General features: G+C 71.6%; 217 protein-coding genes, 3 pseudogenes and 1 riboswitch (2 of these 221 running past the window's edge). Of the genes and pseudogenes, 96 read left to right on the top strand and 124 right to left on the bottom strand.

What is annotated here, in order from left to right; genetic code table 11:
- A protein-coding gene (locus AB0J93_RS11835) for an endonuclease/exonuclease/phosphatase family protein (RefSeq protein WP_363920822.1) crosses the window boundary here: on the top strand, nt 1-24 show its final stretch. Its footprint begins 756 nt before the window's first position; the window shows 24 of its 780 coding nt (coding positions 757-780); its start codon lies beyond the left edge, outside the window; it ends in the stop codon at nt 22-24.
- On the opposite strand, the gene AB0J93_RS11830 is transcribed toward AB0J93_RS11835, so the two are convergent.
- Genes AB0J93_RS11830 through AB0J93_RS11820 form a run of 3 tightly spaced genes read right to left on the bottom strand, consistent with a single transcriptional unit; the run spans nt 21 to nt 2634 of the window.
- Nucleotides 21-842: an ABC transporter permease gene (locus AB0J93_RS11830; protein WP_363920820.1), complete on the bottom strand. Its 822-nt coding sequence runs from the start codon at nt 840-842 to the stop codon at nt 21-23. The two genes, AB0J93_RS11835 and AB0J93_RS11830, sit on opposite strands and share 4 nt — an antisense overlap.
- Nucleotides 839-1840, bottom strand: a complete 1002-nt coding sequence (locus tag AB0J93_RS11825) for an ABC transporter ATP-binding protein (RefSeq protein ID WP_357590207.1) — start codon at nt 1838-1840, stop codon at nt 839-841. Before AB0J93_RS11825 ends, AB0J93_RS11830 begins: the two co-directional genes overlap by 4 nt.
- Entirely contained in the window at nt 1837-2634 is a 798-nt protein-coding gene (locus AB0J93_RS11820) for an ABC transporter permease (RefSeq protein ID WP_363920919.1), read from the bottom strand. Before AB0J93_RS11820 ends, AB0J93_RS11825 begins: the two co-directional genes overlap by 4 nt.
- Before the next feature lie 100 nt (nt 2635-2734).
- Here AB0J93_RS11820 and AB0J93_RS11815 point away from each other — a divergent pair, with 100 nt between their 5' ends.
- Nucleotides 2735-3610 (top strand): winged helix-turn-helix transcriptional regulator, encoded by an 876-nt coding sequence (locus AB0J93_RS11815; RefSeq protein ID WP_363920818.1) that lies wholly within the window; start codon nt 2735-2737, stop codon nt 3608-3610.
- Here AB0J93_RS11815 and AB0J93_RS11810 read toward each other — a convergent pair.
- Together AB0J93_RS11810 and AB0J93_RS11805 are read right to left on the bottom strand one after the other, a co-directional pair.
- Nucleotides 3581-4462: a tetrahydrofolate dehydrogenase/cyclohydrolase catalytic domain-containing protein gene (locus tag AB0J93_RS11810; protein WP_363920816.1), complete on the bottom strand. Its 882-nt coding sequence runs from the start codon at nt 4460-4462 to the stop codon at nt 3581-3583. The genes AB0J93_RS11815 and AB0J93_RS11810 overlap by 30 nt on opposite strands.
- Nucleotides 4463-4476: 14 nt before the next feature.
- Nucleotides 4477-4560: riboswitch (ZMP/ZTP riboswitch) on the bottom strand.
- A gap of 131 nt (nt 4561-4691) precedes the next feature.
- Nucleotides 4692-5690 carry a tyrosine-type recombinase/integrase gene (locus AB0J93_RS11805; RefSeq protein ID WP_363920814.1) on the bottom strand — a complete coding sequence of 333 codons (999 nt, stop codon included), beginning with the start codon at nt 5688-5690 and terminating at the stop codon, nt 4692-4694.
- Nucleotides 5691-5802: 112 nt separating this feature from the next.
- Between AB0J93_RS11805 and AB0J93_RS11800 the strand changes: the two genes are divergently transcribed.
- Both AB0J93_RS11800 and AB0J93_RS11795 read left to right on the top strand, forming a co-directional pair.
- Nucleotides 5803-6363, top strand: coding sequence for a cysteine hydrolase family protein (locus AB0J93_RS11800; protein ID WP_363920812.1), 561 nt, complete (start codon nt 5803-5805; stop codon nt 6361-6363).
- 228 nt (nt 6364-6591) lie between these two features.
- Nucleotides 6592-7284: a hypothetical protein gene (locus tag AB0J93_RS11795; RefSeq protein ID WP_363920810.1), complete on the top strand. Its 693-nt coding sequence runs from the start codon at nt 6592-6594 to the stop codon at nt 7282-7284.
- A gap of 30 nt (nt 7285-7314) precedes the next feature.
- On the opposite strand, the gene AB0J93_RS11790 is transcribed toward AB0J93_RS11795, so the two are convergent.
- Together AB0J93_RS11790 and AB0J93_RS11785 are read right to left on the bottom strand one after the other, a co-directional pair.
- On the bottom strand, nt 7315-7482 hold the full coding sequence (locus AB0J93_RS11790) for a hypothetical protein (protein WP_363920808.1): 168 nt from the start codon (nt 7480-7482) through the stop codon (nt 7315-7317).
- A gap of 146 nt (nt 7483-7628) precedes the next feature.
- The gene (locus tag AB0J93_RS11785) at nt 7629-8357 is read right to left on the bottom strand and encodes an SDR family oxidoreductase (RefSeq protein WP_363920806.1); all 729 of its coding nucleotides are present in this window, start codon (nt 8355-8357) and stop codon (nt 7629-7631) included.
- Between the two features lie 141 nt (nt 8358-8498).
- Between AB0J93_RS11785 and AB0J93_RS11780 the strand changes: the two genes are divergently transcribed.
- Nucleotides 8499-8960 (top strand): peroxiredoxin, encoded by a 462-nt coding sequence (locus tag AB0J93_RS11780; protein WP_363920804.1) that lies wholly within the window; start codon nt 8499-8501, stop codon nt 8958-8960.
- A 72-nt stretch (nt 8961-9032) separates the two neighbouring features.
- Nucleotides 9033-9764, top strand: a complete 732-nt coding sequence (locus AB0J93_RS11775) for a hypothetical protein (RefSeq protein ID WP_363920802.1) — start codon at nt 9033-9035, stop codon at nt 9762-9764.
- A gap of 74 nt (nt 9765-9838) precedes the next feature.
- On the opposite strand, the gene AB0J93_RS11770 is transcribed toward AB0J93_RS11775, so the two are convergent.
- Genes AB0J93_RS11770 through AB0J93_RS11760 form a run of 3 tightly spaced genes read right to left on the bottom strand, consistent with a single transcriptional unit; the run spans nt 9839 to nt 11989 of the window.
- Complete coding sequence (locus tag AB0J93_RS11770) at nt 9839-11005, bottom strand: GNAT family N-acetyltransferase (RefSeq protein WP_363920800.1); 1167 nt, start codon at nt 11003-11005, stop codon at nt 9839-9841.
- 55 nt (nt 11006-11060) lie between these two features.
- The gene (locus AB0J93_RS11765) at nt 11061-11528 is read right to left on the bottom strand and encodes an OsmC family protein (protein ID WP_363920798.1); all 468 of its coding nucleotides are present in this window, start codon (nt 11526-11528) and stop codon (nt 11061-11063) included.
- Nucleotides 11529-11530: 2 nt separating this feature from the next.
- On the bottom strand, nt 11531-11989 hold the full coding sequence (locus AB0J93_RS11760; protein ID WP_363920796.1) for a MarR family winged helix-turn-helix transcriptional regulator: 459 nt from the start codon (nt 11987-11989) through the stop codon (nt 11531-11533).
- Nucleotides 11990-12065: 76 nt separating this feature from the next.
- Here AB0J93_RS11760 and AB0J93_RS11755 point away from each other — a divergent pair, with 76 nt between their 5' ends.
- The gene (locus AB0J93_RS11755) at nt 12066-12518 is read left to right on the top strand and encodes a hypothetical protein (RefSeq protein ID WP_363920794.1); all 453 of its coding nucleotides are present in this window, start codon (nt 12066-12068) and stop codon (nt 12516-12518) included.
- Nucleotides 12519-12566: 48 nt separating this feature from the next.
- On the opposite strand, the gene cydB is transcribed toward AB0J93_RS11755, so the two are convergent.
- Nucleotides 12567-13565 (bottom strand): cytochrome d ubiquinol oxidase subunit II, encoded by a 999-nt coding sequence (gene cydB, locus AB0J93_RS11750; protein ID WP_363920792.1) that lies wholly within the window; start codon nt 13563-13565, stop codon nt 12567-12569.
- A gap of 15 nt (nt 13566-13580) precedes the next feature.
- The gene (locus AB0J93_RS11745; protein ID WP_363920790.1) at nt 13581-14993 is read right to left on the bottom strand and encodes a cytochrome ubiquinol oxidase subunit I; all 1413 of its coding nucleotides are present in this window, start codon (nt 14991-14993) and stop codon (nt 13581-13583) included.
- 177 nt (nt 14994-15170) lie between these two features.
- Here AB0J93_RS11745 and AB0J93_RS11740 point away from each other — a divergent pair, with 177 nt between their 5' ends.
- Nucleotides 15171-15950, top strand: coding sequence for a lysophospholipid acyltransferase family protein (locus tag AB0J93_RS11740; protein WP_363920788.1), 780 nt, complete (start codon nt 15171-15173; stop codon nt 15948-15950).
- Nucleotides 15951-16039: 89 nt separating this feature from the next.
- On the opposite strand, the gene AB0J93_RS11735 is transcribed toward AB0J93_RS11740, so the two are convergent.
- The 3 genes from AB0J93_RS11735 to AB0J93_RS11725 are packed head-to-tail and all read right to left on the bottom strand — an operon-like array spanning nt 16040 to nt 18844.
- The gene (locus AB0J93_RS11735; protein ID WP_363920786.1) at nt 16040-16405 is read right to left on the bottom strand and encodes a hypothetical protein; all 366 of its coding nucleotides are present in this window, start codon (nt 16403-16405) and stop codon (nt 16040-16042) included.
- A complete protein-coding gene (locus AB0J93_RS11730) occupies nt 16402-18120 on the bottom strand; it encodes a hypothetical protein (RefSeq protein ID WP_363920784.1) in 1719 nt (572 codons plus the stop codon). Before AB0J93_RS11730 ends, AB0J93_RS11735 begins: the two co-directional genes overlap by 4 nt.
- Nucleotide 18121: 1 nt before the next feature.
- Nucleotides 18122-18844, bottom strand: a complete 723-nt coding sequence (locus AB0J93_RS11725; protein ID WP_363920782.1) for a hypothetical protein — start codon at nt 18842-18844, stop codon at nt 18122-18124.
- A gap of 106 nt (nt 18845-18950) precedes the next feature.
- Between AB0J93_RS11725 and AB0J93_RS11720 the strand changes: the two genes are divergently transcribed.
- The 7 genes from AB0J93_RS11720 to AB0J93_RS11690 all read left to right on the top strand — a co-directional run bounded on the left by AB0J93_RS11720 (nt 18951) and on the right by AB0J93_RS11690 (nt 29628).
- Nucleotides 18951-19721, top strand: a complete 771-nt coding sequence (locus AB0J93_RS11720) for a glycerophosphodiester phosphodiesterase (RefSeq protein WP_363920780.1) — start codon at nt 18951-18953, stop codon at nt 19719-19721.
- Between the two features lie 21 nt (nt 19722-19742).
- Nucleotides 19743-21137 carry an MFS transporter gene (locus tag AB0J93_RS11715; protein WP_363920778.1) on the top strand — a complete coding sequence of 465 codons (1395 nt, stop codon included), beginning with the start codon at nt 19743-19745 and terminating at the stop codon, nt 21135-21137.
- A gap of 126 nt (nt 21138-21263) precedes the next feature.
- Complete coding sequence (locus AB0J93_RS11710) at nt 21264-21950, top strand: thymidine kinase (RefSeq protein ID WP_363920917.1); 687 nt, start codon at nt 21264-21266, stop codon at nt 21948-21950.
- Between the two features lie 127 nt (nt 21951-22077).
- Nucleotides 22078-25281, top strand: coding sequence for an ABC transporter permease (locus AB0J93_RS11705; RefSeq protein ID WP_363920776.1), 3204 nt, complete (start codon nt 22078-22080; stop codon nt 25279-25281).
- Nucleotides 25278-27965 carry an ABC transporter permease gene (locus AB0J93_RS11700; protein ID WP_363920774.1) on the top strand — a complete coding sequence of 896 codons (2688 nt, stop codon included), beginning with the start codon at nt 25278-25280 and terminating at the stop codon, nt 27963-27965. Before AB0J93_RS11705 ends, AB0J93_RS11700 begins: the two co-directional genes overlap by 4 nt.
- Entirely contained in the window at nt 27962-28930 is a 969-nt protein-coding gene (locus tag AB0J93_RS11695) for an ABC transporter ATP-binding protein (RefSeq protein WP_363920772.1), read from the top strand. Before AB0J93_RS11700 ends, AB0J93_RS11695 begins: the two co-directional genes overlap by 4 nt.
- Nucleotides 28927-29628 carry an ABC transporter ATP-binding protein gene (locus tag AB0J93_RS11690; protein WP_363920770.1) on the top strand — a complete coding sequence of 234 codons (702 nt, stop codon included), beginning with the start codon at nt 28927-28929 and terminating at the stop codon, nt 29626-29628. Before AB0J93_RS11695 ends, AB0J93_RS11690 begins: the two co-directional genes overlap by 4 nt.
- A gap of 22 nt (nt 29629-29650) precedes the next feature.
- Here the strand turns inward: AB0J93_RS11690 and AB0J93_RS11685 are convergent, their stop codons facing one another.
- Nucleotides 29651-30109, bottom strand: a complete 459-nt coding sequence (locus tag AB0J93_RS11685) for a hypothetical protein (RefSeq protein ID WP_363920768.1) — start codon at nt 30107-30109, stop codon at nt 29651-29653.
- A 99-nt stretch (nt 30110-30208) separates the two neighbouring features.
- The gene (locus AB0J93_RS11680) at nt 30209-30634 is read right to left on the bottom strand and encodes an Hsp20/alpha crystallin family protein (protein WP_363920766.1); all 426 of its coding nucleotides are present in this window, start codon (nt 30632-30634) and stop codon (nt 30209-30211) included.
- 149 nt (nt 30635-30783) lie between these two features.
- On the opposite strand from AB0J93_RS11680, the gene AB0J93_RS11675 reads away from it, so the two are divergent.
- Together AB0J93_RS11675 and AB0J93_RS11670 are read left to right on the top strand one after the other, a co-directional pair.
- Complete coding sequence (locus AB0J93_RS11675; protein ID WP_363920764.1) at nt 30784-32316, top strand: glycosyltransferase family 39 protein; 1533 nt, start codon at nt 30784-30786, stop codon at nt 32314-32316.
- Between the two features lie 55 nt (nt 32317-32371).
- A complete protein-coding gene (locus AB0J93_RS11670) occupies nt 32372-33154 on the top strand; it encodes an FkbM family methyltransferase (protein ID WP_363920762.1) in 783 nt (260 codons plus the stop codon).
- A gap of 8 nt (nt 33155-33162) precedes the next feature.
- On the opposite strand, the gene AB0J93_RS11665 is transcribed toward AB0J93_RS11670, so the two are convergent.
- Nucleotides 33163-34161 (bottom strand): tyrosine-type recombinase/integrase, encoded by a 999-nt coding sequence (locus tag AB0J93_RS11665; RefSeq protein ID WP_363920760.1) that lies wholly within the window; start codon nt 34159-34161, stop codon nt 33163-33165.
- A gap of 114 nt (nt 34162-34275) precedes the next feature.
- On the opposite strand from AB0J93_RS11665, the gene AB0J93_RS11660 reads away from it, so the two are divergent.
- On the top strand, nt 34276-34743 hold the full coding sequence (locus tag AB0J93_RS11660) for an HNH endonuclease (protein WP_363920758.1): 468 nt from the start codon (nt 34276-34278) through the stop codon (nt 34741-34743).
- Between the two features lie 104 nt (nt 34744-34847).
- Here AB0J93_RS11660 and AB0J93_RS11655 read toward each other — a convergent pair whose 3' ends face one another.
- Both AB0J93_RS11655 and AB0J93_RS11650 read right to left on the bottom strand, forming a co-directional pair.
- The gene (locus AB0J93_RS11655) at nt 34848-35408 is read right to left on the bottom strand and encodes a DUF1062 domain-containing protein (RefSeq protein WP_363920756.1); all 561 of its coding nucleotides are present in this window, start codon (nt 35406-35408) and stop codon (nt 34848-34850) included.
- 246 nt (nt 35409-35654) lie between these two features.
- Entirely contained in the window at nt 35655-36392 is a 738-nt protein-coding gene (locus tag AB0J93_RS11650) for a VOC family protein (RefSeq protein WP_363920754.1), read from the bottom strand.
- A gap of 915 nt (nt 36393-37307) precedes the next feature.
- Here AB0J93_RS11650 and AB0J93_RS11645 point away from each other — a divergent pair.
- Both AB0J93_RS11645 and AB0J93_RS11640 read left to right on the top strand, forming a co-directional pair.
- Nucleotides 37308-37631 carry a MerR family transcriptional regulator gene (locus AB0J93_RS11645; protein WP_363920752.1) on the top strand — a complete coding sequence of 108 codons (324 nt, stop codon included), beginning with the start codon at nt 37308-37310 and terminating at the stop codon, nt 37629-37631.
- 311 nt (nt 37632-37942) lie between these two features.
- Nucleotides 37943-38146: a cold-shock protein gene (locus tag AB0J93_RS11640; protein WP_099845825.1), complete on the top strand. Its 204-nt coding sequence runs from the start codon at nt 37943-37945 to the stop codon at nt 38144-38146.
- 113 nt (nt 38147-38259) lie between these two features.
- Here AB0J93_RS11640 and AB0J93_RS11635 read toward each other — a convergent pair whose 3' ends face one another.
- Nucleotides 38260-38718, bottom strand: coding sequence for a DUF1992 domain-containing protein (locus AB0J93_RS11635; protein ID WP_363920915.1), 459 nt, complete (start codon nt 38716-38718; stop codon nt 38260-38262).
- A 128-nt stretch (nt 38719-38846) separates the two neighbouring features.
- On the opposite strand from AB0J93_RS11635, the gene AB0J93_RS11630 reads away from it, so the two are divergent.
- Nucleotides 38847-39497 (top strand): LysE family translocator, encoded by a 651-nt coding sequence (locus tag AB0J93_RS11630; RefSeq protein WP_363920749.1) that lies wholly within the window; start codon nt 38847-38849, stop codon nt 39495-39497.
- 45 nt (nt 39498-39542) lie between these two features.
- On the opposite strand, the gene AB0J93_RS11625 is transcribed toward AB0J93_RS11630, so the two are convergent.
- Nucleotides 39543-40724 carry a phosphotransferase gene (locus tag AB0J93_RS11625; protein ID WP_363920747.1) on the bottom strand — a complete coding sequence of 394 codons (1182 nt, stop codon included), beginning with the start codon at nt 40722-40724 and terminating at the stop codon, nt 39543-39545.
- A gap of 156 nt (nt 40725-40880) precedes the next feature.
- Entirely contained in the window at nt 40881-42911 is a 2031-nt protein-coding gene (locus AB0J93_RS11620) for a beta-galactosidase (protein ID WP_363920745.1), read from the bottom strand.
- A gap of 164 nt (nt 42912-43075) precedes the next feature.
- Here AB0J93_RS11620 and AB0J93_RS11615 point away from each other — a divergent pair, with 164 nt between their 5' ends.
- Nucleotides 43076-45424 carry a TIM-barrel domain-containing protein gene (locus AB0J93_RS11615; RefSeq protein ID WP_363920743.1) on the top strand — a complete coding sequence of 783 codons (2349 nt, stop codon included), beginning with the start codon at nt 43076-43078 and terminating at the stop codon, nt 45422-45424.
- Nucleotides 45425-45493: 69 nt separating this feature from the next.
- Here the strand turns inward: AB0J93_RS11615 and AB0J93_RS11610 are convergent, their stop codons facing one another.
- The 3 genes from AB0J93_RS11610 to AB0J93_RS11600 are packed head-to-tail and all read right to left on the bottom strand — an operon-like array spanning nt 45494 to nt 49189.
- Entirely contained in the window at nt 45494-46477 is a 984-nt protein-coding gene (locus tag AB0J93_RS11610) for a carbohydrate ABC transporter permease (protein ID WP_363920741.1), read from the bottom strand.
- Complete coding sequence (locus AB0J93_RS11605; RefSeq protein WP_363920739.1) at nt 46474-47481, bottom strand: ABC transporter permease subunit; 1008 nt, start codon at nt 47479-47481, stop codon at nt 46474-46476. Before AB0J93_RS11605 ends, AB0J93_RS11610 begins: the two co-directional genes overlap by 4 nt.
- A gap of 43 nt (nt 47482-47524) precedes the next feature.
- Nucleotides 47525-49189: an extracellular solute-binding protein gene (locus AB0J93_RS11600; protein WP_363920737.1), complete on the bottom strand. Its 1665-nt coding sequence runs from the start codon at nt 49187-49189 to the stop codon at nt 47525-47527.
- A 196-nt stretch (nt 49190-49385) separates the two neighbouring features.
- On the opposite strand from AB0J93_RS11600, the gene AB0J93_RS11595 reads away from it, so the two are divergent.
- The 7 genes from AB0J93_RS11595 to AB0J93_RS11565 all read left to right on the top strand — a co-directional run bounded on the left by AB0J93_RS11595 (nt 49386) and on the right by AB0J93_RS11565 (nt 59129).
- Nucleotides 49386-50603 (top strand): ROK family transcriptional regulator, encoded by a 1218-nt coding sequence (locus AB0J93_RS11595; protein WP_363920735.1) that lies wholly within the window; start codon nt 49386-49388, stop codon nt 50601-50603.
- Nucleotides 50604-50859: 256 nt separating this feature from the next.
- Nucleotides 50860-53307, top strand: coding sequence for a glycoside hydrolase family 3 C-terminal domain-containing protein (locus AB0J93_RS11590; RefSeq protein ID WP_363920733.1), 2448 nt, complete (start codon nt 50860-50862; stop codon nt 53305-53307).
- Entirely contained in the window at nt 53304-54377 is a 1074-nt protein-coding gene (locus tag AB0J93_RS11585) for a LacI family DNA-binding transcriptional regulator (RefSeq protein ID WP_363920731.1), read from the top strand. The genes AB0J93_RS11590 and AB0J93_RS11585 overlap by 4 nt, the downstream gene beginning before the upstream one ends.
- A complete protein-coding gene (locus tag AB0J93_RS11580) occupies nt 54374-56572 on the top strand; it encodes a glycoside hydrolase N-terminal domain-containing protein (protein ID WP_363920729.1) in 2199 nt (732 codons plus the stop codon). Before AB0J93_RS11585 ends, AB0J93_RS11580 begins: the two co-directional genes overlap by 4 nt.
- 62 nt (nt 56573-56634) lie before the next feature.
- Nucleotides 56635-57792: a hypothetical protein gene (locus tag AB0J93_RS11575; RefSeq protein ID WP_363920727.1), complete on the top strand. Its 1158-nt coding sequence runs from the start codon at nt 56635-56637 to the stop codon at nt 57790-57792.
- A 123-nt stretch (nt 57793-57915) separates the two neighbouring features.
- A complete protein-coding gene (locus tag AB0J93_RS11570) occupies nt 57916-58509 on the top strand; it encodes a pyridoxamine 5'-phosphate oxidase family protein (RefSeq protein ID WP_363920725.1) in 594 nt (197 codons plus the stop codon).
- A 278-nt stretch (nt 58510-58787) separates the two neighbouring features.
- Complete coding sequence (locus AB0J93_RS11565) at nt 58788-59129, top strand: RNA polymerase-binding protein RbpA (RefSeq protein ID WP_046564157.1); 342 nt, start codon at nt 58788-58790, stop codon at nt 59127-59129.
- A gap of 56 nt (nt 59130-59185) precedes the next feature.
- Here AB0J93_RS11565 and AB0J93_RS11560 read toward each other — a convergent pair whose 3' ends face one another.
- The 4 genes from AB0J93_RS11560 to AB0J93_RS11545 all read right to left on the bottom strand — a co-directional run bounded on the left by AB0J93_RS11560 (nt 59186) and on the right by AB0J93_RS11545 (nt 63969).
- Entirely contained in the window at nt 59186-59740 is a 555-nt protein-coding gene (locus tag AB0J93_RS11560) for an FxsA family protein (protein ID WP_363920723.1), read from the bottom strand.
- A gap of 90 nt (nt 59741-59830) precedes the next feature.
- Nucleotides 59831-60610 carry a polyprenol monophosphomannose synthase gene (locus tag AB0J93_RS11555; protein WP_363920913.1) on the bottom strand — a complete coding sequence of 260 codons (780 nt, stop codon included), beginning with the start codon at nt 60608-60610 and terminating at the stop codon, nt 59831-59833.
- A gap of 41 nt (nt 60611-60651) precedes the next feature.
- On the bottom strand, nt 60652-62268 hold the full coding sequence (gene lnt / locus AB0J93_RS11550; protein WP_363920911.1) for an apolipoprotein N-acyltransferase: 1617 nt from the start codon (nt 62266-62268) through the stop codon (nt 60652-60654).
- A gap of 120 nt (nt 62269-62388) precedes the next feature.
- Nucleotides 62389-63969, bottom strand: coding sequence for a bifunctional NAD(P)/FAD-dependent oxidoreductase/class I SAM-dependent methyltransferase (locus AB0J93_RS11545; RefSeq protein ID WP_363920721.1), 1581 nt, complete (start codon nt 63967-63969; stop codon nt 62389-62391).
- A gap of 71 nt (nt 63970-64040) precedes the next feature.
- Between AB0J93_RS11545 and AB0J93_RS11540 the strand changes: the two genes are divergently transcribed.
- Nucleotides 64041-64619: an XRE family transcriptional regulator gene (locus AB0J93_RS11540; protein WP_363920719.1), complete on the top strand. Its 579-nt coding sequence runs from the start codon at nt 64041-64043 to the stop codon at nt 64617-64619.
- Between the two features lie 468 nt (nt 64620-65087).
- Here the strand turns inward: AB0J93_RS11540 and AB0J93_RS11535 are convergent, their stop codons facing one another.
- The 6 genes and pseudogenes from AB0J93_RS11535 to AB0J93_RS11510 all read right to left on the bottom strand — a co-directional run bounded on the left by AB0J93_RS11535 (nt 65088) and on the right by AB0J93_RS11510 (nt 71858).
- Complete coding sequence (locus AB0J93_RS11535) at nt 65088-66419, bottom strand: glutamate mutase L (protein WP_363920717.1); 1332 nt, start codon at nt 66417-66419, stop codon at nt 65088-65090.
- Nucleotides 66416-66808, bottom strand: a complete 393-nt coding sequence (locus tag AB0J93_RS11530) for a hotdog domain-containing protein (RefSeq protein ID WP_093402361.1) — start codon at nt 66806-66808, stop codon at nt 66416-66418. Before AB0J93_RS11530 ends, AB0J93_RS11535 begins: the two co-directional genes overlap by 4 nt.
- Entirely contained in the window at nt 66805-67560 is a 756-nt protein-coding gene (locus tag AB0J93_RS11525) for an OAM dimerization domain-containing protein (protein WP_363920714.1), read from the bottom strand. The genes AB0J93_RS11530 and AB0J93_RS11525 overlap by 4 nt, the downstream gene beginning before the upstream one ends.
- A gap of 59 nt (nt 67561-67619) precedes the next feature.
- Nucleotides 67620-69179: pseudogene (locus tag AB0J93_RS11520) on the bottom strand (lysine 5,6-aminomutase subunit alpha); the annotation flags it as partial.
- Entirely contained in the window at nt 69176-70744 is a 1569-nt protein-coding gene (locus AB0J93_RS11515; protein WP_363920712.1) for an amidohydrolase, read from the bottom strand. The gene AB0J93_RS11515 and the pseudogene AB0J93_RS11520, both read right to left, overlap by 4 nt.
- A gap of 4 nt (nt 70745-70748) precedes the next feature.
- Nucleotides 70749-71858: a zinc-binding alcohol dehydrogenase gene (locus AB0J93_RS11510; protein WP_363920710.1), complete on the bottom strand. Its 1110-nt coding sequence runs from the start codon at nt 71856-71858 to the stop codon at nt 70749-70751.
- Nucleotides 71859-71951: 93 nt separating this feature from the next.
- On the opposite strand from AB0J93_RS11510, the gene AB0J93_RS11505 reads away from it, so the two are divergent.
- Nucleotides 71952-73358, top strand: coding sequence for a lysine 2,3-aminomutase (locus AB0J93_RS11505; RefSeq protein ID WP_363920708.1), 1407 nt, complete (start codon nt 71952-71954; stop codon nt 73356-73358).
- 103 nt (nt 73359-73461) lie between these two features.
- Here AB0J93_RS11505 and AB0J93_RS11500 read toward each other — a convergent pair whose 3' ends face one another.
- Nucleotides 73462-73656, bottom strand: a complete 195-nt coding sequence (locus AB0J93_RS11500) for a CsbD family protein (protein ID WP_363920706.1) — start codon at nt 73654-73656, stop codon at nt 73462-73464.
- Between the two features lie 289 nt (nt 73657-73945).
- Here AB0J93_RS11500 and AB0J93_RS11495 point away from each other — a divergent pair, with 289 nt between their 5' ends.
- Nucleotides 73946-74557: a histidine phosphatase family protein gene (locus AB0J93_RS11495; RefSeq protein ID WP_363920704.1), complete on the top strand. Its 612-nt coding sequence runs from the start codon at nt 73946-73948 to the stop codon at nt 74555-74557.
- A 109-nt stretch (nt 74558-74666) separates the two neighbouring features.
- Here AB0J93_RS11495 and AB0J93_RS11490 read toward each other — a convergent pair whose 3' ends face one another.
- The 5 genes from AB0J93_RS11490 to AB0J93_RS11470 form a co-directional block, all read right to left on the bottom strand.
- The gene (locus tag AB0J93_RS11490; RefSeq protein WP_363920702.1) at nt 74667-76334 is read right to left on the bottom strand and encodes a CDP-glycerol glycerophosphotransferase family protein; all 1668 of its coding nucleotides are present in this window, start codon (nt 76332-76334) and stop codon (nt 74667-74669) included.
- 38 nt (nt 76335-76372) lie between these two features.
- Nucleotides 76373-77827 carry a polysaccharide pyruvyl transferase family protein gene (locus AB0J93_RS11485; RefSeq protein ID WP_363920700.1) on the bottom strand — a complete coding sequence of 485 codons (1455 nt, stop codon included), beginning with the start codon at nt 77825-77827 and terminating at the stop codon, nt 76373-76375.
- A 209-nt stretch (nt 77828-78036) separates the two neighbouring features.
- Nucleotides 78037-78546, bottom strand: coding sequence for an Lrp/AsnC family transcriptional regulator (locus tag AB0J93_RS11480; protein WP_363920698.1), 510 nt, complete (start codon nt 78544-78546; stop codon nt 78037-78039).
- Between the two features lie 87 nt (nt 78547-78633).
- Complete coding sequence (locus AB0J93_RS11475; protein ID WP_363920696.1) at nt 78634-79776, bottom strand: acyl-CoA dehydrogenase family protein; 1143 nt, start codon at nt 79774-79776, stop codon at nt 78634-78636.
- Nucleotides 79773-80888, bottom strand: coding sequence for a Xaa-Pro peptidase family protein (locus tag AB0J93_RS11470; RefSeq protein WP_363920694.1), 1116 nt, complete (start codon nt 80886-80888; stop codon nt 79773-79775). Before AB0J93_RS11470 ends, AB0J93_RS11475 begins: the two co-directional genes overlap by 4 nt.
- Before the next feature lie 93 nt (nt 80889-80981).
- Here AB0J93_RS11470 and AB0J93_RS11465 point away from each other — a divergent pair, with 93 nt between their 5' ends.
- From AB0J93_RS11465 to AB0J93_RS11445, 5 genes are all read left to right on the top strand, one after another.
- A complete protein-coding gene (locus tag AB0J93_RS11465; protein WP_363920692.1) occupies nt 80982-81584 on the top strand; it encodes a helix-turn-helix domain-containing protein in 603 nt (200 codons plus the stop codon).
- Nucleotides 81584-81955 carry a hypothetical protein gene (locus AB0J93_RS11460; protein ID WP_363920690.1) on the top strand — a complete coding sequence of 124 codons (372 nt, stop codon included), beginning with the start codon at nt 81584-81586 and terminating at the stop codon, nt 81953-81955. Before AB0J93_RS11465 ends, AB0J93_RS11460 begins: the two co-directional genes overlap by 1 nt.
- Nucleotides 81952-82890, top strand: coding sequence for an ATP-binding cassette domain-containing protein (locus tag AB0J93_RS11455; RefSeq protein WP_363920688.1), 939 nt, complete (start codon nt 81952-81954; stop codon nt 82888-82890). The genes AB0J93_RS11460 and AB0J93_RS11455 overlap by 4 nt, the downstream gene beginning before the upstream one ends.
- Nucleotides 82887-83684, top strand: a complete 798-nt coding sequence (locus AB0J93_RS11450; protein WP_363920686.1) for an ABC transporter permease — start codon at nt 82887-82889, stop codon at nt 83682-83684. Before AB0J93_RS11455 ends, AB0J93_RS11450 begins: the two co-directional genes overlap by 4 nt.
- Before the next feature lie 100 nt (nt 83685-83784).
- A complete protein-coding gene (locus AB0J93_RS11445) occupies nt 83785-84081 on the top strand; it encodes a hypothetical protein (RefSeq protein ID WP_363920684.1) in 297 nt (98 codons plus the stop codon).
- 13 nt (nt 84082-84094) lie between these two features.
- On the opposite strand, the gene AB0J93_RS11440 is transcribed toward AB0J93_RS11445, so the two are convergent.
- Nucleotides 84095-84475: a VOC family protein gene (locus AB0J93_RS11440; protein ID WP_363920682.1), complete on the bottom strand. Its 381-nt coding sequence runs from the start codon at nt 84473-84475 to the stop codon at nt 84095-84097.
- A 106-nt stretch (nt 84476-84581) separates the two neighbouring features.
- Between AB0J93_RS11440 and AB0J93_RS11435 the strand changes: the two genes are divergently transcribed.
- Nucleotides 84582-85487: a 5'-3' exonuclease gene (locus tag AB0J93_RS11435; protein ID WP_363920909.1), complete on the top strand. Its 906-nt coding sequence runs from the start codon at nt 84582-84584 to the stop codon at nt 85485-85487.
- A gap of 95 nt (nt 85488-85582) precedes the next feature.
- On the opposite strand, the gene AB0J93_RS11430 is transcribed toward AB0J93_RS11435, so the two are convergent.
- The 4 genes from AB0J93_RS11430 to AB0J93_RS11415 all read right to left on the bottom strand — a co-directional run bounded on the left by AB0J93_RS11430 (nt 85583) and on the right by AB0J93_RS11415 (nt 89300).
- Entirely contained in the window at nt 85583-85948 is a 366-nt protein-coding gene (locus tag AB0J93_RS11430) for a hypothetical protein (RefSeq protein ID WP_363920680.1), read from the bottom strand.
- 118 nt (nt 85949-86066) lie between these two features.
- Nucleotides 86067-86864 carry a sugar phosphate isomerase/epimerase family protein gene (locus AB0J93_RS11425; protein WP_363920907.1) on the bottom strand — a complete coding sequence of 266 codons (798 nt, stop codon included), beginning with the start codon at nt 86862-86864 and terminating at the stop codon, nt 86067-86069.
- Between the two features lie 53 nt (nt 86865-86917).
- Nucleotides 86918-88072, bottom strand: a complete 1155-nt coding sequence (locus tag AB0J93_RS11420; protein ID WP_363920678.1) for a dihydrodipicolinate synthase family protein — start codon at nt 88070-88072, stop codon at nt 86918-86920.
- 76 nt (nt 88073-88148) lie between these two features.
- Entirely contained in the window at nt 88149-89300 is a 1152-nt protein-coding gene (locus AB0J93_RS11415; RefSeq protein WP_363920676.1) for a Gfo/Idh/MocA family oxidoreductase, read from the bottom strand.
- Between the two features lie 191 nt (nt 89301-89491).
- Here AB0J93_RS11415 and AB0J93_RS11410 point away from each other — a divergent pair, with 191 nt between their 5' ends.
- The 4 genes from AB0J93_RS11410 to AB0J93_RS11395 all read left to right on the top strand — a co-directional run bounded on the left by AB0J93_RS11410 (nt 89492) and on the right by AB0J93_RS11395 (nt 93989).
- A complete protein-coding gene (locus AB0J93_RS11410) occupies nt 89492-90334 on the top strand; it encodes a methyltransferase domain-containing protein (protein ID WP_363920674.1) in 843 nt (280 codons plus the stop codon).
- A 95-nt stretch (nt 90335-90429) separates the two neighbouring features.
- Nucleotides 90430-91446 carry a LacI family DNA-binding transcriptional regulator gene (locus AB0J93_RS11405; RefSeq protein WP_363920672.1) on the top strand — a complete coding sequence of 339 codons (1017 nt, stop codon included), beginning with the start codon at nt 90430-90432 and terminating at the stop codon, nt 91444-91446.
- Between the two features lie 125 nt (nt 91447-91571).
- Nucleotides 91572-93101, top strand: coding sequence for an alpha-N-arabinofuranosidase (locus tag AB0J93_RS11400; RefSeq protein ID WP_363920670.1), 1530 nt, complete (start codon nt 91572-91574; stop codon nt 93099-93101).
- A gap of 33 nt (nt 93102-93134) precedes the next feature.
- Nucleotides 93135-93989: a phosphotransferase gene (locus tag AB0J93_RS11395; protein WP_363920668.1), complete on the top strand. Its 855-nt coding sequence runs from the start codon at nt 93135-93137 to the stop codon at nt 93987-93989.
- Between the two features lie 82 nt (nt 93990-94071).
- Here the strand turns inward: AB0J93_RS11395 and AB0J93_RS11390 are convergent, their stop codons facing one another.
- Nucleotides 94072-94818 carry a phosphotransferase gene (locus AB0J93_RS11390; RefSeq protein WP_363920905.1) on the bottom strand — a complete coding sequence of 249 codons (747 nt, stop codon included), beginning with the start codon at nt 94816-94818 and terminating at the stop codon, nt 94072-94074.
- A gap of 296 nt (nt 94819-95114) precedes the next feature.
- Between AB0J93_RS11390 and AB0J93_RS11385 the strand changes: the two genes are divergently transcribed.
- From AB0J93_RS11385 to AB0J93_RS11375, 3 genes are all read left to right on the top strand, one after another.
- Entirely contained in the window at nt 95115-96134 is a 1020-nt protein-coding gene (locus tag AB0J93_RS11385) for a hypothetical protein (RefSeq protein WP_363920666.1), read from the top strand.
- 77 nt (nt 96135-96211) lie between these two features.
- Nucleotides 96212-97213: an aminoglycoside phosphotransferase family protein gene (locus tag AB0J93_RS11380; protein WP_363920664.1), complete on the top strand. Its 1002-nt coding sequence runs from the start codon at nt 96212-96214 to the stop codon at nt 97211-97213.
- Between the two features lie 118 nt (nt 97214-97331).
- The gene (locus AB0J93_RS11375; protein ID WP_363920662.1) at nt 97332-98183 is read left to right on the top strand and encodes an oxygenase MpaB family protein; all 852 of its coding nucleotides are present in this window, start codon (nt 97332-97334) and stop codon (nt 98181-98183) included.
- A 66-nt stretch (nt 98184-98249) separates the two neighbouring features.
- On the opposite strand, the gene AB0J93_RS11370 is transcribed toward AB0J93_RS11375, so the two are convergent.
- The 5 genes from AB0J93_RS11370 to AB0J93_RS11350 all read right to left on the bottom strand — a co-directional run bounded on the left by AB0J93_RS11370 (nt 98250) and on the right by AB0J93_RS11350 (nt 104665).
- On the bottom strand, nt 98250-100055 hold the full coding sequence (locus tag AB0J93_RS11370; protein ID WP_363920660.1) for an IucA/IucC family siderophore biosynthesis protein: 1806 nt from the start codon (nt 100053-100055) through the stop codon (nt 98250-98252).
- Nucleotides 100052-100630, bottom strand: coding sequence for a GNAT family N-acetyltransferase (locus AB0J93_RS11365; protein ID WP_363920658.1), 579 nt, complete (start codon nt 100628-100630; stop codon nt 100052-100054). The genes AB0J93_RS11370 and AB0J93_RS11365 overlap by 4 nt, the downstream gene beginning before the upstream one ends.
- Nucleotides 100627-101907 carry a SidA/IucD/PvdA family monooxygenase gene (locus tag AB0J93_RS11360; RefSeq protein WP_363920656.1) on the bottom strand — a complete coding sequence of 427 codons (1281 nt, stop codon included), beginning with the start codon at nt 101905-101907 and terminating at the stop codon, nt 100627-100629. Before AB0J93_RS11360 ends, AB0J93_RS11365 begins: the two co-directional genes overlap by 4 nt.
- 35 nt (nt 101908-101942) lie before the next feature.
- A complete protein-coding gene (locus tag AB0J93_RS11355) occupies nt 101943-103490 on the bottom strand; it encodes an aspartate aminotransferase family protein (protein WP_363920654.1) in 1548 nt (515 codons plus the stop codon).
- Between the two features lie 146 nt (nt 103491-103636).
- Complete coding sequence (locus AB0J93_RS11350; protein WP_363920652.1) at nt 103637-104665, bottom strand: ABC transporter substrate-binding protein; 1029 nt, start codon at nt 104663-104665, stop codon at nt 103637-103639.
- A gap of 69 nt (nt 104666-104734) precedes the next feature.
- On the opposite strand from AB0J93_RS11350, the gene AB0J93_RS11345 reads away from it, so the two are divergent.
- From AB0J93_RS11345 to AB0J93_RS11325, 5 genes are all read left to right on the top strand, one after another.
- Nucleotides 104735-105847, top strand: coding sequence for an iron chelate uptake ABC transporter family permease subunit (locus AB0J93_RS11345; RefSeq protein WP_363920650.1), 1113 nt, complete (start codon nt 104735-104737; stop codon nt 105845-105847).
- Nucleotides 105844-106866, top strand: coding sequence for an iron chelate uptake ABC transporter family permease subunit (locus AB0J93_RS11340; protein WP_363920648.1), 1023 nt, complete (start codon nt 105844-105846; stop codon nt 106864-106866). The genes AB0J93_RS11345 and AB0J93_RS11340 overlap by 4 nt, the downstream gene beginning before the upstream one ends.
- Nucleotides 106867-106985: 119 nt before the next feature.
- Nucleotides 106986-107795 (top strand): ABC transporter ATP-binding protein, encoded by an 810-nt coding sequence (locus tag AB0J93_RS11335; protein WP_363920646.1) that lies wholly within the window; start codon nt 106986-106988, stop codon nt 107793-107795.
- Entirely contained in the window at nt 107792-109834 is a 2043-nt protein-coding gene (locus AB0J93_RS11330) for a penicillin acylase family protein (RefSeq protein ID WP_363920644.1), read from the top strand. Before AB0J93_RS11335 ends, AB0J93_RS11330 begins: the two co-directional genes overlap by 4 nt.
- Nucleotides 109827-110375: a GNAT family N-acetyltransferase gene (locus AB0J93_RS11325; protein ID WP_363920642.1), complete on the top strand. Its 549-nt coding sequence runs from the start codon at nt 109827-109829 to the stop codon at nt 110373-110375. Before AB0J93_RS11330 ends, AB0J93_RS11325 begins: the two co-directional genes overlap by 8 nt.
- A 159-nt stretch (nt 110376-110534) precedes the next feature.
- Here the strand turns inward: AB0J93_RS11325 and AB0J93_RS11320 are convergent, their stop codons facing one another.
- From AB0J93_RS11320 to AB0J93_RS11290, 7 genes are all read right to left on the bottom strand, one after another.
- Nucleotides 110535-111242 (bottom strand): dihydrofolate reductase family protein, encoded by a 708-nt coding sequence (locus tag AB0J93_RS11320; protein WP_363920640.1) that lies wholly within the window; start codon nt 111240-111242, stop codon nt 110535-110537.
- Nucleotides 111239-111880: a GTP cyclohydrolase II gene (gene ribA, locus AB0J93_RS11315; RefSeq protein ID WP_363920638.1), complete on the bottom strand. Its 642-nt coding sequence runs from the start codon at nt 111878-111880 to the stop codon at nt 111239-111241. The genes AB0J93_RS11320 and ribA overlap by 4 nt, the downstream gene beginning before the upstream one ends.
- An 11-nt stretch (nt 111881-111891) precedes the next feature.
- Nucleotides 111892-112812 carry a lysylphosphatidylglycerol synthase domain-containing protein gene (locus AB0J93_RS11310; RefSeq protein ID WP_363920903.1) on the bottom strand — a complete coding sequence of 307 codons (921 nt, stop codon included), beginning with the start codon at nt 112810-112812 and terminating at the stop codon, nt 111892-111894.
- Nucleotides 112813-112916: 104 nt separating this feature from the next.
- Entirely contained in the window at nt 112917-113741 is an 825-nt protein-coding gene (locus tag AB0J93_RS11305; protein ID WP_363920636.1) for a class I SAM-dependent methyltransferase, read from the bottom strand.
- Nucleotides 113738-114790, bottom strand: coding sequence for a glycosyltransferase family 4 protein (locus AB0J93_RS11300; protein ID WP_363920634.1), 1053 nt, complete (start codon nt 114788-114790; stop codon nt 113738-113740). The genes AB0J93_RS11305 and AB0J93_RS11300 overlap by 4 nt, the downstream gene beginning before the upstream one ends.
- Nucleotides 114774-115205, bottom strand: a complete 432-nt coding sequence (locus AB0J93_RS11295) for a 6-carboxytetrahydropterin synthase (protein ID WP_363920632.1) — start codon at nt 115203-115205, stop codon at nt 114774-114776. Before AB0J93_RS11295 ends, AB0J93_RS11300 begins: the two co-directional genes overlap by 17 nt.
- A 3-nt stretch (nt 115206-115208) precedes the next feature.
- On the bottom strand, nt 115209-116189 hold the full coding sequence (locus AB0J93_RS11290; protein WP_363920630.1) for a zinc-binding alcohol dehydrogenase: 981 nt from the start codon (nt 116187-116189) through the stop codon (nt 115209-115211).
- A 96-nt stretch (nt 116190-116285) separates the two neighbouring features.
- On the opposite strand from AB0J93_RS11290, the pseudogene AB0J93_RS11285 reads away from it, so the two are divergent.
- A pseudogene (locus AB0J93_RS11285) lies at nt 116286-116975 on the top strand (CDP-alcohol phosphatidyltransferase family protein); the annotation flags it as partial.
- 155 nt (nt 116976-117130) lie between these two features.
- On the top strand, nt 117131-118951 hold the full coding sequence (locus AB0J93_RS11280; RefSeq protein ID WP_363920628.1) for a sulfatase-like hydrolase/transferase: 1821 nt from the start codon (nt 117131-117133) through the stop codon (nt 118949-118951).
- 107 nt (nt 118952-119058) lie between these two features.
- On the opposite strand, the gene AB0J93_RS11275 is transcribed toward AB0J93_RS11280, so the two are convergent.
- Both AB0J93_RS11275 and AB0J93_RS11270 read right to left on the bottom strand, forming a co-directional pair.
- On the bottom strand, nt 119059-120087 hold the full coding sequence (locus AB0J93_RS11275; protein ID WP_363920901.1) for an SAM-dependent methyltransferase: 1029 nt from the start codon (nt 120085-120087) through the stop codon (nt 119059-119061).
- Nucleotides 120088-120229: 142 nt separating this feature from the next.
- Nucleotides 120230-121411, bottom strand: a complete 1182-nt coding sequence (locus tag AB0J93_RS11270; RefSeq protein WP_363920626.1) for a snapalysin family zinc-dependent metalloprotease — start codon at nt 121409-121411, stop codon at nt 120230-120232.
- Between the two features lie 229 nt (nt 121412-121640).
- On the opposite strand from AB0J93_RS11270, the gene AB0J93_RS11265 reads away from it, so the two are divergent.
- The 5 genes from AB0J93_RS11265 (at nt 121641) to AB0J93_RS11245 (ending at nt 125750) form a co-directional block, all read left to right on the top strand.
- Nucleotides 121641-122363: a hypothetical protein gene (locus AB0J93_RS11265; protein WP_363920624.1), complete on the top strand. Its 723-nt coding sequence runs from the start codon at nt 121641-121643 to the stop codon at nt 122361-122363.
- Nucleotides 122312-122992 (top strand): response regulator transcription factor, encoded by a 681-nt coding sequence (locus AB0J93_RS11260; protein ID WP_363920622.1) that lies wholly within the window; start codon nt 122312-122314, stop codon nt 122990-122992. Before AB0J93_RS11265 ends, AB0J93_RS11260 begins: the two co-directional genes overlap by 52 nt.
- A 13-nt stretch (nt 122993-123005) precedes the next feature.
- Nucleotides 123006-124544 (top strand): HAMP domain-containing sensor histidine kinase, encoded by a 1539-nt coding sequence (locus tag AB0J93_RS11255; RefSeq protein WP_363920620.1) that lies wholly within the window; start codon nt 123006-123008, stop codon nt 124542-124544.
- The gene (locus AB0J93_RS11250; protein ID WP_363920618.1) at nt 124541-125419 is read left to right on the top strand and encodes a Gmad2 immunoglobulin-like domain-containing protein; all 879 of its coding nucleotides are present in this window, start codon (nt 124541-124543) and stop codon (nt 125417-125419) included. The genes AB0J93_RS11255 and AB0J93_RS11250 overlap by 4 nt, the downstream gene beginning before the upstream one ends.
- Nucleotides 125420-125582: 163 nt before the next feature.
- Nucleotides 125583-125750, top strand: coding sequence for a hypothetical protein (locus AB0J93_RS11245; RefSeq protein ID WP_363920616.1), 168 nt, complete (start codon nt 125583-125585; stop codon nt 125748-125750).
- A 12-nt stretch (nt 125751-125762) separates the two neighbouring features.
- Here the strand turns inward: AB0J93_RS11245 and AB0J93_RS11240 are convergent, their stop codons facing one another.
- Nucleotides 125763-126839 carry a sigma-70 family RNA polymerase sigma factor gene (locus tag AB0J93_RS11240; RefSeq protein WP_363920614.1) on the bottom strand — a complete coding sequence of 359 codons (1077 nt, stop codon included), beginning with the start codon at nt 126837-126839 and terminating at the stop codon, nt 125763-125765.
- 120 nt (nt 126840-126959) lie between these two features.
- Here AB0J93_RS11240 and AB0J93_RS11235 point away from each other — a divergent pair, with 120 nt between their 5' ends.
- On the top strand, nt 126960-127616 hold the full coding sequence (locus AB0J93_RS11235) for a maleylpyruvate isomerase family mycothiol-dependent enzyme (RefSeq protein WP_363920612.1): 657 nt from the start codon (nt 126960-126962) through the stop codon (nt 127614-127616).
- Between the two features lie 144 nt (nt 127617-127760).
- On the opposite strand, the gene AB0J93_RS11230 is transcribed toward AB0J93_RS11235, so the two are convergent.
- Nucleotides 127761-128918, bottom strand: a complete 1158-nt coding sequence (locus AB0J93_RS11230) for an FAD-dependent oxidoreductase (protein WP_363920610.1) — start codon at nt 128916-128918, stop codon at nt 127761-127763.
- A 79-nt stretch (nt 128919-128997) separates the two neighbouring features.
- Here AB0J93_RS11230 and AB0J93_RS11225 point away from each other — a divergent pair, with 79 nt between their 5' ends.
- The gene (locus AB0J93_RS11225) at nt 128998-129615 is read left to right on the top strand and encodes a TetR family transcriptional regulator (protein WP_363920608.1); all 618 of its coding nucleotides are present in this window, start codon (nt 128998-129000) and stop codon (nt 129613-129615) included.
- 9 nt (nt 129616-129624) lie between these two features.
- Nucleotides 129625-130473: an alpha/beta hydrolase-fold protein gene (locus tag AB0J93_RS11220; RefSeq protein ID WP_363920606.1), complete on the top strand. Its 849-nt coding sequence runs from the start codon at nt 129625-129627 to the stop codon at nt 130471-130473.
- Between the two features lie 85 nt (nt 130474-130558).
- Here AB0J93_RS11220 and AB0J93_RS11215 read toward each other — a convergent pair whose 3' ends face one another.
- The 13 genes from AB0J93_RS11215 to AB0J93_RS11155 all read right to left on the bottom strand — a co-directional run bounded on the left by AB0J93_RS11215 (nt 130559) and on the right by AB0J93_RS11155 (nt 146827).
- Complete coding sequence (locus AB0J93_RS11215; RefSeq protein ID WP_363920604.1) at nt 130559-131761, bottom strand: MFS transporter; 1203 nt, start codon at nt 131759-131761, stop codon at nt 130559-130561.
- Nucleotides 131762-132957: 1196 nt separating this feature from the next.
- On the bottom strand, nt 132958-134157 hold the full coding sequence (locus tag AB0J93_RS11210) for an RtcB family protein (RefSeq protein ID WP_363920602.1): 1200 nt from the start codon (nt 134155-134157) through the stop codon (nt 132958-132960).
- A gap of 443 nt (nt 134158-134600) precedes the next feature.
- On the bottom strand, nt 134601-134978 hold the full coding sequence (gene mnhG / locus AB0J93_RS11205; protein ID WP_363920600.1) for a monovalent cation/H(+) antiporter subunit G: 378 nt from the start codon (nt 134976-134978) through the stop codon (nt 134601-134603).
- On the bottom strand, nt 134975-135271 hold the full coding sequence (locus tag AB0J93_RS11200) for a monovalent cation/H+ antiporter complex subunit F (RefSeq protein ID WP_363920598.1): 297 nt from the start codon (nt 135269-135271) through the stop codon (nt 134975-134977). Before AB0J93_RS11200 ends, mnhG begins: the two co-directional genes overlap by 4 nt.
- Nucleotides 135268-135882 carry a Na+/H+ antiporter subunit E gene (locus AB0J93_RS11195; protein ID WP_363920596.1) on the bottom strand — a complete coding sequence of 205 codons (615 nt, stop codon included), beginning with the start codon at nt 135880-135882 and terminating at the stop codon, nt 135268-135270. Before AB0J93_RS11195 ends, AB0J93_RS11200 begins: the two co-directional genes overlap by 4 nt.
- Complete coding sequence (locus tag AB0J93_RS11190; protein ID WP_363920594.1) at nt 135879-137453, bottom strand: Na+/H+ antiporter subunit D; 1575 nt, start codon at nt 137451-137453, stop codon at nt 135879-135881. Before AB0J93_RS11190 ends, AB0J93_RS11195 begins: the two co-directional genes overlap by 4 nt.
- On the bottom strand, nt 137450-137923 hold the full coding sequence (locus tag AB0J93_RS11185) for a Na(+)/H(+) antiporter subunit C (RefSeq protein ID WP_363920591.1): 474 nt from the start codon (nt 137921-137923) through the stop codon (nt 137450-137452). Before AB0J93_RS11185 ends, AB0J93_RS11190 begins: the two co-directional genes overlap by 4 nt.
- Complete coding sequence (locus tag AB0J93_RS11180) at nt 137920-140748, bottom strand: Na+/H+ antiporter subunit A (RefSeq protein ID WP_363920589.1); 2829 nt, start codon at nt 140746-140748, stop codon at nt 137920-137922. Before AB0J93_RS11180 ends, AB0J93_RS11185 begins: the two co-directional genes overlap by 4 nt.
- Nucleotides 140749-140861: 113 nt before the next feature.
- Nucleotides 140862-141773 carry an ion transporter gene (locus AB0J93_RS11175; RefSeq protein ID WP_363920587.1) on the bottom strand — a complete coding sequence of 304 codons (912 nt, stop codon included), beginning with the start codon at nt 141771-141773 and terminating at the stop codon, nt 140862-140864.
- Between the two features lie 131 nt (nt 141774-141904).
- Complete coding sequence (locus AB0J93_RS11170) at nt 141905-142936, bottom strand: PHB depolymerase family esterase (RefSeq protein ID WP_363920585.1); 1032 nt, start codon at nt 142934-142936, stop codon at nt 141905-141907.
- Nucleotides 142937-143256: 320 nt separating this feature from the next.
- The gene (locus tag AB0J93_RS11165) at nt 143257-144048 is read right to left on the bottom strand and encodes a M15 family metallopeptidase (RefSeq protein ID WP_363920583.1); all 792 of its coding nucleotides are present in this window, start codon (nt 144046-144048) and stop codon (nt 143257-143259) included.
- Nucleotides 144049-144130: 82 nt separating this feature from the next.
- Nucleotides 144131-145348: a D-alanyl-D-alanine carboxypeptidase gene (locus tag AB0J93_RS11160; RefSeq protein ID WP_363920899.1), complete on the bottom strand. Its 1218-nt coding sequence runs from the start codon at nt 145346-145348 to the stop codon at nt 144131-144133.
- Between the two features lie 153 nt (nt 145349-145501).
- A complete protein-coding gene (locus AB0J93_RS11155) occupies nt 145502-146827 on the bottom strand; it encodes a D-alanyl-D-alanine carboxypeptidase (protein WP_363920581.1) in 1326 nt (441 codons plus the stop codon).
- A gap of 309 nt (nt 146828-147136) precedes the next feature.
- Between AB0J93_RS11155 and AB0J93_RS11150 the strand changes: the two genes are divergently transcribed.
- A complete protein-coding gene (locus tag AB0J93_RS11150) occupies nt 147137-148000 on the top strand; it encodes a hypothetical protein (protein ID WP_363920579.1) in 864 nt (287 codons plus the stop codon).
- 231 nt (nt 148001-148231) lie between these two features.
- On the opposite strand, the gene AB0J93_RS11145 is transcribed toward AB0J93_RS11150, so the two are convergent.
- Nucleotides 148232-148957: a MerR family DNA-binding transcriptional regulator gene (locus AB0J93_RS11145; protein WP_363920577.1), complete on the bottom strand. Its 726-nt coding sequence runs from the start codon at nt 148955-148957 to the stop codon at nt 148232-148234.
- A 178-nt stretch (nt 148958-149135) separates the two neighbouring features.
- Between AB0J93_RS11145 and AB0J93_RS11140 the strand changes: the two genes are divergently transcribed.
- Nucleotides 149136-151409 (top strand): excinuclease ABC subunit UvrA, encoded by a 2274-nt coding sequence (locus tag AB0J93_RS11140; protein ID WP_363920575.1) that lies wholly within the window; start codon nt 149136-149138, stop codon nt 151407-151409.
- Between the two features lie 110 nt (nt 151410-151519).
- Here the strand turns inward: AB0J93_RS11140 and AB0J93_RS11135 are convergent, their stop codons facing one another.
- Both AB0J93_RS11135 and AB0J93_RS11130 read right to left on the bottom strand, forming a co-directional pair.
- Nucleotides 151520-151960: a protein-tyrosine phosphatase family protein gene (locus AB0J93_RS11135; protein WP_363920573.1), complete on the bottom strand. Its 441-nt coding sequence runs from the start codon at nt 151958-151960 to the stop codon at nt 151520-151522.
- Between the two features lie 80 nt (nt 151961-152040).
- The gene (locus AB0J93_RS11130) at nt 152041-152841 is read right to left on the bottom strand and encodes a DedA family protein (RefSeq protein ID WP_363920897.1); all 801 of its coding nucleotides are present in this window, start codon (nt 152839-152841) and stop codon (nt 152041-152043) included.
- Nucleotides 152842-152924: 83 nt separating this feature from the next.
- On the opposite strand from AB0J93_RS11130, the gene AB0J93_RS11125 reads away from it, so the two are divergent.
- Nucleotides 152925-153620 (top strand): carbon-nitrogen hydrolase family protein, encoded by a 696-nt coding sequence (locus AB0J93_RS11125; RefSeq protein ID WP_363920571.1) that lies wholly within the window; start codon nt 152925-152927, stop codon nt 153618-153620.
- A 41-nt stretch (nt 153621-153661) separates the two neighbouring features.
- Here the strand turns inward: AB0J93_RS11125 and AB0J93_RS11120 are convergent, their stop codons facing one another.
- The 5 genes from AB0J93_RS11120 to AB0J93_RS11100 all read right to left on the bottom strand — a co-directional run bounded on the left by AB0J93_RS11120 (nt 153662) and on the right by AB0J93_RS11100 (nt 158100).
- Entirely contained in the window at nt 153662-155197 is a 1536-nt protein-coding gene (locus tag AB0J93_RS11120) for a serine/threonine-protein kinase (protein WP_363920569.1), read from the bottom strand.
- 163 nt (nt 155198-155360) lie between these two features.
- The gene (locus tag AB0J93_RS11115) at nt 155361-155567 is read right to left on the bottom strand and encodes a hypothetical protein (protein WP_363920567.1); all 207 of its coding nucleotides are present in this window, start codon (nt 155565-155567) and stop codon (nt 155361-155363) included.
- A 2-nt stretch (nt 155568-155569) separates the two neighbouring features.
- Nucleotides 155570-156625, bottom strand: a complete 1056-nt coding sequence (locus tag AB0J93_RS11110; RefSeq protein ID WP_363920565.1) for a substrate-binding domain-containing protein — start codon at nt 156623-156625, stop codon at nt 155570-155572.
- A gap of 215 nt (nt 156626-156840) precedes the next feature.
- Nucleotides 156841-157728 (bottom strand): helix-turn-helix transcriptional regulator, encoded by an 888-nt coding sequence (locus tag AB0J93_RS11105; protein WP_363920563.1) that lies wholly within the window; start codon nt 157726-157728, stop codon nt 156841-156843.
- Nucleotides 157729-157860: 132 nt separating this feature from the next.
- Entirely contained in the window at nt 157861-158100 is a 240-nt protein-coding gene (locus tag AB0J93_RS11100) for a DUF397 domain-containing protein (RefSeq protein ID WP_099845908.1), read from the bottom strand.
- 255 nt (nt 158101-158355) lie between these two features.
- Here AB0J93_RS11100 and AB0J93_RS11095 point away from each other — a divergent pair, with 255 nt between their 5' ends.
- Together AB0J93_RS11095 and AB0J93_RS11090 are read left to right on the top strand one after the other, a co-directional pair.
- Nucleotides 158356-159003, top strand: a complete 648-nt coding sequence (locus AB0J93_RS11095) for a GGDEF domain-containing protein (RefSeq protein ID WP_363920561.1) — start codon at nt 158356-158358, stop codon at nt 159001-159003.
- Nucleotides 159004-159093: 90 nt separating this feature from the next.
- Entirely contained in the window at nt 159094-159744 is a 651-nt protein-coding gene (locus tag AB0J93_RS11090; protein WP_363920559.1) for an NAD(P)H-dependent oxidoreductase, read from the top strand.
- Between the two features lie 101 nt (nt 159745-159845).
- On the opposite strand, the gene AB0J93_RS11085 is transcribed toward AB0J93_RS11090, so the two are convergent.
- Entirely contained in the window at nt 159846-160307 is a 462-nt protein-coding gene (locus tag AB0J93_RS11085) for a type II toxin-antitoxin system PemK/MazF family toxin (RefSeq protein WP_363920895.1), read from the bottom strand.
- Nucleotides 160308-160441: 134 nt separating this feature from the next.
- Nucleotides 160442-160798, bottom strand: coding sequence for a DUF2267 domain-containing protein (locus AB0J93_RS11080; protein ID WP_363920557.1), 357 nt, complete (start codon nt 160796-160798; stop codon nt 160442-160444).
- A 386-nt stretch (nt 160799-161184) separates the two neighbouring features.
- Here AB0J93_RS11080 and AB0J93_RS11075 point away from each other — a divergent pair, with 386 nt between their 5' ends.
- Nucleotides 161185-161643: a hypothetical protein gene (locus AB0J93_RS11075; protein ID WP_363920555.1), complete on the top strand. Its 459-nt coding sequence runs from the start codon at nt 161185-161187 to the stop codon at nt 161641-161643.
- A gap of 52 nt (nt 161644-161695) precedes the next feature.
- On the opposite strand, the gene AB0J93_RS11070 is transcribed toward AB0J93_RS11075, so the two are convergent.
- From AB0J93_RS11070 to AB0J93_RS11035, 8 genes are all read right to left on the bottom strand, one after another.
- Nucleotides 161696-162241, bottom strand: a complete 546-nt coding sequence (locus tag AB0J93_RS11070; RefSeq protein WP_363920893.1) for a hypothetical protein — start codon at nt 162239-162241, stop codon at nt 161696-161698.
- A 2-nt stretch (nt 162242-162243) separates the two neighbouring features.
- Nucleotides 162244-162993 (bottom strand): response regulator transcription factor, encoded by a 750-nt coding sequence (locus tag AB0J93_RS11065; protein WP_363920553.1) that lies wholly within the window; start codon nt 162991-162993, stop codon nt 162244-162246.
- 181 nt (nt 162994-163174) lie between these two features.
- A complete protein-coding gene (gene pstB / locus AB0J93_RS11060) occupies nt 163175-164035 on the bottom strand; it encodes a phosphate ABC transporter ATP-binding protein PstB (protein ID WP_363920551.1) in 861 nt (286 codons plus the stop codon).
- 1 nt (nt 164036) lies between these two features.
- Entirely contained in the window at nt 164037-164951 is a 915-nt protein-coding gene (gene pstA / locus AB0J93_RS11055; protein WP_363920548.1) for a phosphate ABC transporter permease PstA, read from the bottom strand.
- The gene (pstC, locus tag AB0J93_RS11050) at nt 164948-165940 is read right to left on the bottom strand and encodes a phosphate ABC transporter permease subunit PstC (protein WP_363920546.1); all 993 of its coding nucleotides are present in this window, start codon (nt 165938-165940) and stop codon (nt 164948-164950) included. The genes pstA and pstC overlap by 4 nt, the downstream gene beginning before the upstream one ends.
- A gap of 85 nt (nt 165941-166025) precedes the next feature.
- On the bottom strand, nt 166026-167102 hold the full coding sequence (gene pstS / locus AB0J93_RS11045; RefSeq protein ID WP_363920544.1) for a phosphate ABC transporter substrate-binding protein PstS: 1077 nt from the start codon (nt 167100-167102) through the stop codon (nt 166026-166028).
- A 215-nt stretch (nt 167103-167317) separates the two neighbouring features.
- Complete coding sequence (locus tag AB0J93_RS11040; RefSeq protein ID WP_363920891.1) at nt 167318-167962, bottom strand: PhoU domain-containing protein; 645 nt, start codon at nt 167960-167962, stop codon at nt 167318-167320.
- A 151-nt stretch (nt 167963-168113) separates the two neighbouring features.
- The gene (locus tag AB0J93_RS11035) at nt 168114-169346 is read right to left on the bottom strand and encodes a hypothetical protein (RefSeq protein ID WP_363920542.1); all 1233 of its coding nucleotides are present in this window, start codon (nt 169344-169346) and stop codon (nt 168114-168116) included.
- A gap of 232 nt (nt 169347-169578) precedes the next feature.
- Here AB0J93_RS11035 and AB0J93_RS11030 point away from each other — a divergent pair, with 232 nt between their 5' ends.
- The 7 genes from AB0J93_RS11030 to AB0J93_RS11000 all read left to right on the top strand — a co-directional run bounded on the left by AB0J93_RS11030 (nt 169579) and on the right by AB0J93_RS11000 (nt 175521).
- The gene (locus AB0J93_RS11030) at nt 169579-170181 is read left to right on the top strand and encodes a class I SAM-dependent methyltransferase (protein ID WP_363920540.1); all 603 of its coding nucleotides are present in this window, start codon (nt 169579-169581) and stop codon (nt 170179-170181) included.
- A gap of 84 nt (nt 170182-170265) precedes the next feature.
- On the top strand, nt 170266-172017 hold the full coding sequence (locus tag AB0J93_RS11025; protein WP_363920538.1) for an ABC transporter ATP-binding protein: 1752 nt from the start codon (nt 170266-170268) through the stop codon (nt 172015-172017).
- Nucleotides 172014-173774: an ABC transporter ATP-binding protein gene (locus AB0J93_RS11020; protein ID WP_363920536.1), complete on the top strand. Its 1761-nt coding sequence runs from the start codon at nt 172014-172016 to the stop codon at nt 173772-173774. The genes AB0J93_RS11025 and AB0J93_RS11020 overlap by 4 nt, the downstream gene beginning before the upstream one ends.
- A gap of 141 nt (nt 173775-173915) precedes the next feature.
- The gene (locus AB0J93_RS11015) at nt 173916-174179 is read left to right on the top strand and encodes a hypothetical protein (protein WP_363920534.1); all 264 of its coding nucleotides are present in this window, start codon (nt 173916-173918) and stop codon (nt 174177-174179) included.
- Between the two features lie 3 nt (nt 174180-174182).
- A complete protein-coding gene (locus tag AB0J93_RS11010) occupies nt 174183-174443 on the top strand; it encodes a hypothetical protein (RefSeq protein WP_363920532.1) in 261 nt (86 codons plus the stop codon).
- Nucleotides 174440-175096: a hypothetical protein gene (locus AB0J93_RS11005; RefSeq protein WP_363920530.1), complete on the top strand. Its 657-nt coding sequence runs from the start codon at nt 174440-174442 to the stop codon at nt 175094-175096. Before AB0J93_RS11010 ends, AB0J93_RS11005 begins: the two co-directional genes overlap by 4 nt.
- A complete protein-coding gene (locus tag AB0J93_RS11000) occupies nt 175093-175521 on the top strand; it encodes a hypothetical protein (protein WP_363920528.1) in 429 nt (142 codons plus the stop codon). The genes AB0J93_RS11005 and AB0J93_RS11000 overlap by 4 nt, the downstream gene beginning before the upstream one ends.
- Nucleotides 175522-175552: 31 nt before the next feature.
- On the opposite strand, the gene AB0J93_RS10995 is transcribed toward AB0J93_RS11000, so the two are convergent.
- Nucleotides 175553-176920, bottom strand: a complete 1368-nt coding sequence (locus tag AB0J93_RS10995) for a hypothetical protein (RefSeq protein ID WP_363920526.1) — start codon at nt 176918-176920, stop codon at nt 175553-175555.
- A 275-nt stretch (nt 176921-177195) separates the two neighbouring features.
- Here AB0J93_RS10995 and AB0J93_RS10990 point away from each other — a divergent pair, with 275 nt between their 5' ends.
- Genes AB0J93_RS10990 through AB0J93_RS10980 form a run of 3 tightly spaced genes read left to right on the top strand, consistent with a single transcriptional unit; the run spans nt 177196 to nt 179416 of the window.
- Nucleotides 177196-178380, top strand: coding sequence for a helix-turn-helix domain-containing protein (locus AB0J93_RS10990; RefSeq protein WP_363920524.1), 1185 nt, complete (start codon nt 177196-177198; stop codon nt 178378-178380).
- A gap of 44 nt (nt 178381-178424) precedes the next feature.
- A complete protein-coding gene (locus AB0J93_RS10985) occupies nt 178425-178853 on the top strand; it encodes a hypothetical protein (protein WP_363920522.1) in 429 nt (142 codons plus the stop codon).
- Between the two features lie 41 nt (nt 178854-178894).
- The gene (locus tag AB0J93_RS10980) at nt 178895-179416 is read left to right on the top strand and encodes an AAA family ATPase (RefSeq protein WP_363920520.1); all 522 of its coding nucleotides are present in this window, start codon (nt 178895-178897) and stop codon (nt 179414-179416) included.
- Nucleotides 179417-179548: 132 nt separating this feature from the next.
- Here the strand turns inward: AB0J93_RS10980 and AB0J93_RS10975 are convergent, their stop codons facing one another.
- On the bottom strand, nt 179549-180124 hold the full coding sequence (locus tag AB0J93_RS10975; protein WP_363920518.1) for a dihydrofolate reductase family protein: 576 nt from the start codon (nt 180122-180124) through the stop codon (nt 179549-179551).
- Between the two features lie 120 nt (nt 180125-180244).
- A complete protein-coding gene (gene eccB, locus AB0J93_RS10970) occupies nt 180245-181621 on the bottom strand; it encodes a type VII secretion protein EccB (protein WP_363920516.1) in 1377 nt (458 codons plus the stop codon).
- 111 nt (nt 181622-181732) lie between these two features.
- Between eccB and AB0J93_RS10965 the strand changes: the two genes are divergently transcribed.
- Nucleotides 181733-182452, top strand: coding sequence for a spermidine synthase (locus AB0J93_RS10965; protein WP_363920514.1), 720 nt, complete (start codon nt 181733-181735; stop codon nt 182450-182452).
- Nucleotides 182453-182627: 175 nt separating this feature from the next.
- Nucleotides 182628-182870, top strand: coding sequence for a hypothetical protein (locus tag AB0J93_RS10960; RefSeq protein ID WP_363920928.1), 243 nt, complete (start codon nt 182628-182630; stop codon nt 182868-182870).
- An 87-nt stretch (nt 182871-182957) separates the two neighbouring features.
- On the opposite strand, the gene AB0J93_RS10955 is transcribed toward AB0J93_RS10960, so the two are convergent.
- Together AB0J93_RS10955 and AB0J93_RS10950 are read right to left on the bottom strand one after the other, a co-directional pair.
- The gene (locus AB0J93_RS10955; RefSeq protein WP_363920512.1) at nt 182958-184115 is read right to left on the bottom strand and encodes an acyl-CoA desaturase; all 1158 of its coding nucleotides are present in this window, start codon (nt 184113-184115) and stop codon (nt 182958-182960) included.
- 16 nt (nt 184116-184131) lie between these two features.
- Nucleotides 184132-185220, bottom strand: coding sequence for a ferredoxin reductase (locus AB0J93_RS10950; RefSeq protein WP_363920510.1), 1089 nt, complete (start codon nt 185218-185220; stop codon nt 184132-184134).
- 84 nt (nt 185221-185304) lie between these two features.
- On the opposite strand from AB0J93_RS10950, the gene AB0J93_RS10945 reads away from it, so the two are divergent.
- Entirely contained in the window at nt 185305-186552 is a 1248-nt protein-coding gene (locus AB0J93_RS10945; protein WP_363920508.1) for a helix-turn-helix domain-containing protein, read from the top strand.
- Between the two features lie 52 nt (nt 186553-186604).
- On the opposite strand, the gene AB0J93_RS10940 is transcribed toward AB0J93_RS10945, so the two are convergent.
- From AB0J93_RS10940 to AB0J93_RS10900, 9 genes are all read right to left on the bottom strand, one after another.
- Entirely contained in the window at nt 186605-188179 is a 1575-nt protein-coding gene (locus AB0J93_RS10940; RefSeq protein WP_363920506.1) for a Na+/H+ antiporter, read from the bottom strand.
- 80 nt (nt 188180-188259) lie between these two features.
- On the bottom strand, nt 188260-189048 hold the full coding sequence (locus tag AB0J93_RS10935) for an IclR family transcriptional regulator (protein WP_363920504.1): 789 nt from the start codon (nt 189046-189048) through the stop codon (nt 188260-188262).
- Nucleotides 189045-189425, bottom strand: coding sequence for a 4-carboxymuconolactone decarboxylase (gene pcaC, locus AB0J93_RS10930; protein WP_363920502.1), 381 nt, complete (start codon nt 189423-189425; stop codon nt 189045-189047). Before pcaC ends, AB0J93_RS10935 begins: the two co-directional genes overlap by 4 nt.
- The gene (gene pcaD / locus AB0J93_RS10925) at nt 189425-190204 is read right to left on the bottom strand and encodes a 3-oxoadipate enol-lactonase (RefSeq protein WP_363920500.1); all 780 of its coding nucleotides are present in this window, start codon (nt 190202-190204) and stop codon (nt 189425-189427) included. Before pcaD ends, pcaC begins: the two co-directional genes overlap by 1 nt.
- Nucleotides 190201-191667, bottom strand: a complete 1467-nt coding sequence (pcaB, locus tag AB0J93_RS10920; RefSeq protein WP_363920498.1) for a 3-carboxy-cis,cis-muconate cycloisomerase — start codon at nt 191665-191667, stop codon at nt 190201-190203. Before pcaB ends, pcaD begins: the two co-directional genes overlap by 4 nt.
- The gene (pcaG, locus tag AB0J93_RS10915) at nt 191642-192211 is read right to left on the bottom strand and encodes a protocatechuate 3,4-dioxygenase subunit alpha (protein ID WP_363920496.1); all 570 of its coding nucleotides are present in this window, start codon (nt 192209-192211) and stop codon (nt 191642-191644) included. The genes pcaB and pcaG overlap by 26 nt, the downstream gene beginning before the upstream one ends.
- Nucleotides 192204-192920, bottom strand: coding sequence for a protocatechuate 3,4-dioxygenase subunit beta (gene pcaH / locus AB0J93_RS10910; RefSeq protein WP_363920889.1), 717 nt, complete (start codon nt 192918-192920; stop codon nt 192204-192206). The genes pcaG and pcaH overlap by 8 nt, the downstream gene beginning before the upstream one ends.
- Nucleotides 192921-193062: 142 nt before the next feature.
- Entirely contained in the window at nt 193063-193830 is a 768-nt protein-coding gene (locus AB0J93_RS10905) for a CoA-transferase subunit beta (RefSeq protein WP_363920494.1), read from the bottom strand.
- The gene (locus tag AB0J93_RS10900; RefSeq protein WP_363920491.1) at nt 193827-194645 is read right to left on the bottom strand and encodes a CoA-transferase; all 819 of its coding nucleotides are present in this window, start codon (nt 194643-194645) and stop codon (nt 193827-193829) included. Before AB0J93_RS10900 ends, AB0J93_RS10905 begins: the two co-directional genes overlap by 4 nt.
- Before the next feature lie 342 nt (nt 194646-194987).
- Between AB0J93_RS10900 and AB0J93_RS10895 the strand changes: the two genes are divergently transcribed.
- Both AB0J93_RS10895 and AB0J93_RS10890 read left to right on the top strand, forming a co-directional pair.
- Nucleotides 194988-196448, top strand: a complete 1461-nt coding sequence (locus AB0J93_RS10895; RefSeq protein WP_363920489.1) for a benzaldehyde dehydrogenase — start codon at nt 194988-194990, stop codon at nt 196446-196448.
- A 24-nt stretch (nt 196449-196472) separates the two neighbouring features.
- On the top strand, nt 196473-197642 hold the full coding sequence (locus AB0J93_RS10890; RefSeq protein ID WP_363920487.1) for a 4-hydroxybenzoate 3-monooxygenase: 1170 nt from the start codon (nt 196473-196475) through the stop codon (nt 197640-197642).
- A 19-nt stretch (nt 197643-197661) separates the two neighbouring features.
- On the opposite strand, the gene AB0J93_RS10885 is transcribed toward AB0J93_RS10890, so the two are convergent.
- Nucleotides 197662-198372, bottom strand: coding sequence for a methyltransferase domain-containing protein (locus AB0J93_RS10885; protein ID WP_363920485.1), 711 nt, complete (start codon nt 198370-198372; stop codon nt 197662-197664).
- A 218-nt stretch (nt 198373-198590) separates the two neighbouring features.
- Here AB0J93_RS10885 and AB0J93_RS10880 point away from each other — a divergent pair, with 218 nt between their 5' ends.
- Complete coding sequence (locus tag AB0J93_RS10880; RefSeq protein ID WP_363920483.1) at nt 198591-200054, top strand: PepSY-associated TM helix domain-containing protein; 1464 nt, start codon at nt 198591-198593, stop codon at nt 200052-200054.
- A gap of 326 nt (nt 200055-200380) precedes the next feature.
- The gene (locus AB0J93_RS10875; RefSeq protein ID WP_363920481.1) at nt 200381-202243 is read left to right on the top strand and encodes an adenylyl cyclase; all 1863 of its coding nucleotides are present in this window, start codon (nt 200381-200383) and stop codon (nt 202241-202243) included.
- 48 nt (nt 202244-202291) lie between these two features.
- Here AB0J93_RS10875 and AB0J93_RS10870 read toward each other — a convergent pair whose 3' ends face one another.
- The 5 genes from AB0J93_RS10870 to AB0J93_RS10850 all read right to left on the bottom strand — a co-directional run bounded on the left by AB0J93_RS10870 (nt 202292) and on the right by AB0J93_RS10850 (nt 206653).
- Nucleotides 202292-202810 (bottom strand): N-acetyltransferase family protein, encoded by a 519-nt coding sequence (locus tag AB0J93_RS10870; RefSeq protein ID WP_363920479.1) that lies wholly within the window; start codon nt 202808-202810, stop codon nt 202292-202294.
- Between the two features lie 111 nt (nt 202811-202921).
- Entirely contained in the window at nt 202922-203851 is a 930-nt protein-coding gene (locus tag AB0J93_RS10865; RefSeq protein WP_363920477.1) for an AMP-binding protein, read from the bottom strand.
- Nucleotides 203848-204312, bottom strand: coding sequence for a MaoC family dehydratase (locus AB0J93_RS10860; RefSeq protein WP_363920475.1), 465 nt, complete (start codon nt 204310-204312; stop codon nt 203848-203850). The genes AB0J93_RS10865 and AB0J93_RS10860 overlap by 4 nt, the downstream gene beginning before the upstream one ends.
- Nucleotides 204309-205481, bottom strand: coding sequence for an acyl-CoA dehydrogenase family protein (locus tag AB0J93_RS10855; protein WP_363920473.1), 1173 nt, complete (start codon nt 205479-205481; stop codon nt 204309-204311). Before AB0J93_RS10855 ends, AB0J93_RS10860 begins: the two co-directional genes overlap by 4 nt.
- A gap of 23 nt (nt 205482-205504) precedes the next feature.
- Nucleotides 205505-206653, bottom strand: a complete 1149-nt coding sequence (locus AB0J93_RS10850) for an acyl-CoA dehydrogenase family protein (protein WP_363920471.1) — start codon at nt 206651-206653, stop codon at nt 205505-205507.
- 89 nt (nt 206654-206742) lie between these two features.
- Here AB0J93_RS10850 and AB0J93_RS10845 point away from each other — a divergent pair, with 89 nt between their 5' ends.
- Genes AB0J93_RS10845 through AB0J93_RS10835 form a run of 3 tightly spaced genes read left to right on the top strand, consistent with a single transcriptional unit; the run spans nt 206743 to nt 209943 of the window.
- A complete protein-coding gene (locus AB0J93_RS10845) occupies nt 206743-207408 on the top strand; it encodes a TetR/AcrR family transcriptional regulator (protein WP_363920469.1) in 666 nt (221 codons plus the stop codon).
- 43 nt (nt 207409-207451) lie between these two features.
- Complete coding sequence (locus tag AB0J93_RS10840) at nt 207452-208870, top strand: aldehyde dehydrogenase family protein (RefSeq protein ID WP_363920467.1); 1419 nt, start codon at nt 207452-207454, stop codon at nt 208868-208870.
- A complete protein-coding gene (locus AB0J93_RS10835) occupies nt 208867-209943 on the top strand; it encodes a zinc-binding dehydrogenase (protein ID WP_363920465.1) in 1077 nt (358 codons plus the stop codon). Before AB0J93_RS10840 ends, AB0J93_RS10835 begins: the two co-directional genes overlap by 4 nt.
- A gap of 107 nt (nt 209944-210050) precedes the next feature.
- On the opposite strand, the gene AB0J93_RS10830 is transcribed toward AB0J93_RS10835, so the two are convergent.
- The 4 genes from AB0J93_RS10830 to AB0J93_RS10815 form a co-directional block, all read right to left on the bottom strand.
- Complete coding sequence (locus tag AB0J93_RS10830) at nt 210051-210539, bottom strand: NUDIX domain-containing protein (protein WP_363920463.1); 489 nt, start codon at nt 210537-210539, stop codon at nt 210051-210053.
- Nucleotides 210536-211696, bottom strand: coding sequence for a hypothetical protein (locus AB0J93_RS10825; RefSeq protein ID WP_363920461.1), 1161 nt, complete (start codon nt 211694-211696; stop codon nt 210536-210538). Before AB0J93_RS10825 ends, AB0J93_RS10830 begins: the two co-directional genes overlap by 4 nt.
- On the bottom strand, nt 211693-212397 hold the full coding sequence (locus AB0J93_RS10820; protein WP_363920459.1) for a hypothetical protein: 705 nt from the start codon (nt 212395-212397) through the stop codon (nt 211693-211695). The genes AB0J93_RS10825 and AB0J93_RS10820 overlap by 4 nt, the downstream gene beginning before the upstream one ends.
- 608 nt (nt 212398-213005) lie before the next feature.
- Entirely contained in the window at nt 213006-214208 is a 1203-nt protein-coding gene (locus tag AB0J93_RS10815) for a helix-turn-helix domain-containing protein (RefSeq protein WP_363920457.1), read from the bottom strand.
- A 307-nt stretch (nt 214209-214515) separates the two neighbouring features.
- Between AB0J93_RS10815 and AB0J93_RS10810 the strand changes: the two genes are divergently transcribed.
- Both AB0J93_RS10810 and AB0J93_RS10805 read left to right on the top strand, forming a co-directional pair.
- The gene (locus tag AB0J93_RS10810) at nt 214516-215259 is read left to right on the top strand and encodes an XRE family transcriptional regulator (RefSeq protein WP_363920455.1); all 744 of its coding nucleotides are present in this window, start codon (nt 214516-214518) and stop codon (nt 215257-215259) included.
- A gap of 207 nt (nt 215260-215466) precedes the next feature.
- Nucleotides 215467-216024: a histidine phosphatase family protein gene (locus tag AB0J93_RS10805; RefSeq protein ID WP_363920453.1), complete on the top strand. Its 558-nt coding sequence runs from the start codon at nt 215467-215469 to the stop codon at nt 216022-216024.
- 100 nt (nt 216025-216124) lie between these two features.
- Here the strand turns inward: AB0J93_RS10805 and AB0J93_RS10800 are convergent, their stop codons facing one another.
- The 4 genes and pseudogenes from AB0J93_RS10800 to AB0J93_RS10785 form a co-directional block, all read right to left on the bottom strand.
- Complete coding sequence (locus AB0J93_RS10800; protein ID WP_363920451.1) at nt 216125-216412, bottom strand: hypothetical protein; 288 nt, start codon at nt 216410-216412, stop codon at nt 216125-216127.
- A gap of 52 nt (nt 216413-216464) precedes the next feature.
- Nucleotides 216465-216716, bottom strand: a pseudogene (locus AB0J93_RS10795) (NUDIX hydrolase); the annotation flags it as partial.
- A gap of 203 nt (nt 216717-216919) precedes the next feature.
- The gene (locus AB0J93_RS10790) at nt 216920-217219 is read right to left on the bottom strand and encodes a hypothetical protein (RefSeq protein WP_363920449.1); all 300 of its coding nucleotides are present in this window, start codon (nt 217217-217219) and stop codon (nt 216920-216922) included.
- A gap of 62 nt (nt 217220-217281) precedes the next feature.
- Nucleotides 217282-218568: an MFS transporter gene (locus AB0J93_RS10785; RefSeq protein ID WP_363920447.1), complete on the bottom strand. Its 1287-nt coding sequence runs from the start codon at nt 218566-218568 to the stop codon at nt 217282-217284.
- 142 nt (nt 218569-218710) lie between these two features.
- Between AB0J93_RS10785 and AB0J93_RS10780 the strand changes: the two genes are divergently transcribed.
- From AB0J93_RS10780 to AB0J93_RS10755, 6 genes are all read left to right on the top strand, one after another.
- Nucleotides 218711-219754 carry an aromatic ring-hydroxylating dioxygenase subunit alpha gene (locus AB0J93_RS10780; RefSeq protein WP_363920445.1) on the top strand — a complete coding sequence of 348 codons (1044 nt, stop codon included), beginning with the start codon at nt 218711-218713 and terminating at the stop codon, nt 219752-219754.
- Complete coding sequence (locus AB0J93_RS10775; RefSeq protein WP_363920443.1) at nt 219751-220002, top strand: hypothetical protein; 252 nt, start codon at nt 219751-219753, stop codon at nt 220000-220002. Before AB0J93_RS10780 ends, AB0J93_RS10775 begins: the two co-directional genes overlap by 4 nt.
- Nucleotides 219999-220952, top strand: coding sequence for a PDR/VanB family oxidoreductase (locus tag AB0J93_RS10770; protein WP_363920440.1), 954 nt, complete (start codon nt 219999-220001; stop codon nt 220950-220952). Before AB0J93_RS10775 ends, AB0J93_RS10770 begins: the two co-directional genes overlap by 4 nt.
- A gap of 31 nt (nt 220953-220983) precedes the next feature.
- Nucleotides 220984-221757 (top strand): IclR family transcriptional regulator, encoded by a 774-nt coding sequence (locus AB0J93_RS10765; RefSeq protein ID WP_363920438.1) that lies wholly within the window; start codon nt 220984-220986, stop codon nt 221755-221757.
- 100 nt (nt 221758-221857) lie between these two features.
- Nucleotides 221858-222739, top strand: coding sequence for a PaaX family transcriptional regulator C-terminal domain-containing protein (locus AB0J93_RS10760; protein WP_363920436.1), 882 nt, complete (start codon nt 221858-221860; stop codon nt 222737-222739).
- A 191-nt stretch (nt 222740-222930) separates the two neighbouring features.
- Nucleotides 222931-225081 (top strand): DUF6351 family protein, encoded by a 2151-nt coding sequence (locus AB0J93_RS10755; protein WP_363920434.1) that lies wholly within the window; start codon nt 222931-222933, stop codon nt 225079-225081.
- A gap of 50 nt (nt 225082-225131) precedes the next feature.
- Here the strand turns inward: AB0J93_RS10755 and AB0J93_RS10750 are convergent, their stop codons facing one another.
- Nucleotides 225132-225599, bottom strand: a complete 468-nt coding sequence (locus AB0J93_RS10750; RefSeq protein WP_363920432.1) for a MarR family winged helix-turn-helix transcriptional regulator — start codon at nt 225597-225599, stop codon at nt 225132-225134.
- Between the two features lie 83 nt (nt 225600-225682).
- Between AB0J93_RS10750 and AB0J93_RS10745 the strand changes: the two genes are divergently transcribed.
- Together AB0J93_RS10745 and AB0J93_RS10740 are read left to right on the top strand one after the other, a co-directional pair.
- On the top strand, nt 225683-226609 hold the full coding sequence (locus AB0J93_RS10745) for an SDR family NAD(P)-dependent oxidoreductase (RefSeq protein WP_363920430.1): 927 nt from the start codon (nt 225683-225685) through the stop codon (nt 226607-226609).
- Nucleotides 226610-226633: 24 nt separating this feature from the next.
- Nucleotides 226634-226753, top strand: the 5' end (the start) of a protein-coding gene (locus tag AB0J93_RS10740) for an amidohydrolase family protein (RefSeq protein WP_363920428.1). It continues 762 nt past the right edge of the window; 120 of the gene's 882 nt are visible here — the first part of the coding sequence; it begins with the start codon at nt 226634-226636; its stop codon lies beyond the right edge, outside the window.

The following is a 226753-nucleotide window of genomic DNA, read 5'->3' as shown; positions in this document are numbered from 1 at the left end:
CCCCTGGTCGTCGACCTCGGCTAGAACACCTGGAGGCCGCCGGTGCGCTGGACCCGTGCCTCGCCCAGGCGCAGCAGCGCCGAGGCCCCGGCGAACAGGCCGACGGTCAGCAGCGCCAGCCACCCCAGCGGGGCGGCCAGGTCACCGAGGTCCGCGCGATCCAGCAGCGCCCCCCGTAGCACGACCAGGCTGCTGGTCAGCGGGAAGGCCAAACCGACTGCCTTGATCCACACCGGCAGGGCGAACAGTGGCAGCCGCACCCCGGCGACGAACCACAGCGGATCGTCCAGCAGCGTGTACAGGAACGCCGAATCCCGAGAGAAGATCAACAAGCTGTTGAGGAACGCGCCCCAGGCCACCGCCGGTACCAACAGCGCCACCGCCGCCACCGCGTACATGCCGGGGTGGGCGACGTCCAGCACGTCGGCGGCGGTCGCCGCGGCCACCGCGAAGCAGCCGAACAACCAGGCGTTCTGCGTCAGCGCCGCAGCGCCGTTACCGATCACCAGCGCCATCCGGCTGGCGGGGGAGAGGAACAACGCCTCCAGGGTGCCGCTGACCCGCTCGAACGAGAAGTGCCAGGCCGACTGGACCAGCGAGAAGAAGAACGTGTACGCCAGCGCGCCGGCCGCGAGAAACGCCAGCAACCGGCTCGGATCGGCAGCCACCGGCCACCGCTGCGGCGCCGACGCGGACTCCATCACCGGCAGCACCGTGTAATACGTCGCGGCCAGGGTCAGCAGCGGCCACAGCAGCATGGAGAACAGCACCAGCGGCTGCCCGAACAGCCGCCGGTGCTGCTTGAGCGCCTCGGCCGCGACGACCCGCAGGGCGTGGCTCACCGCGCCACCACCGCCGGGTCGGCCAGGGTGAGGATCGCGTCCTCCAGGGTCGGTGGGGTGACGGTCAGCCCGGCGATCGTCCCGCCCTGCTGGACCACCGCCGTCACCACCGCCCCCACCAGGTCCTCCGGGTGGCGCAGCGCGAACCGCGGTCGACCCTCGTCGTCCACGTCGACGGTCAGCTCCGCGTCGTGCCGCGCGGCCAGCGTACGCAGCGCAACCGTGACCGCCGGGTCAGCCACGGTGAGCACCAGCCGCACGGTGTGCCGGCGAACCGTCTGACCCGCCAACTGCGCCGGACTGCCCTGGGCCACCAGTGACCCCCGGGCGATCAGATACACGTGCCGGCACAGCTGTTCCACCTCGGCCAGGTAGTGAGAGGTCAGCAGCACCCCGACCCCGTCGGCGGCCAACTGTGCGATCAACGCCCGCAGCTGGTGGGCGATCGGCGCGTCCAGACCCAGCGTCGGTTCATCCAGCAGCAGGTACGCCGGATCGTTGATCAGACCCCGGGCGATGACCAGTCGCTGGCGCATACCCCGTGAGTACCGCTCCACCGGCACCTGCGCCGCATCGGTCAGCCCCACCAGGTCAAGCAGCTCACCGATGCGGACCCGCAACCGGGCGCGCGGCACGTCGTACAGCTGGCCGAAATACCACAGGTTCTCCCGGGCGGTCAGCCGGTCGTACACCATCCGCTCGCCACCGGAGATCACGTTGATCCGTCGACGTACCTCACGGGCGTGCTCGACCACGTCCAAGCCGTCCACCCTCACCGTGCCACCGGTGGGCCGCAGCAGGGTGGACAGGATCCGGATGGTGGTGGTCTTACCGGCACCGTTGAGCCCCAGCAGCCCGGTGACCTGACCGGGCGGGATTCGCAACGACAGCCCGTCGACGGCTGCCACCGGCGCGGCGACCGGCCGGCGGCGCCAGCCCTGCCAGCGCCGGACCGGGAAGGTCTTGCGCAGGTCGGTGGTGACGATGCCAGTGCTCATGCGCGCGCACTCCGATGCAGCGCCCGCCGCTCGGCGGGCTTGAGGATGGACAGTCCCAGTAGCAGGTACGCCCCGCCCAGCACGAGACAGACGGCAAAAGCGGGCCAGGGGTCGACGTCGGCGCCGGGCAGGGTGGCCGCCCGCAGCACCCGCAGCGCCCAGGTGACCGGCAGCGCCTCCCCGAGCCAGCGCGCCGCCTGCGGCAGATAGCTGGTGGGGAACGTGAAGCCGCACAGCAGTGCCATCGCGGTGAACAGGGTGTTCTGGCTGATGTGGGCTTCACCGGCAGCCAGCATGAGCGCGCTCAACGGCACCGACATGCCGACCACCGCCACGGTCGCCGCCACCGTCGCGGCCAGCAACGTCAGCGGATCGGGCACGCTCAGCCGCACCCCCAGCGCGCTGGCCACGGCGACCAGCACGGTTATCTCCACAGCTGTGGTGCTCAACGCCTGCGCGGTCACCCCCAACAGGTACGGCAGGCGCCGCGCCGGGGTGAGCAGTTGGCTCTCCAGGGTGCCCTCGCGGTACTCGGTGATCTGCGCCTTCGCCACCCAGAGCACCATCCGGGTGGCGAAGGTCAGCGCGGCGGCGCCGACGGTGACGTAGCCGAGGTAGTCGGCGCTGCCGGTGGCTGCGGTGAAGCTCGCCCCGACGCGACCGCCCCCGATGGCCCGGTACGCCAACATCGACACCCCGATGGTCAGCACACCGGTGGCCAGGGTGCCGACGAAGTAGGTCCACGGATAGGCGCGCAACGTGATCCGCCAGTTGCGCACGAAGGTGGCCCCCATGACCGACACCGCCACACCTCCCGGTGAGTTCCCAAAGGGAACCTACTATGGAGGTGTGGCCCCCGTACACCCCCGCCCACCACTGAGGCAGGATCCGACCATGACCAACCGCCGCCGCGCCGACGACACCTGCGGCATCGCCCAGGCAGCCGCCGTACTCGGCGACTGGTGGAACCTGCTCGTACTACGCGAGATCGCCCGTGGCCACCACCGCTTCGACACCCTCGTCACCGAACTCGGCGTCTCCCGCAAGGTGCTCACCCAACGCCTGCACGATCTGGTCGACCACGACGTCCTCACCCGCCGCCCCTACCAGCAGCACCCACCCCGCCACGAATACGTACTCACCGACCGTGGTCGCGCACTGCTACCCACCCTCGTCGCCATGCAGGACTGGGCCGACCGATGGGTGCTCGGCGACGGCAACCTCACCGCCACCACCGATCCCGACGGGGCCGAGGCCACCCGCGTCAAGACCCTCGTCGGCACCCAGGTACCAGCCGACATCACCCTCACCGCCACCGACCGCACTCGCACCCACCCGGTCGCGGCCACCCCCACCACAGTCCTTTTCACCTATCCCGGCACCGGCACTCCGACCCCATCACCACCAGACTGGACAGACATCCCCGGCGCCGCCGGCTGCACCCTGGAGAACCGCCTCTTCCGCCAACACTGGGACCACTTCACCGCCGCCGGCGCCACCGTCCACGGCATCAGCACCCAACGCCCCGACGAGCAGGCCGCCTTCGTCGCCGCCGAAGCCATCCCGTTTGGCCTGCTCTCCGACACCGACCTGCGGCTGACCGCCGCGCTACGCCTGCCCACCTTCCGCGCCGGCCAGCAGACCCGCCTCAAACGCCTCGTCCTCGTCGCCGACCACACCCGGACGATCACCGCCGCGATCTACCCGGTCACCGACATCCCCACCGCCGTCACCGACGCCCTACGACTGGTCCGCCAGAACGGCCGCTGACCGCGCCGCCCGCAACGCGTTGCGGAACAACATCGCCACCGTCACCGGACCCACCCCACCGACCCTCGGCGTGATCGCCCCCGCCACCGCCGCACACGACTCATCCACGTCCGGCAGCAGCCGACGCCCCGCGTACCGCACCCCACCACCGACCACCACCGCACCCGGACGCACATGCTCCGGCCGCACGATGCCCGGCACCCCGACCGCCGCCACCAGAATCTCCGCCCGACGCGCGTACCTCGGCCAGTCCACCACCCCCGTGTGCACCACAGTCACCGCCGCGTTCGCCGTCGACCGCTGCTGCGCCAGCAGCATCGCCAGCGGCCGCCCGAACGTCGCCCCACGACCCAGGATCACCACCTCACGGCCGGCCACCGGCACCCCGTGATAGGCCAACAACACCTCGACCGCCGCCGGCGTACACGGCAGCGGCCCCGGCAACCCCAACGCCAGCCGCCCCATGTTCACCGGATGCATGCCGTCCACGTCCGAATCCGGGTCGAGAACCTGTAACGCCCGGTCGTAGTCCAGACCGCCGGGGATCGGATACTGCAACAACACCCCGTGCACCGCCGGATCGGAGTTGAAGTCGGCCAGCACCGCGTGCACGTCGGCCTGCGACGCCGACGCCGCCAACCGCACGTGCGGCGAGGCGAAACCCAGCTCCGCCGCCTGCCGCTGCTTGATCCGGATGTAACCGGCGCTGGCCTCGTCGTCGCCCACCAGCACCGTCGCCAACGTCGGCGTCACCCCCACCGCCCGCAGCTCCGCCACACCCTCGGCCACCTGGGCCAGAACCGCCTCCGCCACCGGCGCACCCGGCAGCAACCGCGCGCTCGTCATCGACATGGCTCACCTCGCCCGTGGCAGGCCCAGGCGGACGACCTCCACGACGAGCTTCCCGATGGTCGATCCCATCCCCGATGCCGCCAGTCGCGTCCCCGTCACCCTGCCACACCACGACCGAGGGCACCATCGCCCCGGCGCGACCACCCGACACCGGGTCTCCCGCCCGCCGAGGCCACCGCCGTCCTGACCCGGCAATCGACCGTGGTATCCACCGCCCGCATCACGCCGGTCAGTCAGGAGCCGAGAACAGCCCCGCCAACGCCCGGTTCGTACGGTTGGCCCGTACCGCCTCCCGCTGCTGCCCCGACGTCACCTCGATGTACGTCTGCGACGACGCCAACGACGCGTGCCCCAACAGCCGCATGATCTCCGCAGCCCCGGCGCCGTCCTCGGCCAACCGGGTGGCGAACGTGTGCCGCAGCGCGTGCAACCGCGCCCCACGCGGCACCCGGTCACCGATCCCGGCCCGCCGGAAGCAGGACTCCACCAGGTACTGCAGACCGCCCCGGCGCAGCGGCGCACCCTGACGATCCACCAGCAGCGGCGACACCTGACGCACCGTACGCGCGCCGAAGCGGCGGGCACGGCTGTCCAGATAGCTCGCCAGCACCGCGTCCAGGTCCGGCTCGACCGGCAGCACCCGGGGACGCCCGCCCTTGCCGGCCACCTCCAGTCGCCGTTCACCGGGGCGGCCACCGAGCGAATCGACCCGTAACGCCAGCAGCTCCGACAGTCGCAGCCCCGCGCACAGGGCCAACGCCAGCACCGCCACGTCCCGCTCCGGCCACGGGTCCCGCTGCCGTCCCTCGGCCCGCGCGACCGAGGTGAGCAGATGTTCCGGTGTGTCCTCGCCGCGCAACGGCTTGGGCGTCGGCAGGGGAGTGCGGGGACGTCCCACGGCCGGCATCGGATTGCCGGGCACCACCTGCTCGGCGACCAGGAAGGAGAAGAAGCCGTTCCAGGTCGACCAGGCCCGACCGACGGAGCTGGCCGCCCGGCCGGCGGCGAACCGGGCGAACGCGGTCCGCATGAGCCTGGGGGAGAGCGCGTCGACCGGCAGCTCGGCCAGGGGGAGGGGAGGGGTGGACAGCTCCGCGGCGAGCGCGGCGACGGCGGTCAGATCCCGCCGGTAGGCCGCCTGGGTGTGCGGGGAGGGCTTGCGGGTGGCCCGGGCGGTCAGGAACTCCTCGATCAGCGTTGTTACCGATTCGTCCTGTTTGTCATGCATAAGGCATATTATGCATGATCTTCGTGTTCCGGGCCCGAGGGGAGGGGAGCGTTTCTGTCGGTGGTGGGGTCTACGGTGCGGTCATCGATCCCACCGGCACCGGAGGCGCACCATGACGACCCTGCCCGAGCGGCCCAACACGGCGCTGCTCGTCATCGATGTGCAGAACGGGGTGGTGACGGGCGCCCACAACCGCGACGGCGTCATCGCCAACATCAACACGGTGTTGGGTAAGGCTCGCGCCGAGGGCGTGCCGGTCGTCTGGGTGCAGCACTCCGACGACGGCCTCCCGCAGGGCAGCGAAGCCTGGCAGTACGTGCCCGAGTTGGTCCGCGAGGACGGCGAGGCGCTGGTGCACAAGCGCTACGGCGACTCGTTCGAGGACACCGACCTGGAGACGGTGCTCGCCGAGCGCGGCGTGGGCCGGCTGATCGTCACGGGCGCGCAGACCGACGCCTGCATCCGGTCGACCCTGCACGGCGCGTTCGTGCGGGGCTACGACGCGACGCTTGTCGGCGACGCGCACACCACGGAAGATCTGACCGCCTACGGCGCGCCGCCGCCGGAGCAGGTCATCGCCCACACCAACCTGTACTGGAGCTTCCACAGTGCGCCCGGTCGCCAGGCCGGGACGGTCGAGACCAGCGAGGTCAGCTTCGGTCCCACCGACTGACCGTCGAGCTTCGGTGGGGTGGGCCCCGACGCGGCGAGGGGCAGGGGCTCACCCACTTCAACTTTACATAATGTACATTATCGAATCGGTATGCGGACGAGCGGGCGGGCGGCGTCGTGCAGGTGTGCGGCCAAGGCTCCCGCACGGGGCGCTCACGTCGTTGACGATGCAGCGCAATGAGTACGGCAACTCATGCTTCGTCTGAAGGCGGGCGTCATCCTCGCAACCATGACTGCTCGTCACCTGGTCACGTCGGCGACAGCCGCAGCTCTGGTGCTCACGCTGGCGGCCTGCGGGTCAGACGCACCCACGCGCGAGGAAGCCAGCCGGGAAGCGCAATCGGCAGCGGTCCGGCAGGCAAGTGCGTCGAGCGCCGAGCAGATCAGCATCCTGCTCTCCGCCGTGGCCCGGGCGTCGCCGCTCCGGCCGGTCGCCGTGGCAACGCGGGACATCTGCCATGCCGGCGACACGAACGGCCTGTGGTCCCACGACGAGTACCGCCTCAGTTGCGGTCTCACCGAGATCAGGTATCTCGGGGCCGACGGCGACCTGCTGAAGGTGTTGCGGGAGGTCGACAGGCACGCCAGAGCTGGCGGGCTGGTGCCGTCCACCGAGTCGGCCATCGAGGAGGTCGAGAGCTACTACGCGGCGAACGGTAGGACCGAGGACGGGTTGCTGCTGCCCCTACCCGGGTTGGGCTACCTCGTCCCTGGGCAGGACTGGACTGTTCATGTCGGCTGGTCACGGCTCGGCGACCCGCTGAGCAGTAAACCCGTTCCGGATCTCACCTGGCCAACGGTCTTCGTCGAGGCTCGACCGGTCGACCTCGACGCGCTACGGGATGGTCCGTTGCGGCGCCACCAGCATGTTGTCACCATCTCCTCGGGGACCACCTACCACGAGGTGCCGTGGCCTGCCTGACGTTGGGCACGGGCACCGGCCGTCGATCATTCAGCGGTGCTGTTCGTGGCCGGCGCGCTCGTCCACCATGTGTCGGGCGTACCAGTCCGGCCAGTCGGGATCGGGGTGGCCGAGGTCCTTCTCGTGGCGGTCGTGGGCCGATGCCGTTCGGCGCAGCGCCGCGGCCAGGTCGTCCACCGAGTCGTAGGTGGTCTGCATGTCTGCTCCCCTCCTGCGTCGGGTAGCCGCCGGGAACCCGGAGCGCGGTGGCGGCTTTCGTGGGGCTACCCGGGTGGCCGGTGCGCATTCCCGCTTGGCCTGGTTCGTTGGCGTGCCGGCACCGTCCCGCGGTGGCCGGTTGGCGGTCAGAGGCCGCCGCCGACGCGGAGGATGGCGCCGGTGGTGTAGGAGGCGTCAGGGCTGAGCAGCCAGGCGACGGCGGCGGCGACCTCGTCGGGTTCGCCGGGGCGGCCGAGTGGGATGCGGCCGGCGGCGCGGTCGGGGCGGTCGGGTTGGCCGGAGAGGGCGTGGATGTCGGTGCGGATGATGCCGGGGGCGACGGCGTTGACGCGGATGCCGCGGGGGGCGAGTTCCTTGGCCAGGCCGATGGTGAGCGCGTCGGTGGCGGCTTTGACGGCGGCGTAGTGGACGTACTCCCCTGGGCTGCCGAGGGTGGCGGCGACGGAGGAGAGGTTGACGATGGCGGCGCCGTCGCTCATCCGGCGGGCGGCCTGTTGGGCGCAGAGGACGTAGCCGATGAGGTTGACGTCGACGACGCGGCGCAGGTCGTCCGGGTCGAGGTCGGTGAAGGGGCCGATCGGGCTGGTGATGCCGGCGTTGTTTACCAGGCCGGTGAGGGTGCCGAGTTCGGCGGCGGCGTCGAACAGGGCGGTGACCTGGTCGGGGTCGCGCGTGTCGGCGGGGACGGCGATGGCGCGTACGCCGGTGGCGCGCAGCTCGGCCACGACGGTGTCGGCGGCGGTGTGGTCGCGGCGGTAGCCGAGTGCGATGTGCTGGCCGGTGTGGGCGAGGCGGCGGGCGGTGGCGGCGCCGATGCCGCGGCTACCGCCGGTGATGATGGTGACGTTGGTCAATGGACCTCTCCCCTGCGCCGAGCCGGTGTCGGGGACGTTACCGCCGTGGTCGCGGTGGCGGGTAGCGCGGTGTGGTCGAGCGCACGGCCGGTGGTGGTCGATGGCTTACGCTCGCGGCGACGGTGTCGGTGGGGAGGGCTTGTGACGGGTGTGGGTGTCGGTGATCTGGTCGAGGATTTCGAGTTGCCGGACGAGACGGGTCGGCCGCGGCGGTTGACGGAGTTGCTGGCGTCGGGGCCGGTGGTGTTGTTCTTCTATCCGGCGGCGATGACGCGGGGGTGCACGGCGGAGAGTTGTCACTTCCGGGATCTGGCGGCGGAGTTCGCGGCGGTCGGGGCGCAGCGGGTGGGTATCAGCCGGGATTCGGTGCGGCGTCAGGCGGAGTTCTCGCGGTTGCACGGGTTCGACTATCCGTTGTTGTCGGATCCGGACGGTGTGGTGGCGGACCGGTTCGGGGTGCGGCGGCGGTTGCCGTTGGGGCCGTTGAGTACGCGGCGGATGACGTTCGTGATCGGTGTCGATCGGCGGGTGATCGAGGTGGTGCACAGTGAGTTGGGTATGAACGAGCACGCTGATCGGGCGTTGCGGGCGTTGGGGGGCTGATCTTCGGGTTGTCGCTGGCGGCTGGTATCAAGGCAGGCGGCTGAACACGTGTACGAGGAATGAGGTTGGGCGATGGGTGCCGCTGGTCAGGGTTTGTCCGAGGACGAGGTGCGCGGCATCCGGGAGGCGTTGGCCGCGGGGCGTAAGCCGAAGGTGGTGTTCACGGCGGCGGCCGGTCAGATCGCCGGTCAGTTGGGTCAGGTGGTGGAGTTGACCGATCCGGCGGCGTCCGACGAGTTCGTGGTGGTGCGGTTCGGGCGTGACGAGTTGCCCTTCTCCCCCACCGATGTGGCGGTGGCGCCTCGGGGTGCGGGGCGGCGGCCGGTGGAGTCGAAGCCGGAGCCGGAGCCGGCCGAGCCGGCGGTGGTGGAGCCGGAGTTCGTGTTGGACCGGGTGCCGCAGCAGCGCGGCGACGAGTTGCCGCGCCGGGAGGAGCAGCCGCGTGGAGAGGAGCCGAGGGTGGACGAGGCGGCGGGGTCGAAGGTGGAGGCGAAGCCGGCTCGGCGGGCGGTGAAGGCGGCGAAGCCGAAGGGGCCGGCGGGGTTGACTGTCACGTTGGCCTATGCCGAGGGTGAGTGGACGGTGGCGGCGCAGCAGGGTGGGAAGGTGTTGGCCAAGCCGTACGTGCTCAAGCCGGCGGAGGCGCTGCGGATGGTGGCGTTGGTGGATGTGCCGGGGGTGCATGAGGCGGTGGAGCAGATCCTGGCTGCGGAGCGGTCGGAGGCGGAGCGGCAGGCGGAGAAGTTGCGGGCGGAGTTGGCGGAGATCGAGGCCCGGTTGGCGGAGTTGCGCGAGGCGGGCTGAGGGGTTTCGTGGGTTCGATCCGACCGGTGGCCCGGTCCGGCACCGTGGTTGCCGGGCCGGGCCACCGGCGTTTGTCAGAAGTAGTCGATGAGGTGGGCGGTGGGTCCGGCGGCGAGCAGGTCCAGGGCGCTCGGGTCGGGTGTGCGGTGGTGCAGCAGTCCGGTTTCGGCGAGGGTGCGGGCGGTGGCGGTGCCGGTGTAGAGGCGGGCGAAGCCGCGTACGGTCAGGTGCAGGTCGGTGTCGCTGGTGGTGCGGTGCAGGTCGGCGTGGCCGTCGGCGACGGTGAGTTGCCAGGTGCCGGTGTTCCAGTCGGCGAGGTCGTCGGTGAGGGTGAAGGTGACCTGGCCGCGGGTGTGGGTGGGCCAGCCGCGGGCCTGTACGGCGCGGACGAGGTCGACGGGTCGGTGCATCCAGGCGTCGCGTTCGTGTTCGCGGGCCCGTTCCAGGGGCAGGTGGCTGCTGATGGTGTCGCCGGGTAGCGGGGCCAGTCGCAGGGTCGGGGTGACGCTGTACCAGCTGGCGAGGGTGCCGACGAGGGCGCGGGCGGCGTCGGCGGTGGTGGCGAGGATGTCTTCGACGGTGAGTACGGCGTCGGGGCCGTAGCCGCGGCCACGGTTCCAGCCGGCGTATCCGAGCAGTTGTCCGTCGTGTTCGACGAGGGTGAGCCCGTCGTGGGGCAGTTCGTCGGTGGCGGTGAACCGTGGGTGGGTGCGGGTGAGCAGGCCGTTGCGGTGGTGGGCGACGCGTCGGTAGAGCTCGGCGGTGGCGGGCAGGTCGGTGGTGGTGCCGGCGCGGACGGTCAGGCGCGGGTCGGGGCGGTGCCGGGGCAGGGTGGCGGTGGGCAGGTCGAGGGTGCGTAGTTGGCCGGTGATCTCCCAGCCGCAGGCGCGGTAGGGGGCGGCGGTGGTGGGGAACAGCGTGCTGACGGCGGCGCCGCGGTCGCGGGCGTCGCGGAGCAGGGTGGTCAGCAGGGCGCGGCCCACTCCGGTGCCGCGTGCCTCGGGGGCGACGGCGACGCCGGCGACGTCTGCGGCGGGTACGCGCTGTCCGGTCCACCACTGTTCGTCGTGCAGGTCGACGGCCTTGCCGATGAGTTTTCCGGTGGCGTCGAAGGCGCCGTAGAGGGTGCGGCCGGCGGTGGATGGCGGTGGGGGTGGTTGCGGGTCGGAGCCGAAGGCGAGCCGGCCGAGTTGCCAGGCGTCGTTCAGGTCGTCGGGGGTGAGTTCACGCACGTCGGGCACGGGCCGACGATAACGGCCGTGGTGGTGCTGTCGACCGAATTTGGGTGTCGGGTGTTCAGGTGGTGGTGACGGGGTCGTGGCGGACCGGGAAGTTGACCGAGTTGGCGATGAAGCAGGTGTGGTGGGCGTCGTCGTGCAGGGCGGTGGCGATGTCGGTGGTGGTGGGGTCGGCGACGGTGACGTGGGGTCGCAGGGTGACTTCGGTGAAGTGGCCGTTTCCGGTGTTGTCGGTGGTCATGGTGCCGGTGGCGTGGTCGACGTAGTGGGTGACGACGACGCCTTTGTCGGCGCACAGGTGCAGGTAGGCGAGCATGTGGCACTGGGACAGGGCGGCCAGGAGGAGTTGTTCGGGGTTCCAGCGGGTCCGGTCGCCGTGGAAGGTGGGGTCGGAGCTGCCGGGGATGGGTGGGCGGCCGTCGGTGGTGATGTCGTGTTCGCGTCGGTAGTCGCGGTAGCCGCTGGTGCCGGTGCCGAGGTTGCCGGTCCAGGTGACGGTGGTGGCGTAGTGGTGGGTGCGGGGCATGGTCAGCCTTTCGGTTCGTGGTGGTGGGTGAGCAGGAGGTCGAGGAGGCGGACGAGTTCGCGGCGGTCGGTGGGGTCAAGTGGTGCGAGCAGGGTGTCCTGGGCGGTGTCGAGGGCGTGTTGCAGGGTGGTGAGTTCGCGTCGGCCGGCGGGTGTGATGTGGACGATGTTGCGGCGTCGGTCGGTGGGGTCGGGTTGGCGGCGTACGAGGTGGCGGTCGGCGAGGTCGTTGAGGGTGGCGACGATGTCGCTGCGGTCGATGCCGCTGTGTCGGCCGAGGTCGGCCTGGCTGGCGGGGCCGGTTTCGGCGAGGGTCGTCAGCAGCCGGTAGTGGTAGCCGCGGGCGTGGTGGGCGCCGAGTGCGGTGGTGACGAGGCGTGCGGCGTGGGCGGCGGTCTGGGTGAGCAGCCAGCTGGGGGTGGTGCGCAGTCGGCTGGGGGTGGGGGCGCTGGGGTGCTCCATGTGGTGACTGTACGCGGTTTCGTTGGTGGCACCCACGACCCGTGCTATGTTGGCCATACCAACGTTGGCTCAACCAATGACAGGGGTTGACATGTCCACCACCCTCAACGGGCAGATCCTCGGCCGGACCCACCACGCCACCCGGGCGGTGCTGGAGCGGGAGTTGGGCCGGCTCGGGCTGACCTTCGCGCAGGCGTTGCTGCTCAACGCGCTGGCCGCCGCCGATACCCCGCTCCCCCGCGCCGAGGCGGCACGTCGGCTGGTCGACGCGGTGAAGGTGCCGACCGCGACGGCGCACGGCACGCTTACCGAGCTGATCGCGGCGACGCTTGTGGCGCCGCTGCCCACCGACGCCTCCCAGGTGGCGCTGACCCCGACCGGGCGGCAGGCGCAGCGTCTGGTCGCTGCGGCCTCCGCCGAGATCGGGGCCCGGTTGTGGTCCGATCTCGCCGCCGACGACCTGGTCGTCGCGGCTCGGGTGCTGGACGTGGTGCGGCGGCGCGCCGAGCAGGCCCTGGCGGCGGCGTGACCGGCGGGCGGGGTCCCGGGCTTTTCCGGGTTCCCGCCCGCCGGCCGGTCAGTGCTGTGGGATGTGGGCGACGCCGATGCGCTTGCGGAACACCCAGTACGTCCAGCCCTGGTAGGCCAGCACGATCGGGGTGAAGAAGACCGCCACCCAGGTCATGATCGTGAGGGTGTAGGGGGTGGAGGCGGCGTTGGTGGCGGTGAGCGTGCCGGCGGCGTCCAGGGTGGAGGGCAGCACGTTCGGGAACAGGGCGGCGAACAGGGTGGCCACGGCCAGACCGATCGCCGCGGCGGTGCCGGTGAACGCCCAACCCTCGCGGCGTACCGTGGCGGCGGCCAGACCGCCGAGCAGGGCGAGCGCGGCGGCGACGGCGAGCACGACGGCGGCGGTGCTGGAGCGGATCGTCAGGGTCCAGCTCAGGAAGGCCACCGCGAGGACCGCCGCGGCCAGGCCCAGGCGCACGGCGAGCGCGGCGGCCCGGTCGCGGATGTCGCCGACGGTCTTGAGGGCGACGAAGACGGCGCCGTGGGTGGCGAACAGCGCCGCGGTGGTCGCGCCACCGAGCAGGGCGTACGGGTTGAGCAGGTTGAGCAGTCCGCCGACGTACTCGTGGTCGGCGTCCAGTGGTACGCCGCGCAGGATGTTGGCGAACGCGACGCCCCACAGGATCGCCGGCACGAGTGAGCCGAAGAAGATGGCCTTGTCCCAGCGGCGTTTCCAGGACGCCTCGGGACGCTTGTGGCGGTACTCGAAGGCCACGCCGCGGGCGATCAGGGCCAGCAGGATCAGCAGCAGGGGCAGGTAGAAGCCGGAGAAGAGGGTGGCGTACCACTCGGGGAAGGCGGCGAACATGGCGCCTCCGGCGGTGATCAGCCAGACCTCGTTGCCGTCCCAGACCGGCCCGATCGTGTTGATCATGACGCGGCGTTCCCTGTCGTCGCGGCCGAGCACGGGCAGCAGCATGCCGACGCCGAAGTCGAAGCCTTCGAGGATGAAGTAGCCGGTGAACAGCACGGCGACGAGGAGAAACCAGATGGTGGTCAGTTCCACGGTGGGGCTCCGGGCTCAGTAGGCGAAGGCGAGCGGACGCTCGGCATCGTCGGTGTCGTCGGGTTCGGGGGCCGGGGTGACGTCGGGTACGCCGGCCTTGGCGTAGCGGATCAGCAGTTTCACCTCGATGACGGCGAGGGCGGCGTAGATGAGGGTGAAGGCGGTGAAGGAGGTGAGGACCTCGGTGAGGGAGACGCTGCGGGACACGCCGTCGCGGGTGAGCATCTCGCCGAAGACGATCCAGGGTTGGCGGCCCATCTCGGTGAAGATCCAGCCGAAGGAGTTGGCCAGCAGCGGCAGGATCGGCATGGCCAGGCCGGCGCGGAGCAGCCATTTGCTGGTGGGCGTACGGCCCTTGCGTTGGCTCCAGAGCACCAGCAGGGCGATGGCGGCGGCGGCCAGCCCGAAGCCGATCATCAGTCGGAAGCTCCAGTAGGTGACCGGGATGATCGGGGTGTAGCTGCCGGCGCCGTACTGGGCGCTGTAGAGGGCCTGGAGGTCGTTGATGCCCTGCACGGTGCCGTTGGGGTCGCCGGTGCCGAGGTAGGACAGCAGGTACGGGATCTTGAGGGCGAACAGTTCGCGGCTGCCGTCGAGGCTGCCGATGGTCAGTACGGAGAACGAGGCGGGGCTCTCGGTGGAGTAGAGCCCTTCGGCGGCGGCCATCTTCATCGGCTGTACCTGCGTCATGATCTTGCCTTGGATGTCGCCGGTGATGACGACGACGGTGGCGGCGACCAGGGTGACCCAGGAGCCGAAGCGGGCGGCGAAGCGGTAGGCCGGGGTGTCGGCGCTGTCGCGGTTGCGGATCAGGTGCCACAGGGCGACGGCCACCAGCAGCGACCCGGCGACCAGGAAGGCGCCGGCGATGGTGTGCGGGAAGGTGATCAGGGCGACCTTGTTGGTCAGCACGGCGACGAAGTCGGTCAGCTCGGCGCGGCCGGTCTCCGGGTTGTAGCGGTAGCCGACCGGATTCTGCATGAACGAGTTCGCGGCGAGGATGAAGTACGCCGACAGGTTGGTGCCGATGGCGGCGGCCCAGATGCTGGCCAGGTGCAGGCGGGCGGGCAGCCGGTCCCAGCCGAAGATCCACAGGCCGATGAAGGTGGATTCGAGGAAGAACGCGACCAGGGCCTCGATGGCCAGGGGTGCGCCGAAGATGTCACCGACGAAGCGGGAGTAGTCGCTCCAGTTCATGCCGAACTGGAACTCCTGCACGATGCCGGTGACCACGCCCATGGCGAAGTTGATCAGGAAGAGTTTGCCGTAGAACTTGGTGAGCTTGAGGTACTTCTCGTCCCCCGTGCGGTGCCAGAGTGTCTGCAGGATGGCGACCAGAACGGACAGGCCGATGGTCAGCGGCACGAAGAGAAAGTGGTAGACGGTGGTGACACCGAACTGCCAGCGGGCGACGTCCAACGCGTCCACCTGCGACCCCCAGGCTATTCATACTACAAGACGTAGTAAATACTACAGCGCGTCGTACGTGGGTGGGCAGAGGCGGGCGGCCCGAACCGGACCGGGACCAATGACCCTGCTCACCTCTGCCGTACGGCCCGCCCTGGCCGCCACGCTGCCCGCCCGCCGTGCGACCATGTCCTGCTGATGGAAGCAGCCCACTCCCCCTGGCAGCCGCCGCTGATCTGGCGCGTCGCGCTGCTGCTGGCCCGCGTCGTCGTCGGGATGCTGGCCCGGCTGGAGGTCACCGGCGACATCCCGGCCCGGTTGCGCGGCGGGCCGCTGATCCTGGCCGCCAACCACATCAGCCCGTTCGACCCGATCGTGCTCGCCGCGGCCTGCCGCGCCCGCCGGGTGGCGCCCCGGATCATGGCCACCGGTGGGCTGTTCCGGGCACCGCTGATCGGCGCCGCGATGCGCAGCGCCGGGCACATCCGCGTCGACCGGGGCACCAGCGGCGTACACCGGGCCCTGGACGACGCCGCCGCCGCGGTCGCCGCCGGCGCGCCGATCCTGGTCTACCCCGAAGGACGCATCGGTCTCGACCCGCACATGTGGCCCGAACGCGGCAAGACCGGTGCCGCCCGGCTGGCCCTGGCCTGCGGCGCGCCCGTCATTCCCGTCGCCCAGTGGGGATCCCACGAGGTGCTGCCCTACCAGGCCCCCAAAGGGATGCTGCGGGGCATCGCTCGATCTCTGGTGCATCGTCCCACCGTCCGGGTGCACTTCGGTGACCCGGTGAACCTGGCCGAGGTGCCCCGCGCCGTGCCCGGCGCGGCCCGGTTGGCCACCGACCGGATCATCGACGCGCTCACCGACACCCTCGGCCCGCTGCGGCCGGACGAACCCGCCCGCCCCCGCCACGTCGACCCCAGCCGGCCGGTCGACACCAGCCGCGCACACCGGCGCCGCCCCGCCGCCGGCTGAGACCGTCGGGAACCCCGGACCGATCCTCGACGTCGCCGGGTGACGACTGCGCCCGCCGCAGCCGACGCGAGGCCCCGACGTGGCGGCGCTCAGGTCGCCTGCTGCACCGCCCGCAACACCTCGGTCACGGCCGAGGCCACCGGCGCCACCGGGGCGGCCAGCGCCGCCAGGCGCTGCAACAGCGCCGTCACCCGGGCCGGTTCCGGATCCGGGCGCGCCAGGTGGACCCGCAGTTCGGCGGCCACCGCCCTAGCCGGCTCCGGCAACTCGTCACGGTGCCGGTCGAGCGTCTGCACCAGGTGGGCCACCAGCGCCGGCACGTCCACCCCCGGCGCCGTGGCCCACAATCCCCCACCGACCGCGTGCGCCCCCGGACCCACCGCCTGGTTGCCGACCTGGCTCACCCCACCCGACTGCTGAATCCCGAAGTTGACCGAGTTGTCGGACGTGGTCATGACGGCCTCCCGGTGCCGGCTCGACGGCTCGTGCCCTGCGGCGACGGCTGCTCCGTGGTGCTCTGCTGCTCCGCTCGCGCCCCGGCACCCACCGCCTGGTTACCGACGACGCTGAGGCCGCCGGTCTGGATCACACCCTGGTTGAGGATCATGGTCTGCCGGGTGCGGAACTCGGCGGTGTCCACACCCTTGTCCTCCAGGAAGTCGACGATGGCGGCCAGCACGTGACGCTCGACCACCTTGAGATGCTTCGCGGCGTCGAGCACCTGGAAGTAGTTGTGGTAGGTGGTGCCGGTGGCCAACTCCCGCACCCCGGCCCGGGCACCATAGTCGTAGCCGAGGTCCTCGCGGGCCATCCGGCGCGACCGGGCCTGCCGGATCTGGTGACGCACCACCCGGACGCCGTCGCGTACCAGGCGCACCGGCGCGCCGAAGGCGGTACGCACCAACTGCTCGGCGGCCGCGGTGAACAACTGGACGAACTGACGCACCGGAATCCACTCGGTCAACCGGTCCACGTCGTGGTACTCGATGCGGGGCGGCTCCAGCAACGTCCGGGCACACTCCAGGTAGAGCACCCGACCATCGGTGGAGAAGTGCAGGAACGTGCAGGCCACCACCTCGCCGCCCCAGGACGGCACCAGGGCGCCCAGGAAGTGCCGTGCGGCGCCCTGCGGCCGGCTCGCCACCGCCCGCAGCCGCTCGTCGGACCAGCGTTGCCGGGGCATCCGGGTGCGGTCGGGCAGCAGCTGCGGGTCGTCGGTCAGCAGACCGCCGTGCACGAAGACCCGATCCTCCAACACCAGCCCCGCGAGCCGTTCCGGATTCAGCTCCGGGTCGCCGGCCGGGTCGAGTCGGATCGCCGCCAGCCGCCGCCGCACGTGGTCGATCAGATCCACCACGGCGAACTGTACGGTGGCGTCCGCGTCGTCGTCGGTGACCGGGGGCGACGGTTCGGGCAGTTGCTGTTCGGCCCGGTGGATCGGCAGGGCGAACGACCAGCCGGCCACCGGTGCGCCGTGCCCGACGAACGGGGTGTAGCCGCTGTAGATCGTCACGTTGCCGTGCTGGGCCGTGTCGACCTGGGCCAGGCGTGTCGCGTAGCGCTGCGGCACCGGGCCGGTGTCGGCCGACGTGGGCTGGAAGTGACCGCGCCGCAGCCGCTCCACCAGCAGCTGCCGGGTGCCCAACAGGTGCAGCACGAGGATCAGGTACGCGAGCAGCCCGGCCACCAGCGCCAGCCACGGCAGGCCGATCATCCAGCTGAGCGTGCCGTCCTCGCCGTCGGTGTCGAGACCGGCGAACTGTGCCACCAGCCACAGCGACACCACGGCCGTCGCCGCCATTGCCGCCACCGAGGCCAGCGGGCCGTGCCGGTTGGCCCGAGCCACCGACATGCCGATCGCCAGCACCGCCGCAGCCAGCAGCGTCCACAGCGGTGCCAGCAGCAGGGCCATGCTGCCGGCGATCAGCAGGCCGGCGTCGCGGCGGATGCGTCGCTGGCGTGCCTCCAGGCAGTGCCGCAGCACGGTGGTCAGGTCGAAGCCGACCGAGGGTGCCACCGCCCGCAACTCGTCGTCGAAGACCTCGGACAGGGCCGAGTCGGCGAACGTGTCGTCGGTGTGGGCCGCCACGCACAGGTAGCGGGTCGCCTCACTCGTGGCGTCCGCCGGGCCCGCGGTCGAGACCTCGGGGGTGACCTGCCGGATCACCATGTCAGTTGCCTCCCAGGCCGGGGACGGTCGGTCGGGACCGGTGCCGTCGGGTCGGCACCGCCGCCAGCAACAGCCCGACGACGAAGCCGCACAGCAGCGCCCGTACCAGTTCGTTGAGCAGTTCCGCACGCATCGCCGACCCGGCGTAGACACCACTGTCGACGGCCAGGTGCAGCAGGGCGCCGCCAACCATGGCGAGGGCTGCCGCCACCACCGTCGCACCGAGCGTGCCGAAGAACCGGTACGCCCGAGGCGGGGCGGCCCCGGCGGCCAGCCTGCGCAGCAGCACCAGCACGATCAGGACGAACAGCGCCACCTGGGCGGTGCGCGCGAGCTGGTAGCTGGACAGCGTCTCCGGGCCGTCGGCGCTGCCCCAGCGCAGCCAGGACAGCCCGACCAGCATCGCGTCGACCACGGTCGTGAGGATCCCGGCCGGACCGTCGACCCGGGGCAGGTTGACGCTCAGCTCCCGCAGCACCTCGTATCCCCAGGGGCTGCCGGCGACAAGTGTCGTCACCAGCAGCGCCCCGAAACCGGTCGGGAGGTGACGGGTCGCCGGGCGGCGTGGCGGCGCAACGCGCCCGGGCAGCGGGTGCACCGGACGGATGGTCAACACCGCCGACGTCGAGGGCGGGTCGTCGCGTCGCGGTGCGGGATTCGTCCACGCCATCACCGGGGCATTCTCGCCATCGCCGAGCGGGCGGGGAAGACTACTGTCCGGCATCTGGCAGTCACCAGCGGGTACGAGGTGGTGCGTGGACGACCGGACGAACCCGGCTCGCCGCCGGCCCGCCACCGGGCGGTCACCGGGGCCAGGCATACTGCGCCGCGTGCCCACGACCGCTCACCCCTACCTCGACGCACCCGCCCCGCTGGCCTTCGCCCACCGCGGCGGCGCCGCCGACGGCGACGAGAACACCACCGCCGCCTTCGCCCGGGCGGTCGAGCTGGGCTACCGGTACGTGGAGACCGACGTGCACGGCACCGCCGACGGGGTGGCCGTGGTGTTCCACGACGACACCCTGGAACGGGTCACCGGGCAGCGTGGCCGGGTGGGCGCGATGCGCTGGGCCGACCTGGCCACGGTGCGCGTCGGCGGTTCCGCCGTGGTGCCGCGCCTCGACGAGGTGCTCGGCGCGTGGCCCCAGGTGCGGTTCAACATCGACGTCAAGTCCGACCAGGGGGCGGCCCCCACGGTGGCCACCGTCCAGCGGGCCGGCGCCGGCGGGCGGGTGCTGCTGGCCTCGTTCAGTGACGCCCGGCTGACCCGGCTGCGGGCGTTGACCGGCGGGCGGGTCGCCACCAGCCTCGGGGTACGAGGGGTGGCCCGGCTGCGGTGGGCCTCGTGGACCGGGCGGCCGCTGCGGCTACCGCCGTCGGTGGTGGCCGCGCAGGTGCCGGTGCGCTACGGGCGGGTGCCGGTGGTCGACAGTCGTTTCCTGCGCACGGCCCACCGGCTCGGCCTGCAGGTGCACGTCTGGACGATCGACGAACCTGCCGAGATGCACGAGTTACTTGATCTTGGGGTTGATGGCATCATGACCGACCACGTCGGCGTGCTGCGCGACGTCTACCGCAGCCGCGGCCACTGGGCCGCCTGAACACCTGGGCGGAGGACCCCCATGGCCGAGACGGTCACCCCGGCGGCGCAGGACATCCCACCACCGGGAAGCACCCGCCGCGAGCGCACCGGCTGGTACTTCTACGACTGGGCGAATTCGGCCTTCCAGACCACCGTCATCACGGTCTTCCTCGGGCCGTACCTGACCAGCGTCGCCAAGCTCGCCGCCGGCTGCGAACCCGGTGCCGACAACTGCACCGGCTACGTCTATCCGCTGGGCATCAAGGTGGCCACCGGGTCGTTCTACCCGTACACGATCTCGCTGTCGGTGCTGCTGACCGTCTTCGTGCTGCCGGTGATCGGGGCAGTGGCCGACCGGTCGCTGCACAAGAAGCGGCTGCTGGCCGCCAGCGCGTTCACCGGCGCGTTCGCCACCACCGCGATGGTCTTCGTCACCGGCGACCGGTACCTGCTCGGCGGCGTGCTGCTGTTGATCGCCAACATCGCCTTCGGGGCGTCGATCGTGGTGTACAACTCGTTCCTACCGCAGCTGGGCGGGCCGGACGAACGCGATGGCATCTCCAGCAGAGGTTGGGCGCTGGGTTACCTCGGTGGCGGTCTGCTGCTGGGGTTGAACCTGGTCGTGGTGCAGTCGTTCGACAACGGCACCGCCGAACGCACCCTGGATATGGCCCGCTGGTCGATCGTGTCGGCCGGGCTGTGGTGGGCGGCGTTCACTCTGGTGCCGCTGCGGTGGCTGCGGGAGCACCCGACCGCCGCCGCGCTGGCCGCCGGTGGCCGCGGCAACGTGCTCACCGACGGGTTCCGGCAGCTCGGGCGCACCCTGCGGGGGATGAAGGCGTACCCGTTGACGCTGTTCTTCCTGCTGGCGTTCCTGGTCTACAACGACGGCATTCAGACCGTCATCACGCTGGCCAGCGTGTACGGCACCGAGGAGCTGCGGCTGGGGCAGAGCACCCTGATCGTGACGATCCTGCTGGTCCAGTTCCTGGCCTTCGGCGGCGCGTTGGCCCTCGGCGCGCTGGCCGGTCGGATCGGGGCGTGGAAGACGGTGCTGCTGAGCCTGGTGCTGTGGACCGCCGTGATCGTCGCGGCGTTCCGGTTGCCCGCCGAGGCGCCGCTGCCCTTCATGGTGCTCGGCGCGGCCATCGGCCTGGTCCTCGGTGGCAGCCAGGCGCTGAGCCGGTCCCTGTTCAGCCAGCTGATCCCCGCCGGCAAGGAGGGCGAGTACTACGGCTTCTACGAGATCAGCGACAAGGGCACCAGCTGGCTCGGACCAGCGGCGTTCGGTCTGGTGTTCCAGCTCACCAACTCCTACCGGGTCGGCCTGGTCTCGCTGCTGATCTTCTTCGTGGTCGGGTTCCTGCTGCTGCTGGCGGTGCCGATCCGGCGGGCCATCGTCGCCGCCGGCAACACCCCGCCCCGGGTGCTCTGACCCGGGCGACGGTGCGATGATCGACACCCCGGCCGGGTCGACCGCGCGGCCCGGCGACGCACCGCACTAGGCTGCCGGTCCGTGACGACCGACGACGCCGTACCGACCTGCCTGGCCCGCCCGACACTGCCCGGTACGGGCGACAACCCGGCCGGGTGTGTCGCCGCCCGTGGCGTCGACGGGCGACCGGCGCACGCCGCCGCGCTGCGGTTCTACTGGGGACCGATGGACTGCGGCAAGTCCACGATGGCGCTGCAGATGAACTACAACCATGCCCGGCAGGGCCGCCGGGGACTTGTCACCACCCGCATCGACCGCTCACTCGGCCCGCAGGTGACCACCCGCATCGGGCTGGCCCATGAGGCCATCGAGGTGACCGACTCGCTGGACCTGCGCACCCTGGTACGCGACGCCTGGGCCGACGGGGTGCGGGTGGACTACCTGATCTGCGACGAGGCCAGCTTCTACGCGGTCGAACACGTGGAGCAGATGGCCGACCTGGTCGACAGCTACGACGTCGACGTGTACGCCTTCGGCCTGGCCACCGACTTCCGCTCCAGCCTGTTCCCGGCGGCGCAGCGGCTGTTCGAGCTGGCCGACTCGGTGGCCCGGATCCAGGTCGAGGTGCTCTGCTGGTGCGGCCGCGAGGGCCTGCTCAACGCCCGCGTCGCCGACGGGCGGGTGGCCCGCGAGGGCGCGCAGGTCGTCATCGGCGACACCGTCGACACCGCCGACGTGCGGTACCAGGTGCTCTGCCGGCGGCATCACCGCGCCGGTGACCTGGGCCCCCGCAGCGCCGCGCCCGGCACCTGAGCACACGCCCCTGGATAACGAAACGATCACCGCTGCGAACCTTTCCCGGGACCCGGCCCCTTCTGGTGCATGACGGGAGCATCCAGGGGGCCGCACCGGCCCGCGAACCGGCGGGGGTAAAGGACACATGAGGTTCGCGTTGCGGCGTGCCCGGGCCACGAAGGGCCTGCTGCTGGCCGCCGTCGGGGCGGCGCTGGTGGCCACCGTCGCGCTCACCGGCCTGGCCGCGTACAACCGGGACGTCGTCGACTCCGGCACCCGCAACGTGCTGGCGGCGGCCACCGCCGAGGAACGCTCGATCCTGGTACGCGCTTCCGCCGGACGCACCGATGCGGTGCTGCGGGACCGTGACGGCGCGTTGCGGGAGCGGGTCGCCGCCGACCTGGCCGGCCTGCCGGCCCGGGTGAGCACCGCCGGGTACGCGGCCGGTCGACAACTGCGCGGCGACACCGGTGACGCCGTCGCCGACCGTAGCGGGGCCACCTACGCGTCGGTGATGTTCCTCGACGATCTGCCCGCGCAGGCCCGGTTGACCTCGGGGGCGTGGCCGCAGACCGGGGCCGATCCGGTGCAGACCGCGATCGCCGAGGTGGCGGCGACGACGTTGCGGGTGGGCGTCGGCGACCGCATCCCGATCACCGACGGGCTCAGCGGGCAGGTCACCGAGGTCGTCGTGACGGGCGTGTTCACCCCCGTCGATCCGGATGCCGCGTACTGGCGGCTGGCGCCGGAGACGGCGACCGGTTCGCTGCCGCAGGCGGCCACCTACGGGCCGATGACGGTGTCCCGGGACGACTTCGTCACCCACTTCCTGGCCAACGCCTCCGCCGGCTGGCTGGTCGAGCCGGATCTGGCCGGGGTCGACCCGACCGCCCTGGACCGGCTGGCCGAGGCAGCCACCCGGATCACCACGAGCAGCTCGGCGCAGGCCGGCCTCGGCGATTCGGCGGTGGTCACCGGTGACCTGGTGGACCTGGTGCACCGGCTGCGACAGGCCACCCTCGTCGGCCGGTCCGCCCTGGTGACCCCGATGCTGCTGGTGGTGGTGCTCGGCGGGTACGCGCTGCTGCTCGTGGCGATCCTGCTCACCGAGCACCGGCGGGGTGAGACCGCGCTGCTGCGGGCCCGGGGCGCCGCCCGCTGGCAGCTGGCCGGGCTGACCGCCCGGGAGGCCGCGCTGGTCGTCCTGCCGGCCGTGGTCCTGGCCCCACCGCTCGTCGTGGAGCTGCTGGGGCTGGCCGACCGGCTGCCCGGACTCGCCGCCGTCTCGCTACGGTCCGACCTGTGGGCCGACCCGACGGTGTGGCTGGTGGCCGGGCTCGCGGCAGCCGGCTGCGCGGCGGCGATGATCGGCCCGAGTCTGCGCCGGGGCGACAGTTACGTCGCCGACCTGGCCAGCCGCTCCCGCCCGAGCCGGCGGGGCATGGTGCAGCGGGCCGGGTTGGACGTCGTGCTCGTCGGCCTGGCCCTGCTCAGCTGGTACCAGCTGAGCAGGTACTCGTCCCCGCTGTCCCGGGCGCGCGGCGGTGAGCTGGGCGTCGATCCGCTGCTGGCGGCCGCGCCGACGCTCGGTGTGCTGGCCGGGGCGGTGCTCGCGCTGCGGCTGCTGCCGCCGCTGGTGCGGCTGACGGAACGCTGGGTGGACCGCCGGCCGTGGACCGGCGTCATGCTCGGCACCTGGCAGGCGGGCCGGCGTCCGCACGCCGGTCCGGTGCTGCTGCTCGCCCTCGCCGTGGCGGTCGGCACCCTGGCCTGGTCGCTCGCCGGGACGTCGCAACGTTCCCTCGACGACCAGGCCGCCCACCGGGTCGGTGCCGACCTGCGGTTGACCGAGGCCACCGGTGCCGCCCCCGACGGCCGCGCCGACCAGCTCGCCACCCTGCCGGGGACCCGGGCGGTCCTGCCGGCCTGGCGGGAGCCGGTGCGGCTCGGTGCCGGCGCCGAACCGGCCACCATGGTGGCGGTCGACGCCGGTGCCGCGGACGAGGTGCTGCGGCTGCGGTCCGACCTGGCCGGCGGATCCACCGACCGGCTGCTCGGTGGCCTCGCGGACGCGCGGGTGCAGGCACCGGAGACGGTGTTGCCGGTGGGCACCCGGCGGCTGACCGGCCAGCTGCGCACCCGGGGCGACGTCGACGACGGCCTGCGCATCCGCCACGAGGTGGTGCTCAGCGACACCCGGGGCGAACACCGCCGGGTGGCCCTGGGTTCCACCGGCCGGGGTGGTGAGCCGCTGCGGTTCTCCGTCGAGCTGCCGGCCGGCGACGGGCCGTGGCGGCTTGCCGGCTTCACCGCCGAGACCCTCGGCGGCCCACGGCTGAGCCTCGACTGGCGGTTGTCGAACCTGCGGGCCAGCCCGGACTCCACCACCGGCACACCGGTGGACCTGGCCGCGGACGGACCGTGGCAGCTGGTCGACCGCGCCGGCACGGCCACCGCGTCGAGGGTTTCCGGCACCACCCTGGCCGGTCGCTACGAACGTGACATACCGGCGGGCTGGTTCGCCCGGAACACCCCGGTGCAGCTGGCCGTCACCCGTCCGACCGGTACGGTCCGGGTGCCGGTGGTCGCCACCGGTGCGGCACTGGACATGCTGCACGTCGGCGTCGGTGCGCAGACCCGGCTGTTCCTGGGTGGTGCCGAGGTCGACGTCGTCCTGGTGGACCGGGTCGCGGCGCTGCCCGGTGACGTCGAGGACGCCGCGTTGCTTGTCGATCTGCCGTCGCTGCGTACCCGACTGTTCCACGAGCGTGGCATCGTCCGCGCGCCCCAGGAGTGGTGGGTCGCCGCCCGGACCGGTGCGGCGGCACAGGTCGCCGGGGCCGCCGCCGCGCTCGATGACCTGACCGTCCTGGATCGCCAGGACGTCGCCGACGAGCTGGCTCGCGACCCGTTCGGGGTGGGTGCCCGTGGTGCGCTGTTCGTCGCCGCCCTCGCCGCGGTGCTGCTGGCCGCGGTGGGGGTGGCCGTGGACGTCAGCGCCACGGCACGGCGCCGGGCCAGGGAACTGGCGGTGCTGCACACCCTCGGCGCGGGTCACCGGCTGGTGGCCCGGTCGCTGCTGGCCGAGCAGTCGTTCCTCGCCGGCATGGGTGTGCTGGTGGGGTTGGCCGTGGGCATCGGTGTGGCGGCGACGATGGCCCCGCTGGTCATCCTGACCCCGTCGGCGGACCGCCCCGATCCCCCGCCGCTGCTGAACGTCGACTGGCCACCGGTGCTGGGTACCGCCGTCGGACTGCTGGCGTTGGCCCTGGCGTTCAGCGCCGCGGTGTCGGTACGCGTCCGACGCCGGCTCACCGCCGCGCACCTGCGCACCGGGGAGGACCAGTGAGAGTGAACCTGAGGCGGATCAGGGCGTACGGCGGGCAGGTGGGGCTGCTGGCGGTGCTGGGGTTGGTGGCGGCACTGCTGCTGACCGCTGCGCCCCGACTGACCGGGGAGTACGCCGATCGGGGGTTGCGCGCGGACGTGGCCCGGCTGCCGCACCTGGTTCGTGACGTGTCACTCGCCGGGCAGCGGCCCGCGCCCGTCGCCGATGGGCAGGCCGACCTGGACCGTTACGCCGCCGAGCTGCCGGCGCCGCTGCCGGACCTGGTGCACCGGCGGTGGTACGCGGCGTCGCTGGATGAGGAGCAACTGTTCGCCGTCGGCGACGAGCCGCCGATGGACGGCGGCGCCCGGAAGATGTTCGGGCTGCGCGCCCAGACCGACGTCGTGGAGGCGGCCGAGCTGACCGCGGGTCGCTGGCCCCGCACCCGCCCGGGCGGTCCGGCGGAGGTGGTGGTGTCGGGGTCGGTGGCCGAGACGCTGTCGTTGCGTGCCGGTCAGCGGCTGCGGTTCGCCGGGCGCGATGGTCAGGCCGACGCGCACATCGTCGGGGTGTTCGAGCCGCGCGACGCGGGTGACCCGGTCTGGGACGACCTGGGCTACGCCCTGGAGCCGGTGATCCCGGTGCTGGACGGTGAGCCGTACGTCGTGGCGGGGGTGACCGACTGGGTCGGGGTGGACGTCGTCTCCGCCGGCAGTGGTGTCCCCGCAATCAGCGGTTGGCGGTATCGCCTCGACGAGCGGCGGCTGCACGCGCAGACGCTGGAGTCGGTGACGGCGGCGGTGGCCGAGGCCCGCCGCATGTCGTGGAGTTCGCAGGCGACCGTGCAGACGTCGTTTGACGGCGCGCTGTCGCGGTTCGCCGGTCAGTTGCGCGCCGTGCAGGCCCTGCTCGCGGTGGTGCAGGCGGGACTGGTCGCCAGCCTGCTCGGGTTGATCGTGCTGGCGGCACGGTTGACGGTGCTGCGGCGACGTGACGAGTTCGCGTTGCTGCGGGCCCGGGGCGCCGCCCTGACCGCCATCGGGCTGCGTACCCTGGCCGAGTCCGCGCCGGTGCAGCCGCTGGCGGTGCTTGTCGGTTGGTTCGTCGGCAGCCGGGTGCCGGGTCGCGACGGGGCGTTTCCGTGGTTGGTGCTGGCGCTGGCGGTGCTCACCACCGCCGTGGTGCCGGTGTTGGCGATGCACTCGCAGCGGCGGGTCGCGGTGGTGACCGGACGCGCCGATGCCGCGTGGCGACGCCCGTCGGCCCGGCGGCTGACCGTCGAGGCGGCCGTGCTGCTGCTGGCCGTGCTCGGGGTGGTGTTGCTGCGCCGCCGTGGTCTCGATCCGGGTGCCGGTGTCGACGCGTACCTCACTTCGGTGCCGGTGCTGGTCGCGGTCGCCGCGGCGCTGGTGGCGGTGCGGCTGTTGCCGTGGCCGCTGCGGGCGGCCGGTCGGCTGGCCGCGCGGGCCCGGGGCGCGGTGCTGTTCCTCGGTGTCGCCCGCGCCGGACGGGGTGCGCCGGTGGCGTTGGGGCCGTTGGCGGTGCTTATCGTCGCGGTCAGCACCGGGGTCTTCGGCGGGGTGGTCACCACCACCGTCGCGGCGGCCCGGGACCGGGCGGCCACGTTGACGGTGCCGGCGGACGCCTGGCTGACCGGGTACACCTTCTCCCCCGACGCCGGGGACGCGTTGACCGGGGTGTCCGGGGTGACGGCGGTGGCCCGGGTGTGGGTGGACTCGAATCGCCGGCTGGTGCCGGACGCGGGGTTGCCGTCGCGGCAGATCGGCACGGCCCGGGTGCTGGTGGTGGACGGCCCGGCCTTCGCGGAGGTGGTGGCGCACAGCGGTGTCGAGGTGGACGTGCCGGCCGCCCTGCGGGCTGCCGCCCGGGGTGACGGGCCGGTGCCGGCGGTGGTGTCGTCGGAGGTGGCCACGGAAATCGGTGACCGGGCCGCCGTCGACGTGCAGGGCCGGTTGTACGAGTTCCGCGTCGCCGAGGTGACCGACGCCTTCCCGGGCGTGGGGTTGGGCACCGAGCGGTTCGTGGTGCTGCCGTGGCAGGCGCTGCCCGAGTACGAGTACACGCCGATCATCCCGAACCGGTATCTGGTCGCCGGTGACGACATCGATGAGGCGCAGTTGTTGGGGGTGGCCGACGACGCGCAGCGGCGGCGGCAGTCGGCGGTGCTCGGTGCGGCGGTGACGCGTACGCAGATGCCGGCGGCCCTGGACACCTGGCGGGCGTACCGCGCGGACCTGGACCGGACCGGAGCCAACGACGTACTGACCCTGGCGTTCACCGCCGGCGCGGTCGGGGGCACCGCGCTGGCGGTGCTCGCCGTCGGGTTCTCGGTGGTGGCCGACGCGGCGGGGCGGGGGCGGATGCTGTCCCGGTTGCGCACCCTGGGCCTGTCCGTCGGCCGTGGCCGGCGGCTGCTGGTGTACGAGCTGGTGCCGTTGGTCCTGGTCGCGGCGTTGACCGGGGCGGCGGTGGGGGTGGCCCTGCCCCGGATCCTGGGGCCGACCCTCGGGCTGTCCGCCTTCGTGCCCGGCGTGCCAGTCCGCGATCACCTGGATCCGCTGGTCCTGGCCTCGGTGTTGGGGCTGGTGGTGCTGGGGCTGGTGACCGGGCTGGCGGTGGAGAACCTGTGGAACCGACGGATGCGCCTCGGTGAGGTGCTGCGTCTAGGAGAGGAGAACCCGTGACGGTGGTGTCGGAGGTTCCGGACCTGGCGACGTTGCAACGGCGTGCGGCGGAGCGGGCCGCCGCACGGGCCGGTGGCACGGATCGCCTGCGCGGGCACATCGTCTGCGACGGGCTGGTGCGCATCTTCACCAGCGAGGGGGTGGAGGTCGTCGCGTTGCAGGGCCTCGACCTGGTCGTGGACCGTGGTGAGCTGCTGGCCATCGTGGGCGCGTCGGGTTCCGGCAAGTCGACGGTGTTGAACATCCTGTCCGGGCTGGACACGCCGACCGCGGGGATCGCCCGGGTGGCCGGTTACGACCTGCTGACCATGTCGGCCGCCAAGCGGTTGCGGTACCGGCGGCACACTGTCGGGTTCGTGTGGCAGCAGACCGCACGCAACCTGCTGCCGTACCTGACCGCGCGGGAGAACGTGGAGCTGCCGATGCGGCTGGCGCGCCGGGGTGGCCGGGCCGCTCGGCGGCGGGCGGCGGAACTGCTGGAGATGGTCGGCGTCGGCTACTGCGCGGACCGTCGACCGGGGCAGATGAGCGGCGGCGAGCAGCAGCGCTGCGCCGTCGCGGTGGCGGTGGCCAACGACCCGGAGGTGCTCTTCGCCGACGAGCCGACCGGTGAGCTGGACGAGGCGACGGCCGGTGAGGTTTTCGCCGCGCTGCGCACCATCAATGCCGAACTGGGGGTGACCGTGGTGGTGGTGACCCATGACCCGCAGGTCGCCTCGCAGGTGCGACGTACCGTGTCGATCCGCGACGGCCGTACCGCCTCGGAGGTGCACCGCACCGCGCGGATCGGGGCCGACGGCGTCGAGGAGTTGGTGACCGAGGAGTACGCGGTGTTGGACCGGGCCGGGCGGATGCAGCTTCCGGCGGGTTTCGTCGACGCATTGGCGCTGCGGGACCGGGTGCGGTTGACCCTGGAGCCGGACCACGTGCAGGTCCGTTCCGGCGACGAGAGGAGCGCGCGGTGAGCGAGCAGGATCTGATCCGGGTCGACGGGCTCAGCCGCGACTACGGCGGTGGTGACCGGGTGGTCCACGCGGTGCGGGACGTCTCGTTGCGCGCCGGCCGCGGTGAGCTGGTCGCGGTACGGGGTCGTTCCGGGGCGGGCAAGACCACCCTGCTGAACCTGATCGGTGGGCTGGACCGGCCCACCTCGGGGCGGGTGTGGGTGGCCGGCCAGGAGGTCACCGCGGCCAGCGAGAAGGAGCTGCTGCGGTTGCGTCGGGACACCATCGGTTTCGTGTTCCAGTCCTTCGGGCTGATTCCGATCCTGTCCGCGGCGGAGAACGTGGGGGTGCCGATGCGGCTGGCGAAGGTACCGGCCGCGCAACGTGAAGAGCGGGTGTCGGTGCTGCTGGAACTGGTCGGGTTGGGTGGTCACGCGGCGCAGCGGCCGTACGAGATGTCCGGTGGGCAGCAGCAGCGGGTGGCGATCGCCCGGGCGTTGGCCAACGATCCGGCGCTGCTGATCGCCGACGAGCCGACCGGCCAGTTGGACTCGGAGACCGGCCGGGCGGTGATGGACCTGCTGCGGGCGCTGGTGCATGCCCGGGGCATGACCGCGCTGGTCGCCACGCACGACCCGACGCTTGTGGAGTTGGCCGACCGGGTGCTGGTGCTGCGCGACGGTCGGCTGGTCGAGGCGGCCGAGCCGGCCCGGGTGTGACCGCGCTGGACGGGGTGCCCGGTCAGTACGGGTCGCCGCAGACCCGCCATCCGCCGTCTTCCCGCACCACCGACAGGTCCCGCTGTTCGGTGCTGCCGCTGTCGCGGGTCAGCAGTACGGTGACCTTGCCGTGTGGTCGGCCGCCGCGGGTGGCCACGGACACGTCCACGATCTCGTAGTCGCGCACCACCGGCGGGGTGCGTACCCAGCTGGTGAAGCCGATTTCGCTCCACCGGGTGCGCGCGTCGGCGCAGAGCCGCTCGTACGCGCTGCCGGTGTCGCCCGCGGTGACCTCGCGCAGGAACCCCTCGGCGGTCTCCCGGACCGGGGCGGCGGCCTGGGTGACCAGTTGCAGGTTCCAGGCACCCAGACCGGCGACCCCGACGCAGCACAGCGCCACCCCCGCTCCGGCGACGGCGAGGCCGGTCCGCATCGGATGGCGTCGCCGGGCCGGTCTGCTCCACGGCTGCGCAGCCCCCACACCACTCGACGGTAGAGAATCGGCCGCCGCGGCGGGCGGAAAGTGGGCGTGGCCGCACGGGACCGCGTCCCGTCCGGCCACGCCGGGATAGGTCGGTGCTCAGGCCTTGATCTCCTTGCGGCCGTTGCCGGTCGCGCTGATGGTGACCCGGCGGGGCTTGGCCCGCTCGGCCACCGGGATCCGCAGCGTCAACACGCCGTTGTCGTAGCCGGCTTCGAGCTTGTCGGTGTCGAGGGTGTCGCCGAGGAAGAGCTGGCGGTTGAAGACGCCCATCGGACGCTCGGCGGCGACCAGTTCGACGTTGTCACCGGCGGGGCGGCGACGTTCGGCGCGGACGGTCAGCACGTTGCGCTGCACGGTGCATTCGATGCTCTCCGGGTCGACTCCGGGCAGGTCGAAGGCGGCGTAGAAGTGGTCGCCGTCGCGGTAGGCGTCCATGTGCATGACGGCCGGGCGGCTGGTGCTGCCGAAGAACTGCTCGGCGAGCCGGTCGATCTCACGGAACGGGTCGGTGCGCATCAACATCGGGTACCTCCTCGGTTCTCCTGGCCGAAGGTCCTTAGTTGAGTCTGTACGACTCAACTTCCGCTTCCTTATTAGCGCGCCCGCACGCGTGTCGTCAAGTCGGCCGGTCGTGCCCTACCGACCTGGCGGGCACGGGCGACAATGTCACCGTGACAACGGCGACGCCGCGGGTCCGAACCGGTGCGACACAGCAGCCGCCGGCCCCCGATCCCGGTCCCCGGACCACCGGGCCGTGGCTGGTCGCCGCGACGGTAACCCTGGTCCTGCTGGCACTGGCCCCACGCTACGGCTACCACCGCGACGAGCTGTACTTCCTGCTCGCCGGCAGGCATCTCGACTGGGGGTACGTCGACCAGGGGCCGTTGGTGCCGGCGCTGGCCCGACTCGCCGACACGGTCGCCCCCGGCAGCCTGCTCGCCCTGCGGACGCCGTCGGCGCTGCTGGCCGGCGGCGCGGTGCTGCTGGTCGCCGCGACCGCCCGGCAGTTCGGTGCGGACCGGAGCGCACAGACGTTCGCCGCCCTGCTCGGTGCCACGTCGGGGATCGTGCTGGCCACCGGCCATCTGCTCAGCACCAGCACCGTCGACCTGGTGGTCTGGTTGGCCGCCGCGCTGTGCACGGTGCGACTGCTGAGCACCGGGGACGGCCGGTGGGCCCTCCCCGTCGCGTTGGTGCTGGGCGTCGGCATGTTCAACAAGCTGCTGCCCGCGTTGCTCGCCGTGGGGTTGGTGGCCGGGCTGGCGCTGGCCGGGCCTCGCCGGCTACTACGCGACCGTTGGGTGCTGGCCGCCACCGCGCTGTTCGGGCTGCTCGCCGCCGCGAGCCTGACCTGGCAGGCGGTCCACGGTTTTCCGCAGCTGGGAGTCGCCGCGACGATCTCCGGCGGGGACAGTTCCTACAGTGGCCGGGTCGACGCCCTGCTGCTGCACTTCGTGATCATCAGTCCGTTCGTGGTGCCGATCTGGGTGACCGGGCTGGTGGTGCTGTTGCGCCGGTCCGGCTGGCACACCTACCGGGCGCTCGGCTGGGCCTGGCTCGTGGTGACCGGCATCGTGCTGTTCGTCGGCGGCAAGGGCTACTACGACGCCCCGCTGCTGCTGGTACTCACCGCCGCCGGAGCGGTCGTCGCCGCCGGCTGGGCAGCGCGCAGTCGGGTACGCCGCGCCCTGCTGGCGGCGGCTGTCGTCCTCACCGCCGCCAGTAACGCGGTGCTGTTGCTGCCGGTCCTGCCGGCCGACCGGCTGCCCGGCTTCGTCGTGGCGGTCAACTACGACGCCGGGGAGACCATCGGCTGGCCGGCGTTCACCGACTCGCTGGCCGCCGTGTACCGCACCCTGCCGGCGCAGGAGCAGGCCCGGGCGGTCATCCTCACGGGCAACTACGGCGAGGCGGGCGCGGTGGCCCGCTTCGGTGCGCAGCGCGGGTTGCCCGCCGCGTACTCCGGGCACAACAGCATGGTCGACTTCGGTCGGCCGCCGGACGGCACCGACGTGGTGATCGCCGTCGGGTGGTCGCGGCCGGACCGGTTGCGGTCCTGGTTCACCGACGTCACCCTCGCCGGGCGGGTGGACCTGGGGGTGACGGTGGACAACGACGAGAACGGCGGACCGATCTGGTTGTGCCGTGGGCTACGGCGTCCATGGGCCGACATCTGGGACACCGAGGTACGTCACCGGGGGTGACCGGCCGCGGCGCGGACCGCCACGGCAAGCAGATCGGGCGGGTTAAGGTGCTGCGATGGGTACCCACTCCGCCGCGGTCGAGGCGCTCAAGACCGACCCGCGCACCGCCGCACTGCGCCGGTCGTTGGAGGTCTACTACGGCAACCCCGACCGGGACGCGGCGATGGACGCGTTCTACGCCCGCTTCGTCCGCCCCGGTGACCTGGTCTTCGACATCGGTTCGCACGTGGGAGACCACATCGGCAGCTTCCGCCGGCTGGGTGCCCGGGTCATCGCCGTCGAACCGCAACCCCTGTGCCTGCGGGCGTTGCGTGCCATCTACGCCGACGACGACCAGGTCACGCTGATCGAGGCGGCCTGCGGGGCCCAACCCGGCCGGATCGGCTTCCTGGTCAACTCGGCCAACCCCACCGTCTCCACCGCCTCCACCGACTTCGTCACGGCCGCCGCGGGCGCGGGCGGCTGGGAGGACCAGGTCTGGGACGGTCAGATCGAGGTACCGGTGACCACCGTCGACACGATGATCGCCGAGCACGGCACGCCGACCTTCGTCAAGATCGACGTGGAGGGCTTCGAGGACGCCGTGCTCGCCGGGCTGAGCCGTCCCCTGCCGGCCCTGTCGTTCGAGTTCACCACGATCGGACGGGCCGTCGCGCTGCGGTGCCTGGACCGGCTCGCCGTGCTCGGTTTCGACGGATTCGACGTGGCGCTCGGCGACGACAAGTCGCTGACCCTCGGGCGCTGGGTCGATGCCAAGGAGATGGCCGCGCACCTGCTCGCGCTGCCACACGAGGCCAACTCCGGCGACGTGTACTGCGTCCGCACGACGCGCGGTTGATCCGCCGGTCAGCCGCGGCGGCGGGCCCGGGCCGCCCAGATGGCGTACGCGGGATCCCGGTCCAGGTTGTGCCGGTCCCGGTCGTAACGGCGGGTGGTACGCGGATCGGCATGGCCCATCGCGTCCTGCACGTCCTCCAGCGGCACCCCCTCGGACCGTGCGGTGGTGGCGAAGGCGTGTCGCAGCGAGTGCGGTGACAGCCGCGCCCACGCGGCGATCCCGGCGCTGCGGGCGAGCCGCCGGACCAACCGGAACACCGAGTGCCGGTCGAGGCGGGCGCCGCTGGCGGTGACCAGCAACGGGCCGGTCAACTCCGCCACCTCCACCCGCCGCGCGGCGGCCCGCTCGGCCAGGTACGCGTCGACGGCGTACGCCGTGCCCGGAGTCAACGCCCGGCGGCGCGACCGGCCGCCCTTGCCAACGAAGCGCACGCTGCGGTGTCCCCGCTCGGCGCCCAGGTCATCCAGGTTGAGCGAGACCAACTCCCCCACCCGCAGTCCCAGATCGGCGAGCAGCGCGACGGCGGCCCGGTTGCGGGCAGCGGTCGGCCCGGTTTCGGCCTCGGCCGCCGCGAGCAGCGCGTCCACCTCGTCGGGGGCCAGTCCGACAGTGGCCGAATGGTCCCGGTCGACCCGTGGTCGGTCGGCTCCGGCCACCGGGTTGAGTTCCACCGCCCGCAGTTTGATCAGGAAGTCGTACCAGCTCGACAGCGCGGACAGCTTCCGAGCCACCGTCGCCGGGGTCAGCGGGCGGCCGGTCCGGGCGGAGACGCTGTTCTCCAGTGCCCGCCCGTACTCGTTGACGTGCAGGAAGTTCGCGCGCAGCGGGTCCAGTTGCCGGGCGGCGCACCAGGCCAGCCAACCGGCGACGTCCCGGCGGTACGCATCGCGGGTGTGCTCACTCAACCGCCGGTTACGCAACCATGCGTCGGTGACGGCCATCGGCCCGTCGGGCAGGGCCGGATAGGCCGACGGGCGGTACTGCACCGAAGTGTCGTGCGGACGCATGTGAAAAATGCTCTCAGCCCTGCTGTGGGTTGACGATCAGGCGCGCCGACACATCATGATCGGCTGCCCGGTACGCGGGGACACCGGGTCGTACCCGGCCCCTACGCTGACCCGGTGCTGTCTCAGGTCAACGGTCTGTCCCGACACTTCACCGAGGACACCCTCCGGGCGTACCTGATGGGTCGGTCGGTGCGGTCCGACACCGGATGCCTCATCGTGCGCGGCTACGGCAGCCGGCGCGGCGTGCACCAGAAGCTCGCGGGCCGGGCGTGGGCACACATCGCCGCGTACGTGGTCTTCGTCGGTGGCTACGACCCCACCCTCGAAGTCCACCACGACTGCGGAGTGCCGGACTGCATCGAGCCGACCCACCTGCGCCAGCTCAGCCACGCGGACAACTGCCGGGCACGGACCCAGCGGCCACGCTGCCGCAACGGGCACGAGCGGGAGACCGAGCCGGCGACGGGTCGCCTGCGCCGGGTCTGCCGCACGTGCAACCGGCTGGCGCAGCAACGCTGGCGGGAACGCCAGGCGGCAGAGGTGGCGCAGGCCCGTGCGGCGTACGGTCGGACGTCCTCCTGACCGCCCCCGCCCCGGCCGCTTGCGGTGGCGGGGGCGGGGGCGCGTGCGGCATCGGCGTGGTTCCGTGGCCGGGCGGGCCGCAGGGAACCACCCGGCCGCCCCGATCAGTCCCCGGCCATCACGGTGAAGGTGAACCCGGTACTCCTCGGACGGCGCAACGGAATGTCGCACTTGATCCGGCGCAGTACCTCGCCCCGGCTGAGGCCGAGCCCGTGCGCGATGAGTCGTTCCGGACGCACCGGTACCGGATCGGCGAAGACGACCGCCACCTGGACCGGCCACGTCCCGTCGAGCCACTCCGACGGGGTGTCCAACCGCCACGCCCCCGTCCAGTCGAGGGCGAAGCGGTTGCGGTGGGCCAGCAGCGGATCCAACAGTCGGGACGCCACCAGCGACGGATCGTTGAGACGGTAACCGCGTAACTCGGCCGGATCGAAGGATCTGACCGGGGTGCGTTCGTGCACGGTGAGCTTGCTCGTCCGGTCACAGGACACGCAGCGGACCAGCAGCCACACGTCCAGCAGCTTGCCGTTGGCGTTGACGCGGAACCTGCCCTCGCCGGTGGTGGCCGACTCCGACCCGCAGTCCACGCACCGCCGCAACAGCAGCGGCAGCCTGGTCCGACGGACGACCCAGGGCAGCACGATATGAGGTTGTGTAGACACGATTGCTCCAGAGACCTGACACGAGGCCGATTGAGCGCGGCCTCAAGCGCGGTACGACCGGGCGCACAAGGGCAGCCCGGCAGAGCCGACGGGAGCGTCGGCTACCGGTGAGCGGAAGATGTCAGGTCTACAGAGCAGGCGGGGTCACGCGGTTTTGTCCTCTGCCTCACGGCCACGGGTCGCAGGCAACCTACGGGAACCACAAAGCGGGACTCAACCGGTTTCGCCGGTCGGTGCGAGCCGGCGTCAGCCCGGGGCGAGGACGCAGAACTCGTTCCCCTCGGGGTCGGCGAGGCACCTCCACGACACGTCGCCCTGGCCGACGTCGACGACGGTCGCGCCGAGCGCCTCCAGCCGGGCCACCTCCGCCGCCTGATCATCACCGGCATACGGCTTGAGGTCGAGGTGGGCCCGGCTCCACCAGGTCCTCGCCCCGGGTGTGCGACGGAACAGCAGGTACGGCCCGACCCCCTTGGCCGAACGCAGCCGTGCATGGTCATCGCTCACCTCGTGCAGGGCCCAGTCCGTCGCCGCACTCCAGAAGCGGGCCATGGCACGCGGATCCGCGCAGTCGACCACCACCGCGGCTATCGGCCCGGTGTCCCGGTAGATCTCCCGAGGCTCCAACACACAGAACACGTTGCCCTCCGGGTCGGCCAGCACCGTCCACGGGACATCGCCCTGACCCACGTCCACGCGCGTCGCACCGAGATCCATCAGGCGGCCGACCAACTCCGCCTGATGGGCTGCGGAGGTGGTGGCGAGGTCGAGGTGCACGCGGTACCGCACCGTCTCCGGATCCGGCACGACGACGACGTCGACGCAGACGGCGGTTGGATCCGGCCAGGTGAATCCCAGAGGCTCGACGTTTGTGACCCCGGGCTCCTCGCTGGCGACACCCCAGCCGAGGGCGTCCGCCCAGAATTGGCCGAGGGCCACCTCGTCCCGAGCCTTGAAGTTCACCTGAACAAGCCGCAGCGCCATGCCGCCACCCTATGCCCGGCCGGATCGGCTGGTGAACGACCCGCGTACACCAGGGCAACCGCTTACGCACATTAACAGTCATTATGATGTGCATACGTTATGTCCGGTTATGGAAGTCTAGTTATTGAATTGCCGTAACCGATAATCCGATAATGCGCGAGACGGTGGGTGCCTGTCGTCGGCGGCCAGCCGCTCGGCCAACCCAACCGGATGCCCCGGCGCAGCGCTTCGGACTTCGTCGCGGCCGTCCACGAGATGGTCACCAGCGCGGTGCGCCACGGCGGCGCCACGGCCGGCTCGACCCGAGCCTGTCGGAGCGCACCCTGATCTGCCCGATCAGCGACCACGGCCGCGGCGCGAGCGGGTACCCGCCGGCCCCGCCGCCGAATGACCGGCTCGGCGCTGCTGCCCTACCTGGCCCGCTGGTTGACCGGAGCCCTATTCTCGCGGCTCGCTCGGCAACTGCGGTGGCACCACAGCACCGCACGCAACACGGCAAGTGCACGACAAGACCTTGACGTAACTCCAGGTCAGGGCAACCGCAGGGGGAGCCGACACAGGTTCGGGGCTCCGCCTGACCAGCAAGGATCCGCCGCACGTGTGCGGGGCCATGAAGTCGCGTGAGGCTCCGACATCGGCGAACAGCACCGCAGGCAGTGGAAGAAGAGGAAAGGGAGGGCTGGACGCCGTTGGATCGCCCGCCGTCAGGACGTAGTGCCAGTTCTGCGGTGGGCGCCGTTGCCCCATCGAACGTGAGGTGGTCTCCGGTCACGCTTATGCGATCCTCGCACCGCATGCCCGTAGCGGCACGGTGCGGACACGAGAACCCGACGATCCTGTCGGTAGATGGTGTATTCAACCCGCAACCCTGGGCCCCGGCGCGTTCTGCGCCGGGGCCCTCGTTCATGACGAGGAATGTATGGCCCAACCGGACGACATGCTCACGACGACGACTACCCCGCCTACACCATGGGCCGTGCCGCCGAGATCGTGGGCGCCTCGCAGGACTTCCTGCGCCGCCTCGACGAGGCCAAGCTGATCATCCCGTTCCGCTCCGCCGGCGGACACCGCCGCTACTCCCGCTACCAGCTGCGCCTGGCCGCGCGAGCCCGGGAGATGGTCGACCACGGCACCGCTCTCGAAGCCGCCTGCCGGATCATCATTCTCGAAGACCAGCTCGAAGAAGCCCTCCAGCACAACCGGGACCACAAGTGCCGCCCGCAGCCGGGCGCTGCCTGACTCCACGCCGCACGGTCCTTCCCCACTACGGGAGGGACCGTCTGTCGTGTCCCGAAGAACCTGCGGACGCCGGGGTACCGCGCCGCTGAGACCAGGGATACAGCCAGGACATCGGGGCTGCTACGGGGTCGCCTGTGCTAGTGTCTTTTCTGTTGCAGTTTTGATTTCCGTAGACGTTTCCGGCGCCTGATGGGTTATCTGAAACCTGTCCGGCGCTTTTTCGTTTGTCGTGTCGGTTCGGCGCGGGCGATCAACGCGGCGGCGTACGAGTCCGCACACCGCGGTCTCCACCAGCCTGCGAAGGAGCAGACATGGCTACAGGTACCGTGAAGTGGTTCAACGCCGACAAGGGCTTCGGCTTCATCGCCCAGGACGGCGGCGGCGCCGATGTCTTCGCCCACTTCTCCGCGATCTCGTCGAGCGGATTCCGCAGCCTCGACGAGAACCAGCGGGTGGAGTTCGACATCACCCAGGGCCAGAAGGGCCCGCAGGCGGAGAACATCCGGCCGCTCTGATCCCATTCTGCGAACGGCGGCCCGACTGGTTCAGCGGGCCGCCGTTCGGCATTTCCGTGCCACGTCACCGACAGGCCGGTCACTCCCGTCCGCTCATGGCTCACGCCGGCCCGTCACGCGGTGCCGCGGCGGCGGAACCAGGAGCGCCGGCGCGGCACCGACGGTGCCGCGGCGGGTGCGGGCGGGACCGCGTTCCGCCGCTCGTCCTGCCACCGCCGTACCACCGCGTCGGCGTCGGCCGGACGTACCGCGATCCGGGGGCCGGACGGGTTACGCAGCCAGGCCAGCACCTCCGCGTTCAGCTCGGCCACGACCGCCCGCACGGCCTGCTCGGTGAGCAGATCCCGGACCTCGTCGGGCAGTTGCTCGATGCGGCGACGCAGCAGCAGCGGAGCGGGCAGCAACAGGTTCGTCGGCAGCTGTTCGCGCTCCAGGAAACTCTTGATCCACCAGGACTCGTCGTAGGGCAGGCCCCGGCCGGCGATCGGCTTGCCCGCACCGGGCAGATTGTCGAACTCGCCGCGCTCCTGCGCCGCCCGGATCTGCGCCTCCACCGACGCTTCCCAACGCATCTCCACCCTCGCCACCTCCCCGGACAACCGTAACGTGACCACCGTCTCGCGATGGCGCAGCGTCACGGGCCCAACCGGCATTTCCCGGTGCCCTAGGCTCAGGCATAAGGTGGGACGGGGGTCACGGGATGGTCGGTACGGCGGGAATTGTCGGCATCGCACTGGTCGCCTTGGGGATGGTGCTGACCCCGGGGCCGAACATGGTCTACCTGGTGTCGCGGTCGGTGACCCAGGGCCGACGGGCCGGGTTGATCTCGCTGCTCGGGGTCGCCGCCGGGTTCGCGGTCTACCTGGGTGCGGCGGTCGCCGGCATCGCCACCGTGTTCGTGCTGGTGCCGGCGCTGTACACGGCGGTCAAGCTGGCCGGCGCGGCGTACCTGCTCTGGTTGGCGTGGCAGGCGTTGCGCCCCGGCGGGCAGTCGCCGTTCAACCCGGCGCCGCTGCCACCGGATCCGGCCCGCCGGCTGTTCACCATGGGGCTGGTCACGAACCTGCTCAACCCGAAGATCGCCATCCTGTACGTGTCGCTGTTGCCGCAGTTCATCGACCCGGCGCGGGGCAACGTCGCCGGGCAGAGCCTGCTGCTGGGGCTGACCCAGATCGCCGTGGCGCTGACCGTGAACACGCTGATCGTGCTCACCGCCGGTGGCATCGCTGGTTTCCTCAGCCGGCGACCGCTGTGGCTGCGCGTACAGCGGATGCTGATGGGCACGGTGCTGGCGGCGATGGCGGTGCGGATCGCCGCCGACCGTTCCCGCGCCGCCGTCGCCACCGGCTGAGCCGGACCCTTCCGCACCGCCACCGGCTGAGCCGTCCGGTCGAAGTCAGCGGCGTACCGCCCCGGTGGCCACGTCCAGCAGTCGTTCCAGGACCGCGCGGGTGGGCAGGTGCGACAGTAGATGCGCGACGCTGCGGTCGGCGTACCGCCGCTCCTCGTCGTCGCGTGCCTCCAGGGCGGCGCTCACCTGCCCGGAGACGTAGTTGGCGAGGCTGGTGACCGCGCCACGGAACGCGGCCAGGTCCAGCGGCGGCAGGGTGCCCGCCGTCGCGCGGTACCCGTCGAGCAACGCGCGTGCACCGGCCACGTTGACCGCCCCACCGGGGACCACGGCCCAGTCCAGCAGTGCGTTGGCCAGCTCCCAGCTCGGCGGTTGACCGCCGGCATGTTCCCAGCCGACGACGACGAGGCGACCGTTCGTGGCCAGCCGGGTGCTCGCCGGCCCCAGGGTGTTGTGGCAGAGCACAGGTTGCGGCGTCTCGGTGTCGCCACCGATGCCGTCGAGCTCCGTCAGGGTGGCCACCGCGGCACCGAGCGCCGCAGCCCAGCTGGTCTGGCGGGCCGCAGCGCCGGCGGCGAGTTCGGACCAGCTCGCGGTGACCAGCCGGGTGCCGTGCCACGGGCTGACCCGATCCACCGGCAGGCCGAGCCCGTGGATCGTGGCGAGTACCCCGCCGACCGCACCGGTGACCGACGAACGGGCCGGGGCCAGCAGTGGCGGTCCGGAGTGCAGCCCTTCGTAGACCCGCCAGCGGTGCCCACCGATGGTCTCCACGATCCGACCCGCGCGGCTGCGTACCGGCGCGGGCAGCAGGATGCCGGCGGCCGCGGCGGCCTGCTGCAACGCCACGTCGGTCTCGGCGTCGACGATGGGCCACCAGGTGTCCATCGTCCGCACCGCCCAGCGGCCCCGGTCCGTCACCAGCGACCAGCGACGCCCCATGTCGTCGGCGCGGGCGAGGGTGCGCATCTCGCCGACGACGTCACCGAGGCCGTAGCAGGCGGCGATCTCGCGCGCCAGGGACACCTGCGCGGTCTCGGCCCGGCCCCGCATCCGGGCGACCTCGGCCTTCAGGGCTGTCCAGGTGGGAAAGCCGTACTGCTCGGCCAGCCGCGCCTGAGCGGTGGTCAGCGTCGCTGCCGGGTCGATGTCGCGTAGGCCGGCGAGCAGGTTCTTGGCCTGCTGACGCAGGTGGTCGAGGCTGGGGTTGTCGGGCAGGTTCTTCACACGGCACCTCACTCCTCGCCCGGACTCGCACGGGCGGAAATGAGCTTCGGTGTCCGTCGCTCGACGGGTGGTGTGAGGGGTGGCTTCAAGCCTACCGGCGAGTCTCGGCGCGTTCCCGACGCGCTGGTGCGAGATTAGCCAGCTCCGGCCGACGGATCAACCCTTGTGTTCGCGGAGCACCGCGACACCGCCGGGTGCCAGGGTGATCGCCTGTTCGATCGGCGTCGCGGTGAGCAACTCCACCCCGCGTGCGGGTACGCGTTGCTCGTGGTCGGTGTGGTTGAGCAGGAAAAGCCAGCTCGCCTCGCCGTCGCGGCGGCGTACCGCCTCGACGCCCTCGGGTGCGTCGGGGCAGACGGTGGTGACGCCGGCCGCCCGGGCGGCAGTGTCGAGCAGCCGCCGGTAGGTGGTGTCGTCGGGGCGGGTGGACAGGTACCAGGCGGTGCCGGCGCCGACCCGGTGCCGGGTGACGGCGGGCATCGCGTCGAGTACGCCCCCGACGTAGGAGACGACGGTGTCGGCGCCGGTCAGGCGCAGCGTCTCGGCCCAGATCCGCCCGGTGCCGTCGCTGTCAAGAAGGACCTGGTCGTCCGCGGCCAGGGGGTGGAACTCCTCGGCGTACGCGCCCAGCAGCTCCCGGAGCGCGCCGGGGTAGCCGCCGAGGCGTACCCGGGCGTGTTCGTCGGCGACACCGCTGAGGTAGGTGACCAGCAGGTGGCCGCCGGTGTGCAGGTAGCCGCGCAGCCAGTCGGCGGTGGCCTCGGCGATCAGGTAGACGGCGGGCAGGACGAGCATCCGGTAGCCGTCGAGCGGGTCGCCCGGGGTGACGGTGTCGCAGGCGTACCCGCTGCGCCACAGAGCCCGGTGCACGGCGGCGAGTTCGTCGTGGTGGTCCGGCAGGGCCGACGGCAGGCCCGGGTGGCGCAGCGCCCAGCCGCTGGCCGCGTCGACGACGAGCGCCACCGCTGCCTCGACGCCGCCCCGGACCTCGCTGAGCTGCCGCAGCGCGGCACCGAGTGCGACGGTTTCCCGGAACACCCGGCTGTCCGGGCCGGCGTGCGGCACCAGGGCGGAGTGGAAACGTTCAGCGCCACCGACCGGTGCCCGCCACTGGAAGAACATCGCGCCGTGGGAGCCGCGGGCCACATGGGCGAGGCTGTGCCGCAGCATCCGCCCCGGTTCCTTGGTGTGCATCCGTCCGGCGGTGTGGATCTGGTTGGGCGCGCTCTCCATCAGCAGCCAGGTGGCGGCGGGCACGGTGGTGCCGGCCGACGGTGGGGTGGGGTGCCGGCGGGCGGCGGCGTGCCGGGCCCAGCCACGGGCCAGGTCGGCGGCGAGCGCGGTCTGTTCCTCGGCGCCGCCGTCGACGGCGGACGGGTAGTGGTCGACGGCGACCAGGTCGACCTCGGTGGCCCAGCGGGCGTGGTCGACCGGCACCCAGTCACCGAGCACGTAGTTGGTGGTGATGGTGAGCGCCGGGTTCGCGGCCCGCAGCAGGTCGCGTTGCTCGGTGTACGCGGCGAGCAGGGTGTCCGACCAGAAGCGACGGAAGTCGAGCAGTTGTCCGGGGTTGGGCAGGTACTGGGTGGCCCGGGGGGAGCTGATCTGCGCCCAGTCGGAGTAGTGCTGGCTCCAGAAGCTGGTGACCCAGGCGTCGTTGAGGGCGGCCAGGTCACCGTGGCGGGCGGCCAGCCAGCACCGGAAGGCGCGGGCGACATGCTCGCAGTGGCAGGTGGTGCCGTACTCGTTGTGCACGTGCCAGCCGGCCAGCGCCGGGTGGTCGGCGTACCGGTCGGCCAGGGCGGCGGTGATGCGCAGCGCGGCCTCGCGGTAGGCGGGGGTGGCGGCGCAGTAGGTGTCCCGGCTGCCGTGGTGCAGCCGGATCCCGTCGGCGGTGACGGGCAGCGCGCCGGGGTGGGCCAGGGAGAACCAGGGTGGTGGCGAGGCGGTGGGGGTGGCCAGGGCGACCCGTACGCCACCGGCGTGCAGCAGGTCGAGCACCTGATCGAGCCAGTCGAAGGTGTACCGGCCGGGTGCCGGTTCGAGCCGGGACCAGGCGAACACCCCCACGGTGACGAGGTTGACCCCGGCCTGGCGCATCAGCGCGACGTCCTCGGACCAGACCTGCGCCGGCCACTGCTCCGGGTTGTAGTCGCCGCCGTAGCAGAGCGGGCCGTCGGTCCACATCACCATCACCAGCCCGCGTTTAGTTGAGGATGCATCCAAACTATGGATCATCACTGCCCATGTCAACAGGTAGACGCCGGATCATATTTACCATCGTCGTTGACAGTTCGTTGGATAGTTAAAGAAACTGTCGGCACCGCCCCGACCGCTGCCGAGGAGAGCTGATGCCGTACCGACCGCCGTTGGTGCCCTACGAGACCTTCGTCGCCGACCCGCCCGACCTACCGGTGCGCACCCCCGGTGAGGGCGGCCCGGCCATGGTGAGCCGGGCCGAGCTCGCCGGCGCCGACGCACACGGAGCCACCGTCAAGGCGGTGCTGGCCGACGGGGTGACGGCGGTGGTACGCGTCGACGCGGCCGGCGACGGAATGATCCGGGTACGGCTCGCCGAGGATCCCCAGGCGCGCAGCCGCTCGGCCCGGCTGATGCCGCTTGTGCACCCCCGTGTACACCCGGCCACCGTCACCGTCGACGACCGGCAGGTACGGATCGACGCCGGCGCGCTGATCGCCGAGATCCGGCTCGACCCGTGGCAGATCCGGTTCCTGCGCCCCGACGGCTCGCTGCTGCTGGAGCAGGATCCGGGCACTGTCGACATCAGCGGCCGGCAACGCACCCTCCCGTTCGGACACTCCACCACCGACGGGGTCCGCGTCGCCTGGCACGAGAGCTTCGTCGCCCCCGGCGACGAGCGGTTCGTCGGCTTCGGCGAGAAGTTCACCCCACTGGACAAACGCGGCCAGCGGGCGCTGATGTGGAACTTCGACGCCTTCGGCAGCGAGTCCGACCGGGCGCACAAGAACGTGCCGTTCTACCTGTCCAACCGGGGCTACGGGGTGCTTGTCGACAGCGGGCTGCCGGTGCAGTTCGACGTCTGCCAGTCCACCCACAGCGCGGTGCAGATCCTGGTCCCCGACGACCTGCTCGACTACTACGTGCTGGCCGGACCGACCCCCGCCGAGGTGCTCGACCGGTTGCACCAGTTGACCGGGCAGCCGTACCTGCCGCCGCGCTGGGCCTTCGGCACCTGGGTCTCCTCGGGCTTCTACCCCGACAGCCAGGAACGGGTGCTGGAGCGGGCCCGCCGCCTGCGCGAGCGCGACATCCCCTGCGACGTGCTGCACCTGGACTGCTACTGGCAGGTCGCCGGCAACTGGTCGGACCTGCGGTGGGACACCGAGGTGTTTCCCGACCCGGCCGGGATGCTGCGGACCCTGTCCGAGCAGGGCTTCCGGGTCTGCCTCTGGATGAACCCCTACCTGATGACGGCCAGTCCGCTCTACGCCGAGGCCGACGCGGCCGGATACTTCCTGCGTCGACCTGACGGCAGCACGTACGTCGCCGACGTGTGGCACGGCAGCTACCCGGCCTCGGCCATCGTGGACCTGACCAACCCGGCGGCGGTCGACTGGTTCACCGGGCTGCTCCGGCCTTTGCTGCGACAGGGCGTGGCGGTGTTCAAGACCGACTTCGCCGAGGGGGTGCCCGCCGACGCGGTGGCCCACAACGGGATGAGCGGCGTCGACCTGCACAACGTGTACGCCCTGCTGTTCAACGACGTGGTCGCCGATGTCACCGAGGAGGTGGCCGGTCACCGGGCGGTGTGGGCACGCTCGTCGTACCTGGGCGGGCAGCGGCACAGCGCGCAGTGGAGCGGCGACGTCAACGCCACCTGGCCGGCACTGGCCAGCACGCTGCGCGGGGGCCTGTCGCACGGCCTGTCGGGGGTGCCGTTCTGGAGCCACGACACCGGCGGCTTCCACGGCACCCCCGAACCCGACCTGTACGTACGCTGGTCGCAGTTCGGCGCGCTGTCGCCGTTGGTGCGGCTGCACGGCACCACCAGCCGGCTGCCGTGGGAGTTCCCGGCCGAGGCGGAACGACTCGCGGTGGCCGCGTTGCGGCTGCGCTACCGGTTGATGCCGTACCTCTGGTCGGCGGCCGTCCAGGCGGCCCGCACCGGCGTACCGATGATGCGGGCCCTGCTTGTCGACACCCCGCAGGATCCGACGGCCTGGACGACGGACCTGCAGTACCGCCTCGGGACGGACCTGCTGGTCGCGCCGGTCACCGACGCGGCCGGGGTACGGGACGTCTACCTGCCCGTCGGCGAGGACTGGTTCGACGCCACCACCGGCGAACTGCATCCGGGTGGCCGGCATCTGCGGGTTCGGGTGCCGCTGTCCCGGATGCCGTTGTACGTACGCCGGGGCACGCTGTTGCCGCTGGTCGCGGCGGGGGCCACGGTCGGCGACGGGCCCTTCCGGGACGTCACCCTGGTCTGCTGGGGCGCCGTGGACGGACGCACCGTCGTGCACGACGTGGACGGAGACACAATCATTGAGGCGGTCCGCGACGGCGACGAGTTGCGGATCCGGACCCGGGGGCCGCTGCTGGTGGGGCAGCTGGCGCTCGCGGGGGTCGGCGACGCCGACCGACCGGCCCGGTCACTGCTCAACGGTGCGGCGGTGACCGTCGTGCCCTTCGCGGGGCTCTTCCCCGAGGAGGGCTGACCGTTCCGCGCGGCGCCTGACTGGACGGAGTCGGGCGCCGCGCGGAACGGGGCCGCGGTGCGCGCGGGGTCAGCCCTTCACCGCGCCGGTGATCACGCCCTTGGTGAAGTGACGCTGCACGAACGGGTAGATGATCACCGCCGGGATGACCGTCACCACCACGACCGCCATCTTGACCGCGAGCGTCGGCGGGTACGCCGTCACCCCGGGCAGGCTCACCGACGCGCCCGAGACGTTCGGCGACTGCCCGGCCAAGATGTAGCTCTGCAACACCCGCTGGATCGGGAACTTGTCGTTGGAGTCGATGTAGAGCACCGCGTTGAAGTACACGTTCCAGTAGCCGACCGCGTAGAAGAGCCCGACCACGGCGATCACCGCCCTGGACAGCGGCAGCACGATCCGGGTGAGGATGCGCAACTCCCCCGCGCCGTCGATTCGGGCGCTGTCGAGCAGTTCCGCCGGCACGTTCATGAAGAACGCCCGGATCACCACCAGGTTGAACACGCTTATCGCACTGGGCAGGATCAGCGACCAGAGACTGTCCTTGAGGCCCAGCCCGGTCACCACCAGGTAGCTCGGCACCAGCCCCGGGAAGATCAGGAACGTCAACAGGAAGTAGAACAGCAGCCCACGGTGGGCCACCGAGCCCGGCCGGGACAGCCCGTACGCGGCCAGCACGGTGAGCGCCAGGCTGACCGTGGTGCCGAACACGGTGACCAGGGTGCTGACCCACACCGCCCGGGTGACGTCGCCGCCGCTGAAGATGGTGATGTACGCCGACGGGTCGAACTCCCGAGGGATCATCACCATGCCGCCCGCGTCGTCGATGGTGCCGCGTGAGGCGAGGCTGGTGACAAGCACCGCCCAGAGCGGCACCAGCACCGCCGCTACCAGCAGCGTGAGCACGACCCCCTTGCCGATGGTCAGGGACGTCGACGGGCGGCCCGCCCACACCGGACGACCGGGGTGGCGTCGCCGCGGCGGTGGCGCGGGTGGGCCCGCCGTGGTCGGCGCCGCCGGCACCGGCCCGGCACCACTGAGCTGTGCGGTCATGATTTCGCGTACACCCCCTGCTCACCGAGCCGATGCGCGATCTTGTTCGCGGTGAGGATCAGCGCCAGCCCGACCACCGCCTTGAACAGGCCCGCCGCGGCACCGAGCCCCCACTGCTGGGTACTGATCGCCTGGTAGTAGACGAACGTGTCGAGCACCTCGGCGGCCTCCCGGCCGACCGCCTCCCGTTGCAGGATGAACTGCTCGAACCCGACCGAGAGCGCGTCGCCGAGCCGCATGATGAGCAGCAGCACGATCACCGGCCGCAGGCCGGGCAGGGTGATGTGCCACAACCGCCGCCACCGGCCGGCCCCGTCGGCCGCCGCCGCCTCGTACAGGTTCTGGTCGATGGCCGACAGCGCGGCCAGGAAGACGATCGCGCCCCACCCCAGGTCCTTCCAGACCGCCTCGGCGGTGACCAGCACGATGAACGTGTCCGGGTTGGTCATGATCCCCCAGGGCTCCAGACCGGCCTGGCGCATCTCCTGGGCCAGCAGTCCGGCCCCGCCGAACATCTGCACGAAGAACGTCACCACCAGCACCCAGCTGAAGAAGTGCGGCAGGTAGACGACGCTCTGCACGAAGCCGCGCAGCCGCCCGGAGACGACGCTGTTGAGGATGAGCGCCAGCAGGATCGGCAGCGGGAAGAAGAACACCAACTGGAAGGCGGTGATGCTCAGCGTGTTGCGGACCGCGTCCCAGAACAGCGGGTCGCGGAAGAGGGCCTCGAAGTTGCCGAAGCCGATCCACTCGCTGTTGAGGAACGCGTCGAGCGGGTCGTCGCCGACGAACGGGTTGTAGTCCTGGAAGGCGATGATGTTGCCCAGCGTGGGCAGATAGTGGAAGACCAGCAGCAGCACCGCCGCTGGTGCGGCCATCGCCAGCAGCGGCCAGTCGCGGCGCAGCCGGACCCGCAGGCTGCGCCGCCCACCCCGCCGGGGACGCCGCGGTGACGGCGTACGCCCGGCGGGTGGCCGCGTGTCGACGGTGCCGGGGGCGCTCACGGCCGCACCCCGGCACCGGTCGGCGGCACGCTCACCTGCCCGCTCATCGGCCGTTGTCGGCGAGCGCCTTCTCGTGGAACGCGCGGCCCTCCTCGCCACCGGTGTCGAGGAACTCCTTGCGTACCTGGGCCAGGTCGCTGACCGGGCGACGGCCGCGCAGGATGTCACGGAGCTTGTCGTCGGTCGGCTGGATGATCTTCGACCAGTTGGCCGGCAGCTCCAGCTTGATCCCGGCGAACAGGTCCTGCTCCATCTGGCCGATGTGGTTGCGGTAGTACCCGATGTAGTCCTGCACGTAGTTCGGGGTGTCGCCGCTGCGCACCTTGACCGGCACCCGACCGCCGATGTGGGTGTACTGCGCACCGAGTTCCTTACGGCCCAGCTCGGTGAGCGCTGGCGTACCGTCGGCGCCCCGGCTGAAGTGCTGTCCCTCCACGCCGTACTCACGCAGCTCGAACTCCCGGCTGCCGAACGGGGCGGCACACCAGTTGAGCACCCGCAACATCTCGTCGACCCGCTCGGCGGGCAGGTCCTTCTTGAGGAAGGTGTAGAAGATCGGCTTCTCGCTGCCCCAGATGACCGGCTGGGCGCCCTGCGCGCCGAAGACCGGCAGCGGCTGCATGTCGAAGGTGGGCAGCTCCTTGGCCCGTTCGCTCTGCATGCCCTGCCAGGCACCGAGGCCGTCGCGGTACATGAGGATCTTGCCGGAGTTGAACAGCTGCTTCTCGTCGGCGCCCTTGCTGGACACCGTGTCCGGGTGTACCAGGCCCTCGGAGAACAGCCGGGCGGTGAACGCCAGCGCCGCCTCGAACGCCGGGTCCTCGAACTTGTGCTGCAGACCGCCGTCGGGCTTCTTGCGCCAGGTCTGGTGGCAGCCGAAGTACTGCTGGATCATTTCGAAGACGCTGCCGAAGGCCCACACGCCCTTGGCCGGGTCGGTGGCCTTCTTGCCGAACTCGTACAGCTCGTCGGGGCTGGTGGGGGTGGCCAGCCCCGCGGCGCCGAGCAGATCCTTGCGGTAGAACATGGCCCACGCGAACGGACCGTCGGTGGGGAACGGCACGGCGTAGAGCCGCCCGCCCCAGACCGAGTACTCCCAGGCGCCGCTGGGCAGCGCCGCCAGGTACGGGTACTTCGCCGCGTTGTCGCCCTGGAGGTGGTCGGTCAGGTCGGTGAACAACGCCTTGACCGCGTCGGAGAACCGGGCGACCTTGTCCACCTCCCAGTTCGGCGCGGACAGCAGCTCCGGCACGTCGCGGGCGCCGAGCATGGCGTTGAGTTTGTCGGCGTAGGTCAGGCCGTCCTGCAGGCTCGGGTTGACCTCCACGCCGAGCTTGCCGTTGACCGCGCCCAGGTAGGCGTTGCGGCCCAGCGGCGGCGGGGTCGGGCCCCACCAGGGGCTCATCGTCTGGATCGGCGGGCCACCCCGGCCGGGCGGCTCGGTGACCGCGTCGACGAGGTCGCGCGGGTAGCTGAGGTAACCGTCCGGGATCGGGCCCTCACCGGGGATGTCCGGCTTGAGCAGCTCGGCCCGCTTGTAGGTGGGCAGCACCGCCTTGATGGCGTCGGCGTTCGTGGCGCTGCCCTGGCTGCCGGCTTCCTTGCTGCAACCGGCCAGGGCGCCGCCGCCCACGGTCGCGGCGGCGCCGAGGCCGATCAGCCGCAGCATGGTCCGGCGGTCGGTGGATGTGCGCGCAGAAGGCGTCACGGCGCACTCCCTTCGTCGTCGATAACGGTTTGCGGAGCGGAAGACTCCGGCTAGGATTAGTTGGGGTTCTAGCCGAACAAACTAATCGACGGCAATCCGTCCCACAAGACAAGCGCGGGCGGCCTGGTCGGTCCCGCCAGCGCGGTACGCGATGATGGACGCGCGCCGCGACACCGGCGCAGGGAGCGGGCAGAACGTGATCAGCATCCACAACGAACCGCAGCCGACCGACCTCGGTGACGTACGCGTCGCCAACCGGGCGGTGGTGCTGCGGCACGTACGTCTGCACGCCCCCTGCTCCCGCGCCGACATCGCCGCCCGCACCGGCCTGAACAAGGCCACCGTCTCCAGCCTGGTGACCGAGCTGATCGACATGCGACTGGTCCGCGAGACCGGGCTCACCGAGAACCGGGTCGGCCGACCCGCCACCATGCTGGTCCTCGACGGTGAGCCCTACGCCGCGCTGGGCCTGCAGATCGGCCCCGACGAACTGGTGGCCGTCGCCGTCGACCTCGGCGGCAACCGCCTGCTGACCTGGCGGCGGGCCTTCGCCGCGACCACCGTGCCCCCCACCGAGACGCTGCGTGCCCTGGCCGCGCTCGCCCGGCGGGCGGTCGGGCGGGTCACCGCCCAGGGCCGCACCGTGCTGGGCCTCACCGTCGGCGTACCGGGACTGGTCGACCCGTCCGGCGCGGTGCCGCTGGCCACCGCCCTGGGCTGGCGGGACGTGCCGGTCGCGGCAGAGCTGCGCGCCATCCTGCGGGATCCGGAGTTCACCGTCGGGGTCGACAGCGTCGCCAACCTCGCCGCCCTCGCCGAGCAGCGGCACGGCGCGTACGCCGGCAGCACCGACCTGGTCCACCTGACCGGCGGGCTCACCGTCGGCGCCGGCATCATCGCCGCCGGACGACTACTGCGCGGCGGGCGCGGCTTCGCCGGTGGCATCGGGCACCTGTCGCTGGACCCGGCCGGGCCGACGTGCACCTGCGGCGCCCGCGGCTGCCTGACCGCCCTGGTCGGCCTGCCCGCCGTGGTACGCCGGCTGCTGCCCGACGTCGAGGCCGACGGCCCGGTGATCGACTATCTGCCGGAACTGACCCGGATCGTGGCGCTGGCCCGGCAGGACGACCCGGGCGTGTGCAGCGGTCTGGCCGAGACCGGCCGGCACCTCGGCCGCGGCGTCGCCGTCTTGGTCGACCTGCTGAACCCGGAGACCGTCGTGCTCGGCGACCATTTCGCCACCCTGGCGCCCTGGCTGCTGCCGGCGGCCCGGTCGGAGCTGGCCGCCCGGGCCCACGCCCCGGGCGCCGGCGGGTGCCGGCTGGAAGCCTCCACCCTGGACACGGCCGCCGCGCTCGGCGGCGCCACCGCCGCCCTGGCCACAGTCGAGGCCGGACGGCTACCCGCCCGCTGATCCGACCGGCAACGTTCACGGTCGATGCCCGCTCGGCCGGTCGGAGTCTTGACCCGACCCGCCGCAGGTGCCAACCTCGAAGCGAGCCGCTCCGCTACGGGCACCCGGGGCGGCTTGCTTTCCACGGTTTGTCGAAGCGCTTCGCCAGCGTCCGGGCCGACGACCGTCACCCCACCATGACCTGCGAGGCCGCTCGGCCATCCGCCGTCGAAGCGCTTCGACCTCCGGCGCGCCGGGCACTGGAAGGCGATCCACCATGACCGACCGCACCACGCCCGCGATCCGGGACCGGATCGACGATCTGCTGGCCCGGCTCACCCTGCCGGAGAAGATCGGGCTGCTGCACCAGTGGCAGGCCCCCGTCCCCCGGCTCGGCCTGCCCGGCTTCCGCACCGGCACCGAGGCGCTGCACGGCGTCGCCTGGCTCGGCCCGGCGACCGTCTTCCCCCAGGCCGTCGGCCTGGCCAGCAGTTGGAACCCCGACCTGGTACGCGCCGTCGGCGACGCCGTCGGCGACGAGGTGCGGGCAAAGCACCACGCCGACCCGCAGCGCGTCGGCCTCAACGTGTGGGCACCGGTGGTCAACCCGCTGCGCGACCCACGCTGGGGACGCAACGAGGAAGGCTGGTCGGAGGACCCGTGGCTGACCGGCCGACTCGCCACCGCCTACGCCCAGGGTCTGCGCGGCGGACATCCGGAGCGGCTGCGGACCGCACCCACGGTCAAGCACTTCCTCGGCTACAACAACGAGACCGACCGGGCCACCACCTCCAGCGACCTGCCGCCTCGGGTGTTGCACGAGTACGAACTGCCGGCGTTCCGCGCCCCCCTCGCCGCCGACGCGGCGGTCGCCGCGATGGCCGCGTACAACCTGGTCGACGGGGTGCCGGCGCACCTGAGCCCGCTGATCGACGGTGAGCTGCGCCGGTGGGCGCCGGGCGAGGTCCTGGTCGTCGGCGACGCCGGGGCGGTGAGCAACATCGCCGGGGTGCAGGGCCACCTGCCCGACCACGTCCGCGGGTTCGCCGCGGCGCTGCGCGCCGGAATCGACAGCTTCACCGAGGACGACGCCGACAGCGCGCCCACCGGCCGACACCTCACCGAGGCACTGGACCGTGGACTGATCACCGAGTCCGACGTGGACCGGGCGGTCCGTCGGGTGCTCACCGTCCGGCTGCGGCTGGGTGACCTCGATCCGTCGCACACCGACCCTTACGCCGCGACCGGCCCGGAGGTGATCGACAGCCCGGCGCACCGCAACCTGGCCCGGGAGGCCGCCCGACAGTCCATCGTGCTGCTGCGCAACCGTGGGCTGCTGCCGCTCGCGCCCGGCCTGCGGGTCGCCGTGCTCGGTCCGCTCGCCGACACCGTGCACACCGACTGGTACAGCGGCACCCTGCCCTACGCGATCAGCACCCTCGAGGGGCTGGCCGAGCGGCTGCCGACGGTCACCACCCACCCCGGCACCGACCGGATCACGCTGCGGGTGGGTGACCGTTACGTGGGCTGCACCGACCAGGCCGAGGGCGGGCCACTGACCATCGGCGACGACCCGGCCTCGTTCGACGTGTTCGACTGGGGTCGGGACACCATCGCGTTGCGGGCCGTCGGCAACGGCCGCCACGTCGGCGTCGACGACGACGGCGCGCTTGTCAACGACCGGTCCGGCCCCGGCGGCTGGGTGGTCCGGGAAACCTTCCAGTTCGACCCGCTGCCCGACGGCACCGTGCTGCTGCGCCACCTGGCCACCGACCGCTACGTCACGGTCGACGACAACGGCCGGCTGCGGGTCGACGGCGATGACCGCCGGGCCGGCACCGGCTTCGGCATCGACCTGGTCACCGACGGCGCGGCCCGGGCCGCCGAACTGGCCGCCGCCGCCGACGTGGCGGTGGTGACGTTGGGCAACCACCCGATGGTCAACGGACGCGAGACCGAGGACCGCTTCGACCTGGCCCTGCCGGCCCGGCAGGAGGCGATGCTACGCGCCGTGCACGCCGCCAACCCACGCACCGTGCTGGTGGTGACAAGCAGCTACCCGTACGCGCTGGGCTGGGCACAGGAGCATCTGCCGGCGGTGCTCTGGTCGGCGCACGGCGGGCAGGAACACGGCCACGCCCTGACCGAGGTCCTCCTCGGCGACACCGACCCCGGTGGCCGGCTCACCCAGACCTGGTACGCCGACACCGCCGACCTGCCCGACCTGCTCGACTACGACGTGATCGGCGCGGACTCCACCTACCTGTACTACCGGGGCGAGCCGCTGTACCCGTTCGGGCACGGACTGTCCTACGCCGAGTTCGACTACCGCGACCTACGACTGAGCGCCACGTCGGTGAGCGTCGGCGAGGAGGTGGAGGTGAGCGTGGACGTCACAAACATCAGCGACCGTCCCGGTGTCGAGGTGGTGCAGCTCTACACCCGGCAACGGCGCTCCCGGGTGAAGCAGCCGCTGCGGCAACTGCGCGACTTCGCCCGGATCGTCCTCTCCCCCGGCGAACGGCGTACCGTCACGCTGCGGCTGCGCAGCGCCGAGCTGAGCTGGTGGGACGCCGACGCGGGCAGCTTCGTGGTGGAGGACGCCACCCACACCGTGCTGGTCGGGCGTTCCGCGACCGACGTGCGGCTGGTCGGCGCCGTGGCCGTACGCGGTGAGCCGCTCACCCGCCCGGCCCGGCCGCACGCCACGAGCGGGGTCCGGTGAGCGGGCGGGGCCGGGTGCCGTCCGGTCAGCCCACCATCGCCGACGTCGCCCGGCACGCCGGTGTCGCGGTGAGCACCGTGTCGTACGTGCTCAGTGGCAAGCGGGCCATCTCGGAGCTGACCCGCAACCGGGTGCTGGCCAGCGTCCGGCTGCTCGGCTACCACCCGAACGCGGGCGCGCGGGCCCTGGCCAGCCGACGCGCCAACGTGATCGCGCTGGTGCTGCCGCTGCGCTCGGGCATCCAGGTGCCGGTGGTGATGCAGTTCGCCACGGCGGTGGTGACCTCCGCCCGCCGCCACGACCACGACGTGCTGCTGCTGACCTCCGACGAGGGCCCGCAGGGGTTGCACCGCATCGCCGCCGGTGCCCTGGTCGACGGGGTGCTGGTGATGGACGTGGAGCTGCACGACGTGCGGGTGCCGCTGCTGCGCGGGCTGGGTCGGCCCAGTGTGCTGATCGGGCTGCCCGCCGACACCGACGGGCTGACCTGTGTGGACCTGGACTTCCACCGGGCCGGGCAGGTCTGCGTGGAGCATCTGGCGGGGCTCGGGCACCGCCGCATCGCGCTGCTCGGCGCACCGGCCGCCGTCTACGACCGGGGCACCGGGTTCGCCCACCGCACCCGCGCGGGCGTGGTCGAGGCGGCGACCCGGCACGGCGTCGAGGCGGTGACGCTGCCCTGCGAGGAGAACGCCGCCGAGGTGCGCGCCCGGGTGGTGGAGCTGTTCGCCCGGCAACCGGAGCTGTCCGGTCTGGTGGTGCAGAACGAGGCGGCGGTGGGCCCGGTGCAGGCGACGCTGGCCGCGCTGGGCCGGCGGGTGCCCGACGACGTCTCGGTGGTTGCCGTCTGCCCGGACCAGTTCGCCGAGCACGCCAGCCCGCGCCTGACCTCGGTGCCGGTGCCCGCCGAGGAGATCGGCCGGCAGGCCGTGTCGCTGCTCATGCGTAAGCTGCACGACGAGCCGACACCGCAGGTGACGCTGCTGGAGCCCCGGCTGACCGTCCGGGACAGCACGGCCGCGGCGACCGGCACCCCGGCGGCGTACGACGGCCGGGCGGCGGCCCGGTGACCGGTCCGGCGCACCGGATCTGGGACACCGCACCGGCGACCGACTGGCAGGACGCGTTCCTCGCCGGCAACGGCGAGTACGGGATCATGGTGCACGGGCGGCCGTGGGCCGAACGCATCGTGGTCAACCACCACCGGTTCGTGCTGCCCAACGGCACGCACGACGCCCGCGCCCCGCAGCTGGCCGCGCTGCTTCCCCGGATCCGGCGGTTGATCCTGGCCGACCGACGCGCGCAGGCCAGCCGGCTGCTGGCCGGTGACGGCGTGCTGCGCTGGACCCAGTCGTTCCATCCCGGCTTCGCCCTCACCGTCGACGCCGACGGCCCACCGGTGAGCGACTACCGCCGGTACACCGACTTCGACACCGGCGAGGTCGTCGTGCGGTGGGCCGGCGGGAGCCGCCGTTCGTTCGTCTCGCGTACCGACCGGCTGATCGTCACCCGGCTGGACATGGGAGCCTGCCGGGTCGGAGTGACCGGCGACCTGCCGGGCCGCCCCGCCGGGCTGCGCTACGCGGTGGCGGCGTACCGCCGCGACGGGCTGGTCTTCCTGCGGGTGCGGGCCCGCTACCCGACGGCCGGTGCCGCGTACGGCTTCGAGGGGTTGACCCTGTTGTGCGGCGCGGTGGAGGTCGACGGCGACGGGGTGCAGGTCGACGGGCCGGCCCTGCTGTTGACGGTGCTCGACCGCCCGCAGGCCCGGTGGCGTACCGGAGGGCTGGTGCGTCGACTGACCCGTTACCGGGACGCCCGCTACGGTGACCTGCTCGCCCGGCACACGGCCCGGCACACCCCGGCGTACCGGCGGGTCGAGCTGGACCTGGCGGTGCCGGCCGCGCAGCGGGCGGTGCCCGTCGGTGAGCTGTTGGCCCGGCAGGCCGCCGACCCGCACACGCTGGACGCGGCCCTGCTGGAGCGGCTGTTCCACGCCGGCCGTCACCTGTTGCTGAGCGCCAGCGGCGTGCTGCCGCCCCGGCTGACCGGGCTGTGGCTCGGGTCGTGGGACGCCGCCTGGGCCGGCGACTTCACCACCGACGCCAACCTGAACCTTCAACTGGCCTCGGCGAACGTGGCCGCCCTGCCGGAGGTCACCGCGGCACACGCCCGGCTGGTACGGGCACAGGTCGAGCACTGGCGACGCAACGCCCGGGTGATCTACGGGGCGCGCGGCCTGCTGGCGCCCAGCCGCACCGACGGCGAGCACGGCCACCTGTTCCACCTGCATCCGGACTGGCCGTTCGCGGCGTGGCTGCCGGGTGCGCATTGGCTGCTGTTCCCCCTCTACGAGCGGCATCTGGTGACCGGGGAGCCGCTGGGTGAGGTGGCGGGTTGGCTGGTGGAGGTGGCCGAGTTCTTCGCCGACGTGCTGACCACCACCGCAGGCGACGGGACGTGGGGGTTCGTGCCGTCGTACTCGGCGGAGACCGGGCCGCTGGACGCCTCGGGCACGGCGGTGCACGTGGCGGTCAACGCCACCATGGACATCGCCGCGGCGCGGCACGCGTTCACCGTGGCCGCCGTGCTGACCGGCCAGCAGCGGTGGACGCGGTTGGCGGCGCGGCTGCCGCCGTACCGGGTCAACGCCGACGGGGCGTTGGCCGAGTGGGCCTGGCCCGGCTATCAGGCCGACGAGAACCACCGCCACGTCAGTCACCTGTATCCGGTGTGGCCACTGGACGAGATCAACCCCGAGGACACTCCGGAGCTGGCCGGCGCCGCGCACCGGGCGCTGTGCCGCCGGGGTGACGAGAACCTGTCCGCGCACGGCAGCCTGCACCGGGCGCTGGCCGCCGCCCGGCTGCACGACGGGCCGCTGGTCGAGGCGAACCTACTCAAGATCGTCGGCAACGACATGTTCTTCCGGTCGCTGATGAGCGCGCACAACCCGGGTCGGGTCACCTACAACGCCGACGCCGTGCACACCCTGCCGGCGGTGCTGATCGAGGCGCTGGTGCAGGGGCGACCCGGTCGGCTGCGGCTGCTACCGGCGCCGCTACCGGGACTGCCGCGCGGGACCCTGCGTGGGGTGAGCTGCCCCGGTCGGGTCACCGTCGAGGAGTTGGCCTGGCGCCCGGGTGCGGTGCGGGCCCGGCTGGTCTCGGCGGTCGCCCAACGACTGCGGATCCGCAGCCCGTACGGCGAGTCGGTACGGCAGGTGACAGCCGGTGAGCCGATCGAGGTGTCGTTCACTCGCTGACCGGCCGGGCCGGTCCGCGACCTCGTCGGCGGTGCCGGACGGCGCACTAGACTCCGCGTTCGATGGACGTTGAGTCGACTGCCGCCGCCGATACCCGCCCCTGCGCCCACTGTGGGCGTGACGTGCCGCAGCGGGCCGGTGCGGGCCGCCCGTTCCGGTACTGCCGGGACAACGACGGCGCCTGCCAGCGGGCCTCCCGTAACAGCCGCATGCGGCACCGCAACGCCCCGGGCCTGCCCGGGCAGGTGGCCCGGACCTGGGAGGCGGTGGACCGGCTCGACCAGATCGTGGTCACCCTGACCGAGGCGCTGCACGCCGAGTTGTCCCCGGCCGGGGTGCAGCGGCAACTGTCCCAGCTGCGCGCGGAGACCGCCGGGGAGATCGCGGCGGCGCAGGCCGAACGCGACGAGGCGCTACGGGCCGCCGAGGACGCCGCGGCCCACGCCGAGCGGCAGCGTCGGCAGGCTCAGGCGGCGACCGTCGAGCGTGACGCCGCCCGCGACGAGGCCGCACGCGCGACCGAGCAGGCCGCCTCGGCCGCACACCGGGCGCAGGACGCGCAGATCGCCCGGGACGAGGCGCGGCGGGAGACCGCCGCCGCGCAGGCGTTGCGGGCGCAGGCCGAGGCGGACCGGGACGCCGCCCGCGCCCAGTCGACCTCGGTGCGGGCCGACCTGGCCACCGAACGCCGTCGCAGCGCCGACCTGGTCGCCGAACGCGACGCTGCCCGTACCGAGGCGGAGCGGGCCGCCAACGCCGCCGCCGTGGCGCTCGCCGAGGCCGACCGGCTGCGGGGCGAGGTGGACCGGACGCAGGCCGCAGCCGGGGAGGCCCGTGCCGAGGCGGAGCAGGCCAGGGCGGAGGCTGCGCGGGCCCGTGCCGAGGCGGAGCAGGCCCGTGCGGAGTCGGCCTCGGCCCGCGCCGAGGCCGAGCGGGCGGAGCAGGCGCGGGCGCAGGCCGACGCCGACCGTGAGCAGGCGCGGGCGCAGGCCCGTCAGGCCGGAGAGCAGCAGGCCGCGCTCACCGCCCGCGCCGACCGGTTGGGCGAGGAACTGGCCGGCCTGCGGGCAACGCTCGGCGGTGCGGAGGCTCGGGTGAGCGAGCTGACCGTACGCCTACGCGCCACCGAGGCCGACCGCGACGACGCCCGTGAGCGGGTGGCGCAGCTCGCCGCGAAGGTCGCCGACCTGGCCACCGCCCTCACCCGCCCCACCGCCTGACCGTCCCGCTCCCCCTGCCGGGCGTCGATCATGCAGTTGTGGCACCCCAGAAAGCGCGCCATCCGGACAAATCGACTGCCATAACTGCATGATCGGCAGGCGCGGGTGAGGGAGGATGGCGGCATGGGTAAGACGTATGAGCGCATCGAGGGGCGGCTGCGGGAGTTCATCGAGACACAACCGATGTTCTTCACCGCGACCGCGCCGCTGGCCGGCGACGGCACCGTCAACCTCTCCCCGAAGGGCCTGCGCGGCTGCCTCGCGGTGCTCGACGAGCAGACGGTGGCCTATCTGGACTTCGCCGGCAGCAACGCCGAGACCATCGCCCACCTGCGGGAGAACGGCCGGATCACCCTGATGTGGTGCGCCTTCACCGGCCCGCCGAACATCGTGCGGGTACACGGTCGGGGCGAGCCGGTGTTCCGGGACGATCCCCGCTTTCCCGACCTGCTGGCGCACTTCCCGGACATCGACACCACTCTGCACGGGCTACGGGCGATCATCGTGGTGCACGCCCGGCTGATCCGCGACACCTGCGGCTACGCGGTACCACTGATGACCTACGACACCGACCGGGACCTGCACGGCCGCCGTTTCGCCCGGGAGGACGACACGTCGCTGGACGCCTACTTCGCCGGCAAGGACGACATCGCCACCAGCATCGACGGCCTGCCGGGGCTGCCGTTGCCGCTGCCACCGACGCCGCGGACCGGCTGACCGGCCGCGCGGACCACCCACCACCGGATGCCCGACCGGCGCGTCAGCCCACCGCGGCGCCGCAGGAAGGCCCCGGCCGGTTACCATTCCCGCTGGCGGTGACGGTCCGCCGAGACGACCCGGCCGGGACGACCCCCGCCGGGCGTACGTCATGGCCGGCTACCCTGGACTGCGCACCCGGGTGTACGGGGTTGTCGAGGCGTGGCCGTGGGAATGGCCCGGCGGAGACGGACCGTTACACCGATAGGACCTGCACCACCGAAGAGGGGAAGTCGATCATGGGCGAGCGTATGCTGCGCGGAAGCCGACTGGGCGCGGTCAGCTACGAATCCGACCGCAACACGGAGCTCGCGCCGCGGCAGACCCGCGAGTACCTGTGCGCCAAGGGTCACCAGTTCGAGGTGCCGTTCGCCGTCGACGCCGAGGTGCCGACCACCTGGGAGTGCAAGTTCGACGGCAGCGTGGCCCGACTGGTCGACGGCAGCGAGCCGGAGCAGAAGAAGGCCAAGCCGCCGCGTACCCACTGGGACATGCTGCTGGAGCGGCGTTCGATCGCCGAACTGGAGGACATCCTGGCCGAGCGGCTGCAGGAGGTTCGCACCCGTCGCGGTCGCGCCTGACCCGATACGTCAAACGGTGCCCCCGGGAGGATCCCGGGGGCACCGTTTCGCGTCTGTCAGCGGGGTTCCACGATCTCACCCTCGATGGCTTCCCCCTCGACCACCGGAGGCACCGCGGAGGCGGACGTCTGCGGCGTCATCGTCGGGCTCTTCGGCGGCGGAGCCTGCCCCGGCTGCTGCGGCCCGCCCCGGTACACCCGCACCCGACGGGGACCGAACAGGTCACCGGCGGTCATCGACGACACCCGGCGTTCGGCGGCCCGCTGCACCCCACCGCGGGTCAACCGCCGCACCGGCGGCACCAGCAGCAACAACCCCACCAGGCCGCTGACCAGCCCCGGGGTCGCCAACAGCAGCGCACCGAGCAGCCCCACCAGCCCGTCGGTCACCTGCCGACCGGGCGGCCGACCCGACTGCGCCGCCTCCCGGAAACCCCGCCACGCCCGCACGCCCTCCCGGCGCAGCAACACCAGACCCAGCAGCGAGGCCGCGAACACCAGCAGCGTCGCCGCACCGAACCCGAGCGCCCGACCCACCACCACGAACACGGCGATTTCCACGGCCACGGACACCAGCAGAGCCAACGGTACGAACCTCAGTGCTCGGCGCATATCACCCCATCCGCCTCACGGCGCCTCATCGTGTCGGCCCCGCCCCGGCGGCGCAGCCGTCCCGTCCGTCCAGCATGACACGCCGCCCGCTCAGGGCCACCGCGCCTGTGCGGCGGTGGCCGCGTGCAGCCCACGCCGCACCGCCGTACGCCGGTCGCGTACCGCCCAGCCGGTGATGCGCCACAGCGCCTCGACGACGATCAACGGGCTCATCTTGCTGGCACCGCGTTCCCGCTCGGCGAAGGTGATCGGCACCTCCACGATCCGCGCACCCGCACGGTGGGCCAGCCGGGACAACTCCACCTGGAACGAGTACCCCTGCGAGCACACCGAATCCAGGTCCAGGGCGTCCAGCACCCCAGCCCGGTAGACCCGGTAGCCGCCGGTGGCGTCGGCGACCGGCATACCCAACGCCAGGCGCGCGTACAGGTTGCCGCACCGCGACAGCAGCAGCCGCCGCAGCGGCCAGTTCACCACCCGGGCACCCCGGGTCCACCGCGACCCGATCACCACGTCGGCGTCGCGGGCCGCGGCCAGCAACGCCGGCAGGTCCTCCGGGGCGTGTGAGCCGTCGGCGTCCATCTCCACCACCGCGTCGAAGCCACGCCGCCGCGCCCACGCGAACCCCGCCAGGTACGCCGCGCCGAGCCCCTGCTTGCCCTCCCGGTGCAACACGTGCACCCGCCGGTCCCTGCCGGCGATGCCCTCGGCGATCACACCCGTGCCGTCCGGGCTGTTGTCGTCGGCGACCAGAATCTCCACCTGCGGTGCGGCCCGGCGGACCCGCCGCACGATCCCGGTGACGTTGTCGGCCTCGTTGTAGGTGGGGATGACCACCAGCACCCGACCCACGCCGGGCACCCCGGTCATCACCGGACGGATGTCGGTTCCGCGTACCACCGCTGCCCCCTTCACCCCGGGTGGGCGGCCCCCGGTACGGATCGGCCGTCCCGCCGGCGCCGCAGCACCGCCGCGCCGACAAGCGCGGCCACCGCCAACCCGGCCAGCGCCACCTCCGGCAGCACCCCGACCCGGGTGGCCAGCGTGCGCCCCTCGGTCAGCCGCAGCTGCCGAACCACGACCGCGCGGGTGTTGAACCCGGTGGCGTCGCTTACCCGCCCGTCCGGGGAGACGAACCCGGACACCCCGACCGTGGAGGCCATCAACGCCCCACGCCCGTGCTCCACGGCCCGCAGCCGCACCATGGCCAACTGCTGACGCGCCTCGGCCTCGTCGAAGGTGGCGTTGTTTGTCTGCACCACCAGCAGCTGCGCCCCACCGATGACGGTGTCGCGGACCAGCCCGTCGTAGGCGACCTCGAAGCAGATCACGTCCCCGAGCACCACCGGCCCGCTGTCGACCACCCCCGCCTCGGTGCCGGCCACGAAGTCGGCCCGTACCCGGTCGACCTGGTCGCTGACCATCCGGGCGATCCGGCGCAGCGGCACGTACTCGGCGAACGGCACCGGATGCCGCTTGATGTACAGCTGCTCCAGGTCGGGTCCGCTGCCCGGCCGCCACAGCAGCCCGGCGTTGCGCACCTGCCCCCGCTCCGGCCCGAACAACACCGCACCGACCAGGATCGGCACCCCGACGGCGTCCGCGGCGGCGGAGATCCGCGCCCCGGCCGAAGCGTTGCGCAGCGGGTCGATGTCGCTGGAGTTCTCCGGCCACACCACCAGGTCCGGTCGCGGCCGGGTGCCGGCGGTGACCTCACCGGCCAGCGCGATTGTGGCCTCGACGTGGTTGTCGAGCACGGCCTGCCGTTGGGCATTGAAGTCCAACCCGAGTCGCGGCACGTTGCCCTGCACGATGGCCACCGTCACACTCGCCGCCGCACGGGTCGTGGCCACCGGCGCCAGCAGCCCACCGGCGAGCAGCAGCAGCACCGCCGCGGCGCACCCCGCCGCGGGCACCCACCACCGGACATCGGCGCCACGGCGGGCCCGTGCCGTCCACCACGCCCCGACGACAAGCAGCCCACCGGCCAGCGCCACCGCGAACGTCACAAGCGGCGCACCACCGAGCGCGGCCAGCCGCAGCAGCGGCGAGTCGTCCTGCCCGAACGCCAGCCGCCCCCACGGAAACCCGCCGAACGGCGTCCGGTCGCGCAGCGCCTCCTGCCCCACCCACAGCACGCCGGTCAGCGCCGGCCACGCCACCGGGAACCGGTCGGCCAGCGGCGACACCCACGCCGTGGCCATCCCCAGCACCGCCACATAGCCGGCCTGCAACAACGACAGCAGCACCCACGGCAGGTAGCCGGTGTGCAGGTTCGTCCAGGCCAGCAACGGCGCGAACAGGGTCAGACCGGTCAAAAAGCCCAGACCGGCGCCGGCCCGCAGCCGCCGCCGGTGGGTCGCGGCGGCCAGCAGGGCCACCCCGACCGGCGCCAGCGGCCACCACCCGTACGGCGGGAAGGCCAGCAGCAACGCCAGGCCGGCGGCCACCGCCATGGCGACGGCCACCGGCAGGCGCACCGGACCCGCCGTCACCGGGGCAGGTGGCGGCGGGTCGGACCCGGCGATGCGGTCCACGGTCGTCACGGGCGGGTCGGGCGCGATCACGCGCCGAAGGTTACCCGTCCGCCGTGACCGAGCGCCCGGCCGCCGGTCGCCGAGCGGTCCCAGGCGAGGTGCCCACGGCCGTCACCGGCGGCGGGCCAGCAGGACGGCGTCGTGCACGACGATGTCGCGTCCGTCCGGGTCGGTCACCGTCCGGGGTCGGGCCTGCGCGGTCAGCACCTCGAAACACGCCGGGTCCAGCTCCGCGGCGACCTGCTCGGCGGTGTACATCATCTCCGGGTAGTGCATCCGGCCGGCGGTGGTCCGCAGGTCCCGTGGGTGATGCCCGACGACCAGCAGCCGGCCGCCGGGCGCGACCGCGTCGGCCAGCCGGGCGAACACCTCCCGCCGAGGCTCCGGCGGCAGGTGCATGAACTGCGCCGACACCAGGTCGTACGCACCGGGTGCCGGTGACCACGTGAGCAGGTCGGCGTGGGTCCACTCGATCCGGGCGGCCAGCTCGGCGCCGGCGGCCCGGGCGTGGCCGGCGGCCCGCTCCAACGCGACGGTGGAGATGTCCACCGCGTGGACCTGCCAGCCGCGCTCGGCCAGCCACACCGCGTCGGCGCCCTCACCGCTGCCCACGTCCAGCGCCCGACCGGGCGCCAACTCACCGACCTCGGTGACCAGCTGCGGGTTGGGTCGGCCGCTCCACACCGCCGGCTTGGACCGGTAGCGCTCCTCCCACGCCGCCTCGGTGAACATGGTCTCCCGCTGCCGCCGGTGCTCGGCCACCGCGTCGCGGGTGTCCTCCTCCACCAGATCCATGTTGATCATCGCCCCGGCGGTGAGGCCAGCCCCGGCGGCCCGGATCACCTGACCGGTCACGTCGGTCACGTTGCCGGCCACCCACACCCCCGGCACGTCGGTGGCGCCGTTGGCGTCGGCCGGAATCCGCCTGCCGATGACGTGCCCGGAATGCTCCACGTCGACCGGGGTCAACCCGAGCGACTCCAGCAGCGCCGAGCGGGCCGTCATCCGGGAGGCCACCACCACGGCGTCGAGTTCCACCAGGTCCCCGGAGTCCAGCCGCACCCCGGCCAGCCGGTCCCCGGTGGTCTCCACCCCGACGACCCGCCCGGGCACCACGGCCACGCCGCGGGCCGCCAACTCTTCGGCCTCCTGCGGCTGCGGCGGCGCGCTGTCGTGCAGCAGCAGCCGCACATGCGGGCTCCACTGCCGCCACAGCTTCGCCGCGTGCACCGCCAGCGGCCCGGTGTCCAGCACCCCGATCACCTGGTCCCGGACCTCCCAGCCGTGGCAGTACGGGCAGTGCAGCACGTCACGCCCCCACCGCTGTGTCAACCCGGGCACCTCGGGCAACTCGTCGACCAACCCGGTGGTGACCAGCAACCGCCGGGCCCGCACCCTACGCACGCCGTCGACGGTGACCACGAAGCCGCTGTCGTCGCGGGTGACCGCGTCGACCCGCCCGGCCACGACCTGCCCGCCGTACGCGGTGACCTCCGCGCGGCCCACGGCCACCAACTCCCCCGGCGGCGTGCCCTCCCGCCCCAGATAGTTGTGCACCCCATGAGCCGGGGCGTTACGTGGCTCCCCCGCGTCCACCACCAGCACACTGCGCCGCGCCCGGGCCAACGCCAGCGCCCCCGCCAACCCGGCCGCCCCGCCGCCGACCACCACCACGTCATACCTGTCGTCCATGTCCGCCCCCTCGTCGGTGATGCCTCACACCTTGCAACCAACCCCGCGGATCGACAAGTATTCTTGCTGTTATGGCAAACGAGGAGGCGGCGGTGCTGGCAGCGGTCGGACCCCGACTGCGAGCCCTACGCAAACAACGCGGCACCACCCTGAACGAACTCTCCGACACCACCGGCATCTCGGTGAGCACCCTGTCCCGGCTCGAATCCGGCCAGCGCCGCCCCACCCTGGAACTGCTGCTGCCACTGGCCCGCGCCCACCAGGTGCCCCTGGACGAACTGGTCGGCGCACCCGCCGTCGGCGACCCCCGGGTCCGCCCCCGCCCCATCGTCCGCCACGGCATGACGTTCCTGCCGCTGACCCGCCGCCCCGGCGGCCTACAGGCGTTCAAACAAATCCTGCCCCCACACACCCCCGCCGAGGCGCAGCAACAGTCCCACGAGGGCTACGAGTGGCTGTACGTGCTCTCCGGCCAGCTCCGGCTACGCCTCGGCGACCACGACCTGCTCCTCGCCCCCGGCGAGGTCGCCGAGTTCGACACCCGGATACCGCACTGCGTCACCAACCCCGGCCCCGAAACCACCGAGGTGCTCAACCTGTTCGGCCCGCAGGGCGAACGCCTGCACGTACGCGCCCGCCCCACCAGCTGAACCACACCGGCGGACACAGACGAAGTCGGGGCGCGGCATACGCCGCGCCCCGATGCTCCCAGGCCCCTCCCGGCCGGTGCGGCGGAATGTGGCACGCCGACCTTCGGACCGACCCGACGGTGACTGGCTGTCCCCGCCTGGCCGTTGTCTACTGGCCGTGCACCCCATCCTGCCCGTACACCGGTAACCGCGGCCGGTTCGCGCCGCCCCGCCGACCCCCGCCCGCTGGACCTGGCCGCCGCGACTGAACATGCACCGTGTCGCTCGGCCAGCGGACGAAGGGACGAAGCGAACAACAGCCGCTTCCCGTGGTAGGACTCAAAGACGGTACGTGGCCCACCCCCGACCTTGTCAACCCACCCCCGACGAGTCGTCGCCTCATCCCCGGCGTGTCGTGGCGGCCACCACCGGTGGCGGCACCCCGGGCCGCCACCACCACCGGCCGCCGACAGCAGCCGTCCACCCTGGTCAACCCAACAGCGGCCGCAACAGCGCCCGAGCCGCCACCGGATGCTCCTCGGCGAGCAACCCCGCCGCGGCCAGCACATAGTCGGTGTCCACCACCGGTCGGGCCGCACGCGGCAACGCCCACCCACCGGCATGGTCGGTCAACACCGCGTCCAACACCCCGGCCGCGTCGTTGTCCGGGGCGTGCCGCAGCACCCCACCGGAACCGACCAGCAGCCGCACATCCCGCAGATCCCGGCCGGCCCGCTCACCGGTGCCCACCCCACGGGCGTGCCGACGCAACGCCACCGTCGCCGCCAACGCCGCGATCCGCGCGTCGACGGCCCGCCCGGCCGCATCAGCCGGCAGGAACCCGGGATCGGCGGCCCGCACCGCAGCCTCGGCCGCCAACCCGTCGACCGCCCCCGCCGCGACGAGACGCTCCTCGACGGCCGCCCGCAGCACCCCGGGGGCGCTCCACCGCACACCCAGGTCCCCCTCGACCGTCCGAGCCCGCCACAGCTCACCGGCCACCTCCCGGCCCGGCCCGCTGGCCCGCTCGTCCGGGGTGAGCACCGAATACACGTCCGTCGTCGCGCCACCCACGTCGACGACCACCAGGTCACCGCCGGCCACGTCGGCGAGCACCTCCACCCCCGACAGCACCGCATCCGGCGTCGCCGCCCGCACCAGCCGGGCGAACCGACCACCCCGCGACAACCCCTTACCACCGATCACATGCCGCAGGAACACCTGCCGGATCGCCGACCGCGCCGACGACGGCGCCAACACCCCGATGCGAGGCAACACATTGTCGGCCACCGTCACCGGCACCCCCGCCCCGGCCAACAACCCGTGCAGGTCGTCACGGACGTCGACGTTGCCCGCCAACACCACCGGCACCCGCCAGCGGGCCCGCGCCAACCGTGTCGCGTTGTGCGTGAGCGTCTCCGCGTCCCCGCCGTCGGTGCCACCCACCAGCAGCACCACGTCCGGGCGGGCCGCCCGCAACGCCGTCACCTCCGCGCGACCCAGCCGCCCGGCCGCCACGTGCACCACATCCGCCCCCGCCGACAGGCCGACCCGGCGACCTGCCTGCGCGGTCACCAACGGCTCGTAGCCGACCACCGCCAGCCGCAACCCACCACCCGCCGACGAACACACCAACCACGGCACCTCACCCGACCCGAAGCCGACGGTGGCCGCGCCCACCGCCGCGTCCAGACCGCGCAGCACATCCGAACCCACAGTGGTCGGCACCGCCGCCGCCGACACCAGCCCACCACCGTCGAGGTCGACCACCGCCACCTTCGTGTACGTCGAACCGACGTCGGTGCAGACCGCGACGTTCACACCGCAGCGGGCACGACCACCGTGCCGGTCGCCGTCACCGCCACCAACGGCTCCGCCAACACCTCCGCCGCCGACGAACCCCGATCCGGCCGACCCCGACACACCACCCGGGCCTCGAAGTCGATGGTCCGACTACGGGTACCCACCCGGGTCACCGTCGCCACCACCTCCAACACGTCACCGGCCCGCATCGGCGCCTTGAACTGCACATCCGAATACGACGCGAACAACCCCTCGTCACCGTCGGTCCGAATACACACCTCGGTCGCCACATCCCCGAACAGACCCAACGCGTACGCCCCGTCGACCAGATCACCCGCGTAGTGCGCATGCGCGTACGGCACATACCGACGATGCGTCACCGTCACACCCAACCGCCGGTCCGTCATGCCACCCTCGCCTTCCTACCCGTGATCAACGCGTGGACCAGATAGGACGCCACCTCACCCGGGGTCGTACCCCGACCGAAGATCCGATCCACCCCCAGCTCAGCGGCCTGCGACTCGTCGAACCGCGGCCCACCCACGATCAGCAACGGTCGCCGACCCGCCGGCATCGCCTCCCGGAACGCCGCCGACATCTCCCGCGTGTTGTGCAGATGCGCATCCCGCTGCGTCACCACCTGCGACACCAGCACCGCATCGGCCCGCGCCACCCGCGCCGCCTCCACCAACTCCGGCACACTCACCTGCGCACCCAGGTTCGTCACCGCCAACTCGCGGTAGTACTCCAGGCCCTTCTCCCCCGCGATCCCCTTCACATTCAAAATCGCGTCGATGCCCACCGTGTGCGCATCCGTGCCGATACACGCCCCCACCACCGACAACTTCCGCCGCAACCGCCGCTTGACGACCGCGTTGACCTCCTTGGCGCTCAGCAACGGAAAGTCCCGCTCCACCACCCGCACCGCCGACAGGTCCACCAGATGGTTAACCCGCCCGTACACCACGAAAAACGTGAACCCGTCACCGATCGGCTTCGCGTGCACCAGCAACGCCGGATCGACACCCATCCTGTTCGCCAACTGCACCGCCGCACCCTCGGCCCGCTTGTCATGCGGCACCGGCAACGTGAACGACACCTGCACCATGCCGTCACCGGTGGTGTCCCCGTACGGCCGCACGACACTGCCGCCCGTCATGGCCGGACCTCCTCGGGTCGCGACTGCGGGACCCGCTCGCCGCGCTCGCTCATTCCTCGCGCTCCCGGCTGCTCCAGGATCTCCGTGGCCGGGTTGTAGTAACCCGCCTCGTGCCGCGCCACCCCGTCCAGACCCTTACCCCGGTCCGCCGGCCGCTTCATGATCCCAAACGTGCCCTCGGCGATCGCCGTCAACAACGACTGATCCCCGATCCGCTCCAGCAGATCCACCGCCTCACCCAGCACCCGGTTCGCCCGCTGCTGAATGAACCCACCCGGCACCGGCACGAAATCCTCAGCCAACCCACCCGCCGCACCGAGCACATACCGCACGTTCTGCAACGCGATGTCCCGGTCCGACAACCACGGCGTCACCACCGCCTCCGTCATCATCCCCACCAGCAGGATGCCCTGCCCGGTCACCGTGCCCACCAGGTTGAAGAACCCGTCCAGCAGATTCCCCCGAAACACGTCCCCGGTCATGTGCTTCGTCGGCGGCATCCACTTCAACGGCGCATCCGGAAACAACTCCCGCGCCAACAACGCGTGCGCCAACTCCAGGCGCAACGACTCCGACACATCAGGGTTGATCTCGAAAGCGTGCCCCAGCCCCAACTGCCAGTCCGCCAACCCCGCCTCATGCGCGAAATACTCGTTGAGCAACTGCGACACCGTCACCGTGTGCGCCTCGTCCACCGCGTCCGCGGTGGTCAGGTAGTTGTCCTCACCGGTGTTGATGATGATCCCCGCCCGCGCGTGCACCTGCCGCGAAAACCGCTGATCCACGAACGTCCGCACCGGATTGATGTCCCGGAACAAAATCCCGTACATCGAATCGTTGAGCATCATGTCCAACCGCTCCAGGCCCGCGAGGGTCGCCATCTCCGGCATGCACAACCCCGACGCGTAATTCGTCAGCCGCACATACCGACCCAACTCCTTCGACGACTCATCCAACGCCGCCCGCATCAACCGGAAGTTCTCCTGCGTCGCGTACGTCCCCGCGAACCCCTCCCGCGTCGCCCCCTCCGGCACGTAATCCAGCAACGACTGCCCCGTCGACCGGATCACCGCGATCACATCCGCCCCGGCCCGCGCCGCCGCCTGCGCCTGCGGAATGTCCTCGTAGATGTCCCCCGTCGCCACGATCAAATAGATCCACGGCCGCCGCGGCGGATCCCCGAACCGCTTCACCAACCGGTCCCGCTCGGCCCGCCGCCGATCGATCCGCCGGATCCCCGCCGCGACCGCCTTCCGGGCAGCCCGCCGCGCCACCGTCGCCGCCCGACCCGACGGCACCCGGAACCGCACCGACCCCGCCGCCGCCTGCTGCGCCAGCAACGTCACATCGGTGATCTGCTCCCGCGCCAGGGCGTCGAACACCGGCACCGCCACCCCGTGCCCCAGACCGACATCCGCCACCACCGCGTCCACCAGCCGGTTCACCCACGGAATACCGTCCGGATCCGCACCGACCACCCCGGCCAGCCGCAGCACCGCCCGCTCCACCGACACCGTGGTATGACCACGCGCCAACTCCACCACCGGCCGCCCGGCCCGCCGCGCCAACTCCCGCGCCCGCGCCACCAGCACCGGATCCAGATCAAGCTTCCCCGTCACGCGGACCCTTCCTCATAGATCACCTCGCCGCGCAACACCGTGCGCCGGCACACCGGCAACGGCGTCGGATCATCCGCACCCCGCGCCTCCGGATCCGCGGCCTGCAACACCGGCAACCCCCGCTCCACCCCCGCAGGCGTCGACCACACCACGAACGTCGCCGGCGCACCCAACGCCAGCACCCCCTCGTTGTCCAGATGCACCGCCCGCCAACCACCCCGCGTGTGCGCCGCGAACGCCGCCCGCACACTCATCCGCTGCACCGGGTTGTGATGCGCCACCGCCGCCCGCACCGAACCCCACGGATCCAACGGCGTCACCGGCGAATCCGAACCGAACGCCAACGCCACCCCGACCCCGTGCATCGCACCCATCGGATTCGACGCCAACGACCGCGCCAACCCCAACCGCGACTCATACATCCGGCCCGCGCCACCCCACAACCGGTCGAACGCCGGCTGCATCGACGCCACCACCCCGAACTCCACGAACCCGGCGATCAACCGCCGATCCACGATCTCCGCGTGCTCCACCCGATGCCGCGCCGCCCGCAACCGCTCCGTACCCAACCGCCGCGCCGCCCCCGCGAAACCCTCAAGCACCGTCGACACCGCCGCGTCACCGATCGCATGGAACCCGCCCTGCATCCCGTGCGCCGCACAATCCAACAAATGATCACGAACCTGGTCCGCGCTCAGATAACCGTGACCACACCCGTCACCATCGACATACGGCAGCGACAGATGCGCCGTACGCGAACCCAACGCACCATCGGCGAACAGATCACCACCGGCACCGACCGCACCCAACTCCCGCGCCCGAGCCGCACCACCCAACTCACCCCAGTACCCGTACACCTCCGGCACCCCCGCACCGGAAATCGCCAACAGGCCGGTGAAATCCTCCTCGTCGGAAATCTCCGGCCCACCGCACTCGTGCACCGCCGCGATCCCCACCGACGCCGCATACCCCAACGCCATCCGCTGCGCCGCCACCCGCTGCGCCCGCGTCACCGACGCCCGCGCCACCGCCCGCACCACATGATGCGCGTCCCGACGCAACCAACCCGACTCGTCGTACCCCGACCCGGCCACCGCCTCCGGACACGCCGCCAACAACGCCTCCGACACCAACGCCGAATGGATCGACGCCTGCGACAGGTACACCCGCCGACCATCGACCGCCCGACCCAACTGCGCCGCCGACGGCGGCTGCGCCACCGGCCACGTCGACTCGTCCCACCCGTGCCCCAGCACCACCGCGTCCGCCGGCAGCCCCGCCGCGTACGCCGACACCGCGTCCAACAACTCACCGGCCGACCGCACCCCGGACAGATCCAGCCCGGACAACACCAGACCCGTGTCGCTGACATGCACATGCGCGTCCACGAAAGCCGGCGTCACCAACGCACCGTCCAGCTCCACCACCCGGTCCGCCGACGGGGCGTCGGCATCCGAACCCAGCCACACGATCCGCCCGTCACGGACCAACAGCGCCGTCGCGGACGGATCCGCCGGGCAGTGCAGCACACCAGCGCGGTACAACGTCGAGGGGTTGTTCGTCATGACCTCAGTCTGCCGCCAGCCGTGCCTCGAACAGCCCACGCACCCCCGGCTCACCCCGCAACAGACCCAACGCCAACTCCGCGTGCCCCGGCACGTACCCGTTGCCGACAAGCATCGTCACGTCCGCCGCCAGACCCTCCGCACCCAACGCCGCCGCCGCGAAGCTCGTCGCCATCGAGAAAAAGATCACCGTGCCGCCGTCCGCGGTCGCCAGCACCGCACCGTGCTCACAACCCGGCACATCCACGCACACCACCGTCACGTCCGCCGGAACCCCGAGCGCCGAGGTCACCGCCGTCGACAACGCCACCGGATCACGGGCGTCGGCCAACGCCACCGCGTCGGCCAGCCGCGCCGCCGCCAGCGCGTCGCGCTCCGCGACCACCGGCACCACGCCGACCGTACGATTCGCGCCCGCCCGCCGCGCCGCCGCAAGCGACAACGAACCACTCTTGCCCGCGCCGCCGACCACCGCCACCGTCACCGGCCGGGCATCCCCCTCGGCCGCCCGCTCCGCCACGTACCGGGACACCACCCGCGACGTCAACGCCGGCGCACCGCACACGTCCAACACCGCCAGGGACAACTGCGGATCCAGATCCGCCGGCAGCACCGCCGCGACCGACCGGGCGAACAGAATCGCCCACCCCGCACACGGCACCTGCTCGCTACGGCCGTCCCAGCCGGCCAACCCGTCGGTCACCACCAGCGGAGTCAACGTCAACGACACCAGCGTGGCCACCCGCTCGCCCGCCTTCAGCCCCAACGGCGAACGTCGACCCGCCTCCTCGACCGTGCCGATCAGCATGCCACCCGACCCCGTCACCGGGTTCTGCATCTTGCCCCGGGTCGCGATGATGTCGAGCACCTCGGCCCGGATCGCGTCGCCGTCCCCACCGTGCTTGACGGACAACTGCCGGAAACTCGCCGCGTCCAGGTTCAGCCGCTCCACCCGGATCCGCACCTCGTTCGGCGCGATCTCCGGGCGCGTGTCGAGCCGCCAGGCGGCCTGTGGCAGCACGCCCCCGGGTTCCACGACGCGGTGCAGACCCACCGGTGACGTCACACCGACCTCCCCTGTCCGGCCGCCTGAAGCCTCGCCTTGGACTCGCATGGCGGGAAAACTTACGGCAGAATAATTTCTCAACCGAAATTTTTCCAGTAGCCTTCGGTTCGTTGATCACCCAGGCAGACCAGAGGAGGGGCCGTGACCCAGACCCGACCGCCGGTGCAGACCATCCCGGCAACCCCGCCGGCCCCCACCACCGCCCGCACCGGCCAGCCCTACGAATACCGCCGCAGCCCACTCGTCGAACCCGACTGGACCCGCTTCCCCGGCTGGCGCCACGTCACCCGCGACCAGTGGGAGAGCGCCCAGTGGCAACGCGTCAACTGCGTCAAGAACATCAAGCAACTGCGGACCGTGCTCGGTGACACCGTCGACGACACCTTCTACGCCGACCTCGAAGCCGACCAGCGCGCCCTGGCCACCATGTCCATGCTGGTGACCCCACAGATGATCAACACTATGGCGCCGTACGCCGCACCGACCACCGAGGCGCTGCTCGCCGACCCGATCCGGCGCTACATGATCCCGGTCGCCTCCGACCGGCGCACCGACTGGCCGTCACACCCCTACGCCACCCGCGATTCCCTGCACGAACACGACATGTGGGTCGCCGAGGGCCTCACCCACCGCTACCCCACCAAGGTCCTCGCCGAACTGCTCTCCACCTGCCCGCAGTACTGCGGGCACTGCACCCGCATGGACCTGGTCGGCAACTCCACCCCCACGGTGGACAAGCTCAAGCTCACCCTGAAGCCCGTCGACCGCTACGACGCCCACATCAGCTACCTCAAGGCCCACCCGGGTGTTCGCGACGTCGTGGTCTCCGGCGGCGACGTGGCCAACGTGCCCTGGCGCAACCTTGAGTCGTACCTGATGCGCCTGCTGGAGATCGAAACCATCCGGGACATCCGGCTCGCCACCAAGGCCCTCATGGGCCTACCCCAGCACTGGCTGCAACCCGACGTCGTCGAGGGTCTGGAACGGGTCGCCCGCACCGCCGCCCGCCGCGGCGTCAACCTCGCCATCCACACGCACGTCAACCACGCCCAGTCGCTCACCCCACTGGTCGCCCGGGCCGCCCAGACCGCCCTCGACATCGGCGTCCGCGACGTACGCAACCAGGGCGTGCTGATGCGCGGAGTCAACGCAACAAGCACCGACCTGCTCGACCTCTGCTTCGCGCTACAGGGCGAGGCGGGCATCCTGCCCTACTACTTCTACATGTGCGACATGATCCCCAACGCGGAGCACTGGCGCGTCCCGGTCTGGCACGCCCAGCAACTCCAGCACGACATCATGGGCTACCTGCCCGGATACGCCACCCCGCGGATCGTCTGCGACGTGCCCTTCGTCGGAAAGCGCTGGGTGCACATGGTCACCGAGTACGACCGGGAACGCGGAATCTCCTACTGGACGAAGAACTACCGCACCTCCATCGAATCAGCCGACCTGGAGGCACTCAGCAAGCGCTACGCCTACTACGACCCGATCGACACCCTCCCGGAGGCCGGTCAGCAGTGGTGGCGCGTACACCGCGACGACTGAACCAGATCAGCTCCCGGCCGGGCGGCACCTCCTCCGCCGACCCGCGCCACACCGCGAAGCGGGCCGCCGGATCATTCCGGCGGCCCGCTTCAGTGCAGAGCGATCACTTGGTGAAGGCGTCCTTCGCCTTGCGCCCGGCTTCCTTCACGTTCTCGCCGACCTGACGGGCGCGGGCATCGCCCTGCTGGTTGGCGCCCTCAGCCCGCATGCGCTCGTTGTCGGTCATGTCGCCGATCCGCTCTCTGGCGGCACCGCTCAGTTCCTCGACCTTGTTCTTCGCCTTGTCGGTGAAGCTCATGTCGCCTCCCTGCCTGTTCGGCGGTAGAGCGGAGCAGACCGCTCCGCTCTACGTGGTGTCCCCTCGTCCTGTGGTCTGAAACGGCCTGGTCAGCCGGTGGTGATCAGCACATCCGCTATAGCATCCTAGGACACTAGGGATATGGTTGGCGCAAGGTCGGCCAGCCGGGGCGATCCCGTCGCCGCCCGGCATCCGGCACGGTGTCCTGGTTGACTGAGGACATGGGCCAACGAATCCACCCAATCGGCACGGCGGCGACGTACCGTGCCAGGAAGCGACACGCGACGGCATGAACGAGATCCTGCTCGTCCGGCACGGCGAGACCACGTGGAGCGCGAGCCGCCGCCACACCTCGTACACCGACCTGGCGCTCACCCCCGATGGCGAGCGGCAGGCCCGCGCGCTCGGACCGGCCCTCGCCGGTCGCCGGTTCGTCGCGGTGCTGACCAGCCCACGGATCCGGGCGCTGCGCACCGCGCAGCTGGCCGGACTGGCCGTCACCGGCTCCGACGACGACCTCGCCGAATGGAACTACGGCGCCTACGAGGGCCGCACCACCGCGGAAATCCAGGACGAACGTCCGGGGTGGAGCGTCTGGACCGACGGATGCCCGGGCGGCGAGTCGCCCAGCGAGATCGGCGAACGCCTGGACCGACTACTCGCCAGGCTGCATCCCCTGCTCGACCGCGGTCCCGTCGCGTTGGTCGGACACGCGCACGCGCTACGCGTGCTGGGCGCCCGGTGGGTCGGCCTGCCACCGTCCGCCGGCGGGCTGCTCCGCCTGGACACCGCCACCCTCAGCCTGCTCGGCCACGAACACGGCCGACGGGTGATCCTCAGGTGGAACCAAGCCGTCGCCCAGCCCACCGGGCCGGCGACCGGGTCGACCGGTCGGCACTGACCCGTCCGAAGACCGGTTCCGGCAAGCACCCCAATTCGGTGCCCGAACGGTACCGGCTCCGGCCGGGCACGAAGCCGGGCCGGAGCCGGTACGAGAACCGCTGTCGAACTCAGAGGTAGCGCGACGCCTCGTCCAGGAAATGCTGGGCGTAGCGCTCCGGCGGGATGTCGCCGAGGTAGTACTTCTTGATGTCCTGTCGGGTGGAGGCCAGCGGGTCGGCACCGAGGAAGTCGTCGAGGATCGCGTCGAGCCCCTTCACCCGGCCGCCGTGGGCGTCGATGACGTAGCTGGCCCGCCCCAACGGGAACTCGTCGGTGAAGGTGACCGCCGGCGTCGAGACCGCCACCATCGCGAAGGGCTTCTCCGAGTACAGGTAGTCGGCCACCACGCTCGACACGTCCGACACCATCGCGTCCGACGCGTTGAAGCAGTCCATCACCGACATCTTCACCTCGGCCTGCTTGCCGAACACGTGCGGCCGCCCGTTGACCTTGCGGTCCTCGGCCAGCAGCGCCCGGATCCGCTCACCCTCACGACCCAGCGCCGGATTCCGGTTACTGTACGGGTGCGGCCGGAAGACGATGCTGCAACCCCGCTCGACCAGCGCCTTGACGATGTCGTAGCCGACGTGCAGTGACGAGTAGTTGGAGTCGGCGTAGAAACCCGCCCAGGTCGGCGCGTAGAGCACCCGGGGGTTGGCGATCGAGGCGATCGGCTGGGCCGCCACCGCCACGTTCTCCACCTGGGGTCGCCCGACGACGGTGAACATCTCGATCGGCATCTTCACGCCGTTGGCCGCGAAGCGGTCGATCGCGGCCTGGCCGGCGACGAAGTTCTTGTCGTACATCCGGAAGACCGGGTTGTGGCTCGGCACCTTGTCGCTGTCGCCGTGGTTGAGCTGGATGTGCGTCAGGTTCGTGTACCGGAGGAGGTGATTGTTCTTCGTCGCGGTGTTCACGTAGAAGGCGGCCCGCATCGACGGGGTCACCACGTCGTCCATGTCCTCCAGCGCGGTGCGCAGCACCACCGGGGCCTTGGTCAGCGCCGCCACCTCGCTGAAGTTGGCCTCGCCGCGCACCAGCACGAAGAACTTCCGACCGAGCCGCTCCAGGTAGGGCAGCCACATCGCGATCTGGTACGCGGTGCCGGCAGGTGCGGTCCAGTGCACCACGAACGCCGGCTCGTAGGCGGTCAGCGCCTTGGAGAGGTTCTGCTCACTGGTCTGCCTCGCCCGGACCCGGCCCAGCCCCTGCCACAAGGTGAACAACGACAGGCCGAGCGCGGCCGCCGACACCGCTGCGGCGATCACCCCGAGGCTGCCGATGAAGGCGCAGACGAGGGCCACCAGCACCGCGGCACCGTTGACCAGTACGGCGCGGCTCGTGTTCGGGCGCCGATAGGGCGACGCGCCCGTCCCCGGCAGATTGGCCGTCACCGGGTAGGCGGCACGGGAGATGAACCCCATCGGTGTCTCGCTGAGCACCGCCAAGCCGGCCAGGGCCACGCCGACGGCGAGCGCGGGATCGACGCCGCTGTGCACCGCGCCGAGCAGGTACGCACTGGCGAGCAGAAGGACGCGCGGCACGGCGGCCTTCGAGGTGGTCACCGCTCCCCCACGCCACGCATCACGCCACGTCCAGGCCAGCAGGCCGACCGCCAGCAGGGCCGGCGGCAACGCCCAGAGCCGGGAACTGCCCACCGCCGCCAGCAGCAGCGCGGCGAGGGCCGCCACGTCGATCGCGGTGGCGGTGATGCGCCCGCCGGTCTTCGACGCCACCCATGCCCCTAGTCGGGACGTGTTCGGAGCCGCAGTCGTCACCGCCGGCCCCCCGTGGACAACGGGTTGATCCGCAGCACCCGGCCCATCCGACCCCGCCAGCTCGCCAGCGACTCCTGCTGCACCTTGAGTTCCTTCTCCAACTCGGTTACCCGCTCCTCAAGCGTCCTCGTTCCGCGCGGCTCGCGGAACGGTGGTTCGAATTCGTAGGCGCGGCGCTCCAGATCGCCGTCGTGCCCCTGCCGCAGCCAGCGCAGCCGGGACATCACCTGGCGCCGCCCGACCACGTCCGAGGCCATCAGCGTGTGCACCGGGCCGGGGAACGGGGCGGCGGCGAGCGCCTCGTCGTAGGCCGGGTTTTCCTTGCCCGGCTGGAACACGTGCTCAAGGTCGTTGTGCTCGAGGAACCGCACGTAGGTCTCGAAGGTCTCGGCCTGACGCGGACCGAAGGCGTCGAAATCGGCCTCCTCGTAGAGCCGCTGCGCGTCGACATCCGGCGGCAGCTCCGAGTAGAGGCGGTACGGGATGCCGTGGTACTCGGAGAGTTCGACGGTGCGGGAGTCGTGCGCCAGCACCACCGACGGCGTGCCGGCCAGCACGCCCGCGACGTTGCCGTGGATGCGCGTGCCGAAGGCAAAGTGCTGCTCGGCCATGAACTCGGTCCAGGTCGAGGCATCCACGAAGAACCGCATCCGGTCGTTCTCGTACAGCGGATGGTCGGTGTGGATGGGCATCCGCTTGTTGGGGACCTTGGCCGGATTCTCGCCCCACAACATGAGCGCCAGCCGGTGATGCTGCTGCGGCACGATGACGCTGTTGGGGTACCGGTCGGTGTTCGCCTCGACCAGTCGGTCGACGCCCTTCACCTTCGGCGTGTACGAGATGGCGATCGGGCTGTCGTAGGTCAGCCGGTCCACCTTGCGTACCAACGGACCCAGCGGCCCGTTGCCGAACATCGACGGGCAGCCGATCACCCGTACGTGCTCGTCGCCGAAGCCGAGATACTTCAGCATGCGTGCCGTGTACTCACCGCGCACACCGATGGAGGCCGACCGGTTGAGAACGGCCCGGGTGAACCGCGTGACAATCTTCTTGTAGTTGTCGGGGAGCGAGTCGAACTCGGTGCCGTACGGCAGCTGCGCGCCGATGCCGACCACCGTGACCGGGATCTTCAGCCGCTCGATGACCTTGGCCAGACGCTCCAGGTGCGGCAGGAAGGTGTCCCGGTACGAGTTCGCCATCGGCAGGACGAACCGGTCGAACTCTTCGTTGGTCCGGTTGATGTAGGTGCCCAGGTGCACCGGACGCTCATGCACGTAGGAGTTGGCGACCACCTCGGCGCCGGGCACGCTCAGGACCCGGAACACCGCGCTGTAAAACAGCATGTTCCCAGAGTTCGACCCGAAGACACCCAACCGAGAGGTGGACAGGCTTTGCTCATGGGACAGCACGGTCAACGGGCTCTTGCCGGCGCGGATGAGAATGCGTGTCATGAGCGGACTCCGGCCGCCGCCTGGCTGGAACGCGATCGCATCGATCGGTACATCTCATCCTCCCCTTCGAGACACGCGAGGCGACCCGGACACGGACGGCACGAACCGCCCCCCGGCGTCCCGGTCATGATTCGGGTCTCACCTTCCGCCGAATCAGGGATGGATCCTAGCCCCGTCTCCTGGGTCGCAGCGGCACCGGGTGTTCCGGGTCAGTCCGCCTGTGCGCCCGCTGCGGCGGGCGGTACGCCCCGGGTGCGAGGTAGCGCCGCCGGGTCGAGGGCGATCTTGGGCGGTCGGTGCTCGTACGGGGTGGACAGCACCACCGTCGTCCGGGTGGTGACGTTGGCCGCCGTCCTGATCTCCTGGAGCACCCGCTCCAGGTCGACCGGACCGGCCACCCGGACCAGCAGCAGGTAGAAGTCCTCCCCCGCCACCGAGTAGCACGAGTCGATCTCCGGCAGGTGAGCCAGCCGTTCCGGCGCGTCGTCCGGCTGTGACGGATCGAACGGCCGGATCGCCACGAACGCCGTCAAGGGCAGGTCCAGCGCCTCGAAGGAGACCCGCGCGGCGTAGCCCTTGATCACCCCACGCTGCTCCAGCCGACGCACCCGCTGATGCACCGCCGAGACCGACAGGCCGACCTTCTCCGCCAGGTCCGTGTACGACAGTCGGCCGTCCGCGGTCAGCGCCACCACGATGGCGCGGTCGATCTCCTCCACGGCGTGCAACCTACCGGGTACGACCGGTCGACGCGACTGACAAACCCGCCCGCCGTCGCGTTCGGCGGGCGGATGGTCGCGTTCGCCTCAGCCCTTCGCCAGCGCCCGGGAGATCACCAACCGCTGGATCTGGTTGGTCCCCTCCACGATCTGCAGCACCTTTGCCTCCCGCAGGTACCGCTCGAGCGGATGGTCGGCGACGTATCCCGCGCCGCCGAGAACCTGCACCGCGTCGATGGTCACCCGCATCGCCACATCCGTGGCGAACAGCTTCGCCTTGGCCGCCTCGATCGAGTACGGCCGGCCCGCGTCGCGCAGCCGGGCCGCGGCCAGGGTCAGCGCCCGCGCGGCGGAGATCTGGGTGGCGAGGTCGGCCAGGGTGAACCCGAGCCCCTGGAAGTCGATGATCGACCGGCCGAACTGCTCGCGTTGCCGGGCGTAGTCCACCGCGTAGTCCAGCGCCGCCTGGGCCAGCCCGACCGCGCAGGCCGCAATGCCCAACCGCCCGGAGTCCAGGGCCGACATGGCGATTGTGAACCCCGCCCCCTCGCCGCCGATCAGCCGGTCGGCCGACACCCGGGCCTCGTCGAAGACGAGCTGCGCCACCGGGGAGGAGCGCAGCCCCATGGTGCGCTCGGCGGCCTGCGGGTGGATACCCGGCGTGGCTCGGTCGGCGAGCAGGCAGGAGATGCCCTTCGGGCCGGGACCGCCGGTACGGCAGAAGATGTTGTAGAAGTCGGCCACCTGCGCGTGGGTGATCCACGCCTTGGTGCCGGTGACGACATAGCCGTCGCCGTCGCGCACCGCCCTGGTGGTCAGCGCCGCGGCGTCCGAACCGCCCTGCGGCTCCGACAGGCAGTACGCCCCGAGCAACTCGCCGCCGATCATGTCGGGCAGCAGCTTGCGCTGTTCCTCGCTGCCGAAGGCGGCGACCGGGTAGCAGGACAGAGTGTGCACGCTTACCGCCTCGGCGACGGCCAGCCAGCGGCCGGCCAGAATCTCCAGCACCTGCAGGTAGACCTCGTACGGTTGGGCGGCGCCGCCGTACTCCTCCGGGTACGGCAGGCCGAGCAGGCCCGCCCGGCCCAGCGTGCGCAGCACCTCCCGGGGAAACTCGGCCCGCTGCTCGTACTCGTCCACCTTCGGCGCGAGTTCCCGGTCGGCCAGCTCGGTGGTCAACTCCAACAGGTCGCGAGCCTCGTCGGTGGGCAGGATCCGGTCGACAGTCATAGCGCGATGAGCTCCGTGGGGGTGGTGTTGAGCCGTCGTACGCCGTCCGTCGTGCAGACGACGATGTCCTCGATCCGGGCGCCATGCCGCCCGGCCAGGTAGATGCCCGGTTCGACGGAGAAGGTCATCCCCGCCGCCAGCGGGCGGTCGTTGCCGGCCACCACGTACGGCTCCTCGTGGCCGTCCAGGCCGATGCCGTGACCGGTGCGGTGCAGGAAGGCGTCGCCGTAGCCGGCCGCGGTGATCGGCTCGCGGGCGGCGGCGTCGACCGCGGCGGCGCTCACCCCGGGACGGACCGCCGCGACGGCGGCGCGCTGCGCCTCGTGCAGCACCGCGTAGTAGTCGACGAACTCGGCCGGCGCCGGCCCTCCGGTGGAGTAGGTGCGGGTGCAGTCGGAGCGGTAGCCCGAGGGCATGGTGCCGCCGATGTCCACCACGACCGGCTCACCGGCACCGATCGGCCGGTCGGAGGTGCCGTGGTGCGGGCTGGCGGCGTTCGGGCCGGCGGCCACGATGACGAAGTCGACCGTGACATGGCCGGCCGCCCTGATCGCGGCGGCGATGTCGGTGGCCACCGCCGCCTCGGTCCGCCCCGGTCGCAGCCACTCCCCCATCCGGGCGTGTACCGCGTCGATCGCCGCGCCGGCCTCGGCCAGCGCCTCGACCTCCGTGGCGGACTTGTGAATGCGCAACTCCCGCAGGACCGCCGAGGCGAGCCGCTGCCGGGCATCGGGGAGCACCGCGCGCAGCGCCAGCACCTGCTCGGCCCACATCCGGTCGGCCAGCCCGACCGCGCCGACCGGCCCGCCCAGGGCGGCGGTCACCAGTGGGTACGGGTCGGTGCCGTCGGGATGGTCGACGATGCGTACCCCGGTGGCCGGCGCCGGAGACGCCTCGGCCGCCGGCCGTTCCAGGGTCGGCACGATAAGCGTCGGCTCGCCCTCGACGGGCAGCACCAGCAGGGTCAGCCGCTCACCGGCGTGCGCGTCGTAGCCGGTCAGGTAGCGCAGGTCGGAGCCGGGACTGAGCAGCAGCGCGTCCAGCCCGGCGGCGGCGACGGCACGCTGCGCGGCGGCCAGTCGCTCCGGCGGATACAGCTCATCGAACCCCACCCCGCAAGCTTAACGGTCGTTTGGGCCACCCGGGGCGACCGGTGCCCGGGCCCGACCTTCCGTTATCGTTATCGATAGTGATAACGTGCGCGGGTGACAGAGTCGAGGGAGCGCTGGGCCGAGCTGGCGCTGCATCCGGTCCGGATCCGGATCCTGCGGGCCGTGGCGGGAGCCGAGCTGACCACCCGTGACCTGGTCGACCTGCTGCCGGACATTCCGCAGGCCACGCTGTACCGACATCTCGCGGCACTGGTCAAGGCCGGGCTGCTGGAGGTGGTGACGGAACGCAAGGTCCGCGGCGCGACCGAGCGGGTGTACGCGCTACCCAGGCACGGCGCGACGCTGGACCCTTCGGCCCTGGCCAGAGCGACCGCCGACGAGCACGCGCGTTACTTCACCGCGTTCATGTCCAGCCTGCTGTCGGAGTTCTCCAGGTACCTGGCGCGGGAGCGGATCGACTTCGTCGCCGACGGCGTGGGATACCACCAGCTCGTCCTGCACCTCACCGACGCCGAGCTGAGCGAGTTCGCCGCTGGGTTCAACGCGCTCGTCGGCCCGCTGCTCGCCCACCAGCCGGGCCACGGGCGAACCCCACGGCTGCTGGCCACCGTCCTGATGCCGGCCGACCAGCCGACACCCACCGACAGCACGCCGGAGTCCACCGAGGACACCGGACCGACGAAAGGACACGACTGATGGCATCCGTCATGCTTTCCGGCGACGTGATCGACATCCGGTTCACCGGATGGGAGCGGCTCTGGACCGGACGGGACCGGCTGGCGGTGGCCGTCGGCGCGGTGCGGCAGGTCGCCCGGGTGGACAACCCGCTGCGCCTGGCCCGTGGTGCCCGGAGCGGGTACGTGGTGTCCGGTTTCGTCAAGATCGGCGTGTGGGGTCTGTTCGGCGGCCCCCGACAACTCGTGGCCGCCCGCCGCGGTGAGCCCGGGCTGCACCTGGTGTTGGACCGGGCCGGCACCGGCGGCCAGTTCGACGAGGTCGTGCTCTCCGGCCCGGACGCCCCCGGCCTCGCCGAAGCGATCAGCCGGGCGATGGCGGCCCGCGCATGAGCATCGACGGGCTGACAATCGAGGTCTCGCAGCTGACCAAGCGGTACGGCGAGATCACCGCCGTCCGCGATCTCAGTTTCACTGTGGAACCGGGTGTGATCACCGGATTCCTCGGCCCGAACGGCGCCGGCAAGACCACCACGATGCGGATCCTCGCCGGTCTGGTGTCACCCACCCGCGGCACCGCCACGATCGGCGGGAAGCCGTACCGGCGACTGGCCCGGCCGTCGGCCACCGTCGGGGCGATGTTCGACGCCAACGCGTTCCACCCCGGTCACACCGCGCGCGACCACCTGCGGGTCTACGCCGCGATGGGTGGCCATCCCGACAGCCGGGTCACCGAGCTGCTGCACCAGCTCGGCCTCGCCGCGGCCGCCGACCGCCGTACCCGCGGGTTCTCCACCGGCATGCGGCAACGACTCAACCTCGCCACCGCGCTGCTCGGCGACCCGGGCGTCGTGCTGCTGGACGAACCCGGCAACGGCCTGGACCCTGAGGGCGTGTCCTGGCTGCGTGGCCTGCTGCGCGGTCTCGCCGACAAGGGTCGCACCGTCCTGATCTCCAGTCACGTGCTCAGTGAGGTTCAACAACTCGTTGACGACGTGGTGGTGATCCGGCGCGGCGAACTCGTCGCCGCCGGACCGTGGTCCCGGCTCGCCGGCCCGCCGACCGTGCTTGTCACCTCACCCGACGCCGACACCCTCGCCGTGACCCTGGCGACCAGTCCCGTCCACGCGGGCGCCCCACCCCGCGTCGACATCGTCCGGCGCGGCCAGCTGCGGGTGCACGGTCTGAACGCGGCGGGCGTCGCCGACCTCGCGGCCGCGCACCGCCTACGCGTACACGAACTGGTCACCGAAAACGCGAGTCTCGAACAGCTCTTCCTCGACCTGACCACCGAACCGCTCACCACCCCCAGGGCAGGCACACCATGACCAACCTGATCCGAGCGGAGTTCCGCCGCCTGCTGGCCACCCGGATGTGGGGCGGTCTCCTGGTCGCCGCAGCCGTGATCGGTGGCGGAATGATCGGCGTCATGGCACTTGTCGGCCCGGAGAACTTCGAGCCACCGCTGCCCGGTCTGGACACCGACACCGGCGTCCGCTCGCTCCTCGGCATTCTCGGCTACACGGCGCTCGTCCCGGCCGTCGCCGGCACCGTCGCGGTCACCGCCGAGTACCGACACCGCACCGTCGCCGTCACGTTCCTGTTCGCACCGCGCCGATGGCAGGTACTGGCGGCCAAACTCGCCGCCTACGCGGTCGTCGGCCTCGCCTACGGTCTCGTCCTCGCCGGCACCGCCGCCGTGGCCCTGTTCGCCGTCGCCGCCGCCCGCGGCGTCAACCTCGGTATACCCGCCCCCACCGTGCTGGCGCTGCTCGGCCGCATCGGTGTGGCGATGATGGTGTATCTGCTCATCGGGGTGGGCATGGGCGCCCTCATCCGCAACCAGGTCGCCGCCCTCTGCGTCGTGATCGGCTACCTGTACCTGGGCGAAACGCTGCTCATGATGATTCCTGGCGTCAACCTGCTCTACCCGATCCTGCCGGGCGGCGCGACCGCCGCCCTGACCGACTTCACCTACGTCGCCGACGCCATGTCCGAACAACTCGGCAGCACGACCATCCACCTCCTGCCCCCTGCTGTCGGCGCCCTCGTGCTCACCATGTACGCGGTGACCGCCGCCGCCATCGGCGTCATCGTCCCGATGCGCCGCGACATCACCTGACAGCGACCCGACTGCCGTTCGCACGGCGGGCGGACCGTGCCGAGCTGCCGCGCCAGACCGGTCAGGAATCGAGAAGCAGCCGGCACCTCACCTCACTAGCTTGACCAGCGAGGTCATATCCGGCCGGGCGACCGCCCGACCGGTGCCGCTACTCGGCTGGGAGGTTCCGATGAGGTGGAACAACTGGATCCGGCAGATCCATCGGTGGCTGGCGATCGCGTTCACGGTGACCGTCCTCGTCACCTTCGTCGCGCTCGCACAGGAAGATCCGGTTGAGTGGATCGCCTACCTGCCGCTGCTGCCGCTGGCCCTGCTGATGATCACCGGCCTGTACCTGTTCGTGCTGCCGTACGTCGCCAAACGGCGCCGCGGGCGGGCCACGGCCGGTGCGAGCTGACGGCGCGTCCGGATCAATCCATCAGCCAGAGACAGAACGGGTGGCCGTCCGGGTCCAGGCAGACCCGGACGTCCTCCTGCGGCTGAAAATCGGCGAGGCTCGCACCGCAGGCCAACGCGTGCTCCAACGCGGCCGGCAGGTCCTGCACCCCGATCTCCAGATGCATCATCATCTGCTGCCGGCCGACCTGCGCCGGCCAGCTCGGCCGCACGTACGCGCGTTCCCGCTGGAAGGACAGCCCGACCCCGCCGTCGGCGGCACGCAGGATCACGTCGTCGGCCTCCTCGACCGCGATGTCCCAGCCGAGCAGGCGCGCGTAGAAGCGGGCCAGGGCCGCCGGGTCGGGGGTGTCGAGGTTCACCGTGGTCAGCGTCAGCCGGGTCGGTACGGTCATCGCTCCTCCTTCGTCGCGTCACCGGAGCGCACCGTCGACCTGCCGTGCGCCGTGAAAGTCGGTGCGGTGTGCCAGGCTGTCGGACGTGACAGCGCAGACCCCGATCATGCTCATCGACGCGCCCAGTCTCTACTTCCGGGCGTACTTCGGCATTCCCGAGTCCGCCGCGCGGACGGCCGACGGCCAGCCGGTCAACGCGGTACGCGGGTTCCTCGACATGCTCGCCCAACTGGTGCGCACCCGGCGGCCGGGGCGGATGGTGTGCGCGATGGACCACGACTGGCGGCCCGACTGGCGGGTCGCGCTGCTGCCGTCGTACAAGGCGCACCGGGTGGCGCCCGAGGGTGGCGAGGTGGTGCCGGACACCCTCTCCCCGCAGGTACCGATGATCCTGGAGGTGCTCGACGCGCTGGGTGTGACCGTGGTCGGCGCGACCGGCTACGAGGCCGACGACGTGCTGGGCACCCTCTCGGTCACCCAGCCCGGGCCGGTCGAGGTCGTCTCCGGCGACCGGGACCTCTTCCAGCTGATCGACGACGCCCGGGGCGTGCGACTGCTCTACGTCGGGCGGGGGGTGGCCAAGCTGGAGGACTGCGACGACGCCGCCGTGCGGGCCCGCTACGGCGTGCCGGCCGACCGGTACGCCGAGTTCGCCGCGCTACGCGGCGACCCGTCCGACGGGCTGCCCGGGGTGGCCGGCGTCGGCGAGAAGACCGCAGCCCGGCTGGTCGACAGGTACGGCGACATCGCCGGCATCCTCGCTGCCCTGGACGACCCGGCCGCCGGCTTCGCACCCGGGTTGCGCACCAAGCTCGACGCGGCCCGGGATTACCTGGCCGTGGCGCCGAAGGTCGTCAAGGTCGCCCTGGACGTGCCGCTGCCGCCGCTGGCCACCGAGCTGCCGGTGTCGCCGGCCGACCCGGAACGGCTGCTCGACCTGGCCGAGCGGTGGAACCTCGCCGGCTCCACCCGACGCCTGGTCGACGCGCTCGCCACCCGCACCATGAGCTGACCCGGAATCAACGCCCACCGGGCAGGGCAGATGTCACGCCGCCCACACCAACAGACCTTCTCGAACCCATCTGAGGGCACCCTGAAGCGCACAGGTCAATCGGGCGCAATTTGAAGGATGGGAGTGAATTTGCTGATGGCCACTGAGGATGTGGTGAAGTTTCTCAGGAATAGCTGAGCGCGAATCTCCTCACCGCCCAATTCGGTGTCGAGTACGTCGCCAGGAATGTCGGACCAGGTCCACCGGCGACTGAGCCGCACCGAGGTCGGTCTGAATCGAACAGCGGCGCCATTCGTCAAATGGTCGTGATCAGAGTCGTCCCATTCCCAGAATGTCACCCAACGCTCGAACTCGAAGCCTTGGCTTATCTCTGCCGCGGTGAACGTCTCGATATACGGGACGCTAAGCGTCCATCGATTTCCGGACTGAGACGCCGAAATGCTTTGGTTGATGATGTCCATTAACGCCACCGGCCCTTTCGAAGAATCCAGGCACATTATCCGGTGAAGTCAAGTTATCACTCGCACAATAGCGGCGCAGAAGCTTATCAAAAATCAGCCATTAGAACCGGCCCGCGGGTCAGCTGACCTCGCGCAAGTAGCCGTCGATGGCGGCGGCCAGGATCCGCTCGCCGGGACGTGCCCAGACCTCGGCGTTGAAGACCTCCACCTCGATCGGGCCGGTGTAGCCGGCCGCGTCAACCTCCTCGCGCAGTCGACGTAGCTCGATGCAGCCGTCGCCGGGCAGCGCCCGGCCGAGCAGCACCCCCTCCGGCAGCGGAGTGATCCAGTCGCAGACCTGGAACGCGGCGATCCACTCCCCCGCACGGGCGATCTGGTCGTGGACGGTGTCGTCCCACCACACGTGGTACGCGTCCACCACCACACCGACCACGCCCGGGTCGAACCGCTCGGCGATGTCCAGCGCCTGACCGAGGGTGGCGATGACGCACCGGTCGGCGGCGAACATCGGATGCAACGGCTCGATGGCCAGGGTCACCCCGGCGGCGTCGGCGTGCGGGGCCAGTTCGGCGATCGCGTCGGCCACCCGGGCGCGGGCACCGTCGATGTCCCGGCTGCCGACGGGCAGGCCGCCGGAGACCAGGACCAGCACCGGTGCGCCGAGCGTGGCGGCCTCGTCGATGGCGCGCAGGTTCTCCGCCCGCCAGTCGTCGGCGGTGAAGAACCCGCCCCGGCACAGGGTGCTGACCGCCAGCCCGGCGTCACGGACCAACTTCGCGGCCCGACCGAGACCGTACTCGGCGACCGGTTCCCGCCACAGACCGATGCCTGGCACCCCGGCGGCGGCACAACCGGCGACCATGTCGGGCAGCGGCCAGTGCTGGGCGGTGGCCTGGTTGAACGAGAACCGGCGCAGGGCCGTCCGGCTCGCCGACCCGGCCGCGCGCCCGCCCCCGTGAGCCGGCCCGGTCACTGGGTCACCCCGGCCACGGTGAAGAAGGCCCGGGCGCGGGCCGCGGCCAGCTCGGCGTCGGGCAGCAGACCGGCGGCGTCGGCGAGGGTGAGCAGGGTGCCCAGGTGCTCCGGTGAGCGGCCGGACTGCAACCCGCCGACCATCATGAAGTGCTCCTGGTGCCCGGCCAGCCAGGCGAGGAAGACGATGCCGGTCTTGTAGTACCAGGTTGGTGCGGCGAACAGGTGCCGGGCCAGCGGCACGGTCGGGGCGAAGATCTCGTCGTACCGGGTCAGGTCGCCACGGTCGAGAGCGGCCAACGCGGCTGACGCGGCGGGCGCGATGGCGGCGAAGACGCCGAGCAGCGCGTCGGAATGGCCGGCGCCATCGCCCCGGATCAGTTCCGGGTAGTGGAAGTCGTCGCCGGTGTAGAGGCGTACGCCCGCTGGCAGCCGGCGGCGCAACGCCACCTCACGCCCGGCGTCGAGCAGCGACACCTTGATCCCGTCCACCCGGGACGCGTGGGCCTTGAGCAGCTCGACGACGGTGTCGGCGGCCAGGTCCAGGTCGGCCGTGCCCCAGTAACCGGCAAGCGCCGGGTCGAACATCGGACCGAGCCAGTGCAGCACCACCGGCCGGTCGGCGGCTTGCAGCAGTTCGTCGTACACCCGCAGGTAGTCCTCGGCGCCGCGGGCGGCGGCGGCCAGGTGCCGGCTGCACATCAGCACCGGCACCGCCCCGGCGGCCTGCACGTCGTCGAGCTGCTCACGGTAGGCCGCAGTGACCTCGGTGAGCGTCGCCGGGCCGGGCGGCAACTGGTCGGTGGTGGCCCCGGCGACGATCCGCCCACCGGCGGACCGGGCCTCCGCCGCGCTGCGGCGGATCAGCTCCCGGGTGGCCGGGTAGTCCAGGCCCATGCCGCGCTGCGCGGTGTCCATCGCCTCGGCCACCCCCAGGCCGTAGGACCACAGGTGCCGGCGGAAGGCGAGGGTACGGTCCCAGTCCAGGGCCGCCGGGGTGCCCGGCGTGTTGTCGGCGGCGGGGTCGGCCACCACGTGCGCGGCGGCGTACGCGATGCGGCAGTCCGGTGGGCCGTCGGGGCGGGGATGTCCGCCGCCGCCGGACAGCCGTAGCCGCCGGCCGCCGGGCAGGGCCACCTCGGTTCCGCTCACGCCGCCGCCTCGCTCCGCGCGCCGGCGGCGCGAGGCGCCGCGCTACCGAGCCTGCTGGTTCGCTCGCTTCGCTCGCTCACAGGGCCAGCTCCGGCACCTCGACGCGGCGCCCCGCACGGGCCGACAGCAGGCCCAGCTCGGCCAGCTGCACGCCACGGGCGCCGGCCAGGAAGTCCCACGGGAACGGCTCACCGGTGGCGACGTGCCGCAGGAACGCCTCCCACTGCACCTTGAATCCGTTGTCGAAGTCCTCGTTGTCCGGCACCTCCGTCCACTGCGAACGGAAGTCCTCGGTGGCGGGCAGGTCAGGGTTCCACACCGGCTTCGGGGTGACCGCCCGGTGCTGCACCCGGCAGCGCCGCAGCCCGGCCACCGCGCTGCCCTCGGTGCCGTCGACCTGGAACTCGACCAGTTCGTCGCGGTGCACCCGGACGCACCAGGACGAGTTGAGCTGGGCGACGATGCCGCCCTCCAGCTCGAAGATGCCGTAGGCGGCGTCGTCGGCGGTGGCCTCGTAGGGCCGCCCGGCCTCGTCGACCCGACGGGGGATGTGGGTGGCGATGGTGGCGGAGACGGCGCGTACCTCACCGAACAGCTCCGCGAGCACGTAGTGCCAGTGCGGGAACATGTCCACCACGATGCCGCCGCCGTCGGCGGCCCGGTAGTTCCACGACGGGCGTTGCGCGGGCTGCCAGTCACCCTCGAAGACCCAGTAGCCGAACTCGCCGCGTACCGACAGCACCTGGCCGAAGAAGCCGCCGTCGAGCAGTCGCTTGAGCTTGCGCAGCCCCGGAAGGAAGAGCTTGTCCTGCACCACACCGGTGCGTACGCCGGCCGCCCGGGCGGCGCGTGCCAGGTCCAGGGCGGCGGCGGTGTCCTCCGCGAGTGGCTTCTCGGTGTAGACGTGCTTGCCGGCCTCGATGGCCTGCCGGATGGCCTTCTCCCGCTGCTGGGTCACCTGTGCGTCGAAGTAGATCTGGATGTCGTCGCGAGCGAGGGCGGCGGTCAGGTCGGTGGTCCATTCGTCCAGGCCGTGTCGTTCGGCGATCTCGCGCAGTTTGGCCTCGCTGCGGCCGACGAGGACGAGATGCGGCCAGACGGTGGTGCCGTCGGTCAGTGGCACACCGCCGGCGGAACGGATGGCCAGCAGGGAGCGCACCAGATGCTGCCGGTATCCCATCCGGCCGGTGACGCCGTTCACGATGATGCCGATCGACCTGCGGGTCATGGGGGTCCTTCCCGTCGTAGGCGCTCGCACCGGTCAGGTAAGCGCTTTCCTGCACAGATTAGGCCGTGCGTTCACGGCCAGGCAAGGGCTTGCCCGACGGCGGAAATTTCGGCGGTGCACGCCGTGGCCGGGGGACGACTGCACGAACAAAGCGCTGGCCACCTCGCCACTCAAACGAGGACCATCGCTGGATGGATGACCAGTCCGACGAGATCGTCGCGTACTACACCGACCGGTACCGCGAGGACCTGCGGCTCGCCGCACGGCCACAGGCCCGGCTGGAGCGGACCCGGACGTTGGAACTGCTGCGCGCGTACCTGCCCGCACCGCCCGCCCGGATCCTGGACGTCGGCGGAGGGCCCGGTGAGTACGCCCGGGCCCTCGTCAGCCTCGGCTACCAGGTACGCCTGCTCGATCTGGTGCCCGCGCACGTCGCCCAGGCCCGCGCCGGCCACCCCACGGTCGACGCGGAGGTCGCCGACGCCCGCGCGCTGCCCGAGGACGACGACAGCTACGACGCCACCCTGCTGCTGGGGCCGCTGTACCACCTGCCGCAGCGCGCCGACCGGTGCCGGGCCCTGGCGGAGGCACTCCGCGTCACGCGGCCCGGCGGTCGCGTCCTCGCCGCCGCGATCTCACGATTCGCCGGGCCGCTCGACTTCGCCGCCACCGGACGGCTCGACGACCGGATGGTCGAGGAAGCCGGGATGCTGCTCACCGACGGCCGGAACGACGCGCGTCTCGGTTTCACCCACGCCTACTTCCACCGGGTCGAGGAACTCCTCGACGAATGCCGTACCGCCGGGTTGGCCGAGCTGGCCGTCGACGGCATCGAGGGACCAGCCTGGATCGCCGCCGAGGCGGCCGCGCACGGGCCGATGGCGGAAACCGTCTACACCGCGGCGCTGCGGCTCGCCCGCGTCTACCGAGGGGAGACGGCCCTGGTCGCGGCGAGCGCCCATCTCCTCGCCCGGGGCACCGTCCCCGACCGCCCGGCGGACACCGGGCGGGGCGGGCCGGACCTGCGGCCTTGACCTGCGCTAACCACGCTCCGGAAAAGGCCCCGCACTGCGGTACGGTGTCGCTGGTCGCCGCGACAGCGGCCGGCGCGACGCGTGAGGGGGCGGGTGTGGCGACGCTGTCCGATGTGGCCCGACGGGCCGGTGTCTCACCCGCCACCGCCTCCCGCGTGATCAACGGCAGCAGCAAGCCGGTCACCGAGGAACTGCGCGAGCGGGTGCTGCGGGCCGTCGCCGAGTTGCAGTACGTGCCCAACGCCCACGCCCAACTGCTGGCCCGGTCGCACCGCGGCGCCGTCGGGGTGATCGTGCACGACGTCTCCGACCCGTACTTCTCGGAGATCACCCGGGGTCTGCAACGGGTCGCCACCGACCAGGGCCGACTGTTGATGATCTGCAACAGCTACCGCGACCCGGAGCGGGAGTTGGAGTACGTCGAGCTGCTGCGAGGTCAGCAGGTCGCCGCCATCGTCCTGGCCGGCTCCGGGTACCACGACGCCGACTTCACCCGGTTGCTCAACGGCAAGCTCGCCGCGTACGAGGCCACCGGTGGCCGGGTCGCGGTGATCGGTCGCCACGAGCACTCCGGTGACGCGGTGATGCCGGACAACCGGGGCGGTGGCGAACTCCTCGGTCAAGAGCTGTGCCGCCTCGGCCACGAACACATCGGCGTGGTGGCCGGGCCCCGCGTGCTGACCACCATCACCGACCGGCTCACCGGGTTACGCGCGGCACTCGCCGAACACGGCCGGGACCTGCCGGAACACCGCATCCGGTACGTTGACTTCGACCGCGACGGCGGTGCCGAGGCCACCGCTGGGCTGCTCGACGCGGAGCCCGGCCTGACCGCGATCGCGGCGCTCAACGACTCGATGGCCATCGGGGCGCTGGCGCTGCTGCGCGCCCGCGCGGTGCCGGTGCCGCAGCAGGTAAGCGTCTTCGGCTTCGACGACATGCCGATGGCCCGCGACGTCACACCGGCACTGACCACGGTCCGACTGCCACTTGTGGAGATGGGCGTGCGGGCGATGGCCCTGGCGCTCGACCCGGGCGCCGCCAGCCCTCGGGTCGAGTCGCTCGCCGCCGAACTGATCCGTCGGGACAGCGCCGGCCCCGCCCCGAGGTGAGGCAGGTCTGCGGGCCCCTGCCACCGGCGCCGATGCTGGGTTACCCGCGCGACGTCAGCGGCCCGCCGAGGGCTCGTCGACCGTCGCCGAAAACGTTATCGTGAGTGATCATCGTAAGGAGCCCCATGCCCCGCGCGCACCTCACCATCAACCCGGCCTTCACCATCGGCCCGGTCCGTCGCCGACTCTTCGGCGGTTTCGTCGAGCATCTCGGTCGCCACATCTACGACGGCATCCATGAGCCCGGGCATCCAAGCGCCGGTCCGGACGGGTTCCGGCGCGACGTGATCGAGCTGGTCAAGGAGCTCGGGGTGAGCACGGTTCGGTACCCGGGCGGCAACTTCGTCTCCGGCTACAACTGGGAGGACGGTGTCGGGCCGGCGGCCGAGCGGCCGCGCCGGCTCGATCTCGCCTGGCACTCCACCGAGACCAACCAGGTCGGCCTGCACGAGTTCCAACACTGGCTCGACCTGGTGGGCAGCGAGCTGATGTTGGCCGTGAACCTCGGCACCCGAGGCCCGAAGGAGGCCGTCGAGCTGCTGGAGTACACGAACCTGCCGGCCGGCACCGCCCGCGCCGAGCAACGGGCCGCCAACGGCCGCAAGGAGCCGTTCGGCATCGCCATGTGGTGCCTCGGCAACGAGATGGACGGCCCCTGGCAGCTCGGCCACCGCGATGCCACCGACTACGGCAAGCTCGCGGCGATGACCGCGAAGGCGATGCGACAGGTGGACCGGGACCTGGAGCTGGTCGCCTCCGGATCGTCCGGCCGTGGCATGCCGACCTTCGGTGAGTGGGAACGCGTCGTGCTGACCCACGCCTACGACGACGTCGACTACATCTCCTGCCACGCGTACTACCAGGAGCACGACGGTGATCTCGCGAGCTTCCTCGCCTCCGGGATCGACATGGACACCTACATCGAGTCGGTGGTCGCGACCGTCGACCACGTACGCACGGTCAAGCGGTCGTCCAAGCGGGTGGACCTCGCGTTCGACGAGTGGAACATCTGGTACATGAGCCGGTGGCAGGAGCAGGCCCGCACGTTCACCATCGACGAGTGGCCGGTCGCGCCGCGCCTGCTGGAGGACCGGTACACCGTCGCGGACGCCGTGGTCCTCGGCGGTCTGCTGATCTCCCTGCTCAACCACGCCGACCGGGTCACCTCGGCGAACCTCGCGCAGCTCGTCAACGTGATCGCGCCGATCATGACCGAGCCGGGCGGTCCGGCCTGGCGGCAGACCACGTTCTTCCCGTTCTCGGTGACCTCGCACGCCGCCCGGGGCGACGCGCTGCGGGTGCTGGCCGACGCCGACGAGACGGCCACCGCGACCTTCGGCTCAGTGCCGGTGGTGGCCGCGGCCGCGACCAGCGACGGCACCGCGCTGTCGGTGTTCCTGCAGAATCGGCACCTCACCGAGGCCACCGCGGTGACGATCGACGTCGGCGCCTTCCAGCCCACCGGTGCCGTCTCGGCCCGGGGAATCTGGGACACCGACGTGCGGGCCGCCAACGACCTGCGCGACCCGCACCGGGTGGGGCTGCGGACCAACGACACAGCGCGGCTCTCCGACGGCCTGCTCACCGTCGAACTGCCGCCCGTGTCATGGACCGCGCTGACGGTCGCGCAAGTAACCCGGCCCGGCGGGGTCTGACCGTTCCCACGGCCAACTCGTATCCTTTCCGCCGTGGCGTCCGCGCTCGGAAACCTCACGCCGCGGCAGCAGGCGCTGCTGCGACGGTGGCTTCCGGGCGCGACCGTCGAGGCGGACCACAGCTGGGGGTTGGTGGCCACCACCGTCCTCGAGGTGTCCTGCGTCGGTTCGCGATTCATCGTCAAGGCCGGCGGCGACGACGATCACGGCATCCGACGCGAACTCGACGCCCATGCCAACTGGTTGCGTCCCTGGACGGATCGGGGTCGTGCGCCGACTCTGGTAAGCGGCGACGCGGACGCGAAGCTGCTCGTCACCCGTTACCTGCCCGGTCAGCTGGTGCTCGGCAGTGTGCACGCCGATGACCCGCACATCTACCGGCAGGCCGGCGAGCTGCTGGCACTGTTGCACGCCCAGGTCGCCGTCACCGACGATGACCACGAGAGACGCGAGAACGAGAAGTCGCTGGCCTGGCTGTGCCGACCACATCGGATCCCCGGGCACACCGTGCGGCGGCTTCGGGCCGAGATCACCTCGTGGCCGACCCCGCCGGCCCACCTCGTACCCACGCACGGTGACTGGCAGCCCCGCAACTGGCTGGTCCACGACGGCGTCGTGGGCGTCATCGACTTCGGTCGCGCGGCGATGCGCCCCGCGTTCACCGACCTCGGCCGGCTGGCCGCCCAGGATTTCCGTCGCGATCCGAGACTCGAGGCGGCCTTTCTCGACGGGTACGGGCCTGATCCCCGCGAGCCGGACGCGTGGCACCGCACCCGGGTCCGCGAGGCGATCGGCACCGCGGCGTGGGCCCACCGAGTTGGCGACGAGGCATTTGAGGCCCAGGGGCATCGAATGATTTCCGAAGCACTCGGGGATGTCCGGGGTTGACCAGAACGAACAGCCCGGTCAGGTCGGCAGCGTCCAACGGGTGACCTTCGGCGCGTCGACGCGGTCGCGAGAGGCGGGCTGATTACATCTGGGACCTCAGCACGTCGAACTCGCAGCCCGGTGCGGACGGGTCGAAGCCGTGCTCGACCAGCCAACGGCTCGCCAGCAGACTCCGCAGCGACCACCACGCTCGGATCATGTCGAGGTCGACGTCGGTGCCGTAGCCGGCCACGACGTCGTCGAGGTGCTCCTCGTGTCCGAGCGTCAGAATCGCCAGGTCGTGGAGGGCATCGCCGGGGCCCGCTTCGGACCAGTCGACCACGCCGGTGATCTCGTCACCGTCGACGAAGACGTGGGTGATCTGCAGGTCGCCATGGGCGAACACCGGTGTCCACGGCCGCAGCGCAGCCTTGGCAACCCGACGGTTGCGGGTGACCACGTCGGCGGGGAGGACGCCGTTCCTGAGCAGCCACTCGCACTCGCCGTCGAGGCGGGACGCCAACTCGTCGGGGCTCCGACCGGGCCATGGCGGCAGCGGCGCCTCGTGCAGCCTCCGTACGGCGGCCCCCGCCGCAGCCCACGCTGCCGACGATGCCGACGACGGCTCACCGAGACGCCCGAGTGCCTTCCCCGGGAGAGCGGCCAGCGCGAGCACGGGCGGCTTGCGCCACAGGACCTCCGGTGTCGGGATCGGGGCGATGGCCATCGCCTCGACCTCGACATCAATGCGGGTCTGATCAGTGTCGATCTTCAGGAACACGTCGCCGACGCGCAAGGTCGCCCGCTCCTGATGGGCGACAACGACCTCGATCCCCTCCACGGCGGTCATTATCACCGGATCGACCACCGACGTCACCGCGATTATCGGGGCGAACGTCGATCGCCAAACGTCGGTTGCCGCGCGATGCGATCATCGACGCCATGCGCAAGCTTGCCGTACCGATGGCCGCTGTCCTGCTGGCGTCGGCGTGCACCGGCGGATCGGCCAGCACGAACACCTCGGCCCCCTCCGGGACAACCGCCGACAGTTCACCAGGAGCCGTCGGGACCGCCGCGCCGGCACCGAGCTGGCGGCTGGCCGCGCTGCCGGAACTGGCCGGGCCGACAAGCGTGCTGTGGGACGTGGTGGCGGTGGACGCCACGCACGCGTGGGCCGTCGGCAGCGAGGCCTACTCGCCCGAACAGCCCGACGACACCGGCACGCCGTTGATCCTTCGGTGGGACGGACGGAACTGGGCACGCGCGCCGCTGCCGGCGATCTCGTGGCGCGGTCGTCTCGACCTCGTCGCCGCCGACTCGGCCCGGAATGTCTGGGCGGTCGGCAGCACGGCCGCCGCCACTCCGGAGGATCAGGTGACGCACGTCCTGCACTACGACGGGAGCGCTTGGCGCGAGGTGCCGTTCGCGCGGGGCGACGGCGAAAGCCACGCACTGATCACCGGACTTGCCGTCCTCGGCGGACAGACCTGGTTGGTGGGCAATGACCTCAACGATGTGATCATCAAGCAGTGGGACGGACGATCCTGGCGGTCGCACCAGCCGCCCGCCGAATGCCGCACCGGCGGCACATCCTTCGGCGGAATGCCGAACTTCTGCACCTTCACCGCCATCAAGGCCTTCGGGCCGAATGATGTCTGGGCCGCCGGCAACGGCGCGTGGCAGGGATTCAAGGGCCCGTTGCTCTTTCACTGGAACGGCTCCGGCTGGCGCACGGCCCAGGTGGGCATGAATGACGACGAGTCCTCGTTCGGAGCGCTCGCCGGTCGCTCGTCGAGCGACCTGTGGGCGGTCGGCGACGGCGGGTTGACCGTGCGCGGCGGCGGTGGATCGTTCGAACTGCTCAGGTACGCCCAAGGTGGCGCACTGCCCGACGTGGTCACCGACCTGGCCGGACAGCCGTGGCTGATCGACAATTCACCGGCGCCGAGCGCTTCGCTCGTCACGTACGGCAAAGGCGCCTGGACCGGCGTCCCGGCGCCGCAACCGCCGGACGCGGTCGGCATGAGCCTGCACGGGCTCGACAGCGTCCCGGGCAGCCCGCTGATGTTCGCGGTGGGCGCGGCAGATCTTCCCACCACCCCGCGCTACCTGAAGGGGGTCGTGCTCGAGTACGCGCCGGACCCGTCGACCGAATCACGCCACTGACCGTCGTCGGGGACTACCTCGATCAGCGGCGGGCGGACGGGACGGACAGCGGACGGGCAGCCCCCTACGCTGTCCGGGTGGCACCGGTCAGTCCAACGCAACGGGTCCTCTCCCCCGACGACGTGGTCGACTTCGTACGATCGTCCTTCGGCCCGAATCGGCGGGTGACCGACTGCGGGCCGCTGTCCGGCGGGGGCTTCGCCGCGGTGTGGTGGGCCCGCCTCGACGACGGTCGGGACGTCGTGCTCAAGGTCGCCCCGCCGCCGACCGCCCGGCTGCTGCGTTACGAGGCCGATCTGCTCGCCGCCGAGGCCCGCTACTTCCGGCTGGTGGCCGAGCGGGCACCGCAGGTGCCGGTGCCGCCGGTGCTGCACCACGGCCGCGATCGACGGCTCGGTGAGTGGCTGGTCACCGGCCGGCTGCCCGGCCGGGCCCTGCCCGACCTGGACGGTGACGACGGCCCGGTCCGCGCCGACCTGGGCGCGGCGACGGCCGCCCTGCACCGGATCACCGGCGACCGGTTCGGCTACGACGCCGGCCGTACCGGCGGACCGACCTGGTCGGCCGCGTTCGCGGCGATCATCGACGACCTGCTCGCCGACGCGGCCGACTGGGCGGTGGCGCTGCCCGTGCCGCCGGAGCGGTTCCGGGCACTGGTGGCCCGGCACGGCGAGTTGCTCGACACGGTACGCCGGCCGGCGCTGCTGCACTTCGACTGCTGGGACGGCAACGTGCTCGCCGCCGCCGCCGACGGTGCGTACCGGATGTGTGGCCTGGTCGACGGCGAACGGTTCCTCTACGGCGATCCGCTGCTCGATCTGGTCTCTCCGCTGCTGTTCCGCCGCGCCGAGGACGAACCGACGCACCCGTTCCTGCGCGGGTACGCCGAGGCCACCGGCGTACCGCTGGTCTTCGACGACGGCACCCGCCGCCGGCTCGCGCTGTACCGGATGCACCTGCACCTGCTGATGACCGTGGAGATGCCGAGTCGGGGCATCACGCCGGACAACGACCCCGGCCGGCACGCCCTGCTGGCCGAGCTGCTCGACCGTGACCTGACCGAGTTGGCCGCGGCCTGAGCTGGCCGGCGGAACGCCGCACGAGCGGCCCAGCCGCCCGGCCCGGACCAGCCAGGACGGGCCGGCCAGCCCGGCCAGCCAGCCGGACCAACGGTCGACGACCGTGAAGGAGCCGCCGGTGCGAGACCGTCACGCCAACCTGGCGCACATCCGTTCGCTCGACCCCGAGCGTGACCACCTGGCGATCTACCAGACGATGCTGCGCCACGAGTTCTGCTGGGAGTTGAGACTCGGGCTCAACCTGGCGTTCAACCGCTCCTTCTCGATCCCGGAGATCGCCGCCGTGCACACCGCCACCGGCGAGTTGACCCGGCGGACCCGCAAGCGCATCGACGACACCGGCCTGCTGATGTACGAGATGATGCTCAACGGCTTCGACCATCCGCGCGGGCGCTCCGCGTTGCGCCGGGTCAACCAGATACACCGCCCGTACGGCATCGGCAACGACCACTACCGGTACGTGCTCGGCTGCCTGGTGGTGGTCCCGACCCGGTGGATAGACCGGTACGGCTGGCGTCGTACCTGCTGTCACGAACGGCACGCCACCCACGCCTTCTACCGGGAACTTGGCCGTCGGATGGGGATCACCGACATCCCGGAGACCTATCCGGAGTTCGCCGCCTGGTTCGACGCGTACGACGCGGCGCACCTGCGCCCCAACGACGACGCGGCGGCGATCGAGCGGGCCACCCGGGAGCTGCTGCTCGGCCGGCTACCCCGCCCGCTTGCTCCCGTCGGCGACGCCCTGGTCGCCGCGCTGTACGACGACCGGCTGCGCGCGGCCACCAGGGTCGCCGCCCCGGCCTGGCCGGTACGGGCCGGTCTGCACGCCGGGCTGCGCGTGCGGGCGTGGCTGGTGCGCCACGTCGGCCGGCCACGCACCGAGCCGCTGTTCGCCGACGGGGTGATCAGCACGCGAACGTACCCCGACGGCTACACCATCGACCAGCTCGGCCCACACCCCGGCTGACCCGCCGCCGCCCGACGGACGACCGTCGACGGTCCCGATCGGCGACGGCGGTCGGGGCACCGACGGTCAGGACGTCGCGAACCGGGCGATCGGGTTGGTCAGGGCACCGACCAGTTGCAGGGCGGCGGACGGGTCGGCCAGGTCGACCATCTGCTGGTTGTCGCGCAGTTGCAGCCGGTTGAGGCAGGACAGCGCGAACTCCGGGGCGAACAGGTCGTAGCGGGCCAGCCGGTCGGCCAGGTGGGGCACCCGGCCGGCGTACTCGGTGGCGCAGTCGGCCACGGTCCGCCAGAACTCCTCCTCGTCGATCACGCCCTGATCGGCAAGCGTCGACCCGAGGAAGCGGAAGAAGCAGTCGAAGACGTCGGTGAAGATCGACAGGAGCTTCATGTCCTCCGGAATGTCGGCCCGGATCCGCTCCACCGCCGGGGGCAGCGGGGCTTCGGCGCTCATCACCACGATCTCCTCGGCGATGTCCTTGAAGATCGCCCGCTCGACGACCCCGTCGCGCAGCACCAGGATGACGTTCTCGCCGTGCGGCATGAACGCCAGGTCGTAGGCGTAGAAGGCGTGCAGCAGCGGGGTCAGGTAGGCGTTCAGGTAGCGGCGCAGCCAGGCTGCCGGCGCCAGGCCGGAGGCGGCGATCAGCTCGGCGGCGAACGACCGCCCGTCGGCGTCGACGTGCAGCAGCGACGCCATGGTGGCGAGTCGCTGGCCGGGAGCCAGGTCGGGGACCGGGCTCTCCCGCCAGAGCGCGGCGAGCATCTTGCGGTACGGCGAGTAGCGGTCGGTGGCCGCCTCGTACTGGCGGTGCCGGTAGCCGACGGCGGCCCGCTCCCGGATGATCGTCAGTCCGGTGGCCCGGAACATCTCGTCGCCGTCGATCAGGTCGGCCAGCCAGTCGTTGATGGCCGGGGTGGCCTCCATGTACGCGGCCGACAGGCCCCGCATGAAGCCCATGTTCAGCACGGACAGCGCGGTCTTGACGTAGTGCCGCTCGGGGTGGCTGACGTTGAAGAAGGTGCGGATGGACTGCTGGGCGAGGTACTCGTCGGGGCCTTCACCGAGGCAGACCAGCCGGCGCCGCGCCACCTCGCCGGCGAAGGTGACCGACAGCTTGTTCCACCACTGCCAGGGGTGCACCGGGATGAGGTGGTAGTCGGCGAGGTCCAGGCCCAGTTCGGTAATGGTCGCGGCGAACCGGGCGAGGGTCGCCTCACCCAGCTCGGTGCGCAGCAGCGTCCCCTGGTCCAGATCGACGGCGCTGGTGAAGGTGGCGTGGTCGCGGTGGGCGGCGAGCCAGATCAGCCGTACCGGATGGGCCGCCTCGGGGGCGTACCTGTGGTACTCGTCGACGCCGAACCCGAGCCGGCCGTTGTTGGCCACGAAGCAGGGGTGCCCCTCGGTCATCGACGTCTCGATGGTCTGGAAGTCGGCCTCCACCAGCTTCGCCGCGCTGGGCAGCGCCCGGTCCAGCTTGTACGCCAGACCGGCGAGGGTGGAAGTGATCTCCTCGAGGTAGACCGGCAGGATCCGGTCGGTGAGGCCGAGGGCGTCGCGCAGGTCGAGGCAGAGGTCGACCGCGTCCAGTGGCAGCTGCTCGCCGTTCCGGTGCCGGGTGATGCTCTCCGGGTCGATGTCCCAGTGCTCCAGGGTCATCACCCGGGCCGCGAACCGGTACCGGACCGCGCCGGAGGCGGCGGTGACGGCGTACCAGCAGCGGCCGGTGGCGTCGGCGGCAGCCGGGCCGTCCGATTCAGGGGCGAGCAGGCGCTCGTGGGTGAATTCGGCGAGCGCCTTGCGCACCAGCAGACGGTTGGCCCGCTCCCAGGTCTGTGGGCGCAGGTGGGCGACCGGGTCGGGCGTGGTCATGCCGGTACTCCTTCGTTTCGGGTGGCGGCCAGGAACCGCTGCCGGGTGCAGATGCTCAGCAGGGCCGTCTTCTCCGGCTTGGTGACCGGTCCGACCACCTCGAAGCCGACCGCCGCGTTGAGCGCGTGCACGGCGGTGTTGCGCACGTCCGGCTCGACCACGACCCGTTCCGTGGCGGGGTCGGCGAAGAGCCAGGCCAGCACGGTGGTGATGACGGCCCGGGTGAAGCCGGAGACGGGGGTGTCGGTGGGCGCGCAGAGGAAGTGCATCCCCACGTCGCCGGGCCGCGCGTCGTGCAGGCCGACCAACTCGACGTGTGCCGGGTCGTACCGTTCGGCGAGGAACGCCGGCTCGGTGCGCCACAGGCCGAGGTACGCCTCGTGGTGCGGGTGCTCGGCGATGCGTCGGTACTCGGCGGCCACGGCGTCGACGTCGGCGTCCTGCATCAGCCAGAACGCCGCCTTGGGGTGGGTCACCCACCGGTGCAGCACCGGCGCGTCGGCGGCAACGTCGAGCGTACGCAGGGCGAACTCGCCGAGTCGCCGATCGTGACGGGTGTAGACGAGGTGGGTCACCCGGTCACCCCGAAGTCCTGGAACGCGATCGACTTCTCGATCGGGTACGGCTCGCGGCCGAGCAGCTCCCGGATGATCCAGCTGTTGCGGTAAGGGCCCATGCCGAGGTCGGGCGAGGTGATGCTGTGCGTGTGGGTGCCGCCGTTCTGAAGGAACACGCCGCGCCCGGTGGAGTCCACACTGTAGTTGCGGGCCACGTCGAGCCGCCCGTGGTCGTCGAAGCGGAGCCGGTGCCGGATCGGCTCCAGGAACGCCGGCACCTCGTACCGGTAGCCGGTGGCCAGCACCAGCCCCTCGGTGTCCAGGGTGAAGTCCCGTTCCTGCTCGACGTGGCGCAGCCGGAGGGTGTGTACGCCGGTGCTCTCGTCGTGGGTGACCTCGGTCAGCTCGGTGTTGGTAAGCAGGCGGGTGTTCACCGGGCCGTCGACGCTGGAGGCGTAGAGCAGGTCGTAGATGTCGTTGACCAGGTCGGCGGAGATGCCCTTGAACAGTCCCTTCTGCTCGGCCTCCAGCCGGTACCGGGTGGGCTCGGGCAGCGCGTGGAAGTAGTCCACGTAGTCCGGCGAGGTCATCTCCAGCGTGAGCTTGGTGTACTCCAGCGGGAAGAAACGGGGCGAGCGGGTCACCCAGTTCAGCTGGTAACCGTGGTTGCCGATGTCGCCGAGCAGGTCGTGGTAGATCTCGGCGGCGCTCTGCCCACTGCCGACGATGGTGATGCTCCGCTTGGCCCGCAACACCTCCCGGTGTTCCAGGTACCGCGAGTTGTGCACCGCGTCGGAGGTCGGGCCGGCGCAGGTGTCCGGCAGGTGGGGCGGGGTGCCGGTGCCGAGCACCAGGTGCCGGGCCCGGTGGGTGACGGTGGCGCCGTCGACGGTGGCGGTCACCACGTACCGGTCGTCGGTGGGGTCGTGCTCGACGGCGGTGACCTGGTGTCCGAACCGCAGGTTGGGCAGCTTCGCGGCGGCCCAGCGGCAGTAGGCGTCGTACTCCACCCGCAGCGGGAAGAAGTTCTCCCGGATGTAGAAGGGGTAGAGCCGGCCGATCTCCTTGAGGTAGCTGAGGAAGGAGAAGGGTGAGGTGGGGTCGGCGAGGGTGACCAGGTCGGCCAGGAACGGCGTCTGCAACCGGGACGACTCCAGCAGCATGCCGGGGTGCCAGGAGACGTCGTCGCGGGCCTCCAGGAACAGCCCGTCGAGGTCGGCGATGGGTGCGGTCAGGCAGGCCAGGCCGAGGTTGTACGGCCCGAGGCCGATCCCGATGAAATCGTGGCTTTCCATCCGGCCCTCCAGGCTCGGGTTGGCAGGTGGCATGGTCAGCCGACCGGGCAGGTCAGGTCGGCGGGCGCTCCGGCGTGTTCGTGCACGTGGCGGCCGGCGTGCTCGGCGATCAGGTCCAGCACGTAGGCGACGTCCTCGGCGGTGGTCGCCGGGTTGAGAACGGTGAACTTGAGATACTGGCGGCCGTCGACCCGGGTGCCGGCGACCACGGCGAGACCGGAGGCGGCCAACGCCTCGCGGGCCCGCAGGTTGGCCGCATCGGCCAGGTCCCGGCCCGGCCCGGTGGGTCGCCAGCGGAACACCACGGTGCTCAGTTGTGACCGGGTCAGCACCTCGAAGCGCGGGTCCGCGGCGACCAGCTCCCACGCCTGCGCGGCCCGGTCGCAGACCTCGTCGAAGAGTTCACCGACGGCGTCGGGCCCCATCACCCGCAGGGTCAGCCAGAGCTTGAGCGCGTCGAACCGGCGGGTGGTCTGCAGGCTCTTGTCGACCTGGTTGGGGATGCGCTGGGCGGCCATCCGGGCCGGGTTGAGGTAGTCGGCGTGCCAGGTGGCGTGCCGCAGGGTCCGCCGGTCGCGGACCACAAGTGCGCTGGAGCTGACCGGTTGGAAGAAGGACTTGTGGTAGTCGACCGTCACCGAGTCGGCGCGTTCGATGCCGTCGAGCAGGTGTCGGCGGGTGGGCGAGACCAGCAGCCCGCAGCCGTACGCGGCGTCGACGTGCAGCCACACGCCGGCCGTGGCGCACACCTCGGCGATCTCGTCGAGCGGGTCGATGGTGCCGAAGTCGGTGGTGCCGGCGGTGGCCACCACCGCCATGACGGTCAGGCCGGCGCGCCGGCAGCGGGCGATTTCGTGCCGGACCGCGCCGGGCCGCATCCGTCGGTCGGGGCCGGTCTCCACCACCACGACCGCGTCCGGTGCCAGGCCGAGCAGCTTGGCCGCCTTCTGCACGCTGAAGTGACCGGCCGCCGAGGCGATGATCCGCAGCTGGGGCAGCAGGATCCGCCGGTCGGCAGGCGTCGCGGCGGCCAGCGCCTCCTCGCGGGCCAGCAGCAGGGCGTGCAGGTTGGACTGGGTGCCGCCGCTGGTGAACACCCCGTCGGCGGCCGGGCCGAGACCGATCCGGTCGGCGGTCCACTCGATGAGTCGGCGTTCGATCAAGGTGCCACCGGCGCTCTGGTCCCAGGTGTCCATCGAGGAGTTGACCGCGCTGAGGACCGCCTCGCCGAGCAGCGCCGGGATCACCACCGGGCAGTTGAGGTGGGCCAGGTAGCGAGGATGGTGGAACCAGACCGCGTCGCGCAGGTAGACGTCCTCCAACTCGTCGAGCGCGGCGGTGGTGTCGCCCAGCGGCCGGTCCAGGTCGATCGCCTCCACCTGGGGGGCGAGTTCGTCCGGGCGTACGCCGGTGAAGGGTCCGGTCACCTCGGCGATCCGACGGGCCACCCGGGCGGTGCCGGCGGCCACTGCCCGGCGGTACTGCTCGACTGTCTCGTCGCTGAGCAGGTGTGCCCGGGCTGGTGTGGGTCCGGGCTCCGGGTGGGTCGGCGTTGCCTCGGCGGTGTGCACCGGCAGGGTCATGGGGGTGTCCTCCACGCTCGGCGGTTCGATTTTCGGGCAGCCGGAACCCGCCGCACGGCAGGTGGGCGGCGGGCGGTTCGGTCCTGGGAGGGTGGTGGCGGGGCGGCCGGTGCGGTGGTCGATCGCGGCCGGCCGGCCCGGCGGCGTCAGGTGAGCTTCTTCGCTCCCCGGATCGCCTTGGCGAGGTTCTCCAGCAGCGGAGCCGCGCCGGCGTACGAGAAGCGTGGCACCGCGTCCCATGGCGTGACCTGCCCGGCCTGCACGGCGGGCAGCTGCTTCCAGGTGGGCTTGGCGGCCAGGTCGGTGGGTTGCAGGGCGGTGCCGCGGTTGTCGAGGAGGATCAGGTCGGCAGGGAACTTGCCGGCGTTCTCCCAGCTGAGCGCCTCGAAGTAGTCGCCGGCCTCAAGCTTGGTCGGCACCACGATGTCGACGCCGAGTTCGGCGAAGTACATCAGGTCGGTGCTGATCTTGGGGTTGGAGACGTAGAACAGGTCGGGGCTGCCCGAGGCGGCCATCACCTTGATGCCCGGGTTGGCCGCGACGGCCTGGCGTACCGCCTCGGCGGCGGCCTCGAACCGGGCCTTGGCGTCGGTGACCTTCGGCGCCGACAGGTCGGCACCGAGGGACTCGGCGAGCTGGGCGTACCGTTCGATCGGCTTGGTCATCGGCACCCGGGCGGTGGTGATGGTCACCACCGGCGCCAGTGGCAGGATCTGGTCCTTGCTCTCGTCCGGGACGTACCAGTAGGCGCCCGGGTCGTACATGTGGGTGACCAGCAGCTCCGGACGCAGGGCGGCGTACTTCTCGACACTGAACTCGCCCCAGACGTTGCCGAGGATCTCCACACTCTCCACGTCCAGGTCACCGGCCTGCGGCTCGACGCTGCCGTCGGCCTTCTTGGTCTCGCCGAAGACGCCGACGATCTCGCGACCGAGTCCGAAGTCGACAAGTGCCGCGGCGGAGCCGGTGAAGGCGACCACCCGTTCCGGCCGAGCATCGGCGGCGACCTTCTCGGGGCGGTCGTCGGTGAACGACCACGGCCCGGAGGCGTTGTCGCCGTTGGTGCCGGTGGCATCGTCGCGGCCGCAGCCGACGAGTGCGGCGGCCACGGCGGCACCGCCGACGGCGAGCAGCCCTCGGCGGGAGAGGCGACGGGCGGGGAGGTGCTCAGACATTCGTGTCGTCTTTCGATCAGGGTCTCGGACCTTGGACAGCCGGGGGTTAGGCTAACCTAACCTAACTTCGTGCCTAGACTCGGCTCCTGTCAAGTCCCGACGGCGTTTCGCACCACACTGGAGTTCACACTGTCCGTCATCGAGTCGCCACCCTATGAGACGCCGGCCCGGTCGACCGCACCACCCCGGCACCGCCGTACCGCCCTGCGCGCCAGCGGTCTCCTCGTGGCCGCGCTGACCCTGCTCACGGTCGCGGTGCTCAGCATGGCCGTCGGCGCCAAGCCGATCCCCCCGTCCGAGGTCTGGCACGCCCTGACCGACCGCGACGCCGCCGAGTACGCCGTCGTGCGGGAGCTGCGGCTGCCCCGTACGCTGCTCGGGCTGTTGGCCGGCGCCGCACTCGGCGTGGCCGGCGCGGCGATGCAGGCGCTCACCCGCAACCCGCTGGCCGACCCCGGCCTGCTCGGTATCAACGCCGGTGCCGCCGCCGCCATCGCCACCGCCACCGCCCTGTTCGGCCTCGGTGGCGGCACCGGGCAGGTGTGGTTCGCGCTGCTCGGCGCCGCCGTCGTCACCGTCGGGGTGTACGCCGTCGGTGGTGGTCGCGCAGCCACCCCGGCCCGCCTGGCGCTGGCCGGCGCGGCGCTCAACGCGGCCCTGTACTCGTACGTCAGCGCGGTGATGCTGCTCGACGCGGCCGGCCTGGAGCGGCTGCGCTTCTGGACCGTCGGGTCACTGGCCAGCGCCGACACCGGCACGGTGCTGCGGGTGCTGCCGTTCATCGCCGTCGGGCTGCTGGTCGCGCTGGTCGCCGCCCGCCCGCTCAACGCGCTCGCCCTCGGCGACGACGCCGCGCAGGCCCTGGGTGCCCGACCGGCCGTGGCCCGAGCCGGTGTGATCATCGCCATCACCCTGCTCTGCGGGGCCGCCACCGCCGCCTGCGGACCGATCGTCTTCGTCGGGTTGCTCGTGCCGCACCTGGTCCGTGTCCTCACCGGCCCCGACCTGCGCTGGCTGCTGCCCTACTGCGCGCTGCTCGCCCCGGTGCTGCTGCTCGGCTCCGACGTGCTCGGCCGGGTCCTCGGCCGCCCCGGTGAACTCCAGGTCGGGCTGGTCACCGCGGTGGTCGGCGGCCCGCTGTTCCTGGCGCTGGTGCTCAGGACGAGGACCACCCGCTCATGATCGTGATTCGTACGCCCGGCCGGCTCTCCGTCCGGTTGCACCCTCGCGTCCTCGCCGTCGGCACGGTCTGCCTGGTGCTCACCCTCGGCGTCGGCGTACTGGCCGTCGGACACGGCGAGTACCCGATGTCACCGGCCGACGTGCTGCGCACGTTGACCGGTGGCGGCAGCGCCGCCGAGGAGTTCATCGTCACCCAGTTGCGGCTACCCCGACTGGTCACCGGTTTGGCCGTGGGCACCGCGCTCGGCCTGGCCGGAGCGGTGTTCCAGGCGCTGGTACGCAACCCGCTGGGCAGTCCGGACGTGCTCGGCTTCACCCAGGGCGCGGCAACCGGCGCGCTCGTCGTGGTCGCCGTCGGCGGCAGCAGCGCCGCCCTCGCCGGCTCCGCGGCCCTCGGCGGTGTCGTCACCGGCCTGCTCATCTACCTGGTCGCCTGGCGGCGCGGCGTACACGGCTACCGGCTGGTCCTGGTCGGCATCGGCATGTCGGCCATCCTCACCGGCGTCAACGGCTATCTGATGACCCGGGTACCGCTGATGAGCGCCTCCCGGGCGATGCTCTGGCTCACCGGCAGCCTGGACGGTCGCGGCTGGTCCGACGTCGTGCCGCTGCTGGCCGCCCTCGCGGTGCTGGTGCCGGCGCTGCTGGCCTGCGGGCCGGCGCTGCGGATGACCGAGCTGGGCGACGACGCCGCCAGCGGACTGGGGGTGAGCGTGCACCGGATGCGGATGCTGCTGCTCGCCGGGGCCGTGCTGCTGGTGGCGCTGGCCGCGGCCGCCGCCGGACCGGTGCCGTTCGTCGCGCTCACCGCCCCCCACCTCGCCCGCCGGCTCACCCGGGCACCCGGGGTCACCCTGCTGCCGGCGGCGGTCATCGGCGCGCTGATCACCGTCGTCGCCGATCAGGTCGCCCTACGTGCCCTCCCCGGCCAGCTGCCGGTCGGCGTGGTGACCGGCGTGATCGGCGGCGGGTATCTGGTCTGGCTCCTGGCCACCGAGCGCCGGGCGGGCCGGCTGTGACGCCCCGCCAGGCCGGCGAACCGGGCCTGACCACCGTGCCGGCCGACGGTCCGGCCCCGATGACCGTGCCGGCCGACGGTCCGGCCCCGACCACGACACCCGAGAACGGAGCAACAAGCATGTCGACCTCCCGGCTGGGTGGCAGCGGGCTGCGGCTCGCCTACGACCGACGTGTCGTCGCCGAGGACCTCACCGTTGCCGTGCCCGACCGCTCCTTCACGGTGATCATCGGCCCGAACGCGTGCGGCAAGTCCACCCTGCTGCGGGCGCTGTCGCGACTGCTGAAGCCGGCCGCCGGGGCCGTGCTGCTCGACGGCGCGGACATTCACCGGCTCTCCGCCCGCGCCGTGGCCCGTACGCTCGGGCTGCTGCCCCAGTCGCCGATCGCCCCCGACGGCATCGGCGTGGCCGAGCTGGTGGCCCGGGGTCGCTACCCGCACCAGGGGCTGCTGCGGCAGTGGTCCCCCGACGACGAGCGGATCGTCGCCGAGTCGATGGCCGCCACCGGCGTCGACGACCTCGGCGACCGGCTGGTCGACGAACTCTCCGGTGGCCAGCGGCAGCGGGTCTGGCTGGCCATGGCGCTGGCCCAGCAGACGCCCCTGCTGCTGTTGGACGAACCCACCACGTACCTCGACATCGCCCACCAGATCGAGGTCCTCGACCTGTGTGCCCGGCTGCACGAGGAGCAGGGGCGCACGCTTGTCGCGGTGCTGCACGACCTCAACCACGCCGCCCGCTACGCCACCCACCTGATCGCGATGCGCGGTGGGCGGGTGGTGGCCGCCGGCGAACCCCGCCGGATCGTCACCGCCGAGCTGGTCGAGGAGGTCTTCGGCCTGCCCTGCCGGGTCATCGACGACCCGGAGACCGGGACGCCGCTTGTGGTTCCGGCCGCCCGCGCCCGAGCCGGTACGGTGGCCCGGTGAGCGCCCGCCGCTACCGCGACGGCTACGGCATCCCGCACCTGCGCGCCGACGACCACACGTCGCTTGCCTACGCCCAGGGTCGGGTCACCGCCCTGGACCGGGCCTGGCAGATCGAGGTGGAACGGCACCGGTCCCAGGGCACCTCCGCCTCGTTCCTCGGTGCCGAGTCCCTCGCCTGGGACAGCTTCGCCCGCCGGGCCCGACTCGACGACACCGCGCGACGCTGCCACGCCGCCCTCGATCCGGCCACCGCCGAGTGGGTGGGGCGCTACGTGGACGGGGTCAACGCCGCGCTGGCCGCCGGTGCGGCACAGGCCCCGGAGTTCGCCGCCACCGGCCTGCGACCGGGCCGCTGGCAGCCGTGGACGCCGCTGGCGATCTGGCTCGGTCACCACGTGCTCTTCGCGGGTTTCGGCACCAAACTGTGGCGCGACCACGTGGCCCGCCGGCTTGGTCCGCAGGCCACCGGCCTGTTCGCCGTGGACAGCCACGTCACCTCCGGCAGCAACGGCTGGTTACTCGCCGCCGACCGCACCGCCACCGGCGCCGCCCTGATCGCCGGTGATCCGCACCGGTTCATCGAGGCGCCCGGCATCTACCAGCAGATCCGCCTGGCCTGCCCGGAGTACGACGTGCTCGGATTCGCCGTGCCCGGCATTCCGGGTATCCCGCACTTCGGCCATGCCGGCGGGGTCGCCTGGGCCATCACCAACGCGATGGCCGACTACCAGGACGGGTACGCCGAACGGCTGCGCCGCCGGGGCGACCGGGTCGAGGCGTACGGGCCGGACGGGTGGCGGCCCGCGCACCGGCACGTCGAGACGATCGAGGTGGCCGACGCCGAACCGGTCGAGGTCGAGGTGATCGAGACCGAACGGGGACCGTTGGTCTCCGGTGGACCGGACGACGACCCGGCCGTCACGGTAAGCCTGCGGTATCCGCCCCGCGTCCTCGGTGAGCTGGGCTTCGGTGTCCTGCCGGCGCTGCTGCGGGCTCGCACCGTGCACGATGTCGACGCGGCGCTGGACGGCTGGGTGGAGCCGGTGAACGTGGTGCTCGCGGCCGACACCGCCGGCGGGCTGCTGCACCGGGTGGCCGGCCGGGTGCCTCGACGGCACCCGAACAACGGGTTGCGGGTGGTCCCCGGCTGGGAGGCGAGCCACGCCTGGCAGGGCTGGCACGACCTGCCGAGCATCCCGGTGGGTCAGGTGGCGGTGATGGCCAACGACCGTGGCATCGCCGCCGGGCTCGGCGTGGAGTTCGCGCCGCCGTACCGGGCCGACCGGATCCGCCAGTTGCTGGACACCACCGGCGACTGGCGTGCCGAGCAGTTGGCGACCGTGCACACCGACACCCACCTGGCCGCCGCCGGGCCGCTGCTGGATCTGCTCGCCACGCTGGACGGGCTCGGTCCGGCCGCCGCCGGACTGCGGGAACGTCTGCTGGCCTGGGATCGCCGCATGGCCGCCGAGAGCGTCGACGCCGCCGCCTTCGCCGACCTGCGGGCCGCCGTGATCCGCCGGCTCGCCGTCCACCCCGCGCTGGCGGCGCTGGCCGACCCACCCGCCTATCCGCAGGTGTTCCGGCCGTGGCTGGCCCTGCTCCCCCGGGTCGGGTACGCGGTGAACACGCTGCTGCACACCGACCTGCCCGGCCTGGACCGGGTCGACCTGCTCCGCGAGGCCCTGGCGGAGGTGGCCGCCGACGGCGACACCCGGTGCTGGGGCGAACGACACCGGCTCGCGCCGTGGCGGGCGCTGCCCGACCCGGCGACGCCGCCGGGTCCGCAGCTCTCCGGCGACCACGACTGCGTGCTGGCCACCTCCAGCGTCCCCGGCGTCACCGACCTGTGCCTGCGCGGGCCCGCGGCTCGCTACGTGTGGGACCTGGCCCGGCGGGACGACAGCCGCTGGGTGGTGCCGCTCGGCGCCACCGGCACCGGGCCGCACCGCGACGACCAGCTGCCGCTGTGGGCCGGCGGCGACCTGATCCAGACCGTCGGTGACTGGGATCGGCTGACCGAGGAGCACGATGACTGACCGCCACCACTACGAACGACACGTACCCGGGTTCGGTGTGGTCACCTTCCGGCCGGTCGAGCCCGACGCCGACGCCCACGTGATCCACTCGTGGGTCAGTCAGGAGCGGGCCCGGTTCTGGGGAATGCGCGACGCCGACCGGGAGCGGGTCGCCGAGATCTACCGGTACGTGGACTCGCTGGCCACCCATCACGCGTACCTCACCCTGCGCGACGGGCACCCGGTGGCGCTGTTCCAGACCTACGAACCGGAGCACGACCCGGTCGGCGAGTGCTACCCGGTACGTCCCGGCGACCACGGCGGTCACCTGCTGATCGGCACCCCGGTGCGGCCCGAGCCGGGCTTCACCGGCACGCTGCTGGCCGAGTTCGTCGCCTTCGTCTTCACCGACCCCCGCCGGCTACGGCTGGTGATGGAGCCGGACGCCCGCAACGACAAGGCGATCACCCGGCTGCGGCGGGCCGGCTTCGTTGACGGCCCGGTGATCGACCTCCCCGACAAACGCGCCCGACTGATGTTCCTCGATCGTCCCTCGAATTAGCCCGACATGCGGCAGGCCGCTCCTTCCCGCCTGCCCAGGCACCGCACAATGCGGTAGGTCGCGCTATCCCGCCTCCCGGACACCCCGAGATGCGGTAGGTCGCGTCCCGCCGCCGCACCGGACACCCCGAGATGCCGTATCCGGCGAGCGGCAGGCGCCCTACGCCGGTTCGCAGCGCTCGGACAGGGCGTAGCGGGTGAGCACCACGTCACCGATCTGGCGCGCCTCCACCACCTGCGCCCGTCGCCCGGGGTGCCACGGGAAGCTGCCCTCGCCGACGAACCGCGGCGCCCGCCGGTCACCCACGAAGAACGGGGCCACCACCAGGTGCAGCTCGTCAGCGAGCCCCGCGGCGAGGAACTGGCCGTGCACGCCCGCGCCACCCTCCACCAGCAGTCGGCCGACGCCCCGCCCGGCGAGGTCGGTCAGCATCCGCACCAGGTCGACCGGGTCACCGGCGTCGACCACGGTGGCCACCTCACCCAGCCGGTGCCGGGTTTTCTCGACCGCGCCGCTGGCGCTGTAGACGATCCGCTCGGTGTCGCCGACGGTGAACAGCCGGGCGTCCGGGGCCAGGTCGCCGCAGCCGGTCATGGTCACCCGGGTCGGCGATGCAGGCAGGCCCCGGGCGACTCGGGCAGCCCGGCGCCGTTCGCAGCGCACCAGCAACCGGGGATCGTCCCGGCGGACGGTGCCGGCGCCGACCAGGATCGCGTCGCAGCCGGCCCGGACCTCGTCCACCCGGTCGAGATCCGCGTCGTTGGACAGCAGCAGCCGTTCCTCGGTGGCGTCGTCGATGTAGCCGTCGATCGAGGTGGCACAGCTGAGCAGCACGTAAGGCCGGGCCACCCCGGGCGGGTCGGTCACCGGACGAAGGGGAGGTCGGCGGCGCGGGCCGCGCGGCTGGCCTTCGCCGCGAGGTAGTCGGCGTTGGCCGGGGACAGGAACACGCCGGTGGGCACCTGCTCGGTCACGGTGATCCCGAGCCGACCCAACTGGTCGGACTTCTCCGGGTTGTTGCTCAGCACCGCGATCGGCCCGACACCGAGCGCGGCGAGCATCTGCGCGGCCACGGTGTAGTCACGTTCGTCCTCCGCGTGACCGAGCGCGACGTTGGCCTCGAAGGTGTCCAGCCCCGCGTCCTGCAACGCGTACGCGTCGAGCTTGGCGTACAGCCCGATGCCCCGGCCCTCCTGGCGCAGGTAGAGCAGGTAGCCGCCGACGTCGGCGATGCGCTGCACCGCCTCGCGCAACTGAGGTCCGCAGTCGCAGCGCTGGCTGCCGAACACGTCGCCGGTGAGACATTCGCTGTGCGGGCGGACCAGTGGCACGTCACCGCCGTGTTCCGCCGCGCCGGTGTCGCCGAGGGCGAAGGCGAGGTGCTCCCGGCCGTCGACCAGCCCGTCGAAGGTGAACAGCCGGGCCGTGGTGGTGTAACCGTCGGGGAACCGCAGCGGCACGGTGACCTGCGTCCGGATGGTGGCGACAGGCAGTGATTCGGACATGGGTCTCCTCGTCAGACGGTGGCGGGTACACGGACACGTCGGGCCAGTAGCACGGCGGCTCCGGGCAGGCTCGCGACGAGCACCAGGGCGCCGTACACCGTCGCGGTGGCCACCCCCTCGGCGGCGGTCAGGCCGGCGGCGGCGAACGCCCACGCGGCCACCCCCTCGCGGGGACCGAACCCGGCGACGTTGGCCGGCACCCCCATCGCGAGCAGGGCCAGCAGGGTCAGCGGCAGCAGCAGGCTCAACGGGGCGGTGGAACCCGCCGTGCGTGCCGCCACCAGGAAAGTCGCGAGGTGCCCGGCGACCGCCAGCGCGGAGGCGAGCAGCACCCCCGCCCAGGTACGCCGGCCAAGCAGCCCGAGACGTACGTCGGAGACTGCGGTGCCCAAGGCACGCGCCCACCGGGAGGCACCGGACTGCGGCAGCAGTCGGGCGGCCAGCACCACGGCGAGCAGCACCGCCACCACCACGGCGGTCGCCACCGGCAGGAACGGGCGCACCGGCGACGGGAAGGCGAACAGCAGTACCGCGGCCACCGCGACCAGCACCACCTGCCCGGCCATCCGTTCCCACACCACCGCCCGGATGCCGCGTCCGACGTCACCGACGTCGCGGCCGTGCCGCACCGCGCGGTGCACGTCACCGAGGATCCCGCCGGGCAGCGTCGCGTTGAGGAAGATCGCCCGGTAACAGTGGGCGACCGCCTCCCGCAGTGGCAGGCGTACGCCCAAGCCGCCCGCGACGAGGCTCCACCGCCAGGCGGCGCAGACCGTGGTGAGGACACCGATGGCGAGTGCGGCGGCCAGCGCGGGTGCGTCGATCAGCCGCAGCCCGGCCAGGAACGGGCCGGTGCCGAGCCAGCAGAGCAGCCCCACGAGGACACCCAGCCCCAGTGCCAGCCGGGCCCAGCCCCAGAACGACCGACGCACCGGGGTCGCCGTGGGTGCGGCGCCGCCAGCTTCATCCCCCACTCGTGCCTCCCCGGCATGACGATCTTCCCTGACTGTACGCACGTAGCTGGGCGGCTGCCGGTTCAACGGTGCAGCGCCAGCAGGTCGACGTGACCGACCAGTACCCCGAGCCGACCGGTTTCAGCCTCGGCCAGCCGACGTCGCGCGTACTCGGCGGTAAGGGCGGTCAGGTCGGGGCGTTCCTCACGGGCCGCGTCGAGCCATCCGGTGAACCACTCCGCCGCCAGGGCAGCCTGCTCCGGCCCGAGCAGCCACGGGCTGGGCCGCAGTTCGACGTCCACCCCGTGCCGGCCGAAGGCGGCGGCGCAGGCGTCGATCGCGTCCGGCCCGAGCAGCCGCCGGCCGCCGACGGTACGCCGCTGGTGCGCGTTGAAGGCGGCGGCGACCTCGTCGTCCAACGGGTCGGCCGGAGTCAACCGCACGATGCCGGTCACGGAGATCAGGAACAACGCCGGGCAACCGGCCTTGGCGCAGGCGGCGACAAGTTGGTCGAGTTCCTCGGCGGTCAGCATGTCGAGCAGGGCCGAGGCGGTGACCAGGGCGGCGTCGGCAAGCTCGGCGGCGGTCAGCCGGGTCAGGTCGCCCTGGCGCGTCTCGACGGTCACCGGGGCGCCGTCGACGGCGCAGGCCGGCATGCCGGCGCGGGCCCGGGCCAGCAGGTCGGGATCCTGGTCGTACAGGATCCAGTGCTGCGCGCCGGGCAGCAGCGGGGCCAGCCAGCGGCCCAGCGAGCCGGTCCCGGCGCCGAGATCATGCACCACGAGGGGGCCGTGGTCGGGCAGCGCCGCACGCAGCGTGGCGACCAGTTCGGCGGACCGGGCCGCCACGTCTGCGGGTTCCCGCAGCGCGAGCCACTGCGCGAAATCGGGCGGTAGATCGATGCTCATGCCGACGCCTCCTTCAGGGCGGTGGTGATCTGGGCGACGGTGCTGTTCCAGTCGGCGAGGGTGTCCCGTCGCTGGAGGGCGGCCTGCCGCAGGTGCTCGCGCATGGCCGCGTCGTCGAGCCAGTGGCGCAACGCCGTGGCTAGGGCGGCCGGGTCGTCGGGCGGCACCAGCAGACCCGGCCGGTCGCCCGCCGCCGTGCGCCCGAGGGCGTCGGGCAGTCCGCCGACGGCGGTGGCGAGCACCGGCACGCCGTGCGCCAACGCTTCGGTGACCACCATCCCGTACGTCTCACCGCGCGACGGGTGCACCAGCAGGTCGGCGGCGGCGTACGCGGCGTCGAGCCGGTCACCGGCCAACGGCCCGGTCAGCCGAATGCGGTCGCCGAGCCGCCCGGCGGTGATCCGCTCGCGCAGCCGGTCGACGAACTCCGGCTCCCGGTGCAGCGGTCCGACACAGGTGAGCGTCCAGTGCCGGTCGGCCACCATGGTCAGCGCCTCGACCAGCACGTCGTGCCCCTTGTGCCGGGCGACCGCCGCGACACAGAGCAGGGCCGAACCGGTCGCCGAACCGGGCACCGGCGACGCCGGGTCCACCCCGGGCGGCGCCACGTGCACCCGGTCGGCGGGCAGCGCGTACCGCCGCAGCAGCGCGTCGCGGGTCCAGGCGCTGGTGGCGACCACGGTGGTGACCGCAGCCAGCGCCCGGGCCTCGGCGTCGTCGTTCCGGGGCAGATGCACCAGCGCGACCAGGCGCAACCGCCCGGAGTGCGCGGCGAGGACGTCCGGCACCACCGAGGCGACCAGGCCGTCGACCAGCACCAGCGCACCGTCCGGCGTACCGGCCAGCACGCGGGCAAGTGCGGCCCGCGCGGCCGGGGACGGGCACGGCCAGTCGCCGGGCACGGCGTGCTCGCGGACCGACCAACCGGCGGCGGCGAGCCCGGCGCAGATCCGCCGGTCGTAGCCGTTGCCGCCGCTGGGTGACGCCGGGTCGTCGATGTCGCCCGGCAGGATCACGTGCAGGGTCGGCACGTCAGGCGGTGCCCTCACCGACGACGGTCGAGCCGGGCAGCGCCCGCTCGTAGCTGGCCCAGGCCACGTGCGACTCGTGCAGAGTGACCGTGAGCCCGGTCAGGCCCCGGGCGCCACCGCCCAGTTGGCCGGCGGCCACCCGGTCGGCGAGCCGGTCGGCGATGGTGCGGGCAAGCACCTCGGTGGTGGTGTTCTGCCCGGCGAACGCGGGTTCCTCGTCGAGGTTGCGGTAGTTCAACTCGCCGAGCACCGCCTTGAGCTGATCGGTGGCCAGTCCGATGTCGACCACGATGCCGTCGTCGTCGAGGTCCGGACGGCGGAAGGTGGCGTCGACCACGAACGTTGCGCCGTGCAGCCGTTGGGCGGGGCCGAAGACCTCGCCACGGAAGCTGTGGGCGATCATGATGTGGTCACGGACGGTCACGCTGAACACGGTTCACTCCCCGTCGTAGGTGATGAGATGGCACAGCGCGGGCAGGTCGCCCCCGCTGAGTCGGGCGAGTACGTCGGGCAGTTCCGCGAACGGCGACCGGCCGGTGATCAGCGCGTCGAACGCCGGGTCGGCGAGCAGGTCCAGGGCGAGTGCCATCCGGTCGGCATAGCTGCGACTGCCGCGTCGCGCCGGTGCCACCATGCCGACCTGGCTGCTGCGAATGTTCAGTCGTCCGGAGTGGAACGCGCCGCCGAGGGACAGTTGCACCGGACGGTCGCCGTACCAGCTCAGTTCGAGCAGGGTGCCTTCCGGCGCGAGCAGTTCCAGGCCGCGTTGCAGCCCGGCGGCGCTGGCGCTGGCATGCACCACCAGGTCACGGCCGTCGGTGGCCGTCTCGGGGGCGGCGAAGTCGACACCCAACGCGGCGGCCACCTCGGCGCGGGACGGATCGGTGTCGACCAGTTCCACCCGTACCCCGGGGAAGCGGGCCAGCAGGGCGGTCACGGCGCAGCCGACCATGCCACCCCCGACGACGGTCACCCGGTCGCCGACCAGGGGCGGGGCGTCCCACAACGCGTTCACGGCCGTCTCCACCGTGCCGGCCAGCACCGCGCGGGCCGCCGGGACCTGCGCCGGTACCACGGTCACCGCATCCGCCGGCACCACGTACGCGCTCTGGTGCGGGTGGAGGCAGAACACCGTACGACCGAGCAGGTGCGCCGGGCCCTGCTCGACCTCGCCGACGCTGAGGTAGCCGTACTTGACCGGGGCCGGGAAGTCGCCCTCCTGGAACGGGGCGCGCATCGTGGTGTACTGACTGGCGGGCACGCCACCGGTGAAGACCAGCGTCTCGGTGCCCCGGCTGACCCCGGAGTACCGGCTGCGCACCAGGACCTCGCCGGTGCCCGGTTCCGGCAGCATCACCGGACGCAGCTCACCCGCGCCGGGAGCCCGGAGCCAGAAGGCGAGGGCGGTACGCGTCACCGGATTTTTCTCCTTACCTGCGTCCGGACCGAACCGATCCGTCGTATTTTCCGTAGTTCCCTGTCAGGGGTCGTCGATCATAAACACGGAGGCACGGTGTCCACAGTTCGAACCGGTCCGCAAATCGGGCTGATCGTCCAGATCGTTCTGCTGGCGGGGCTCGCCGCGACGGTCGGTCTCGGTGTCGCGGGCTGGCTGGCGGGCCTGGCGTACGGGATGGTGACCTGCCTGGCACTCGTGCGTGGGCTGCGTCACGCGGGCTCGAACCGGCTGGGACCGGCCGACTGGGTGACGATGGGTCGCGGGCTGCTGGTCGGTGCGGTGACCGCGCTGATCGCCGACGCCCTGACCACCGGTCGCCCCGCGCCGGTGGCGCTGCTGGTGGCGATGACTACGGTGGCCCTTGCCCTCGACGCGGTCGACGGCAAGGTGGCCCGCCGCACCGGGACGACAAGCGCACTCGGCGCCCGGTTCGACATGGAGGTCGACTCGTTCCTGGTGCTGATGCTGAGCCTCCACGTCGCCCCGTCGGTCGGTGCCTGGGTGCTCGCCATCGGCCTGATGCGGTACGTCTTCTTGGTCGCCGGCTGGGTCCTGCCGTGGGTGAACGCGCAACTGCCGCACCGGTACTGGCGTAAGGTGGTCGCCGCGGTCCAGGGGATCATGCTCGCGGTCGCCGCCGCCCAGGTGCTGCCCGGGATGCTGACCACGGTCGTGCTGGTGGCCGCGTTGGGCCTGCTGGTGGAGTCGTTCGGGCGGGACGTCAGCTGGCTGTGGCGGCACCGGCAGGTCCGGACCGTGCCGGCCCTGGTGGTGCCGGCGGTACCGGCAGTACCGACTATGCCGACCATGCCGATCGGCATGCGGCGGGCCGATCGGGTCGACGAGCGCGACCTGTCCACCGCCCCCGTCCTGTCGCTGCGCTGACCCGGGAGACCCAGTTGTCGATCGCCGACCCGGCGTCCACGCCCGACGCCGACCAGAACCCGAGCACCGCCACCGACCCGCGCGAACGCACCGTCGAGGCGGCCCCACCCACGACCGTCGCCGCGCGCGGGACCGGCGCCCCCAACCCGCGCGGGACCGAGACCGTCGAGGCACGCGGGACCGGGGCGGATGCCGCCGCGTCCCGGCCAGCGCCGGTCACCCTGCGGCGACGGATGGTCGCGCGGGCGGCCACGGCGCTCGCCGCGCTGCTGGTGCTTGTCACGTTCACCCTGCCCAACCGGCCGTGGCAGCTGGAGCCCGGCGCGTTCCTGCGGATCCCGCTGGAGGCGCTGCTGCTGGCCGCGCTGTTGCTCGCGCTGCCCGGTCGGCCCCGCCGGGTGGTGGCCGCGCTGGCCGGTGGACTGCTCGGGCTCGTCGCCGTGGTGAAGGTCGGCGACCTGGGTTTCTACTCCTCGCTGGGTCGCCCGTTCGACCTGGTGCTGGACTGGTCGCTGCTGGACGAGGCGTTCACCTTCGTGGCCGAGTCGATCGGCCGGCCGGGCGCGACCGCCATCGCGCTCGGGGTCGGGCTGCTGCTGCTGGCCGTACCGGTGCTTACCGCTGTGTCCGCGGTGCGGCTGTCCGGGTTGCTGACCCGGCACCGCACCGGGAGCACGCGGGCGGTCGCCACGCTTGTGGTGGTCTGGGCGGTGCTGGCCGCCTTCGGGGCGCGGATCGTGCCCGCCATGCCGATGGCCGACACCAACGCCACCATCCTCGTCCAGGAGCACGCCGCCGAGGTCCGGGACCGGCTGTACGACCGCCAGGCGTTCGCCGACGAGGTCGGGGTTGACCCGTTCCGGGACGTACCCGCCGACCAGTTACTCACCGGCCTGCGCGGCAAGAACGTGCTGATCGCCTTCGTGGAGAGTTACGGCCGCGACGCGGTCACCGACGCCGAGTTCGCGTCCATCCCCCGGATGCTCGACGAGAGCGCCGACCGGCTGGCCACGGCCGGGTTCGCCACCCGCAGCGGCTTTCTCACCTCGCCGACCATTGGTGGTGCCAGCTGGTTGGCGCACGCCACCCTGTTGTCCGGCCTGTGGGTCGACAACAACCAGCGCTACCGGAACCTGCTCGCCACCGACCGGTTCACCCTCGGTGACGCGTTCCGGCGCGCCTCCTGGCGTACGGTCGGGGTGATGCCGGCGGTGAACCAGGCCTGGCCGGAGGGTGCCTTCTACGGCTACGAGCAGTTCTACAGCGGCCCCGACCTGGGATATCAGGGCCCCAAGTTCGCCTTCGCGCCGATGCCTGACCAGTTCGCCATCCACCAGTTCCACAAGCGGGAGCTGGCCGGGCAGCAGGACCGTCCGGTCATGGCCGAGCTGGCCCTGGTCTCCAGCCACTCGCCCTGGACGAAGGTGCCGTCGCTTGTCGACTGGGACACCATCGACGACGGCGAGGTGTTTCGGCGGGGCATCATCGGCACGCCGACGGCGCAGGCCCGCACCGGTTACCGGCACTCGATCAGCTACACGCTGCGTACCCTCATCTCCTACTTGGAGAGGTACGGCGACGACGACACGGTGCTGGTCTTCGTCGGTGACCACCAGCCCGCGCCGGTGGTCACCGGCGAGAACCCGAGCCACGACGTGCCGATCCACATCGTGACCAAGGACCAGGCGGTGCTGCAACGCACCAACGACTGGGGCTGGCAGGACGGCCTGACCCCGGACCCGAACGCACCGGTCTGGCCCATGAACGAGTTCCGCGACCGTTTCCTCACCACCTTCGGCCCCACCCCCACCCGCCCCCAAGCCCAACCCCGCTAACAGTCCCCTCCCCCCTTTTTCTTCGTTGATCATGAGGTTAGCGGCAAGTTTGTAGATCAATATCGCCGCCAACCTCATGATCAACGGGGTATGGGGGGTGGGTGGGATTAGGTGGGTTTTTGGGCTACTAGGACGTCGCGGACGATGGACTGGTCGACGCGGTGGGAGAGGGCGCGCCAGGGGCCGGTGTCGAGGACGGTGAGGCCGGCAGCGGCCAGCCGGGCGGCGGCCTCCTCCCGCCGCGCCACGTTTGTGTTCCACGAGATGCCCAGCGCGCCACCGGGGCGCAGCACCCGCGCCCACCCGGGCACGGCGGCGGTGAGCAGGGCGAGCGGGTCGCGGGCCAGCCCGCTCTCGGCGGTACGGCTGCCGTGCTGCACACCGTACGGCGCGTCGGCCACCACCACGTCGATGGTCTCCGGGCGGAAGAACTCACCGACCCGGGTGGTGTCGGCGTTCACCACGTCCACCGACTGCACGTCGCCGGCCTTGTGGGCCTCCTTCGAGGCGGCCAGTTCCACCCGCAGCCGCCGGCCGACCACCTTGCGCTCCCGGCGGATCGGCCCGGACTCCAGCACCCGGTGCTTGATCCGCTTGCGCTTGAGCCAGGTGCTGAGAAACGTCTGGTACGCCTCGAAGTCCTTGCTGTCGCGGTCCAGACCGGCGGCGTCGAAGCCGTACATCATCGCCTGGTTGAGCGTGGTGCCCCGGCCACACAGCGGGTCGAGCACCCGGAACCGCCGGGTCAGCAGGTCGCCGGCCCCGTCCGAGGCGAGCAACGTGACGTTGAGCAGCAACTTGGTGAACTGCTCGTTGGTCTTGCCCGGATACTTCTGAATGGTGAGCAGGTCGTCGTCGAAGCGGTCCAGCCGGGTCAACGGCACCGGCCGCAGCAGGTCGCCGACGAACTCGAAGATGGCGTACGCGCTGGAGAGGTTGCCCAGCAGCGCGGCGTCCTGCTCGGTCAGGCCACCGTCGGCGTCGAAGGTGACGTAGCGTGCCCCGCCGATGGTCGCGGTCGCCACGTCACCGATCCGCCCACCCAGCACCGCGTCGCCGAAGATCTCCAGCTCCGCCCGCGTCAACTCCACTGCCGCCCCCGAGTACACCCGGTTGCTCGAAGGCAGACTCAACACCCCATACCGCGTCACGACCGCCCACTATCCCACCCCACCCTCCCGCCCCCGCACTCCCCCGCCGATCATGCAGGTGTGGCACCCGGAACATCCCCTTTCAGGGAGTTCATGGGGTGCCACAGCTGCATGATCGACGAGGCTGTCAGGCGGGGAGGCCGCCGACCTGGGAGTTGATCCAGGAGCGGATCGAGGTCAGGTCACCGTAGATGGACGGGCCGGTGGCGCAGGTGGAGTTGTTGTTGCCCGCCCGGCTGGTCGCGCCGATGACGTTCCACACGCCGTTGATCCGGCGCACCTGGGGGCCGCCGGAGTCGCCGTAGCAGGCGCCGGCGTTGCCGTTGGTGTTGTTGGTGCAGATCTCGTACGGGCCGTTGATGCCGCTGCACCGGCTGTCGGACACGATCGAGGTGTCCAGCTCGTGCGCCACGGTGGGCGCGGAGCCGCAGCCGCGGGGCGCGCAGGTCTGGCCCCATCCGATGATCCGGGTGGCCGTGCCGACGGCACCGGAGGTGGTCGGGATGGGTGCGGGCGCGTAGCTGACCGAGCTGGCGAGTTGGAACAGCTTGACGTCGATGCTCGGGTGGTTGACCGCCCGGCTGACCCGGACGACCGTGCCGCCGCTGGTGCGGTTGATGCTGCCCACCCGCACTGACGACGGGGTCGGGCAGTGCCGCGCGGTGACCACCCAGTTGGCCTTGATCAGGGTCCCGGTGCAGCCGGAGGTGTAGACCAGCCACGGGTAGTTCTCGGTGGCCGGGCGGCCGTTGACCACGAGGATCCCGACACCGGTGTCCTCGGTCCAGGTGTACGTGGCGGCGGCCGACGCGCTCATGCTGCCGGCGAAGAGCTGGTTGACCCGGCTCGCCTCGGCAGCACTCGGGTAGGCGTTGGTGCAGGAGACCGGCGCGCTGCTGCCGGACATGAGGTCGGAGCAGAGGCCGGTGCGCCGGTCGGGCAGACCGAGAATGTGACCGAACTCGTGGGTGGCGATCCGGGTGCGGTGGTAGCCCTGGTTGACCGCCTGCCAGCCCATCCAGATGCGCCCGGAGCCGAGCCCGGTGACCTGCGCCCGGGGCCAGCCGCTGTCGACGTAGATGGTGACGCTGGCGGGCGTGCCGGGCACCAGCCGCACGTTGCTGACCCGACTGTTCCAGATCTGCGCGGCCTGGTCGAAGTTGGTCCGGAACTCGCCGGCCCGGCTGGCGTCGTAGTAGACGGTCCGTGCCGCCGAGGCGCTGGCGGCGGTGGCCACCTGAAGCCCCGTCGCCGCCAGCACCGCCGCCAGCGCGGCGGTGGCCGCGCGCAGCAGTTGTCGTCGGATCATCACGCACTCCCTGCGGACTGAGCGGCGCGCCGACACGCCGCAATCGATGTGCGTGAATATTAATGGCCACCTCTCGATGGTTGTCATCGCGAAAGCGTCATACCGCCCACCGCTGTTACCCGCGCGTTACGCCACCGTGAAACCACGGTGGCCGGCCGGCACGACGGTGGATCCGACCAGCTCACACCCGCTCGCGCTCACGTCGCGGCGGGACCGAAGGGAGACGAGGATGCGGATCAGAAGGACCGTCACCACGCTGACCGTGGCGCTCGCCGCGCTTATCGCCGCGACGGCCGCGCCGACCACCGCCACGCAGGCGGCGACCGGCTCGCCGTACTGCGGGATCACCTGGGGCAGCGCAGACAAGACCGCCGGGGCGCTCAGCTCCGCGCCGCTGATCGACGTACGGACCGGCCGGCACGACTGCCACGACCGGGTGGTGTTCGAGTTCGACGGCCCGGTCACCGGCTACTCCGTCGGCTACGGCGAGACGTACACCGAGGGTGAAGGGTTGGCGCTGTCGCCGTACACCGCTGGTGACGCGCTGCTGCGGGTCTCGTTGCGTGCTCCCGCCTACGACGACGAGCACCTCGCGACAGTGCCGTACCGGACCGGCGAGCACGTGGCCAACGTGCTGCGCTACCAGACCCTGCGCGACGTGGTCTTCGGCGGCAGTTTCGAGGGCTACAGCACCTTCGCCGTCGGTGTCCGCGCCCGGCTGCCGTTCCGGGTGTTCGTGCTGGCCGGGCCCGGCAGCCACAGCCGGATCGTGCTCGACGTGGCGCACCAGTGGCAGGAATGGCCGACCGCTGCGGTGGGGGTCCGGCACCGGCCGGACCCCCATCCCCGCCCGTCACGCCGAGCGACGTGCATACCACCCGGGACTACCCTGGGTGCATCATGGACGGCCGCGTGCTTGTGGTCGAGGACGACGCCTCCATCCGGGAGGTGACCGCCCTCGGGCTGCGCCGCGCCGGTTTCCGGGTGGACACCGCAGCCGACGGCCGGCAGGCCCTGACCGCCTGGCGGTCCGGGACCGTCGACCTGATCGTGCTGGACATCATGCTGCCCGGTCTCGACGGCCTCCAGGTGTGTCGGGAGATCCGGCGCAGCAGCGCGGTGCCGATCCTGATGCTGACCGCCCGCACCGACACCATCGACGTGGTGGTCGGTCTCGAATGCGGCGCCGACGACTACCTGCGCAAGCCCTTCGACCTGCCCGAGTTGGTGGCCCGGGTCCGTTCGGTGCTACGCCGCGCAGTGGTGCCGCCCGAGCCCGGTCCACTGCGGGTCGGCGGCCTGGAGATCGATTCAGGTGCGTTCGTGGCTCGCCGGGACGGTCAGGAGCTGCCGCTGACCACGACCGAGTTCCGGCTGCTGCTGGAGCTGGCCCGCCGGCCCGGGCAGGTGTTCACCCGGGAGCTGCTGCTGGACCGCGTCTGGAACCACAGCTACCTCGGTGACAGCCGGCTGGTCGACGTGGCGGTGCAGCGGCTGCGCGCCAAGGTCGAGGCGGACCCGGGCAACCCTCGACTGATTCGCACGGTACGCGGTGCCGGGTACAAGCTCGTCGCCGGTTGAGCGGGCGGCGGCGATGAGCGGGGAGCCGGTAGCGGCGGCGACGGCGGGCACGAGGCCCGCCCCGGCGACGACGGCGGGCCCGCCCACCGTCCGTCCCGGCCGGCTGCGCCGCCGGCTGACCATCGCGTTCGTGCTGGTCGCTGGGATCTCCGCCGGGGTGCTCGCCGGTGGGTCGTACCTGCTGCTGCGGCAGGCCCGCTACGACGCGTCGCTGCACGCCGCCGCAGCCGACGCCCGGTACCGGTTGGTGCTCGCCGGGCAGTTCCTGCCGCTGACCGAGCAGCGCCGCACCGAACTGCTGACCAGCTTCGAGGGCAGCGGCCGGCACGTGGTGCTGATCGCCGGAGACACCTGGCCCTCGGACCCGGCGTACGCACCGGCCCTGACCGAGCGGCTGCGCAGCACCGTCGCGGCCGGGGAACTCGGATACCAGCGCAGCGCCGGGCCGACGCGGCTGCTCGTGGTGGGTGGACGGGTTCCCGGCTCGACCGCCGAGTTGTACGTCATCACCGACGAGGAGGACCTCGTCGCCGGACTGGAGCAGCTACGCAATGCGCTCGCCGCCGGCTGGGTGCTTGTGGTGCTCCTCGCCGCCACGGTCGGGCACACCCTCGCCCGGCGCACCCTGGAACCGGTGGGGCGGGCCAGCCGGGCCGCGCGGGCCATCACCGAGGGCCTGCTCGCCACCCGGCTGCCGGTGGCCGGGCGGGACGAGTTCAGCGGGTGGGCCGCGTCGTTCAACGAGATGGCCGAGGCGTTGGAGGCGAAGATCGCCGCCCTGCACCGCGCCCAGGAACGGGAGCGGCGGTTCACCGCCGACGTGGCGCACGAACTGCGTACCCCGGTGACCGCTCTGGTGGGCGCGGCCTCGTTGCTGCGCGACCACCTCGACCAGTTGCCCGGCGATGCCCGGCGCGCCGGTGAGCTGCTGGTCACCGACGTGGTCCGGCTGCGCCGCCTGGTGGAGGACCTGATGGAGATCTCCCGGCTGGACGCCGGGCGGGAGGCGGTGAGCGTGACCGACGTGGACGCACCGGGTCTGGTCCGTCGGATCGTGGCCGCCCGTGGCTGGCCGGACCGGGTCACCGTCGACGGCGGACCGCTGCGGCTCCGCACCGACCCGCGCCGACTGGAGCGGGTGCTGGGCAACCTGATCGCCAACGCGGTGCAGCACGGCGCCGGTGAGGTCCGGGTGCGGACCGCCCGGTCCGGGGACCGGGTGCACGTCGACGTCGACGACCAGGGGCCGGGTATCCCGGCGGAGCACCTGCCCCGCCTGTTCGACCGGTTCCACAAGGTCGACCCGGCCCGCTCGGGCGGCGGTAGCGGACTCGGTCTGGCCATCGCCCTGGAGAACGCCCGGCTGCTCGGCGGAACGTTGACCGTGCACAGTGCTCCCGGCACCGGCACCCGGTTCCGCCTCGACCTGCCCGGCAGCGCCCCGGAGGACGTCCCGTCGACGCGTGCCGCGGCGGAGAACGCCGGGTCGACGCGGGTGTCGTCGGGGCTGCCCGACGCGGGCGGGTCCGAGCCGACCGGCGGCACCGGATGAGCCGCCGCCGACGCGCGACGCTTGTCGCCCTGGTGCTGCTGGTCGCCGGGTGCGCGCCGTCGCGGTCCGGCTCGCTCGGCCCGGCGCCGACCGCCGCCGCGCCGAACGGGCCAGCTCCGACCAGCGTCGGCCCGTCCGCCACCAGCGCCCCGCCGCCCACCGCCGCCCCCGCACCGACCACGCCCCGCACCGGCACCACCGGCGTCAGCCGGTCGGCGACGGTCACCCTTGAGCTGTGGTACGTCCGTGACGGGCGGCTCGTCCCGACCCGACGCACCCGACCCGCCACGGTGGCCACCTCCCGGCTGGCCCTGGCCGAGTTGGCCGCCGGACCCACCCGGCGGGAAGCCGACGCCGGCCTGGTCACCCTGCTGCCGGACGGTGCCGAGGTGAGCCGGATCGTCGCCGGTGTCGCAAGCGTCCGGCTGGCCGCCGTGGCCGACCCGGTCACCGCCCGGCTACGTCAGGCGCAGGTGGTCTACACCCTCACCCAGTTCCCCACCGTGCGCGAGGTCGACTTCGGCACCGCCGCACCGACCGGTCGCGTCGACCACGCCGACCTGCTGCCACCGGTCGTGGTCAGCGGACCGGTCATCGGCGAGCGGGTGACCAGCCCGGTCACCGTCACCGGCAGCGCCGACGTGTTCGAGGCGACCGTCAACGTGCGGGTGCTCGACGCCGCCGGCCGTCAACTCGCCACCGCCTTCACCACCGCCACCTGCGGAACCGGCTGCCGGGGCGCCTACCGGGCCACCGTGCGATACCGGCTGCCGACCGAGCAGACCGGCACGATCGAGGTGTACGAGGTGTCCGCCGACGACGGTTCCCGCACGAACGTCGTCGCGGTACCGGTGACCCTGGCCGCGACGCGCTGAGCCCGCTCCGCAGCGGTGGGCGAAGGTCGGTCGCGGCCGGCGATTCGATCTCGACGAGCCCAGTTACGATCTCCGACGTGTCTGCGAACGCCGAAGCCGGGATGGCGGGTGCCTGGACGGCCAGGGCAGTGACCCCGGTTACCGGATCGGCGACAGGCTCACCGTGCTGACCGATCCGGACGGGCCGCTCACCCTCCAGGACGCAGACCGGGTCGACTCCGGCGGCAAGCTGACCGCGCTCGTGCTCGGCTGGACCGCGATCGCCCTGCTCGCCGGGTGGCGCGGTCACGTCCGCCGCCGCACCGGCCGCGACGACACCCTGGTGATCTAGTGGCCAGCTCGTTCAGCGGGCCGCGCGGGCGCCTGCTTCCTCGGCGACGCTTACCGGCAGGGCGAACCGGGTGAAGTGGTCCGCGCCGACGAACGAGGTGATGCCGGCGACCCGCTCGCCGCGCAGCGTCAGTACGGTGATCGACCAGCCGTGGTGGGCCTTGGTCCGATCATCGCCCAGATAGAACGCGACGGCCGGCTGGCCGTTCGCGCTTGTCGGCAGGGACCGCCAGCTGGGGCAGATGCCGAGCGGTACCTCGGCGGCGAAGTCGGTGACGGCGTCGAGTCCGGCGTACCACTCCGCGAGCGGCGGCATCGACCAGGTGACGTCCTCGGTCAGCAGCGCCAGCAGGGCGTCCATGTCACGGCGTTCGAACGCCGCCGCGAACGCGGTGACCACCTCTCGCAGCCGGGCGTCACCGATGTCGCGCAGCGTCTGTTGCTGCGACAGCGCCGGCACCCGCTCGGCGACGATCCTGCGGGCCCGCGCCAACGCCGAATTCACCGACGTGGCGGAGGTGGCCATCATCGCGGCGATCTCGGCGACGGAGTAGCCGAGGACGTCGAAGAGCAGCAGCGCGGCCCGTTGGTTGCCGGGCAGGTGTTGCAGGGCGGCCACGAAGGCGAGTTCGACCGCCTCCCGCTGCTCGTAGCGGGCGTGCGGACCGAGCGGTCCGGCGGTGATTCCGGTGTCCGGGTACGGGCCCAGCCAGGCCACCTCGGTCCGGGCGACACCGAGGACGGCCTGGTCGCTGGACGGCCCGAGATCGACGGGCAGGGCACGCCGACGGCGCGTCTCGACGGCGTCCAGGCAGGTGCGGGTGGCGATGGTGTAGAGCCATGACCGCAGGGGTCCGCGACCCGCGTAGCGGCCGACTCCCCGCCAGGCCCGCAGCAGGGCCTCCTGGAGGGCGTCGTCGGCGTCGTGCGGGGAGCCGAGCATCCGGTAGCAGTGCCCGTGCAACTCCCGACGCAGCGGCGCGACCAGCCGGCCGAACGCGGCCTCGTCCCCGGCACGCGCCCGGACGAGATCCGGATCCTCGGCCTCGGGCGACATCCCGGCGACCTGTTCGAAAGAAGGGTCGGTCACGAGCGACGATTCTGCCCGACGCCGGGAGTCTTCTCTCTCGACAGGGCACGACTACCCCGTTCGCAGCGCCCCGACCGTACGGGCCCGGCGCGACGGCGGCCACCACAGGAGGTCCACCGCATGACCGAGCAAACTGCCCGACACGACCGCGCCGCCGTCTGGTCGCTGGTCCACGCGGAACGGGCGGCGCTGGCCGACGATCTCGCCGGCCTGACCGTTGACCGGTGGAGCACCGCGTCGCTGTGTACGGGACTGACGGTGCGCGAGGTCCTCGCCCATCTCACCGCGGCGGCGAGTCTCACCCCCACGCGCTGGATGCTGGGCGTTGTCCGGTGCCGGTGGGACTTCGACCGGCAGGTGCTCATGCGGCTCAGAGAGCAACTTGGCGACACCCCCGAGGACACCCTCGCCCGGTTCCGTCGGGTCGTCACCAGCACCACCAAGCCGCCCCTGCCGGTGCTGGCGATGCTCGGTGAGCAGGTCGTGCACGGCGAGGACATCCGCCGCCCGCTGGGGCTGGACCACCCGTACCCGATCGAGACGGTCACCCGGGTCGCCGAGTACTTCGCCGGCTCCGACCTCACCGTGCCGGCCAAGGGCCGGATCCGCGGGTTGCGTCTGGCGGCGACCGACGGGCCCTTCACCACCGGCTCCGGACCGCTGGTGTCCGGTGCCACGCTCGCCCTGACGATGGCGATGACCGGGCGTCGGGCCTACTGCACGGACCTGACCGGCGACGGTGTCCCCCTTCTGCTCAGCCGTTGCGCCGCTGCGTGATCCGACCGGGCCAGCGGTTCGGTGACACCAACGGCACCACTGACCGTTAATGGGGCGTCCTCGTGTTGGCCGTTGACCCGCGCACTCCGCCGTGCCCTTCGACCCGTACGGCTGACCGGCCGCGCGCCGGGACCGGCCGTACGGTCAGCGGTTCTGGCGTTCGATGCCGCGACGGACGAGGTCACGGATGCCGGGCAGGGTGATCGCCCGGATCGTGACCTCGTTCAGCCAGACGTGCAGGTGACTCGGTGGGGCGTACTGGTACATGCCCCGGCGGGCGAGCGCCTGCCGCTTGACGACCTCGGCACGCAGGCCGGTCTCCCACTCGGTAAGCGCTGGCCGGATGTCGTCGCCGTGCCGTTCCAGGGCGGTACCGAGCCGGTCGGCACCGGCGAGCGCCAGGGCCGCGCCGTGCCCGGCGAAGAGACTGACGCACCAGGCCGCGTCACCGAGGAGAACCGTCCGGCCGGTGCTCCACCGCGGCAGGTCCACCTGGCTGACCCGGTCGAAGTAGGCGTTGGCCGGGTCGGCCTCCAGGTCACGCAACGCCTCGGGTACGCCGCCGGCCAGGTCCCCGAAGGCTGCGCGTAGCGCGGGCACCGGCCCGCGTTCCAGTTCCCGGTCCGGGTCCGCGCAGCGGTAGGTGAAGAAGGCCGAGGAGCGTTCCGGACCCAGGTTGACGATCGCCGCCGTACGTCCGGGACCGATGAACGTGGTGGCCGACGACGCGGGCACGGCCTCGGGCGGACGCCGGAGCGGAAGGGCCGCCACCACGTACGGCAGGTCGACCCGATGACCGGAACCGAACAGCGTCGTCCGGGTCGCGGAGTGCACGCCGTCAGCGCCGACGAGCAGCTCGGCCACCTCGGTCGTGCCGTCGCTGAGCCGGACCACCACCCGGTCGGTGTCCTGGTCGACGGACTCGACGGTGGTGCCGAAGCGGAGGTCGGCCCGGTCGCGGACCGCTTCGTACAGCGTGTCCTCCAGATCGCCCCGGAACACCGTCATGGTGCGGGGGCCCAGTGCGGCCTCGGCAACGACTGAGGGCACCGTGAGCTTCGGCCGACCGTCGGCTCGGACCAGCACGGTGGTGAACAGGCCCAGCGCGCGCTCGGCGAGGGCGGGAACCAGATCGAGCCGCTCGGCGGCGGCGTAGCCCCCGCCGAGCAGGTTCACCAGGTAACCGCCGCTGCGCCGGGCCGGGGCACGTTCCACGACGATCGGCTGCCAACCGTCGCGCGCCAGTCGCAGGGCGGTGGCGAGGCCGGCTATGCCGGCACCGACGATCACCGTTCGCTTCATTCGGACCCCCAGGTATGAGCGTTTGCTCAAATATGATGAGCGCATGCTCATCCGAACGCAAGTTGCGTAGACTGCCGGCATGCCACGCGGAGTCGCCATCACCGAACCTCGGCAGCACCTCTTCGCCGCCGCGGAACGCGTGATCGCGGCAGCGGGGCCGAGCCAGCTCACCAGCCGAGCCGTGACCCGCGAGGCCGGCGTCGCCACGGGGCTGCTGTTCGCCCACTTCGCCAACTTCGACGACTTCCTGACCGGTTACGCGGTCGACCGGAGCTTCCAGATCGCCGCCAACGCCGCCGGGCTTGCAGAGCGCGCCGGCACCGGCACCGTCGACGCGAATCTCAGCGAGGCGATGCTCGCCACCCCGATGATCACGCTGGTCGCCGTCACCCGGCTCGTCGCCTACCGGCCGACCCTGACGGAGGCCGTCGAAGCGGTGCTGGGCAGTGGGAACGCCGCGCTGCCGGCACTCGAACGCGCGGTCGTCGGATACCTGGCCGCCGAACGACACATCGGCCGGCTGCCCGCAGCCGCCGACACCGAGGCGCTGGCGGTGGCGGTGGTCGGAGTCGTGCACCACATCGCTCTCACCGACGGAGACGACCCGGCGGCGGCCGACCGCATCCGCCGTGCCATCACGGCCCTGACGACCGCAACGACGGTGAATGCCGTTGCCCGACGTGACGACGGCTCGTAGCGTCGCCGGGTGACCGTTGAGGTGCCGTTCCGTTCCCTCGCCATCGATCAGTCGGACGTCCGCTACCACCACGGCCCCGACTCCCACCGACGCCCGGGCACGCCGACAGGTCAGACCATCGAGTTCGACTGGAAGCACAGCAACATCTATCCGGGCACGTCACGGAGATTCTGGATCCACCTGCCGGCCCAGTACGACCCTGCGCGGCCGGCGTCGCTGATCGTGTTCCTTGACGGGCAGTGGTACCTGGATCCGACTGGGGAGGTCCGTGGCGCGATCGTCCTGGACAATCTCATCCACCACGGTGACATCCCGGTCACCGTCGGCCTGTTCGTCGACCCTGGTGTCCCCGTCGACGCCGAGCATACGAAGAACCGCAACGTCGAGTACGACGCGTTCGACGACCGCCTCGCCACGTTCCTGCTTACCGAGATCATCCCGCAGGTCACGAGGCGCTACTCGATCGCAGCGGACCCGGACCGGTGGGCCATCTGTGGCGGCAGCAGTGGCGGCAATGCCGCGTTCACCGCCGCCTGGCTACGCCCGGACAAGTTCCGGCGGGTGCTCTGCTGCCTGTCCAGCTTCGTGCAGATGCCCGGCGGGAATCCGTACCCGGAACTCATCGCCAGCGTCGCCCGCAAGCCAATACGCATCTTCATGCAGGCCGGTCATCGGGATCTGCACTGGAACGAGCCGCACCGGAACTGGCTCGCCCACAACCTGCGTGTCGCGGCTGCCCTGGCCGAGGCCGGTTACGACTTCCGGCTCGTACTCGGCGACGGTGGGCACAGCCCCAACCACGGCGGCGTCCTCCTGCCCGACGCGCTGCGCTGGCTGTGGCGGCCGACCGACACCTGACCGGACACGCTCGGCCACGAATGACGAACACGTCGGACCAGGACGACGGCCATCGTGGCCGGCCACGGGCACCCTCCGTCGGGAGCTACTCGATCGGCCTCGGCGGGAGGTCGGGCGTCGCGGCCAGCAGCAGCGCCGCCCCGGCCGCGAAGACGGCCGCGCCCAGATAGACCGAGCCCGGTGACGCGTACGTCAGCGACCAGCCGAACGCCGCTCCGGCCGTGACCGGTACGACGGTTTCCGCGATGGCGCCGATGCCGGTCAGCGCGCCCTGCACGGTGCCCTGCTCGTCGGCCCGGACTGTGCGGGAGATCCAGGACTGTGCGGCGACACCGGCTAGCGAGCCGAGCACGCCGACCGCGCACAGGAGATAGAGCAGCCACGGCGCTGACACGAACGCCGTGCCGAACAGCGAGGCGAAGCCGAGAAGGGCACCGGTCACCGCGGCGCGCCTGTCGCCGAAACGCCGCACCACCGGCCCGACAGCTCGGGCCTGGTAGACCACGGCGGCGAGCGCGGAGACGGCCAGCACGACACCGATTTGGGTGGTGCTGAAGGAGAACTGGTGGGTGAGGAAGAACGTCCAGGTCGACTGGTGCGTCATCCGGGCGACGTCGGCGCAGAAGCGGGCACCGGCGAGACGGCCGAGCACCGGCCGGCGCAGGACGGCGGCGACGGCGCCGACCGGGTTCGCCAGCCGTAGGGTCAGCGGGGTGCTCGGATCGCCGGGTCGTGACTCCGGCAGGACGAACCAGCCGTACGCGACGTTGGCGAAGCAGAGCGCGGCGGCGGCGACGAACGGCAGGCGTACGTCGACAGCGCCGAGCAAGCCCCCGAGGAGCGGACCAGCGACGAAGCCGAGCCCGAACGCGGCGCCGATCAACCCGTACGCCTGCGCCCGCAACCCTGGTTCGGTGACGTCGGCGATGTAGGCGTTGACCACGGTGGACGTTCCCGCGCACGCACCGGCGGCGGCGTGGAACACCAACAGGGTCCACGGGCTGGGCGACGCGGCGTGGGCCAGCCAGTCGACGCCGAGGCAGGTCAACGACGCGAGCAGCACCGGACGCCGACCGTAGCGGTCGGACAGCCGCCCGAGCAGCGGCGAGACCACGAACTGCAACAGGCCGTAGACCGAGCCGAGCAGCCCGGACCAGAAGACGGCGGCGGCGGCGTCCTCGGTCACCGATGTCATCAGGGCCGGCATGATCGGCACGATCAGGCCGAGCCCGAGCATGTCCAGGAAGACGGTGCCGAGGAGGAAGGTGACGGCGGGCGCCCGGCGCATTGCGGCTCCTGAGTGTCGAGAGGGCAGGGCCCCCTCGCGACTCACGGTCCGCCGAAAGTACGGAGGATCAGAATATGTGGGCCGTCAAGCCGTTTTTGACGGTCGTCCAATTTGTTCCGACATTGATGGCTTCCCTCGGACGCCATCGGTGGGCGGCCGCTTTCCTGGGTGACCGATGATGGGTCCGTGACCGAGACGAAGTCCGTGATACGCAGGACCAACCTTCCCGCGTCGAGCGCGGAGGGGGCGTGGGAGGCGCTGGTCCTCGAGGTCGGAGAGCCGACCCGACCGGCGCTGCGGGTGGAGGCGACCGGGTGCGGCCTGCTCGTGCTGCGGCACGGCGACGCGGTCCTGCTGCTGGCCAGCGTGACTGACGACCGCTTCGGCGTCGCGTACGCCTCGACGGGGCACCACCACCCGCCGGTGCCACCGATCCGCGCGGCCCGGGCGGCGGCCTTCGGCACCGCAGACGCGGGCGGTGCCTGGCTGGCACGGTGGGCTCATCACTTCGCCACCGCGCTTACCGGGACCGCCGACGGCCCGCTGCACGCGGGTCGCTGGGTGATCGGCGGCGAGGTCGCGCACCCGGACGTCCGTGCGACACAGCGGCAGGTACCTGTCCCGTTGCCGCCCGGCGAGGGCTGGATCGACTGGTTCGGCGGGGACCGGCAGCGGCAGATCCTGCCGCTGCGCCCGCTGGCGGACCCGGGCGACGGGCGGGTCAAGGCCTATCGGAAGCAGTTCCGGGACGGCGTGCTCCCACCGGTCCTGCTCTGGTGGATCAGCGGCCTCGACTGCCACGTCGTGCTGGACGGTCACGATCGGCTCGTCGCCGCGCTCGCCGAGGGCGGGTCGCCGCCGCTGCTCAGGCTCTCCCTGGTGAGCCAGCGCCAGGTCGACGGTGACACGGACACCGTGGTGCACCGCTATGCGACGACCACCGAGGCCGTACGGCACCAGGTGGCCGGGGGCACGCCCGGCGCGGCGGAGGCCCTCGCCGCCGTGCAACGACGTTTCGCCCGCGAGCTACAGAGCGTCGGAACCGGTTACGGCACGACCCGTGCCTGGCCCCTGCGGGGCGGCCCGCCAACCTGGCACCGGCTCGCCGAAGCGCAGGCCCCGGACTGGCACGCGGAGATCGCAGCGGCGGACGACGGGTACGGTCGGCGCCCGCCCCCCGAGGCGCCGACCGCACCTCAGCCCTTCACGCAGATCACCTGCTTGAGGTGGGCGACCACCTCGACCAGGTCATCCTGCTGCGCCATCACCTCGTTGATGTCCTTGTACGCGCCGGGAATCTCGTCGACCACCCCGGCGTCCTTGCGGCACTCCACACCCGACGTCTGCGCCGCCAGGTCCGCGGTGCTGTAGGTCCGCTTCGCCTGGGCCCGGGACATCCGCCGGCCCGCCCCGTGCGAGGCCGAGCGGTAGCTCCAGTCGTTGCCCGAGCCACGGACGATGTACGAGCCGGTGCCCATCGAGCCGGGGATGATGCCCAGGTCACCGAGGCCGGCACGGATGGCACCCTTCCGCGTCACCAACACGTCCACCCCCTCGTAGGTCTCCTCCGCCACGTAGTTGTGGTGGCAGCTGATCGGCTCGTCGTAGCTGACCTGCGGGAACCGGTCCCGCATCAGGTTCATCAGAACGGCGAGCATGACGGCGCGGTTGCGCCGCGCGTACTCCTGCGCCCACCACAGGTCCCGGCGGTAGGCGTCCATCTCCGGCGTGCCCGCAAGGAACACCGCCAGATCCCGGTCCGGCAGGTCGGCGTTGTGCGGCAGCCGGCGGGCCACCGCGATGTGCCGTTCGGCCAGTTCCTTGCCGATGTTGCGCGACCCGGAGTGCAGCATCAGCCAGACCCGTCCGGCGTCGACGCCACCCTGTTCCAGGCAGACCTCGATGAAGTGGTTGCCGCCACCGAGGGTGCCGAGCTGCCGGCGGGCCCGCGTCTCCAGTTGCGCCACCCGCCGGTCGAGGTCGGTGAAGCGCCGCCAGAAGTCATCCCAGCCGCGCTGTTCCAGCCCCCGTACCCGGCGCGGGTTCACCGGCTCGTCCCGCTGGGCGAAACCGACCGGAATGGCGTCCTCGATGGCCCGGCGCAGCCCGGCGAGGTCGTCGGGCAGGTCGGCGGCGGTCAGCGAGGTACGCACCGCCGACATGCCGCAGCCGATGTCGACCCCGACGGCCGCCGGTGAGACCGCCTGCCGCATCGCGATGACCGAGCCGACCGTGGCGCCCTTGCCGAAGTGCACGTCGGGCATGACCGCGACGCCCTGCACCCACGGCAGCGCGCCGATGTTGCGCAGCTGCTTGGCGGCCTGCGGCTCGATGCCGTACGGGTCGGTCCACACCCGCACCGGCGCCCGCGTTCCCGCGAGCAGGCTGAAGCCCATGGTGAAGTTCTCCTGGTCCTGAGGCGAAGCCCGCCGATCATGCACCTGTGGTCGGCGACATGCAGCTTTTGTGCCAATTTGGACAGACCACAACTGCATGATCCACGGCCGCGCGGGCGCGGGTGGCGGGTTGGTGTGAGAGAAGCCGGGATCAGCCCCGGATCGGTTGGGGTGGTCGCGGGATCGTCGGCGAATCCGTGCCGGTCAGGGTCTGCCCTGCGGCGGCGTGCCGAGCGCCGGGACTACCTGCTGGTCGTCGGGAGGGCGGGTCTGCCGGCGGGGCACCACAAGCGCCGACCGACCTGGCTGCGGTTCAGTTCTCGCACGGCTCACTCCTTCCGGCTCCCGTCGTGATCGACCTGATGCCGGAAAGGCTAGGGACGGTCCGCTCCGCCCGCAATGGATATTGGACGGCGGCCGACGCCGTCGCGTCGAGGGCCTGGTCAGGCCGGTGCCGAGGGCTCCCGCTCGTCGGCGATACGGTCCAGGTGGGCGGCGAGTTCGTCGGTGACCAGCAGGTCGGTACGGATGTCCTCGTGCGGGTACGCGGCCCGACCGACCATGTGGGCCGCAACCGGGGCCGTGGCGAGGGAGAAGGCACCGACCAGCACCAGCGTGGTGATGTCCACCCCGGTGCGCAGTCGCAACGCGCACCCGACCAGCACCAGCAGCAGCCCGAGCACCTGCGGTTTGGCCGCGGCGTGCATCCGGGTGAGCAGGTCGGGGAAGCGCACCAGGGCCACCCCGGCGGCGAGGCTGAGCAGCGCCCCGGCGATCAGACAGACCGAGGCCGCCACGTCGAACACCACATCGAGGCTCACGGCTGGCTCCGGTCCGACGTGCTCGACGTGGACGCGTCGTGGCGTCGGGCGGCGAAGCGGGCGACGCTTACCGAACCGACGAACCCGAGCACGGCCAGGACGACAAGCACCGGCAACGCGGTGGCGTCCCGGCTGTAGGCGGCCTCCGTGGCGATCGCCGCGACGATGATGGCCAGCAGCACATCGGTGGCCACGGCCCGGTCGAGAATCGACGGCCCGCGGATGACCCTGGTGAGGGTGAGCCCGCCAGCCACGGCGAGCAGCACGGTGACGGTCACGGCAACCGCGGTCATGCGGGTACTCCTTCCCGGTCAGCCGGATTTTCCCGGATGCGGCGCAACTCCTCGGGTGAGCCGATGGCCTCGACGATGCGGGCCTCAAGCTCGAACACGCCTCGGCGGAATCGTTCGACCTCGTCCCGGCTGGCCACGTTGAGCACGTGGATGTAGAGCGTGCCGGTCCGCCGGTCGGCCTCCAGGATCAGACTGCCCGGCAGCAACGACAGCGCCTCGGCGGCGAGCGTGAGATTGAGGTCGGTGTTCACCCGCAACTGCACCGCGATGATCGCGCTCTGCGGGGTGTGTCCGACCCGCAGCGCCAGCCAGGCGACCTGCGCCGAGGCCACCACGAGGTCACGCAGGAAATGCAGCCAGAAGCGGAGCATCGGCAGCGGGTGGATGCGGCCGGCGTAGGTCACCGGCGGCAGCGGGAAGACGGCCAGCAGGACGGCGGCGACCAGCAGGCCACTGATGATGTTGGCCCAGGAGAGCGTGCCCCAGAGCAGCACCCAGACGGCGACCAGCGCGGTAACCGCGATGACCTGGTTACGTCGCCGGGCCGCAGGGGTCAGCGGCGGGCGCGGTGGGTCGGTCGGCTCCGCCGGGGTCATCGGTTCGGGCCTCACGGCGCACCTCCCGGGAAGACGGCATCGACGTAGGGCGTGCGGCGCAGCAGGTCGTCGGCGGCGTCGGTGCTGAGGTCGAACAACGGGCCGGCGACCACCGTCAACACCAGGCCGAGCACCACAAGCGCGAGCGTCGGCGCGATCATCAGCTTGGGCAGCACAGCGCCTGGCTGCCCGCCGCCACCCCGGTCCGGCTCCACCGCGCCCTCGGTGCGGGCCGCCTGCTCGGCGTCGTCGTCGGCCGGCATGTCCGCGTGCGGCGTCCGCCAGAAGGCCAGGTTCCACACCCGGGCGATGGCGTAGAGGGTGAGCAGGCTGGTGATCAGTCCGCCGGCCACCAGGATCCAGGCCAGCACACCACCGTCGTCGACGCCCGCCTGGATCAGGCCGAGCTTGCCGAGGAACCCGGAGAACGGTGGGATCCCGGCGAGGTTCAGCGCGGGCACGAAGAACAGCACGGCGAGCAGCGGCGACAGTCGGGCCAGACCGCCGAGCCGGTCCAGAGCGGTGCTGCCGCCGCGGCGTTCGACCAGGCCGGCGGCGAGGAAGAGGGTGGTCTGGATGGTGATGTGGTGCACCACGTAGAAGATCGCCGCGGACAGGCCGAGCGACGAGGTGAGCCCCACCCCGAAGAGCATGTAGCCGATGTGGCTGATCAGCGTGAACGACAGCAGCCGCTTGATGTCCGACTGGGCGACCGCGCCGAGGATGCCGACCACCATGGTCAGCACCGCCGTCACCAGCAGGAGCGTGGCGGTGCGTCCACCGGGAAACAGCAACGTCTCGGTACGGATGATCGCGTACACGCCGACCTTGGTGAGCAGGCCGGCGAAGACCGCGGTGACCGGGGCCGGTGCCGTCGGATAGCTGTCGGGCAGCCAGGCCGACAGCGGGAAGACCGCCGCCTTGATGCCGAAGGCCAGCAGCAGCATGCCCTGCAACACCAGGCGCAGGTCGTCCGGCAGGGTGTCCAGCCGCTCGACGAGTTGGGCGAGGTTGAGCGTGCCGGTCGAGGCGTAGACCAAGCCGATCGCGATCAGGAAGATCACCGAGGAGAGCAGGCTCACCACCACGTAGGTGGTGCCGGCGCGGATCCGGTTCTCCGTGCTCCCCAGGGTCAGCAGGACGTAGCTGGCGACCAGCAGGATCTCGAAGCCGACGTAGAGATTGAACAGGTCACCGGAGAGGAACGCGTTGCAGACACCGGCGGTCAGCACCAGGTAGGTCGGGTGGTAGACCGACAGCGGGGTCTCCTCGTGGCCGTCGGCCATGCCCTGGCCGATCGAGTAGACCAGCACGCAGAGCGTCACCGCGGCCGAGACCACAAGCATCAGCGCGGCCAACTGGTCGGCGACCAGCACGATGCCCAACGGGGCGACCCAGCCACCGACCTCCACCACCAGCGGGCCGTGCAGGCTGGACTGCACCAGCAGCGCCGCCGACACCGCCACGGTGGCGGTGAGCACGGTGAGGCTGACCCACCGCTGGGCGTGCGGACGACCGAGCAGCAGCAGCGTCAGTGCCGCGCCGAGCAGTGGCATCACCACCGGCAGCGGAACGAGGTACGTCATCCGGCCCGACCTGCTTCCACCACGTTGGCGACGGGCCGGGCGTCGCTGGCCGATTCGTCGTCGTCACCGTCACCGGTGCCGCCCTCGATGTCGGCGGTGCCCGGTCCCTCGTCGCGGATCGCGAGATCCATGATCCGGCGGTCCTCGACGTCGTCCTGCACCTCGTCGTGTCCGTTGAGGTGCCAGCTGCGGTACGCCAACGCGAGCAGGAACGCCGTCATGCCGAGGGTGATGACGATCGCGGTGAGGATCATCGCCTGGGGCAGTGGATCACTCATCTGCTCCGGATCGGTGGTGCCGACGATCGGCGCTCCACCGGCCCGCCCGCCGGTCAGCAGCAGCAGGTTGGCGCCGTTGCCGAGCAGGATGACGCCCATCAGCACCCGGGTGAGGCTGCGTTCCAGCAGCAGCGTCACACCGGCGGCGACGAGCACGCCGACCACGATCACGTACGTGAGGTTGGCGCTCACACCAGCTCCTTTTCCCGGCTCTCGGCGGTCTCGGTCTCGGTCTCGCTCTGCCGGTCCATCTCCGCGCCGAGACTGCGCAGGATGTCCAGCACCAGACCGACGACGATCAGGTAGACACCGACGTCGAAGAAGACCGACGTGACGAAGTGGACGTGCCCCAGCACCGGCAGGTGGAAGTCGAGGACCGCGCTCTGCAGGAACTCGCCGCCCAGCAGCATCGCGCCCACGCCGGTACCGACGGCGACGAACAGCCCGGCACCGAGCACCACACCGGCGTCGACGGGCGCCGCGCCGTTGAGTTCGGTACGCCCGCCGGCCAGGTAGCGCACGGCCAGCGCGAGACCGGCGACCAGCCCGGCGGCGAAGCCACCACCCGGGGCGTTGTGCCCGCTGAACAGCAGGTAGATGGAGAAGAGCACGATGGCGTGGAACAGCAGCCGGGTCACCACCTGGAGGACCACCGACTGTGCCCGGGTGGTGGCACCGGTGGTCAGCCAGCGGGGCCGGGTGGACTCCGCCCGGCCGCTGCCGGGGATGTCGGCCCGCCGGTGCAGGTCGCCGGCCCGCCGGAAGATCAGGCTGGCCACGCCGGTGGCGGCCACCACCAGCACGGCGATCTCACCCATCGTGTCCCAGGCCCGGATGTCGACCAGGGCCACGTTGACGATGTTCTTGCCACCGCCGTACGACACCGCCTCGTCGGGGAACCCCACCGAGACCGGAACGGCCTGGCGGGAGCCCGTGGCGACGTACGCCATGCCGGCGGTGACCGCGCCGACGGCGACGCCGATCGCGACGCGACCGCGCCGGCTGGAGCGGATCGGCCGCTCCGAGAACTTGACCGGCAGGCGGCGCAGCACCAGCACGAACATGACGATGGTGACGGTCTCCACCAGGAACTGGGTCAGCGCCAGGTCGGGTGCGCCGTGCAGGATGAACAGCAGCGCGGTGCCGTAGCCGGCGACGCCGACCAGGATCATCGCGGTGAGGCGGCGCAGGGCGCGGGCCGCCAGCACCGCCGCCACGATCACCACGGCGGCGGCGACGCCCTGTAGTGGGGTGTCCCAGACGTGGAACCGCTGCGGCCAGGGCGCACCGATCAGCAGTGCCCCGCCGGGCAGCAGCACCAGCACCACCAGGATGACGCCGAGGTAGAACGGCAACGAACCACGCTGGGTGGCACCGGTCAGTTCCACCGCCAGCCGGTCGACGGCACCGATGACCCGCGTGTAGCCGGTGGCGCTGTCGAAGGGCAGCCGCAGCGTGGCCCGCACCCGTTCGCGGCGCAACAGGTGGAACAGCCCGACGCCGCCGGCCACCGCCAGCACCGACAGCCCCAGTGCCGGGGTCAGCCCGTGCCAGAGCGCCAGGTGGTAGCCCGGCTCGGCGCTGGGATACAGATCGGCGTACGGGGCGAGCAGCCGGTCCACCGCCGGGGCGAGCAGTCCGGCCGCGGCTCCGGCGAGGGCCAGCGCCGCCGCCGGGGCCAGGAACGGCCACGAAACGGGCGCGATCTCGGTGGCCGGGGTGTCCGGCTTGGCGGCGAAGGCTCCCCAGAGGAACCGCAGCGTGTACGCGACGGTCAGTGCCGAGCCGAGGACCACGCCGGCCAGCACCACCAGATCGGGCCCGCCGCCGTGCAGCAGCGCCTCGACCGCGGCTTCCTTCGCGACGAACCCGGCCATCGGCGGCAGACCCGCCATCGACGCCGCCGCGAGCCCGGCCACCACGGCGAGCGCCGGTGCCCGCCGACCCAGCCCGCTGAGTTCACGCAGGTCCCGCGTGCCGGCGGCGTGGTCGATGAGCCCGACGGTGAGGAACAGGGTGGCCTTGAACAGGGCGTGCGCGAGCACCATCGCCGCACCGGCCAACGCGGTGTCGCGGGTGCCGCCACCGAGGATCACCATCAGCAGGCCGAGCTGGCTGACCGTGCCGTAGGCCAGCAGCAACTTGAGGTCGACCTGGCGCAACGCCGCCCACCCGCCGAGGAACATGGTGATCAAGCCGGCGGTCAGCAGCACCGGCCGCCACGGGGTGACCCCGGCGACCGCCGGCCCCATCAGGGCGACCAGGAACACGCCGGCTTTCACCATGGCGGCGGCGTGCAGGTACGCGCTGACCGGGGTCGGTGCCGCCATGGCGCCCGGCAGCCAGAAGCTGAACGGGAAAATCGCCGACTTGCTGAGCGCGCCGAGCAGGATCAGCACCACGGCGACGGCGAGGTAGCCGCCGTCGGGCAGGTTCCCGGCGATCTCGGACCAGCGGTAGCTGCCGGCGTGCTGGCCGAGCATGACGAACCCGGCGAGCATCGCCAGGCCACCGAGCGTCGTCACCAGCAGGGCCTGCATGGCGGCCCGCCGGCTGGCCCGCTTCGCCGGGTCGCTACCGATCAGCAGGTACGAGAAGACGGTGGTCAGTTCCCAGAACACGTACAGCAGCAGCAGGTCGTCGGAGACCACCAGGCCGAGCATCGCACCGGCGAAGGCGACGAAGACGGCGGCGAAGCGGCCGAGACCGGGATCGTCGGTGCGGAAGTAGCGGGCGCTGTAAGCCAGCACCAGCGCGCCGACCCCACCGACCAGGACCACCATCAGCCAGGACAGCGTGCCCATCCGGAGGGCGAGTTCCAGCCCGAGTTGTGGCACCCACGGCATCGTCTCGACCACCGGCGTGCCGTCGCGGACCCCGTTGGTGTGGGTGAGCGCCCAGATCAGCGTCGCGCCCGGTGCCAGCGCCACCAGGTAGAGGGCGTTGCGCCCCCAGAGCCGTACCAGCCCCGGGGCGATCACGGCTGTCAGCGCATGGACCGCCACGAGTGCCAGCACACAGCCTCCCCAGAGATCATCAGACGGTGTAACGACCCTATCCGGTGCCGGCCGTTATCCGCATCCGTCGTGATTCTGATCAAACGCGGACGCGTACCGCTCGACGGCGGTCACTACCTTCCGACGCGCCGCGGCCGTCCGTCGTCGCGGTCGATGCGCAGTTCCCGCTCCAGCTCGACGATGAGCGTACGCAGGTCGTCGAGGCGTTGGCTGATCGCGATCCGGTCCACCTCGTCGGGCACGCCGTCGCCGTCGGAGTCGTAACCGGGGCCCAGTCCCTCGGTCATCTCCAGCCGACGCGCCTCCTCCATCGAGTTGACGAAGACCGCCACCAGGATGTTGAGCAGCAGGTTCACGGTGATCACCACGTAGCTGCCGTAGTAGAGCACCGTCCAGGGCGAGAGCTCCATCCCCTGCTCGATGAGGTCCGGCAGCGTCTCCAACGACAGCAGCACGAACAGCGTCAGCAGGGATCGGCCGATGTCACCGTACTGCTCCGGATAGACCTCGCCGAAGATCAACCAGCCGGCCATGCCGTACACGTAGAGCGTCACCACGGCCAGGGCGAAGAATCCACCGATGCCGGGCAGGCTGCGCCACAGCGCGGAGACGATCGTACGCAGGCCGGGTGAGAACCGCACCAGCCGTACGATCCGCAGCACCCGGACCACCCGCAGCAGCGCCGAGTCGCCGTGCAGGCCGGGGATGAAGATCGCCGCGATCACCAGGAAGTCGAAGACGTTCCAGCCGTGCCGGAAGAAGTCCTGCGGGCGGCGACCGTACGCCAGGATCCGGATGGTGATCTCGATGACGAAGACCACCCGGAAGGCCCACTCAAGCGCGTGCAGCGCGGTGCCGGCCGGGCCCAGGTCAGGGTAGGTCTCCAGGCCGAGGACCACCCCGTTGGCGAGGATGAACCCGACGATGGTGATCTCGAAGGTGCGGGACGCGGCGAGCCGGCCGCAGAATTCGAACAGCGCGGCACCACGGGTGGTGCGGGCCGGCCCGCCTCGCGGAGCCGGCACGGGCCTACCCCTCATCGTGCGACCGGCCCCGGTGCGACCACCGGGGCCGGTGCGGCCACCCACCGTGCGTCGTCGGCGTGCTGACGTACGGCAAACATGGGCGACAGCCTACGGGGCGACGAAGGGCGCGCTCAGCCGCCCAGCCGGCGCACCATGTTCATCACCGTCTCCACCTGGGCGCCGCCCTTGATCGGGTAGTTGGTGGCACCGAGGTAACCCCACCAGTCCCAGCAGCCGTTCGGGTTGCTGGGCACGGCGATGGCCTGCGGGTACAGCACGATCGTGGCGTTGGTGTCGGCGTACTGGTTGAGGTTGGCCCGGTCCACGAAGGCGGTGCCGACCCGACTGTGGCCCTGGAGACAGCCGTGCAGCGCCACCAGCAGTCGGCAGCTCGTCCCCGACGCGCAGGACGACGGGACGTAGGCGAAACCGTTGCCGTCCATGCTCAGGCCGTTGGCCCAGCCGCCCACCGCGAAACTGTTCTGGCTGAACCGCACAAGCGTGCCGCCGAGCGGCCCGGTGTTTGGCGGTTGGACCGACCCGAAGAGCTTGCGCAGGAAGGTCTGCTGCGGGTCGGTGCCGCAGTCGTTGAGGTACGGCGCGGCAGTGGCCGTGCAGCCCACCGTGCCGTAGGGCGTGACCCAGCCGTGTCCGGCCGCCGAGCCGCTGTCGTACTGGACGCTGGCGCCGAAGTGCTGCTGATAGCGGACCAGGTCGTCACTGACCGACCGCTTCACGGTGCCGTCGGATCCACCGTGGAAGACGTAGACCGGCTCGCCGGAGAGCCCGCTGACCGGGTCGACCCAGCCATATCCGGCCCAGGTCCGGGTGTACGCCTGGAGGGCACTCAGGTGGGTCGGGTAGATGTTGTCGCCGCAGCCGTACAGCGCCTGCGCGACGTTGTTCTGCGCGCAGTAGTAGGGTCCGGCGGCGAACAGCGCCGCTCCCCTGATCCGTCGCGAGTACGCCACCTGGATCTGGTTGGCCAGGTAGGCGCCGGAGGAGACGCCGGCGACGTACACACCCGAGATGCGGTAGGTCGACAGGCTCCCGGACACAGGCGCCTTGGTGTCCGGGGTGCCGGCAGCGTGGGCGGGTGCCACCGGCGTGAGCAGCAGGGCCGCGACGGCGGCGGCGAGCAGCCGCGAGACAGGTCTGATCATGACGCTCCCTGTGATCGGTGAGCGCCGGCGGTGGTGTCGGCGTACGGCGACGCTAGCGTGACCTGCGTCACCGCCGACATGAGCGCAACCCACACCTCGTGAGCCCACACAATGGTGCCGGTAGCTGTCCCGGCCTCTCCCCCGACCACGGCGACCCCACCCCTCCGCCCGTAGTGGTGAAATCTTGGACAGTTCCCGTTCGGCACTAACCGTTCGGCGCTAACGGAAACTGTCCAAGATTTCATGTTTCCGTTCCAGCTGCCGGGACGGGAGACTCCGCTAGGCGGCGTCGGTCGACGGCCTTCGCGCCATCGACGGGGTCAGTCGGTCGAGGAGCGGGTCACCGGCAGGTCGAAGTAGGTGTCCGGCCAGGGTTCGTCGCGGAGTCGGAAGTGCCACCACTCCCGGTCGTAGCCGACGAAACCACCGTCGGTCATCAGTTGCCGTAGCTGCCGCCGGTTCTCCCGTGCGGTGCGACCGACGCGGTCCGAGTCCGTGTGCGACAACGGGTCGAAGCAGTCGAAGCCGGTGCCCATGTCGACGCTGTTGTCGGCGAAGCGCTGCGTACGTGGGGCGGTGCAGTCCAGCAACGGCTGGCCAGGTTCGAAGCGGTGCTGCTCGGGTGGCGGCACGTCGACCAGGGTGACGTCCACGGTGCTACCCCGGCTGTGTGCGCTGGGTACGCCGAGATACCCGCGATCCACCAGCTCCGCCTTGGCCACGCGAGGGTAGAACTCGGCCTTCATGGTGTCCTGCCCCGGCTCGCGGGCCCAGTTCAGGAAATCGTCGGTGGCCCGCTGTGGGCGGTAACAGTCGTACACCTTGAGGCTGCGCCCGACCGCGAGCGCCGCGTCCTGCACGCTGCGCAACGCCTCGGCGGCGCGGACGGTGAGTAGGCACAGCGGTTCCGGATAGCCGTCGACGCGGCGGCCGACGAAGTTGTACGTCGTGGCGTACCGGATGTCGGTGAGAATGCGATGGTCGACATCGGACAGCACGACGAGGCCCGGCGACACCGACGGCGCGGGTGGTGCAGGTGCCGGCTCCGGTTCGTCGTCCCGTCCGCAGCCACCGGCGATGACCGCCATTGTCACCGTCACCGTCAGGCTCACCCGGGCGAGGGAGCGCGACGATGCCAGGCGCGGCGGCGTACGCACCGGGTCGCCCCTCGGCCAGCGCCGTCGCCGCGTCACCTCAACGTCGACCGGCACACGTCCCGGCGGTGCGGTGCCGCCAGCGACGTCGGCCGACCAGACCGCCCGCGAGCAGCGTCACCCCGACGGCGAGGCCGATCAGGGAGGCCGACCGCAGGCGACCGGCCAGAGTCGCCGACCGCGTTGTCTCCGCGCCGGACGCGCCGCCGGGCAGCGCCTGCGGGGGTACGGAGGCAGGTGGGGCCGAGGCGGTGGCCGCGCCCGGGCTCACCAGTACCCCCACCGAGGCCGCCGGGGGCAACTCGAATCCCCAGTCGAGCAGGGCGGCGCCCTGTTGCCAGCCCCGCTTGTCGATCACGTCCGCACCCAGCAACGTCACCACCAGCCGACGTCCGTCCCGCTCGGCGATACCGACGTAGGTGTGCCGGGCCAGATCCGTGTAGCCGGTCTTGCCGCCCAACGCGCCGGGATAGTGGTAAAGCAGCTGGTTGTCGTTGTCGATGGTGAAGCCCTTGGCACGTTGCCTCCGCTGGGCCGGGATGGTCGCCTCCCGGGTGGCCACGTAGCGCCGGAAACGCGCGTCGGCGAAACAGGCCCGGGTGATCAGGGCCAGGTCGTACGCGCTGGTGAACTGCCCGGGACCGTCCAGTCCGGAGGGGGTCGCCGCGTGGGTCTGGTACGCACCGAGCTGGCGGGCCTGCTCGTTCATCGCCCGCAGCCCGCCGGCCATGCCGTCCGCGCCGCCACCCAGGCGGGCCAGCGCGTTCGCCACCTCGTTTCCCGAACGCAGCAGCAGCCCCAGCCAGAGCGTCTCCACCCGGTACCGGCCGCCCGCCACCAGCCCCACCGCGGAGCTTCCCGGTTCGATGTCGAGATCACCCGCGGTGATGGTGACGACGGCGGCCGGATCCAGTCTCGGCAGCATGGTCGCGGCCAGCAGCAGTTTCTGCACGCTGGCCGGGGTCGCGTACTCGTGTGGACCGCAGCCACCGAGCACCTCGCCGGTGTCCAGGTCGGCCACCAGCCACGAGGCGGCGGCCACCTTCGGCGGTTTCGGTACCCCCGGAGGCACGACCAGACCGGGCGTGGCCAGCCGGGGTCCGCCGATGGCTCGCTGCACCGGGTCCGGGGAGGGCGTCACCGGAGGTGTGGGACCGGGAGCCGGCGGTGCCGAGCGCGGGCACGGCACGGGCGCTGCCGCGTGGGCGTCAGCGACAGGCACCAGGGGCGTCGTCAGCAACGCGGCAGCCACCGCCACCGTAAGTGCGGAAGCTCTCACAATGAGCGACACTATCGGGTGAATTCCGACGAGTCCCGCGAATAGACCAGCACCCACCCCACCCTCACCCCACCCGCCTCACCCCCAACCCGACTGGATCTCTTGGATTTGGACGGCCCCGACAAGGGGCGGCTACGCACCAAGGTCATCCATGTGGCGGGGTGGTGGGGACCGTCGGGCGGCGAGGACTGCCAGGGTGATCGCGAGCGCTCCGACGGCCAGCGCCACGAACATTCCCGCGCCCGGCCCACTGGCAGTCGAGGCGGTGCCTGCTGGCCGAGCTGAGGCGGCGCCGGCCGGCGGTGCCGCGTCGGCCGAGACCGCCGGTGACGGTTCGACGTCCGACTCCCCCGGCTCCACCAGCCGGCCGACGCTGGCCTGCCGGGGCAATGCGAAGCCCCAGTCGAGCAGTGCGGTGCCCTGTTCCCAGCCGCGTTTCGGCCGGGGCTCGGCGCCGAGCAGCGTGACGACCAGTCGGCGACCGTCCCGCTCAGCCGCACCGACGTAGGTGTGCCGTGCATAGTCGGTGAAGCCGGTCTTGCCACCCAGCGCACCGGGATAGCGGTACACCAGTTCGTTCTCGTTCTGAATCTCGAAGCCCCTGCCCCGCAACGCCTTCTGCGCCGGGATGCGGGTGCGCTCCGTGAGCGCGTACCGGCGGAAGACCGGATCGGCGAAGCAGACCCGGGCGATCAGGGCCAGGTCGTACGCGCTGGTGAACTGCCCGGGGGCGTCCAGCCCGGACGGGGTGACCGCGTGGGTTTGCCACGCGCCGAGGCTGCGGGCCTGCTCGTTCATCGCCCGCACTCCGCCGGCCAGGCCGGCGGTGCCACCGCCGAGACGGGCCAGGGCGTTCGCCGCCTCATTGCCGGATTGCAGCAGCAGCCCCAGCCAGAGCGTCTCCACCCGGTACCGGCCGCCCGGCAACAGTCCGACGGCCGAACTGCCGGGGGCGATGTCCAGATCCTCCCGGGTGACCGTGACGACCTGGGCCGGATCCAGTTTCGGCAGCATGGTCGCGGCCAGCAGCAGCTTCTGCACACTGGCCGGAGTCGCGTACTCGTGTGGACCGCAGCCACCCAGCACCTCACCGGTGTCCAGATCCGCCACCAGCCACGAGGTCGCCGTCACCTCGGGCGGCGCCGCCACTCCGGGCGGCACGATCAACCCGGGGGTGGCGAGCGCATCTCCGCCGACCACCCGGTGCTCCGGCACGGGCGGCGGTGGCGTCGGTTTCGGCGACCGGACGACCTTCGGTGCCACCGCCTTCGGGCAGGGCACGGCCGTCGGGGCCGACGCGGCGGGCCCCGGCGCGGCTGACGGCGTCCCGGCAGTGGCCGGTACGGCGACCGAGGTGGACGATCCAGCACCGACAGTGACCGCCGCAGCACCGGGCGTCGCGGGAAGCGTCACGACGGCGAGGGCTGCGCAACCGGCGGCCAAGGCCCGGATTCTCATGAACACGCAGACTAACGGCAGGATCTTCGGTGTCGCCCACCCCGCCCGGCCGGGTCGGCATGGCTGCGGGCGGCGATCTTCGCTGGGAATTGTTGAACCGATCGCCCGCACCCCCCGTATCCACGACCGAACACATGAAACGCCCGGACCTGCGACGGGAGCGCTCCCGCAGCTTGGTCCGACGTCACCCGTGAGGTCCTCGGCATGCGGGGCGGGGCCGGCCGCCGCTGCCGATCGTCTTTCCGGGCACCCCATTGCGCACCAGCCGGCGGGCCGACCCGTCGGGCGGTCAATCATGAGGAGAGAAGCATGGTCAGGCGTACGCAGCAGCACCGCAAGCACGCTGCCTTGAAGCTCGGCGGCGTCGGTGTCCTGGCGGTGGTGCTCCTGGGAGGCGGCCTGACGCTGGCCTCCGCCGACGACGCTGCGGAGCCGCAGACGGCGAACTGCCCGACGGTACGGGACAAGCTGTCCAACGTGCCCGTCGCCGCCGTGGCTGGAGTCGAACAGGAACTGGCCAACCTCGACAAGCAGATCGCCGAGGCGAACGCCCGCCTCGCCCAGCAGGCCGCCAACCCCCAGGGCGGCGCCAACTTCATTCAGAACGCCATCCTCGGCCCGCTGGCCAGCAAGCGAACCGCCGCCCTCGATCGCATCGGCATCAACATCAACCGCGTCGGCGGGCAGCGCCCCGACCTGGCCAGCCTCGCCACCTGTGGACTCAACGCCGCCGGGGTGCCCAGCGCCGTCAACGGGAACGCAGGCAACGGCAACGCAGGCAACGGCAACGCGGGTAATGGCAACGCGGGTAATGGCAACGCAGGTAATGGCAACGGGAATGCCGGTAACGGGAACGCGGAGGCCGGCGTGGCACAGCGGGTGAGCTGCCCGACGGTGGCCGACCGGCTCCCGGCGGTGCCGGCTCAGGCCGCAGCGGAGGTGCAGCGGGAACTCGCCAACCTGGAGAGCCAGATCGCCGACGCCGACGCCCGACTCGCCCGGCAGGCGGCCAACCCTCAGGGCGGCCCGAACTTCGTCCGCAATGCCATCATCGGCCCGCTCGAGGACCGGCGCGTCGCGGCGATCAACCGCATCGCCACCGCGATCGGCCGGGTCGACGGGAACCGGCCCGCCGATCTGGTCAACCTGGCCAGGCCCTGCTCGGCAGGCTGACCATGTGATGTACCCGAGCAAAGCGAGCGGGTGCTGACGGGGGCGGTCCACCCTCGATCACCATGTTGAGTGAGCTTCTGCTGGGGAGATTGCCTTCGGGCGGTGATGTCACTCAGACATGTTCATGTCTGAGTGACATCACCGTCTTCGGCCAATGTGCCTGTCCCGGCCAGTACCACCCGCCGCCGGTCTCCCGACCGCAGTGCGGCGTCCTGTTCAGCGGCGCAGGTGTCAGCCGGCCACGTGGCGTAGATAGTCGTGCAGGGTCGCCGAGGCGGCCAGCCGCCGTCGGCTGCGGCGGTGCAGCTCCTGCTCGCGGCGGGCCAGTTCCGCGCGGACCCGCTGCGGGCTCCCGGTGGTCCGCATCTCGTCGAGCACCGCTGTGATGATCTCGAACGGGTACGCGCCCCGGCGTAGCAGCGCCACCACCTGGGCGGCACGCTGTTCGGCCTCGTCGTACACCCGGTAGCCGGTGCCCGCCTCGCGGACCGGGCGCAGCAGGCCGCGAGCCTCCCACGAGCGCAGTTGCGAGGTGCGGACCCCGACCAGATCGGCGACGACGCCGACGCGTACCGCCCGGCGTGGCGCGGCGGTGTGCCGGCGCGGACTGGTGACCACGGTCTCGAAGGCACCGAGCACCATCCGGATCTCGGCCCGTTCGCGGTCCAGTTCGGCGTGTCCGGCGTCCAGCGACGCCAGCGCCGTCGGCAGGTCACCCCGGTGAACCGCCGCCATGATTTCGCGGGTACGCGTCCAGCCGTGCCCGTCGGCCATCACCCGGGCCACCGTCAGAGCCCGCTCGTGCGCATCAGTAAAGATCCGGTAGCCGCTCGGAGTGCGCTCCACCGAGGGCAGCACGCCAAGGTCGACATAGTTGCGCACCTGCTGCACGGAGACACCCGCCGTCGCGGCGAGATCCACCGCACGCAGCCGTCCACTGCCCCGACGATCCACCACCGGTTCAGCCTAGCCTCTCACGTCTGTTTGAGACTTCTCGCCATCTACCGGACAGCAAATACGCATTGCTTGTCACAAAAGTCTCCACAAGCAGGTTAATGGGACAATTGAACCCGGCCAGGTTGTCGAAAGCCAGTTCCCGGGCGGGAGTCCGTCCACGATCTCGCGAAGGGTTCGCATGCAGCAGCCAGCACGGTCCGCCGCCGACAGTCACGACATCATCGAGGTACGCGGAGCGCGGGAGAACAACCTCGATGACGTCTCGGTCGACATCCCCAAGCGCCGGCTGACCGTCTTCACCGGCGTCTCCGGGTCCGGCAAATCCTCGCTGGTCTTCGGCACCATCGCCGCCGAGTCCCAGCGGCTGATCAACGAGACCTACAGTGCGTTCCTCCAGTCGTTCATGCCCAGCCTCTCCCGGCCCGACGTGGACTCACTGCGCAATCTCACCCCGGCCATCGTGGTCGACCAGGAGCGGATGGGCGCGAACTCGCGCTCCACCGTCGGCACCGCCACCGACGCGTACGCGATGCTGCGCATCGTGTTCAGCCGACTGGGTGACCCGCACGTCGGCGGGGCCGGCACCTTCAGCTTCAACCTGGCCGAGGGGATGTGCCCCACCTGCGAGGGCCTGGGCCGGGTCTCCGATCTCGACGTCAACGAACTGGTCGACGTGGAGAAGTCCCTCAACGACGGCGCGATCACCGTGCCGAACTTCGCCGTCGACTCGTGGTACTGGCAGACCATCGTCGGCTCGGGTCTGTTCGACCCGGACGTCAAGCTCCAGGACTTCACGCCGCGGCAGTGGCAGGACTTCCTGCACAAGCCCGCCACGAAGATCAAGGTGGGTGGCACCAACCTGACCTACGAGGGTCTGATCGTCAAGGTACGCCGGCTCTACCTCGCCAAGGACCGGGAGTCCATGCAGCCGCACATCCGGGCCTTCGTCGACCGGGCGGTCACCTTCACCACCTGCCCCGACTGCGACGGCACCCGACTAAACGCGGCGGCGCTCTCCTCCCGCATCGCCGGCCACAACATCGCCGAGTGCGCCGCCATGCAGATCAGCGACCTGGCCGAGTTCGTCAGGGGAATCAACGACCCATCGGTCGCCCCGTTGACCGTCAACCTTCGGGAACTGTTGGACTCGCTGGTCGAGATCGGTCTCGGGTACCTCAGCCTCGACCGTGAGTCGGCCACCCTCTCCGGTGGTGAGGCGCAGCGGGTCAAGATGGTCCGGCACCTCGGTTCCAGCCTGTCCGACATCACGTACGTCTTCGACGAACCCACCGTCGGCCTGCACCCGCACGACATCGCCCGGATGAACGACCTGCTGCTGCGGTTGCGGGACAAGGGCAACACGGTGCTCGTGGTCGAGCACAAACCGGAAACCATCGCGGTGGCCGACCATGTGGTCGATCTCGGTCCCGGCGCCGGTGCCGCCGGTGGCCGGATCTGCTACACCGGGGACGTGGTCGGCCTGCGCCGCTCCGACACGCCCACCGGCCGGCATCTGGACCACCGGGTACGGCTGCGGGAACCGGTCCGTACGCCCCGGGGGCACCTCGCGATCCGGCACGCCGACCTGCACAATCTGCGCGACGTCAGCGTGGACATTCCGCTCGGTGTGTTGACCGTGGTGACCGGGGTGGCCGGCTCCGGGAAGAGTTCCCTGGTGCACGGCTCACTGCACGGCCGCGACGGTGTGGTGGTCGTCGACCAGGCCCCGATCCGTGGCTCCCGGCGCAGCAACCCGGCCACCTACACCGGCCTGCTCGACCCGGTACGCACCGCCTTCGCCAGGGCCAACGGGGTCAAGGCCGCCCTGTTCAGCGCCAACTCCGAGGGTGCCTGCCCCACCTGCAAGGGCATCGGGTTGGTCTACACCGACCTGGCGATGATGGCCGGCGTCGCCTCCGTCTGCGAGCAGTGCGAGGGTCGCCGGTTCACCGACGAGGTGCTCACCTACCGGCTGCGCGGCCGCAACATCAGCGAGGTGCTCGGCATGTCGGTGGCCGAGGCCCGGGACTTCTTCCCCAGCGGTCCGGCCCGGGTCATCCTGGACCGGATGGCCGACGTCGGGCTGAGCTACCTCACCCTCGGCCAGCCGCTGACCACGCTCTCCGGCGGCGAGCGACAGCGGCTCAAGCTGGCCATCCACATGGCCGACAAGGCCGGCACCTACGTGCTGGACGAGCCGACCACCGGACTTCACCTGGCCGACGTCGACCAGCTCCTCGCGCTCCTCGACCGGCTCGTCGACGCCGGCAACACGGTCATCGTCATCGAGCACCACCAGGCGGTGATGGCCCACGCGGACTGGCTGATCGACCTCGGTCCGGGTGCCGGTCACGACGGCGGCCGGATCGTGTTCACCGGCACGCCGGCCGACCTGGTGGCGCACGGCGGTACGCTCACCGCCCGCCACCTGCGCGACTACGTCGCCGCCTGACCACCGCCGGAGCGCTGAGTCGCTGACCCCGGTGCTGCTGGAGGCCGGCGGCAACGACATCCCGCCTGCCGGCTCCGGCACCCGTGGCCCGCACGTCGGTGCGCGAGGGATCAACCCTGCCGGGTCGACGGTGGGGTTAGCCGGCGCAGCCAGCGCCGTTGCCAGGGAGTTTCCACCGCACCCGGCCGGTAGGCGCCGCGTACCCAGTCGACCGCACGCTCGGCCGGCAACCCGTCGAGGATGGCGAGCGCGGCCAACGCGGTGCCGGTCCGCCCCGTGCCACCCCGGCAGGCCACCTCCACCCGCTCGCCGGCGTACCCACGGCGCAGCGCCTCACCGAACGCGTCAAGGGCGTCCGCCCGATCCAGCGGAACCCAGAAATCCGGCCACCGGATCCGCCGGTGCGCCCAGCCGGGCACCGGACCGGGGGCGAGCAGCAGGCTGAAATCGGCAGGTGAGGCCGGGTTGGCGATCCGGCGGCCACGCACCCGCACCCCGCCGGGCAGCTCCACCACACCGACCTCGTCCGCCCAGGCTTGTCGCTCCCCCATCACGACGATCCCTTCTCCGCGCGGCAGTCCCCGCCAGCCACCGTCCGGGCGACCGTACCAATCGGACGGCACGGCACCGTTCAGCGATTGAGGTCCCGGTCGGTCCGATGCTGACCGTCCGACCAGACGCTGCGGTAGATGGTGCCCCGCCCGTCGGGGTCGGGCACCCCGGTGGGCGTTGCGTCGGTCAGGCCGGCGCCGCTGTCGTTGGACCGTAGGCCGCCGGCGCGGCGCGAGCGACGCAACCGGGTGACGACGAACCAGACCAGCCCCAGCGCCGTGGCGACGATGACCAGGTTCTGCAGGATGCCGGCGTACCCCTCGACCAGGTGCCAGTTGTCGCCGAGCAGAAAGCCGGCCATCACGAAGGTGGTGTTCCAGATCAGACTGCCCAACGTGGTGTAGACCGCGAAGGTGAGCAGCGGCATGCGTTCCACCCCGGCCGGAATGGAGATCATGCTTCGGAAGATCGGGATCATCCGTCCGAAGAAGACGGCCTTGACGCCGTGCCGCAGGAACCACTCCTCGGTCCGGTCGATGTCGCTGAGCTTCACCAGCGGCAGCTTCGCCGCGATGGCCCGCGTCCGCTCCCGGCCCAGCGCGGCTCCGACCCAGTAGAGCGCGAGGGCACCGAGCAGCGAACCGAGCGTCGTCCAGAAGATGGCCCCGATGACGCTCATCCGCCCCTGCGCCGCGACGAACCCGGCGAGCGGCAGGATCACCTCGCTGGGAATCGGGGGGAACAGGTTCTCCAACGCCACGGCCAGCCCCGCGCCCGGGCCACCGAGCCGCTCCACCAGGTCGGTGACGAAACCGACCAGGCCGTCCTCGGGTGGTGCGGACTGGCCGACGACCGAGGGCGAGGCGTACCGGACATGCATCATGTCCCACACGCTACGAACCTCACCTGAGAGTCGCCGCACCGGCGTCGACTCTTTCGCAGCACAGCGCTTAAGCTGCGCGGGTGTCGCGCCCTCCGCTGACCGTCGCCGTCGCCCAGCCCCGGTGCGTGTCGTACGACGTCGACACGAACGTGGCGGCGCACGCGGCGATGGTCCGTACCGCCGCGGCCCGGGTGGTGATCTTCCCGGAGCTGTCGCTGACCGGCTACGAACTCGACGCCGCGCCGGTCGACCCGTCGGACCCCCGGCTCGCGCCGCTGGTCGCCGCCTGTGCGGCGGCGGGGACGCTCGCGCTTGTCGGCGCACCGGTGGCCGGAGAGCACATCGCCACCCTCGCCGTGGACGGCACCGGGACCCGGGTGGCGTACCGCAAGATGTGGCTCGGTGACGTCGAGGCCCGCCGGTTCCGCCCCGGGGCGGAACCGGTCGTGCTGGACGTCGACGGCTGGCGAATCGGCCTGGCGATCTGCAAGGACACCGGGGTCGTCGAACACGCGGCACGCACCTGCGCTGCCGGTGTCGACGTGTACGCGGCCTCGATCGTCGACGCCGCCACGGAGGCGCACGTGCCGGACCAGCGGGCGGCGCGGATCTGCCACACCCACCGGGTCGTGGTCGCGGTCGCCAGCTTCGCCGGTTCCACAGGTGGCGGCTACGCCGAGGCGGCGGGACGATCGACGATCTGGGCGCCGGACGGTGCGGTCCTCGCCCGCGCCGGGACCGCGCCGGGTGAGTTCGTCCAGACGACGCTGACCTGACCCCGGCCGACCCGGCATCCCTGGTCGGTGCCGGGACGGGATCAGTCCTCCGGCAGGGTCGCCTCGAACCGGTCCAGCACGTCGTCCACCTGGTCGGCGAGGTCGGCGGGGAGTCGGCCGCGCTCCACCTCGTCGTCGAGACGCTCCCGCAGATCCTCCAGTCGCTTCTCCTGGTCCTTCGGCCTGCCCCCGGCCAGCTCGGTCAGCTCCTTACGCAGCCGGTCGGCGGCCTTACGGTCGATCTCTCCGGTGAGCTGCGCCTCGGTGAGCAACGCGATGAGTTCGACCGCCGCCCGTCCCAGGTTCACCGGCTCCGGACGGTTGGCCGGCGGACTGGCGTCGGGTCGTGGTGCGGCCGGCGCGGACGAGGGCGGCGGGGCGGCCGGCGGCGTGGTGGGACTGGCCGTCGGCTGCCCGTCCCTCCGGTCGCCGAGGACGAGTGCCGCGCCCATCCCCAGAAGCAGGACCAGCGCGAACGTGACAAGCGCACCCGTTGGCGGCCCGCTGTGCCCGCGCCGGCCCGGCGGCCGTCCGGGTGTCGGCCGGGGGCGGCCACGGCCAGACAGTGCTCCGCGCGTCGCGGATCGTGGTGCCACGCCGGACACGGTCGCGGGGCGGGTGGTCGGCTCGATCAGGGTCGGTGGCTGGTGACGCACCGGCCGGGTGGTCTCCGTCGCCTGCTGCCTGCCGTCGGCCGCCGGCCCGGTGACCGGTACGTCGCCCGTGGCCGCCGCCGAGCCGGTGACGGCGGCGCGGAACCGGGTGGCCAGTCGGCCGGCGGTGGGGCGTCGTTCCGGATCGGGGTCGAGACAGGCCAGCACCAGCTCGGCGAGGTCGGCCGGCAGGCCCGGAACCCGCGGGGGTGCGACGGCCGGGCGGTCGGCGTGCACCCTGACCGCGTCCTGCCAGCTGCGCACGGGCAGCGGGACGTCACCGGTGAGGGTGCGGTACAGCAGCGCGCCGAGGGCGTACACGTCACTGGCCGGATGCGGTGGGTCGGCGCTCAACCGTTCCGGTGCGAGGTACGCGGGCGTACCCATCAGGGCGCCGCCCGCCGGGCGGGTGCCGGGCGGCGGCGCACCGGCGAGTGCGGCGATGCCGAAGTCGAGCACCTTGGCACCGTTGTCGGTGAGCATGACGTTGCCCGGTTTGATGTCGCGATGCACCACACCCAGGCGGTGCGCGGCGGCCAGGGCGGCGGCCACCTCCGCGGCCATCCGCAGGGCCGGCCGCCAGGGCAGCGGGCCGTCGGCCAGGCGGTCGGCGAGGTTCCGCCCGTCGACCAGCTCCATCACCAGGTACGGCACGACGTTGCCGTCGGCCAGGGCCGCCTCGCCGTAGTCGTACACCTGGGTGACGTGCGGGTGGGCCAGGCGTGCGGCGGCACGGGCCTCCCGCCGGAGGGTGGCGCGCAGGTCCGGGTCGACGGCGAACGTGCCGGCGAGGACCTTCACCGCGACCGACCGGCCCAGGACCTCGTCGTCGGCGTGCCACACCTCGGACATTCCGCCGAGGCCGATGCGGTCATGCAGCACGTAGCGGTCGTGCAACCGCAGGCTGGGGGTGAACGGCGACATGGGCCTCCAGTCTGCCTGCTGCACCACCCGGCGCACCACCCACCCGGGTCACGGTCCGGTCGTGCCCGCTGGTGAACCGGTCGCCCCAAGCCGCAGCAGCGCGCCCTCCGGCGGTGCCGACGCCCCTGGTCGTGCGGGTGGGCCAGGGGCGCCGACACGTGCCCTACGTGCGGCAGGCGGGTGGGGTGGGTACCGGACGGGGCTGGATCTGGTCGGCGAGTCGGCGCAGCGCCCCGGCGGCGAGCCGGCGGGTGACCACCAGCCGCGCCGGTCGGGGTACGTCGGGTCGGACCGGTGCGTCCGGCCGGGCGGACATGACATGGCGGGTGACCGCGTCGACGGCCATGACGAAGCCGGTTGGCTGTTCCATGGTCAACTCCTCGGGGCAGGTCCGGAGCTGCTCCGGACGACGAGCGTGGTGGGCAGCAGAATCTGGCCCGCGGCGGCGTCCACGGGCGGGTCGAACAGCAGCGTGGCGGCGCTGCGGCCCTTCGCCTCGCCGGGTTGGCGGATGGTGGTCAGGCCAGCCGGTGTGGCCTCGGCGATGTCGTCGAAGCCGGTCACGGAGACGTGCCGCCCCCGCTCGCCGTCGGCACGCAAAGCGTCGAGCGCACCGAGGGCGAGCACGTCGGAGCAGGCCAGCACTGCGGTGGGCGGTTCGGGCAGGTGCGTCAACGCGCTGACGGCGGCGGCACCAGCGGCGCGGGTGTTGTCGGTCGCGGTGAGCACGGTCAGGTCGGGCCAGGCGACGCCGGCCGCCGCGAAGGCGTCGGCGAAACCCGCCAGTCGGTCCCGCGTGGTGGGGTGCGGCACATCGGCCACATCGGCGACCCGCAGCGGCCCGGCCGGCGAGTCGGGCAGGACGTCGTGGCCGAGCAGGGCGACGCGGCGGTGACCGAGCGCGGTCAGGTGTGCCGCAGCGGACCGGGCGCCGGCGCGCTCGTCGATGCCGACCCAGAGATCGTCGGCCCGGGGACACGAGGAGGTGGTGACGAAGGGCAAGCCCCGGCCGCGGATCGTGTCGAGGATTCCCTCCTCGTCACCGGCGCAGTAGACGCAGAACCCGTCGACCGCGGCGTTCTCCACCGCCGTGCGCGCGCCGACCGCGTCGTCGGGCAGCGGTATCAGCAGCAGGTTGCTGTCGTGGCGTTCGGCCGCCTCGGCGACGCCGGTCAGGAACCGGACGGCGAAGGGGTCGGTGAACGCGTACGACAGCCGGGAGGTGAACAGCACCCCGACGGCACCGACGAAGCCGCGCCGCAGCGACCGGGCGGTCGGGTCCGGCCCCGGATACCCCATCTGCCGCGCGGTCTCCAGAATGCGCTGGCGCAACTGGGGTGAGAGCTGGTCCGGCCGCCCGTAGGCATTGGAGACGGTGCTCCGCGAGACCCCGACGGCCTCAGCCACCGCCCGCAACGTCGGCTTCATCCCACACCCCTTCTGGATCGATCCAGCATCTGAATCGATCCAGACCATAACCCCACTCCCCCACCCCGTCAACACCCACACCCACCCACCAACCTCGCGGATCTTGCACTTTTCGTCGCCGCAGAACTGGATAAATAGGGCATATTGACGACCAGAAGTGCAAGATCGACGAAGAAGACGGGGTGAGGGTGGTTAGGTGCGCGACGGGTTTGTGGTTAGTGGGGGTTCAGGTCGGCGATCATTCGTTCGAGGATCTCCGGCGTACGCTCCGGTGGCTCGGCCTCGACGCAGAGCCGCTCCATGGCCACCGCGTAGAAGTCGAGGTCTTCGCGCTTGTCCAGGTAGATGGCACTGGTCAGCTGCTCGATGTACACGATGTCGGGCAGGTCCTGATCACCGAAGCGCAGAATGGTGAAGGCTCCACCGGCGGCGGCGTGTCCACCGGCGGCGAACGGGATCACCTGAAGCCGCACGTTGGGCGTACGCGTCGCCCTGAGCAACGCCTCAAGCTGGCCGCGCATCACCTCGGGGCCACCGATCGGCCGGCGCAGCGCCGCCTCGTCGACGACCGCCCACAGGCGCGGTGGGCGCGGCCGGGACAACAGCTCCTGTCGGCGCATCCGCAGATCCACCCGACGGTCGATCTCCTCGGGACCGGCCGTGCTGTGACCGAGCAGCACCACGGCACGGGCGTACTCCGGGGTCTGCAACAGGCCCGGGACGAACTGGACCTCATAGCTACGGATGAGGGCGGCCGCGGCCTCCAGGCCGAGGTACGACTGGAACCACCCCGGCAGCACGTCACCGTACCGGTGCCACCAGCCCGGGTTGTTCGCGTCGCGGGCGAGTTTGAGCAGCGCCGCCCGCTCCTGCTCGGCGGTGACGCCGTAGAGCGTGAGCAGATCGGCCACGTCGCGCTCCTTGAAGCCGACCCGACCCAGTTCCATCCGACTGATCTTCGATTCGGAGGATCGAATCTCCCAGCCGGCGCTCTCCCGGGTGACGCCCTGCGACTCCCGCAGCCGTCGCAGTTGGGCGCCCAGCAGCATCCGCAGCACGGTCGGGCCGGCCGCCGGGCCCTCCTCGGCGGAAACCATGGTCACCTACCGTCCTCCGCATGCAATCAGTGGCCGAACCGGTGGACCGGCTCGGCCGACGTGTAAGCATGCCATGAACCGTCAGTGAGGTGAACCGCCCATCCCGTGCGAGACGAATCCCGTCGATGGGATGCGGGGTCAGCCGATCAGGTGATCGAAGTCACCGTCCCGGGCCCCGAGCACGAACGCGGCGATCTCGTCCACCGTGTAGATCAGTGCGGGTCCTTCAGGGTGCCGGGAGTTACGCAGGGCGATGCCCGCCCCACCGGGCAGTTCCGCCAGCTCGACACAGTTTCCACTGGGATTGCTGCGCCGGCTCTTCTGCCAGGCGAGGGGAGGCAAGTGGTTAACGGGAACACCGTTGGGCGGCTGCTGCATGAGGGGCTTCTGTTCTCTCCGATTGGCGCCGGTGCCGTGGGAGGAGCGGTAGCGGCTTGACGGACGGTGTCGGCTCGTTATGCACGTGCATCTGCTATTGCATCTGCAATGGACACCGGGGATGATAACGCACGTGCGTGACGCCGACCTGCTCACGTTCTGTCCCGCGAACCTGACGACCATCAGGGGAAACGAGGTGTCTGGCAGCGTCCGCCGATCGGCGCCGGGCGTGTGTCGCGGAGAAGGGAGATGGTGGTGCCGGATCCGCTGACCGTCGCGTCCGGCATCTGCGCCGCGGGCGCGTTGCTCTCCTCCTGGCAGTTGGGACGCCGGGCCGTGCGAGCCGAGGCGGAGATCGGGCGTCTTCAGGCCGAACTCACCGCCGAGCGGCACGCCGCCAGCCACGACCCGCTGACCGGCCTACCGAACCGGCGAGCCTTCTACCGCCTCGCCGCGACGCTGCTCACCGACCGCTCGGGCTGCCACCTGATCGCCGTGGTCCTCGATCTCGACGACTTCAAGCAGATCAACGACCGGTACGGACATGCCGCGGGCGATCAGGTGCTGGTCAGCGTCGCTGAGCGACTGTCCACCTTCGCCGGTGACAACCTGGTGGCCCGCCTCGGCGGCGACGAGTTCGCCGGGCTGCTGGCCAGCCCGACCCTCGACCGACGGTGGATCGACCACGCCACCCGGCGGCTGTACGACATGCTGGCCGCGCCGATCCCGATGGGTGCCGTCACCCTCCGGGTGACCGCCTCCGTCGGTCTGGCACCCGTGCAGGACAGCCAGCTCACCGAGGCGCTCAACCGCGCCGACGCGGCGATGTACGAGGCCAAGGCGCTCGGCATCGGCCGTCCGGGCCGGGCCCTGCGCGACACCGCGTACCTCGCCGAGTGCTGACGCCACCCCGGTTGCGACCCCGGCCCACGCGTCGCCGGGCCCCAGGTGGGTACTCCGCCGGGATCAGGCTCGTACGGCGAAGGGAAGATCATGGCGGACATCCGGGCGTTGGTCCTCAACTGCACCCTGAAACGCTCCCCCGCCCGGTCCAGCTCGGAGGTGCTGGGCCAGGAGGTGCTCGACGCTCTCGGCGAGCAGGGGGTCGCCGGCGAACTGATCCGGGTGGTGGACCACGACGTCCGCTTCGGTGTCTCCACCGACGAGGGGGATGGCGACGCCTGGCCGCAGATCCGCGCGAAGCTGATGGCCGCGCAGATCCTCGTGATCGCCACGCCGATCTGGCTCGGCCAACCGTCGAGCGTGTGCAAGATGGTCCTGGAACGGCTCGACGCCGAGCTCAGCGAGACCGACGACCAGGGCCGGCTGCTCACCTACGGCAAAATCGGCGGGGTGGCGGTGGTCGGCAACGAGGACGGCGCGCACCACACGATCGGGCAGGTGCAGCAGGCGCTCAACGAGGTCGGCTTCACCTGCCCGGCGGCCGGCGCGACGTACTGGGTCGGCGAGGCCCTGCACAAGACCGACTACATCGACGCGCGCCCCAAGCCCGACACCACCGGTCGGACGACGAAGGCGCTGGCGCTCAACAGCGCCCACCTGGCGCGGTTGCTCGCCGAACAGCCGTACCCGCCGCCGGACGCCCGCGACGCCGCGGTCGACCCGGCCCAACGGTCCGGCTGAGGCCACCGGCCCGACCCGGCCCAGCGGTCGGACTGAGGTCACCGGCCCGACCCGGCTCAGCCGTCGGGCTGAGGCCACGGGTGCCGCGGCGAGCCGGACGGTCAGCGCCAGCCGTACCCGGCGCGCAGGGCCTGACCCACCCGGTCGAAGCGGGTCCGGTCCAGCACCGCACCCTCCCGCCGGATGCTGTCCTCCCGCATGGTCAGCACCCGGTCCAGGCGCACCCAGCTCGGACGTCGGTCACGGTCCCAGTCGCCCGGCCCGAGGGCCAGCCAGTGCCGGTCGCCGTGGCGGTCCTGCTGGCTGGAGAGCATCAGCCCGAACAGGGTCCGGCTGTGCCGGCCCACCACCAGCACCGGCCGGTCCTTGCCCTGCCGGGGGTCGTCCTCGTAGGACACCCAGGTCCAGACGATCTCCCCCGGGTCGGCCTGACCGTCGGGCTCCGGGGCGTACGACAGCTCGCGGCGCTGCAACGCGCTGACCTGACGCGGTCGCGCGAGCCTGGCCGGGGACGGACCGGCCGCGCGCGGCCTCGGGATAACCGCGCCGACGCGCGACGCCATACTCCTGAACAGACCTGCCACGGCGGCAGCCTATCCGCTGCCGCCGGTCCCCCGGTCGGCAGGGAGTGTGCCCTTCTCCGCCGCGTGCCGGTCGCGCCTCACCCGACGATCAGGTCGGGCGTGCCGGTCGCGCCTCACCCGACCATCGGGTCGCTGCCACCGCCAGCGGTCGGCAGTCGCGCCACCATCTCCTGGAACTCGCCGACGGTCACCGTCTCGCGCAGGGTGGCGAACACGGCCGCGGCCCCGGCAGCCGCCGTCCCCTCGTCGACTCCGGCCCGCTCGCCGACCCGACGCAGGAAGTCAGCCGGCCCGCCCGGCGACACCGCGTCGGTCAGCTCGCCCGGCAGGTACCCGGTCGGGTCGGTCGGCGGCGAGCCGGTCATCCGCTCCACGACGGTCTGTAGAACCGCGCGCGCGACGATGGCCGCGGGCTCGGGCGCCAGCCCGGAACGACGTGACACCGCGGCGACGAACAGCGGAAACCGCACGGCGCCCTCCTGTCGTCAGCGCCGCGCTGGATACCCCTGCCGGCACCGGACAAACGCCCGTCCGCGGCGGCCGGGTCCGGGTCGGTTTCGTACCGTGCCCGGGCGGGCCCGCCAGGAACCGACCATGAGCGAGGCCGGCGGGACGAGCGCCGCCCGGAGGTCTCTCGGCCGCCGGGTACGGCTCACACGCACACGTCGCGCCCCCGTTCGCCACCACGTGTGCCGGCCCGAGAGACCACGCTGGCAACCCGCCGGGCCGGAGCTTTCCGGCCGCTGGGGTTGCCAGGCGAATGCCATCGTACGCGTACAGTAAGGAGTCCTGTCAATGCTGGATTCCGTGTCCAGTCCTCGTGTAAATATGGTGTTCCGCCGTGCGAGGAGCCTCCATGTTTGAGGAGCCTGACCACCCCGGCGAAACCTTCGCCGACCGTCTCGACTGGCTGTTCCGCACCACCCCGGACCCGACCGGCAAGCCGTACAGCGTCCGCCATGTCGCCGGCGAGTTGACCCGGCGCGGCTGCCGGATCTCGCACACCCACCTCAACAACCTGCGTCAGGGCCGGGCACCGGACCCGCGACGGTCCGTGGTGGAGGCGATAGCCGCCTTCTTCGGTCGTCCGCCCTCGTTCTTCACCGCTCGGCCGGCCGATCGGGATCCACCCGACGACGACCTCGTCCACTTGCTGGCCGACCCGCACGTCCGGCAGGTGGCCCGGCGGCTGGTCGACGCCCGCCTGTCGCCGGAGGGACACGCCGTCGTGGTGGCGGTGATCGAGCAGGTCCGTCGGCTGGAGGCTGCGGCCGGAAACCGACGCGGCTCGGCCACCCCCGTCGCCGGAAGCTGAGGCACGCCGGAAGCTGAGGCACGCCGGAAGCTGAGGCACGCCGGGCGGCTGGTCACGGGTCCGGCTGCGCGCCCACTCCCCCGGCTGCCTCCGGGTTCCGGTGCTGTGCCTCCCGCCAGCGTGCGGCGCGTACCCGGTCCATCGTGTAGCACAGCTCCCGAGGGGTTTCCGGCCGCCCGGGCACCCGGTCGAACGGGAATCCCCGGCCGGCGTAGTCGTAGTGGGCCTTCAGCAGCCGGGTCAACCCCGCCATCGCACCGATGATCTTCTTGCGGGGCCGTCCGGTGGCCTCGGCCAGATCCCCCACCGTGAACCGCCGCTCCGGCTCGGCGGCGAGCGCGTCGAGCACGGCGCAGACCGTCCGGTGGGTGGCGCTGCGCCCCTGGCTGAGGCGGCGCAGATCCTCGACCGTCCAGTCCGACTCCGGCTGGCGGGGCACCGGATCGGCCCGCCGTCGGGGCGCCGGCCCCACCCGTTGCCGGGCGTCGAGGTCGGCCAGCAACCGGGCCACGTGCGGGACGTACGCCAGCGGAACCGCCACCAGGACCATCCCCTCCGTCGACGTCCCCGACGGCGGGTACGGCGGCAGCGCCGACATGCTCACGTCGTCGACGGAGTTGCGGTGGCCTGGGCGGGCACGAACCGGTAGCCCAGGCCGCGTACGGTCACGATCATCGGTGCCTGGTCCCCGTCCAGCGCCAGTCGCCGGCGCAGCCGCTTGATGTGCACGGTCAGGGTGTTCGACGTGTCGTCGGAGACACCACCCCAGACGGCGGCGAGCAGTTGCTCGCGGGTGACCGTCCGCTCCGCGTGGGTCATGAAGAAGTAGAGCAGTCGGAACTCCTTCAGCGGCAGCGCCACCGTCCGACCGTCCAGGCTCACCTCGAACGTCGCCGGGTCCACCCGCAGCCCGCCCAGTTCGATCGGCGGATCGAGGGCGCCGGAGGTGTCCGGGCGGATGGCCCGCAGGATCGGCAGCACCTCCTCGGCCCGGTAGGGACGCCGTACGCAGGCCGTGGCACCGGCCTTGAGGGCGGCGGCGGCCACCCCGCCGTCCTCGTCGCCCACCCCGACCACGGTGGGGATGCCGGCCCGGCGGGCGAGCAGCCGCACCAACTCGGTGCAGCTCATGGTGGACAGGCCGGCGGCGACCACGGCCGCGTCCGGTTGCAGCGCTCCGGCGGCCAGCAGCGCCTCGGCGGCGTGCGCGAAGTGGTGGCCGCGTACCCGGTGGTCGGCCAACTGGGCGACCAACGCGGCACCGACGCTCTCCTCGTCGTCCACCACGAGCAGCACGAAACGCCCGTCGGATCGATGGTCACCCCTGGTGGCCTCGACGAGATTGTTCATCGCACACCGGCTCCGGTTCAGCTCAGGCCCGCCGCGACACCCTCGGTCGCGCAGGGCGTTCCCCCGCACTACAGGTCGGCGACGGGTCTGCAGGGCACGGCCGGGCGTCACGACGAGCCAGCCACGCCCGGTGGGTCACCCTCGAACGACGGCGACCCACCGTCGACCGTCGCGTTCGGCCTCAGCCGAAGCGACCGGTGATGTAGTCCTCCGTGCGCTTGTCCGCGGGGTTGGTGAACAGCTTGCCGGTCTGGCTGAACTCGACCAACCGCCCGTGCCGCTCCTGCGCCTCGTCCACCTCGGCGGTGAAGAACGCGGTGTAGTGGCTGACCCGGGCCGCCTGCTGCATGTTGTGCGTGACGATCACGATGGTGTAGTCGTTCGTCAGCTCGAAGATCAGATCCTCGATCTTCGCCGTGGCGATCGGGTCGAGGGCCGAGCAGGGCTCATCCATCAGGATCACCTCGGGCTTGACGGCGATCGTCCGGGCGATGCAGAGCCGCTGCTGCTGGCCGCCGGAGAGCGCCAGGGCACTCTTGCGCAGCTTGTCCTTGACCTCGTCCCAGAGCGCGGCCTTGGTCAGCGCCTCCTCGACGTGGTCGTCGAGGCGGCCCTTGATGCCGTTGATCCGCAACCCGTACGCGACGTTGTCGTAGATGGACTTGGGGAACGGGTTGGGCTTCTGGAACACCATGCCGATGCGCCGACGCACCTGGATCGGGTCGATGTCCTTGGCGTACAGGTCCTGGCCGTGGAAGAGGACGTCGCCACTGACCCGGGCCCCGGGGATCGGGTCGTTCATCCGGTTGAGCGCCCGCAGCACCGTGGACTTGCCGCAGCCGGACGGCCCGATCATCGCGGTGACCTGGTTCTGCTGGATCGGCATGCTGGTGCCGCGGACCGCCTCGTAGCTGCCGTAGTAGACGCTGACGTCGCGCAGTTGCATCACCGAGGCGGCGGACTCGCCACCGGAGGTCGTGGTGCCGGGAGCGTGCACCGCCACGGACGGGCGGGTGGTGAGGTTGGTGTCGTTGCTGGCCATGTCAGCGCTCCTTGATGGCGAACCGGCTGGAGATGAATCGGGCGATGATCGTGAAGCCGAGCACGATCACGATGAGCGTCAGGGCCGCACCCCAGGCCCGGTCCTGTGCGGCGGGGAAGGGCTGGCTGGCGTTGCGGAAGATCTGCGCCGGCAGCGCCGTGTTGGAACCGTCGAAGAGGTTCCAGTTGGGCGAGAAGACGATGCCGGTGACGATGATGATCGGGGCGGTCTCACCGGCTGCGCGGGCGACGGCCAGCAGCGAGCCGCTGGTGATCCCGGAGATCGCCGCCGGCAGCACCACGGTCAGCGTGGTCTTCCACTTGCGGGCACCGAGCGCCATGCTCGCCTGCCGCAACTCGTCCGGGACCAGCCGGAGCATCTCCTCGCTGCTGCGGATGACCACCGGCAGCATCAGGCAGGCCAGCGCCAACGCGCCGGCGAAGCCGGTCTGCTCACCGACGAGCAGCACCCAGGAGATGTAGATGAACAGGCCCATCACGATCGACGGCACGCCGGTCATCACGTCGGACATCAGCCGGATGATCCGGGCCAGTGGCCGTTGTTTGCCGTACTCGTTGAGGTAGATCGCCCCGAAGACGCCGAGCGGGATCGCCATCAACGCGGCCATCCCGGTGATGAGCAGCGTGCCGACGATCGCCGGGCCCATCCCACCACCTTCGCGGCGGTAGGAGTTGGGGATGTCCTCGTTCAGGAACGACAGGCTCATCACCCCACCGCCCTTGGCGATGACGGTGTAGGTCACCAGGGCCAGCGGGATGACGGCGAGCAGCACGGCGAACCAGATGGCCGCCGTGGCGAGGTGGTTGGTGAACCGGCGGCGGCCGGAGAGCGCCGCCCGGGTCAAATCGGGTCCGCCGGCGGCCGGGCGGGCGGCGGGTGGTGCGGTGAGAGTCACGCGACGCTTCCCTTCATCCGGGCCTCGGCCCGACGGACGACCACCTGGGCGAGCAGGTTGACCAGCACCGTCATCGCGAACAGCACGACGCCGAGGCCGATCAGCGCGGCGGTGAAGGTGCCGGTGGACTCACCGAACTGCTGCACGATGACGGCGGCCATGGAGTTGCCGGGGGCGAACAGGTTGGCGGTGATGTTTGTGGCGCCGCCGATGACCAGGGCGACCGCGATCGTCTCGCCCATCGCCCGGCCCAGGCCGAGCATGACCGCGCCGACGACCCCACCGAAGCTGTGCGGGAAGACCGCGCCCCGGATCATCTCCCACCGGGTGGCGCCCAGGGCGAGGGCGGCGTCCTTGTCGGCACGCGGCACCGTGCTGAACACCTCGCGGGTGATCGAGGTGATGATCGGGGTGACCATGATCGCGAGAATCAGGCCGGCGGTCATGAAGTTCCGGCCGCTGGCCACCGGGCCGAAGAGGCGGCCGAGCAGCGGTATGCCACCGAGGACGTCGTGCATCCACTGGTAGATCGGGACCAGGGCGGGTGCCACGACCAGGATGCCCCAGAGGCCGAAGACCACCGACGGTACGGCGGCCAGCAGGTCGATCACGGTCACCGCCGGGCCGCGCAGCCGACGCGGTGCCAACTCGGTCAGGAACAGCGCGATGCCGACCGAGACCGGCACCGCGAACAGCAACGCGATAAGCGACGAGACCGCGGTGCCGTACGCGAACGACAGCGCGCCGAAGATGGCGTCCCCGGTGGCCGGGTTCGGGTCCCAGACCCGCTCGGTGATGAAGCGCAGGCCCATCGCGTCGAACGCGGGCCAGGCTTCCCGGACGGTGGTGATCAGGATCAGCCCGAGGATGGCCAGCACCAGCAGGCCGGTGCCGAGCGTCCACCAGGAGAAGACGCGGTCGCCGAGGGCGCTGCTGCCGCGCTGGGTCAACGTCGGCTTGGCGGCGGGGGGATTGTTCGTCAAGGTCATCTTCACTCCAGCTCAGGTACCCCGCTAGGGACGGGATCGACGTGATCCCGTCCCCAGCTGGAACGCCCTAGCGATCTTGATTTGATCAGCCCTGGATCTTCTCGACCTGGGCCAGCGCCTTCTCCTTGAGGGAGGCCGGCAGCGGTGCGAAGTCGACCTCCTCGGCCAACTCCTGGCCGTCGTTGAGCAGGTAGGTGAGGAAGCCCTTGACCAGCGCGGCCTTGTTCGCGTCGTCGTAGGAGGTCTTGACGATGATGAAGGTCGGCGCGGTGATCGGGTAGGCGGAGGCACCGGCGGCGTTGAGCGGGTTGTAGCTCAGATCCTCGGCGACCTCGGCACCCTCCAGGCCGGCGGTGGTGCCCTCCAGCGACGGCTCGACGAACTGGCCGTCCTTGTTCTTGATGGCGGCGAACTTGAGGCCGGTGGCCTTGGCGTCGCTCAGGTCGACGTAGCCCACGCCGCCGTTGGTCTGCTGCACGATCTGGGCGACACCGGTGTTCTTCTCGCCACCCTGCGTGCTGGCCGGCCAGGCCACCGTGTCACCACTGCCGAGCTTCCAGGTGCCCGCGGCAGCGGCGTCGAGGTACTTGGTGAAGTTGCTGGTGGTGCCGGAACCGTCCGAGCGGTGCGCGACGGTGATCGGCGTGTTGGGCAGCTCGACACCCGGGTTGTCGGCCTTGACGGCCGCGTCGTCCCAGGTCTTGATGTCGGTCTGGAAAATCTTGGCGAGCGTCTCCGGGCTGAGCTGGAGCTTGTCGACACCCTCAAGGTTGTAGGAAACCGTGATCGGGGCCGCCACCGTCGGCACGTACATGAACGAGCCGGCGGTCACGCCGTCGGTGTCCTTCACCAGGCTGTCGGTGCCGGCGAAGTCGACCAGACCCTCACCGAACTGCTTCTTGCCGGTGCCGGAGCCGGTCGAGTTGTAGTTGACCGTCACGTCGGAGGCCTCGCTCTTGAAGGCTTCGATGACCTCTTGGTAGTAAGCGTCCGGGAAGCTGGCGCCCGACGCCTTCAACTCGCCGGACAGGTCGGCGTAGGCGCTGTCGCCGCCGCTGCCGCCCGGCTCCGAGCTGTTGTCGTTGCTACCACAGCCGGTAAGCGCGAGCGCGGCAAGCGCGACGCCAGCAAGGACGCGCCGCGAAAGCACGTTGCGGTTCACCAGGTAAGCCTCTCTATCGGGGTGCATCAGCCCGTCCGGGCCGTACGCGAGTCAAGTTAGGAGGCGCAGGTAGCCGGACTCCCGGACCCAGGTGAACGAAAAGTGAACTTGCCGGCTCGGTGGTGGCCACCTGGGAGCCGGGATGTGACGTTGCGAACGCGCCGTACCGGATGTCCGGATTTTTGTACGCCGCCTGCTGGCCCTCGCGCGCCTCGTCAGAGCCGGATGGTGCCGGTCACCAGGTAGACGACCTGGCGGGCGACGTTCACCGCTTGGTCGGCGTAGCGCTCGTAGTAGCGGCCGAGCAGGGCCAGGTCGATCGCGGACTCCACCCCGTACGGCCAGCCGGAGACGAGCAGCGACAGCAGGCGTTCCTGCGCGGCGTCGACCTCGTCGTCGTCCAGCCCGAGTTGCATCGCGTCGAGCCGGTCCTGGGTGGCGAGCACGACCGCGCACTTGTCCGCCACCCGCGCCGCCGCCTCGGCCAGCGCCGTCATCACCGGCATCGCCGGCTCCGGGACCACCCCGATCGGGTGCCGGCGCAGCGCGACCTTCGCGACGTGCACCGCGAGGTCACCCATCCGTTCCAGGGCACCGGCGATCCGCAGCGCGCACACCACCAGGCGCAGGTCCGAGGCGACCGGCTGGTGCCGTACCAGCACCTCGGGGATCATCGCCTCCACCTCGGCCCGCCGGGCGTCCAGCACGGCGTCACCGGCGAGCACCGCCTCGGCCGCACCCCGGTCCACCTCCAGCAGCGCGGTGCTGGCCCCCCGGATCGCCGCGCCGGCGTCCCGGCTCATCAACGCCAGTACGCCGGTGAGCCGGTCGAGCTGCTCGTCGAAGCTGTCCCGGCTCATTGCGCGTCCCTCCAGTCGGGTCACCCGGTCACGGTGCCGCCCGGGACCGGCGCGGCAGCCGGCCGACCCTGGACAGCAACCTACCTGCCCCCGGGCAGCGCCACCCGCCGCGCCACCCCGGGCAGGGCACCGGCAGGTCTCGCCGCGCCGGTCAGTCGGCCAGCACGTCCAGCAGCAGTGCCGCCGTCCAACTGAACGCCGGTGAGCCCAGGCCGGCACCGGTGTCCGGATGGAAGTACTCGTGGCAACCGGCCGCGGCAACCAGGTCGATCATCGAGGAGCGCAGTCCGGCCGCCAACCGGTCGTGTCCGTGCCGCAGCAGTCCACGCCGGATCAGCCAGGTGACGTTCATCCAGCTCGGGCCGCGCCAGTAGCGCAGCGGCTCGAAGTCGGTGCCGGTGCGGTCGTGGCTGGGCAGTGGCCGGTCCATCCGGGCGGCGACACCGAAGCGGGCCGAGCGGGCCTCGGCGAGCACCGCCTCGACCTGTCGCGCCGGCAGGCCGGGCAGGATCAGCGGGGCCAGGCCGAGCACCGTACGGGCCGGCGTCAGTCGGCCGGTACGCAGGTCACGCGGGTGGAAGGTGCCGCTGTCCGGGTCGTACAACCGGGTCACCACGGCCTCGGTGATCGCGACCGCCCGCTCCCGGTGCGGGCCCGGGTCGGCGCCGATCACCTCGGCGATCCCGGCGAGCGCCGACTCCGAGGCGCCCATCGCCGCGTTGAACAACGGACACTCCACCAGGAACGGATGCCGGTCGGCCAGGCCGTCGTCGCGGTAACCGCCAGCACGGTACTCGGTGACGATTGTGACGTACCGCGCGTAGTCCAGGTCGGTGGGTCGGTGGGTGGGATCGGCGTGCACGGTGTCGCGACGCCGGTACGCGCGCAGCACCGCCGCCTCCGCCGGCACCGCGGACATCGGCGCGTCCCAGGCCGGGCTGTTGTCCAGTCCGGACTCCCACGGGTGCACGATGCTGGCCAGCCCGGCGCCACCGACATCGCGGCAGGTGGCGAGGTAGCGCTGCTGCGCCACCAGATGCGGGTAGAGCCGACGCAACGCGGCACGGCTTTCCTCCGACGGCACCCGACGGTACGCGTGCCAGGCGGCCAGTGCGTGCACGGGCGGCTGCACCAGGCCGGACGTGGCCATCGGGGGCGTCCCCTCGACGGACGACGACGACCAGAATCCCGGCCCGGGAAAATAGGCGCTGCCGGACACGGCCGGGTTGAACACGATGTGCGGCACCCGGCCGTCGCGCCACTGGGCGCGGAACAGGCTGGTCAGCTCCGACCAGGCGCGGTCGGGGCGGGAATGCGCCCAGCCGATCGCGATGAACGCGGAGTCCCAGCTCCACTGGTGCGGGTACAGGGTGCGTGACGGCACGGTGTGTCCGCCCGCCCAATTGCCGTCGAGGGTGGCGCGGGCCAACTCCCACAGCCGACCATGTTCGCCGACGGCATCAGCGCCTACAGCCGGGCCCGGCCTTGCCGGCGGAACAGTTCGGTTCACCATGAGTCACGACATGGTAGCGCGCGAGATGGCCTCCGGATACCTACCGTTCGTCTGTTCCGGCCGCCGGACGGCTTCCCTGAGCCGGCCCGGATACGGTGCAGACATGAACAATCCGACCCGTTGGGCCACCGACACCGGTCCCGAGCACTCGCAGTGGTACGTCAACCGGTTCCGGCAGTTGGCGGCCGAAGGTGCGGACCTGGCCGGGGAGGCCCGGCTGCTCGACACGCTGGTGCCGCCGGCCTCCCGGATCCTCGACGCCGGCTGCGGCACCGGTCGGGTGGGCGCCGAGTTGGCCGCGCGTGGGCACACGGTGGTCGGGGTGGACGCCGACCCGGTCCTGATCGACGCGGCCCGCGCCGATCATCCGACGCCCCGCTGGCTCGTCGCCGACCTGGCCGAACTGGATCTCGCGACGGCCGGCGAGGGCGAGCCGTTCGACGCGGCGGTGCTCGCCGGCAACGTGCTGGCCTTCGTCGCCGCCGGCACCGAACGTCAGGTGCTCAGCCGGGTCGCCGCGCACCTGCGGCCGGACGGCGTGGTCGCGGTCGGATTCGGCACCGACCGGGGGTATCCGCTTACCGACTTCGACGCCGACGCGGTCGGTGCCGGGCTGCGCCTGGAACACCGCTTCGCCACCTGGGACCTGCGCCCATGGCGCGACGACGCGGACTTCGCCGTCACCATCCTGCGCCGTCCCGCCTGATCGCCGCTCCCCCGGCCCGGCGAGTCCGCCACTGCGGCGGATATTGGCGTGGAGGCGTCCCGAGGCGGATCGTAACCTGTACGGATGCCCCCACAGCTCCCTCATGCCGAGCCGGGCACGCCGGACACGAGGGGGCCACTGAGGTACATCTGGTGGCTGGTCCGCTGTCAGCCGTGGCGGGTGCTGCGCGGCGGCCTCCTCGGCACGGCCTGGATGCTCGGGTTGTCGGTCCGGCCGTACCTCGTCGCCCGTGCCATCGACGACGGGCTGCGCCCCGCCGACCACCGGACGCTGCTGTGGTGGGTGGCCGCAATCGTGGTCGCCGGGATGGTCCTGGCGTGCCTGGGCATCATGCGGCACCGCACGATGACGTTCGTCCGGGAGGACGCGTCGGCCCGGTCCGCCGCCGTCCTGCTGCGGCACCTGTCCCGGATCGGTGCCGTGCTGCCCCGCAGGCTCGCCGCCGGGGAGGTCGCCACCGTGGGCGGTGCAGACATCACCCACACCTCTGCGGTGCTGACGATGACCGGGCCGGGCGTGGGAGCCGTCCTCGCGTACGTCTTCGTCGCCCTTCTGCTGTGGTCGGTGTCCCCGTTGCTGGCGGTGTTCGTGCTGCTCGGCGTGCCGGCGGTGGTCCTGCTGGTCGGGCCGCTGCTGCGCCGCCTCGAACGGGTCGAGTCGGTCTACCGTCACCAGCAGGGCCTGCTCACCACCCGCGCCGCCGACATCGTGGCCGGGCTGCGCGTGCTCGCCGGGGTCGGTGGGCGGGGACTGTTCGCCCGCCGGTACGCGGCCCGTTCACAACGGCTGCTGGCCGAGGGGTACCGGGTCGGCGCAGTCAACAGCTGGATCGAGTCGCTGACGATCGTCATTCCGGGCGTGTTCCTGGCCGCCGTGGTGTGGCTGGCGGCGCGAATGGCCTCGGCCGGTGACATCACCATCGGGCAGATGGTGGCCGTCTACGGATACGTGGCGGTGCTCATCGTGCCGGTGTGGTTCCTGCTCGAAGGCAGCTACCAGGTGATCCGGGGGCGGGTTGCCGCCCGCCGGATCGTCGCACTGCTCAACCTGAGGCCGGACGAGGCCGGCCCCCCGGCGCCGATCGGCGGGACGCAGGCCCTTCCCCCGCCGGACCGGCCCGCCGACCTGCACGACCCCGCGACCGGGCTGACCGTGCCCGCCGGGCGACTGCTGGCCGTCGCCGCCGACGACCCGGCCGAGGCGAACGCGTTGGCCGACCGGCTGGGGCGGTTCGTCGCCAGCGAGGTGACCTGGGGTGGCGTACCGCTGACCAGCATCGCGCTGGACGAGGTGCGGGCCCGGATCCTCGTCGCCGACCACGACTCCTACCTCTTCGCCGGGACCCTGCGCGAGGTCCTGCACGTCCGGGCGGGCGCCAGCGACACCGACCTGGGCACGGCGCTGCGCACGGCGTCGGCGGAGGATGTGGTCGACGCCCACCCCGACGGGCTGGCGATGCCGGTCGGTACGCGGGCCCGGACCCTCTCCGGCGGCCAGCGGCAACGCGTACGCCTGGCCCGCGCTCTGCTCGCCGAGCCGGACGTGCTGATCCTCATCGACCCGACCTCGGCCGTGGACGCGCACACCGAGGCGCGCATCGCGCAGCGGCTCCGGGCGGCGCGGGCCGGACGAACCACGGTCGTGCTGACCACCTCACCGCTGCTGCTCGGTCGCGCCGACCTGGTCGCACACCTGCGCCACGATCGGATCATCGCCGCCGGCAGCCACACCGAACTACTCGAACGCGACCCGAGTTACCGGGCCCTGGTGTCCCGTGACAGCGAGTCCGCCGACGCCGACAGGTCACTTCGGTGAGCGGGCTGCCCGTCGCGAACCGAAAGGTCGTCCGCCGCGCCGCGCTGGGCCTCATCGCCGCCGACCGTCGCGCGGTCGCCGTCGTACTGGTGCTGCACGGCGCCGCCGCGGTCGCCGGGCTCGCCACGCCGTGGCTGCTGGGCCGGATCGTGGACGAGGTCGCCGCCGGTGGCGGCGCCGCCGCGGTGGACCGCCTGGCCCTCGCGATCGGCGGCTGCGTGCTGGCCCACGGGCTGCTCACCCGGTACGCCCAGTACGCCGGTCACCGATTCGGCGAACGCGCCGTCGCCCGGCTCCGCGAGGCATTCGTCGCGCGAACGCTCGACCTGCCCATCGCCGTCATCGAACGGGCCGGCACCGGCGAACTCGCCACCCGCAGCTCGGTGGACGTGACGACCGTCGGGACCACCGTGCGGGACGTGGTGCCCGTCATGGTCATCGCCGGAACGCAGTTGTCACTGCTCTTCGGCGCGATCTTCCTGCTGCACCCGCTGCTCGGGCTGGTCGCCCTGACCGGGCTACCGTCGATCGTCGCGGTCACCCGCTGGTACCTGCGTCGCGCCAGGCCGGCGTACCTTGCCGAAGGTGCCGCGACAGCCGAGCTGACCGAGGCGCTGACCACGACCGCGGAGGGTGCCCGCACCGTCGAGGCGCTCCGCCTCGGTGCCGACCGCATCGCGCACGGCAGGCAGCGCATCGGCCGGGTGTGGGCCACCCGCCGGGCCACCCTGGCGCTGCGGTCGGTCTTCTTCCCGGTGGTGGAGGCGAGTTACGCACTTCCGATCGCGGTGGTGCTGCTGTTCGGCGGCTTTCTGCTGGACCGTGGCATGGTGACCCTCGGCGAGGTGGTCGCCGCGGCGCTCTACCTTCAGCAGGCGATCGAGCCGCTGGATCGACTGCTGCTATGGATGGAACAGGCCCAACGCGGCCTCGCCTCGTTCGCCCGGGTGCTCGGTGTCGGCCAGCAGAGCGAACCCGCCGCCACCCCGGTCACCGCCGGGACACCGCGACCGCGCGGCCCGGCGACCGCCCGGTCCGGGCAACTCGTCGTGCGCGGCGCCCACTTCTCGTACGCCGACGGCCCCGACGTGCTGCACGGGATCGACCTGGTGGTGCGCCCCGGAGAGCGCCTCGCCATCGTCGGCCCTTCGGGCGCGGGAAAGTCCACCCTCGCCCGGCTGCTCGCCGGTATAGACATGCCACGCGAAGGCTTGGTGAGCCTCGACGGCGTTGCGGTCACCGACCTCGACCCGGCCGAGCGACGTCGCCGGATCGCCCTCGTCACCCAGGAACACCACGTCTTCATCGGTACGCTGCGCGACAATCTCGCCTTCGCCGCACCCGACGCGTCCGACGCGCAGATGCGCGCCGCACTGGCAGCCGTGAGCGCCGACTGGTACGCCGACCTGCCCGACGGACTCGACACACAACTCGGCGACGGTGCCCGCGAACTTGGTGCCGCCGACGCCCAACAGCTCGCGCTGGCCCGGCTGGTGCTCGCCGACCCGCACACCCTGATCCTCGACGAGGCGACCGCCGCGCTCGACCCGACGACCGCCCGGCGCACCGAGCGGGCACTCGCCGCCGTGGTCAACGGGCGTACCGTCATCGCCATCGCCCACCGACTCAACACCGCGCACGACGCCGACCGGGTGGCGGTGTTGGAGGACGGCCGCATCACCGAACTCGGCAGCCACGACGAACTCGTCAGCTCCGGTGGCGCCTACGCCGCCCTCTGGCACTCCTGGCACGGCTGACCGCGCTCACCCGGCTGCCCTGCCACGCCGGGTTCGGCTTCGGGTGGGAGGGGCTGCGGAAGACGATTCATGTTGGATAGTGTCTGCCTCGCCACGAAACGTGACTGACCAGCGACCCGTGCGGTGGACCGGAAGGACGGCATGGCCAGCATCGAGCAAGTGAAGGCCGAGCTCGCCCAGGCAGCCGAGCAGTGCGACGCGACGACGAACCAGATCCGGTCCGCCATCGACGGCACCGAACAGGTGATTTCTCGGCTGCGCGCGGTCGCGGCCGGCACCGGTCATCCCGCCATCGCGGAGGCGATCAACCGGGCCGAGCAGAGCAAGCAGCGGCTGGTCGAGGCGGCGACGGTGCTCCAGGGCAGCACCCAGGCGGCCCGGCAGTACATCAGCATCCTCGGGTAACCCGTGAGCATCGGCGAGGTCAAGGCCGCCCTTGATGAGGCGAACCACCTGCTCGACCAGGGCAAGGCCACGATCGAAGGGGTCGGCGCGGCCCTGGACGAGGTCTCCGGGCTGGCGCTCACCACCCTGCACGACAGTCGACGAGCGGAGGCGGAACAGGCCCGCAAGGCCATCGCGGACGCCATCCGCGAGGTGACATTGACCCTGCGAGCCATCGGCGCGGCCCAGGAGAACGGCAACGCCTACCGGAAGCTGCTGGGGTGAGCGATCTGCTCGCGCAGGTCATCGCCCAGCTCAGATCCGCAGTGGACCGACTGGACGGCCTCGCGGTGCAGGCGACCCGTGCCGCCACGGACGTCGCCGGGGCGAACACCCGATACACGACGGCCGGCAAGGGCTCCGACCACCCGAGCATCCGCGCGGCGGTGAGCCACAGCCGCACTGGTGCCGACAAGGCGCACCGGCTCGCCCGGTTGAGCAGCGAGGCCGCCCGGAATGTCACCGCGTACCTGAATGCCATCGCCCCGGGCTCGGCGCCGCAAGCAACCATCGCCCCGTCCGGCCCACCATCCGGCGAGGACCTCCTGTCCGACAGCGACCGCCGCGACCTGGGCCGCCAACGGATGCGGGGAGTACTGAACAGGTCCGTACGGAAGGCCGACGAGCTACAGGACAACGCAGTCAACGCGACGGACGCCGCACAGCAAATGATCAAGATGCTCCGGGGCCCCAAGGGCTCCGACGGGACGCACTCCACCGGGACCGGTAACCCCACGATCCCCAGCCCGTCAGCACGACCGAAGATTGACAGCGCAGAGGCCGCCGGGAATCTTGTGATAGTCGGCCTGCTGGTAGGCGTGAGTGCGCGGTGGTTCGCGAGGACGATCGGCAAAACGATAGCGAGGTTGAAGCGTTGACGGTCCAGGCGCTGAGCGATCTGATCCGGGCCTTGGCCCGAGCTGACTGGGACGCCGCCGAGGCTCTCGTCGCCGAGATTGGCCGGGGTGGCTGGGTCGGCGGTCTCCAGGTCATCGGAGCGGCGTTCACCCTCGCCGTCCATCGGCACTTTCCTGCCGAGGCCACTCCCAGCGATGTGGCCGCCTGGGTGTCCGCGACCCGTGCCCGCTATCCGGACGGGGACACCCTGCCGGCCCTGGAGATGGAGGGTCTGATCCGAGCCGCCCTCGGCGAACCAGAACTGATCGACAACATCTCCGCCGAGACCATGCTCGCGGCCGAGGTCTTCGTCCTGGGGCAGCTGCTACTTGAGAAGAAGTTGACCTCAGCAGAACTCGACGAGTTCGTGGCGGAGGCGGAGGCGGTCGCGGCGGAGTACATGTGAAGCCATCGCTCGCCGCCACTCGCGTGCGGGGTCACACGGAGATGAGTTCCCTGGCGTCCAGGCAGAAGCGACGGACGGCGGGGGTGCGACGGTAGGGGGCGAGGGCACCGACCAGATTGCGTACGTGTTTGGTGCACCTGGCGGAGGTGACCTGACCCGTGAGCGTCTGCACCGCCTGCTCGCCAAGAGCGAGTGCCTTGTCGAGGTCTGGTTGCGCCTGCCGCACGTAGGTGGTGGCGAGCAGGGCGTTGCGCAGGGAAGCTTCCCGGCTGTACTCGCTGCTCTGTAGCCGCAGCGCTGCTCGCAGGTGCTCTCGTGCACGGGACCAGTGTTCGAGCTTGACGTAGCAGTATCCAGCTTGGGCGTGAGCCTGCGCCTCGTTGATCCAGTAGGACCAGTCCGGGTCGCCGTGTTCCGGTCGCCTGTCGGTGAGGCGGTCGAAGGCGCGGTCGAGCGCGCGGCGGGTGTCGGTCACGGACTGGTTGTTGGCGTACGCCTCGGCAGCCCTGAGGTCGAGAATTGTCGACACCTTCGGACTGGATTCCGGGTAGCTCGCCCGCGCGGTCTCGGCGAGGGTCACGGCCTGACGCAGTTGACCGAGGTCTTTGGCCTGGCAGGACATGAATCCGAGGATGTTTGCCCCGAGTCCGCGGTCGCCGGCAGTGTGGGCCTGGTAGAGCCCCGCGATCCAGAATCGCTGGGCCTGGCTGTGGTGGCCACCGTCGAACGAAAGCCAACCGGCAAGCCGCAGCAGTTCTCCAGCGGTGGCGTGGAGGCGTCGGCCCACGCTGTCGGTGTAGCTGCGATCACGCAGCACATCGACCACAGTGCTCAGATGTTGGCGGACCATACCGAGGGTCTGGCCGCTGCCGAGGTGATCGTCCATGCGACGGAGGCTGGCGGTCACCGCGTCCAGGTGGTCGACGACTTCGCTGGAGATCGGCCGGCCTGTTGCCGACGCCACGGCTCGCGGAGGTTGGGAGATCAGCCACTCGTGCGCAGGTGAGGTCAGTGCGGAACCGAGCAGAGTGAGAAACATCCGTCGGTGCATCATCCCCTCAGGTTCGTTCACCACCTCGGCGGCCCGCAAGGCCCCGGCCGGGGACCAGGGCAGCTCCAGACCGGCCGAGGCGGGTACCGCCTCGAAACCGTCATCGGGCCAGCCCAGTTCATCGAGAGTGATCGTCCGTTGCAACTGCTCGGACAGCAAGGCGGTGGTCAGCGAAGGCCAGGGGCTACGGGGTGCATCACCCTTCTTCCACTTGTACGGAGTCTTGACATGCAACCGCTCCGTGCGGCCATGCCGTTCGGCGCATTCATTCAGACGTCGGGCGAGTTGTTCAGGCTGCCAGCCCACCTCGGCCAGCAGCCGGGTGATCGTCTCTCCGCTGGATACCACGCCCCCACCCCTCGCCTGCAACAGTCATCACACGGAGAGTAACGGAGGGGTGTGAACGAAAGCGCCCTCGCCACCGGTCCGCACCGGTAGGCACCATGCGCACCTCCTCACATCACTGTCGCGACTGGATGAACTGACCACATGAGGGTGGCGATGATGGTGCTCGGCGGCGTACTGCTGGGGTTTCTCTCGGGGTTGTTCGCGTTCAAGGTGAAGGCACGGTGGTGCCCGCGCTGCGGAGCGTCCACGGATGCCATCGGTTCGGCGGCGCGACGATGACCGGCAGCAGCCGGCAGGAACTGCCGATCGGGCGGCGCATCGCGCAGCTACGGGTTCGCCGTGGGATGAGTCAGCAGGTCTTCGCGGACCGGATCGGCAAGTCGAAGAGCTGGATCGACAAGATCGAACGGGGTGCCCGCCGACTCGATCGGCTGTCGGTGATCGAGACGGTCGCCGGGGCGCTCGGGGTCGCCACCGGCGTGCTGGTCAGACGCGACAGCCGGCAGCCGACGGTCACCGAGATGACGGCCGCCGTGGAGCGGGTACGGGAGGCCCTCGCCCGTTACGACATCCCCACCAGCTGTGGCACGACGGCGGACCTTGACCGGCAGGTCGGGTACGCGCTCGTCGCGTACCGGCACGCCCAGTATTCCCAGCTGCTCCGGATCCTGCCCGGCCTGCTCGCCGACGCCCGCCACACCGCAGCCCCCGGCAGGCCGGTGGCCACTGTCGACATCTTGGTTCGGGTGCACCGGCTGGCCGCCCAGGTTCTGGTCAAACTCGGCGAGCCCGACCTGGCCTGGCTCGCCGCCGACCGGGCGATGACCGCTGCCGGCGGCGACCCACGGCGTACCGCGATCGCCGTGGTCGCCCTGGCGCAGGCGCTGCGTGCGGTGCGGCGCGGACGGCTGGCCCTGGTCGTCGCCCGCACCGCCCTGCATGGGCTCGGCCCGTCGCCGTGCCCTGACAGCCCGCCGGAGGATGTCGCCCTCGCCGGCGTCCTGCTTGTCGAAGCCTCCCTCGCCGCCGCCACCTGCGGCGACGCCACCACCGCCGGCACCCTCACCGATCAGGCCGCCCGCCTGGCCCACGTATCCGGACATGGTGCCGGGTTCGGGCCGGTCGCTGTCGATCTCGCTCGGGCGCTGACCGCCGCCAATCTCGGTGACAACAGCCTCGCCATTGCCACCCACAAACGCGCCGTCAGCACCGATGCCTGGCATCGGCTGCCCGCCGAACAGCGCGCCGGCCACCTGATCGACATCACCCGCGCCCACCTCGCCCTCGGCGACTATCAGGCCGCCGGACGCGCCCTGGTCACCGCCGACCGCATCGCCCCTGCCGAAACCCGCCTGCGCCCGATCGCCCGCGCCGCACTCACCGCCGTGCTTCGCGCGGGCACCTCCCCCGCCGACGTCACCCGCCTCGCCGCCGTCCTCGGCCTGACCCGGCAACCGTGACCCGCGGCCGATCCAGAGCCCAACCGACCCAAGAATGAGGCAGGGTGCACGAACAGCCGTACAGCGATGTCATCCGGGCCATGGCCCGAGCCGACTGGGACACCGCCGACGCACTGTGCGACGAGATTCGCCGAAGCGGCCAGGCCGGCACCCCCTACGTCATCGGAGCCGCGTTCGCCCTGGCCGTCAACCGGCACTTCGCCCCCGACGCGACACCCACCGACGTCGCCGCCTGGGTGTCGACAATCCGCGCACGTTACCAAGACGTAGGCACCCCGCCGGCCCTCGAAATGGAGGGTCTCATCCGCGCTGCCCTCGGCGAACCGGAGCTGGTCGACAACATGCCCGCCGAAACCGTGCTCGACGCCGAGATCTTCGTTCTCGTCCAGATACTCCTGGACATGAATTTGAGCGTCACCGAACTGGACGAGTTCCTCGCCGAGGCGGAGGAAGTCGCGGCCGAGTACCAATAGGCAGCCGTCAGCCTGATCGTCGCCGTGGGAGCATCCTCGGCATGATTGTCTGGATCAACGGCGCCTTCGGCGTCGGCAAGACGACCACGGCGGGTCTGCTCATGGAGCGTCTTCCGGATGCCAAAGTTTTCGACCCCGAGTACGTGGGTTACCTGCTGACGCGGTTCATCACCTCGCCGACCGGCGACTTCCAGGATCTTCCACTGTGGCGTCACCTCGTCGTCGAGACGATGAGCGGTCTCGCCCAGCAGTACCCTCACATCTGGGTCGCGCCGATGAGCCTGATCAACCCCGCGTACCGCGAGCAGATTCTCGACGGTATCCGTGCGGACGGCGTCGAGGTGCGCGAGGTCGTGCTCACGCTCCCGGAGGAGCAGTTACGTGCCCGCATCGATGCCGACCAGATCGATGTCGCTGCCCGCCAATGGCGACACGATCATGTCGCCCGGGCGCTTACCAGCTTCGCCGCCGTAACCGGCGCTCATGTGGTCGACGCGTCCCAGCCGCCCGAACAGGTGGCCGACGCCATCGCCATGAGCATCCGGCCGGTGCCTAGCCGCTGACCCGCTTCCGTACCCGGACGCAGCTTTCGCTGTGGGTGCATCTGTTGTCGTCAGAGCGACAACAGATGCACCCAGCACGGCACGACGTTCAGGCGGGACGGGACCGGACCCCCGGCCGGGCCGGTCGGCTGGTCAGCGGACGACGTCGTAGACCAGCTTCTGGATGCCGTTGGCGTAGGACTCGCTCTCGACGAGCTTGAGGTTCTGCTTGTCCCGGTCCGTGTCGGAGAACAGCCGCTCGCCCGCGCCGAGCAGGACCGGGAAGACCAGCAGGTGATAGCGGTCGATCAGGCCGGCGTCGGAGAGGTTCCGGTTCAGCGTGGCGCTGCCGTGGATGCTGATCGGCCCGCCCTCGGTCTGCTTCAGCGCGGCGACGTCGTCAAGCGACCGGAGAATGACGATTTCCCCCCAGTTGGACACCAGGTCCTGCTCCTTGAGGCTGGTGGACACGACGTACTTCGGCATCGCGTTGTAGCCGGCGAACTCGACGGTCATGTCCGGCCACACCGGCGCGAACGCCTGGTAGCTGACCCGGCCCATCATCATCGCCGTGGCCTCGTCCTGTTCGCGGCCCTTGATCTCGTAGGCGGCCTCGTCGAAGGCGATGTCGTTGAAGGTCCAGCCCGAGTTGCGGTAGCCCGGCTCTCCGCCGGGTGCCTCGATGACGCCGTCGAGCGAGACGAACGCGGTGGCGATCAGGGTACGCATCTGGTTGCTCCTTGGTGTTGGTCTGCCGTGCTGTCGTCAGTGCGACGAGCGGGAGTCACCGGATTCGACAGCCCGCGCCGAGAAATTTCCTACCACTTCCGCGACGCGCGTCCGAGCAGGTCAGGCTGGGGCGGCGCGCTGGCGGGCCGCATCCGGGTCGAGCGACGCACCGGCGGGTACGAGGCTGACCACGCCTGCGGGCAGTCGGACGGGCTGCACGTCCGCGTAGCCGAGCATGCCGGTCACCTCGGGGCCGGCGAGCGCGTACCGGCGGCCGAGGTCGGTCACCACGGAGATCGCGCCGCCGGTGGCACCCGGCGCCGCGACCGATTCGACGACCGCGCCTCGTCCCGGCTCCACGAGCACGTGGTCAGCGGTCGTCGCGTCGGTCGGCTGTACCGCCGCCCGGGCCAGCGTCGGAAGTTCCACACCCAGCCGCAGCTCGACCGCGCCGGTGTCGTCGCCGACCCGCGCGCAGATGGTCGACGGGTCCGGCGTGGCCAGCCGGGGCGGGGCAGCCGGCGGCGCATCGGGACCGGCGGGGACGAGGTCGGGCAGCTGTGGCAGGGCGGCGAACCGGCCGAGGCTGATCTGCTCCGGCTCCCGCTGACCGGTACGGGCGAGCAGCAGGCCGGCCTGTAGCTCGGTGATGCCGGCGAGCCCGTCGCGCAGCACCACCGCGTACTGCCGCCCGCCGCCGGAGTTGCGCACCACCAGCACGTCACCGATCCGGGCCTCGGCGACCCGGGTGGACCGCCGGCCCAGGTGCGGCGGGTTCAGTGGGGCCAGGTCGAGGCCGGCCGGCACCGAGTTGAGCAGGGCGGCGGCCACCGGGACGGACCGCGAACGGGTGGTCGCGAGCGCGGCCAGCACCCGGTCGGTGTCCCGGATGAGGTGGCGCCGCTGCTGCCAGAGCAGGTGCAGCCGGCCGTCGGGATCACGCAGCAGCAGTGCGTCCCGGCCCAGCGGTCGGCTGCCGGTGCCGTCGGCACCCACCAGCAGCACCGACCGTGCCACGGCTCCGTCCTCGGTCGGGGGCACCGAGCAGACCGTCCACGGTGCGGTGGCCAGCCGGGCCGCCGGAGGCAGCGAGTCGGGGGCGTCGCGGATGCCCAACGGCAGCCCCCTGGGCACCCCGTCGATCGATCGGCGGGACACCAGTACGGTCCTCGGCCGCTGCGCGCCGATGATGAGCAGCGCGGAGGCGTAGTTGAGCACCGGATGCAGCTTCTCGTCCCGGTAGACGAACCGGGCGCCGGACTCCTTCTCGACGATTACCACACCGGCGTCGCGCCATTTCGTGCCGCCGCCGGTGAAGAGGCCGTACAGGGCGGCGGCACCCAGCCCGATGACCGCCACCAGCACGCTGGCCATCCCGGCTCCGGCGAGCCGGCGCATCGGTGACTGCGCCGGATCGGTCTCCCGGGTCACCAGCGCGGCCACCGTCCGCTGGACGTTGAACTGGTACGAGTGCAGCTGATCCTGCCGCGACGGCATCGCTTTCCCTCCGGCGAGACGATCGGGGCACAGGATATGCGCTGCGTCGATGTCCCGAGGACCGTGCGTCGGGCCGCTCGCGGCGGCTCACCGGCCGGTAGCATCCCGGCGGTGAGCGTACGTTTCGAGGAACTGGCCTGGCGACCGACACCTATCGGCGAGATCAGTCTGCGCCGACGTCGCGATCCCCGGCTCGACCTGGACGTGTACGAGGTCAAGCTCGACGACGAGTTCCTGATGTCGAGCCTGTTCACCACCGGTGAGGTCGAGCTGGCCCGGTTGGGGTTGGCGCCGCTGGCCGGTGACCGCCTCGACGTCGTCGTCGGCGGGCTGGGCCTCGGCTACACCGCCCGGACCGCGCTGGCGGACGACCGGGTCGCCTCCCTGCTGGTGGTGGAGGCGGTCGAGGACGTCATCGACTGGCACCGGCGCGGCCTGCTGCCCTTCGCCGCGGGGTTGGCCACGGACCCGCGTACCCGGCTGGTGCGGGCCGACTTCTTCGCCCGGGTGGCCGGGTCGGACGGTCTCGACCCCGACGACGCCGGGCGTCGTTTTCACGCGGTGCTGCTGGACGTCGACCACTCCCCCCGGCACCCGCTGCATCCGAGCCACGCCGCGTTCTACCGGCCCGACGGGTTGCGCCGGCTGGCGCGGCTGCTGCATCCGGGCGGCGTTTTCGCGCTCTGGTCGGACGACCCACCGGACCCGGACTTCGAAGCCAACCTGGCCGCCGTGTTCCCCACCCACCACAGTCACGTGGTGCGGTTCGCCAACCCGCTTACCGGCGGCGAGTCGGCCAACACCGTCTACCTGGGGCAGCTTCCCGGCTGAGGGCCGCCCTGACGCGCCTCGGAAATCGCCCCCGCGTTTCCGAGCGCCGCGCGCCGTTCCGCGCGCAGTGCGGCCGGGGCACCGGTCGCCGCCGCGCTACCCACCGGCGCCCCGGGGGACGTGGTGGCCCAGGAAGCACCCGCTGGTTGTACGCCGCGCAGACGGCATCATCCGGGTGGAAACGGGTAGCCGGTTCGGCAATCGCGCCCGGACCGGCCGGGCGGCCGGTTGGGAGGTGGAGATGCGTGCCATGCTCTGGGTCGTCGGCGTGGTCGCCGGGGCGCTGGTCCTGCTCGGGCTGCTCCTCGAAGCGGTCCGCTGGCTGGTCATCATCGGCCTCATCGCGCTGGCCGTGGTGATCGTGCTGGCCTTCGTCAAGGGCCGCCAGTCCGCCCACAACTACCCCAACCGGCGCTGACCCCGACCCACCCACCCCACGCTCGTGGTGAGCAACTTCAGGGTTGTTGCTGGGTCAGCGGGGCCCTGGCGATTTAAGGCGCGGCGGTCAGGCGGCTACGAGGGTTGGGGTGGGGTGGTCGGCGGGATCCTCGAGCGAGTTCGCCGGGGGTGCCGGCTGGCGGCGGTTCGGCAGGGCGAGCCGGAAGACCTTCCGCCACGCGGAGAAGACCTGCCGAGGCAGCGAGCCGGTGGTGTACTTCAGCCCGTACCGGTCGAACAACGCCCGGATCTCCGGCGCGATCTCCTGGTAACGGTTGCTCGGCAGGTCGGGGAAGAGGTGGTGCTCGATCTGGTACGACAGGTTGCCGGTCATGATGTGCAGCAGCCGGCTGCCGCTGATGTTGGCCGAGCCGAGCATCTGCCGCACGTACCACTCCCCCCGGGTCTCACCCTCGATCGAGGTCTTCTCGAAGGTCTCCACCCCCTCCGGGAAGTGCCCGCACATGATGACCGAGTGGCTCCACCAGTTGCGGATCAGGTTCGCGGTGAAGTTGGCGGCCAGGGTGTGCAGGAACGACGGGCCGGACAGCAGCGGGAACAGCAGGTAGTCCTTGAGGACCTGGCGGCGGATCTTCCGGCCGACGGCGCGGACCTTGGTGCGGAACTCGGGGTCCTTGTGGCCCCCGTCCTTCAGCTTGTTGCCCAGGTCGAGGTCGTACGCCGCGATGCCGTACTCGAAGAAGCAGGCGTTGAGGAAGTTGTACAGCGGCTGCCCGAGGTGAGCCGGGTGCCAGGGCTGGTCCTCGTCGACCCGCATGATGCCGTAGCCGAGGTCGTTGTCCTTGCCGACCACGTTCGTGTAGCGGTGGTGCAGCTCGTTGTGTGACTGCTTCCACTGGTCGGCCGGGGCGACGTGGTCCCAGTCCCAGCTGGTCGAGTGGATCTTCGGGTCCCGCATCCAGTCCCACTGGCCGTGCAGGATGTTGTGCCCGATCTCCATGTTGTCCAGGATCTTCGCCACCGAGAGCCCGGCGGTGCCGACGATCCAGGCCGGCGGGAATAGCGAGAACAGCAGCACCACGCGGCTGCCGATCTCCAGCTTCCGCTGCGTCGAGATGACCTTGCGGATGTACGCGGCGTCCCGCTCGCCCCGGGAGGCGATCACGCGTTCCCGGATGGCGTCGAGTTCCTTGCCGAGGGTCTCGATGTCCTCGGCGGTGAGGTGGGCGATCGGGTTGTCGGCCTTCTTCTGGATCACAGTCACGTCGGTCGTTCTCCGATCAGATCTCGAGTTCACACGGGCCGGCGGCGGCAGACACGCAGGTCTGTACGCGTACGCCGTCGCCCGGCAGGGCGGTGGTGAGCTGGCCGTTACGCAGGTCGCGGACCGCGCCCTGGCGCAGCGGCAGCACGCAGCCGAAGCAGATGCCCATCCGGCAGCCCGACGGCATGAGCACACCGGCGTTCTCGCCGGCATCCAGCAGCGGGGTGGCGCCAGCGGCCGCCACGGTCACCGACGAGCGGGTGAAGGTGACGGTCCCGCCGTCACCCGCAGTGATCACGGTGGGACGGAACCGCTCGGTGTGCAACCGCGTGGCGTGGCCGCGAACCGACCAGTGCTCCTCCACCGCGTCGAGCAGCCCGAGCGGGCCGCACGCCCAGGTCTGGCGCTCCAGGTGGTCGGGGACCAGGGTGTCGAGCTCGGTCACGTCCAGCAGGCCCTCGACCTCGGTGTGCCGCTCGATCAGGCGGATGGCACCGCGCTCGGCGAGGCCGCGTAGCTCCGCGCCGAAGACCACGTCCGCGGCGGTGGGCGCCGAGTGCACAAGCACCACGTCGCTGCCGTCCAGGGCCCCCGAACGCAGCATCCCGGCCACCGGAGTGATGCCGCTGCCCGCGGTGAGGAACAGCACCCGCGACGGTGCCCGCTCCGGCAGCACGAAGTCGCCGCACGCCTGGTCGAGCTGCACGATCGTGCCCGGTCGGATCCGGCGGACCAGGTGGTTGCTGACCACGCCGTCGGGGATCGCCTTCACCGTCACCGAGATCGGGTCGGCGCGCCGGCCGGGGGCTGAGGTGACCGAATAGGCCCGCCACTGGCGCACCCCGTCGACGTCGACACCGAGCCGGACGTACTGGCCGGGGACGTGTCCGCGCCAGCTGCGGCCGGGCTGGATCAGCAGGGTCGCCGCGTCCCGGGTCTCCGGGTGCACGGCGACGATCCGGCCACGCAGGTCGGCACCGGCGCGAAGCGGGGCGATCAGGTCGAGGTAGTCGCTGGGCAGTGCCGGCGTGGTCACCGTCTCGGCGAGCCGCCACAGGCGGCGCCGAAAAGATCTCGTGTCCGGTGGCGGGACGGTGGCGGTCATACGACGATGGTCGCGGCCCGCTGGCATAAACTCTTGGTCTGCGAAGGTAAAGCGATCCACCCCTTTTGTGCGGAGAGAACAACCGTGGCGGAACCATCCGGAACGACCAATCGGGCGGCCCGCATCGAACTGGACCAGCGGGTGGCCCGCGAACTGCGCGACCGGCTGCCACTGGTGGCCGGGCAGACCGTCACCGCGATCACGGCCGAGGTGCCCAGCTACTCCGGGACCCTCACCGGGCAGATGCGGGACAAGATTGAGAACGCGGTGCAGATCGCGTTGGGCACCTTCCTGCAACTGCTCGAACAGTCCCAATCCGCCGACCGTCCGCAGGTCAACGACCCGAGCACCCCGCTGGTTCCGGCGCTGGAGGCCGCGTACGCCCTGGGCAGCGGCGAGGCCCGGTCGGGCCGCAGCGTCGACGCGCTGCTGGCCGCGTACCGGGTGGGTGCCCGGGTCTCCTGGCGGGAGCTGGCCGCCGCCACCGTGGCCACCGGCCTGCCCGCCGCCACGGTCGCCGAGTTCGCCGAGCTGATGTTCGCCTACATCGACGAGCTTTCCGCCGCGAGTGTCGCCGGGCATGCCGACGAGCTGGCCAGTGTGGGCCGGGCGCGACGGCGGAACCTGGAACGGCTCACCCAGCAGTTGCTCGCCGGTGAGGCGGAGGACGTGCTGCTGCGCAGCGCCGAGCGGGCCGACTGGCCGGTGCCACAGACCCTTACCGTGGCACTGTTGCCGCAGGCGAAGCTGCGCGGGGCGCTCGCCCTGCTGGGCGAACACACCCTGGAGAGCAGCGAGGAGCTGCCGCCCGGCGAGCCCGGCGAGGACACCGCGGTGCTGCTCGTACCGGACATGCACGGTGACCGGCGCCGGCAGCTCGCCCGGGTGCTGCACGGACGCCGCGCGGTGCTGGGCCCCTGCCGTCCCTGGGCCCGGGTCTGTTCCTCGTACCGACGGGTGGTCCGGGTGGTCGCGCTCGGTATCGCCCAGCCCACCGACGGCGAGCCCCTGGACACCGAACAGCACCTGGCCGAGCTGCTGCTCAGCGCCGACGTCGAGGCGCTCGCCGACCTGCGTAGCCGGGTCCTGCAACCCCTCGCCGAGCTGCCCGCCGCCACCGCCGAACGGCTCACCGAAACGCTGCGTTCCTGGCTGCTGCACCAGGGACGGCGGGACGACGTCGCCGCCGACCTCTTCGTGCACCCGCAGACCGTGCGCTACCGGATGGGCCAACTGCGCGAACTCTACGGTGACCGCCTCACCGATCCGCGCAGTCTGCTGGACCTCACGGTCGCGCTCGCGCTTCCGGCCGGCGGGGCGACGGCCGGGTGAGCGGACCACCGGCCGTGGCACCCGTCGAGGGCAGGGGCAACCAGAGGAGCGGTCACTCGGAGGGCATCGGGCCGAGCAGGCGGATCTCCTCGACGTCCAGCCGGGCCTGCAGCTCCTGCAGCACGGTGTCGTCGATCTCCCGCCGGTCGCGCATCCCGGTGATCTCGCGTCGCTTGTGTTCGAGGGCGGCCAGCCGCAGTTGACGCTCGACCTCCCGGGCGGTCAACGAGTCGTCCTCCGGCTCGGACTGCACCGCGTCCAGATGGCCCGCGTACTCGGCCCGGAGCCGTTGCACGATCGCCGTCTCGGCGCCCACCCGGTCGGCGAGGTCGGGCAGTGCGTCGAGCGTGGCCCGGGTGGCGTTCAGCTGCGCCTGCCGCGACTCCTCGACCCGTTCCGGATCACCGCTCAGCCCGGCCCAGGTCATCAGGAACGGCAGAGTGGTGCCCTGCACGAGCATGGTCACCAGGATCACCGTGGCGACACCAAAAATGATCAGATCGCGCTCCGGCACCGGACTGCCGTCCTGCGCGGTCAACGGCACGGCCAGCGCCGCCGCCAGCGAGACCGCACCCCGGAAACCGGCCCAGCCGGCGACCGTACGCACCCGCCAGTTGACCCGGCGGGCGAGCTGCGACTCGCGCCGGTCCACCAGCCGGGCCACACCGGCGATCAGGTGCAGCCACAGCATCCGCACCAGCACCAGCACCACGGCCACCACGAGCGCGATCACGACGGCCCGGCCGAGGGAGACGCTTGTGACGTTCTGCACCGCACGCGGGATCTGCATGCCGACCAGCACGAAGAGTCCACCGTTGATGAGGAAGGTGGTCAGGTCCCAGAACGACAGCGCGAGGATCCGGGATCGGGCCCGGATCACCCGAGGGCTGGCGTAGGACAGCATCAGACCGGCGACCACCACCGCGAGCACCCCGCTCTCGTGGATGCTGTCGGCGAGGAAAAAGGCGGTGAACGGGGTGAGCACACTCAGCGCGCCCTCCCGCAGCGGGTCGTCGATGCGCTTGCGGATCAGGATCACCACCGTGCCGACCACCATGCCGGCGGCGATGCCGCCGAGGAAGGACAGGCCGATCCGTTCGACGAGTTCGAAGGCGTTCGGTGCGGCACCTCCGCCGAGCAGACCGAGCGCGATGGCGAACAGCACCAGGGCGGTGCCGTCGTTGACCAGGCTCTCCGCGCGCAGGGTGGTCAGCAGGCGACGGGGCATCCGCTTGGCCAGCCCGGCCACCGCCGCGGCGTCGGTCGGGGCGAGCACCGCGCCGAGCACCCAGGCAACCGCCGGATCGACACCGAAGCGCTGCACGACAAGCGACACCGTGACCATCGTGACCCCGACCAGTCCGACCGCCAGCAGGGCGATGACCACGATGTTCGCCCTGATCTCGCGCAGGCTGGTGACCAGGCTCTCCCGGTACAGGATCGCCGGCAGGAACAGCAGCAGCACCACCTCGGGTGCCAGGACGACGTGCGAGAACGGGGGCAGCAGCGCCACCAGGGCACCCAGGCAGATGAGCAGCACCGGTGGGGCGACCCGGTACCGGCCGCCGATGGTGGTGCCGACCAGCACGACGACGCCCAGCGTGATGACCAGCAGCAGCTCGCGCACCTCGCCCCCCGTTCGTCGCCCCCCACATGGTGGTACGCCGACGGGCCGCCCCGGGCCGATTCGCCCGCCCGGGCTCGGGTTCAGCGACCGGGGCCGGCGCTCAGGTCCTCCTCGATGCGCTTGGCGGTGGCCAGCAACGGCGGCAGCAGTTCCTTGCGGACCATCTCGAACGAGCCGCGGCTGGCGTGGGCGGAGACGTTGACCGCAGCCACCACCGAGCCGTTGTCGCCGTGGATCGGGGCGGCCAGTGAGCGCAGCCCCTCCTCCAGCTCCTGGTCGACGAGGGCGTACCCCTGGGTGGTGATCTTCGTCAGGATGCCGCGCAGCTTGGCCGGGTCGGTCACGGTGCGCCGGGTCAGCGGGCGCAGCTGCGCCGTGGCGAGATAGTCGTCCAGCCACCTGGCCGGCTGCGCGGCGAGCAGCACCCGACCCATCGACGTGGCGTACGCGGGGAACCGGGTGCCGACGCTGATCCCCACCGTCATGATCCGCTTGGTGGGTACCCGGGCGACGTAGACGACCTCGTCACCGTCGAGCACCGACACGGAGCAGGACTCGTGCACCTGCGCCACCAGCGCCTCCATGTGCGGCCGGGCCACCTCGGGCAGGCTCAGGCTGGACAGGTAGGCGTAGCCGAGGTCGAGGATGCGTGGGCGCAGGGAGAACAGCCGCCCGTCGGTGCGTACGTAGCCGAGTTCGACCAGGGTGAGCAGGAAGCGGCGGGCGGCGGCCCGGGTCAGCCCGGTGGCCCGGGCCACCTCGCTGAGGGTGAGCTGCGGGTGTTCGGCGTCGAAGGCCCGGATCACGGCGAGACCGCGTTCCAGCGACTGGACGAACTCGCCGGGGCGGGCCGTCGACTCGTCGCTCACTGGGCCTCCTGCCGCAGAGTCTCCTGGGCCACCTTGAACGCCCGGTTCGCCGCCGGTACGCCAGCGTAGACGGCCACCTGGAGCAGCACCTCCCCCACCTCGTCGGGGGTCAGGCCGTTGCGCAGGGCGGCGCGTACGTGCATGGCCAGTTCCTCGTCGTGGTGCAGAGTGGCCAGCACGGCGAGGGTGATGCAGCTGCGGGTACGCCGGTCCAGCCCCTCCCGGGTCCAGATCTCACCCCACGCGTACCGGGTGATCAGATCCTGGAAGTCGGTGGTGAACTCGTCGGTGCCGGCGATGGCCCGGTCGACGTGCGCGTCGCCGAGCACCTGCCGGCGTACCACCATGCCGGCCTCGTACCGCTGCTGGTCGGTCATCAGCGCACCGCGCCTTCCGGATCGAGGTGGTCCACGAGCAGTCGGGTGACGGCCTCGGGTTGCTCGACGTTGGCCAGGTGCGCCGCGCCGTCGAGCACCACCAGGCGGGCCGACGGGATCCGCTCGGCGATGGCGGCGGCCTGCTCCGGTGGGGTCGCCGGATCGTCGGCCGCACCGATCACCAGCGTCGGGGCGCGGACGGCGGCCAGGTCCGGACGCAGATCCATCGCGGCGATCGCCTCACAGCAGCCCGCGTACCCGACGGCGGGTGTGCCGACCAACATGTCCCGGTACGCGGCGACGGTGTCCGGACGACTCTCGGCGAAGGCAGGGGTGAACCAGCGCTCGACGATCGCGTCGGCGATGCCGTCCAGCCGGCCGGCACGCACGGCGGCGGCCCGGGCCCGCCAGCCGTCCGCCGGCCCGAGCGACGCGGAGGTGCACAACAGGGCGAGGCGGTCGATCCGCTCGGGGGCGAGCGCGGCCAGCCACATGCCGACCATCCCGCCGAGGGAGAGCCCGGCGTAGTGGACCCGGGTCACGGCCAGGTCGTCCAGCAGCCGCAGCACCTTCCGGCCGAGCAGGTCGATGGTGTACGGCCCGGCCGGCACCGCCGAACCGCCGTGGCCGAGATGGTCGTAGCGGACCACGCGGTACCGCTCGGCCAGCGCCGCCACCTGCGGATGCCACATCGCGCCGGTGGTGCCGAGAGAGCTGCCGAGCACCAGCACCGGTGCGTTCGGCGGGCCGTCCACGGTGGCGTGCAGCCCGCCGGTCACGGCTGTGCCTCCCGATGCGGGCCGGCGGTGGCGGCCGGGCCTCGCGCCGCCTCGTGGCGCGGGCCGGCACCTGCGGCCGGGCCCCGGGCCGCCTCGTGGTGCGAACCGGCGGTGGGGCCCTCGCCTCGGGCCGCCTCGCGGTGCAGGTCGAGGGCGCGGTCGATGAGGTGCCCGGCGCTGCCGAGCCAGCCGGCCGGGTCGAGTGCGGCGTCGACGTCCGGCTCCGACAGGTGGGCGCGCAGGTCCGCGTCGGCCAGCAGCGCCGCCCGGAAGTCGGGCCGGCCGGCGGCGCGGCGGACCAGGTCGTGGGCGGCGGCGCGGCCCAGCGCCGGTGCCAGGCGGGCGGCGACCGACTCGGCGAGCAGCAGGCCGCCGCTGGCGTCCAGGTTGACCCGCATCCGCTGCGGACGTACGTCGAGGTCGGCGAGCATCCGGGCGGTGCGGGCAGCCGCCCCACCGGCGAGGTGCGTCAGGTCGAGCAGGGGTTCCCACTCGGCGTGCCAGCCACCGGCGGCCCGCTCGTGTTCCTGGCCGGCGGCGGCGAACAACGTGCCGACGAGCCCGGGGCCACGCCGGGCCGCGGCGGTGACCAGCACCGAGTCCACCGGGTTGCGCTTGTGCGGCATCGCCGAGGAGCCGCCCCGCCCCGCACCCCCCTCGGCCACCTCACCGACCTCGGTCTGCGCGAGCAGGCCCACGTCGAGGGCGATCTTGCCGGTGGCGGCGAGCAGCCCACCGAGGGCCGCGGCCAGGTCGAGCAGGGGCTGACGGCGGGTGTGCCAGGGCAGCGGGCTCGCCGCCAGGCCCAGGTGCGCGGCGAACCGGTCGACAATCGCCGGCCCGGCCGTGCCGTACGCGGCGAGCGTGCCGACCGCCCCGCCCAGCTGCGCGGGCAGGTCGGCGCGCGCCCTGGCCAGCCGGGTCCGCGCCTCGACCAGGCCGACCAGCCAGCCGGCCGCCTTGAGCCCGAAGGTGGTCGGTGCGGCCTGCTGGCCGAGGGTGCGGGCGGCCATCAGGGTGTCGCGGTGGGTCCGGGCCAGCCGGGCGGCGGCGTCGGCGGCGTCGGCGAGGTGCCGCAGCAGTGGCTCGGCGGCGCGGACCGCCACCAGCGACAGGGCGGTGTCGAGCACGTCCTGGCTGGTCGCGCCGTGATGCACCCAGGGGCGGGCCGGTTCGGCGACCGCAGCGGTCAGCTCCCGCACCAGCGGGACGACGGGGTTGCCTGCCGCCTCGGCCGCGGCACCGAGAGCGGCCGGGTCGTACCGTTCGGCGCGGCACTGCCGGACGATCTCGTCGGCGGCCGGGGCAGGCACCAGCCCGACGTCGGCGCCGGCCCGGGCCAGGGCGGCCTCGACGTCCAGCAGCGCCCGCAGCAGGGCGTGGTCGCCGATTTCGGCGTCGACGTCGGGTGTGCCGGAGAGCCCGCGCAGCAGTGCCTCAGACGGCGAAGAAGACGGTCTCATGCTCTCCCTGAAGGCGGATGTCGAACTGGAACCCGTCCGAGCCCGGTCGGGCCAGCAGCGTGTCACGCCGCTGCGGGTCGACGGTACGCAGCACCGGGTCGGTGGCGTTGGCCGCCTCGCCGGGGAAGTAGACCCGGGTGACCAGGCGGTGCAGCAGCCCCCGCCCGAACACCGACAGGGTCAGGTGCGGCGCCTCCGTGTCGCCGTCGAAGGTGGGCAGCGGCCCCGGCTTGACGGTGTGCAGGGCGTACCGGCCCTCGGTGTCGGTCTCGGCCCGGCCGAAACCCCGGAAGCCGGGGACCGTCGGTGGCCGGGCGCCCCGCGGATCGTCGGGGTGGTCGAAGCGCCCGTCGGGATCGGCCTGCCAGCTCTCCACCATCGCGTCGACCACGGCCGCGCCGGTGCCGTCGACGATCCGGCCACGCAGCCAGAACGCCTCGGGCGTGCCCTCCGGAACCACGTACGGCCCGTCGGGCCAGCGCAGGCCGATGTGCAGGTACGGCCCGACGGTCTGGGCGGGCGTGACGCCAAGCGACTCACTCATCGTCGTCCTCGTCCTCGAACACGGTGGCCTCCCGGCCCCGCAGCACGATGTCGAACTCGTAGGCCAGCGCCCACTCCGGGCGGGTGGTGGTGTGGTCGTAGCGGGCCACCATCCGCTGGCGGGCCCGCTCGTCGCGGACCGAGTTGAAGATCGGGTCCTGGAAGAACAGCGGGTCGCCGGGGAAGTACATCTGGGTCACCAGGCGCTGGGTGAACGCCCGGCCGAAGAGGGAGAAGTGGATGTGCGCGGGCCGCCAGGCGTTGTCGTGGTTGCGCCACGGGTAGGCACCGGGCTGCACGGTTACGAAGCGGTAGCGGCCGTCCGCGTCGGTCAGGGCCCGCCCGACGCCGGTGAAGTTCGGGTCCAGCGGCGCCGGCCAGGTGTCGGCGGCGTGCCGGTAGCGGCCGGCGGCGTTGGCCTGCCAGATCTCGACGAGGGTGTGCGGCACCGCGTGGCCGTCGCCGTCGAGGACCCGGCCGTGCACGATGATCCGCTGCCCGAGGGGCTCACCGTCGTGCTGGCGGGTCAGGTCGTGGTCCAGCTCGCCGAGCCGGCCCTCGCCGAGCAGCGGCCCGGTGACCTCGGTGAGCCGCTGCGGCAGGTAGGTCAACGGCTGCTGCGGTGCCCGCACCACGGTCGACCGGTAGCCGGGGCTGAGCAGTGGCGGATGGGCGTCGACGTCGTCGCGCCGGTAGCTCGGCAGGATCAGTTTCCGCTCGGCGTCCTGGGTCACGGCCGCTCCTCCCCTTCAGTCGATCCGAGTATCCGCGACCCGGAGGCGTCGAGCGGAAACCCGAGGGCGATCGCACCGGCCTGCGGTCCGGCGACCGCGGTGGCCGGGCAGCGCCCGCTCACGCCGCCGCCCGCATCGTCGCTTCGAGGGCACGCAGCACGGTGAGTTCCTCGGCGGTGGGCGGCTCATTGGTGCTCAGGTCCTCCGCGACGGCGAGCGACCAGCCGGTGGCCTCGCGGACCCGCTCGACGGTGACGCCCGGGTGCAGCCGGGTGAGGGTGAGTTCGCAGCTGTCCGGGTCGGCCTCGAGGACGCCGAGGTCGGTGATGACGGTACGGGGTCCACCGCCGCGCAGGCCGAGCCGTTCCCGGTCACCGGACCCGGCGCCGTAGCCGACCGAGGTGACGAAGTCGACGCGTTCGGTGAACGTACGCCGGCTCTGCCGGACGATCACCACCACCTCGCCGCAGGAGGCGGCGATCTCGGGAGCGCCACCGGCACCGGGCAGGCGGACCTTCGGGTCGGTGTAGTCGCCACCGATGACTGTGGTGTTGATGTTGCCGTACCGGTCGAGCTGAGCGGCGCCGAGGAAGCCGACGTCGATGCGTCCGGGTTGCAGCCAGTAGTTGAACACCTCGGGCACCGAGATCACCGCGTCGGCGGTGTCGGCGAGCACGCCGTCACCGATGGACAGCGGCAGCCGGTCCGGCTTGGCGCCGAGACAACCGGACTCGTAGATCAGCACCAGATCCGGCGCGTGGGTGGCGCGGGCCAGGTTCGCCGCGGTGCTGGGCAGGCCGATCCCGACGAAGCAGGCGGTGCCGTCGCGTAGCTGTCGGGCGGCCGCCACCGTCATCATCTCGTCGGCGGTGTACTGCTCGCTCATGCCTGCACCTCCGCGTTGCGCACGTGCCGTTCGATCCATTCCTGGAACGTGTCACGGTCCCGGCTGATCTCGTCCCAGGCCACGTAGAAGGCGTTGTCCCGCACCGAGTAGCCCTGCGCGTACGAGGGATGGGCGCCGCCGGGAACGTGCGCCACGGCGGTGATCGCCCAGCCGGGCAGCACGACCTGGCCGGCCACCGGGGTCAACTCGTCGACGATCTCCTCGACGGTGACCAGGGAGCGGCGGGCGGCCAGCACCGCCTCCTTCTGCACGCCGGTGATGCCCCACATCTGCACGTTGCCGGCGCGGTCGGCGCGCTGGGCGTGCACCACCGTCACGTCGGGGTTCAGCGCGGGAACCGCGGTCAGCGTCTCGCCGGTGAACGGGCAGTCGATGCTGCGGATGTTGTCGGTGTGCCGGGGCAGGTCGGTGCCGGTGTAGCCGCGCAGCACGGCGAACGGCAGGCCGGAGGCACCGGCGACGTAGCGGTTGGCCATCCCGGCGTGGCTGTGTTCCTCCAACTCCAGCGGGACGGGCCAGGAGTTCTGCACGGCGTCGCGGAAGCGGTGCAGCGACCCGACGCCGGGGTTGCCACCCCAGGAGAAGACCAGGCGGCGGGCGCAGCCGGCACCGATGAGCTGGTCGTAGACGACGTCGGGGGTCATCCGCACCAGGGTCAGGTCGCGCCGCTCCTGCCGGATGATCTCCTGGCCGGCGGCGAACGGGATCAGGTGGGTGAATCCCTCCAGCGCCACCGTGTCCCCGTCGCGGACCAGTTCCGCGACGCCGTCGGCCAGCGAGACGAGCTTCGCCATGAGCCTCCCTGCCTCCTGTGTCGCACACCCGCCGACCGCTGTTCGGTATGCGGACCGACGTACTTATCTCGAACGTAATCGGCGTTGGCGACGTTCGTCAACGCACGCCGGCCGGCTGGATTCACGCGTCCGACCTGACGCAGAAATGTTGCGGTGAGCCGTTGACGCGAGTCGAGTCCCGTGCAAATGTCCTTGATGAGAACGCTTGTTCGGCAAGCGAACAGGCGTGGCGCGCGGCCGGCCCTGGCTACCGCCGGGCCGCCGCACGTATCAGGCGTGGCCGGAACCATCCCGCCGGCCACCGCCCGTGGCTGTCCCACCCGCGGCGCAAGGAGGATCACCATGCCCCTGCTCGACACCGACACCTGGCACGGCCGGATCTACAGCGACGGCTGGGTGCGGGCCTCCGGCGGCACCGCCACCGTCCGCGCCCCCGCCACCGGCGAGGAGATCGGCCAGATCGGCGTGGCCGACGCCGACGACGTCGCGCGGGCCAGCATCCGGGCCGCCGCCGCGCAGCGGGCCTGGGCCGCTACCAGCTACACCGAGCGGGCCGCCGTGCTACGCCGGGCCGGCGCGTTGTGGGAGCAGCACGCCGCCGAGGTCGGCGACTGGGTGGTCCGCGAGTCCGGGTCGATCCCGCCCAAGGGCGGCCTGGAGACCGGCACCGCCGCGCAGGAGTGCTACGAGGCCGCCACGCTGCCCTCGCAATCGCTCGGTGAGATCATCCCGAGCGCCCAGCCCCGACTGAGCCTGGCCCGCCGGCTACCGGTCGGCGTGGTGGGCGTCATCTCGCCGTTCAACGCACCGCTGATCCTGGCGATCCGTTCGGTGGCCCCGGCGCTGGCGTTGGGCAACGCGGTGGTGCTCAAGCCGGACCTGCGCACGGCGGTCTGCGGTGGGCTGTCCATCGCCCGGGTCTTCGAGGAGGCGGGGCTGCCCGAGGGCCTGCTGCACGTACTGCCGGGCGGGATCTCCACCGGCGAGGCGCTTGTCGCCGACCCGCGCGTACGGGTGATCAGCTTCACCGGCTCGTCCGCCGCGGGCCGCAAGGTCGGCGAGGCCGCGGCCCGGCACCTGAAGCGGGCGCACCTGGAACTGGGCGGCAACTCCGCGCTGGTGGTGCTCGACGACGCGGACCTGGACCTCGCCGTCTCGGCCGGCGCGTGGGGTTCCTTCCTGCACCAGGGGCAGATCTGCATGACCACCGGCCGGCACCTGGTGCACGAGAGCGTCGCCGAGCGGTACGTCACCGAGTTGGCCGCCAGGGCCGACCATCTGCCGGTCGGCGACCCCGCCAAGGAGCAGGTGGCGCTCGGGCCGATCATCGACGAGGCGCAGCGCGACAAGATCCACTCTCTGGTCACGTCGAGCGTGGACGCGGGTGCCCGGCTGGCCGCCGGCGGCACCTACGACGGGCTGTTCTACCGGCCCACCGTGCTCGCCGACGTCACCCCGGCCACTCCCGCGTACGCGCAGGAGGTCTTCGGCCCGGTCGCCCCGGTGCTCAGCTTCTCCGACCTGGACGAGGCGGCGGCACTTGCCGGCGCCAGCGAGTACGGGCTGTCGCTGGGCATCCTCAGCCGCGACGTGATGAAGGCGATGGCGCTGGCCGAGCGCATTCCCAGTGGCATCGTGCACATCAACGACCAGACCGTCAGCGACGAGGCGGTGGCGCCGTTCGGCGGGGTCGGCGCGTCCGGCACCGGCTCCCGCTTCGGTGGGGCGGCGGCGAACATCGAGGCGTTCACCGAGACCCAGTGGCTCACGATGCAGGGCGACATCACCCGCTACCCGTTCTAGGCCGTCGGAACCAAGGAGGCATGGATGCGTACCCAGGTCGGCATCATCGGAGCGGGACCGGCCGGTCTCATGCTGTCGCACCTGCTGCACCGACACGGCATCGACTCGGTGGTGCTGGAAAGCCGCAGCCGGGAGTACGTGGAACACCGGCTGCGCGCCGGCGTGCTCGAACAGGGCTCGGTCGACCTGCTGCGCGACACCGGCCTGGGCGCGCGGCTGGACCGGGAGGGGCTACGGCACGAGGGCATCGAGCTGCGCTTCGACGGCGAGTCGCACCGGGTGCCGATGACCGAGCTGACCGGCCGGGCGATCACCGTGTACGGCCAGCAGGAGGTGGTCAAGGACCTGATCGCAGCCCGGTTGGAAGCAGGCGGGACGATCCTGTTCGAGGCGCCCGCCGACCGCCTGTCCGGCCTGGACACCGCCCCGGTGATCCACTTCCGGCACCAGGACCAGGCGGAGGAACTGCACTGTGACTTCGTGGTCGGCTGCGACGGCTACCACGGGATCAGTCGACCGGCCGTGCCCGAGGGGGTGCTGACCACCTACGAGCGCACCTACCCGTTCGCCTGGCTGGGCGTCCTCGCCGCCGCCCCGCCCGCGGTGGAGGAACTGATCTACGCCCACCACGAGCGCGGTTTCGCCCTGTACAGCATGCGATCGCCGCAGATCTCCCGGCTGTATCTCCAGGTGCCGGCCGACGAGGACATCGCCGACTGGCCGGACGAGCGGATCTGGGCCGAGCTGCGTACCCGGTTGGAGACGGTGCCGAACTGGACGCTCAACGAGGGGCCGGTGCTGGAAAAGTCGATCACGCCGTTGCGCAGCCTGGTGGTCGAGCCGATGCAGTGGCAGCGGCTGTACCTGGCCGGCGACGCGGTGCACATCGTGCCGCCGACCGGCGCCAAGGGCATGAACCTGGCGCTCGCCGACGTCGCGCTGCTCGGTGACGCCTTCGCCGCCTGGTACGCCGACGGCAGCACCGACCTGTTGGACGGCTACTCGCGCACCGCGCTGCGCCGGGTGTGGCGGGCGCAGCAGTTCTCCTGGTGGATGACCTCCATGCTGCACCGGCTCAACGCCGACGACCCGTACGAGGCGAAGCTCCAGTCGGCGACCCTGCGGTACGTCACCACCTCCCCCGCGTACGCGACAAGCCTCGCGGAGAACTACGTCGGCCTTCCCGAGGTCTGAACGCGGGAGGTGACGGCGGTCAGCGCTTGCGCGCGAGGATGAGCCGGAACCGTGGCCTGCCGTCGCGGTGCTGCCCCAGACCGGTCAGGGCGGTGTCCGTCACGGTGAAGCCGACCGCCGTCAGGTCGTCACGCAGGGCGGACAGGCTGGTGGTGTGGTAGTACATCACGAACGGTGGACGCCACACGGCGTTGCGCACCCGCATGGTCAGGTCGAATCCGCGGGTGACCCAGTGCGCGACGGAGGTACGCGGTGACGGCGTACCGATCGGAACGGCGAACAGCCCACCCGGCCGCAACGCCCGGTACACCCCGGCGAAGAGTGCGGGCCGTTCCTTCGGCAGGAAGTGCCCGAGCGCGCCGGCGCTGACCGCGAGATCGAACCCCTCGGTGAACGGCAGGGCCCGAGCGTCGGCCCGCACCCAGGTGGCGTCCGGGAATGTGCGGCGCGCCTGCGCGAGCATCCCGGCGCTGAAGTCCACGCCCGTGATCCGGTCCCGACACAGGGAGCTGAGGACCTGCATTCCCGCGCCGGTGCCGCAGCACACGTCCAGCCCGTGGTCGAACGACCCGACTTCGGACAGCGCTAGCGCGGTCGCGCGGAGAACGCTGTCCGGCGTACGGAACGGGGTGTGGTCGAACTTCGGCGCCAGCAGGTCGTAGCCACGCTCCACCGAGGAGAGCGCCTGGACGCACAGCTCCCGTAGCGACGGGCCGTGAGGCGAGAACACCGGCCGAGGGTACCTTCCGGGCCGCCGGCACCCGGCCGACGTCGGGGCGAATCGGCCGCGAGCGGACGATCGCGCGGGGTCGGAGTCGCGGGAACCAGCACGGCCCGTCGTCCGACTAGGTGATCGAGCGGCGGGCATCCGGGCGACGGCAGGCAGCACTGACCCGAAGGGCACGGGCCAGGTCCGCACCATGACCTCCCAACCCGATCGGAACACGCATGTCTCTGACCGAATTGTCCGGTGAACCCGCGCCGGATTCCCTCCCTGGCCCGGCACCCACAGCCGCCGGTCGATCACCACGACGCGCCGCGCCGCTGGCGGCGTTGCTGCTGCGCCTGCACTTCTACGCCGGGGTCCTGGTCGCCCCGTTCCTGGTGGTCGCCGCGCTCACCGGCCTGGCGTACACCGTCACGCCGCAGCTGGATCAGCTTCTCTACGGCGACCAGCTCACCGTCGCCAGCGTCGGCGACCAACCGAGGTCGGTGGCCGAGCAGGTGGCCGCGGCCCGCAACGCCCATCCGACCGGCGATCTGGTGTCGGTGGCCCCGGGTGCCGGCGACCAGACGACCCGGGTCGTCTTCGCCCTTGAGGAGTTGGGCGAGAAGCAGCACACCGTCTACGTCGACCCGTACACGGGTGCGGTGCAGGGGCAGCTCACCACCTGGTTCGGCTCCACCCCGGCCACCACCTGGCTCGACGACCTGCACCGCAACCTGCACCTGGGAGAGTTCGGGCGGCACTACTCCGAGATCGCCGCCAGTTGGCTGTGGGTATTGGCGCTCGGCGGCGTCATCCTGTGGTGGCGTCGCCGGCAGGCCGGACGCGGTCGCGCGAAGCACCTGCTGGTGCCGGACCTGTCCGCCGCCAAGGGGGTACGGCGGACGCGGGGCTGGCACGCCACCATCGGCGTGTGGCTCGCCGTCGGCCTGCTGTTTCTCGCGGCCACCGGGCTGACCTGGTCCCGCTTCGCCGGTGCGAACTTCGGCGCCGGGCTGGACGCGCTCGACGCCCGGAGGCCGGTGCTGTCCACCATGCTTGACGGTGCGTCGAGTGCCGGTGGTGGCGAGCACCAGCACGGCGGTGCGTCCCCGTCGACGGTCGCCGACCCGGCCACCTTCGACCGGGTCCTGGCGGTGGCCCGCGACGCCGGGCTGTCCGGGCCGGTCGAGATCAGCCCAGGTGCGGCCGGCACCGCCTGGGCGGTAGCCCAGACCGACAACACCTGGCCGGTACGGCTGGACCAGGTCGCCGTCGACCCGGCCACCGACACGGTCACGGCGCGCAACGACTTCGCCGACTGGTCCCTGCTGGCCAAGCTCAGCGCGCTCGGCGTACAGGCTCACATGGGGTTGCTCTTCGGCGTGGTGAACCAGATCCTGCTGGCCGCGCTGGCCGTCGGCCTGCTCTGCGTCGTCGTCTGGGGCTACCGGATGTGGTGGCAGCGCCGTCCGACCCGGGACGACCGGCGGGCCCCGGTGGGCACGCCACCGGTTCGCGGAGGGCTGCGCGGGCTGCCACTGTGGGCGGTGCTGCTCGGCGTGCCGGTGGTCGTCGCGGTCGGCTGGGCGCTGCCGTGGTTCGGCATTCCCCTGCTCGGCTTCCTGGTCGTCGACGTTGTCGTCGGTGTGCTCGCCCGCCGACGCGGCGGCCGACAACGCGATCCCACAGCCCTCGCTGGGTGACGCTCGCCCGGTGATCGGCACCGTCCTGGCGGGACGGCGGCGCTCTGCGCGTCCGGACCTCGCCATCTCGCCGGAACGGTGTCGGCCGCAGCCCGGTCCGCTCGCGGCATCACCGTCCGGGCCTGCTGAGGAGGCGCGGCCAGTGGAACCCGCGAGCTGATCGGCCGCAGCCCGATCCGCTCCAGGCATGGCGCGCGGCGGCGTTAGGGGGTAGAAACATCTCGGCGAGAGAGCGCTCTCACAGCGACGAGGTCCTCTCCCGCCGCCGTGGTCTCCCACGTCGTCGGAACGGACACCGCACCGTGCCCGACCGGAAGGACGAACGCATGCCGACCCCACCACCGCACCGGCGACTCGGTCGGGCACTTGCCTTCGGGCTGGTGCTGACCACCGCCGCGGTCGCCACGAACACGCCGGTCAGCGCCGGCCCGCCCCGACCGGCCAACCCCGCCTTCGGGCCCAATGTCACGATCTTCGACCCGAGCATGCCGGTCAGCCAGATCCAGGCGACCCTCGACGCGGCGCACGCCGCGCAGGTCGACAACGAGATGGGTACGAACCGACACGCCTACCTGTTCCGGCCGGGCCAGTACGGCACCGCCGAACAGCCACTCCAGATCAAGGTCGGCTACTACACCGAGATCTCCGGCCTGGGCGCCTCCCCCACCGACGTGGTCATCAACGGCAAGGTCGAGGCGTACAACCGCTGCCTCACCGAGGGCGGCACCGCCAACTGCATCGCGCTTGTCAACTTCTGGCGCACGCTGAGCAACCTGTCCCTGCGCATCAACGCCGCCGGCCAGGACGACTGCCGCGCCACGGCCAACTTCTGGGCGGTGTCGCAGGCCGTGTCGATGCGGCGGCTCGACATCAGCGGCGGCGGACTGTCGCTGATGGACTACTGCACCAACGGGCCGCAGTACGCAAGCGGCGGCTTCATCGCCGACTCCCGGCTGCCGGCCACCACCAACGGCTCCCAGCAGCAGTGGCTCACCCGCAACAGTGAGGTCGAGAGCTGGTCCAACGCCGTATGGAACCAGGTGTTCGCCGGGGTGGTCGGCGCGCCCGACGACGCCGGGTTCCCCGACCCGCCGTACACGACGCTCGACACCACTCCGCTGAGCCGGGAGAAGCCGTACCTGTTCGTCGACGCCAGGGGGAAGTACCAGGTCCGGGTGGCGGCCGTGCGCCGCGACACGCGCGGCATCACCTGGGGTACCCGGATGACCCCGGGGCGGACCATCCCGATCAGCGACTTCTTCGTCGCCCGGCCGTCCGATCCGGTGCACGTCATCAACCGTGAACTCGCCCGGGGCCGGCACCTGCTGCTCACCCCCGGGGTGTACGACGTGGCCCGCAGCATCGAGGTCCGCCGGCCCGACACGATCGTGCTCGGTATCGGGCACGCCACGCTTACCGCGGTGAACGGCGCAGTGCCGCTCAACGTTGCCGGGGTGCCCGGCGTGGTCGTCGCCGGGGTCACAATCGACGCGGGCCTGAAGGAATCACCGGTGCTGCTGCGGGTCGGCCGCAAGCACGGCCGCAATCACAGCACCCCGCGCAACCCGATCACGCTGTCCGACGTGTACTTCCGGGTCGGCGGCCCGCACATCGGCCGGACGGACACCGCGCTGGAGGTCAACAGCGACCACGTCCTGATCGACCACACCTGGGTGTGGCGGGGTGACCACGGTGTCGAGGGCTTCACCGAAGGCGTCAACGGCGACACCGACCGCTGGCGAACCAACACGGGTCGCTACGGCGTCGTCGTCAACGGCGACCACGTCACCGCAACCGGCCTGTTCGTCGAGCACTTCCAGCGGTACAACACGGTGTGGAACGGTGAGCACGGCACCACGATCCTCTACCAGAACGAACTGCCGTACGACCCGCCCACGCAGGCGGACTGGCACAACGGCAAGGTCAACGGGTGGGCCGGCTACAAGGTCGGCGACCGGGTCCGCCACCACACCCTGCACGGTGGCGGGGTGTACGTGTTCAACCAGAACAATCCGTCGATCCGTACCGAGAACGGCTTCGAGGTGCCGGTACGCCCCGGCGTCCGGCTGCACCACATCATGACGGTCAACCTCAGCGCCGGCACCATCGACCACGTCGTCAACGGCGTCGGCGAGGCGGCCGACATGGACCGGGTCGGCGCTCCGGTCTACCTGAAGCAGTACCCGTAGCACCGCAGGCGCGAGGGCCGGCAGCTCGCCGGCCCCCGCCGACGCGGTTCAATCCACGACCGGGCTGCGGCGCTCCAGCAGGACGACGTCACGCCAGCGGCCGTGGTGGCGGCCCACCCGTTCGCGGGTGCCGACCACCCGGAACCCGGCCCGCCGGTGTAGCGCCAGGCTTGCGGTGTTTTCGGGGAAGACGCCGGACTGGATCGTCCAGATGCCCGCCGCGTCGGTCGACTCGATAAGCGCGTCGAGCAGCAGCCGGGCCACGCCCCGGCCCTGGGCGGCCGGGTCGACGTAGACGGAGTGCTCCACCACCCCGGCGTAGACCGCTCGGGCAGAGGTCGGCGACACGGCGATCCAGCCGATGAGCGTCCCGTCCGCATCGACCGCCACCAGCCGGTGCGCCGGCAACCGACCGGCGTCGAAGTCGGCCCAGGACGGCGCGACCGTCTCGAAGCTGGCGTTCCCACCGTCCAGCCCGGCCTGGTAGATCGCCAGTACCCGGTCGGCGTCGTCCGCCGCCATCGGGCGCAGTCGCACCTCGGCCGTCACCGGCTCGTTTCGGATCATGGGCGAATCGTAGGCGAGGGCACCGGACGGCCCGCACGGCGATCGGAAGCGCGCCGGTCGCCGGGTCGGGCCGGGCGCGACCTGGCGCGGCGAGAGCTACTGGCCACCGCGCTAGCTTCCGGGCCCCCGCCGGTACCGCTCGCCGTGGCAGCCCAGGCGACGCGAGCGGAGCCGCCGGGCCGGGCGCGACCTGCCGGCGGATGGGTCCGGCCCGATCGAGTCGCGCTCCCCCACTGCCACGTCGACCACCGTGTCGAAGGTGATGGTGAAGCGTTGTCGCAGGGACGGCGGCAGCGGGGCCCGGCTCACGCAGCGACGCAGCCGGGGCAACGCCCGGCGGCCCCGCGCCGCGTCGAGCAGGGCCGCGTACATCGCCGAGGTGCCGTGGAAGACGGTGACCTCCTCGCGCAGCATCAGGTCCAACGCCGCCGGGCCGGTGAAGCGGCTCAGCAGCACCAGGGTCGCCCCGGCCCGGAAGGTGCCGGTCAGCGCGACGGCCTGGCCGAACCGACCGCCCAACGGTAGACAGCCGAGCACCACGTCGGTGCCGTCCGGCTCGGCGGCCGGGTCGACGTCGGGGTCCGCGAACGTGGCAGTGCCGCCGGGTGGGGTGTCACAAAGATCTTCCAACCGGGGTACGCCGGACAGGCCCCGGCTCGGGCCGACCGTGAGCAGTGGTACCCCCGCCCGGGCGCTGAGCCGCCGCCCGGCGGCCAGGTGCGAGGTGTGGCAGACCAGCAGCCTCGCGTCTCGGGCCAGGTGGTCGGCCTGCGGACCGACCGGCACGCCGACCGGCACAGCGACCGCACCTGCGGCGAGGGCGCCGTAGTAGACCCGGGGAAAGTCCACCACGTTCGGCGCGAGCAGGGCCACCGCGTCACCGTCGCGCACCCCGGCGGCCCGCAGCCCCGCGCCGTAGCAGCGGGCTTCCAACCACAGTTCGGAGTACGTGACGCGAGCCCGTCCGTCGACGACGGCGACGGTGTCGGCGTGCCGGTCGGCGGCTCCGGCCAGCACTGTCGCCGGGGAGAGCGCCGTCATCGGGGCGGGTCCGCGTACAAGCGGCTCACCGTCTCGGCCACGCAGACCGGCTTGCCGCCGCCGTCACCGTCCACTGTCACCGTGGCCACCAGTTGCGCCCCGCCCTCGAAGGGGCTGACCTCGCCGATCGTGGCGACGACCCGCACCGAGCTGCCGACGCGTACCGGCGCCGGAAAACGGACCCGGTTGAGACCGTAGTTGACCCCCATCCGCACCCCGTCCACCCGGTACAGGCGGCCGACCAGCGCGGGCAGCAGGGCGAGCGTCAGGTAGCCGTGGGCGATGGTGCCCCCGTACGGCCCGGCCGCCGCCCGTTCCTGGTCGAGGTGGATCCACTGGTGGTCGTCGGTGGCGTCGGCGAACAGGTTCACCCGGCGTTGGTCGATGGGGAACCACGGGCCCGGCCCGAGTCGCTCGCCGACCGCGCCGGCCAACTCGTCGATGCTGGCGAAGCGCCTCATCCCAGATGCCCTCCGAGCTTCGTGTACCCGCGCAGCAGGTCGCGGGAGATGATCAGTCGCTGCATCTCGTCGGTGCCCTCGAAGATCCGGTACAGCCGCACCTGCCGGTACCAGCGTTCGATCGGCAGCTCGCGGGTGTAGCCCATCCCGCCGTGGATCTGCATGACCCGGTCGACCACCCGGTTGACCATGCCGGCACCGTAGAGCTTCGCCATCGAGGAGGCGTGCCTCGGGTCCAGGCCGGCGTCGACCGTCCACGCGGCCCGCAGGATGAGCCAGCGGGCCGCCTCCAGCTCGGTCTCCGAGTCGGCGATCATCCACTGGATGGCCTGGTTGGTGCCGATCCTGGCCCCGAAGGTCTCCCGGGTGTTGGCGTGGTCGATGGCCATCCGCAACGCGCGTTCGGCGATGCCGACGGCGTGCGAGGGGATGGTATAGCGGCCCTTGCCGATCCACTGCATGGCGAGGGCGAAACCCTGCCCGACCTCGCCGAGGATGTTGCGGTTCGGCACCCGTACGTCGTCGAAGAACAGCGAGGCGGGCCCGCCCTCGCCCATGGTGGGGATGAACTCCGACCGCCAGCCCATCGCCCGGTCCACCAGGAACGCGGTCGCCCCGCCGTCGCGGGCCCCCCGCTCGGGATCGGTGACCGCTATGACGATGGCGAAGTCGGCCTCGTTGCCGCCGGTGATGAAGGTCTTCTCGCCGTTGAGGATCCAGTCGTCGCCGTCGCGGCGGGCCCGGAACCGGATGTTCGCGGCGTCGGAGCCGGCGCCCGGCTCGGTGATGGCGAAGCAGGAGTTCCGCTCCCCTTCGATGGTGGGCAGCAGGAACTCCTGCCGCTGCTCCTCGGTCGCGTGGAAGAGGATGTTGTCCGCCTCGCCGCCGAAGCGGAACGGCACGAAGGTGCGACCGATCTCCGTCCAGATCAGCGACTGGACGACGGCGGGCAGGTCCATGCCGCCGTACTCCGCTGGCGTGGCCAGCCCCCAGAAACCGAACTTTCGGGCCTTGAGCTGCAACTCCCTCAGCTCGGAGCGTTCCAGGCCGGGCTGGTGGGCCCGCTCGCGGCGCAGCAGCTCCTGCTCCAACGGCATGACCTCCCGGGTGATGAAGTCGCGGGCGGTGTCGCGGATGGCCCGCTCCTCGTCGGAGAGCCCGAAGTCCATGTGCGCACGCTTCCTCTCGCGGTTCAGAAGGCGTTGACGCCGGTGAGCGCCCGCCCGATGAGTAACTGCTGGATCTGGCTGGTGCCCTCGTAGAGGGTGGCGACGCGGGCGTCGCGCAGGTACTTGCCGACCGGGTACTCGTCGATGTAGCCGTACCCGCCGTACACCTGGATGGCGTCGTTGGCCGCCCGGACGGCGGCCTCACTGGCGAACAGCTTGGCCATCGACGCCTCGGTGGCGAACGGCTCGCCCCGGTCGATCAGGTCGGCGACCCGCCACACCAGCAGCCGCGCCGCGGCGGTGTCGACCGCGATGCCGGCGAGCAGTTGCTGTACGAGCTGGTGTCCGGCGATCGGCTTGCCGAACTGCGTACGTGTTCCGGCGTAGCTGACGGCGGCGTCCAGGCAGCCCTGCGCGATGCCGACGCAGCCGGCGGCGACCGACATCCGGCCCTTGGCGAGGGTGGCCAGCGCCAGCTTGAAGCCGGCCCCACAGTCGCCGAGGCGGGCGGTGTCGGGCACCCGGACGGCGTCGAGGACGAGTTCGGCGGTGGCCTGTCCGCGCAGGCCCAACTTGCCCTTGATCTCCGAGCGGGTGAGGCCGGGGCTGTCGGTCGGCACCAGGAACGCGGTGATCCCCCGGTGGCCCGGGCCGCCGGTACGGGCGAAGAGTAGCGCCACGTCGGCGGTGGTGCCGTTGGTGATGAACGTCTTGCGGCCGGTCAGTAGCCAGTCGTCGCCGTCGCGGACCGCGCGGGTGGTAAGCGCCGCTGCGTCCGAGCCGCTGTCCGGCTCGGTGAGCGCGAAGCAGCCGAGCGCGGTGCCGGAGCAGAGCTGAGGCAGCCACCGTTCCCGCTGCTCCGGGGTGCCGTGGGTGGCGACCGACTTGGCGACCAGGCCGAGCGAGACCGACACGATGCCACGGACGGCCGAGTCTCCCCGGCCGAGTTCCTCAAGCACCAGGCAGTACGCGAGGTGGTCGCCGCCGGATCCGCCGTACTCCTCGGCGATGGTGAGGCCGAGGAAGCCGACCTCGCCGAGCTTGCCGACGATGCCGGGGTCGACCGCCTCGCGCCGGTCCCAGGCCGTCGCGTGCGGCACCACCTCGCGGTTGACGAAGTCGGCGGCGAGCGAACGGACCGCGACCTGCTCGGCGGAGAGGTGAAGGTCCATGGCGCTAAACTAGCGGTGCAAGTTTTATGCTGTCCAGACCCCGGTGTGGCAAAGTTCCCCGCGAGCCACTAACCCGAAGGAGGACGCCCATGCCCCGGCCGCGACAAGCCCTGCTCAGCCGGGCACGGATCGTCGAGGCCGCCGCCGCGTTGATCGACGCCGAGGGGCTCGACGCGTTCTCCACCCGTCGGCTCGCCGCCGCCCTCGGGGTACGCGGACCCTCGCTGTACAACCACTTCGCCACGAAGGACGAGATCCTCGACGCGGTCGCGGACAGCATCACCGGCCAGGTCGACGTGTCATTCTTCGGCGAGGTCGACTGGCGTGAGGCGTTGCGTCGCTGGGGGCACTCCTACCGGGCCGCCCTCGCCGCCCACCCGAACATCGTGCCGCACCTGGCCCAGGGCCCCGGTCGACGCCCGGCGGCGCTGGCCATGGCCGACGCCGTCTACGGCGGGTTGGTCGCGGCGGGTTGGCCGCCCGCCCGGGCGACGCACATCGGCGCGCTCATGCGCTACTTCGTGATGGGTTCCGCGCTCAGTTCCTTCGCCCAGGGCTTCGTGAAGGATCCGGGGCTCTACGCGGAGCAGTACCCGCACCTGAGCCAGGCCCACCGCCTCGCCGAGCACCAGCACCAGGTCGACGAGGGCGCCTTCGCGCTGGGCCTGGAGGCGCTCATCGACGGACTGTCGCACACGTACGAACGCGTCGTCGGCCCGTTGCCACCCCTCCCGCCGGGCGGCCCGGCGTACTAGAGTCCAAACTTGCACCGCTAGTTTTAGTCGAGGTGAGGAGCCCATGGAATCCGTACGGACCGACTTCTACCTCGACGGACGCTGGGTGCGCGCGGCCGGCGGACAGCCGCTTGAGGTGCACAACCCGACGACCGAGGAGGTCATCGGCACCGTCCCGGCCGGCACCGCCGAGGACGTCGACCGGGCCGTGACCGCCGCCCGGGCCGCCTTCGAGGGCTGGGCGGCGACCGACCCCGCCGACCGGGCCGCGCACCTCGACCGGCTGCATGCCGCCCTGACCGCCCGCGCCGACGACATCGCGCACACCGTCGCCGGTGAACTCGGCACCCCGCTGAAGGTCGCCACCCGGGTCCAGGCCGGACTGCCGCTCACCGTGCTGCGCAGCTACGTCGACCTGGCCGCCCACCCGCCCGCGCCGCAGACCGTGGGCAACTCCCTTGTGGTACGCGAACCCGTCGGTGTGGTCGGCGCGATCACCCCCTGGAACTATCCGCTGCACCAGATCGTCGCCAAGCTCGCTCCCGCCCTCGCCGCCGGCTGCGCGCTGGTGCTGAAGCCGAGCGAACTGACCCCGCTGACCGCGTACCTGCTCTTCGACGCCATTCACGAGGCCGGCCTGCCGCCCGGCGTGGTCAACCTGGTCACCGGCACCGGGCCGGTGGTCGGCGAGGCCCTCGCCGGGCACCCCGACGTGGACCTGGTCTCCTTCACCGGCTCCACCGCAACCGGCCGGCGGATCACACACCTGGCCGCGGACCGGATCGCCCGGGTGTCACTGGAACTGGGCGGCAAGTCGGCGAACGTGATCCTCGACGACGCCGACCTGGCCACCGCGGTGAAGGTGGGCGTCGGCAACGCGTTCCTCAACTCGGGCCAGACCTGCACCGCGTGGACCCGGATGCTTGTGCACCGGGACCGCTACGACGAGGCCCTCGACCTGGCCGCCAAGGCGACCGACGGCTACCGGCTCGGTGACCCGCTCGACCCGGCCACCCGGCTCGGCCCGCTGGTCTCCGCCCAGCAGCGGGACCGGGTACGCGACCACATCGCCCGGGGCCTGGCCGACGGCGGCCGGCTCATCGCCGGCGGACCCGACGCCCCCGTTCCGCAGCGCGGCTGGTTCGTCGCCCCGACGGTCATCGCCGACGTCGACCCCGACAGCACCCTCGCCCAAGAGGAGATCTTCGGGCCGGTCCTCGCGGTCATCCCGGTCGACGACGACGACCACGCGGTGCGGGTCGCCAACAACTCCCGGTACGGGCTGGCCGGCGCGGTCTGGTCCGGCGATGAGGAACGGGCGCTGCGAGTCGCGCGCCGGCTGCGCACCGGTGCCGTCGACATCAACGGCGCGCCGTTCAACCCGCTCGCCCCGTTCGGCGGCTACAAGCAGTCCGGCCTCGGCCGCGAGCTGGGCGTACACGGGCTGGAGGAGTTCTGCGAAGTGAAGGCGATCCAACGGTGAGGGGCCTGGTGGTCCGGGGCGTCGGCAAACCGCCCCGGGTGGAACCTGTCGAACTGCCCGCCACCGGCTCCGGGCAGGTGCGGGTGGCGGTCCGGGCGGCCGGCGTCTGCCACTCCGACCTGTCCATGGTCGACGGCACCATCGCCGCGCCGTACCCGCTGCTGCTCGGCCACGAGGCCGCGGGCGTCGTCGCCGAGGTCGGCGACGGCGTCGACCGGATCGCGGTCGGTGACCACGTGGTGCTCAACTGGGCACCCCCGTGCCGCGACTGCTGGTACTGCGGGCACGGCGAGCCGTGGCTCTGCGAACGCTCCGGCAACCCGGCCGCCGCCGTCGGGCACACCATCGGCGGCGCGCCCCTGCACGTCACCCTCGGCCTCGGGGCGCTCGCCGAACAGGTGGTGGTGCCGCAGCAGGCCGTGGCGACCGTACCGCCGGACCTGCCCTTCCCCACCGCCGCGCTGCTCGGCTGCGCGGTGCTCACCGGCGTCGGCGCGATCCGCCGTACCGCCGACGTGCGCCCCGGCGACTCGGTAGCCGTCATCGGCCTCGGCGGCGTCGGCCTCTCCGCTGTCGCCGCCGCCCGCGCGGCAGGTGCCGCCACCGTCATCGCCGTCGACGTCGCACCCGCAAAGGCCGAGCTGGCGTACGCGGCCGGTGCCACCGACTTCCTGCTCGCCGACGACACCCTCAGCCGCGCGGTACGGACACTCACCGGTGGCCGGGGCGTCGACCACGCGGTCGAATGCGTCGGACGGGCCGCCACCATCCGCGCCGCCTGGCGGGCGACCCGCCGGGGCGGGCAGGTCATCGTGGTCGGCATGGGCGGCAAGGACGACATTGTCGCCCTCAGCGCCCTGGAGATCTTCCACTCCGCCCGCACGCTGCGTTCCTCGGTGTACGGCTCCTCCGACCCGGACCGCGACGTGCCCGAGCTGGCCCGCGCGGTGCTCGACGGCACCCTCGACCTCGACTTCCTGGTCACCGACCGGATCACCCTCGACGCGGCACCGGAGGCACTGGCCCGGATGGCTCGAGGCGAGGGTGCCCGCACGGTGGTCCTGTTCGACTGACGCGCCCCGGTCGGCCAGCGGCATTCCGCTCCGCAGCATCGTGCTCCGCGAGCAGGTCTGGGGACCGCCATCGCAGACTGCGTCTCCGGCGGCCTGGAGACCTTCCGTCAGTAGGTGTCGCCCCAGTAGGTGTCCGTGCTGATGTTCACCGCGTCCTCCAGCTTACGGAGACCGGTGGGGAAGATGTTGAGTTGCCGCAGGTCGGCGAGGTTGCACCAGCGCATCCCCTGCTGGCCCTCGTCGGAGACATCGTCTGCGGCCAGGTAGTCGGCGGACAACTCCGATTTGAGTTCCGCGAGAAAGTAGAACTCGATCTTGTGTTGATCGCGCCCCTTCCCGGCCAGGTCGTGGCGCGCGTGGATGTACTCACGAACAAAGAGCAGGCGCCCTGGCACCACGTCCGCGCCGATTTCCTCCTGGCATTCACGGATCAGAGTTTCGGTAAGCGTCTCGCCGTACTGCTGCCGGCCGCCGGGCAGCGAGTACCAGACCCCGAGCCCCATCTTGCGGTCCACATACTTCAGTAGGAGCACCCTGTCGCCATCGAGGATGACAGCCTTGGCGGAGTTTTCGAGCCGGTTCTCGGCACTCGTCATGTCGTCGCTTCCAATCCCGCTGCTTCGATCATGTCCTGGAACGTGTGCGGAGGTGGGTTGTTCTGCCAGCCATTCATCGCCAGGCGGTCGAGCAGCGCCCGCTTGAGGTCGATGATCGCCAGGAGCGGCTCACCGAACCGAGGATCCAGAGCACCGAGGCCGAGCGCGATCTCACGCCAGAGGGCATCGGCCTCCCGGTAGCACTCCCGCATGATGCCACCCGACACCAGCATCTCCAAGATGGCGCTGTGCGTCTCGTTCAGCTCAGGATCGTCGGCCAGCGCCCGGTTGAGCACACCAGCATGCCTGCCGTGGCTGCCGATGACCTGCTGCGCCCGGGTCCAGAGCTTGCTGATCGAATGGCGCAGGTGCGCGTTGAGCGTCGGCTCGGCGAGCCCCTTGGCGACCGGGTAGCTCACCAGCCCAGTAACGGTGTCCTCGAACAGGTCCGCCAGTTCGTCCACCCGCTGCCTCAACCGACGCATGTCGCGGACCCCGTCGGCCAAGCCGTCCGGCACGGTCTTCCCGAGATAGGCAAGCAGTCCGAGAAGGCCAGACGAGTAGAAGCCAGAGCCGAGGTGTCGAGACCTGACATCCATCCGATACCAGTTGACGAGGCTCTCGCCGCTATCGAGCGTTGCCTGGTCGAAGCGGACGGCGTAGTTGTCGTACATGGACTGCACGATTTCCACCGTCACCCCGGCCATCACCGGTAGCGCCCGAACGCCTGCTGGTGTGAGCGACGCCTCGCGCACCATCGTCAGCAGGCTGGTCACCGAAAGGCACATGGTCGAGTTGACGTCGGCAAGCAGCAAGGCCGGGTCGCGGATGCTGTAGGAAGCCGAAAGGTCTAGGTGGCGATCCATGTTGTTAAGGATGAGGGTCTGACCCAGTGCGTAGATCTTCAGGTACTCGGCCAACACGCCTGGATCGGCACCGATCCGCGCACCAACCGCCGCCGCCGGCATCGTCTGCCGGAACAGCAACTCGGGATCAAGGGCATCCTGATACAGCCGAGACATCCGGGGAAACATGAAATCCATAGTGCGTAGTTGGCTAATGGCCATCAGGATCGGGCCACCGTATTGAGCGAGAAGTTCGACCGTCGCCCGGAAGTCGTAGCCGGCGGGGTCAGTACCCGCAGAGTAACGCCTCACCCGCCCGCTCCCGCTGACCGCTTCCGTTGCGCCCTCCGAAGTACCTCCCACGTGAACTCCATCTGCAAGAGGAAGTAGATCAGCGCGAGCACCGCTGATAGCAGAGGCGTCCAGGAGATGTCTGTTCCATACGTGATGAGACGGTCGGCGCCGACAGCGACGTACGCGGCGTTGAGCGATCCGATCACCACTGAAGTAAGTGCTGCGGCCTTCAGCTTGCGCCGACTCTCCAGGTATGGGTTGGTCGACCCCCACACCGGTTTCCATCCTTCGGGAAACTCGGCGGCAAGCGCGTGCAGGTAGAGGCTTCGCAGCCGGTTGACCTGGTGTTTCGCTTCGGTCTGCACCCGATCGGTGACGACATAGGCCCGCAGGACGATCGTGTTCAACACCCCAGCGATCACCGCCGCCGCATAGATGATCGGTAGCCGCAGCACCGTGCCGACCTGCCCCACCGAGGAGATCAATTTTGCGGACACCAGGGCACCAGCGACCAGAACCGGAAAAGCCAGGATACGGAGACTGAGCTTATAGAGATCCCTTTCGGCGTCCTTGTAGTCGTTGTGCAGGATGAACGCCTGCTCGAAGTCGATCAACAGCATCTTGCGGGCGGTCTCTACGTCGATGCCCCCGGGTCGCGTCCGCGCTGGTGGTGTGGTGCGAGCCTCCGCATTCTTGGGCGTCAGCGCCTGCTTGATCACCTGGCGCATACGCCTGCGGCGTTCGTGAGTAGGCACGGGCGATCGCCACCTCCCCAGGGTCACGTGCTGCGCATTATCGCGTCAGACGTGGCATCGGGGAAACGGCTCCGCAGAGACGACAAATGCCGACGGAAGACTATCGCGATCGAGAACGCTTCTGCGGTCAGTGCACTTCGCCGCGCTACGGTGACGGTCATGCCGCGCTACCTGAAGGTCGTCTACTTCCTAATCCTGCTCGCCCTCGTGGTCTTGGGCTTCGCCTGGGACGCGTCCGTCGGTCTGAAGGTCCTGGTTGGTGCGGTGGCGGTAATCCCTGTTGTGGTAGCTGATCTCGTCCTCAGGCACCGGCGGAGCGGGTCGCCCAACGCATAGCCCGAAATGTACGGCGGCTGTCCCACCTCCGGTCATCGCGCTCACCAGCGCGCCGCCAACCCGTCGGCCGTCGACCCCACACCTCGGTGGAGCAGCCGTTCGGCAACTCGACCTGGAGTCGTCTGGCCCTGTCGGAGCCGCAATCCCCAAGTCTCAACCCTGTCCCACCGTCGGCCCTGCGATGAGGATCGGTCGGTTGCGGGCTGGGCGAGAGACAGGAATGGTGCCGTCACTGGTCAGCCCACCCCGAGGGCAACGGCGAGCTGCGTGATCGTGCTCGGGGCGCACGCGTCACGGGCGATCTCGGTGAGTAGCTCCCGGCCCGCGGGCCGGCCTCGGATCTCTGCCGGTGCGGTGCGCTCGGCTTCGACAAGCACCCGTGCGGCGGTGGTCGCATCGTGGGCGTGGAGGTAGGCACGGGCGACATCGAGCAGGTGCGCAGCGCGATGTTCGGGGGGTAGCCACCGCCATCCGGGCCGCCTGGTGGCCTTCTCGTGCCAGGCGATCGCAGCACGGGCGTCGCCGGACTCGACGGCTGCGGCGGTACGCGCCAGGGCGACGGCTGTGGGTCCGAACCCGGTGTGGTGATGGTCGTGCCCGTCGCCGACCCGTTCGGCCATGCTGGCGGCCTCGTCGATCAGCTCGGTGGCCGCCGGCTCGTTTCCGTGCTGGGCGGCTGCCAGCGCGGCCTGGATGAGCAGCGTTCCGCACAGGGACAGCTCCGCCGGTGTGCCGCTCTCGATCTCGGGTGGGGCGATCCGGTACGCGGCGGCGAGCATCACCGACTTCGCCTCCCGCGTACGCCCCGACATCCGCAGCACCTGACCGAGCTGGACGGCTGCGGCTGCCACCAGTTCCGGGTCACCTGTGGCAGCGAGCATCGCCCGGTCGGTGGCGAGCCAGGCCAGCTCGGCCTCGCCGAGCTTGACCAGCAGGGCGGCCGTGATCCGGTACGCCTCCACCAGCGGCGTTCGACCCGTGACCGGGGCTTGGGAGTAGGTGCGCTGTGCATTGGTGAGCAGGTCCGGTGCCATGTCGATCACCTGCCGGTAGCGGGCGTACTGAAACGTCGTCCACGCGTGCCCCACCTCCCGCAGCATCCGGTCCACCGGCAACACCGGCCGCAGGCCCGCCGGTATGCCCAACGGAATCTCGTACCGGGACAGCGCAGCCCTGATTCGATCGACGCCCTCGGCGCGATGTGTCACCTCGGCCGGCTCGGTGTTCCCGCGGACCAAGACGGCGGTGTCGATACGCAGCACCCGGGCGATCTCCTGGAGCGTGGAGAGCCTGTCCAACGATCGGACTCCGCGCTCAACCTTGTCGACCCAGCTCTTCGACTTGCCGAGCCGGTCGGCGAACATCTGCTGCGACAGCTTCCGCCGCCCCCGCCAGTACGCCGCCCGCCGCCCGACCGGCAACAGCTCAACGCTGTCCACGACGCCACCGCCGGTCCGGAATCGTCCGGGTGATCTCCTCCGCCGGAATCCGATCCGCCTCAGCCTCGGCGAGAAGCCGCCGCTTGGCCGCCTCTCGCTCGGCTGCCTGGATTTGCTCGCCCCGGCTCACTCCTGGCTCGTCGCCGTCACCCTGCATCCCCACCTCCGTCGGCAGAAGCGCGGCTGCAAGCCAGCCGTCGCAGGTCTACAGTGACGTCCAGATGTCACCGAACGCGACGGCACAAAGCCCGACAACAAGGCCGCATTGGTGGCGACACAAAGGCGACACAGCACTATCGTGTCGGTCATGAACGCCCCCAACACCGCCCTGCGAGCCATCCGCATCGGGATGCGGATGAGCCAGGACGACTTCGCCCGCGCGCTCCAGGCCGCCGGCCATCGCGTCGGCGAGCCCAACGAGGCCAATAAGAGGCTCGTCCAACGGTGGGAGTCCGGCGCGATCGCCGCGCCCCGACCCGTCTACGCCCGCGCGCTGGAGGTCGTCACGGGCCTGCCCATCTCGCTGTTGGGCTTCGCCTCTGTTCCCGGTGGACAGATCACAGATGATGCGCACGGCGGCCACGACCTGACATCCCCCATGTCCAACCTGGCCACGCCGACGCCAAGGCCGGCCACGGTTCACCAGTCATACGAGGGGGTCTGGCTCAGCCGCTACCAGTACTACTCCAGCGGCCGGGGAGACTCCTTCGCCGGACAGCACTTCGTCGTAGTCCTCCAGCACGGCGACCGACTGACTGCACGTAGCCTGCCCGGCTCGGCCGCCTCATCTCTCTCCATGGACCTGACCGTGGATGGCTCCGTCATCACCGGCACCTGGGTGGAGCAGACCGACCCGGCCGGCTACTACCGGGGCGCCCGCTATCACGGTGCGATCCAACTCCTCGCCGAGCCCACGGGCCGACGGATGGCCGGCAAGTGGGTCGGATTCGGCAAAGACATGGACGTCAACACCGGCCCATGGGAACTCATCTTCCGCGACGTCTCAACATCCAAGGCAACACTCGACCGATACAACACGACGGCGACGTAGCCAGTGCTCTGACCACGAAGGTTCGCGGTGTCAGCCCGATCATCCGCCGAATTGATCTCTTCGCTCGTCAGGGCTGCCCGCAGGCGGGCCGCGTCGCCCGGCCTCGGCCTGCTGGCGACCTTCCGTCGGCATCCGGCCGGGCCCACGAGGAGATCCGCTGTTGGTGAGGGGCATCAGCGACCAGGCAGAGCGCATAGATTTGACGCCGTGCGATGGCTGGAGATTCGACGGCATTCCCTGACCAAGAAAGGGTCCGGTCGGGGGCGGGGTTCGCACCTGTCTGCGGATGGTGTCGCCCTCGCTCGCCTCGTCGGGTCGGAACTCGGCACCTTTACCTACGTCCTTACCAGTACATCGCCGCGAACCATTGAGACCGCCCTTGCCTTGGGCTACGCCGTCGATGACGCCATCGACATGCCCTCCGGATACGTGCCGGACGAGGTTGGTCACCACGACCAGTGGACCTGGCCGCAGCCCTATGTCACCTACGCAGAGCTCATCGAACGTGGCGGCGGGCTAGCGGCAGTGGCCCGAGCTCACCGGGAAATCTGGACCGAAGCGATCATGGCTGTGCCCGAAGGCAGCGGCGCGCTCGTGGTTTCCCATGGCGGTTGCATCGAACCGACACTGGTGAGCTGCCTTCCCGATAACGACCACTCGTCGTGGGGTGCGCCCTTTGGTCACTGCGACGGGGCACGACTGGAATTTGATAGCGGTCGGTTCACCCAGGTCCGTCTGTGTCGCGCGCCGATTCGGTCAGCCTGAACGAAACGCCCTCGGAGCCCCCGCACCAAACCGCTTCCGCCCTCTGCGGTGTGCGCCCTCGGCAAGCGGGCCGGTCAGGATCCGTCCGAGGTCATCCGACCTACCGGGGCTCGTCCCGGCCCGATTCGGCCAGCACGGTAGCTGTCATTCGCCGCGGTACGTCCGGCTCCTGTCGGGTCCAGCCGATGAAGCGGCGGTGGAGCGCTCCGGCCGGTGCCCAGGGCATGTCCTCGGCCGCCTGCACGAGATAGCCGCCGAGGTAGAGGGCCAGCGACACCGGCGCGTCGGCGTACTCCGCGCGTAGCTCCCGCCTGCGCGTCGGACACGGCCACGGCAGGTCGCAGCCACCACAGCTCCAGATCGGCAGGACCGGCCCGTGGGTGGTCACCGCACACCGTCCAGGAACCGGGCGACGCTCGCGCGGGCCTGCCGGCTGGTTGGTAGCCACCGGGCAGCTCCCACACCCACCGATCGAACACAAACCGATGCCGCCGCATCAGCAACAGCCGCTCCTGACCGTCAAGCACCGCGACCATCGCCGACCGGGGCGCACGAATCACGTACTGCTCGAAGCGGACCCCATCCGGCAACTCGACGTCGGCAATGCTCAACTGCGCTCGCCGGCCACCGTCCACCACTCGCTCACCGTGAATCGTCCAGCGCGTCGACCCGATGCCCTGCTCCTCTACCATCCGGCCAGTATCCGACCGACGATGCGGAGCCGCGGCCGACCCCGGCATGGCGCTTGGCTAGACGTGTGCAACTTCCCTGTTCTTGTCGTCTCCGTTCGCTTCGAGGCGACAACTTCCCCGTTGTTGTCCTATCCGCAGGGCCTCTGACTACGGCCGGCGCTTGTACTGGTTGCCGTGCCGGCGGTGAGGTGGTTGGGCCTGATTCAGCCGGGCCACCCGTCGAGGTACTCGGCCAAGGAAACGTCGCCCCGCTCGTCGCCGCCGATCTCCCGGAACTGGTCCAGGTCGTCGTAGCCCGGAGTGTCGGGCAGCAGCACCCGCAGGGGGTGCGTGGCGTGGTCGGCGAGGAACTTCCACAACGCCCGGGTCAACTCCGGCTGTCCGGAGCTGGCGGTGTAACCGTCATGGAAGTAGCTGATCCGCTGGTCCCCCAGCCGGTACCCGGTGCCCAGTGCCATACACGTGGCGCACTGCGGACAGGCCAACCAGCCGGTGAGCGACACCCGAGAACCCCTCAATCACATCGTCATGCCACGCAGGGCCCAGGATGGCGGAGCCGGCGCGGTCAATTGGCCGCGTCGCGTTCGGTGGTGTCTCTCTCGGCGGCGTCGATGTTGGCGTCGGTGACCACGAACATGCCGAGCAGCAGGGTCAACGTCAGCGACCCCAGGATGGCGAAGACCGCGCGGAGGCCGAACGCCTCGGCCAGCAGACCGCCTACCAGTGCGCCGGCCGGCATGCTTCCCCAGGCCAGCATTCGGTAGCCGCTGTTGACCCGGCCGAGCAGCCGGTCCGGGGTGATCCGCTGGCGTAGCGAGATGGTGATGACGTTCCAGGTGGCGAGCAGGATCCCGCCCGCGAAGAAGACCGTACCGATCACGAACGGGTTGGTGCTCAGCGCCGGTACGCCGACGACCGCGGCCATCGCCAGCACGGAGAGCGCGAGGGTGCGGGAGCGTCCGAGCCGTTGTTCGATCTGTGCAGTGGCGACCGAACCGAGCACGATGCCGGCGGCGATGGTGGTGAGCAGGACTCCGTACCCGGGTTCGGTGAGGCCGATGGCCGAGTCCGGGCCGACCGCGTAGAGCACAAGCACGGCGAAGATGCCGCTGGTGATGAAGTTGCTGGTCCCGACCATCGTGGCCAGGGTGCGCAGCAGCCGGTGCCGCCAGAGGAAACGCAGCCCTTCGACGATGTCGGCGCGCATCGTCGTCGGGGCGTCGCGCTCGATCCGGAACCGGCCGGCGACCAGGAGCAGTGCGGCGACGGCCACCGCCCACAGCACGGCCGGCCCGGCGAGCGCCAGGGCAACCCCGGCGGCGACCAGGAAACCGGCGAGCGGCGGGCCGACGAACTGGTTGGCGGCCAGTTCCACGGCGGCCAGCCGACCGTTGGCCCGGGGCAGCTGGTCGCGGGTGACGACCTGCGGCAGGATCGACTGGGCCGAGGTGTCGTAGAGGGTCTCGGCGACGCCGAGGCCGAGCGCCACCAGGTAGAGCAGCCAGATCGACCCGGCGTCGAAGGCCGCCACAAGCGCCAGTGCGCCGATGAGCGCTGCGCGCAGGGTGTTGGCGGCGAGCATCACCTGCCGCCGGTCGAGCCGGTCGGCGAGGGCGCCGGCCGGCAGCGCGAACAGCAGCCAGGGCAGGCTGTACGCGGCAGCGACCCCGGCCACCAGCACCGGTGAGCGGGTGTAGCCGACGGCCACCAACGGCAGTGCGATCTTGACGATCCCGTCGGCGAGGTTGGACACCGCCGACGCGGACCAGAGCCGCCAGAACCGACCCCCCAACCCGCTCTCGTCCGGGCGGGGTGATGCATCCGTACGCACTGGTTCCTCGACCCCCGTCACGCCGCCGATCATCGCAGCGTCGCGCGACCGGCGAAAGGCCGCACGGCCTTTCACTGAGTGAAATAGACGCTGCCGATCAGCGGCCCGGTCACGGGATCATCCGACCGCACCCCGCTCCCGTCCCGAGAGAGGTTGGGTCACGATGGCGTTCGCCCGCAACCAGTGGTACGTGACGGCCTACAGCAACGAGGTCGGGCGGGATCTGCTCGCCCGCACCGTGCTCGGTGAGCCGCTGGTCCTCTACCGCACCGAGTCCGGGGAGGCCGTGGCGCTCGCCGACAGGTGCGTGCACCGTCGCTACCCGCTGTCGGAGAGCCGCCTCGACGGCGACACCATCGTCTGCGGCTACCACGGTTTCACCTACGACCAGACCGGCGCCTGCCTCTTCGTACCGGGTCAGCAACGCATCCCGCGTACCGCGCGGGTCGCCGCCTACCCGGTGGTGGAGCAGGATTCGCTGATCTGGGTGTGGATCGGCGATCGGGACCGCGCGGACCCGGCCACGATTCCCCGCGCGCCCTGGCTGGACGACCCCCGGTACGCGGTCGTCCGCGGGATGGAGCCGCTGAACGCGCGGTACAGCCTGCTGGTGGACAACCTGATGGACCTGTCCCACGAGACCTACCTGCACGGCGGCTACATCGGCACGCCGGAGGTGGCGAACACGCCGATCACCACCGAAGTGGACGAGGAACGCGGCATCGTCTACGTCAGCCGGCACATGGACGACGCCGAGTGCCCGCCGTTCTACGCGAAGTCGACAGGCATCCAGGGCCGGATCACCCGCTGGCAGGACATCGAGTTCCACCCGCCGTGCCTGTACCTGCTGCACAGCCGGATCGCACCCCAGGGCCTCTACCCGCCGGCCGAGGGCGAGGACAGCGACGCCTTCCACGCCGAGATCGTGTACGCCATCACCCCGTCGACGGAGAACACCACCTACGACTTCTGGGCGGTCGCCCGGGACTTCGCCATCGAGGACGAGTCGGTGAGCGAGTACCTGCACCAGAGCAACCGCACGGTGGTCATGCAGGACGTGACGGCGCTGAACATCCTGGAGCAGGTGATCGCGTCCGAGCCGGACAAGTACCAGGAGCTGAGCATCAACATCGACACCGGCGGGCTCGCCGCCCGACGGCTGATCGCGCGGATGGTCGAGGCGGGGACGGTGGGGGCGCCCCGATGACCGAGCCGGCCAGCATGCTCACCGGCGACCGGATCTACCGGATCCACTGGATGCCGGGCACCGACACGCTGCGCGGAATCTGCCACTGCGGTGCCGAACGCGTCGCCGAGGAACCGGTCGAGTTGTGGGAGTGGCTGCTCGCCCACCCGTACGGTCATCAGTCGCCGGAGGTGGTCCCGCCAGCGCCCCAGGCCGCCAGCGGGACGCCGGTGTCGCCTGCCCCGACGCGGTCGGCGGTGCCGGCATGACCGACGACGGCCTGGACGGCGCGGAGCTGGTGGTGGCCGACCGGGACTGGGCGGCGACGGGCGTCGCCGTCCTGAGCCTGTGCCGCCCCGGCGGCGGCGACCTGCCCGCCTGGTCCCCCGGCGCGCACCTCGACCTGGAACTCGGGCCGGGGCTGGTACGCCAGTACTCGCTCTGCGGCGACCCGGCCGACCGCGCCACCCTGCGGGTCGCGGTCCAGTTGGAGCCGGAGGGTCGCGGCGGCTCGCGGCACGTGCACGAGCGGCTCACCCCGGGCGCGACAGTCCGGGTGCGCGGACCACGGAACAATTTCCCGCTGGTGGCGGCCTCGCGCTACCTGTTCGTCGCCGGTGGCATCGGCATCACGCCAATCAGGCCGATGGTCGCCGCCGCCGACGCCGCCGGCGCCGACTGGCGGCTGGTGTACGGCGGGCGTAGCCGCGCCACGATGGCCTTCGCCGACGCGCTACGGGAGAAGTACGGCGACCGGGTGAGCCTGTACCCGCAGGACGAGACCGGCCTGCTCGACCTGGACGAGCTGCTGGGGCGGCCGGTAGACGGGCTCGTCTACTGCTGTGGGCCGGAGTCGTTGGTCGCGGCGGTGGAGCAACGCTGCCGGACCTGGCCCGCCGGGGCCCTGCACGTCGAGCGGTTCACTCCGCTCGCCCCCGCCGATGCCGTGGACGCCGCCGTCGAGGTCGAACTCGCCCTCAGCGGCCGGACGCTCACCGTGCCGCCGGGCACGTCGATCCTGGCGGCGGTGGAGGCGGCCGGTGTGCAGGTGCTCTCCTCGTGTCGGGAGGGCACCTGCGGCACCTGCGAGACACCCGTCCTGGACGGTGTGCCGGAGCACCGGGACAGCCTGCTCACCGAGGCGGAGCGGGCCGTCGGCGACACCATGATGATCTGCGTTTCGCGCGCGGTGACGCCCCGGCTGACGCTGGAGCTGTGACCGGCGGGCCGGGGGTCGGCATGATGGCGGGGTGGACGCGCAGCCCGGACGGTCGGTGACAAGCAAGGTGCTGGCCCTGCTCGACGCGTTCACCCCGGCCGGTCCGGCGCTGACCCTCAGCGAGCTGGCCCGGCGGGCCGAGCTGCCGTTGCCCACCGCGTCCCGGCGGGTGGCCGAGCTGGTCGCCTGGGGTGCGCTGGAGCGGGGTGACGACGGGCGGTACCGGATCGGGTTGCGGCTGTGGGAGGTTGGTTCGCTCGCCCCCCGGGGGCTCGGGCTGCGCGAACTGGCGCTGCCGACCATGGAGGACCTGTACGAGGTGACCCACGAGAACGTCCAGCTCGCGGTCCGGCAGGACGCCGAACTCGTCTTCATCGAACGGATCGCCGGGCGGCACGCGGTGCCGGTGCTCACCCGGGTCGGTGGCCGCTTCGCGTTGCACGCAACCGGCGTCGGGCTGGTGCTGCTGGCGTACGCGCCGGCCGAGATCCAGGAACAGGTGCTGACCGCGCCGCTGGAGCGGTACACCCCGCTGACCATCACCGATCCCGGGCGGCTGCGCCGTGCTCTGGCCGAGGTGCGCCGCACCGGGTACGCGGTGAGCGACAGGCAGGTCACCATGGACGCCCTCTCGGTGGCCGCGCCGATCTGTGGACCCGAGGGCGCGGTGGTCGCCGCCATCTCACTCGTGGTCGCCCAGCACCGGGCGGACCCGGTGGCGCTGGCACCGCTGGTCCAGGCGGCCGGCCGGACGATTTCCCGGTCGCTCGGCACGTCGTACGGGTCCCGGCGGTTCGCCGGCTGAGGCCGGTACCGCCTCGTCACCCGGCGCAGTAACGTGTCCGGGTGTTGATGCGCTCTGGCCAGCCCCGCACCGACGGAATCCCGACCGGGGCGTCCGCGTGGTGAGCGACGGTCTGGGCGAGCGGTTGCCGCCGGGGTCGCCGGCGGAGCGGGCAGCGGTCGGGCGGGCCCGGGCCCAGCGTCTGCTGGTGACCCTGCTCGGGGACCACTGGCACGCCGGTCGTTCGCCACTGCCGTCCGGGGGCCTGGTGGCCGTCCTCGCGGAGTTCGGCATCGCGCCCGCGAACGCCCGCGCCACGCTCGCCCGGCTGACCCAGCGGGGCATGCTCCAGCGGACCAAGGAGGGCCGGCGGACCAGCTACCGGTTGACCGAGCCGGCCTGGCACATCCTCCAACGCGGAGCGCGGCGCATCTTCGCCACCACCGACGAGAGCACCTGGGACGGCAGTTGGACGCTCATCGCATTCACGGTGCCGCTGGAGGACGCGAACCAGCGGCGGCTGATCCGGGCCCGGTTGCGCTGGTTGACGTTCTGGCCGCTGTACGACGCCACCTGGGTCACACCGCACGACCGGCTCCACGAGGCACGCGAGCAGCTCAGCGAACTCGGGGTCACCGACGCGGTGCTCCTGCGCTCCACGGACCTGGAGTTGCTGCCGGACGGCAGGGCGCGGCTGGAGGCCGCCTGGCGGATCGACGAGGTGGCCGCCGGTTACCAGGACTTCCTGCACCGCTACCGCGAGCTGACCGACCGGGCCTGCGCCGGTGCGGTGCTGCCGGCGGAGGCGCTCGTCGCCCGCACCCGGCTGGTCAGCGACTGGCGGGCGCTTGTCGGCACCGACCCTGACCTGCCCGCCGAGTTCCTGCCTCAGTCGTTTCCACGGGCCGAGGCACGGGCGATGTTTTTGAGCATCTCCGAGGCGCTGGCGCCGCTGGCCCAGAAGCGCTTCGAGGACCTCGTCCAGCGACTCGAACCGGTCTGACCCGCTCCGCTCCGCCGCGCTTGACTCCATATCGGACATTCCGGCCCGACCGTCACCAAGGCACCCTGCCGGCTCGCGGCATCGATGCATTGCACTTCCATTGACTGCCGGTCAGTTTTCGCATTACGTTTTCTCCGTGCCTTCGACCCCGGAGGCCCAGCCGCCCGTCCCCGGCTGAAAGGGGTCCCGCCATGCCCACCCACCGATCTCGGAGGAGCACCCGGCACCGACCCCTCCGGGTGGCGTTGACCGCGCTCATCGCCACCGCACTGGTCAGCAGCTCCGCACCGGCCGGGGCCGCGCCCGGGGCCGGCAAGGGCGGCGACCGGGGCTTCGACGTGTCGGTCGTCTCCGGTCGCGCGGACATGGTCAGCGGCGGCGACGCCCTGGTGCGGGTCACCGTGCCGCGCACCGTCGCACCGCACCGGGTGAAGGTCCGCCTCGACGGCCGTGACGTGACCGGACGCTTCCGGCCGGCGGGCGACAAGCGGACCCTGCTCGGCCTGGTGGATCAGTTGAAGCTGGGCCGCAACCGGATCGAGGTCCGCGCGCACGGGCCGGGCTGGGGACGCCCCGGCGCCAGCCTGACGCTTGTCAACCATCCGGCCGCCGGCCCGGTCTTCTCCGGGCCGCACATCCCGCTGTTCTGCACCGCCTCGGGCAGTCCCTGGCACCTGGGCCCGGTCGACGAGGACTGCCACGTCGCCGAGCCGCAGGTCAGCTACCGGTACCGCAGCACCGCCGGCAGCTTCGTCGACCTACCCGACGGTCCGCTGCCGGCGGACGTGGCCAGCACCACCACCACGGCCGGCCGGACCGTCCCGTACGTGGTGCGGATCGAACGCGGCACCATCAACCGGGCGGTGTACGAGATCGCCATGCTGCACCAGCCCGGCACACCGGCCCCGAGCCCGTGGACGACCACGCGTGGCTGGAACGAGCGGCTGGTGTACACCTTCGGCGGTGCCTGCGGCATCGGCCACACCCAGGCCACCAGCACCGGCGGCGTCCTCGACCACACGTTGCTGAGCCGCGGCTACGCGGTGGCCAGCGCGACATTCAACGTGTACGCGCACAACTGCAACGACGTCACGTCCGCCGAGACGGCCATGATGGTCAAGGAACACTTCATCGAGACGCTCGGCGTACCGGCCTTCACCATGGGGTGGGGTGGATCGGCCGGCACCATGCAGCAGTTGCTGATCTCGAACGCCTACCCCGGCATCCTGAACGGCGTCATCGGCAGCATCGGCTACCCGGACGAGCGCTCCACCACCATCTCCGGCCACGAGTGCCGGTTCATCTCCCAGGCGGCCACCACAGCCGGGCTGTCGGCGGCCCAGCAGCACGCCGTCAGCGGCTTCGGCAGCCCGAACACCTGCTTCGGCTACCAGTTCTTCGACAGTGTGGACTGGCCGACCGCCTGCCCCGCCCACATCCCCGCCGACCGGCGCTACCACCCGGACACCAACCCGGAGGGCATCCGCTGCGCCATGGCGGACTTCGTCTCGAACGTCTACGGCGTCGACCCGAGGACCGGTGCCGGCCGGCCGATCATCCCGGACACCATCGGCGTGCAGTACGGCCTGGCGACGCTCAGGGCGGGCGTCATCAGCCCGGAGCAGTTCGTCCGGCTCAACGAGGGCATCGGCGGCCTGGACGTGGAGGGCAACCGCACCCCGCAGCGCACCTCCGCGAACGTCGCGGCGATCAGCAGGGCGTACGCGACCGGCCGGGTCAACCAGTTCGACGGCGGGCTGCGCTGGACCCCGATCATCGAGACGCGCGGCTACACCGACCCCACCGGCGACTTCCACGACCGGTTCCGCTCCTGGACGATGCGGGAGCGGCTGGTGCGGGCCAACGGCGACGCCGACAACCACGTCAGCGTGACCGGCCCGCCGGGCGCGGCCAGCGCGGCGATCCAGGAACAGGCGCTCGCCGACATGGATGCCTGGCTGACCGCGCGCGGCAGGCTCGCGGCGGCCCGTCCGCACCTGCACGCCGTGGCGCTCACCCGGCTGTCCCGGCCACGCGGCCTGGCCGACAGCTGCGTCACGCCCGACGGTGAGCGGATCGTGGAGCGGCTGACCCTCGACCCGACCGCCCGGTGCAACCAGCTCTACCCGTACCACCGCAATCCCCGGGTGGTGGCGGGCGGGCCGACCACCTCGGCGGTGCTCAAGTGCCAGCTTCAGCCGCTGCGCAAGTCGGGGTACGGGGTGCGCTTCACCGCCGAGCAGTGGCAGCGGCTGCGTACGGTCTTCCCCGGCGGCGTCTGTGACTGGTCGAAACCGGGCGTCGGGCAGCGCCCACTCGCCCGCACCTGGATCCGCTTCTGACGGCAGCACCTGGTCGGGTGGCTCGCCCGTGGCGAGCCACCCGACCGCGCTCAGTCGGGAAACGCGAGCAACCGCAGCAGACCGGCCAGCCGCTCGTGCTCCTCGGGGGTCACCGGGGCCAGCAGGCCCCGCTCCACGGCGCGGGCGGCCTGCTGGGCGCGGGCGAAGAGGTCCCGGCCGGCGTCGGTCGCGACGAGGACGTTCGCCCGCCGGTCGGCGGGGTCGGTGCGGCGCTCCACCAGCTGACGCTGTTCGAGCCCGTCGACCAGGGCGACGACCTGGCTCGGGTCGAGGCGGAGGAACTCGGCCAGCTCCCGCTGCGTCGGGCGGGCCCCGTCGGCGGCCAGCGCGAGCACGGAGTAGGAGCGCGCCTTGAGCCCGTGCTCGGCGAGGGCGGCGTTGGCCGCCGCGAGCGTGAGGGCGTTGGCGCGGGCCAACAGAAAGACCAGGTCACCGCCGAGCACGCTGTCCCGCAGGGCGTCCCGCCCCGGCAGCCGGGTCTTCCCGCTAGCGGACATGGCGATGATGGTAGCGCGTTTCCTCAATGATTGACATTTTCAATGGTCCGTGCTCAGATCGGGTGGACACGAAGGAGTTCTCCATGTCCCTGGACGGCAAGGTCGCCATCGTCACCGGTTCCGGACGCGGTCTCGGCCTCGCGTACGCGCAGGAACTCGCCCGGCAGGGCGCCGCCGTGGTGGTAAACGACGTCGACGCCCAGACCACGGCCGACGCCGTCGCGTCGATCCAGGCGCTCGGTGGCCGGGCCGCCGCGGTGGTCGCTCCGGTCGGCCCGACCGAGACCGCCGAGCAGTTGGTCGCCACCGCCGTCGAGACCTTCGGTCGGCTCGACATCCTGGTCACAAACGCCGGTGTGCTGCGCGACACCGTGCTGTGGAAGATGACCGACGAGGACTTCGACACCGTCATCAACGTGCACCTGCGCGGCACCTTCACCACGGTGCGCGCGGCGGTGCAACACATGCGGACGGCCGGCGAGGGCGGGCGCATCATCTGCATCGGCTCCCCCACCGGCCAGCGCGGCAACTTCGGCCAGACCAACTACGCCGCCGCCAAGGCCGGCATCGTCGGCATGACGCGCACCTGGGCGTTGGAGCTCAAGCGCGCCGGCATCACCGCCAACACCGTGGTCCCGGTGGCCGCGACCGCCATGACCGCCACCGTTCCCTACTTCGCCGCCGCCGTGCAGGCAGCCGAGAAGGGTGAGCCGATGCCGGCGTTCTTCCGGCACGATCTCGGCTTCGGCACGGCGGACGACGTGGCCGGGCTCGTCGCGTTTCTCGGCTCCGACGCGGCCGGCGGCATCACCGGGCAGGTGATCGGGGTCGGCGGGGACCGGCTCCAGGTCTGGACCCACCCGGAGGCGGCCCTCACCGCCTACCGCGAGGGCGGCTGGACGTACGATGCGCTGCTCGAAGCCGGGCCGGCGACGTTCGCCGGTGCGACGCAGAGCGTCGGCGAGCGGTTCCCGGACCTCCCCGAGGAGTTCAAGAACGCCGCCTCCTGACCCGCCGGACGAAAGTTCCCCATCATGTACCAACCCGCCATCGACCTCGACGTGGTCACCGCCATCGACATGCACGTGCACATCGAGGTCGACGAGCACGGCCACAACTCGCTGCCCGACGACCTGGTGGCGGCGGTCTCGAAG

The sequence above is a fragment of the Micromonospora sp. NPDC049374 genome, from assembly GCF_040677165.1.
Taxonomy (GTDB): Bacteria; Actinomycetota; Actinomycetes; order Mycobacteriales; family Micromonosporaceae; genus Micromonospora.
This window is presented reverse-complemented; position numbering and strand designations above follow the sequence as displayed.

What these genes read in the sequence shown, in the direction of transcription:
- AB0J93_RS11485 (WP_363920700.1), bottom strand. Translation starts at nt 77,827, where the DNA reads ATGACACGCATTCTCATCCGCGCCGGCAAGAGCCCGTTGACCGTGCTG.
- pcaG (WP_363920496.1), bottom strand. Translation starts at nt 192,211, where the DNA reads ATGAGTGAGTCGCTTGGCGTCACGCCCGCCCAGACCGTCGGGCCGTAC.
- AB0J93_RS10875 (WP_363920481.1), top strand. Translation starts at nt 200,381, where the DNA reads ATGCCGACCCCACCACCGCACCGGCGACTCGGTCGGGCACTTGCCTTC.
- AB0J93_RS11645 (WP_363920752.1), top strand. Translation starts at nt 37,308, where the DNA reads ATGTATGGCCCAACCGGACGACATGCTCACGACGACGACTACCCCGCC.
- AB0J93_RS11335 (WP_363920646.1), top strand. Translation starts at nt 106,986, where the DNA reads ATGTCGACCTCCCGGCTGGGTGGCAGCGGGCTGCGGCTCGCCTACGAC.
- AB0J93_RS11630 (WP_363920749.1), top strand. Translation starts at nt 38,847, where the DNA reads ATGGTCGGTACGGCGGGAATTGTCGGCATCGCACTGGTCGCCTTGGGG.
- AB0J93_RS11085 (WP_363920895.1), bottom strand. Translation starts at nt 160,307, where the DNA reads ATGGCGTCGCGCGTCGGCGCGGTTATCCCGAGGCCGCGCGCGGCCGGT.
- pstC (WP_363920546.1), bottom strand. Translation starts at nt 165,940, where the DNA reads ATGACCTTGACGAACAATCCCCCCGCCGCCAAGCCGACGTTGACCCAG.
- AB0J93_RS11150 (WP_363920579.1), top strand. Translation starts at nt 147,137, where the DNA reads ATGGTCAGGCGTACGCAGCAGCACCGCAAGCACGCTGCCTTGAAGCTC.
- AB0J93_RS10850 (WP_363920471.1), bottom strand. Translation starts at nt 206,653, where the DNA reads ATGGACCTTCACCTCTCCGCCGAGCAGGTCGCGGTCCGTTCGCTCGCC.
- AB0J93_RS11455 (WP_363920688.1), top strand. Translation starts at nt 81,952, where the DNA reads ATGAGCATCGACGGGCTGACAATCGAGGTCTCGCAGCTGACCAAGCGG.
- AB0J93_RS10840 (WP_363920467.1), top strand. Translation starts at nt 207,452, where the DNA reads ATGGAATCCGTACGGACCGACTTCTACCTCGACGGACGCTGGGTGCGC.
- AB0J93_RS11805 (WP_363920814.1), bottom strand. Translation starts at nt 5,690, where the DNA reads ATGCATGACAAACAGGACGAATCGGTAACAACGCTGATCGAGGAGTTC.
- AB0J93_RS10895 (WP_363920489.1), top strand. Translation starts at nt 194,988, where the DNA reads ATGCCCCTGCTCGACACCGACACCTGGCACGGCCGGATCTACAGCGAC.
- AB0J93_RS11730 (WP_363920784.1), bottom strand. Translation starts at nt 18,120, where the DNA reads ATGGTGATCCGGCAGGTCACCCCCGAGGTCTCGACCGCGGGCCCGGCG.
- AB0J93_RS10770 (WP_363920440.1), top strand. Translation starts at nt 219,999, where the DNA reads ATGACCGACGACGGCCTGGACGGCGCGGAGCTGGTGGTGGCCGACCGG.
- AB0J93_RS11570 (WP_363920725.1), top strand. Translation starts at nt 57,916, where the DNA reads ATGGGTAAGACGTATGAGCGCATCGAGGGGCGGCTGCGGGAGTTCATC.
- pstB (WP_363920551.1), bottom strand. Translation starts at nt 164,035, where the DNA reads ATGGCCAGCAACGACACCAACCTCACCACCCGCCCGTCCGTGGCGGTG.
- AB0J93_RS11820 (WP_363920919.1), bottom strand. Translation starts at nt 2,634, where the DNA reads ATGGGGGCCACCTTCGTGCGCAACTGGCGGATCACGTTGCGCGCCTAT.
- AB0J93_RS11540 (WP_363920719.1), top strand. Translation starts at nt 64,041, where the DNA reads ATGGCAAACGAGGAGGCGGCGGTGCTGGCAGCGGTCGGACCCCGACTG.
- AB0J93_RS11115 (WP_363920567.1), bottom strand. Translation starts at nt 155,567, where the DNA reads ATGGAACAGCCAACCGGCTTCGTCATGGCCGTCGACGCGGTCACCCGC.
- AB0J93_RS10775 (WP_363920443.1), top strand. Translation starts at nt 219,751, where the DNA reads ATGACCGAGCCGGCCAGCATGCTCACCGGCGACCGGATCTACCGGATC.
- AB0J93_RS11740 (WP_363920788.1), top strand. Translation starts at nt 15,171, where the DNA reads ATGGAAGCAGCCCACTCCCCCTGGCAGCCGCCGCTGATCTGGCGCGTC.
- AB0J93_RS11265 (WP_363920624.1), top strand. Translation starts at nt 121,641, where the DNA reads ATGCGGATCAGAAGGACCGTCACCACGCTGACCGTGGCGCTCGCCGCG.
- AB0J93_RS10745 (WP_363920430.1), top strand. Translation starts at nt 225,683, where the DNA reads ATGTCCCTGGACGGCAAGGTCGCCATCGTCACCGGTTCCGGACGCGGT.
- pcaC (WP_363920502.1), bottom strand. Translation starts at nt 189,425, where the DNA reads ATGACCGACCAGCAGCGGTACGAGGCCGGCATGGTGGTACGCCGGCAG.
- AB0J93_RS11705 (WP_363920776.1), top strand. Translation starts at nt 22,078, where the DNA reads ATGAGGTTCGCGTTGCGGCGTGCCCGGGCCACGAAGGGCCTGCTGCTG.
- AB0J93_RS11615 (WP_363920743.1), top strand. Translation starts at nt 43,076, where the DNA reads ATGCCGTACCGACCGCCGTTGGTGCCCTACGAGACCTTCGTCGCCGAC.
- AB0J93_RS11510 (WP_363920710.1), bottom strand. Translation starts at nt 71,858, where the DNA reads ATGCGAGTCCAAGGCGAGGCTTCAGGCGGCCGGACAGGGGAGGTCGGT.
- AB0J93_RS10900 (WP_363920491.1), bottom strand. Translation starts at nt 194,645, where the DNA reads ATGGCGAAGCTCGTCTCGCTGGCCGACGGCGTCGCGGAACTGGTCCGC.
- AB0J93_RS11350 (WP_363920652.1), bottom strand. Translation starts at nt 104,665, where the DNA reads ATGTCTGAGCACCTCCCCGCCCGTCGCCTCTCCCGCCGAGGGCTGCTC.
- AB0J93_RS11515 (WP_363920712.1), bottom strand. Translation starts at nt 70,744, where the DNA reads ATGACGAACAACCCCTCGACGTTGTACCGCGCTGGTGTGCTGCACTGC.
- AB0J93_RS11200 (WP_363920598.1), bottom strand. Translation starts at nt 135,271, where the DNA reads ATGACCGCGGTTGCCGTGACCGTCACCGTGCTGCTCGCCGTGGCTGGC.
- AB0J93_RS11190 (WP_363920594.1), bottom strand. Translation starts at nt 137,453, where the DNA reads ATGACGTACCTCGTTCCGCTGCCGGTGGTGATGCCACTGCTCGGCGCG.
- AB0J93_RS11775 (WP_363920802.1), top strand. Translation starts at nt 9,033, where the DNA reads ATGGGTGCCGCTGGTCAGGGTTTGTCCGAGGACGAGGTGCGCGGCATC.
- AB0J93_RS11725 (WP_363920782.1), bottom strand. Translation starts at nt 18,844, where the DNA reads ATGCCGGACAGTAGTCTTCCCCGCCCGCTCGGCGATGGCGAGAATGCC.
- AB0J93_RS11215 (WP_363920604.1), bottom strand. Translation starts at nt 131,761, where the DNA reads ATGCGCCGGGCGCCCGCCGTCACCTTCCTCCTCGGCACCGTCTTCCTG.
- AB0J93_RS11170 (WP_363920585.1), bottom strand. Translation starts at nt 142,936, where the DNA reads ATGATCAGACCTGTCTCGCGGCTGCTCGCCGCCGCCGTCGCGGCCCTG.
- AB0J93_RS11360 (WP_363920656.1), bottom strand. Translation starts at nt 101,907, where the DNA reads ATGGAAAGCCACGATTTCATCGGGATCGGCCTCGGGCCGTACAACCTC.
- AB0J93_RS11015 (WP_363920534.1), top strand. Translation starts at nt 173,916, where the DNA reads ATGGCCAGCATCGAGCAAGTGAAGGCCGAGCTCGCCCAGGCAGCCGAG.
- AB0J93_RS11140 (WP_363920575.1), top strand. Translation starts at nt 149,136, where the DNA reads ATGCAGCAGCCAGCACGGTCCGCCGCCGACAGTCACGACATCATCGAG.
- AB0J93_RS10975 (WP_363920518.1), bottom strand. Translation starts at nt 180,124, where the DNA reads ATGCGTACCCTGATCGCCACCGCGTTCGTCTCGCTCGACGGCGTCATC.
- AB0J93_RS10870 (WP_363920479.1), bottom strand. Translation starts at nt 202,810, where the DNA reads ATGATCCGAAACGAGCCGGTGACGGCCGAGGTGCGACTGCGCCCGATG.
- AB0J93_RS11435 (WP_363920909.1), top strand. Translation starts at nt 84,582, where the DNA reads ATGCTCATCGACGCGCCCAGTCTCTACTTCCGGGCGTACTTCGGCATT.
- AB0J93_RS11475 (WP_363920696.1), bottom strand. Translation starts at nt 79,776, where the DNA reads ATGACTGTCGACCGGATCCTGCCCACCGACGAGGCTCGCGACCTGTTG.
- AB0J93_RS10880 (WP_363920483.1), top strand. Translation starts at nt 198,591, where the DNA reads ATGTCTCTGACCGAATTGTCCGGTGAACCCGCGCCGGATTCCCTCCCT.
- AB0J93_RS11100 (WP_099845908.1), bottom strand. Translation starts at nt 158,100, where the DNA reads ATGCAGCAGCCGCCCAACGGTGTTCCCGTTAACCACTTGCCTCCCCTC.
- pcaB (WP_363920498.1), bottom strand. Translation starts at nt 191,667, where the DNA reads ATGAGACCGTCTTCTTCGCCGTCTGAGGCACTGCTGCGCGGGCTCTCC.
- AB0J93_RS11525 (WP_363920714.1), bottom strand. Translation starts at nt 67,560, where the DNA reads ATGACGGGCGGCAGTGTCGTGCGGCCGTACGGGGACACCACCGGTGAC.
- AB0J93_RS11635 (WP_363920915.1), bottom strand. Translation starts at nt 38,718, where the DNA reads ATGCGTTGGGAAGCGTCGGTGGAGGCGCAGATCCGGGCGGCGCAGGAG.
- AB0J93_RS11545 (WP_363920721.1), bottom strand. Translation starts at nt 63,969, where the DNA reads ATGGACGACAGGTATGACGTGGTGGTGGTCGGCGGCGGGGCGGCCGGG.
- AB0J93_RS11665 (WP_363920760.1), bottom strand. Translation starts at nt 34,161, where the DNA reads ATGCGTCCGCACGACACTTCGGTGCAGTACCGCCCGTCGGCCTATCCG.
- AB0J93_RS10865 (WP_363920477.1), bottom strand. Translation starts at nt 203,851, where the DNA reads ATGACGGCGCTCTCCCCGGCGACAGTGCTGGCCGGAGCCGCCGACCGG.
- AB0J93_RS11070 (WP_363920893.1), bottom strand. Translation starts at nt 162,241, where the DNA reads ATGTCGGCGCTGCCGCCGTACCCGCCGTCGGGGACGTCGACGGAGGGG.
- AB0J93_RS11415 (WP_363920676.1), bottom strand. Translation starts at nt 89,300, where the DNA reads ATGACCCGCAGGTCGATCGGCATCATCGTGAACGGCGTCACCGGCCGG.
- AB0J93_RS11460 (WP_363920690.1), top strand. Translation starts at nt 81,584, where the DNA reads ATGGCATCCGTCATGCTTTCCGGCGACGTGATCGACATCCGGTTCACC.
- AB0J93_RS10890 (WP_363920487.1), top strand. Translation starts at nt 196,473, where the DNA reads ATGCGTACCCAGGTCGGCATCATCGGAGCGGGACCGGCCGGTCTCATG.
- AB0J93_RS11065 (WP_363920553.1), bottom strand. Translation starts at nt 162,993, where the DNA reads ATGAACAATCTCGTCGAGGCCACCAGGGGTGACCATCGATCCGACGGG.
- AB0J93_RS11090 (WP_363920559.1), top strand. Translation starts at nt 159,094, where the DNA reads ATGGCGGACATCCGGGCGTTGGTCCTCAACTGCACCCTGAAACGCTCC.
- AB0J93_RS11575 (WP_363920727.1), top strand. Translation starts at nt 56,635, where the DNA reads ATGGACGTTGAGTCGACTGCCGCCGCCGATACCCGCCCCTGCGCCCAC.
- AB0J93_RS11715 (WP_363920778.1), top strand. Translation starts at nt 19,743, where the DNA reads ATGGCCGAGACGGTCACCCCGGCGGCGCAGGACATCCCACCACCGGGA.
- AB0J93_RS10810 (WP_363920455.1), top strand. Translation starts at nt 214,516, where the DNA reads ATGAACGCCCCCAACACCGCCCTGCGAGCCATCCGCATCGGGATGCGG.
- AB0J93_RS11260 (WP_363920622.1), top strand. Translation starts at nt 122,312, where the DNA reads ATGGACGGCCGCGTGCTTGTGGTCGAGGACGACGCCTCCATCCGGGAG.
- AB0J93_RS11355 (WP_363920654.1), bottom strand. Translation starts at nt 103,490, where the DNA reads ATGACCCTGCCGGTGCACACCGCCGAGGCAACGCCGACCCACCCGGAG.
- AB0J93_RS11075 (WP_363920555.1), top strand. Translation starts at nt 161,185, where the DNA reads ATGTTTGAGGAGCCTGACCACCCCGGCGAAACCTTCGCCGACCGTCTC.
- AB0J93_RS11815 (WP_363920818.1), top strand. Translation starts at nt 2,735, where the DNA reads ATGACCAACCGCCGCCGCGCCGACGACACCTGCGGCATCGCCCAGGCA.
- AB0J93_RS11560 (WP_363920723.1), bottom strand. Translation starts at nt 59,740, where the DNA reads ATGCGCCGAGCACTGAGGTTCGTACCGTTGGCTCTGCTGGTGTCCGTG.
- AB0J93_RS11800 (WP_363920812.1), top strand. Translation starts at nt 5,803, where the DNA reads ATGACGACCCTGCCCGAGCGGCCCAACACGGCGCTGCTCGTCATCGAT.
- AB0J93_RS11610 (WP_363920741.1), bottom strand. Translation starts at nt 46,477, where the DNA reads ATGACCGCACAGCTCAGTGGTGCCGGGCCGGTGCCGGCGGCGCCGACC.
- AB0J93_RS11650 (WP_363920754.1), bottom strand. Translation starts at nt 36,392, where the DNA reads ATGGCGCTGCGGCTTGTTCAGGTGAACTTCAAGGCTCGGGACGAGGTG.
- AB0J93_RS11370 (WP_363920660.1), bottom strand. Translation starts at nt 100,055, where the DNA reads ATGACCACGCCCGACCCGGTCGCCCACCTGCGCCCACAGACCTGGGAG.
- AB0J93_RS11790 (WP_363920808.1), bottom strand. Translation starts at nt 7,482, where the DNA reads ATGCAGACCACCTACGACTCGGTGGACGACCTGGCCGCGGCGCTGCGC.
- AB0J93_RS11130 (WP_363920897.1), bottom strand. Translation starts at nt 152,841, where the DNA reads ATGCATGTCCGGTACGCCTCGCCCTCGGTCGTCGGCCAGTCCGCACCA.
- AB0J93_RS11305 (WP_363920636.1), bottom strand. Translation starts at nt 113,741, where the DNA reads ATGAGCATCGATCTACCGCCCGATTTCGCGCAGTGGCTCGCGCTGCGG.
- AB0J93_RS10830 (WP_363920463.1), bottom strand. Translation starts at nt 210,539, where the DNA reads ATGACGAGTGCCGAGAACCGGCTCGAAAACTCCGCCAAGGCTGTCATC.
- AB0J93_RS10780 (WP_363920445.1), top strand. Translation starts at nt 218,711, where the DNA reads ATGGCGTTCGCCCGCAACCAGTGGTACGTGACGGCCTACAGCAACGAG.
- AB0J93_RS10980 (WP_363920520.1), top strand. Translation starts at nt 178,895, where the DNA reads ATGATTGTCTGGATCAACGGCGCCTTCGGCGTCGGCAAGACGACCACG.
- AB0J93_RS11230 (WP_363920610.1), bottom strand. Translation starts at nt 128,918, where the DNA reads ATGAAGCGAACGGTGATCGTCGGTGCCGGCATAGCCGGCCTCGCCACC.
- AB0J93_RS11255 (WP_363920620.1), top strand. Translation starts at nt 123,006, where the DNA reads ATGAGCGGGGAGCCGGTAGCGGCGGCGACGGCGGGCACGAGGCCCGCC.
- AB0J93_RS11760 (WP_363920796.1), bottom strand. Translation starts at nt 11,989, where the DNA reads ATGGAGCACCCCAGCGCCCCCACCCCCAGCCGACTGCGCACCACCCCC.
- AB0J93_RS11810 (WP_363920816.1), bottom strand. Translation starts at nt 4,462, where the DNA reads ATGTCGATGACGAGCGCGCGGTTGCTGCCGGGTGCGCCGGTGGCGGAG.
- AB0J93_RS11670 (WP_363920762.1), top strand. Translation starts at nt 32,372, where the DNA reads ATGGGTACCCACTCCGCCGCGGTCGAGGCGCTCAAGACCGACCCGCGC.
- AB0J93_RS10755 (WP_363920434.1), top strand. Translation starts at nt 222,931, where the DNA reads ATGCCCACCCACCGATCTCGGAGGAGCACCCGGCACCGACCCCTCCGG.
- AB0J93_RS11680 (WP_363920766.1), bottom strand. Translation starts at nt 30,634, where the DNA reads ATGTTGATGCGCACCGACCCGTTCCGTGAGATCGACCGGCTCGCCGAG.
- AB0J93_RS10845 (WP_363920469.1), top strand. Translation starts at nt 206,743, where the DNA reads ATGCCCCGGCCGCGACAAGCCCTGCTCAGCCGGGCACGGATCGTCGAG.
- AB0J93_RS11135 (WP_363920573.1), bottom strand. Translation starts at nt 151,960, where the DNA reads ATGGGGGAGCGACAAGCCTGGGCGGACGAGGTCGGTGTGGTGGAGCTG.
- AB0J93_RS10990 (WP_363920524.1), top strand. Translation starts at nt 177,196, where the DNA reads ATGACCGGCAGCAGCCGGCAGGAACTGCCGATCGGGCGGCGCATCGCG.
- AB0J93_RS10950 (WP_363920510.1), bottom strand. Translation starts at nt 185,220, where the DNA reads ATGACCGCCACCGTCCCGCCACCGGACACGAGATCTTTTCGGCGCCGC.
- AB0J93_RS11555 (WP_363920913.1), bottom strand. Translation starts at nt 60,610, where the DNA reads ATGACCGGGGTGCCCGGCGTGGGTCGGGTGCTGGTGGTCATCCCCACC.
- AB0J93_RS11040 (WP_363920891.1), bottom strand. Translation starts at nt 167,962, where the DNA reads ATGAGCCGGGACAGCTTCGACGAGCAGCTCGACCGGCTCACCGGCGTA.
- AB0J93_RS11440 (WP_363920682.1), bottom strand. Translation starts at nt 84,475, where the DNA reads ATGACCGTACCGACCCGGCTGACGCTGACCACGGTGAACCTCGACACC.
- AB0J93_RS11795 (WP_363920810.1), top strand. Translation starts at nt 6,592, where the DNA reads ATGACTGCTCGTCACCTGGTCACGTCGGCGACAGCCGCAGCTCTGGTG.
- AB0J93_RS11390 (WP_363920905.1), bottom strand. Translation starts at nt 94,818, where the DNA reads ATGACCGCCGTGGAGGGGATCGAGGTCGTTGTCGCCCATCAGGAGCGG.
- AB0J93_RS11620 (WP_363920745.1), bottom strand. Translation starts at nt 42,911, where the DNA reads ATGTGGACCGACGGCCCGCTCTGCTACGGCGGCGACTACAACCCGGAG.
- AB0J93_RS11235 (WP_363920612.1), top strand. Translation starts at nt 126,960, where the DNA reads ATGACCGAGCAAACTGCCCGACACGACCGCGCCGCCGTCTGGTCGCTG.
- AB0J93_RS11450 (WP_363920686.1), top strand. Translation starts at nt 82,887, where the DNA reads ATGACCAACCTGATCCGAGCGGAGTTCCGCCGCCTGCTGGCCACCCGG.
- AB0J93_RS10905 (WP_363920494.1), bottom strand. Translation starts at nt 193,830, where the DNA reads ATGAGCGAGCAGTACACCGCCGACGAGATGATGACGGTGGCGGCCGCC.
- AB0J93_RS11325 (WP_363920642.1), top strand. Translation starts at nt 109,827, where the DNA reads ATGACTGACCGCCACCACTACGAACGACACGTACCCGGGTTCGGTGTG.
- AB0J93_RS11250 (WP_363920618.1), top strand. Translation starts at nt 124,541, where the DNA reads ATGAGCCGCCGCCGACGCGCGACGCTTGTCGCCCTGGTGCTGCTGGTC.
- AB0J93_RS11495 (WP_363920704.1), top strand. Translation starts at nt 73,946, where the DNA reads ATGAACGAGATCCTGCTCGTCCGGCACGGCGAGACCACGTGGAGCGCG.
- AB0J93_RS11025 (WP_363920538.1), top strand. Translation starts at nt 170,266, where the DNA reads ATGCCCCCACAGCTCCCTCATGCCGAGCCGGGCACGCCGGACACGAGG.
- AB0J93_RS10855 (WP_363920473.1), bottom strand. Translation starts at nt 205,481, where the DNA reads ATGGACTTCGGGCTCTCCGACGAGGAGCGGGCCATCCGCGACACCGCC.
- AB0J93_RS11500 (WP_363920706.1), bottom strand. Translation starts at nt 73,656, where the DNA reads ATGAGCTTCACCGACAAGGCGAAGAACAAGGTCGAGGAACTGAGCGGT.
- AB0J93_RS11755 (WP_363920794.1), top strand. Translation starts at nt 12,066, where the DNA reads ATGACAGGGGTTGACATGTCCACCACCCTCAACGGGCAGATCCTCGGC.
- AB0J93_RS11225 (WP_363920608.1), top strand. Translation starts at nt 128,998, where the DNA reads ATGCCACGCGGAGTCGCCATCACCGAACCTCGGCAGCACCTCTTCGCC.
- AB0J93_RS11030 (WP_363920540.1), top strand. Translation starts at nt 169,579, where the DNA reads ATGAACAATCCGACCCGTTGGGCCACCGACACCGGTCCCGAGCACTCG.
- AB0J93_RS11110 (WP_363920565.1), bottom strand. Translation starts at nt 156,625, where the DNA reads ATGAAGCCGACGTTGCGGGCGGTGGCTGAGGCCGTCGGGGTCTCGCGG.
- AB0J93_RS11735 (WP_363920786.1), bottom strand. Translation starts at nt 16,405, where the DNA reads ATGACCACGTCCGACAACTCGGTCAACTTCGGGATTCAGCAGTCGGGT.
- AB0J93_RS11210 (WP_363920602.1), bottom strand. Translation starts at nt 134,157, where the DNA reads ATGGGCTTCAGCCTGCTCGCGGGAACGCGGGCGCCGGTGCGGGTGTGG.
- ribA (WP_363920638.1), bottom strand. Translation starts at nt 111,880, where the DNA reads ATGTCCGAATCACTGCCTGTCGCCACCATCCGGACGCAGGTCACCGTG.
- AB0J93_RS11270 (WP_363920626.1), bottom strand. Translation starts at nt 121,411, where the DNA reads ATGATCCGACGACAACTGCTGCGCGCGGCCACCGCCGCGCTGGCGGCG.
- AB0J93_RS11340 (WP_363920648.1), top strand. Translation starts at nt 105,844, where the DNA reads ATGATCGTGATTCGTACGCCCGGCCGGCTCTCCGTCCGGTTGCACCCT.
- AB0J93_RS11565 (WP_046564157.1), top strand. Translation starts at nt 58,788, where the DNA reads ATGGGCGAGCGTATGCTGCGCGGAAGCCGACTGGGCGCGGTCAGCTAC.
- AB0J93_RS10750 (WP_363920432.1), bottom strand. Translation starts at nt 225,599, where the DNA reads ATGTCCGCTAGCGGGAAGACCCGGCTGCCGGGGCGGGACGCCCTGCGG.
- AB0J93_RS11825 (WP_357590207.1), bottom strand. Translation starts at nt 1,840, where the DNA reads ATGAGCACTGGCATCGTCACCACCGACCTGCGCAAGACCTTCCCGGTC.
- AB0J93_RS10860 (WP_363920475.1), bottom strand. Translation starts at nt 204,312, where the DNA reads ATGAGGCGCTTCGCCAGCATCGACGAGTTGGCCGGCGCGGTCGGCGAG.
- AB0J93_RS11120 (WP_363920569.1), bottom strand. Translation starts at nt 155,197, where the DNA reads ATGTCGCCGTTCACCCCCAGCCTGCGGTTGCACGACCGCTACGTGCTG.
- AB0J93_RS11640 (WP_099845825.1), top strand. Translation starts at nt 37,943, where the DNA reads ATGGCTACAGGTACCGTGAAGTGGTTCAACGCCGACAAGGGCTTCGGC.
- AB0J93_RS11410 (WP_363920674.1), top strand. Translation starts at nt 89,492, where the DNA reads ATGGATGACCAGTCCGACGAGATCGTCGCGTACTACACCGACCGGTAC.
- eccB (WP_363920516.1), bottom strand. Translation starts at nt 181,621, where the DNA reads ATGCCGTCGCGGCAGGATCAGCTGCACTCGTACCAGTTCAACGTCCAG.
- AB0J93_RS11400 (WP_363920670.1), top strand. Translation starts at nt 91,572, where the DNA reads ATGCCCCGCGCGCACCTCACCATCAACCCGGCCTTCACCATCGGCCCG.
- AB0J93_RS11765 (WP_363920798.1), bottom strand. Translation starts at nt 11,528, where the DNA reads ATGCCCCGCACCCACCACTACGCCACCACCGTCACCTGGACCGGCAAC.
- AB0J93_RS11590 (WP_363920733.1), top strand. Translation starts at nt 50,860, where the DNA reads ATGACCGACCGCACCACGCCCGCGATCCGGGACCGGATCGACGATCTG.
- AB0J93_RS11430 (WP_363920680.1), bottom strand. Translation starts at nt 85,948, where the DNA reads ATGGACATCATCAACCAAAGCATTTCGGCGTCTCAGTCCGGAAATCGA.
- AB0J93_RS11530 (WP_093402361.1), bottom strand. Translation starts at nt 66,808, where the DNA reads ATGACGGACCGGCGGTTGGGTGTGACGGTGACGCATCGTCGGTATGTG.
- AB0J93_RS11155 (WP_363920581.1), bottom strand. Translation starts at nt 146,827, where the DNA reads ATGAGAATCCGGGCCTTGGCCGCCGGTTGCGCAGCCCTCGCCGTCGTG.